Annotated in this window: 209 protein-coding genes and 1 riboswitch (2 of these 210 only partly in view); of the genes, 70 read left to right on the top strand and 139 right to left on the bottom strand. The window is 71.7% G+C overall.

What is annotated here, in order from left to right:
- The 3 genes in view from ACYVNR_RS09590 to ACYVNR_RS09580 are tightly spaced (at most 51 nt apart) and all read right to left on the bottom strand, a layout consistent with a single transcriptional unit that may run on beyond the window.
- On the bottom strand, positions 1–342 hold the 5' portion of the coding sequence (locus ACYVNR_RS09590) for a hypothetical protein (RefSeq protein ID WP_045193217.1). The gene continues 177 nt to the left of window position 1, outside the view; only the first 342 of its 519 coding nucleotides appear in the window; it begins with the start codon at positions 340–342; its stop codon lies beyond the left edge, outside the window.
- On the bottom strand, positions 342–2,270 hold the full coding sequence (gene dnaG, locus ACYVNR_RS09585) for a DNA primase (protein WP_461047868.1): 1,929 nt from the start codon (positions 2,268–2,270) through the stop codon (positions 342–344). The genes ACYVNR_RS09590 and dnaG overlap by 1 nt, the downstream gene beginning before the upstream one ends.
- 51 nt (positions 2,271–2,321) lie before the next feature.
- Positions 2,322–3,551, bottom strand: a complete 1,230-nt coding sequence (locus ACYVNR_RS09580) for a deoxyguanosinetriphosphate triphosphohydrolase (RefSeq protein ID WP_045193220.1) — start codon at positions 3,549–3,551, stop codon at positions 2,322–2,324.
- A 133-nt stretch (positions 3,552–3,684) separates the two neighbouring features.
- Between ACYVNR_RS09580 and ACYVNR_RS09575 the strand changes: the two genes are divergently transcribed.
- Entirely contained in the window at positions 3,685–3,816 is a 132-nt protein-coding gene (locus ACYVNR_RS09575) for a hypothetical protein (RefSeq protein WP_458803569.1), read from the top strand.
- Positions 3,817–3,829: 13 nt separating this feature from the next.
- Here the strand turns inward: ACYVNR_RS09575 and ACYVNR_RS09570 are convergent, their stop codons facing one another.
- Entirely contained in the window at positions 3,830–4,468 is a 639-nt protein-coding gene (locus ACYVNR_RS09570; protein ID WP_045193222.1) for a YdeI/OmpD-associated family protein, read from the bottom strand.
- 45 nt (positions 4,469–4,513) lie between these two features.
- Between ACYVNR_RS09570 and ACYVNR_RS09565 the strand changes: the two genes are divergently transcribed.
- Positions 4,514–5,224, top strand: coding sequence for a hypothetical protein (locus ACYVNR_RS09565; RefSeq protein ID WP_461047867.1), 711 nt, complete (start codon positions 4,514–4,516; stop codon positions 5,222–5,224).
- 3 nt (positions 5,225–5,227) lie between these two features.
- On the opposite strand, the gene dusB is transcribed toward ACYVNR_RS09565, so the two are convergent.
- Both dusB and ACYVNR_RS09555 read right to left on the bottom strand, forming a co-directional pair.
- Positions 5,228–6,457, bottom strand: a complete 1,230-nt coding sequence (gene dusB, locus ACYVNR_RS09560) for a tRNA dihydrouridine synthase DusB (RefSeq protein WP_461047866.1) — start codon at positions 6,455–6,457, stop codon at positions 5,228–5,230.
- An 18-nt stretch (positions 6,458–6,475) separates the two neighbouring features.
- A complete protein-coding gene (locus ACYVNR_RS09555; RefSeq protein ID WP_461047865.1) occupies positions 6,476–7,207 on the bottom strand; it encodes an alpha/beta fold hydrolase in 732 nt (243 codons plus the stop codon).
- Positions 7,208–7,232: 25 nt separating this feature from the next.
- Here ACYVNR_RS09555 and ACYVNR_RS09550 point away from each other — a divergent pair, with 25 nt between their 5' ends.
- Positions 7,233–8,072: a sulfurtransferase gene (locus tag ACYVNR_RS09550; protein ID WP_045193225.1), complete on the top strand. Its 840-nt coding sequence runs from the start codon at positions 7,233–7,235 to the stop codon at positions 8,070–8,072.
- Between the two features lie 196 nt (positions 8,073–8,268).
- Here the strand turns inward: ACYVNR_RS09550 and ACYVNR_RS09545 are convergent, their stop codons facing one another.
- Complete coding sequence (locus ACYVNR_RS09545; RefSeq protein WP_045193227.1) at positions 8,269–9,663, bottom strand: glycine--tRNA ligase; 1,395 nt, start codon at positions 9,661–9,663, stop codon at positions 8,269–8,271.
- Positions 9,664–9,742: 79 nt separating this feature from the next.
- On the opposite strand from ACYVNR_RS09545, the gene ACYVNR_RS09540 reads away from it, so the two are divergent.
- The 5 genes from ACYVNR_RS09540 (at position 9,743) to ACYVNR_RS09520 (ending at position 13,374) form a co-directional block, all read left to right on the top strand.
- Positions 9,743–10,033, top strand: coding sequence for a DUF6703 family protein (locus ACYVNR_RS09540; RefSeq protein WP_045193228.1), 291 nt, complete (start codon positions 9,743–9,745; stop codon positions 10,031–10,033).
- 74 nt (positions 10,034–10,107) lie between these two features.
- The gene (locus tag ACYVNR_RS09535; protein ID WP_461048300.1) at positions 10,108–11,082 is read left to right on the top strand and encodes a metal ABC transporter substrate-binding protein; all 975 of its coding nucleotides are present in this window, start codon (positions 10,108–10,110) and stop codon (positions 11,080–11,082) included.
- The gene (locus ACYVNR_RS09530; RefSeq protein WP_461047864.1) at positions 11,079–11,921 is read left to right on the top strand and encodes a metal ABC transporter ATP-binding protein; all 843 of its coding nucleotides are present in this window, start codon (positions 11,079–11,081) and stop codon (positions 11,919–11,921) included. Before ACYVNR_RS09535 ends, ACYVNR_RS09530 begins: the two co-directional genes overlap by 4 nt.
- Complete coding sequence (locus ACYVNR_RS09525) at positions 11,918–12,964, top strand: metal ABC transporter permease (RefSeq protein ID WP_461047863.1); 1,047 nt, start codon at positions 11,918–11,920, stop codon at positions 12,962–12,964. Before ACYVNR_RS09530 ends, ACYVNR_RS09525 begins: the two co-directional genes overlap by 4 nt.
- Positions 12,961–13,374 carry a Fur family transcriptional regulator gene (locus ACYVNR_RS09520; protein ID WP_045193231.1) on the top strand — a complete coding sequence of 138 codons (414 nt, stop codon included), beginning with the start codon at positions 12,961–12,963 and terminating at the stop codon, positions 13,372–13,374. The genes ACYVNR_RS09525 and ACYVNR_RS09520 overlap by 4 nt, the downstream gene beginning before the upstream one ends.
- Before the next feature lie 44 nt (positions 13,375–13,418).
- Here the strand turns inward: ACYVNR_RS09520 and ACYVNR_RS09515 are convergent, their stop codons facing one another.
- Positions 13,419–14,195, bottom strand: a complete 777-nt coding sequence (locus ACYVNR_RS09515) for an isoprenyl transferase (protein WP_045193232.1) — start codon at positions 14,193–14,195, stop codon at positions 13,419–13,421.
- A gap of 37 nt (positions 14,196–14,232) precedes the next feature.
- On the bottom strand, positions 14,233–14,961 hold the full coding sequence (recO, locus tag ACYVNR_RS09510; RefSeq protein WP_045193233.1) for a DNA repair protein RecO: 729 nt from the start codon (positions 14,959–14,961) through the stop codon (positions 14,233–14,235).
- Positions 14,962–15,094: 133 nt separating this feature from the next.
- Between recO and ACYVNR_RS09505 the strand changes: the two genes are divergently transcribed.
- Complete coding sequence (locus ACYVNR_RS09505) at positions 15,095–15,745, top strand: alpha-ketoglutarate-dependent dioxygenase AlkB (protein ID WP_461047862.1); 651 nt, start codon at positions 15,095–15,097, stop codon at positions 15,743–15,745.
- A gap of 18 nt (positions 15,746–15,763) precedes the next feature.
- A complete protein-coding gene (locus ACYVNR_RS09500) occupies positions 15,764–16,582 on the top strand; it encodes a maleylpyruvate isomerase family mycothiol-dependent enzyme (protein WP_461047861.1) in 819 nt (272 codons plus the stop codon).
- A gap of 21 nt (positions 16,583–16,603) precedes the next feature.
- Here the strand turns inward: ACYVNR_RS09500 and ACYVNR_RS09495 are convergent, their stop codons facing one another.
- The 13 genes from ACYVNR_RS09495 to ACYVNR_RS09435 form a co-directional block, all read right to left on the bottom strand.
- Complete coding sequence (locus tag ACYVNR_RS09495; RefSeq protein ID WP_461047860.1) at positions 16,604–18,994, bottom strand: ATP-binding cassette domain-containing protein; 2,391 nt, start codon at positions 18,992–18,994, stop codon at positions 16,604–16,606.
- 53 nt (positions 18,995–19,047) lie between these two features.
- Positions 19,048–19,500 (bottom strand): pyridoxamine 5'-phosphate oxidase family protein, encoded by a 453-nt coding sequence (locus ACYVNR_RS09490; protein WP_045190556.1) that lies wholly within the window; start codon positions 19,498–19,500, stop codon positions 19,048–19,050.
- Between the two features lie 116 nt (positions 19,501–19,616).
- Complete coding sequence (locus tag ACYVNR_RS09485) at positions 19,617–21,140, bottom strand: glycosyltransferase family protein (protein WP_461047859.1); 1,524 nt, start codon at positions 21,138–21,140, stop codon at positions 19,617–19,619.
- Positions 21,141–21,156: 16 nt separating this feature from the next.
- Positions 21,157–22,926 carry a 2-isopropylmalate synthase gene (gene leuA, locus ACYVNR_RS09480; protein WP_461047858.1) on the bottom strand — a complete coding sequence of 590 codons (1,770 nt, stop codon included), beginning with the start codon at positions 22,924–22,926 and terminating at the stop codon, positions 21,157–21,159.
- A 234-nt stretch (positions 22,927–23,160) separates the two neighbouring features.
- Complete coding sequence (locus ACYVNR_RS09475) at positions 23,161–24,417, bottom strand: hypothetical protein (RefSeq protein WP_461047857.1); 1,257 nt, start codon at positions 24,415–24,417, stop codon at positions 23,161–23,163.
- Between the two features lie 96 nt (positions 24,418–24,513).
- Entirely contained in the window at positions 24,514–26,655 is a 2,142-nt protein-coding gene (locus ACYVNR_RS09470) for a multicopper oxidase family protein (protein WP_461047856.1), read from the bottom strand.
- 282 nt (positions 26,656–26,937) lie between these two features.
- Complete coding sequence (locus ACYVNR_RS09465; protein ID WP_461047855.1) at positions 26,938–27,099, bottom strand: hypothetical protein; 162 nt, start codon at positions 27,097–27,099, stop codon at positions 26,938–26,940.
- A 42-nt stretch (positions 27,100–27,141) separates the two neighbouring features.
- Positions 27,142–28,119, bottom strand: a complete 978-nt coding sequence (gene era, locus ACYVNR_RS09460) for a GTPase Era (protein ID WP_045190418.1) — start codon at positions 28,117–28,119, stop codon at positions 27,142–27,144.
- On the bottom strand, positions 28,100–29,413 hold the full coding sequence (locus tag ACYVNR_RS09455) for a hemolysin family protein (RefSeq protein WP_045190419.1): 1,314 nt from the start codon (positions 29,411–29,413) through the stop codon (positions 28,100–28,102). Before ACYVNR_RS09455 ends, era begins: the two co-directional genes overlap by 20 nt.
- Before the next feature lie 19 nt (positions 29,414–29,432).
- Positions 29,433–29,900 (bottom strand): rRNA maturation RNase YbeY, encoded by a 468-nt coding sequence (gene ybeY / locus ACYVNR_RS09450; protein WP_045190422.1) that lies wholly within the window; start codon positions 29,898–29,900, stop codon positions 29,433–29,435.
- Entirely contained in the window at positions 29,897–31,066 is a 1,170-nt protein-coding gene (locus ACYVNR_RS09445) for a PhoH family protein (RefSeq protein WP_458800501.1), read from the bottom strand. The genes ybeY and ACYVNR_RS09445 overlap by 4 nt, the downstream gene beginning before the upstream one ends.
- 13 nt (positions 31,067–31,079) lie before the next feature.
- Positions 31,080–32,630 carry a S10 family peptidase gene (locus ACYVNR_RS09440; RefSeq protein ID WP_461047854.1) on the bottom strand — a complete coding sequence of 517 codons (1,551 nt, stop codon included), beginning with the start codon at positions 32,628–32,630 and terminating at the stop codon, positions 31,080–31,082.
- On the bottom strand, positions 32,627–32,986 hold the full coding sequence (locus tag ACYVNR_RS09435; RefSeq protein WP_045190425.1) for a histidine triad nucleotide-binding protein: 360 nt from the start codon (positions 32,984–32,986) through the stop codon (positions 32,627–32,629). The genes ACYVNR_RS09440 and ACYVNR_RS09435 overlap by 4 nt, the downstream gene beginning before the upstream one ends.
- Positions 32,987–33,053: 67 nt before the next feature.
- On the opposite strand from ACYVNR_RS09435, the gene ACYVNR_RS09430 reads away from it, so the two are divergent.
- Positions 33,054–33,674: a SigE family RNA polymerase sigma factor gene (locus tag ACYVNR_RS09430; RefSeq protein WP_461047853.1), complete on the top strand. Its 621-nt coding sequence runs from the start codon at positions 33,054–33,056 to the stop codon at positions 33,672–33,674.
- Entirely contained in the window at positions 33,671–34,843 is a 1,173-nt protein-coding gene (locus ACYVNR_RS09425; RefSeq protein WP_461047852.1) for a Gmad2 immunoglobulin-like domain-containing protein, read from the top strand. The genes ACYVNR_RS09430 and ACYVNR_RS09425 overlap by 4 nt, the downstream gene beginning before the upstream one ends.
- 57 nt (positions 34,844–34,900) lie before the next feature.
- Here the strand turns inward: ACYVNR_RS09425 and ACYVNR_RS09420 are convergent, their stop codons facing one another.
- The 3 genes from ACYVNR_RS09420 to hrcA form a co-directional block, all read right to left on the bottom strand.
- Positions 34,901–35,644 carry a 16S rRNA (uracil(1498)-N(3))-methyltransferase gene (locus tag ACYVNR_RS09420; protein WP_461047851.1) on the bottom strand — a complete coding sequence of 248 codons (744 nt, stop codon included), beginning with the start codon at positions 35,642–35,644 and terminating at the stop codon, positions 34,901–34,903.
- A 19-nt stretch (positions 35,645–35,663) separates the two neighbouring features.
- Positions 35,664–36,797 carry a molecular chaperone DnaJ gene (gene dnaJ / locus ACYVNR_RS09415; protein WP_045190429.1) on the bottom strand — a complete coding sequence of 378 codons (1,134 nt, stop codon included), beginning with the start codon at positions 36,795–36,797 and terminating at the stop codon, positions 35,664–35,666.
- Between the two features lie 84 nt (positions 36,798–36,881).
- Positions 36,882–37,925 carry a heat-inducible transcriptional repressor HrcA gene (gene hrcA / locus ACYVNR_RS09410; RefSeq protein ID WP_045190430.1) on the bottom strand — a complete coding sequence of 348 codons (1,044 nt, stop codon included), beginning with the start codon at positions 37,923–37,925 and terminating at the stop codon, positions 36,882–36,884.
- Between the two features lie 239 nt (positions 37,926–38,164).
- Here hrcA and ACYVNR_RS09405 point away from each other — a divergent pair, with 239 nt between their 5' ends.
- Complete coding sequence (locus tag ACYVNR_RS09405; RefSeq protein ID WP_461047850.1) at positions 38,165–39,049, top strand: DUF3097 domain-containing protein; 885 nt, start codon at positions 38,165–38,167, stop codon at positions 39,047–39,049.
- A gap of 3 nt (positions 39,050–39,052) precedes the next feature.
- Here the strand turns inward: ACYVNR_RS09405 and ACYVNR_RS09400 are convergent, their stop codons facing one another.
- From ACYVNR_RS09400 to hemW, 3 genes are all read right to left on the bottom strand, one after another.
- Complete coding sequence (locus tag ACYVNR_RS09400; protein ID WP_461047849.1) at positions 39,053–40,744, bottom strand: CHAP domain-containing protein; 1,692 nt, start codon at positions 40,742–40,744, stop codon at positions 39,053–39,055.
- A gap of 174 nt (positions 40,745–40,918) precedes the next feature.
- Positions 40,919–42,421 (bottom strand): aldehyde dehydrogenase family protein, encoded by a 1,503-nt coding sequence (locus ACYVNR_RS09395; RefSeq protein WP_458800517.1) that lies wholly within the window; start codon positions 42,419–42,421, stop codon positions 40,919–40,921.
- A gap of 30 nt (positions 42,422–42,451) precedes the next feature.
- Positions 42,452–43,687 (bottom strand): radical SAM family heme chaperone HemW, encoded by a 1,236-nt coding sequence (hemW, locus tag ACYVNR_RS09390; RefSeq protein ID WP_458800811.1) that lies wholly within the window; start codon positions 43,685–43,687, stop codon positions 42,452–42,454.
- A gap of 61 nt (positions 43,688–43,748) precedes the next feature.
- Between hemW and ACYVNR_RS09385 the strand changes: the two genes are divergently transcribed.
- Positions 43,749–44,510 carry a peptidylprolyl isomerase gene (locus tag ACYVNR_RS09385; protein WP_461047848.1) on the top strand — a complete coding sequence of 254 codons (762 nt, stop codon included), beginning with the start codon at positions 43,749–43,751 and terminating at the stop codon, positions 44,508–44,510.
- A 101-nt stretch (positions 44,511–44,611) separates the two neighbouring features.
- Positions 44,612–45,445 (top strand): tyrosine-protein phosphatase, encoded by an 834-nt coding sequence (locus ACYVNR_RS09380; RefSeq protein ID WP_052677219.1) that lies wholly within the window; start codon positions 44,612–44,614, stop codon positions 45,443–45,445.
- A 6-nt stretch (positions 45,446–45,451) separates the two neighbouring features.
- Here the strand turns inward: ACYVNR_RS09380 and ACYVNR_RS09375 are convergent, their stop codons facing one another.
- A complete protein-coding gene (locus tag ACYVNR_RS09375) occupies positions 45,452–45,922 on the bottom strand; it encodes a hotdog fold domain-containing protein (RefSeq protein WP_461047847.1) in 471 nt (156 codons plus the stop codon).
- A 144-nt stretch (positions 45,923–46,066) separates the two neighbouring features.
- Positions 46,067–47,911: a translation elongation factor 4 gene (gene lepA, locus ACYVNR_RS09370; RefSeq protein WP_461048299.1), complete on the bottom strand. Its 1,845-nt coding sequence runs from the start codon at positions 47,909–47,911 to the stop codon at positions 46,067–46,069.
- A gap of 184 nt (positions 47,912–48,095) precedes the next feature.
- Between lepA and ACYVNR_RS09365 the strand changes: the two genes are divergently transcribed.
- Positions 48,096–49,241 carry a M48 family metallopeptidase gene (locus ACYVNR_RS09365; protein WP_461047846.1) on the top strand — a complete coding sequence of 382 codons (1,146 nt, stop codon included), beginning with the start codon at positions 48,096–48,098 and terminating at the stop codon, positions 49,239–49,241.
- Positions 49,229–49,582, top strand: coding sequence for a cupin domain-containing protein (locus ACYVNR_RS09360; protein ID WP_461047845.1), 354 nt, complete (start codon positions 49,229–49,231; stop codon positions 49,580–49,582). Before ACYVNR_RS09365 ends, ACYVNR_RS09360 begins: the two co-directional genes overlap by 13 nt.
- Here the strand turns inward: ACYVNR_RS09360 and ACYVNR_RS09355 are convergent.
- Positions 49,563–50,792 (bottom strand): MFS transporter, encoded by a 1,230-nt coding sequence (locus ACYVNR_RS09355; RefSeq protein ID WP_461047844.1) that lies wholly within the window; start codon positions 50,790–50,792, stop codon positions 49,563–49,565. The genes ACYVNR_RS09360 and ACYVNR_RS09355 overlap by 20 nt on opposite strands.
- A gap of 130 nt (positions 50,793–50,922) precedes the next feature.
- On the opposite strand from ACYVNR_RS09355, the gene ACYVNR_RS09350 reads away from it, so the two are divergent.
- Positions 50,923–51,447: a type II toxin-antitoxin system PemK/MazF family toxin gene (locus ACYVNR_RS09350; RefSeq protein WP_458800529.1), complete on the top strand. Its 525-nt coding sequence runs from the start codon at positions 50,923–50,925 to the stop codon at positions 51,445–51,447.
- Positions 51,448–51,543: 96 nt separating this feature from the next.
- Here the strand turns inward: ACYVNR_RS09350 and rpsT are convergent, their stop codons facing one another.
- Both rpsT and holA read right to left on the bottom strand, forming a co-directional pair.
- Entirely contained in the window at positions 51,544–51,804 is a 261-nt protein-coding gene (gene rpsT / locus ACYVNR_RS09345; RefSeq protein ID WP_045190444.1) for a 30S ribosomal protein S20, read from the bottom strand.
- Positions 51,805–52,013: 209 nt separating this feature from the next.
- Positions 52,014–52,973: a DNA polymerase III subunit delta gene (gene holA / locus ACYVNR_RS09340; protein ID WP_045190445.1), complete on the bottom strand. Its 960-nt coding sequence runs from the start codon at positions 52,971–52,973 to the stop codon at positions 52,014–52,016.
- Between the two features lie 62 nt (positions 52,974–53,035).
- Between holA and ACYVNR_RS09335 the strand changes: the two genes are divergently transcribed.
- Complete coding sequence (locus ACYVNR_RS09335; RefSeq protein WP_458800532.1) at positions 53,036–54,025, top strand: prohibitin family protein; 990 nt, start codon at positions 53,036–53,038, stop codon at positions 54,023–54,025.
- Positions 54,026–54,031: 6 nt separating this feature from the next.
- On the opposite strand, the gene ACYVNR_RS09330 is transcribed toward ACYVNR_RS09335, so the two are convergent.
- The gene (locus tag ACYVNR_RS09330) at positions 54,032–56,272 is read right to left on the bottom strand and encodes an ATP-dependent DNA helicase (protein ID WP_461047843.1); all 2,241 of its coding nucleotides are present in this window, start codon (positions 56,270–56,272) and stop codon (positions 54,032–54,034) included.
- A gap of 576 nt (positions 56,273–56,848) precedes the next feature.
- Between ACYVNR_RS09330 and ACYVNR_RS09325 the strand changes: the two genes are divergently transcribed.
- On the top strand, positions 56,849–58,588 hold the full coding sequence (locus tag ACYVNR_RS09325) for a formate--tetrahydrofolate ligase (protein ID WP_461047842.1): 1,740 nt from the start codon (positions 56,849–56,851) through the stop codon (positions 58,586–58,588).
- A 74-nt stretch (positions 58,589–58,662) separates the two neighbouring features.
- On the opposite strand, the gene ACYVNR_RS09320 is transcribed toward ACYVNR_RS09325, so the two are convergent.
- The 3 genes from ACYVNR_RS09320 to hflX form a co-directional block, all read right to left on the bottom strand.
- Entirely contained in the window at positions 58,663–59,733 is a 1,071-nt protein-coding gene (locus ACYVNR_RS09320; protein ID WP_461047841.1) for a GNAT family N-acetyltransferase, read from the bottom strand.
- Positions 59,730–59,885, bottom strand: coding sequence for a hypothetical protein (locus tag ACYVNR_RS09315; RefSeq protein ID WP_458800538.1), 156 nt, complete (start codon positions 59,883–59,885; stop codon positions 59,730–59,732). Before ACYVNR_RS09315 ends, ACYVNR_RS09320 begins: the two co-directional genes overlap by 4 nt.
- Positions 59,886–59,973: 88 nt before the next feature.
- Entirely contained in the window at positions 59,974–61,479 is a 1,506-nt protein-coding gene (gene hflX / locus ACYVNR_RS09310) for a GTPase HflX (RefSeq protein WP_045190453.1), read from the bottom strand.
- A 97-nt stretch (positions 61,480–61,576) separates the two neighbouring features.
- On the opposite strand from hflX, the gene ACYVNR_RS09305 reads away from it, so the two are divergent.
- The 3 genes from ACYVNR_RS09305 to ACYVNR_RS09295 are packed head-to-tail and all read left to right on the top strand — an operon-like array spanning position 61,577 to position 63,852.
- Positions 61,577–62,359, top strand: coding sequence for a hypothetical protein (locus ACYVNR_RS09305; RefSeq protein WP_461047840.1), 783 nt, complete (start codon positions 61,577–61,579; stop codon positions 62,357–62,359).
- A gap of 58 nt (positions 62,360–62,417) precedes the next feature.
- Entirely contained in the window at positions 62,418–63,029 is a 612-nt protein-coding gene (locus tag ACYVNR_RS09300; protein ID WP_461047839.1) for a class I SAM-dependent methyltransferase, read from the top strand.
- Complete coding sequence (locus ACYVNR_RS09295) at positions 63,022–63,852, top strand: nucleotidyltransferase domain-containing protein (RefSeq protein ID WP_461047838.1); 831 nt, start codon at positions 63,022–63,024, stop codon at positions 63,850–63,852. Before ACYVNR_RS09300 ends, ACYVNR_RS09295 begins: the two co-directional genes overlap by 8 nt.
- Before the next feature lie 51 nt (positions 63,853–63,903).
- Here ACYVNR_RS09295 and dapF read toward each other — a convergent pair whose 3' ends face one another.
- From dapF to miaB, 4 genes are read right to left on the bottom strand one after another with little or no spacing between them, the layout of a single operon-like run.
- Complete coding sequence (gene dapF, locus ACYVNR_RS09290; RefSeq protein ID WP_045190458.1) at positions 63,904–64,755, bottom strand: diaminopimelate epimerase; 852 nt, start codon at positions 64,753–64,755, stop codon at positions 63,904–63,906.
- 1 nt (position 64,756) lies between these two features.
- Positions 64,757–65,722, bottom strand: a complete 966-nt coding sequence (gene miaA, locus ACYVNR_RS09285) for a tRNA (adenosine(37)-N6)-dimethylallyltransferase MiaA (protein WP_461047837.1) — start codon at positions 65,720–65,722, stop codon at positions 64,757–64,759.
- 50 nt (positions 65,723–65,772) lie between these two features.
- On the bottom strand, positions 65,773–66,387 hold the full coding sequence (gene def, locus ACYVNR_RS09280) for a peptide deformylase (RefSeq protein WP_045190461.1): 615 nt from the start codon (positions 66,385–66,387) through the stop codon (positions 65,773–65,775).
- 42 nt (positions 66,388–66,429) lie between these two features.
- A complete protein-coding gene (gene miaB, locus ACYVNR_RS09275; RefSeq protein ID WP_461047836.1) occupies positions 66,430–67,992 on the bottom strand; it encodes a tRNA (N6-isopentenyl adenosine(37)-C2)-methylthiotransferase MiaB in 1,563 nt (520 codons plus the stop codon).
- Positions 67,993–68,176: 184 nt separating this feature from the next.
- Between miaB and ACYVNR_RS09270 the strand changes: the two genes are divergently transcribed.
- Positions 68,177–68,797: a YceI family protein gene (locus ACYVNR_RS09270; protein WP_458800549.1), complete on the top strand. Its 621-nt coding sequence runs from the start codon at positions 68,177–68,179 to the stop codon at positions 68,795–68,797.
- Positions 68,798–68,917: 120 nt separating this feature from the next.
- Here ACYVNR_RS09270 and ACYVNR_RS09265 read toward each other — a convergent pair whose 3' ends face one another.
- From ACYVNR_RS09265 to ACYVNR_RS09255, 3 genes are all read right to left on the bottom strand, one after another.
- Positions 68,918–69,736: a regulatory protein RecX gene (locus tag ACYVNR_RS09265; protein WP_461047835.1), complete on the bottom strand. Its 819-nt coding sequence runs from the start codon at positions 69,734–69,736 to the stop codon at positions 68,918–68,920.
- 2 nt (positions 69,737–69,738) lie between these two features.
- On the bottom strand, positions 69,739–70,770 hold the full coding sequence (recA, locus tag ACYVNR_RS09260) for a recombinase RecA (protein WP_458800815.1): 1,032 nt from the start codon (positions 70,768–70,770) through the stop codon (positions 69,739–69,741).
- Between the two features lie 235 nt (positions 70,771–71,005).
- Complete coding sequence (locus ACYVNR_RS09255) at positions 71,006–71,254, bottom strand: DUF3046 domain-containing protein (RefSeq protein WP_082080858.1); 249 nt, start codon at positions 71,252–71,254, stop codon at positions 71,006–71,008.
- A gap of 150 nt (positions 71,255–71,404) precedes the next feature.
- Between ACYVNR_RS09255 and ACYVNR_RS09250 the strand changes: the two genes are divergently transcribed.
- Entirely contained in the window at positions 71,405–73,054 is a 1,650-nt protein-coding gene (locus ACYVNR_RS09250) for a DUF3352 domain-containing protein (protein WP_461047834.1), read from the top strand.
- 74 nt (positions 73,055–73,128) lie between these two features.
- On the opposite strand, the gene ACYVNR_RS09245 is transcribed toward ACYVNR_RS09250, so the two are convergent.
- From ACYVNR_RS09245 to rimO, 6 genes are read right to left on the bottom strand one after another with little or no spacing between them, the layout of a single operon-like run.
- Positions 73,129–74,235, bottom strand: a complete 1,107-nt coding sequence (locus ACYVNR_RS09245) for a dipeptide epimerase (RefSeq protein WP_045190472.1) — start codon at positions 74,233–74,235, stop codon at positions 73,129–73,131.
- A complete protein-coding gene (locus ACYVNR_RS09240) occupies positions 74,232–75,161 on the bottom strand; it encodes a serine hydrolase (RefSeq protein ID WP_461047833.1) in 930 nt (309 codons plus the stop codon). Before ACYVNR_RS09240 ends, ACYVNR_RS09245 begins: the two co-directional genes overlap by 4 nt.
- Before the next feature lie 18 nt (positions 75,162–75,179).
- Positions 75,180–75,482: a helix-turn-helix domain-containing protein gene (locus tag ACYVNR_RS09235; protein ID WP_045190474.1), complete on the bottom strand. Its 303-nt coding sequence runs from the start codon at positions 75,480–75,482 to the stop codon at positions 75,180–75,182.
- Between the two features lie 11 nt (positions 75,483–75,493).
- A complete protein-coding gene (locus tag ACYVNR_RS09230; protein ID WP_461047832.1) occupies positions 75,494–76,102 on the bottom strand; it encodes a CinA family protein in 609 nt (202 codons plus the stop codon).
- A gap of 12 nt (positions 76,103–76,114) precedes the next feature.
- Positions 76,115–76,927, bottom strand: coding sequence for a CDP-diacylglycerol--glycerol-3-phosphate 3-phosphatidyltransferase (pgsA, locus tag ACYVNR_RS09225; protein ID WP_461047831.1), 813 nt, complete (start codon positions 76,925–76,927; stop codon positions 76,115–76,117).
- On the bottom strand, positions 76,924–78,432 hold the full coding sequence (gene rimO, locus ACYVNR_RS09220) for a 30S ribosomal protein S12 methylthiotransferase RimO (RefSeq protein ID WP_045190475.1): 1,509 nt from the start codon (positions 78,430–78,432) through the stop codon (positions 76,924–76,926). The genes pgsA and rimO overlap by 4 nt, the downstream gene beginning before the upstream one ends.
- A gap of 28 nt (positions 78,433–78,460) precedes the next feature.
- On the opposite strand from rimO, the gene ACYVNR_RS09215 reads away from it, so the two are divergent.
- On the top strand, positions 78,461–79,711 hold the full coding sequence (locus ACYVNR_RS09215; protein ID WP_461047830.1) for a dipeptidase: 1,251 nt from the start codon (positions 78,461–78,463) through the stop codon (positions 79,709–79,711).
- Between the two features lie 36 nt (positions 79,712–79,747).
- On the opposite strand, the gene ACYVNR_RS09210 is transcribed toward ACYVNR_RS09215, so the two are convergent.
- Positions 79,748–80,491, bottom strand: coding sequence for an ion channel (locus tag ACYVNR_RS09210; protein WP_045190476.1), 744 nt, complete (start codon positions 80,489–80,491; stop codon positions 79,748–79,750).
- 101 nt (positions 80,492–80,592) lie between these two features.
- Here ACYVNR_RS09210 and ACYVNR_RS09205 point away from each other — a divergent pair, with 101 nt between their 5' ends.
- From ACYVNR_RS09205 to ACYVNR_RS09180, 6 genes are all read left to right on the top strand, one after another.
- The gene (locus tag ACYVNR_RS09205; RefSeq protein WP_082080860.1) at positions 80,593–80,679 is read left to right on the top strand and encodes a potassium-transporting ATPase subunit F; all 87 of its coding nucleotides are present in this window, start codon (positions 80,593–80,595) and stop codon (positions 80,677–80,679) included.
- Positions 80,679–82,325 (top strand): potassium-transporting ATPase subunit KdpA, encoded by a 1,647-nt coding sequence (gene kdpA / locus ACYVNR_RS09200; RefSeq protein ID WP_461047829.1) that lies wholly within the window; start codon positions 80,679–80,681, stop codon positions 82,323–82,325. The genes ACYVNR_RS09205 and kdpA overlap by 1 nt, the downstream gene beginning before the upstream one ends.
- Before the next feature lie 86 nt (positions 82,326–82,411).
- Positions 82,412–84,526, top strand: coding sequence for a potassium-transporting ATPase subunit KdpB (kdpB, locus tag ACYVNR_RS09195; protein WP_461048298.1), 2,115 nt, complete (start codon positions 82,412–82,414; stop codon positions 84,524–84,526).
- 10 nt (positions 84,527–84,536) lie between these two features.
- Positions 84,537–85,106, top strand: a complete 570-nt coding sequence (kdpC, locus tag ACYVNR_RS09190) for a potassium-transporting ATPase subunit KdpC (protein WP_461047828.1) — start codon at positions 84,537–84,539, stop codon at positions 85,104–85,106.
- A gap of 17 nt (positions 85,107–85,123) precedes the next feature.
- Positions 85,124–87,670, top strand: a complete 2,547-nt coding sequence (locus ACYVNR_RS09185) for a DUF4118 domain-containing protein (RefSeq protein ID WP_461047827.1) — start codon at positions 85,124–85,126, stop codon at positions 87,668–87,670.
- Positions 87,667–88,344 carry a response regulator transcription factor gene (locus ACYVNR_RS09180; RefSeq protein ID WP_458800573.1) on the top strand — a complete coding sequence of 226 codons (678 nt, stop codon included), beginning with the start codon at positions 87,667–87,669 and terminating at the stop codon, positions 88,342–88,344. Before ACYVNR_RS09185 ends, ACYVNR_RS09180 begins: the two co-directional genes overlap by 4 nt.
- Positions 88,345–88,390: 46 nt before the next feature.
- Here the strand turns inward: ACYVNR_RS09180 and ACYVNR_RS09175 are convergent, their stop codons facing one another.
- Complete coding sequence (locus tag ACYVNR_RS09175; RefSeq protein WP_461047826.1) at positions 88,391–91,321, bottom strand: FtsK/SpoIIIE family DNA translocase; 2,931 nt, start codon at positions 91,319–91,321, stop codon at positions 88,391–88,393.
- A 168-nt stretch (positions 91,322–91,489) separates the two neighbouring features.
- Positions 91,490–91,629, top strand: a riboswitch (SAM riboswitch).
- A gap of 39 nt (positions 91,630–91,668) precedes the next feature.
- Between ACYVNR_RS09175 and ACYVNR_RS09170 the strand changes: the two genes are divergently transcribed.
- Positions 91,669–93,054: an aminotransferase class V-fold PLP-dependent enzyme gene (locus ACYVNR_RS09170; RefSeq protein ID WP_461047825.1), complete on the top strand. Its 1,386-nt coding sequence runs from the start codon at positions 91,669–91,671 to the stop codon at positions 93,052–93,054.
- A 39-nt stretch (positions 93,055–93,093) separates the two neighbouring features.
- On the opposite strand, the gene ACYVNR_RS09165 is transcribed toward ACYVNR_RS09170, so the two are convergent.
- The 5 genes from ACYVNR_RS09165 to ACYVNR_RS09145 all read right to left on the bottom strand — a co-directional run bounded on the left by ACYVNR_RS09165 (position 93,094) and on the right by ACYVNR_RS09145 (position 98,336).
- Positions 93,094–94,155 carry an endonuclease/exonuclease/phosphatase family protein gene (locus ACYVNR_RS09165; RefSeq protein ID WP_461047824.1) on the bottom strand — a complete coding sequence of 354 codons (1,062 nt, stop codon included), beginning with the start codon at positions 94,153–94,155 and terminating at the stop codon, positions 93,094–93,096.
- 1 nt (position 94,156) lies between these two features.
- Positions 94,157–95,842: a ribonuclease J gene (locus ACYVNR_RS09160; protein ID WP_045190486.1), complete on the bottom strand. Its 1,686-nt coding sequence runs from the start codon at positions 95,840–95,842 to the stop codon at positions 94,157–94,159.
- Between the two features lie 65 nt (positions 95,843–95,907).
- On the bottom strand, positions 95,908–96,792 hold the full coding sequence (dapA, locus tag ACYVNR_RS09155) for a 4-hydroxy-tetrahydrodipicolinate synthase (protein WP_461047823.1): 885 nt from the start codon (positions 96,790–96,792) through the stop codon (positions 95,908–95,910).
- Positions 96,793–96,994: 202 nt separating this feature from the next.
- Positions 96,995–97,492 (bottom strand): dihydrofolate reductase, encoded by a 498-nt coding sequence (locus ACYVNR_RS09150; RefSeq protein WP_045190492.1) that lies wholly within the window; start codon positions 97,490–97,492, stop codon positions 96,995–96,997.
- A gap of 28 nt (positions 97,493–97,520) precedes the next feature.
- Entirely contained in the window at positions 97,521–98,336 is an 816-nt protein-coding gene (locus tag ACYVNR_RS09145; protein ID WP_045190496.1) for a thymidylate synthase, read from the bottom strand.
- 263 nt (positions 98,337–98,599) lie between these two features.
- On the opposite strand from ACYVNR_RS09145, the gene ACYVNR_RS09140 reads away from it, so the two are divergent.
- Positions 98,600–99,361 (top strand): hypothetical protein, encoded by a 762-nt coding sequence (locus ACYVNR_RS09140; RefSeq protein WP_461047822.1) that lies wholly within the window; start codon positions 98,600–98,602, stop codon positions 99,359–99,361.
- A 66-nt stretch (positions 99,362–99,427) separates the two neighbouring features.
- Here the strand turns inward: ACYVNR_RS09140 and ACYVNR_RS09135 are convergent, their stop codons facing one another.
- The 6 genes from ACYVNR_RS09135 to paaA are packed head-to-tail and all read right to left on the bottom strand — an operon-like array spanning position 99,428 to position 104,392.
- Positions 99,428–100,528, bottom strand: a complete 1,101-nt coding sequence (locus tag ACYVNR_RS09135) for an NAD(P)-binding domain-containing protein (protein WP_045190499.1) — start codon at positions 100,526–100,528, stop codon at positions 99,428–99,430.
- Between the two features lie 46 nt (positions 100,529–100,574).
- A complete protein-coding gene (paaE, locus tag ACYVNR_RS09130) occupies positions 100,575–101,720 on the bottom strand; it encodes a 1,2-phenylacetyl-CoA epoxidase subunit PaaE (RefSeq protein WP_461047821.1) in 1,146 nt (381 codons plus the stop codon).
- Positions 101,720–102,214: a 1,2-phenylacetyl-CoA epoxidase subunit PaaD gene (gene paaD / locus ACYVNR_RS09125; protein ID WP_458800595.1), complete on the bottom strand. Its 495-nt coding sequence runs from the start codon at positions 102,212–102,214 to the stop codon at positions 101,720–101,722. Before paaD ends, paaE begins: the two co-directional genes overlap by 1 nt.
- 11 nt (positions 102,215–102,225) lie before the next feature.
- Positions 102,226–103,032, bottom strand: coding sequence for a 1,2-phenylacetyl-CoA epoxidase subunit PaaC (paaC, locus tag ACYVNR_RS09120; RefSeq protein ID WP_045190504.1), 807 nt, complete (start codon positions 103,030–103,032; stop codon positions 102,226–102,228).
- Positions 103,029–103,337, bottom strand: a complete 309-nt coding sequence (paaB, locus tag ACYVNR_RS09115) for a 1,2-phenylacetyl-CoA epoxidase subunit PaaB (RefSeq protein WP_458800599.1) — start codon at positions 103,335–103,337, stop codon at positions 103,029–103,031. Before paaB ends, paaC begins: the two co-directional genes overlap by 4 nt.
- A complete protein-coding gene (gene paaA / locus ACYVNR_RS09110; RefSeq protein ID WP_461047820.1) occupies positions 103,334–104,392 on the bottom strand; it encodes a 1,2-phenylacetyl-CoA epoxidase subunit PaaA in 1,059 nt (352 codons plus the stop codon). The genes paaB and paaA overlap by 4 nt, the downstream gene beginning before the upstream one ends.
- 99 nt (positions 104,393–104,491) lie before the next feature.
- Here paaA and ACYVNR_RS09105 point away from each other — a divergent pair, with 99 nt between their 5' ends.
- From ACYVNR_RS09105 to ACYVNR_RS09090, 4 genes are read left to right on the top strand one after another with little or no spacing between them, the layout of a single operon-like run.
- Positions 104,492–105,121 (top strand): GNAT family N-acetyltransferase, encoded by a 630-nt coding sequence (locus tag ACYVNR_RS09105; RefSeq protein ID WP_461047819.1) that lies wholly within the window; start codon positions 104,492–104,494, stop codon positions 105,119–105,121.
- Positions 105,122–105,168: 47 nt separating this feature from the next.
- Positions 105,169–105,819 carry an AzlC family ABC transporter permease gene (locus ACYVNR_RS09100; RefSeq protein ID WP_458800605.1) on the top strand — a complete coding sequence of 217 codons (651 nt, stop codon included), beginning with the start codon at positions 105,169–105,171 and terminating at the stop codon, positions 105,817–105,819.
- Positions 105,816–106,130, top strand: coding sequence for an AzlD domain-containing protein (locus tag ACYVNR_RS09095; RefSeq protein ID WP_045190583.1), 315 nt, complete (start codon positions 105,816–105,818; stop codon positions 106,128–106,130). Before ACYVNR_RS09100 ends, ACYVNR_RS09095 begins: the two co-directional genes overlap by 4 nt.
- 2 nt (positions 106,131–106,132) lie before the next feature.
- Positions 106,133–106,495: an MmcQ/YjbR family DNA-binding protein gene (locus ACYVNR_RS09090; protein WP_461047818.1), complete on the top strand. Its 363-nt coding sequence runs from the start codon at positions 106,133–106,135 to the stop codon at positions 106,493–106,495.
- A gap of 4 nt (positions 106,496–106,499) precedes the next feature.
- Here ACYVNR_RS09090 and ACYVNR_RS09085 read toward each other — a convergent pair whose 3' ends face one another.
- Genes ACYVNR_RS09085 through dapB form a run of 3 tightly spaced genes read right to left on the bottom strand, consistent with a single transcriptional unit; the run spans position 106,500 to position 108,383 of the window.
- The gene (locus ACYVNR_RS09085; protein WP_458800610.1) at positions 106,500–106,643 is read right to left on the bottom strand and encodes a hypothetical protein; all 144 of its coding nucleotides are present in this window, start codon (positions 106,641–106,643) and stop codon (positions 106,500–106,502) included.
- Positions 106,644–106,676: 33 nt separating this feature from the next.
- The gene (trhO, locus tag ACYVNR_RS09080; protein ID WP_461047817.1) at positions 106,677–107,576 is read right to left on the bottom strand and encodes an oxygen-dependent tRNA uridine(34) hydroxylase TrhO; all 900 of its coding nucleotides are present in this window, start codon (positions 107,574–107,576) and stop codon (positions 106,677–106,679) included.
- Positions 107,577–107,585: 9 nt separating this feature from the next.
- On the bottom strand, positions 107,586–108,383 hold the full coding sequence (dapB, locus tag ACYVNR_RS09075; protein ID WP_461047816.1) for a 4-hydroxy-tetrahydrodipicolinate reductase: 798 nt from the start codon (positions 108,381–108,383) through the stop codon (positions 107,586–107,588).
- 178 nt (positions 108,384–108,561) lie between these two features.
- Between dapB and ACYVNR_RS09070 the strand changes: the two genes are divergently transcribed.
- A complete protein-coding gene (locus tag ACYVNR_RS09070; protein WP_461047815.1) occupies positions 108,562–110,127 on the top strand; it encodes an FG-GAP-like repeat-containing protein in 1,566 nt (521 codons plus the stop codon).
- 72 nt (positions 110,128–110,199) lie between these two features.
- On the opposite strand, the gene ACYVNR_RS09065 is transcribed toward ACYVNR_RS09070, so the two are convergent.
- A complete protein-coding gene (locus tag ACYVNR_RS09065; RefSeq protein WP_461047814.1) occupies positions 110,200–112,455 on the bottom strand; it encodes a polyribonucleotide nucleotidyltransferase in 2,256 nt (751 codons plus the stop codon).
- 179 nt (positions 112,456–112,634) lie between these two features.
- The gene (gene rpsO / locus ACYVNR_RS09060) at positions 112,635–112,904 is read right to left on the bottom strand and encodes a 30S ribosomal protein S15 (RefSeq protein WP_045190522.1); all 270 of its coding nucleotides are present in this window, start codon (positions 112,902–112,904) and stop codon (positions 112,635–112,637) included.
- A gap of 238 nt (positions 112,905–113,142) precedes the next feature.
- Between rpsO and ACYVNR_RS09055 the strand changes: the two genes are divergently transcribed.
- Entirely contained in the window at positions 113,143–113,301 is a 159-nt protein-coding gene (locus tag ACYVNR_RS09055) for a DUF6131 family protein (RefSeq protein ID WP_458800620.1), read from the top strand.
- An 89-nt stretch (positions 113,302–113,390) separates the two neighbouring features.
- Here the strand turns inward: ACYVNR_RS09055 and ACYVNR_RS09050 are convergent, their stop codons facing one another.
- Both ACYVNR_RS09050 and lpdA read right to left on the bottom strand, forming a co-directional pair.
- Positions 113,391–114,200: a hypothetical protein gene (locus ACYVNR_RS09050; protein WP_461047813.1), complete on the bottom strand. Its 810-nt coding sequence runs from the start codon at positions 114,198–114,200 to the stop codon at positions 113,391–113,393.
- Between the two features lie 26 nt (positions 114,201–114,226).
- Positions 114,227–115,624, bottom strand: coding sequence for a dihydrolipoyl dehydrogenase (gene lpdA / locus ACYVNR_RS09045; RefSeq protein WP_045190526.1), 1,398 nt, complete (start codon positions 115,622–115,624; stop codon positions 114,227–114,229).
- Positions 115,625–115,800: 176 nt separating this feature from the next.
- Here lpdA and ACYVNR_RS09040 point away from each other — a divergent pair, with 176 nt between their 5' ends.
- Positions 115,801–116,103: a DUF3311 domain-containing protein gene (locus ACYVNR_RS09040; protein WP_045190528.1), complete on the top strand. Its 303-nt coding sequence runs from the start codon at positions 115,801–115,803 to the stop codon at positions 116,101–116,103.
- The gene (gene mctP, locus ACYVNR_RS09035; RefSeq protein ID WP_461047812.1) at positions 116,100–117,773 is read left to right on the top strand and encodes a monocarboxylate uptake permease MctP; all 1,674 of its coding nucleotides are present in this window, start codon (positions 116,100–116,102) and stop codon (positions 117,771–117,773) included. Before ACYVNR_RS09040 ends, mctP begins: the two co-directional genes overlap by 4 nt.
- A gap of 130 nt (positions 117,774–117,903) precedes the next feature.
- On the opposite strand, the gene ACYVNR_RS09030 is transcribed toward mctP, so the two are convergent.
- The 11 genes from ACYVNR_RS09030 to ileS all read right to left on the bottom strand — a co-directional run bounded on the left by ACYVNR_RS09030 (position 117,904) and on the right by ileS (position 130,272).
- The gene (locus ACYVNR_RS09030; protein ID WP_461047811.1) at positions 117,904–119,040 is read right to left on the bottom strand and encodes an FUSC family protein; all 1,137 of its coding nucleotides are present in this window, start codon (positions 119,038–119,040) and stop codon (positions 117,904–117,906) included.
- A gap of 57 nt (positions 119,041–119,097) precedes the next feature.
- The gene (locus tag ACYVNR_RS09025) at positions 119,098–121,128 is read right to left on the bottom strand and encodes a peptidoglycan D,D-transpeptidase FtsI family protein (RefSeq protein WP_461047810.1); all 2,031 of its coding nucleotides are present in this window, start codon (positions 121,126–121,128) and stop codon (positions 119,098–119,100) included.
- A gap of 29 nt (positions 121,129–121,157) precedes the next feature.
- Complete coding sequence (locus ACYVNR_RS09020; RefSeq protein ID WP_461047809.1) at positions 121,158–121,658, bottom strand: rod shape-determining protein MreD; 501 nt, start codon at positions 121,656–121,658, stop codon at positions 121,158–121,160.
- On the bottom strand, positions 121,655–122,479 hold the full coding sequence (gene mreC, locus ACYVNR_RS09015) for a rod shape-determining protein MreC (protein ID WP_461047808.1): 825 nt from the start codon (positions 122,477–122,479) through the stop codon (positions 121,655–121,657). Before mreC ends, ACYVNR_RS09020 begins: the two co-directional genes overlap by 4 nt.
- 4 nt (positions 122,480–122,483) lie before the next feature.
- On the bottom strand, positions 122,484–123,509 hold the full coding sequence (mreB, locus tag ACYVNR_RS09010; RefSeq protein WP_045190535.1) for a rod shape-determining protein: 1,026 nt from the start codon (positions 123,507–123,509) through the stop codon (positions 122,484–122,486).
- A 106-nt stretch (positions 123,510–123,615) separates the two neighbouring features.
- Complete coding sequence (gene ndk, locus ACYVNR_RS09005; RefSeq protein WP_461047807.1) at positions 123,616–124,038, bottom strand: nucleoside-diphosphate kinase; 423 nt, start codon at positions 124,036–124,038, stop codon at positions 123,616–123,618.
- The gene (locus tag ACYVNR_RS09000) at positions 124,035–124,475 is read right to left on the bottom strand and encodes a DUF4233 domain-containing protein (RefSeq protein WP_045190539.1); all 441 of its coding nucleotides are present in this window, start codon (positions 124,473–124,475) and stop codon (positions 124,035–124,037) included. The genes ndk and ACYVNR_RS09000 overlap by 4 nt, the downstream gene beginning before the upstream one ends.
- Before the next feature lie 54 nt (positions 124,476–124,529).
- Complete coding sequence (locus ACYVNR_RS08995) at positions 124,530–124,973, bottom strand: hypothetical protein (RefSeq protein WP_045190541.1); 444 nt, start codon at positions 124,971–124,973, stop codon at positions 124,530–124,532.
- Positions 124,974–124,991: 18 nt separating this feature from the next.
- Positions 124,992–126,383, bottom strand: coding sequence for a bifunctional folylpolyglutamate synthase/dihydrofolate synthase (locus ACYVNR_RS08990; protein ID WP_461047806.1), 1,392 nt, complete (start codon positions 126,381–126,383; stop codon positions 124,992–124,994).
- Positions 126,380–126,976, bottom strand: a complete 597-nt coding sequence (locus tag ACYVNR_RS08985) for a GNAT family N-acetyltransferase (RefSeq protein ID WP_461047805.1) — start codon at positions 126,974–126,976, stop codon at positions 126,380–126,382. Before ACYVNR_RS08985 ends, ACYVNR_RS08990 begins: the two co-directional genes overlap by 4 nt.
- A gap of 2 nt (positions 126,977–126,978) precedes the next feature.
- Positions 126,979–130,272: an isoleucine--tRNA ligase gene (gene ileS, locus ACYVNR_RS08980; RefSeq protein WP_461047804.1), complete on the bottom strand. Its 3,294-nt coding sequence runs from the start codon at positions 130,270–130,272 to the stop codon at positions 126,979–126,981.
- Positions 130,273–130,640: 368 nt separating this feature from the next.
- Between ileS and ACYVNR_RS08975 the strand changes: the two genes are divergently transcribed.
- Positions 130,641–131,642 carry a M28 family metallopeptidase gene (locus ACYVNR_RS08975; RefSeq protein WP_461047803.1) on the top strand — a complete coding sequence of 334 codons (1,002 nt, stop codon included), beginning with the start codon at positions 130,641–130,643 and terminating at the stop codon, positions 131,640–131,642.
- A gap of 60 nt (positions 131,643–131,702) precedes the next feature.
- Here the strand turns inward: ACYVNR_RS08975 and ACYVNR_RS08970 are convergent, their stop codons facing one another.
- Entirely contained in the window at positions 131,703–132,344 is a 642-nt protein-coding gene (locus tag ACYVNR_RS08970; protein ID WP_461047802.1) for a head GIN domain-containing protein, read from the bottom strand.
- 147 nt (positions 132,345–132,491) lie between these two features.
- On the opposite strand from ACYVNR_RS08970, the gene ACYVNR_RS08965 reads away from it, so the two are divergent.
- On the top strand, positions 132,492–133,025 hold the full coding sequence (locus tag ACYVNR_RS08965) for an NUDIX hydrolase family protein (RefSeq protein ID WP_045190547.1): 534 nt from the start codon (positions 132,492–132,494) through the stop codon (positions 133,023–133,025).
- A 319-nt stretch (positions 133,026–133,344) separates the two neighbouring features.
- Here the strand turns inward: ACYVNR_RS08965 and ACYVNR_RS08960 are convergent, their stop codons facing one another.
- Entirely contained in the window at positions 133,345–135,336 is a 1,992-nt protein-coding gene (locus ACYVNR_RS08960; protein ID WP_461047801.1) for a TIGR03960 family B12-binding radical SAM protein, read from the bottom strand.
- A 129-nt stretch (positions 135,337–135,465) separates the two neighbouring features.
- Between ACYVNR_RS08960 and ACYVNR_RS08955 the strand changes: the two genes are divergently transcribed.
- Positions 135,466–136,599 (top strand): MBL fold metallo-hydrolase, encoded by a 1,134-nt coding sequence (locus ACYVNR_RS08955; RefSeq protein ID WP_461047800.1) that lies wholly within the window; start codon positions 135,466–135,468, stop codon positions 136,597–136,599.
- Positions 136,600–136,656: 57 nt separating this feature from the next.
- On the opposite strand, the gene ACYVNR_RS08950 is transcribed toward ACYVNR_RS08955, so the two are convergent.
- The 5 genes from ACYVNR_RS08950 to rbfA form a co-directional block, all read right to left on the bottom strand.
- On the bottom strand, positions 136,657–138,516 hold the full coding sequence (locus ACYVNR_RS08950) for an AMP-dependent synthetase/ligase (RefSeq protein WP_461047799.1): 1,860 nt from the start codon (positions 138,514–138,516) through the stop codon (positions 136,657–136,659).
- Between the two features lie 147 nt (positions 138,517–138,663).
- Complete coding sequence (gene rodA, locus ACYVNR_RS08945) at positions 138,664–139,848, bottom strand: rod shape-determining protein RodA (protein ID WP_461047798.1); 1,185 nt, start codon at positions 139,846–139,848, stop codon at positions 138,664–138,666.
- Positions 139,812–140,783: a bifunctional riboflavin kinase/FAD synthetase gene (locus tag ACYVNR_RS08940; RefSeq protein ID WP_045190596.1), complete on the bottom strand. Its 972-nt coding sequence runs from the start codon at positions 140,781–140,783 to the stop codon at positions 139,812–139,814. Before ACYVNR_RS08940 ends, rodA begins: the two co-directional genes overlap by 37 nt.
- Before the next feature lie 44 nt (positions 140,784–140,827).
- Complete coding sequence (gene truB / locus ACYVNR_RS08935) at positions 140,828–141,778, bottom strand: tRNA pseudouridine(55) synthase TruB (protein WP_045190550.1); 951 nt, start codon at positions 141,776–141,778, stop codon at positions 140,828–140,830.
- Entirely contained in the window at positions 141,775–142,254 is a 480-nt protein-coding gene (rbfA, locus tag ACYVNR_RS08930) for a 30S ribosome-binding factor RbfA (RefSeq protein WP_458800660.1), read from the bottom strand. Before rbfA ends, truB begins: the two co-directional genes overlap by 4 nt.
- A gap of 228 nt (positions 142,255–142,482) precedes the next feature.
- Between rbfA and ACYVNR_RS08925 the strand changes: the two genes are divergently transcribed.
- From ACYVNR_RS08925 to ACYVNR_RS08905, 5 genes are all read left to right on the top strand, one after another.
- A complete protein-coding gene (locus ACYVNR_RS08925; RefSeq protein WP_082080867.1) occupies positions 142,483–143,571 on the top strand; it encodes a sigma-70 family RNA polymerase sigma factor in 1,089 nt (362 codons plus the stop codon).
- On the top strand, positions 143,564–144,526 hold the full coding sequence (locus ACYVNR_RS08920; protein ID WP_461047797.1) for an STAS domain-containing protein: 963 nt from the start codon (positions 143,564–143,566) through the stop codon (positions 144,524–144,526). The genes ACYVNR_RS08925 and ACYVNR_RS08920 overlap by 8 nt, the downstream gene beginning before the upstream one ends.
- Entirely contained in the window at positions 144,523–144,939 is a 417-nt protein-coding gene (locus ACYVNR_RS08915; RefSeq protein WP_461047796.1) for an STAS domain-containing protein, read from the top strand. The genes ACYVNR_RS08920 and ACYVNR_RS08915 overlap by 4 nt, the downstream gene beginning before the upstream one ends.
- Entirely contained in the window at positions 144,936–145,241 is a 306-nt protein-coding gene (locus tag ACYVNR_RS08910; RefSeq protein ID WP_461047795.1) for a phosphatase RsbU N-terminal domain-containing protein, read from the top strand. The genes ACYVNR_RS08915 and ACYVNR_RS08910 overlap by 4 nt, the downstream gene beginning before the upstream one ends.
- A gap of 215 nt (positions 145,242–145,456) precedes the next feature.
- Entirely contained in the window at positions 145,457–146,026 is a 570-nt protein-coding gene (locus ACYVNR_RS08905; RefSeq protein ID WP_461047794.1) for an ABC transporter substrate-binding protein, read from the top strand.
- 157 nt (positions 146,027–146,183) lie between these two features.
- On the opposite strand, the gene infB is transcribed toward ACYVNR_RS08905, so the two are convergent.
- The 4 genes from infB to ACYVNR_RS08885 form a co-directional block, all read right to left on the bottom strand.
- Positions 146,184–149,099 carry a translation initiation factor IF-2 gene (infB, locus tag ACYVNR_RS08900; RefSeq protein ID WP_461047793.1) on the bottom strand — a complete coding sequence of 972 codons (2,916 nt, stop codon included), beginning with the start codon at positions 149,097–149,099 and terminating at the stop codon, positions 146,184–146,186.
- 178 nt (positions 149,100–149,277) lie between these two features.
- Positions 149,278–149,673 (bottom strand): YlxR family protein, encoded by a 396-nt coding sequence (locus tag ACYVNR_RS08895; RefSeq protein ID WP_458800819.1) that lies wholly within the window; start codon positions 149,671–149,673, stop codon positions 149,278–149,280.
- 23 nt (positions 149,674–149,696) lie between these two features.
- Positions 149,697–150,740 carry a transcription termination factor NusA gene (nusA, locus tag ACYVNR_RS08890; RefSeq protein WP_461047792.1) on the bottom strand — a complete coding sequence of 348 codons (1,044 nt, stop codon included), beginning with the start codon at positions 150,738–150,740 and terminating at the stop codon, positions 149,697–149,699.
- A complete protein-coding gene (locus tag ACYVNR_RS08885) occupies positions 150,740–151,396 on the bottom strand; it encodes a ribosome maturation factor RimP (RefSeq protein WP_461047791.1) in 657 nt (218 codons plus the stop codon). Before ACYVNR_RS08885 ends, nusA begins: the two co-directional genes overlap by 1 nt.
- A 134-nt stretch (positions 151,397–151,530) precedes the next feature.
- Between ACYVNR_RS08885 and ACYVNR_RS08880 the strand changes: the two genes are divergently transcribed.
- From ACYVNR_RS08880 to ACYVNR_RS08870, 3 genes are all read left to right on the top strand, one after another.
- Entirely contained in the window at positions 151,531–152,478 is a 948-nt protein-coding gene (locus tag ACYVNR_RS08880; RefSeq protein ID WP_461047790.1) for a hypothetical protein, read from the top strand.
- On the top strand, positions 152,475–153,446 hold the full coding sequence (locus ACYVNR_RS08875; RefSeq protein ID WP_461047789.1) for an aminoglycoside phosphotransferase family protein: 972 nt from the start codon (positions 152,475–152,477) through the stop codon (positions 153,444–153,446). Before ACYVNR_RS08880 ends, ACYVNR_RS08875 begins: the two co-directional genes overlap by 4 nt.
- A gap of 110 nt (positions 153,447–153,556) precedes the next feature.
- Positions 153,557–154,945, top strand: a complete 1,389-nt coding sequence (locus ACYVNR_RS08870) for an MATE family efflux transporter (protein WP_461047788.1) — start codon at positions 153,557–153,559, stop codon at positions 154,943–154,945.
- Positions 154,946–155,066: 121 nt separating this feature from the next.
- Here the strand turns inward: ACYVNR_RS08870 and ACYVNR_RS08865 are convergent, their stop codons facing one another.
- Positions 155,067–156,137: an Lrp/AsnC family transcriptional regulator gene (locus ACYVNR_RS08865; protein ID WP_461047787.1), complete on the bottom strand. Its 1,071-nt coding sequence runs from the start codon at positions 156,135–156,137 to the stop codon at positions 155,067–155,069.
- A 119-nt stretch (positions 156,138–156,256) separates the two neighbouring features.
- Here ACYVNR_RS08865 and argE point away from each other — a divergent pair, with 119 nt between their 5' ends.
- The 4 genes from argE (at position 156,257) to ACYVNR_RS08845 (ending at position 161,793) form a co-directional block, all read left to right on the top strand.
- A complete protein-coding gene (gene argE / locus ACYVNR_RS08860) occupies positions 156,257–157,480 on the top strand; it encodes an acetylornithine deacetylase (protein ID WP_461047786.1) in 1,224 nt (407 codons plus the stop codon).
- 27 nt (positions 157,481–157,507) lie between these two features.
- Complete coding sequence (locus ACYVNR_RS08855; RefSeq protein ID WP_461047785.1) at positions 157,508–158,794, top strand: MFS transporter; 1,287 nt, start codon at positions 157,508–157,510, stop codon at positions 158,792–158,794.
- Positions 158,795–158,929: 135 nt separating this feature from the next.
- A complete protein-coding gene (locus ACYVNR_RS08850) occupies positions 158,930–160,972 on the top strand; it encodes a thioredoxin domain-containing protein (protein ID WP_461047784.1) in 2,043 nt (680 codons plus the stop codon).
- 35 nt (positions 160,973–161,007) lie between these two features.
- The gene (locus ACYVNR_RS08845) at positions 161,008–161,793 is read left to right on the top strand and encodes a response regulator transcription factor (protein ID WP_045191739.1); all 786 of its coding nucleotides are present in this window, start codon (positions 161,008–161,010) and stop codon (positions 161,791–161,793) included.
- A 7-nt stretch (positions 161,794–161,800) separates the two neighbouring features.
- On the opposite strand, the gene ACYVNR_RS08840 is transcribed toward ACYVNR_RS08845, so the two are convergent.
- From ACYVNR_RS08840 to ACYVNR_RS08800, 9 genes are all read right to left on the bottom strand, one after another.
- Positions 161,801–162,232 (bottom strand): hypothetical protein, encoded by a 432-nt coding sequence (locus ACYVNR_RS08840; protein WP_052677374.1) that lies wholly within the window; start codon positions 162,230–162,232, stop codon positions 161,801–161,803.
- A gap of 432 nt (positions 162,233–162,664) precedes the next feature.
- Positions 162,665–163,450, bottom strand: a complete 786-nt coding sequence (locus ACYVNR_RS08835; RefSeq protein WP_045191738.1) for an FAD:protein FMN transferase — start codon at positions 163,448–163,450, stop codon at positions 162,665–162,667.
- 32 nt (positions 163,451–163,482) lie between these two features.
- Positions 163,483–164,088, bottom strand: coding sequence for an FMN-binding protein (locus ACYVNR_RS08830; protein WP_461047783.1), 606 nt, complete (start codon positions 164,086–164,088; stop codon positions 163,483–163,485).
- A gap of 25 nt (positions 164,089–164,113) precedes the next feature.
- Positions 164,114–165,403 carry a ferredoxin reductase family protein gene (locus ACYVNR_RS08825; protein ID WP_461047782.1) on the bottom strand — a complete coding sequence of 430 codons (1,290 nt, stop codon included), beginning with the start codon at positions 165,401–165,403 and terminating at the stop codon, positions 164,114–164,116.
- 179 nt (positions 165,404–165,582) lie between these two features.
- Entirely contained in the window at positions 165,583–166,536 is a 954-nt protein-coding gene (locus ACYVNR_RS08820; RefSeq protein WP_461047781.1) for an NAD-dependent epimerase/dehydratase family protein, read from the bottom strand.
- The gene (locus tag ACYVNR_RS08815) at positions 166,533–168,119 is read right to left on the bottom strand and encodes a class I adenylate-forming enzyme family protein (RefSeq protein ID WP_461047780.1); all 1,587 of its coding nucleotides are present in this window, start codon (positions 168,117–168,119) and stop codon (positions 166,533–166,535) included. The genes ACYVNR_RS08820 and ACYVNR_RS08815 overlap by 4 nt, the downstream gene beginning before the upstream one ends.
- Complete coding sequence (locus ACYVNR_RS08810) at positions 168,116–169,369, bottom strand: cytochrome P450 (protein ID WP_461047779.1); 1,254 nt, start codon at positions 169,367–169,369, stop codon at positions 168,116–168,118. Before ACYVNR_RS08810 ends, ACYVNR_RS08815 begins: the two co-directional genes overlap by 4 nt.
- Positions 169,366–170,145: a glycosyltransferase family 2 protein gene (locus tag ACYVNR_RS08805; RefSeq protein WP_461047778.1), complete on the bottom strand. Its 780-nt coding sequence runs from the start codon at positions 170,143–170,145 to the stop codon at positions 169,366–169,368. Before ACYVNR_RS08805 ends, ACYVNR_RS08810 begins: the two co-directional genes overlap by 4 nt.
- Before the next feature lie 8 nt (positions 170,146–170,153).
- Positions 170,154–171,164, bottom strand: coding sequence for a 3-oxoacyl-ACP synthase III family protein (locus ACYVNR_RS08800; protein WP_461047777.1), 1,011 nt, complete (start codon positions 171,162–171,164; stop codon positions 170,154–170,156).
- Between the two features lie 70 nt (positions 171,165–171,234).
- Here ACYVNR_RS08800 and ACYVNR_RS08795 point away from each other — a divergent pair, with 70 nt between their 5' ends.
- The gene (locus ACYVNR_RS08795) at positions 171,235–172,491 is read left to right on the top strand and encodes a cytochrome P450 (protein WP_461047776.1); all 1,257 of its coding nucleotides are present in this window, start codon (positions 171,235–171,237) and stop codon (positions 172,489–172,491) included.
- Positions 172,492–172,501: 10 nt separating this feature from the next.
- Here the strand turns inward: ACYVNR_RS08795 and ACYVNR_RS08790 are convergent, their stop codons facing one another.
- From ACYVNR_RS08790 to ACYVNR_RS08780, 3 genes are read right to left on the bottom strand one after another with little or no spacing between them, the layout of a single operon-like run.
- Positions 172,502–173,284 carry a TSUP family transporter gene (locus ACYVNR_RS08790; protein WP_045191729.1) on the bottom strand — a complete coding sequence of 261 codons (783 nt, stop codon included), beginning with the start codon at positions 173,282–173,284 and terminating at the stop codon, positions 172,502–172,504.
- Entirely contained in the window at positions 173,281–174,066 is a 786-nt protein-coding gene (locus tag ACYVNR_RS08785; protein WP_045191728.1) for an HAD family hydrolase, read from the bottom strand. The genes ACYVNR_RS08790 and ACYVNR_RS08785 overlap by 4 nt, the downstream gene beginning before the upstream one ends.
- Positions 174,063–175,841 carry a proline--tRNA ligase gene (locus tag ACYVNR_RS08780; RefSeq protein ID WP_461047775.1) on the bottom strand — a complete coding sequence of 593 codons (1,779 nt, stop codon included), beginning with the start codon at positions 175,839–175,841 and terminating at the stop codon, positions 174,063–174,065. The genes ACYVNR_RS08785 and ACYVNR_RS08780 overlap by 4 nt, the downstream gene beginning before the upstream one ends.
- Before the next feature lie 399 nt (positions 175,842–176,240).
- Between ACYVNR_RS08780 and mmsA the strand changes: the two genes are divergently transcribed.
- From mmsA to ACYVNR_RS08760, 4 genes are all read left to right on the top strand, one after another.
- Positions 176,241–177,779 carry a multiple monosaccharide ABC transporter ATP-binding protein gene (gene mmsA / locus ACYVNR_RS08775; protein ID WP_045191783.1) on the top strand — a complete coding sequence of 513 codons (1,539 nt, stop codon included), beginning with the start codon at positions 176,241–176,243 and terminating at the stop codon, positions 177,777–177,779.
- 84 nt (positions 177,780–177,863) lie between these two features.
- On the top strand, positions 177,864–179,156 hold the full coding sequence (mmsB, locus tag ACYVNR_RS08770) for a multiple monosaccharide ABC transporter permease (protein ID WP_045191724.1): 1,293 nt from the start codon (positions 177,864–177,866) through the stop codon (positions 179,154–179,156).
- Positions 179,157–179,256: 100 nt separating this feature from the next.
- Positions 179,257–180,360: a substrate-binding domain-containing protein gene (locus tag ACYVNR_RS08765; protein WP_045191723.1), complete on the top strand. Its 1,104-nt coding sequence runs from the start codon at positions 179,257–179,259 to the stop codon at positions 180,358–180,360.
- A gap of 109 nt (positions 180,361–180,469) precedes the next feature.
- Positions 180,470–181,336 carry a GNAT family N-acetyltransferase gene (locus tag ACYVNR_RS08760; protein ID WP_461047774.1) on the top strand — a complete coding sequence of 289 codons (867 nt, stop codon included), beginning with the start codon at positions 180,470–180,472 and terminating at the stop codon, positions 181,334–181,336.
- On the opposite strand, the gene ACYVNR_RS08755 is transcribed toward ACYVNR_RS08760, so the two are convergent.
- The 9 genes from ACYVNR_RS08755 to ACYVNR_RS08715 all read right to left on the bottom strand — a co-directional run bounded on the left by ACYVNR_RS08755 (position 181,326) and on the right by ACYVNR_RS08715 (position 190,152).
- Positions 181,326–181,736 carry a DoxX family protein gene (locus ACYVNR_RS08755; RefSeq protein WP_045191721.1) on the bottom strand — a complete coding sequence of 137 codons (411 nt, stop codon included), beginning with the start codon at positions 181,734–181,736 and terminating at the stop codon, positions 181,326–181,328. The genes ACYVNR_RS08760 and ACYVNR_RS08755 overlap by 11 nt on opposite strands.
- Before the next feature lie 28 nt (positions 181,737–181,764).
- Positions 181,765–182,610 (bottom strand): GNAT family N-acetyltransferase, encoded by an 846-nt coding sequence (locus ACYVNR_RS08750; RefSeq protein WP_458800713.1) that lies wholly within the window; start codon positions 182,608–182,610, stop codon positions 181,765–181,767.
- A 122-nt stretch (positions 182,611–182,732) separates the two neighbouring features.
- Positions 182,733–183,389: a nucleoside/nucleotide kinase family protein gene (locus tag ACYVNR_RS08745; protein ID WP_461047773.1), complete on the bottom strand. Its 657-nt coding sequence runs from the start codon at positions 183,387–183,389 to the stop codon at positions 182,733–182,735.
- Entirely contained in the window at positions 183,390–184,547 is a 1,158-nt protein-coding gene (gene ispG, locus ACYVNR_RS08740) for a flavodoxin-dependent (E)-4-hydroxy-3-methylbut-2-enyl-diphosphate synthase (RefSeq protein WP_461047772.1), read from the bottom strand.
- A gap of 58 nt (positions 184,548–184,605) precedes the next feature.
- Positions 184,606–185,952 carry a M50 family metallopeptidase gene (locus ACYVNR_RS08735; RefSeq protein WP_045191717.1) on the bottom strand — a complete coding sequence of 449 codons (1,347 nt, stop codon included), beginning with the start codon at positions 185,950–185,952 and terminating at the stop codon, positions 184,606–184,608.
- Between the two features lie 85 nt (positions 185,953–186,037).
- Entirely contained in the window at positions 186,038–186,904 is an 867-nt protein-coding gene (locus ACYVNR_RS08730) for a hypothetical protein (RefSeq protein WP_461047771.1), read from the bottom strand.
- A 181-nt stretch (positions 186,905–187,085) separates the two neighbouring features.
- On the bottom strand, positions 187,086–188,306 hold the full coding sequence (dxr, locus tag ACYVNR_RS08725; RefSeq protein ID WP_461047770.1) for a 1-deoxy-D-xylulose-5-phosphate reductoisomerase: 1,221 nt from the start codon (positions 188,304–188,306) through the stop codon (positions 187,086–187,088).
- Positions 188,307–188,331: 25 nt separating this feature from the next.
- Positions 188,332–188,853 carry a pyridoxamine 5'-phosphate oxidase family protein gene (locus ACYVNR_RS08720; RefSeq protein ID WP_045191713.1) on the bottom strand — a complete coding sequence of 174 codons (522 nt, stop codon included), beginning with the start codon at positions 188,851–188,853 and terminating at the stop codon, positions 188,332–188,334.
- A gap of 36 nt (positions 188,854–188,889) precedes the next feature.
- The gene (locus ACYVNR_RS08715; protein ID WP_461047769.1) at positions 188,890–190,152 is read right to left on the bottom strand and encodes a hypothetical protein; all 1,263 of its coding nucleotides are present in this window, start codon (positions 190,150–190,152) and stop codon (positions 188,890–188,892) included.
- 101 nt (positions 190,153–190,253) lie between these two features.
- On the opposite strand from ACYVNR_RS08715, the gene ACYVNR_RS08710 reads away from it, so the two are divergent.
- Together ACYVNR_RS08710 and ACYVNR_RS08705 are read left to right on the top strand one after the other, a co-directional pair.
- Positions 190,254–190,739 (top strand): guanyl-specific ribonuclease, encoded by a 486-nt coding sequence (locus ACYVNR_RS08710; protein WP_461047768.1) that lies wholly within the window; start codon positions 190,254–190,256, stop codon positions 190,737–190,739.
- A complete protein-coding gene (locus ACYVNR_RS08705; RefSeq protein WP_461047767.1) occupies positions 190,736–191,083 on the top strand; it encodes a barstar family protein in 348 nt (115 codons plus the stop codon). Before ACYVNR_RS08710 ends, ACYVNR_RS08705 begins: the two co-directional genes overlap by 4 nt.
- A gap of 95 nt (positions 191,084–191,178) precedes the next feature.
- On the opposite strand, the gene ACYVNR_RS08700 is transcribed toward ACYVNR_RS08705, so the two are convergent.
- The 8 genes from ACYVNR_RS08700 to ACYVNR_RS08665 all read right to left on the bottom strand — a co-directional run bounded on the left by ACYVNR_RS08700 (position 191,179) and on the right by ACYVNR_RS08665 (position 200,829).
- Complete coding sequence (locus ACYVNR_RS08700; RefSeq protein WP_045191711.1) at positions 191,179–192,192, bottom strand: DnaB-like helicase C-terminal domain-containing protein; 1,014 nt, start codon at positions 192,190–192,192, stop codon at positions 191,179–191,181.
- An 81-nt stretch (positions 192,193–192,273) separates the two neighbouring features.
- Entirely contained in the window at positions 192,274–193,743 is a 1,470-nt protein-coding gene (locus ACYVNR_RS08695; RefSeq protein ID WP_461047766.1) for an NAD-dependent succinate-semialdehyde dehydrogenase, read from the bottom strand.
- Between the two features lie 160 nt (positions 193,744–193,903).
- Positions 193,904–195,151 (bottom strand): saccharopine dehydrogenase family protein, encoded by a 1,248-nt coding sequence (locus tag ACYVNR_RS08690; protein ID WP_461047765.1) that lies wholly within the window; start codon positions 195,149–195,151, stop codon positions 193,904–193,906.
- Positions 195,152–195,157: 6 nt separating this feature from the next.
- On the bottom strand, positions 195,158–195,952 hold the full coding sequence (locus tag ACYVNR_RS08685) for an ABC transporter permease (RefSeq protein WP_045191708.1): 795 nt from the start codon (positions 195,950–195,952) through the stop codon (positions 195,158–195,160).
- Positions 195,952–196,866 carry an ABC transporter permease gene (locus ACYVNR_RS08680; protein WP_082080986.1) on the bottom strand — a complete coding sequence of 305 codons (915 nt, stop codon included), beginning with the start codon at positions 196,864–196,866 and terminating at the stop codon, positions 195,952–195,954. The genes ACYVNR_RS08685 and ACYVNR_RS08680 overlap by 1 nt, the downstream gene beginning before the upstream one ends.
- Positions 196,859–197,995 (bottom strand): ABC transporter ATP-binding protein, encoded by a 1,137-nt coding sequence (locus ACYVNR_RS08675; RefSeq protein WP_045191706.1) that lies wholly within the window; start codon positions 197,993–197,995, stop codon positions 196,859–196,861. The genes ACYVNR_RS08680 and ACYVNR_RS08675 overlap by 8 nt, the downstream gene beginning before the upstream one ends.
- Positions 197,995–199,245, bottom strand: coding sequence for a polyamine ABC transporter substrate-binding protein (locus ACYVNR_RS08670; protein ID WP_045191705.1), 1,251 nt, complete (start codon positions 199,243–199,245; stop codon positions 197,995–197,997). The genes ACYVNR_RS08675 and ACYVNR_RS08670 overlap by 1 nt, the downstream gene beginning before the upstream one ends.
- Before the next feature lie 135 nt (positions 199,246–199,380).
- On the bottom strand, positions 199,381–200,829 hold the full coding sequence (locus ACYVNR_RS08665; protein WP_461047764.1) for a gamma-aminobutyraldehyde dehydrogenase: 1,449 nt from the start codon (positions 200,827–200,829) through the stop codon (positions 199,381–199,383).
- A gap of 113 nt (positions 200,830–200,942) precedes the next feature.
- Here ACYVNR_RS08665 and ACYVNR_RS08660 point away from each other — a divergent pair, with 113 nt between their 5' ends.
- The 3 genes from ACYVNR_RS08660 to ACYVNR_RS08650 all read left to right on the top strand — a co-directional run bounded on the left by ACYVNR_RS08660 (position 200,943) and on the right by ACYVNR_RS08650 (position 203,810).
- Entirely contained in the window at positions 200,943–201,455 is a 513-nt protein-coding gene (locus tag ACYVNR_RS08660) for an Lrp/AsnC family transcriptional regulator (RefSeq protein WP_045191703.1), read from the top strand.
- Entirely contained in the window at positions 201,452–202,891 is a 1,440-nt protein-coding gene (locus ACYVNR_RS08655) for an aspartate aminotransferase family protein (protein WP_045191702.1), read from the top strand. The genes ACYVNR_RS08660 and ACYVNR_RS08655 overlap by 4 nt, the downstream gene beginning before the upstream one ends.
- Positions 202,892–203,066: 175 nt before the next feature.
- Positions 203,067–203,810, top strand: a complete 744-nt coding sequence (locus tag ACYVNR_RS08650; RefSeq protein WP_461047763.1) for a hypothetical protein — start codon at positions 203,067–203,069, stop codon at positions 203,808–203,810.
- Between the two features lie 64 nt (positions 203,811–203,874).
- Here the strand turns inward: ACYVNR_RS08650 and ACYVNR_RS08645 are convergent, their stop codons facing one another.
- Complete coding sequence (locus tag ACYVNR_RS08645; protein WP_045191700.1) at positions 203,875–204,813, bottom strand: AEC family transporter; 939 nt, start codon at positions 204,811–204,813, stop codon at positions 203,875–203,877.
- 89 nt (positions 204,814–204,902) lie between these two features.
- Here ACYVNR_RS08645 and ACYVNR_RS08640 point away from each other — a divergent pair, with 89 nt between their 5' ends.
- Positions 204,903–206,027: an LOG family protein gene (locus ACYVNR_RS08640; RefSeq protein WP_461047762.1), complete on the top strand. Its 1,125-nt coding sequence runs from the start codon at positions 204,903–204,905 to the stop codon at positions 206,025–206,027.
- Positions 206,028–206,053: 26 nt separating this feature from the next.
- Here ACYVNR_RS08640 and ACYVNR_RS08635 read toward each other — a convergent pair whose 3' ends face one another.
- A complete protein-coding gene (locus ACYVNR_RS08635; protein ID WP_461047761.1) occupies positions 206,054–207,976 on the bottom strand; it encodes a propionyl-CoA synthetase in 1,923 nt (640 codons plus the stop codon).
- A 4-nt stretch (positions 207,977–207,980) separates the two neighbouring features.
- Positions 207,981–209,336 carry an MFS transporter gene (locus ACYVNR_RS08630; protein ID WP_461047760.1) on the bottom strand — a complete coding sequence of 452 codons (1,356 nt, stop codon included), beginning with the start codon at positions 209,334–209,336 and terminating at the stop codon, positions 207,981–207,983.
- Between the two features lie 53 nt (positions 209,337–209,389).
- Between ACYVNR_RS08630 and ACYVNR_RS08625 the strand changes: the two genes are divergently transcribed.
- On the top strand, positions 209,390–210,397 hold the full coding sequence (locus tag ACYVNR_RS08625; RefSeq protein WP_461047759.1) for a GlxA family transcriptional regulator: 1,008 nt from the start codon (positions 209,390–209,392) through the stop codon (positions 210,395–210,397).
- A gap of 33 nt (positions 210,398–210,430) precedes the next feature.
- Here ACYVNR_RS08625 and ACYVNR_RS08620 read toward each other — a convergent pair whose 3' ends face one another.
- From ACYVNR_RS08620 to rpsB, 14 genes are all read right to left on the bottom strand, one after another.
- Positions 210,431–211,579 carry a N(5)-(carboxyethyl)ornithine synthase gene (locus ACYVNR_RS08620; RefSeq protein WP_458800751.1) on the bottom strand — a complete coding sequence of 383 codons (1,149 nt, stop codon included), beginning with the start codon at positions 211,577–211,579 and terminating at the stop codon, positions 210,431–210,433.
- A gap of 91 nt (positions 211,580–211,670) precedes the next feature.
- Positions 211,671–212,864 (bottom strand): dual-specificity RNA methyltransferase RlmN, encoded by a 1,194-nt coding sequence (rlmN, locus tag ACYVNR_RS08615; RefSeq protein WP_461047758.1) that lies wholly within the window; start codon positions 212,862–212,864, stop codon positions 211,671–211,673.
- 113 nt (positions 212,865–212,977) lie between these two features.
- Positions 212,978–214,018, bottom strand: a complete 1,041-nt coding sequence (locus ACYVNR_RS08610; RefSeq protein ID WP_458800755.1) for a phosphatidate cytidylyltransferase — start codon at positions 214,016–214,018, stop codon at positions 212,978–212,980.
- The gene (gene frr / locus ACYVNR_RS08605) at positions 214,015–214,572 is read right to left on the bottom strand and encodes a ribosome recycling factor (RefSeq protein ID WP_045191693.1); all 558 of its coding nucleotides are present in this window, start codon (positions 214,570–214,572) and stop codon (positions 214,015–214,017) included. Before frr ends, ACYVNR_RS08610 begins: the two co-directional genes overlap by 4 nt.
- A gap of 119 nt (positions 214,573–214,691) precedes the next feature.
- Positions 214,692–215,420, bottom strand: a complete 729-nt coding sequence (gene pyrH / locus ACYVNR_RS08600; RefSeq protein ID WP_045191692.1) for a UMP kinase — start codon at positions 215,418–215,420, stop codon at positions 214,692–214,694.
- Positions 215,421–215,548: 128 nt separating this feature from the next.
- Entirely contained in the window at positions 215,549–216,688 is a 1,140-nt protein-coding gene (locus ACYVNR_RS08595) for an aminotransferase class V-fold PLP-dependent enzyme (RefSeq protein ID WP_461047757.1), read from the bottom strand.
- A gap of 15 nt (positions 216,689–216,703) precedes the next feature.
- Positions 216,704–219,514, bottom strand: a complete 2,811-nt coding sequence (locus ACYVNR_RS08590; protein ID WP_461047756.1) for a DUF4153 domain-containing protein — start codon at positions 219,512–219,514, stop codon at positions 216,704–216,706.
- Positions 219,511–220,287: a response regulator gene (locus ACYVNR_RS08585; RefSeq protein WP_045191688.1), complete on the bottom strand. Its 777-nt coding sequence runs from the start codon at positions 220,285–220,287 to the stop codon at positions 219,511–219,513. Before ACYVNR_RS08585 ends, ACYVNR_RS08590 begins: the two co-directional genes overlap by 4 nt.
- 109 nt (positions 220,288–220,396) lie before the next feature.
- A complete protein-coding gene (locus tag ACYVNR_RS08580) occupies positions 220,397–220,915 on the bottom strand; it encodes a DsrE/DsrF/DrsH-like family protein (RefSeq protein ID WP_461047755.1) in 519 nt (172 codons plus the stop codon).
- Positions 220,915–221,229 carry a TusE/DsrC/DsvC family sulfur relay protein gene (locus ACYVNR_RS08575; RefSeq protein WP_045191686.1) on the bottom strand — a complete coding sequence of 105 codons (315 nt, stop codon included), beginning with the start codon at positions 221,227–221,229 and terminating at the stop codon, positions 220,915–220,917. The genes ACYVNR_RS08580 and ACYVNR_RS08575 overlap by 1 nt, the downstream gene beginning before the upstream one ends.
- A gap of 21 nt (positions 221,230–221,250) precedes the next feature.
- Positions 221,251–222,498, bottom strand: coding sequence for a type III sulfide quinone reductase, selenoprotein subtype (gene sqr / locus ACYVNR_RS08570; RefSeq protein ID WP_461047754.1), 1,248 nt, complete (start codon positions 222,496–222,498; stop codon positions 221,251–221,253).
- Between the two features lie 111 nt (positions 222,499–222,609).
- Positions 222,610–223,194, bottom strand: coding sequence for an antibiotic biosynthesis monooxygenase (locus ACYVNR_RS08565; RefSeq protein WP_045191684.1), 585 nt, complete (start codon positions 223,192–223,194; stop codon positions 222,610–222,612).
- Positions 223,195–223,358: 164 nt separating this feature from the next.
- Positions 223,359–224,189 (bottom strand): translation elongation factor Ts, encoded by an 831-nt coding sequence (gene tsf / locus ACYVNR_RS08560; protein ID WP_045191683.1) that lies wholly within the window; start codon positions 224,187–224,189, stop codon positions 223,359–223,361.
- Between the two features lie 59 nt (positions 224,190–224,248).
- A complete protein-coding gene (gene rpsB, locus ACYVNR_RS08555; RefSeq protein ID WP_461047753.1) occupies positions 224,249–225,157 on the bottom strand; it encodes a 30S ribosomal protein S2 in 909 nt (302 codons plus the stop codon).
- Between the two features lie 286 nt (positions 225,158–225,443).
- On the opposite strand from rpsB, the gene ACYVNR_RS08550 reads away from it, so the two are divergent.
- Positions 225,444–226,413 carry the 5' portion of a DUF6541 family protein gene (locus ACYVNR_RS08550; protein ID WP_461047752.1) on the top strand. The gene runs 959 nt beyond the window's last position, so only the first 970 of its 1,929 coding nucleotides appear in the window; it begins with the start codon at positions 225,444–225,446; the stop codon falls past the right edge of the window.

Here is a 226,413-nt window from a genome sequence, read left to right as displayed (position 1 = left end):
GGACAGCACGACGCTGGCCTGGAGGCGCTCTCGCAGCGTCTGCTGCACCAGTGAGGGCTCGCTGAGGCGCCACTGGACGGCCGGCGACCGGTCGGCCCACGTGACGGTCAGGAGCGAGCTCTCGCCCTGCCACGTGCCCGTCTCGGCCTCGTGCCAAGGCCGGCGCCACGCCAGCGTGCCGTCGGGTCCGACGAAGGCCAGATGGTGGGTCGTGGCGACGACGTGTCCGTCGGTCAGGTCGTCGCGAGCCCACGCCAGCACCGACTCGGCGCCCTCGAGCGGCACCGCGGCACGGACCGCGGCCGGCAGCGCAGGGCGACGACGTCGCTCGAACAGCGGCATCAGCCCATCCCCGCCTTGATCGCCGCGAGCTCGCGCTGGAGGGTCTGCAGCTCCATGCCCAGCTCGCGCGTGCGCTCGGGGGCTGGCGTCTCGGCGTGGTCGAGGCGACGCATCTCGCTCACCGCGTCGGCGATGCGTCGCGTGAGGGCGATCGTGCGGACCCGGTCGAAGAGCTCGTCGACGTAGCGCGAGGTGGGCAGGCCGGTGTTGGGGTCCATCCGGGTCGGCAGCGTGTCGACCGCGAGCTCGCTGACGAGGCCGCCCACGGGTGAAGGCGCCGCCTCGGTGACCGCCGACATCCAGGCCCGGGCGTTGGCCATGTCGCCGGCGTGGTGCGCGATGCGCACGCCGTCGAAGACGGCGCGGTGCGCCGGTGCGGAGAAGGCGTCGGGCGTCAGGAGGTCGATCGCCCCCGGCTTGAACACCGTCGGGAACTGGAGCAGCACCTGGAGCAGCTGCCGCTCGGCGAGCACCACGGGGTCGCGGCGGTCCGGGACGGGCAGGCCGGCCCCCGACTCCCCCGCAGAGGGCTCGGCCACATCGTCGCGGCCGCCCCGCTCGCCCGGCGAGCGCGGCGCGTCGTCCACCTTGAGCTTGCCGGCCCGCGCCACCTCGGAGGCCACCTGCTCGACGTCCAGGCCGAGCATGCCCGAGATCTCGCGGGTGTACTCCGGCTGCAGCGACCGGTCGCGGATCGACGCGACGATCGGAGCGACGGCTCGCACGGCCTGGATGCGGCCCTCGGCGGTGGCGAGGTCGAAGCGCTTGATCGTCGTCCGGGCCGCGAACTCGAACATCGGCACGGCGTCCTCGATGAGGGCCTGGACGGCCGGGTCGCCTCCGGACTGGCGTAGCTCGCAGGGGTCCTTGCCCGACTTCTCGACGGCGACGAAGGACTGCGAGGTCCACTTCTCGTCGTCGGCGAAGGCCCGCATCGCCGCCTTCTGACCTGCGGCGTCTCCGTCGAAGGTGAAGATCACCTTGGCCGGGGCGAGGCCCGCCTCGTCGCGCATGAGGCGGCGTAGCAGCTTGATGTGCTCGGCGCCGAAGGCCGTGCCGCACGTGGCGACGGCAGTCTCGACACCGGCGAGGTGGCAGGCCATGACGTCGGTGTAGCCCTCGACGACGACGGCCTCCCGGCCCTGCGAGATCTTCTTCTTCGCGAGGTCGAGGCCGTAGAGCACGGTCGACTTCTTGTAGATCGGCGTCTCGGAGGTGTTGAGGTACTTGGCCTCGATGCGGTCGTCGTCGAAGAGGCGACGAGCGCCGAAGCCGACGGTGTCGCCGGTGATGTCGCGGATCGGCCAGACCAGCCGGCCGCGGAACCGGTCGTAGAGGCCGCGGGCACCGCGCCCCGCGAGACCGCCGGTGACGAGCTCGTCGTCGGTGAAGCCCTTGGCCCGCAGGTGACGGACGAGGTCCTCTCCCCCGCGCGGCGCGAAGCCGATGCCGAACTGCTTCACGTGGGCGCTGTTGAAGTCGCGCGCCCTGAGGAAGTCGCGTCCCTGACGGGCCGGTCCCTGGCCGTTGAGCAGCTGGTCGGTGTAGTACTCCTCGGCGACACGGTGCGCCTCGATGAGCCTGCTGCGGCGTCCGAGGCCCTCCTCGCGGGGGCGCTGGCCGTCCTCGTAGCGCAGCTCCATGCCGAGCTTCTGCGCGAGCCGCTCGACGGCCTCGGAGAAGGTGAGGTGGTCGATCTTCTGGACGAAGGAGATGACGTCACCACCCTCCTGGCAGCCGAAGCAGTGCCAGGCGCCCACGGCGGGCCGGATGTTGAACGACGGCGTCTTCTCGTCGTGGAACGGGCAGAGGCCCTTCAGCGAGCCGGGGCCGGCGGAGCGCAGGGTCACGTGCTCGCGCACGACGTCCTCGATGGACGACCGCGCCTTGACCGCCGCGATGTCCTCGCTGTTGATCAGCCCAGCCATCTGCCTCCTGTCGCTGCCCGTGATCCTAGTTCGTCGCCCGCCCGCTCCCGGTCAGCGGCACCACTGGCCGTGGAGAGCGAGAGCCCGGACGTCGGTCAGCGAGGCCACCTGGTCGACGACGACCCGTAGCCGTTCGGCGTCGTCGACGGCGCTCTCGTGATCGGCACGGAAGGCGGCGTCGAGGCGCTCGTCGGGCCGCACGGCATACGCCTCCACGAGGTCGCGCACGACCTCCCGCTGCCCCGACATCACCGACAGGCGCTCGTCGGTGGTCATGACGAAGTGGTTGGCGATGGCCTTGAGCACGGAGCACTCGGCCCTGGTGTCGTCTGGGACGACCAGGTCGGCCTCGAACCGGCACAGCTCACCCGGTCCGTGCCGCTCCCGGGTGGCGTTCTCGACGACGGACACGAAGTGGCCGATGAGGCGGCTCGTCATGTCCTTGAGGCGAGCGAGGTCGCTGCGCGAGCCGTCGTATGCCGTGGGCACCGCCCCGGAGGCGATCAGGCGTTCCAGCGCCGCCCCGAGGGCATCGGCACCCAGGTCGGGCGCGTAGGTGCGGCCGGCGACGTCGATGACGTCTGTGAGGTCGCGCGAGTGCAGCACGCGCGGGTCGATCCAGCCGGACGCGATGGCGTCTTCGACGTCGTGCACGGAGTAGGCGACGTCGTCGGACCAGTCCATGACCTCGGCCTCGAGACACCGGTCGCGCGGTCGGGCACCGTCGCGGATCCACTGGAAGACAGGCAGGTCCGAGGGGTAGACGCCGAACTTGGTTGTCTCGTAGGGACCGTCACCTCTGGCCCAGGGGTACTTCGTCGTGGCGTCGAGGCTCGCACGGGTGAGGTTCAGGCCGGCGGGCGTCCCGTCCTGGTGGGCGCGCTTCGCCTCGAGTCGCGTCAGGATGCGCAGCGTCTGCGCGTTGCCCTCGAATCCACCGATTGCAGAGGCGATCTCGTCGAGCGCCGTCTCACCGTTGTGACCGAACGGCGGGTGGCCGAGGTCGTGCGAGAGGCAGGCCGTGTCGACGAGGTCGGCGTCGCACCCGAGCACCGCACCGAACTCGCGCCCGATCTGTGCGACCTCGAGCGAGTGGGTGAGGCGGTTGCGCACGAAGTCGTCGTGACCCGGCGCGAGCACCTGGGTCTTGGCCGCGAGCCGGCGCAGCGCGGAGGAGTGCACGACCCGCGCCCGGTCCCGGGCGAAGTCGTCGCGGTCGGCCCGCTTCTGGGCAGGGTCCTCCGCGACCCAGCGCTCCCGGTCCCGACCCTCGTAGCCCACAGCGGAACTCTATGCGGGACGCCCCCACTCGACCGGGGCGCCGCACCCGAACCGGGGCGCGAGGTCCACGGGCGTCGCGAGGGCGCATACTGAGCCATGGAGCCGCTCAGGCTTCCGACCACAGGAGCGCGCCATGGGCGACAAGTCCCCGAAGTCCCACATGTCCACGAAGGCCAGGTCGCTCAAGGAGAAGCGGGCCGACAAGCATGCCAAGGCCGCGGCGAAGGACCACATCGAGATCATCCCGCCGAAGGGCAAACGCTGACCTTCGGGGCCGGTCAGCCGAGCTCGTCGCGGATGCGGCGCACCCAGGCGGGCTCGGCGCCGTAGCGCTGTGACTTGATGAGCCGGCCGTTGGCGCAGTCGTCGACGAGCTCGGCCATCCGCTTGTCGCGGGTCGACTCCTGCTTGGCCGTGACGACCCAGTTGGTGGCGACCTTGCGGTAGGAGGGCGTCGCGGCGTCCCAGAAGGCGGAGGCGCGCGCGTCGGCCCGCAGCAGCGCCTCGTACGCCTCGGGCCACGTGCGCTCGCGGTTCTCGTAGGCGTAGACGCCGGAGCGGTCCTCGCGGCGCCTCTCGAACGCGGCCAGGCCCGCCGGGTGCATCCGCCCGGCAGCCCTCAGCTCGGCCACGGCGTTGATGTTGATGGTGCTCCAGTTGCTTCCGGGCTTGCGCGGGGTCCACCGCTGGCGCACGGCATCCTCGTCGATGCGCTGCGCGACCGAGTCGATCCAGCCGAAGCACAGCGCCTCGCGCACCGCCTCGGCCCACTGGAGGCCACGAGGCTCCACGTGCTTCTTGTTGAGACCCATCCACAGCTCGGTCGCGGTGCCGTGGTTGGCCTCGAGCCAGGCGCGGAAGTCGTCGGCGTCATCGAAGAACGTCGCCGGGCGCTCGGCGGACCCACCCTCTCGCATGCCCCGATCCTGCCAGCCACCGCCGACGCTGGGAGGATCACCGGTGTGAAAGACGTGACCGACCGCATCGTCCTCGCCGCCCGCAACAACGCCCTGTGGTGCGACGCCGTGGCCCGCTCGCACGGCGTCGTCACGACGACGGACGCCGATGCGTGGACCGCTGCCACCCGGACCCCGCCCTACTACCCCGACGCCGTGACCCTCTCCCCCACTGTCGGCGAGTACGACGTGCTCGCCCGCGTCGACGACTCCGACGGCTGCTCGGTCAAGGACTCCTGGTCGCGGCTCGACCTGTCGATGGAGGACTTCGCCCGCCTCGTCGTCGGTGAGTGGGTCTGGCTCGACCCGTCCGTGCGGCTCGCCCCCGCCGGCCCCACGTGGCGGCGCGTCGGGACGGCGAGTGACATGGCTGCCTGGGTCCGGGCCTGGGCGAGCGACCCCGAGGCGGAGGCGATCCTGCGCCCGTCGCTGCTCGAGGCGCCGGGGGTGCACGTCCTGGCCGGGCACGCGTCCGGCGACGCGGACTCCCCAGTGGTCGCCGGGGCGGTCGTCAACGTCACGGACGGCGTCGCCGGGCTCGGTAACGTCTTCACGCACGACGGCGACGACGAACGCGCCTGGGCCGCCGCAGCCGCTGCGGCGCGGACGATCACGAACGGCATACCTCTGGTCGGCTGGGAGGCCGGAGCGGGCGTCGACGCCGCCGTCGCCGCAGGCTGCGAGCGTCTCGGCCCGCTCAGCGTCTGGCTGAAGTGAGCCTCAACCGCCGCTGACCGACAGCTCGGCCTCGGCGATGGTGCGCCCGTGCTCCTCGGAGAGCTCGCGCGACTCGAGCCAGCGGTCGGGCAGCGCCACGGTGCGGGACGACCCGGCGCGTCCGCGCTGGCCCTCGGCGGCGTCGCCCGGCCACGGCGCGTCGGGGTCGAGCGTCGCCAGCAGCGCGTCGAGCGAGGCCATCGAGTCGACGAGCGCGAGCGAGTTGCGGATCGTCGAGCCGGCCGGAAACCCCTTGAGGTACCAGGCGATGTGCTTGCGGATGTCGCGGCAGGCTCGCTCCTCCTCGCCGTAGAAGTCGACGAGGTATGCCGTGTGCGTGCGCAGCGTGTCGGCCACCTGGCCCAGCGTCGGGGTGACCCGCGCCGAGGTGCCGGCGAACGCCGCCGCGAGGTCGGTGAACAGCCACGGGCGGCCGAGGCAGCCCCGACCGACGACGACGCCGTCGCACCCGGTCTCGTGCACCATGCGCAGGGCGTCGTCGGCCGACCAGATGTCGCCGTTGCCGAGCACCGGGACGGTCGTGACGGTCTCCTTGAGCAGCTTGATCGCCGTCCAGTCGGCCGTGCCGGAGTAGGCCTGGGCCGCCGTGCGGCCGTGCAGCGCCACCGCGGCCACCCCCTCCGCCTCGGCCGTGAGCCCGGCGTCGAGGAAGGTGAGGTGCTCGTCGTCGATGCCCTTGCGCATCTTGACCGTGACGGGGATGTCGCGCTTCGCGCCCTCCTCGACGACGGCACCGACGATCCGCTTGAAGAGCTCCTTCTTCCACGGCAGCGCCGAGCCGCCGCCCTTGCGGGTGACCTTGGGGACGGGGCAGCCGAAGTTGAGGTCGATGTGGTCGGCGCGGTCCTCGGTGACGAGCATGCGCGCGGCCGCCCGGGCCGTGGCCGGGTCGACGCTGTAGAGCTGGATCGAGCGGGGGTTCTCGTCGGGGTCGTGCTCGATGAGGCGCATCGACTCCGGTGTGCGCTCGACGAGCGCCCGGCTCGTGATCATCTCGCTCACGTAGAGGCTCGTGGCCCCCGAGGCACCGCGCGTCGGCGCGAGCGCCGTGCCCTCGTTGCCGTACTCGCGGCACAGGCGCCGGAAGGCCCGGTTGGTGATGCCGGCCATCGGGGCCAGGACGACGGGCGACTCGATGACGTGTCGCCCGATGCGCAGGGGCGGCAGCACCGCACCCGCCGGCTCGGTCACAGGGGTCAGCACGTCGGTCACGTGCCCGATTGTCCCCGATCAGGCCCGGTGAGCCGAATCGGCGACCTCGCGGGCGAAGCGCAGCAGGGCCGCGGCGAAGGCCTCCGGCTGGTCGAGGTTGGACAGGTGGCTCGCCCGCCGGATCGTCTCGGCACGGGCCGTCGGGCACGCCCTGAGGTAGGCCCGAACGCCCAACCGGAACTGGTCGAACTGCCCGTTGAGCAGCAGCACCGGGCAGCGCACGGCGTGCAGCATCGAGGGACGGCAGTGGTCCATGACCTCGCGCCAGGCGGCGGGCGTCGGCGCGAAGAAGTAGCCACCCGCGATGACCGGGTCGATGCGCTCGGCCGGGTAGAGCCGGTGCAGCACGCGGTCGTTGACGCGGGTCATCCGCTCCGGGCCGAGGCGGTCGGTCAGGGCCGCGACCCCGCGGTAGACGGCCGCACCAGGACCGGTCGGTGTCGCGCTCGACCCCGCCAGCACGAGGCCCGCCAGGGTGTCGGGACGGGCAGCGGCATACGCCATCGCGGCGAAGCCGCCGAGCGAGTGCCCGACGAGCACGACGGGGTCACCGTGCGCCGACGCCGACCCCACGGCCTCGCCGATGACCTCGACGCAGCGGTCCATCGTGAACGTCTCGTCGACGCGGGCGCCGTGACCCGGGAGGTCGACGAGCGTCAGGCCGACACGGCCGCGCAGCAGGGGGACCTGGGGCGCCCACTGGGTGCTCGACAGGCGCGAGCCGTGCACGAGGACCAGGTGAGCGGGCACAGGGCGAGAATGCCACGATGGCCCGGTGACCCACCTCATCAGCGCCGCCGACCTCGCCCACGAGATCGAGGACGTCGTCGTCCTCGACGTCCGCTGGGCGCTCACGACTGCGAACACGCCCGCAGGTCGTCAGGACTACGCGGCGGGCCACGTGCCGGGAGCCTTCTTCGTCGACCTCGACACCGAGCTCGCTGCCCCGGCCGGCGACGGCGGACGGCACCCGCTGCCCGACCCGGAGGTCGTGCAGGCGGTGCTGCGACGTGCGGGGATCACCGAGCGCAGCCGCGTCGTGGCCTACGACGCCAAGGACTCGTATGCCGCCGCGCGGGCCTGGTGGGTGCTGCGTTGGCTGGGCATCGGCGACGTCCGGGTGCTCGACGGGGGCTGGGCCGCCTGGCTCGCCGCCGGCCTGCCCGTCTCGACGGACGAGCCGCACGACCGCAACGGGGACGTCGTCGTGCGCCCCGGACAGCTGCCGACGCTCGACGCCTCGTCGGCTGCGGTGCTCGCGCGCGAGGGACTGCTCCTGGACGCCCGCGCGCTCGAGCGCTACGCCGGCGAGACCGAGCCGATCGACCCCGTGGCGGGCCACATCCCCGGGGCCGTCAGCAGTCCCACGACCGAATGGGTCACCGCTGACGGGACGTTCCGCCGCGACCTCGCCGAGCACTGGTCGCGGGTGACCGGCGGCGCCGCCACCGGCAGCGGCCCCGTCGGCGTCTACTGCGGCTCCGGCGTCACCGCGGCCCACGAGATGCTCGCGCTCGCCGAGCTCGGTGTCGACACCGTGCTCTACCCCGGGTCGTGGAGCGAGTGGATCCGCGACCCGTCCCGGCCCATCGCGACCGGCCGCACCCCGGGCTGACCCGCCCCGCACCCCCCAGGCCGCCGCTCGCACTCCCTGCTCGCGCAGCCCCCGGTGCGCAACACACCCGGAAACGGTCAGCCGGCGCTGGTTGCAGCCGTCGCGCGTTGACCGTTGGCGGGTGTGTTGCGGGCAAGACGCATGTATGCCGCCCGCCCGAGGTGGGCGGACGGCATACGTGGTCGGACGGGAGGGCTCAGCAGCCGACGAGGCGCTGCGCCAGGTAGCCCTCGACCTGGTCGAGGGCGATGCGCTCCTGCGCCATGGTGTCGCGCTCGCGGATGGTCACCGCGTGGTCGTCGAGCGTGTCGAAGTCGACCGTGATGCAGAACGGCGTGCCGATCTCGTCCTGACGGCGGTAGCGCTTGCCGATGGCGCCGGCGTCGTCGAAGTCGATGTTCCAGTGCTTGCGCAGCGTGGCGGCGAGGTCGCGCGCCTTGGGCGACAGGTCGGCGTTGCGCGAGAGCGGCAGCACGGCGGCCTTGACCGGCGACAGGCGCGGGTCGAGGCGCAGCACGACACGCTTGTCGACGCCGCCCTTGGTGTTGGGCGCCTCGTCCTCGGCGTAGGCGTCGACGAGGAAGGTCATGAGCGAGCGGGACAGGCCGGCTGCCGGCTCGATGACGTACGGGGTGTACTTCTCGCCGGTCGTCTGGTCGAAGTAGACGAGGTCGGTGCCCGAGTGCTTCGTGTGCGTCGACAGGTCGAAGTCGGTGCGGTTGGCGATGCCCTCGAGCTCGCCCCACTCGGAGCCGGCGAACCTGAAGCGGTACTCGATGTCGACGGTGCGGGTCGAGTAGTGCGACAGCTTGTCGAGCGGGTGCTCGAAGTGGCGCAGGTTGTCGGGGTTGATGCCGAGGTCGGTGTACCACCGGGTGCGCTCGTCGATCCAGTACTGGTGCCACTCGGCGTCCTCGCCCGGCTTGACGAAGAACTCCATCTCCATCTGCTCGAACTCGCGCGTGCGGAAGATGAAGTTGCCGGGCGTGATCTCGTTGCGGAAGCTCTTGCCGGTCTGGGCGATGCCGAACGGCGGCTTCTTGCGCGACGCCTGCATGACGTTGTTGAAGTTGACGAAGATGCCCTGGGCGGTCTCGGGACGCAGGTAGTGCAGGCCCGACTCGTCCTCGATGACGCCGAGGTGGGTCTTGAGCATCATCTGGAAGTCGCGCGGCTCGGTCCACCGGCCCTTGGTGCCGCAGTCGGGGCACACGATGTCGGTCATCGGGATCGAGTCGGGGTCGGCGATGCCCTTCTTCTCCGCGAGTGCCTCCTGCAGGTGGTCCTGGCGGCGGCGCTTGTGGCAGTTGAGGCACTCGACGAGCGGGTCGGTGAACGTGCCGACGTGGCCGGAGGCGACCCAGGTCTCGCGCGGCAGGATGATCGAGGAGTCGAGGCCGACGACGTCGTCACGGCCGGTCACCATCGACTTCCACCACTGGCGCCGGATGTTTTCCTTGAGCTCGACGCCGAGGGGGCCGTAGTCCCAGGCAGACCGGGTGCCTCCGTAGATCTCACCGCTCGGGAAGACGAAGCCCCTGCGCTTGCAGAGGCTGACGACGGTGTCCACGATGGATGTCTGCTTGGCCATGCGGGACAGGTTATCGGGCCGGCGCCGGTCGGTTTACCACGTGTCCTGCGTATGCCGCCGCGTCCCCTACGCTCGTCAGGTGTCCTTGAGCTTCCGTTCCCGAGTCGAGCACGCGTCGGCCCCCTGGGTCGAACGGATGAACGCCGTGCCGCGGCCCGTGGCGATCGGCGTCCTCGTCGCCCTGCTGGCCGTCGGCGTCCTCGCGCCGCGTCCCTGGGCCGGCATCGCCTTCCTCGTCGTGGCCGCGTTCGTGGGGTGGCTGCTCTTCCTCACGTGGCAGCGGCTGGCGCTGCCGGAGCGGCTCATGCGCACTGCGGTGCTCGTGCTGGCCGTCGCCGTCGCCGTGGTGAGGATCGTGCCCGGCGCCTGACACGCGGGCTGCGCGCCTGCGCGGCGGCGCAACCGACGTCTCGATTTTGACAATCATTCTCATTTTGGGTGAGGATGGTTCCCGTGAGGCATCCCCTTCCACGTCCCCGCCGGCGCGTCGGCGCCCCGGCCAACCTGGCGGCTCTCGCCGTCACGGCCACCCTCGCCCTCGGCGCCTGCAGCGCCGGGTCCCCGCCGAGCGAGCCCGACTCTCCCATCGTGACGTCGTTCTACCCGATCCAGTTCGCGACCCAGCAGGTGGTCGGCGACACCGCCGAAGTCACGGTGCTGACCCGGCCCGGGGCCGAGCCGCACGACCTCGAGCTCGCGCCCCAGGACATCGGCGGCATGACCAAGGCGAGGCTCGTCGTCTACGCCGACGGGTTTCAGCCGGCGGTCGACGAAGCCGTCGGGCTCGTCGACGGCGCGAAGGTGCTCGACGTGGCCGACGCGGCGAAGCTCGTCCCGGCCAGTCCCGACGAGCACGAGGGCGAGTCGGCCGAGGAGCACGACGACCACGGTCACGGCGCCGACGACCCGCACTTCTGGCTCGACCCCACTCGCTACGCCGCCGTCGCCGAGGCCATCAGCGCGCGCCTGTCGAAGGACGACCCGTCCAGGTCCTCGACCTACGCGCGCAACACCGCAGCCTTCGTCGAGAAGCTGTCGCAGCTCGACGACGAGCTGCGGGTCGGCCTCGCGCACTGCCGCACCGAGCAGCTCGTCACCAGCCACGGCGCCTTCGGCTACCTGGCGGCCCGCTACGGCCTCCACCAGCAGGGCATCACCGGCATCTCCCCCGAGGCCGAGCCGAGCGCCAGCGCCCTCAAGGCCGTCTCCGACCTCGTGTCGTCGGCGGGCGTCACCACGATCTACCAGGAGACGCTCGTCGAACCGCACTTCGCGCAGACGGTCGCCGAGTCCACCGGGGCCAAGGTCGCGACGCTCGACCCGATCGAGGGCATCACCTCCGCCACGCGCGGCACGGACTACTTCGAGGTCATGCGTTGCAACCTCGCGACACTGCGCGAAGGACAGGGGTGCTCATGAGGTCCGCTCCGCTCCTGCCCGACGGCCCGGCGGCCCCTGACGCCGTCGTGGCCCTCCGCGGCGCCGGCTTCGGCTACGGCGACCGGCCCGTGCTGACCGACGTCGACCTGACGATCCGCAGCGGCGAGATCGTGGCCATCGTCGGCCCCAACGGCTCCGGCAAGTCCACCCTGATGAAGGGCGTGCTCGGCCTCAACGAGCGCACGTCCGGCACGGTCAGCCTCTTCGGCGTCGACAGCGCCGAGTTCCACGACCGCGCGCGCATCGGCTACGTGCCCCAACGGCATACGTTGTCGGGGTCGGTGCGGGCGACCGCCGAGGAGATCGTGTCGACGGGCCGCCTGGCCCGCATCGGCTGGCTCGGGCGGCTCCGCGCGGCCGACCGCCAGGTCGTGGCCCGCTCGCTCGAGGTCGTCGGTCTCGCCGACCGCGCCACCACCGAGGTGAGCACCCTCTCCGGCGGGCAGCAGCGCCGCGTCCTCATCGCACGTGCACTCGCCGCCGAGCCGGACATCCTGATCATGGACGAGCCGACCGCGGGCGTCGACGCCGCGAGCCAGCACGTGCTGGCCGACGTGCTCGAGCGCCTGGTCGAGCGCGACGTGACGATGGTGATCGTCACCCACGAGCTCGGCGCCCTCGAACGGCTGCTCAGCCGGATCGTCGTCGTCGACGGCGGGCACATCCGGTTCGACGGCACGCCGCAGGAGTACGCCCACGCCCGCGACCACGTGCACCACGACCATGACAGCCACCACCACGACCACGAGCTCGACGGGCACGCGTCGCTGGCGCACGGCCCGCTCGACACGACCCACCCCGAAGGGCGGCGGCCATGACCGACCTGCTCACGGTCGACTTCATGCAGCGGGCGCTCGTCGCCGCGCTGCTCGTCGGCACCGTCGCCCCGATGGTGGGCATCTTCCTCGTGCAGCGCCGGCTCTCGCTCATCGGGGACGGGATGGGCCACGTCGCGCTCGCGGGTGTCGCCATCGGTCTCGTCACCGGGTCCGCACCGGTGCTCACGGCGCTCGTGGCGGCGCTCGTCGCGGCCGTCGTCATCGAGCTGCTGCGCACTCGAGGCCGGACCAACGGCGACGTCGCGCTCGCCGTGATCTTCTACGGTGGCATCGCCGGCGGCGTCGTCATCATCAGCAAGTCACCCGACGGCACCCCGGCGAACCTCATGAAGTACCTCTTCGGGTCGATCCTCACCACGCAGCGCGGCGACCTCTACCTCTTCGCCGGTCTGGCCCTGCTCATCGCCGTCACCACGTGGGTGCTGCGCCCCCGCCTCTTCGCCGTCGCCAACGACGAGGAGTACGCGCGAGCGGTCGGCATCCCGGTGCTGCCCCTCAACATCGTGCTGGCCGTGCTCACGGCAACCACGGTCGTCGTCGCCATGCGTGTCGTCGGGCTGCTGCTCATCAGCGCCCTGATGATCGTGCCCAACGCCGCGAGCCAGCTCGTCGCGAGGTCGTTCAGCAGCGGGCTGCGCTGGGCCATCGGGTTCGGCCTGGTGTCGTCCGTCGGCGGCGTCGCCCTCTCCTACCCGCTCAACACCCCGTCCGGCGGCACCATCGTGCTGCTCGCGGTCGGGCTCTTCGTCGTCACGGCACTCGTCACCGGCATCCTGGCCCGGGTCGGCGGAGGCCGCCATGACGTCGCGGAACGGCACGAGCACGAGCACGGGGCGGAGTGCGGGCACCCGGCCGTGCCGCACGGCGACCACGTCGACTACGTCCATGACGGCCACCTCCACGCAGCGCACGAGGGCCACTACGACGAGCACGGAGTGCACCACCACGAGGACAGCCTGGCCGCCCGCGACGGCGCCACAACGTCCGACACGATCGCACCGACGACAGGGACGAGGCCATGACCGACCGGAGCAGCAGCACCACTCGCAAGCCGACCCGCCAGCAGGCCGCTGTCGCAGACCTGCTCGAGAAGTCCGACGACTTCACCTCGGCCCAGACCGTGCACGCCCGGCTGCGCGAGGCAGGCGCGGGCGTGGGCCTCGCCACGGTCTACCGGACCCTCCAGGCCATGGTCGACGCGGGCACGGTCGACGTCCTGCGCACCGACGACGGCGAGGCGGTCTACCGCGCCTGCTCGACGCACCACCACCACCATCTCGTGTGTCGGGCGTGCGGTCGCACCGTCGAGGTCGAGGGTCCCGCCGTCGAACGGTGGGCCGACAAGGTCGCAGAGGACCACGGGTTCCGCGACGTCACGCACACCCTCGAGATCTTCGGCACCTGCGCCGACTGCGCCACCGTAGGAAACTGAGCACTCGACGAGAAGCCCAGTCGAGTGCCCAGTTCCCGACGTCGCTAGGCGGTCGTGGGGGTGTCGACGGCGCCGCCGTAGCGGCGGTCACGGGCGACGTACTCCTCGATGGCGGCCCACAGGTCGCGCCGGTCGTAGTCGGGCCAGAGACGGTTCTGGAAGACCATCTCGGCGTAGGCCGACTGCCACAACAGGAAGTTCGAGGTGCGCTGCTCCCCCGACGACCTCACGAAGAGGTCGACGTCGGGCATCGTCGGCTCGTCGAGGTACTTCTTGATGGTCTTCTCGTCGACGGACCCCGGGCGCAGCCGACCGCCCTTGACGTCATGGGCGATTCGCTGCACGGCATCGGCGATCTCGGCACGTCCGCCGTAGTTCACGCAGAAGTAGAGGGTCAGCCCCGTGTTGTGCTGGGTCAGCTCCTGGGCGACCTCGAGCTCCTTGATGACCGACCGCCAGAGCCGCGGCGCGCGTCCGACCCAGCGCATGCGCACGCCCCACTCGTGCAGCTGGTCGCGGCGGCGCCGGATGACGTCGCGGTTGAATCCCATGAGGAAGCGCACCTCCTCGGGCGACCGGCGCCAGTTCTCGGTCGAGAACGCGTATGCCGACAGGTGCGTGACGCCGACCTCGACGGCCCCAGCGACGACGTCGAGCAGCGACGCCTCCCCGGCCTCGTGGCCCTTGGTGCGCGGCAGCCCCCGCTGGTTGGCCCACCGTCCGTTGCCGTCCATGACGATCGCCACGTGCTTGGGGAGCAGGTCGGCGGGGATCGAGGGCGGCGTGGCGCCGGACGGGTGCGGGAACGGCTTGGCGTACATGGGTCTCCGGATCGGTGAAGTCGGGTTCGATTGCGGCTCAGGCACGCTCGACCAGGCGCAGCGAACGCAGACCACGCTCGATGTGCCACTGCAGAAAGGCGGAGACCATGCCGTTGCCCTGACGACGATGCCGTTCGTCGCTCGCGTCGGCAACCTCCCAGTCGCCGGCGAGCAGGGAGGCGAGCAGCTCGAAGGTCTCGGGCGCGGGTGCGCTCGACCCGGGCGGACGGCATACGGAACAGACGGCCCCGCCCGACTGCACGTTGAAGGCACGGTGCGGCCCGCTCGCGCCGCAGCGCGCGCAGTCGACGAAGCTCGGCGCCCAGCCGGCGACGGCGAGCGAGCGCAGCAGGTAGGCGTCGAGGACGAGCCCCGGGTCGTGCGCCCGCTCGGCGAGCGACCGCAACGCACCGGCGAGGAGCAGGTACTGCTGGGTCTGCGGCTCGTGCTCCTCTGTGAGCTGGAGCGCGGTCTCGAGCATCGAGGTCGCGCACGTGTAGGCGGTGTAGTCGCGGGCGATCGCGTCGCCGTAGGGGGCGAGAGTCTCGACCTGGGTGACGGTGTCGAGGTTGCGACCCTCGTAGCACTGGACGTCGACGACCATGCCGGGCTCGAGCCGCGACCCGAAGCGCGACTTCGTGCGGCGCACGCCCTTGGCCACCGCGCGCACCCGCCCGCGCGTGCGCGTGAGCATCGTGATGATGCGGTCGGCCTCACCCAGCTTGTGGGTGCGCAGGACGATCGCCTCGTCACGGTAGAGGGGCATGCGGCCATTCTCCCCCGCCGCCCGTCGTGCGCCGCACCGCACGCGCCGTCGCCTCCGGAAAGCACGGCGAAGGCGCTCGAGACAGACCGCGTCAGTCGAACACGCGTTCGAGGTTTCGGGTTATCGTGGGGGCATGGACCTCGCTCTCCAGGGTTCGCTGCTCGACCTCAGCGACGCGATGACGCTGCGGGCCGTCGGCACCGGACTCACCCGCCACCACCTCGCGCGCGGCGCGTGGGTCGACGTGCGCCCGGGCTGGCTCGCCGCCGGTGACGAGCTCTTCACCGCCCTGCTGCGCGACGTCCCCTGGCACGCCGAGCGGCGACAGATGTACGACTCAGTGGTCGACGTGCCGAGACTGACCAAGTTCTACGCCGGCGGCGAGCAGCTCCCCCACCCGCTGCTCGACGAGGCGCGCGACGCCCTCAGCGCGCACTACGCCGACGAGCTCGGCGAGCCGTTCGTCACCGCCGGGCTGTGCCTCTACCGCGACGGCCGCGACAGCGTCGCCTGGCACGGCGACCGCATCGGCCGGTCGCGCGACAGCGACACGATGATCGCGATCCTGTCACTGGGGTCGCCCCGCACCCTGGCGCTCCGCCCGCGCGACGGCGGAGCCATCCCCGGGTCGACGACAAAGAGCTTGCGCTACCCCCTCGGACATGGTGACCTCGTGGTGATGGGTGGCTCGTGCCAGCTCACGTGGGACCATTCGGTGCCCAAGACGTCCGACCCCATGGGACCACGCATCTCCGTGCAGTTCCGTGTAGCCGGCGTCCGCTGACACCAAGGAGATTCCCGTATGCCGTCCAGCCGCTCAGGTGGCCCCCTTCCCTTCCTCGACCATCTCGCGGCCGACTCGGCGCGGTTCCGCGCCGCCCTCGCCGAGGCGCCCGCCGACGTGCGTGTGCCGACCTGCCCCGACTGGGACGCCGACGACCTGCTCTGGCACCTCGCCGAGGTGCAGTGGTTCTGGGGCGAGATCGCCGAACGGGGTCTCACCGACCCGGCCGAGCTCGACGCGATGGACTCCGACCGCGAGGAGCGCCCTGCCGACCGTGCCGGCCTGCTCGCCTTCCACGACCGGTCGAGCGAACGCCTCCACCGCCTCCTGTCCGAGCTGCCTCCCGAGACCCCGCTGTGGATGTGGGCCGACGACAAGACCGCGGGCTACATCCGGCGCCGGCAGGCCCACGAGGCGATGATCCACCGCCTCGACGCCGAGCTCACCGTCGGCGACCGCACACCCCTCGACTGCCGGCTCGCCGCTGACGGTGTCGACGAGGCACTGCGGATCATGCGCGGCTACGAGCCCGAGCCCGGCCTCACGCACGCGCCGACAGGCCCCGCCGTGACGATCGCGACGGTCGACGCGATGCACGCCTGGACCGTGACCCCCGTGCGCGTCACCGGCACCGACGGCGACGGCGACGCCATCGACACCCAGCGCTTCCTTGTGGTCGACGGGCCCGACGAGACGGCGGCCGCCGAGATCTGCGGGTCGGCCGCCGACCTCGACTGCTGGCTCTGGAACCGCCCCGCCGAGGGCGAGATCGCGCGCGACGGAGACCCTGCCGCCCTGGCCGCGGTCGACGCGGTGATCGGCGGCTCGATCGACTGAACCGGCGCCTGCGTCGGCGCCCTAGGCGCCGACGTAGTCGGCGAGGTGCTTGCCCGTGAGCGTCGAGCGGGCGGCCACCAGGTCGGCCGGGGTTCCCTCGAACACGACCGTGCCGCCGTCGTGGCCGGCGCCCGGGCCGAGGTCGATGATCCAGTCGGCGTGGGCCATGACGGCCTGGTGGTGCTCGATGACGATGACCGACTTGCCCGAGTCGACGAGACGGTCGAGCAGCCCGAGCAGCTGCTCGACGTCGGCCAGGTGCAGGCCGGTCGTCGGCTCGTCGAGGACGTAGGTGCCGCCCTTCTCACCGAGGTGAGTGGCGAGCTTGAGCCGCTGCCGCTCGCCGCCCGAGAGCGTCGTCAGCGGCTGGCCGAGGCTGAGGTAGCCGAGGCCGACGTCCTCGAGGCGGCCGAGGATGGTCGCGGCAGCCGGAACCTTGGCCTCGCCCTCGCTGAAGAAGGCGTGCGCCTCCGACACCGGCATGGCGAGCACCTCGGCGATGTTCTTGCCCCCGAGCTCGTACTCCAGCACGGCCGCCTGGAACCGCCGGCCCTCGCAGTCCTCGCACGGCGACTCGACGGTGGCCATGACCCCGAGCTCGGTGAAGATGACTCCGGCGCCGTTGCAGGTCGGGCACGCCCCCTCGGAGTTGGAGCTGAAGAGCGCAGGCTTGACCCCGTTTGCCTTGGCGAACGCCTTGCGGATCGGTTCGAGCAGGTCGGTGTAGGTCGCCGGGTTGCTGCGGCGCGATCCCTTGATCGCGGCCTGGTCGATCGTGACGACGCCCTCGCGGCCCTCGACGGAGCCACGCACCAGCGAGCTCTTGCCCGAGCCGGCCACGCCGGTGAGCACGACGAGCACCCCGAGAGGGATGTCGATGTCGACGTCGCGCAGGTTGTTGGTGTCGGCGCCGCGCACCTTGAGGGTGCCGGTGGGTGTGCGCACCGTCGACCTCAAGGTGGCGCGGTCGTCGAGATGGCGTCCCGTGACGGTGTCGCTGGCGCGCAGGTCCTCGACCGTGCCCTCGAAGACGATCTGGCCGCCGCCTGTGCCGGCTGCCGGGCCGAGGTCGACGACGTGGTCGGCGATGGCGATGGTCTCGGGCTTGTGCTCGACGACGAGCACGGTGTTGCCCTTGTCGCGCAGCCGCAGGAGCAGGCCGTTCATCTGGGCGATGTCGTGCGGGTGCAGCCCGATCGTCGGCTCGTCGAAGACGTAGGTGACGTCGGTGAGCGAGCTGCCGAGATGACGGATCATCTTGGTGCGCTGCGCTTCTCCGCCCGACAGGGTGCCGGCGGGTCGCTCGAGCGAGAGGTAGCCGAGCCCGATCTCGACGAACGAGTCGAGGCTGTGGCGCAGCGCGGTCAGCAGAGGCGCGACGGAGGGCTCGTCGAGGTCGCGCAGCCACTCGGCGAGGTCGCTGATCTGCATGGAGCACAGGTCGGCGATGCACTTGCCCCCGATCTTGGACGAGCGGGCCTCGGGCGTCAGGCGGGTCCCGTCGCACTCGGGACAGGTCTGGAACGTCACGGCGCGCTCGACGAACCGGCGCACGTGCGGCTGCATGGCCTCGGGGTCCTTGGACAGCATCGACTTCTGGATCTTGGGGATGATCCCCTCGAAGGTGAGGTTGACGCCCTCGACCTTGATCTTGGTCGGCTCGGCGTAGAGCATCGTGTCGAGCTGCCTCTTGGTGAACTTCTCGATCGGGGTGTCCATGGGCAGCCCGACGCCCTCGAAGAGCCGGCCGTACCACCCGTCCATCGAGTAGCCGGGGACGGTCAGGGCCCCGTCGCTCAGCGACTTCGTCTCGTCGTAGAGGGCGGTCCGGTCGATGTCGCTGACGTGGCCCATGCCCTCGCACCGCGGGCACATGCCGCCGAGGTAGACAGCCTCGCGCACCACGGCCTTCGAGACCCGGCCACCCTTGTCGGTGGACATGACGCCACTCGCCTTGCGGGTGGGCACGTTGAAGGAGTACGCCGTGGGCGGGCCGACGTGCGGCTGACCGAGGCGGCTGAAGAGGATGCGCAGCATCGCGTTGGCGTCCGTGGCCGTGCCGACGGTCGAGCGCGGGTTGGCGCCCATGCGCTCCTGGTCGACGATGATCGCCGTCGTCAGCCCCTCGAGCACGTCGACGTCGGGCCGCGCGAGGTTCGGCATGAAGCCCTGCACGAAGGCGCTGTAGGTCTCGTTGATCATGCGCTGCGAGTCGGCCGCGATGGTGTCGAAGACGAGCGAGCTCTTGCCGGAGCCGGACACCCCGGTGAAGACGGTGAGCCGGCGCTTCGGGATCTCGACGCTCACGTCCTTGAGGTTGTTCTCGCGCGCCCCCTGCACGCGGATCAGGTCGTGGCTGTCGGCGACGTGGCGCTCGGACGTCTCGGTGGCGGTCTGGCTGGCCTTGCTCATCGTGTCTCCATCGTCAGTGGTGGGCATCGAAGTCCGTCCGGGTCGCCGGGGCGTCAGACCAGCCAGCGGCCGTCCCGCATGAGGTCGCGCCCGGCGAGCTCGTCGGCTTCACGCCAGGCCTGCACGCGCCGGGGCGCGATGCGAAACCAACGGTACGACGTGGAAAGCTGCCGCGGGTCGAAGCCGGTGCGCGCGGCGAACCGGTCACCCTCCTGCTGCCCCAGCTCGCCGATCTCGAGCACCTCGACGTCACCGTCGACCATCGTGACGTCGCGGGTCTCGCCGAGGCCCAGGCGCACCGTGCGGCCGGCCGCGAGGTTGCGGCCGGTCGGGCTGTCGGTCGGCGTCGCGACGAGCAGCACCTCGCCGTCCCAGTCGAAGGAGAGCGGAACGAGGTACGGCGTCCCGTCGGCCGAGGCGGTCGCGACCCAGAGGTCGACGTCCTCCGTCAGCCGGGTCTCGGTGTCTCGTCGGCGTTGGGCGCGGGGGCGCGGCTCGTCGGTCACGGTCACTCCAGGGTGCTCGGTGCGCGGTCTCTCACGGTCACGCTATCCGCGACGCCGGGAAGTGGGCACTCGACCTGAGGTGGGCGTCGGGAACTGGGCACTCGACGGGGGGGTCATCAGGTCCGCGGTCGGCGGCCGGGCCGCGGCAGCGACGAGTGGACGGTCCCCGCGAGCGCCACGACGAGCGGCACGAACGCGAAGAGGTAGCGCGACCGCCCCTGCAGCACGAGGGTGAAGGCGGCGATCCCGAGCACCGAGACGGCGAGGAGGAGGGTTTCGCGCCGGTAGGGGGCGCGCAGCAGCCCGACACCTGCCACGAGCAGCACTGCCAGCCACAAGGCCTGCGTGAGGTCTACCCGCAACGGATATCCAGATCCGTGGAAACCGTTGAGCTCGTGGACGGCTCCCGTGAGGCCGGTCGCCGGCGCCAGGGCTCCCGGCAGGGAGTCCGGCCCCTCGCCCCACGCCCAGAACATCCCGTCGCCCCAGTTCCAGGCCGCCTTGTTGCCGTAGAAGGCGAGCGTTCCACCGAGACCGCGCTCGGCCCAGCGGTCGCCGAGGAAGCCCGCCGCATACGCCCTCATCTGCTCCTGGTCGCTGTGGGTCACGGCGTCGACCATCTGTCGGGAGTAGGCGCCGTAGTTCACGACCCCGCCGGGAGTGCGCTGCTCGTCGGCGCCGAGGGCGACCCACCAGAGGATCGGCGGTGTCGCGGTGGCGTCGATGCGCGACGAGTCGACCCCCGAGACCGTCGTGGCGGCGGCCGACAGGCCCAGACCGACCCCCACGAAGGCGGCCATCGAGACGGCACACGCCGCGATGACACCCGCCCGTCGGCCGGGCAGCAGGTCGTGGTCGAAGATCGCGACCACCGCCGTCAGGACGCCGGCGATGGCGACGACCACCGGCGTCGTCTTGATCGCGTACGCGACCGCCACACAGACGACCGACAGGGACCACAGCACGATGCGGGACACCCGCGGGCCGGGAGCGAGTGCCTTCACGGCCAGGGCCACCCCACCGGCCACGAAGGGCATGGCGTAGAAGTCGGTGTAGGGCACGGCCAGCCACGGGCTCGTGCCGACGAGGACGAGCGTCGCCAGCTGGGCCGCGAAGGCCGGGCCACGACCGGCCACGCGCACGACGACCAGGTGGACGGCATACAGGGTGACGCCGACGCAGGCGGCGTTGAGCGGAACGAGGATGGCATCGGGCGACAGTGAGAAGGCTTGTCCCACAGCGACGCCCATGCGGTCGATGGCAAGGAGGGGGACGTTGTTGGGGTACAGCGAGAGGTAGTCGTAGTCGTCGGTGCTCAGCGGGCGCCCGGCCTGCAACGCCCTCGCCATGTCCATCACGACGCGGGCGTCCCAGCCGTAGCGGTAGCCCGTCATCATCCCCACGGCACCTGCCACGACCGCCCCGCCGACGGCCGTTGCCGCCGGCAACCACCGGCTCTTCGCCCACCCGGGCACGCGGGCGAGCACTGCGAGCGCCAGCAGGCCCAGGGTCGCCGGGACGACGACGAGCGGACGGTGCGCCACGTTGACCGCGCGTGGGGCCACCACGCCCACGATCGCGACGGCGACGAGCGACACCCCGGTCAGCCTGAGCAGGGCTCGGCCGACCGGGGTGTCCATGGGGCGTGACGCTACCTCAGCCGTTCGCGTCGGCGGCAGCCGCCTCGTCGGCGACGCGGTCGCGGTAGGCACGGTTGCACGCCGACACGACGGCCTTGAGCGAGGCCGTCACGATGGACGAGTCGACCCCGACGCCCCAGAGCACCCGGGGGCCGATGGCGCACTCGACGTAGGCCGCGGCGCGGGCGTCGCCGCCGGCCGACAGCGCGTGCTCGGCGTAGTCGAGGACGCGCATGTCGGGGGCGCCCTCGATCGTCATGAAGGCGTCGAGGAAGGCCGCGATCGGGCCGTTCCCGCGGCCGGTGATGGTGACCGGCTCGCCGTTGTCGGTGATCGTCGCCTCGATCGTGGAGTCGCCGTCGACGGTCGAGTCGGTGACGACGTTGACGAGCTCGAAGCGACCCCACGGCTTCGCCGGGTCGGGCAGGTACTCGTCCTGGAAGCGCGACCACAGCTCGGACGGGGCCACCTCACCGCCGTCCTGGTCGACGCCGCGCTGCACGACCCCGGAGAACTCGATCTGGAGCCGGCGCGGCAGGTCCATCTGGTGCTCGGACTTCATGATGTAGGAGACGCCGCCCTTGCCGGACTGGCTGTTCACGCGGACGACGGCCTCGTAGGAGCGGCCCAGGTCGTGCGGGTCGACGGGCAGGTAGGGCACGCCCCAGACGAGGTCGCCGACGCTCGTCCCCTTGTCCTTGGCCTCGACCTCCATCGCCTCGAAGCCCTTCTTGATGGCGTCCTGGTGGGAGCCGCTGAAGGCCGTGAAGACGAGGTCGCCGCCGTAGGGGTGGCGCTCTCCGACGGGCAGCTGGTTGCAGTACTCGACGGTGCGGCGGATCTCGTCGATGTCGCTGAAGTCGATCTGCGGGTCGACGCCCTGGCTGAAGAGGTTCATGCCGAGGGTGACGAGGTCGACGTTGCCGGTGCGCTCGCCGTTGCCGAAGAGGCACCCCTCGATGCGGTCGGCGCCGGCGAGGTAGCCGAGCTCGGCGGCGGCGACGCCGGTGCCCCGGTCGTTGTGCGGGTGCAGGCTCACGACGAGGGACTCGCGCCGGTCGAGGTGGCGCACCATCCACTCGATCGAGTCGGCGTAGACGTTCGGCGTGATCATCTCGACGGTCGCGGGCAGGTTGACGATCATCTTGTGGTCGGGCGTCGGGTCGATGACGTCGATGACCGCGTTGCAGATGCGCATCGCGAAGTCGAGCTCGGTGCCGGTGTAGGACTCGGGCGAGTACTCGTAGTAGATCGTCGTGTCGGGGATCGTCTCCTCGAGCTTCTTGATGAGCCGTGCGCCCTGGACGGCGATGTCGATGATGCCGTCCTGGTCGAGGCCGAAGACGACGCGGCGCTGCAGGATCGAGGTCGAGTTGTAGAAGTGGACGATCGCCTCCTTCGCACCGCGGATCGCGTCGAAGGTGCGCTCGATGAGGTGGTCGCGGCACTGGGTCAGCACCTGGATCGTCACGTCGTCGGGGATGTGACCACCGTCGATGAGCTCGCGGCAGAAGTCGAAGTCGGTCTGGCTGGCCGACGGGAAGCCGATCTCGATCTCCTTGTAGCCCATCTTCACGAGCAGCTGGAACATGCGCAGCTTGCGCTCGGAGTTCATCGGGTCGATGAGGGCCTGGTTGCCGTCACGCAGGTCGACGGCGCACCAGCGCGGCGCACGCTCGATGCGCTTGGTCGGCCACGTGCGGTCGGGCAGGTCGAAGGGGATCTGCTCGTGGAACGGCACGTACTTCTGGAACGGCATTCCCGACGTCTGCTGCGGGTGGATCATCGTGCACTCTCTCTCATCTGCGTTTCGCTCGGTGTCCGGCCGGACACGGGAAACTCCGCGACGAGGAGGGCCGGGATCAGGCCTCGTCGCGGCAGAGAAGGAGGAGGCTCGCCGCACGCACGGCATCACCGTATGCCGCCGGGATCGCTCCCGTCCACAGGCTGGGCCGGGACGCCCGGATCCTGAGACCGGGTCCGGGCGTCCCTGCTGCCGTGGCGGCGCGGCCGGTTCGCGTCAGCCCTGTCCGGCGGCCGTCTCGGCACTCTGCGACGTGCCGGAGCCGTGCGCGTCGCCCCCGAGGAGCAGCATGCCGTCGGCAGCCACCCCGACGAGCGTCACGGCCACCATCGCCGCGATCACGAGGCCGGTGCGGTGGGCGCTCACCGTCCGGATCCGCACGGCGTCCTGGTCGTCCTGGTCGTCCTGGGCGCCCTCGCCGTCCCCTTCGGTGCTCTCGGTGGAACGGAGCGCCAGCGCGAAGGCGACCGCTGCCGCCTCCAGCACGGCGCACGCGAGGTCGCTCATGCCCAGTGCCTCGGGCACGCCCGGCTCGGGCCCCAGCGGCAGGCCCACCGTCCTGCTCACGACCCAGAGGACGATCGGCCCGGCCGCGGCCACGACGGCCGCGGCGCGCACCGCGCCCGTCGGCCGCACGAGCACGGCGACCCCGACGAGGAGCTGGGCCGCGGCGAGGGCCATGAAGAACAGGCCGGCGGCCGCCCACTCGGTGAGGTGCTCGGGCACGACCGCCACGTGGATGACCGCGGCGCCGACGAGCGCTCCCACCAGCCCGAGGACCCGGTCGTCCGCGCGCGAGGCCCTGACTGCCCTCGGTGAGGTGACGCGGAGGCGCCCACCACGCATGGCGACCATCCAGCCCACGACGAGCACGTTGGTCAGGAGCACGAGGCCCGCGCCGTAGCCCACGGCGTGGGCCTGCAGCCAGAAGCTGTCGGACTGCAGGCGGGCGATGCAGTCGACACCGCACGTGGTGCTCATCGAGCCCATGTGCTCGATGAGGCCGGACTGGAGCCGGAAGTCCACCGCGGCGCTGACGAACAGGTGGGCCGCACCGACGAGGGAGGCGGCCAGCGTGACGAGCCAGGCGGACGCGACGACCGCGCGTGCGCCGCGCAGCACCGGCCCGAAGCGACGCTTGGCCACGGTGAGGGCGGCGAGCACCCCCACGACGTAGAGCGGTGTCATGACGGCCGACTCGCGCAGCCACGTCGCGAACGGCTCTCCGGTGCGCTCGATCGCGCCGACCGCTCCGCGCACGGAGATGACCCAGAACCCGTCGGCGAAGGCGAGCACGACGGCGAGCGAGATGACGGTGAACCACGGGACGGCGGACGACGGCTCGGGCGAAGGAGCCGCCGGCCGTGCGGACGCCGCACCGGTCGACGTCGACGGCACCGGAGTCGGGCGCGTGCCCGCGCCGCCGGAGTGCGCCCGGAAGGGGTGGATGGGTTGAACGGAACGAGTCGCCATAGGGACCAGCCTCGAGTCTGCAGTGAAAAGGTAAGGGCTTCACGGCGATCGGGGTGGCCGCCCCGAAGGGCGACCACCCGCGGTCGGTGGTCCGGGCTACGTGATCTCCCAGCCGAACATCATGGCGTGGTCCTCGTGGGCGAGGTTGTGGCAGTGCGCCACGTACGGCCCGTGGAAGTCGCGGAAGCCGCGGTAGACGATCACGGACTCGCTCGGGTCGAGCGCCACGAGGTCCTCTCGCGACACGTCCTCCGGGTGTCCCGTGTCGGCCTTGAGCGACACGTCCTTGCCGTTTCGCATGACGGTGCGGTGCTCCTCCATGTGCAGGTGGAAGGGGTGCACCCAGCCGCCTCCGCCGTTGCGGATCTCCCACAGGTTGAAGCTGTTCATCTTCTGCGACGCCAGGGACGTCTTGCCGGCCGGGTTCTTCAGGCTGGTGGCGACGGTGCCCGGCTCGAACGGCTTGCCGTTGATGAGCCATTCGACGTCGGCGCCGGCGCTGCCGCGCTGGACCTCGAAGATCAGACGGTTGTCCATCATCGACTGCCAGTTGCTCGGCAGCGGCGGCAGGGCCCGCATGAGCCGGTTCGGCGGCGGCATGATGCTGTTGTCGGGCACGGTGTCACCGATGACGAACTTCAGCATCGGCACCTTGTAGTTGGGGTCGGACGAGAAGCGCGAGGAGCTCGCCCACTTGCGGCCGTCGGGCATCTTCATGACGTTCGTCAGGTAGATGACGTCACCCTTCGTCGTGGGCGTGCCGTCCGCGTACTTCGTGAAGTCGATGATGACCTCGCGACGCTTGGCCGGCCACAGCTCGAACGAGCTCCGCGTGATCGGGAAGGGCAGGAGGCCGCCGTCGGAGGCGATCTGCACGAACTTCATGCACTCCTGGCCGTCCGGGATGCGGTACTGCCCCTGCAGCTCGTCACCCGAGTAGCCCAGCGACACAGAGGACTTCGGCCCCTTGGTCGAGCTCATGAGCTTGAACTCGTAGATGCGCGACACCGAGGCGTCGAGGAACCGGAACCGGTACTTACGGCGCTTGACGTTGAGCACCGGGTACGCCGTGCCGTTGACGGTGAAGATGTCACCGACGAAGCCGTGCGACGGGAAGTGCTTGAAGAACGTCTTGCCCCACCACTCGGGATGCGTCTTCGGGTTGTTGGCCGCCGGGAACTCCCCGAGGCCGTCGTGCACGTCCTTGTGGGTCGTCACGCCGTCGTCGAGACGCGTGTCGTAGAACGCCAGCGGGATGTCGTAGTCCACGTCGAACGAGCCGTCGTCGTGGTTGCGACGGACACCGGGCAGGCGCAGGCCGTAGCGCTCGTCGCCCATGTCGAGGTTGTTCTTCGGGTCGTAGATCGGGTAGAGGCCGACCATGCCCTTGTAGACGTTGGCGCCGGTGTGGTCCATGCGGTGGTCGTGGAACCAGAAGAAGCTCTGCTTCTCGCGGTCGTCGTTGCCCGCCGGCCAGTTGAGGTAGAGGTTGTCGCACCACGTCTGCGGGAGGTACCCGTGGGTCTTCGGCCCGTAGTTCATCGTGTAGTGCGGGTTGCCGTCGCTCTCGGGCGCGGTGTGACCGTTGTGCAGGTGGGTCAGGAACGACCAGTCCGGAGCGCCGAAGTCCTGCCGGTCCAGGCCCAGCTCGTTCTCGTCGAGCCTGTTGATGAACCGCACGAGCGCGGGCTTGCCGTACTCGGCGTTGATCATCGGGCCCGGGAACGTCCCGTTGAAGCCGTAGATGGTGCTGGGCGGCAGGTCGCGGATCGTCCCCGCGGCGTACGTCTTGCCGCTCGAGTCGAACGAGACCGTCGGCTTGCCGCCGGCGTCGATGGGCAGCACCTTCGACGTCGTGAACGAGTGAGGCCGCACCTGCAGCTCGATCCGGTAGACGATCGGGTCCGGGCAGTTGATGGTCTTCGACCAGATCTGGTGCTGCTCGTTGCTCAGCGAGTTCTGCTGTCCCACGCCTGGTCCCGGTGGGGATGCCCACCCGCTGAACTCGGTCACCGGGATCGGGCGAAGTGCCTGCGGCACGGTCAGCGCGTCCTTGAACGGTGACATGATGAGCGGGCTCGTCGGATAGGTCTCGATGTAGAAGAGCAGGTCGCTGAGCGCTGTCGACGTGCCGGCGAATGCGCCGTCGGCGTTGAGCAGCCCACCCTTCTCGAGCCCCGGGACGGCGAAGACCTTGGCCCCGACCACCGCCGCTGTCAGCCCCCCGGCCGCCCCCATCCTCAGCAACGTCCGGCGCCCCAGTCCCCCTGGTTCTGCAGTTGTTTGCGTGTCCATGACACAGATCCCCTCTTACCTGGTCGTGCGGTGGAACCTCCCCGCGCACAACGATGAACCCCAGACCTAGGGGTCTTCTGGGGTTCCCGAAAAGTGGGCGCTCAGCGCGTCACGATTGTCCGGATGCGCGCAGAATGTCGTCCGAATTGCGTAGTGACACAAAGGGGCCCGTGGGGGTATGTCAAACCCCCGGGGGTGTCGACCATCCGCCCACCGGGCGGTGGGTCAGGCCGACGGCGTACCGGCGGGGCCGGCAGCAGCGGTTGTGGCCTCGGGCGCATCAGTGCGCGTCGAGGCGTCGGCGATCTCCTCCTCGGGACGCGGTGGAACCGTCTGGTCGTCCTCGAGAACCTCGAACTCGTGGTCGTGTGCCGCAGTCTCGGACATCAGGGCCTCCTCGACCCGAGTCTAGGACCGGACGCGGGCCGCTCAGAAGCCCAGGCGCTGGAGCTGCTTCGGGTCGCGCTGCCAGTCCTTGGCGACCTTGACGTGGAGGTCGAGGAAGACCTTCTGGCCCAGGAGCGCCTCGATGCCTCGCCGCGCATTCGTGCCGACCTCGCGCAGGCGCGACCCGCCACGGCCGATGACGATCGCCTTCTGGCTCGAGCGCTCCACGAAGACGTTGACGCGAACGTCGAGCAGGGGCCGGTCCTCCGGGCGACCCTCGCGCGGCACCATCTCCTCGACCACGACGGCGAGCGAGTGCGGCAGCTCGTCGCGCACGCCCTCGAGGGCGGCCTCGCGCACGAGCTCGGCGATCATCACCATCTCGGGCTCGTCGGTGAGCACGCCGTCGGGGTAGAGCTGCGGCGACCGTGGCAGGAACGACGCGAGCACGTCGCGCACCTGCTCGACCTGCTCGCCGGAGACGGCGGAGCACGGGATGATGGCGTCCCAGGAGCCGAGCTGGTCGATGGCGATGAGGTGCTCGGCGAGGCGTTCCCGGTCGACCGCGTCGGCCTTGGTCGCGATGGCCACGACGGGCCGACGACGAACCGACCGCAGCTCGGTGAGCTCGTTGGCGATGAAGGTGTCACCAGGGCCGATGCGCTGGTCGGACGGCAGGCAGAACCCGATGACGTCGACCTCGAGGAGCGTCTCGCGCACGAGGTCGTTGAGCCGCTCGCCGAGCAGGGTGCGGGGCTTGTGCAGCCCCGGGGTGTCGACGAGGATCACCTGTGCCGTGGGCGTGGTCGCCACGCCCCGGATCGTGTGCCGGGTGGTCTGCGGCTTCGAGCTCGTGATCGCCACCTTCTGCCCCACGAGGGCGTTGGTGAGGGTCGACTTGCCGGCGTTGGGCCGGCCCACGAGACAGACGAACCCGGCGCGGTAGTCGTCACCGGCAGCACTCGCGCCGGCTGTCTCCGCCCCGTCGGGTCGGCCCGGGTCAGCGTCCTGGGTGCCCATGGGCGTCCTCCGTCTCGGTGTGCTGTGGAGCGGGTTCTGGTTCGGCAGCGCGGTGCACGATGACGGACGCGACGCGGTGCCGGCGTCCGGCCATCCGCTCGGCCGTCAGCTCCAGTCCAGCGACGGTACCGGACGAACCGACGATGGGCACCCGGCCGATGACCTTCGTCAGGAGCCCGCCGACCGTGTCGACGTCCTCCTCGTCGATGGTCACGTCGAAGAGCTCGGCGAGGTCGTCGATGTCCATCGTGGCCGGGACCCTCAGCGTGCCGTCCTCGAGCTGCTCGACGCCGGGACCCTCACGGTCGTGCTCGTCGGCGATCTCGCCGACGATCTCCTCGATGATGTCCTCGATGGTGATGAGCCCCGCGGTGCCGCCGTACTCGTCGACGACGATGGCGAAGTGGGTCTGGTCGCGCTGCATCTCCCGCAGCAGGTCGTCCACCGGCTTGCTCTCGGGCACGAAGTGCATCGGCCGCATCACCTCGGTGGCCGGGTGGCGCCCGTCCTCCGGGGCGGCGTTGAGCCGCCGAGCGACGTCCTTGAAGTAGAGCAGGCCGCGCACGTCGTCGCTGTCCTCGCCGACGACCGGGATGCGGGAGAAGCCCGAGCGCAGGAACAGCGACATCGCGCTGCGCAGCGTCTTGTCGGCGTCGAGGACGACCATGTCGGTGCGCGGCACCATCACGGCTCGCGCCACGGTGTCGCCGAGCTCGAAGACGGAGTGGATCATCTCGCGCTCGTCGGCCTCGATGACGTCGGACTCACCGGCCATGTCGACGAGGTCACGCAGCTCGGACTCGGTCTGGAACGGTCCGTCGGTGTAGCCCTTGCCGGGCGTGACGGCGTTGCCGAGCACGACGAGCAGCTTGGCGACGGGCCCGAGGACCCGGCGCAGGCCGACCGCGAACGGGGCGCTCCACAGCGCGACGGTGTCATAGTTCTGCCGCCCGAGCGTGCGCGGTGACACGCCGACGACGACGAACGAGACGACCGCCATGATCGCGATGCTGATGAGGGCTCGGCTCCACGTCGACTCGACCTGGCCGGCGACGGCCAGCGTGACGAGCACCGCGGCCGTGGCCTCGGCGACGACGCGCAGGAACGCGATCACCGACAGGTAGGCGGGTGAGTCGCCGACGACGGTCGTCAGCGACTTGGCGCCGGACCGCCCCTCGTCGAAGAGCTCCTGGGCGCGCACCCGTGACATGCGGAAGATGGCCGCCTCGGCGGCCGAGAGCAGGAAGGCGACGACGATGCTGACGAGGGCCGGGAGGGCGAACTGCGGGAACATCTCGGTCTCTCGCCCTCGCTCAGGCGCTGGGTCGGTTGCGGGTGGCGAGGAAGGTGAGCAGGAGCTGTCGTTGCAGCTCGAACATCTCGCGTTCCTCGTCGGGCTCGGCGTGGTCGTAGCCGAGCAGGTGCAGGATGCCGTGCGTCGTCAGCAGCAGCATCTCCTCGATCGGCGCGTGCCCGGCCTCGAGCGCCTGCTTCGTCGCGACGGACGGGCACAGCACGATGTCGCCGAGGGTGCCCTCCTCGGGCTCCTGGCCCTCGCGACCGGGGCGCAGCTCGTCCATCGGGAAGCTCATGACGTCGGTCGGCCCGGGCAGGTCCATCCACTGCACGTGGAGCACCTCCATCGCCGCCTCGTCGACGAGCTTGATGCACAGGTCGGCCTGCGGGTGGACCCGCATCTGCTCCATGACGTAGGCGGCGCAGGCGAGCAGCTCGAGCTCGTCGACGTCGTGGTCGGTCTCGTTGAGGACGTCGATGCTCACGCCGGGTCCTCCTGTGCCACAGTCGAGTCCACCGAGGGCGTATGCCGTGTGGCCGACCTGGGCGACCGCGTGGGCCCCGCGCCCGAGTCCTTGCCGGCCGCGCTGCGAGCGCGGCGCTGGGCCCGGTGGTCGTCGCGGTCGTAGGCGTCGACGATGGCGCTCACGAGACGGTGGCGCACGACGTCGTGCGAGGTCAGCTCGGCGAAGTGGATGTCGTCGACGTCGCCGAGGATGTCGCGCACGATCTTGAGGCCCGAGCGGGTGCCGCCCGGCAGGTCGACCTGGGTGATGTCGCCCGTCACCACCATCTTCGAGCCGAAGCCGAGGCGGGTGAGGAACATCTTCATCTGCTCGCTCGAGGTGTTCTGGGCCTCGTCGAGGATGATGAACGCGTCGTTGAGCGAGCGGCCGCGCATGTACGCCAGCGGCGCCACCTCGATCGTGCCGGCGGCCATGAGCTTGGGGATCGTCTCGGGCGACACCATGTCGTGCAGCGCGTCGTAGAGCGGCCGCAGGTAGGGGTCGATCTTGTCGTTGAGCGTGCCGGGCAGGAAGCCGAGGCGCTCGCCCGCCTCCACGGCAGGACGGGTGAGGATGATGCGGTTGACCTGCTTGGCCTGCAGCGCGGCGACGGCCTTGGCCATGGCGAGGTAGGTCTTGCCCGTGCCTGCCGGGCCGATGCCGAAGACGATCGTGTGCTGGTCGATGGCGTCGACGTAGCGCTTCTGGTTGAGCGTCTTCGGGCGGATGGTGCGCCCGCGGTTGCTGACGATGTTCATCGTCAGCACGTCGGCGGGCCGCTCGATGGTCTGGCTGCGCAGCATGGAGATGGAGCGCTCGACGGCGTCGCGGTTGAGCGGCTGCCCGGTCTCGACGATGACGAGCAGCTCGTCGATGAGCGAGTCGATGATCTCGAGCTCGCCCGCCGGGCCGGCGAAGGTCATCTCGTTGCCGCGCACGTGCGTGTCGACGAGCGGGAACTGCCGTTCCATCGTGCGCAGCAGCTCGTCGCGCGGACCGAGGAGCGTGACCATCTCGATCGGGGGCGGGATCTGCCGGGTCAGGACCGGCGCGTCCTCGGCGGAGCGGGCTCCGCGGGAGCGCTCGGGCCGTTCGGAGGTGGCGGGGCCGTCGGACTCGGATGGTCGGGGTTGCGCGTCATTCATCGTGCTGTCGAGTCTACGTGTCGCGACGCGAGCTCCTCACCACGAATTCCGCGAGGTCCTTGCTCTGCTGCACGCGGGACGGCCCGTGGACGTACATCATGTGTCCGGCCTCGTAGTAGGCGTGCTCGATGTTGGCGAGGAGCGCCTCGGGCAGCTGGAGGTGCGCGACGACGTCCTCGGCGGCGAAGTGCGGGGTGGCACCGTCGTAGTAGCCGTAGGCGATGTGGACCTTGAGGTGGGGGTTCTGCCGCATCGCGCGCTCGAGCTTCGGCGACACGTCGATCGGCCGTCCCTCGAAGTCCTTGAACGACCAGGGGTGCACGAGGCGCGAGATCTGCTCGTAGTGCAGGTCGCTGCCGTAGCCGAGCTCGTCGCGCACGTAGTGGTTCCAGGCGGCGGCATACGGGCCGGTGATGGCGTCGTGCGACGGGTCGGCGTCCATGTTCTCGGCGAAGGCGGCGGCTGCCGGGCCGGTGAACCGGGAGTCGAGCCGGCCCACGGACAGGCGCTGGTCGCGCAGCAGCTCGGTGAAGTAGCGCCAGTGCTCGATGCGCAGGTCGACGCGGTCGACGTAGTCCTCGGTGAGGCCCGAGAGCCGGGCCAGGGTCGTGACCGCCTCGGCGCGCTCGCCCTCGGTGAGTCGGTTGCCACGCGAGAGCACCCACGGGTAGTCCCGGGCGGCATATGCCTCGGCCTCGTCGAGGACGGTCCGCAGCGACCTCCGGCCGTGCTTGCCGTGGTAGTGGGCCACGGCGGCATACGTCGGCAGGTAGAGCGCGTGCGCTCGGTCGTTGCGCTGGTTCTCGAAGTCGACCGAGCTGAGGTCGAGCACGCTCGAGATGAGGACGAGACCGTTGAGGTACATGCCGTAGCGCGACTGGAGGTGCTCGGCGAGCGCCGCACCGCGCAGCGTGCCGTACGACTCGCCGGCGACGAACTTCGGCGACATCCACCGCCCGTTGCGCGAGGTCCAGAGGCGGATCAGCTCGCCGACGGACTCGATGTCCTTCTGGTAGCCGTGGTAGTCCCCCGGCTTGCCGCCCTCGACGGCCCGCGAGTAGCCCGTCGACATCGGGTCGATGAAGACGAGGTCGCTCACGGCGAGGAGGGACTCGGGGTTGTCGACGAGGGCGTACGGCGGCGGTTCGAGGGCGCCGACGTCGCCGCTCACGACGCGCCGCGGGCCGAGGAGGCCGAGGTGCAGCCAGACGCTCGAGCTGCCCGGACCGCCGTTGAAGGCGAACGTGACCGGCCGGGTGCGCGCGTCGGCGTCGTCGAGCACGTAGCTCGTCATGGACAGCTCGGCGCGGGCCTTGTGGCCGCCGAAGGTGCCGTCCTTGTGCTCCTCCTCGCGCAGCACGACCCGGCCCGTGGTCGCCGTGTAGGCGAGCCGGCGGCGGCCCACCTTGAGCACGTGGTGGGTCGTGACGAGGTCGTCGACGGGATCGGGCTTGTCGACCTTCACCGGTGTGGACGCCTTCGCGTCGGCGGGCGCGCTCGGCCCTTCGTCGGTCTCGACGGGCGGTGCGGGCGCTGCTGGCGCCGCCGCAGTCTCGTCGCTCACACCATCCGCCCTTCGCTGAACGCAGCCCCCGCCAGCACGTGGACGTGCGCGTGGAAGACCGTCTGGCCGGCGGCGCTGCCGGTGTTGACGATCATCCGGTACGCGTCGGGCACGCCCTCCTGGTCGGCCACCTGGGCAGCGAGGCGGAACACGTCGGCGAGGTCCTCGTCGGACGCGGCGGCCAGCGCCCCGACCGTCGGCTCGTGCCGTCGGGGAACGACGAGCACGTGGACCGGCGCTGCGGGCTTGATGTCGCGGAAGGCGATGGACCGCTCGGACTCGGCCACGCGGTCGCCCGGGATCTCGCCGGCGACGATCTTGCAGAAGAGGCAGTCACTGGAGGTCTGCGAGGTCATGTCTGCACCCTAGGCATGTCAACCCCCACGTGCACGTGCGCGTCATTCGTCCGTGAGAGCGTTGGGTATGCCCACAGGCGAGGTGAGCGAGCCGAGGTCCAGGGGTTCCGCGGGCGGAGCGGGCTCCGCCGCGTCCCCGGGGGCGTATGCCGCCCTGGACCTCCCGAGCGATCCCGACGTCGCCATCAGCGAGCTCTACCACGCGCACTGGCACCGGCTCGTGCGCCTGGCCTGGCTCCTGCTGCGCGACCAGCTGGCGGCCGAGGACGTGGTCCAGGACGCCTTCGTGGCGACCCATCGCAGCTGGGCGTCCATCCGCGACGGTGGACGCGTGGTCGGATACCTGCAGACGGCGGTCGTCAACGGCTGCCGCTCGGTGCAGCGGCACAACGTCGTGGTCGACCGGCAGAACGCCCGCGACGCCGCGGCCGCCGACGCACCGGGCCGCGGCACGCTGGGCAGCGCCGAGACCCAGGTGCTTCGCGGCGCCGAACGGGACTCCGTCCTCGACGCGCTGCGCACCCTGCCCACGCGCCAGCGCGAGGTGCTCGTGCTGCGCTACTACGGCGGCCTGTCCGAGGCCCAGATCGCCCAGTCGCTCGAGATCTCACCGGGCGCCGTCAAGACGCATGCCCACCGCGGGCTCACGGCCCTGCGCCACATCATCGACCCCCTGGAGCTGTCATGAACACCGACCCGAGGCGAGCGGGCGGACAGACGCCCGACGACGATCCGGTCGTCATCGGCGCGGGCCTGCGACCTGTCGAGGACCGGCTGCGGCAGAGCCTCGACTCGGAGGCGCGGTCGATCACACCGGGCGACCGGCTCGGCGCCATCCTCACCGAGGCGCACGCGGCCGACGCGGGCAGCGGCTCCCGCCGCCACCGGTGGTTGCTGCCGTCAGCCGCGGCAGCCGCCGCGGTGCTGCTCGCCGGCACGGTGTGGGCGGTCAACCGCCCGTCGGGGTCGACGCCGCCCGTCGCTGCGACCTCGAGCACCTCCGGCACGCCGTCCCCGAGCGCTTCCAGCGGCGCACCGTCGACGGCGCCGTCGAGCGTGCCCACCCAGACCGCCACCGGCCCGACCACACCGGCCACCACGCCGCCGACCAGCGCCCCGCCGGTGACGGCCGCGACGTCGGTCCCGGTGTACTACCTCGGCCCGGTGCGCGAGGGCAGCGCCCAGGTGCGGCTCTTCCGCGAGTTCGTCTCGGCTCCGGTCGCCACGCCCGCCACCCCGGAGGGCAAGGCCGTCGCCGCGCTGCGTCTCGCGATGGGCGCTCCTCCGAAGGGATCGCAGTACCGGTCGGCGTGGGCCGGCGTGACCCCGCAGTCGGTGACCGTGGCGGCCGACTCCATCCGGGTGCGTCTCTCGTCGGGCAGCGACGCGGCCGGGCTCGCCACGGAGCAGCTCGTCTGGACGGTGCAGGCCGCCCTCGGCAAGTCTCTTCCGGTGCGCTTCGAGCTCGCCGACGGCGGCGCCGTGGTCTCGCCGGGGCACCCGGTCTCGGCTGCGTACAACCGGCCGACCGACCAGATGGCCGTGCTCGAGCAGGTCGCGCCCGTCTGGGTCGACGCGCCCGCCCGCGACGGTGTCGTCAAGGCCGGCGCGCCCCTGACGGCCACCGGCGTGGCGAGCACCTTCGAGGCCACCGTGGAGTGGGAGGTGCTCCGCGACGGTGTCTCCTTCGAGAAGGGCTTCACCACGGCGTCCGCCGGCGCCCCGGCCCGCGGCACCTACCGGTTCACGACGAAGAAGCCGCTCACGGCCGGCTCCTACGTGCTGCGCGTCTTCGAGAGCAGCGCCAAGGACGGCTCGCTCGCCGCAGAGCAGCGCATCCCCTTCACCGCCCGCTGAGACCCCACCGAGAGGGCAGTCCGTCCGGACGGACGGCGTTCTCGGTGTAGGAGGGGGTCAGCGCCAGCGGGCCCTGGCGCTGAGCACCGCGAGGCCCGCAGGACCGGCGGAGGACGCCCGCAGGATCGTCGAGCCGAGGCGCACGGGCCGCGCCCCGGCCCCACGAAGGGCCTCGACCTCGCGTTCGCTGATACCGCCCTCGGGGCCGACGACGAGGAGCACGTCGCCCTCGTCCGGCAGCTCGACCGTGGCGAGCGGCTCCGTGGCGTCCTCGTGGAGCACGAGCGTCAGGGCCGACTCGCCCACCCGGGCCACGAGCGGTGCGAGCCCGACCGCGGGGGACGTGAGCGGCATACGTGAGCGGCGGGACTGCTTGGTCGCCCGGGTGACCACGGCCGCCCATTTCGCCAGCGACTTGGCGGCGCGTTCGCCACGCCACACCACGACGGAGCGTTCGGCCTGCCAGGGGACGATCTCGTCGACTCCGAGCTCGGTCGCCGCCTCGATCGCCTGCTCGTCGCGGTCGCCCTTTGCCAGCGCCTGGACGAGGACGAAGCGGGTCGCCGGCGCGGGCTCGTCGACGACCTCCAGCACCGTGCCGCGCACCGACGAACGGTCGACGTCGGTGGCCTCGAGCAGCACGCGGCGTCCGGCCCCGTCGGCGACGAAGTAGCGCTCCCCCACCCGCAGGCGCACCACGGCCCCCGCGTGCCGGCCCTCGTCGCCGTCGAGCAGCAGCGAGGCGCCCTCGACCGCTGCCGCGACCGAGGACGGCTTACCGAGGAAGAGCTGGTGCGTCACCGGGCACCCATCGCGCGGGTCACTTCTCCTTGAAGGCGTCGCGCAGCTTGCCGAAGAGGCCCTTGTTGGCCGGGGCGAGGCGCCCCTCGGGGCGCTCCTCGCCACGCAGCGCGGCGAACTGGCGCAGCAGCTCCTGCTGCTCGTCGGTGAGGCGCGTGGGCGTCAGCACGTTCGCGTGCACGAGCAGGTCGCCCCGCCCACCGTGGCGCAGGTGCGTGACCCCGAGACCGCGCAGCGTGAGGACGTCACCGCTCTGGGTGCCGGGCTTGATCTCGAGGTCCTGCATGCCGTCGAAGGTCGAGAGCTTGAAGCTCGTGCCGAGCGCGGCAGCCGCCATCGGCAGCTCGACGCTGCAGTGCAGGTCGTCGCCGCGGCGGGTGTAGGTCTCGTGGTTGACCACCCGGATCTCGACGTAGAGGTCGGCGGCGGGACCGTTGCCCGGGCCGACCTCGCCCTCGCCGGTGAGCTGGATGCGCGTCCCCGTGTCGACGCCGGCGGGCACCTTGAGCTTGAGCGACCGGCGGGTGCGCACGCGCCCGTCGCCGGAGCAGTCGTGGCAGGGGTCGGTGAGGGTCGAGCCGTAGCCCTGGCAGTTGACGCACGGACGCGAGGTCATGACCTGGCCGAGGAAGCTGCGCTGGACCTGCTGCACCTCGCCGGCGCCCTTGCAGATCGGGCAGGTCTGCCGGCCGGTGCCCGGCTCGGCACCGTCGCCGCCGCAGCGGTTGCACCCGACGGCGGTGTCGAGGGTGAGCTCCTCCTCCGACCCGAAGACGGCCTTGGCGAGGTCGATGTCGAGGCGCACGAGGGCGTCCTGCCCGCGCTGCATGCGCTGGCGCGGGCCTCGCGTTCCGGCGGCCGCCCCGGCTCCGAAGAAGGCGTCCATGACGTCGCTGAACGAGAAGCCGGCACCCGCGCCGAAGCCGGCGCCGCCGCCGCTGGCGAACGGGTCGGCGCCCATGTCGAAGGACTGGCGCTTCTGCGGGTCCGACAGCACGTCGTAGGCCTGCGACACCCGCTTGAACTCCTCCTCGGCCTCCGGGCCGGGGTTGACGTCGGGGTGCAGCTTGCGGGCGAGCCGACGGTAGGCCTTCTTGATCTCCTCCTGGCTCGCGTCGCGCGAGACACCGAGGACGGCGTAGTAGTCGTTCAAGCTGGGATTCCTTCGGTGCGTGGTGTTTTCGGGACGGCGCAGCAGTGCACCGGCGTGTGCGGTCTGGTGGTCGGGTCGGTCGGGTCAGGTGCCCGCGTTGTCGTCGAGGATCTCAGAGACGTAGCGGGCGACGGCACGGACCGACGCCATCGTCGTGGGGTAGTCCATGCGGGTCGGGCCGAGCACGCCGAGGCTGGCGACCCGCTCGGAACCGGACCCGTAGCCCATCGACACGAGAGAGGTGCTCTGCAGGCCGGTCACCGGGTTCTCGGAGCCGATGCGCACCGAGACGAGGTCGGGGTCGTCGCCGAGCTGACCGAGCAGGCGCAGCAGCGTCACGTGCTCCTCGAGCGCCTCGAGGATCGGCCCGATGGTGCGCGGGAAGTCCGCACCGGCCCGGGCGAGGTTGGCCTGGCCGGCGAGCACGACGCGCTCCTCGCGCTCCTCGACGAGGGCGTCACCGAGGGCCGAGACGACCGCCTTCATGGCGGCGCGGTCGGCCTCGTCGGTCTCGTCGACGAGGCGCCGCAGCTGCGTGGCCGCCACGGTGAACGGGACGCCCGCCGCGACATCGTTGATGCGGGTGCGCAGCGAGGAGACCAGTGCCTCGCCGTCGGCGTCGGACAGGACGCGGCCGGTGTCGACCACGCGCTGCTCGACGCGCCCGGTGTTGACGATGAGGACGATCATGAGGTGCGAGGAGCCCATCGGCACGAGCTCGATGTGCCGCACCGTCGACCGGGTCAGCGACGGGTACTGCACGACGGCGACCTGACGGGTCAGGCTGGCGAGCAGCCGCACCGTGCGGTCGACGACGTCGTCGAGGTCGACGGCGCCCTCGAGGAACTGGCTGATCGCGCGCCGCTCGCCGGACGAGAGGGGCTTGACGGCGCTGAGCCGGTCGACGAAGACGCGGTAGCCCGCGTCGGTCGGAACCCGCCCGGCCGACGTGTGCGGCGCGTGGATGAGACCCTCCTCCTCGAGCAGGGCCATGTCGTTGCGCACGGTCGCCGCGCTGACACCGAGGTGGTGGCGCTCGACGAGCGCCTTGCTGCCGACGGGCTCGGAGGTGTGCACGTAGTCCTGCACGATGGCGCGCAGCACCATCAGCCTGCGGTCCTCGCTCATCACGTACCTCCTTCACGGTTCGGCCACCGGCGCGGACGTGTCGGCGGGCCGGTGTGCCACGGGGCCGGCCGCGGCACGCTGCACCGGCACCTCGACTGGCACTCTCGGTCAGCGAGTGCCAAGTCTACGACGAGACGCGCCGATCTCCGATTTCATCCAACCGTATGCCGCCGGGGACCCGTCGACCCGCCCGCGTGGCGCCCGGCGGTGGCCGACCCGGCGGCATACGCTCGCTTGTCGTGTCCTCCAACGACCGTTACGGATCCGACGTGCTGAGCGGTGACTGGCGTGCCCCGCGGCGCGGCCGGTCGACGCCGACCCCTGCCGAGCCCGACCTCGTGGTCGAGGAGGTCGAGACGGGCTGGGTCGGTGCCGTCGTGCGCGTCGAGAAGGCGGGCGGCATGCACGTCGTGCACCTCGAGGACCGGCGGGGCCGCACGAAGGCGTTCCCGCTGGGTCCCGGCTTCCTCGTCGACGGCTCGCCCGTCACCCTGACACCGCCCCTGGCCGCCGCCGGTGCGGCGTTGGCCGAGGCGCGCCGGGCCGCCTCGCGCACCGCGAGCGGCTCGGTGGCCGTGGCCGGGGCTCGGGCGAAGGTGGCGAGCGGGTCGCGCATCTACGTCGAGGGCCGCCACGACGCAGAGCTGGTCGAGAAGGTGTGGGGCGACGACCTGCGCGTCGAGGGCGTCGTCGTCGAGCTCATGGACGGCGTCGACGACCTGGCGGGCATCATCGCGGAGTTCCAGCCCGGCCCCGGCCGGCGCCTCGGGGTGCTCGTCGACCACCTCGTGCCCGGCACGAAGGAGGCCCGCATCGTCGAGCAGGCGAGGTCGCTGCCCGGCCTCGCGCAGCACGTGAAGATCCTCGGCCACCCGTACGTCGACGTGTGGCAGTCGGTGCGCCCCGAGCGGCTCGGGTGGCAGCAGTGGCCGGTCATCCCGCGCGGCACGTCGTGGAAGCACGGCATCTGCGCCGAGCTCGGCTGGGCGCACACGAGCCAGGCCGACATCGCGAACGCGTGGAAGCGCATCCTCGGCACCGTGCGCACCTACGCCGACCTCGAGCCCACCCTGCTCGCGAGCGTCGAGGAGCTCATCGACTTCGTCACCGAGCCGGGCGCCTGACCCCTACTTCTTCACGTAGCCCTGCACGTCGACGACGACGTTCGTCTGGGCGGTCGAGTGCACCGTGATGGTGCCGTCCGCCGCCACGGGGACGATGACCCAGTTGGTCCTCGTCCGCGCCGTCGGCACGGTGAGGCTGGGTGACGCGGGCCGGGCCGCGCCCGTCGGGTAGGCGGTGAGGGCCGTCGTGGTGGTCGGGCCGACGGCCGTGAGGGTCACCGAGACGGCGCCGACGCCGACCGTCGGCACCCCACCGCGACCGAGCACTGCGACGGTCGTCGTCGACCCGGCCGCCACCTTCGCGGCGGGTGCACCCACGCCGGTGCGGGTGTCGACGATGCGGGCCGGAGCGAGCGCCACGTGGTCCGCGCCGGTCCTGAACCAGCCCACGACGTCGACGAGCAGGTCGGTCTGGGCGGTCGAGTGGATCGTCACCTTGCCGCCGGTCCCGAGCCGCGTGACCACCATCCCCGTCATCGAGGCGGTCGCGTCGTAGCCGACGTGCGCGGTCACCGGCCGGGCCGACCCCGTCGGGTATGCCGTGAGCCAGCCGGCCGCGGAGGGTGCGGCGGCCGAGACGTCGAGGGCCACCGCCGACGCGCCGGTCGCGGGCACGACACCCGCACCGGCGACCGGGAGGTCGACCGTCCCCCCGGCCGGGACGCGCACCTTGGGGGCGCCCAGACCGCTGCGCGTGTCGAGCACGCGGGTCGGGGTCACGGGCACGAGGTGACCCGTCGTCGGGTACCACCCCACGACCTCGGCCAGCAGGTGCGTCGTGGCCGAGGCGTAGAGGCGCACCTTGCCGTCGGTGCCCAGCCGCGCAGGCACGAGCTCGCTGACGGTGGCCGCGGCGCCGAAAGACACGCTGCGTGAGCCGGGGCGCGCTGCACCGGAGGGGTAGGACGTGAGGTAGCCGGCGGCCGCCGGCCCGGTGACCGTGACGTTGAGCACGGCCGTGCCGACCCCGCCCGCCGGGATGCCCGCCCGGCCGCTCACCTGGACCGCGACCGACGTCCCGGCCGCGACCTTGGCCGCCGGGGCGCCGAGTCCGGTCCGGGTGTCGAGCACGCGGGTGGGCGCGACAGGCCGGTAGACGTCGGGGTCGACGACGGTGACGCCCTGGTCCTTGAGGTGGATGAAGCCGTTGGGCCACTTGCCACCGGTGCGAGTGACCTTGCGCCACCTGAACTCGCCGCCCCAGTTGTCCTCGGAGACGAGGATCTCGTCGGCGGAGTACACGCGCTCGACGTAGGCGACGTGACCGGTTGCCGAGAAGGAGGTGTTCCACCAGGCGACGGAGCCGACCGCGGGGTCGTCGTTGGTGCGGTCGGCGAAGGCCGGGCCCCAGTTGTAGGCGTTGCCCGACAGCGTCGACGGCTTGACGTTCGGCAGGCCGTTCTGGACGAGGCGGTAGGCGACGTAGTTGGTGCAGTTGTGCCCGGTCGACTGGCGCCACCAGCTCGTCGTCGCGTTGGTCTTGTAGCCCGCGTGGGGGTAGCCGGCGGTCTGGCACGGGTCGTAGCCGGTGCAGAGGACGATCCACTCGGCCGAGCTGGCCGGGGCTGCGAGGCCCACGGAGCCGGCGAGCAGCGAGAGAACGGTCACGAGCAGTGCCACGGCCCTGGACCGGACGCGGCCGCCTGGCGTCGCGGGGCGACCGGTCTGCTCGTCGGAGTGGCGCGCCAGTCGCATGTGGGTCTCCCGTGCTCGCCGAGGCTGCTCCGGGAAATCTAGGACATTCGAGCCACGCGATCACTGGTTTCGCAGAAATCCCTCGCGACACGCGGGTGGATGTGCGCCCCATCCGTCACCGACTGTGCTAATGACAGCGATGTCATTCGCAAGCCCGTCGCGCCGCCTCGGCCCTCAGCGGCGACGGCGCCCGGGTGACACCACCCGGTCGATGACCTGCTCCTTGAACCGGGTGAACGGCGGGCGGATCCACGCCGTCGTGTCGGGGCGCGTCGGCATCGTCAGCACGGCCTTGGCGTGCGAGAAGAGCTCGACGGACCGCTCCCCGTGGTAGGCGCCCATCCCGCTGGCCCCCACTCCCCCGAACGGCAGCTCCGGCACCGCGAGGTGCGCCAGCGGGATGTTGAAGCCGATGGCTCCCGAGGAGGTCTCACGCACGAAGCGCTCGCGCACGACGGCGGAGGGGGTGAACACGTAGAGGGCGAGCGGCTTGTCGCGGCCGTTGACGAGGGCGATGGCGGCGTCGAGGTCGGCGACCGGGACGAGCGGCAGCACGGGCCCGAAGATCTCGTCACGCATGACGGCCTCCTCGGGGTCATCGGGGTCGGCCACCTCCACGAGGGTGGGCTCCAGGTAGCGCGTGGCCGCGTCGGACCGGCCCCCCGCCACGACCCGGCCGCCGTCGAGCAGCCCGGTGAGCCGCTCGAAGTGCCTCCCGTCGACGATCCGGCCGTAGTCGGGCGACGACGCCGGGTCGTCGCCGAAGGCCTCGCGGATCGCTTCCACGAGAAGCGGCTTCAGCTTCGCGAGGGTCTCCGGAGTGGCCACGACGTAGTCGGGCGCGACGCAGGTCTGCCCCGCGTTGGTGAACTTGCCCCAGACGAGGCGCCGGGCCGTGACGGGCAGGTCGGCGTCGTCGGCGACGTAGGCCGGGGACTTGCCGCCGAGCTCCAGCGTCACGGGCGTGAGGTGCGCCGCGGCCGCCTCGAGCACGATCCGCCCGACCGTCCCGTTGCCCGTGTAGAAGATGTGGTCGAAACGCTCGGCGAGGAGCGCGGTGGTCTCGGGCACCGCGCCCTCGACGACGTGGACCGCCTCCGGGTCGAGGTGCTCGGGCACGAGACGGGCGATCAGGGCCGACGTCGCGGGCGCCAGCTCGCTCGGCTTGAGCACGACGGCGTTGCCGGCCGCCAGCGCCCCGACGAGCGGGGCCAGGCACAGCTGGAGGGGGTAGTTCCAGGGCGCGATGACGAGCACGACGCCGAGCGGCTCGCGCACCACCCTCGCCCGCCCGGGCGCCAGCGACAGCGGCACCGGGACCCGGCGGGGCGCCGTCCAGGCCCGCAGGTGGCGCAGTGTGTGGTCGATCTCGCGGACGAGGAAGCCGGTCTCGGTCACCCACGCCTCGGTGGCGCTCTTGCCGAGGTCGGCGTGCAGGGCTGCCGCGATCTCGGCCTCGTGGTCGACGAGGAGCACGCGTAGGGCCTTGAGCTGTGCCACCCGCCAGGCCCGCGCCTTGGTGCGCCCCGTCTCGAACGCCCGCCGCGCCGTCGCCACGGCCTCGCGGGGCTCGGCCGGACGTGCACCGGACGATCCCTCGACGACCGGAACCGGGGTGTTCGCGGTCGCCTCGGTGCTCTCGGCGCCACTCGTCATCGTCGACATGCTCTCGCTCATCTGCCTTCCGGGCCGCTTCTGCCGTGCCCCTCAGGACGCGAGGAGCCGGTGCACCACCGTGTCGGCGAGGAGACGTCCACGGAGGGTCAGGACGAGCCGGGAGTCCCGCAAGGCGGCCGGGCCGTCGACGAGGCCGTCGGCGATCAGACCCGCCACGGCGGTGCGCCCCGATCCTCGCAGATCCGCCACCGGCAGGCCGTCCGCGAGGCGTGTGCCGAGCAGCACACGCTCGTCGTAGCGCTGCTCGTCGGTGAGCCCCTCGCGCGCGTGCGCCGGCGACTCCCCCGCCCCGAGCCGGGCGGCATACGCACTCGGGTGCTTGACGTTCCACCAGCGCATCCCGCCGACGTGGCTGTGCGCACCCGGGCCGACGCCCCACCAGTTCGTGCCCGCCCAGTAGGCGACGTTGTGGCGGCACCGGGCCCGCTGCGAGCGGGCCCAGTTGCTCACCTCGTACCACCCGTAGCCGGCCGCGGAGAGCAGCTCGTCGGCCAGCTCGTACTTGTCGGCCTCGTCGTCGTCCTCGGGTGCCGGGACGACCCCGCGCCGCACCTGGGCAGCCAGCTTCGTCCCCTCCTCGACGACGAGCGCGTACGCCGACACGTGGTCGGGCTCGAGGGCGACGGCGGCCTCGAGGCTGCGCCGCCAGTCGGCGAGCGACTCCCCAGGCGTGCCGTAGATGAGGTCGACGCTCACCTGCATGCCCGCGGCCTTCGTCGCCGCGACGGCGCGCGCCACGTTCTCGGGGTCGTGGGTGCGCTCGAGCGTGTGCAGCACGTGCGGCACGGCCGACTGCATGCCGACCGAGACGCGCGTGAAGCCGCCGTCGGCGAGCTCGCGCAGCGACTCGGGAGTCACCGAGTCGGGGTTCGCCTCGGTCGTGACCTCTGCGTCGGGTGCCAGACCGAACCGCTGCCGTATGCCGTCGAGCACCGTCACGAGGTCGCGTGACCTCAGCATCGTCGGGGTGCCGCCACCGACGAACACGGTCGAGACCGGAGGCGCCGCGGGGCCCAGGACGCCGCGCGCGAGGTCGAGCTCGAGCAGGGCTGCGTCCGCGTAGCTGTCGACGCCGATGCTCGCGCCCGGACCGCCGAGCTCGGTCAGCGTGTAGGTGTTGAAGTCGCAGTAGCCGCAGCGGACCGTGCAGAACGGGACGTGCACGTAGATGCCGAGGTCGGTGCTCGCCACGTCGGCGAGCGCCGACGGTGGGAGCTCTCCCGTGCTGGGGGCGGGGTCGCCGTCGGGAAGGGCGGAGGGCGGCATACGCCCATTGTCCCAGCCGGAACGGGGTGGCTCGTCACCCCCGCAGACGTACGCTGCGCTCATGGTGGCTGCTCACCTGCGCGCCGGGCGGACCGGAGCGGTCGGCTCGACGGTGATCCCGCTCGTCGTGGGCCTCGCGACGGCCCTGGGCCTCGCGGCGTGCGACGGCTCGAGCCGCGATGCACGGACGGCCGGCAGCCGCGCCGGTGCGGGCGCGACCGTCCCGTCGAGCCCTGCCGCTGCGATCACGTGCGCGCCTCCCCCGCCGACCCCCACCGCCGTCCCGACCTTCTCGAGCGCCCCACCCGCGGGGGTCGCGGCGGACGCGACGTGGGACGTCACCGTCGTGACGACGTGCGGGGAGCTCCACCTTGCCCTCGACGGACGGGCTGCTCCGCGGAGCGTCGCCTCGTTCGTCACGCTCGCGCGCTCGGGCTACTGGACCGACAGCGTCTGCCACCGGCTCACGTCGCGCCAGGCACCCACGGCCTTCCTCCAGTGCGGCGACCCCTCCGGTCACGGCACTGCCGACCCCGGCTACGACCTGCCGCTCGAGCACGTGCCCGCCGACCGGACCTACCGCGTCGGCGACGTGGGCCTGGCCCGCGGCGACGACACGGCCGGGACGGCCGGTGAGTTCTTCGTCGTGCACCGAACCTTCACCGTGCCACCCGGGGGCGTCCTCTACTCGGTGATCGGACACGTCACGGCCGGACAGGAGGTGGTCCAGCACGTCGCGGGCAAGGCCGGCGAGGACACGCGCCCGGACGGACCGCCGTTCCAGTCCATCAGCGTCCACGCCGTCCGCGTCGCGCAGCGCTGAGCTGAGCTGCGACGGCCTGCGTCACCTGCGCCACCCGGCTCTGTCAGGTCATGCCCGGTGGCGGCTGCCAGACCCTCAGCACCGTCGCCTAGGGTGCAAGGGTGTACCGCCCCAACTGGATCGAGCTCGACGGCGTCGTCAACATGCGAGACCTCGGCGGGATGGTGACCAGCAGCGGCGACGAGGTGCGCCCGCACCGGTTGCTGCGTTCGGACAACCTCCAGGACCTGACGCCGCAGGCGGTCGACGCGCTCGTGCGGACCTACGAGGTCTCCGACATCGTCGACCTGCGCACCCACGTCGAGGTCGCGAAGGAGGGCGAGGGTCCGCTGCTCGCCGTCGACGGTGTGACGCACCACCACCACACGCTCTACCGCGAGGACACCGCCGAGTCGGGCATCCCCGCCGCCGAGCGCGCCCTGCCGTGGGAGACCGACGAGCGACGCGAGGCCGCCGCAGCGGCCGCAGCCGCAGAGGCGGAGGCCGAGCACCGGCGCAGCCACGAGCAGTTCTGGTCGGAGCACTACCTCGGCTACCTCGCCCAGCGCCCGGACTCGGTCCTGGCCGCCCTCCACGCGATCGCCTCGAGCCGTGGCGCCGCGGTGGTCCACTGCGCCGCCGGAAAGGACCGCACCGGCACCGTCGTGGGTCTCGCGCTCAAGGTGGTCGGGGTGCCCGACGAGCTCGTCGTCGCCGACTTCGCCGCCTCCGCGGAACGGGTCGCCGCGATCATGGACCGCCTGCGGGCCAAGCCTGCCTACGCCGACAACCTCAAGGACAAGACGGTGGCGCAGCAGTCACCGACCACCGAGACGATGCGGATGCTGCTCGCGACGCTCGACGAGCGCTACGACGGTCCGCTCGGCTGGCTGAGCGCCCACGGCTGGACCGCGGCCGACACCGAGCGGATGCGGCGCAAGCTGCTCTCGACCTGACGACCCTCAGGAGCGCGGGCTCACGTAGAGGTGGATCGTCCCCTCGACCGTGACCACCCCGTCGGCACGCGTCGCCGTCACGGTGACCGGCACCTCGGACGCGGCACCCTCGGCGGGCGCCCACGCCGCGGGATCGGTCACGGCCGTGCAGGTCAGGTCGCTGGTCGACTTCGCGAGGTAGCGCACGTCCATCCCCCGCGGGATCCAGCGGTGGGTGGGGGCGATGCTCGCCTCGGCGAGCAGGCCCATGGCCGCCTCCAGCCCGTTGCACGCGGCGATCGCATGCACGGTGCCGATGTGGTTCTGCACCCGGCGCCGCTTCGGCACGACGACGACGGCCCGGTTGGGCTCGACCTCGACGACCCGGGGCCGCACGGACCGGAAGTAGGGCGCCGCCGCGCTGAACGCGAGCGCAAACACCCGCTTGCCCAGTGGCACGTGCTCGAGACGGCGATACAGCGCGTAGGCGTCGACCATGGCGCAAGGTTACCGACGGGTAGGCTCTCGCGCCACGCAGCCGTCCGGGCGGCGGTCGGATCGCCGCCCAGACGGCCACGCGTACGACGCACCCACACTCCGGCCGTGGTATCCACGGTACGACCGTGAGCGCCCTTGTGCGCGCTACTTCTTCGTCTTGCCCGCGTCGCCGTCGCTCGAGAGGGCAGCGACGAAGGCCTCCTGCGGCACCTCGACCCGGCCGACCATCTTCATCCGCTTCTTGCCCTCCTTCTGCTTCTCGAGCAGCTTGCGCTTGCGGCTGATGTCGCCGCCGTAGCACTTGGCGAGCACGTCCTTGCGGATCGCGCGGATGTTCTCTCGGGCGATGATGCGCGAGCCGATGGCGGCCTGGATCGGCACCTCGAACTGCTGGCGCGGGATGAGGTCCTTGAGCTTGCCGGCCATCATGACGCCGTACGCGTAGGCCTTGTCCTTGTGGACGATGGCGCTGAACGCGTCGACCGACTCACCCTGGAGCAGGATCTGCACCTTGACGAGGTCGGCGACCTGGTCGCCGTCGGGCTCGTAGTCGAGCGAGGCGTAGCCACGCGTGCGCGACTTCAGCTGGTCGAAGAAGTCGAAGACGATCTCGGCGAGCGGCAGCGTGTAGCGCATCTCGACGCGGTCCTCGGAGAGGTAGTCCATGCCGCGCAGGTTGCCGCGCTTCTGCTGGCAGAGCTCCATGATGGCGCCGACGAACTCGCTCGGCGCGAGGACCGTGGCCCGCACGACCGGCTCGCTCACCTCGGAGACCTTGCCCTCGGGGAACTCGCTCGGGTTGGTGACGTGGATCTGTTTGCCGTCGTCCATCGTCACGTCGTAGACGACGTTCGGCTGGGTCGAGATGAGGTCGAGGTTGAACTCACGCTCGAGCCGCTCGCGCACGATCTCGAGGTGGAGCAGGCCGAGGAAGCCGCACCGGAAGCCGAAGCCGAGCGCGGCAGACGTCTCGGGCTCGTAGACGAGCGCAGCGTCGTTGAGCTTGAGCTTGTCGAGCGCCTCGCGCAGGTCGGGGTAGTCCGAGCCGTCGATGGGATAGAGGCCGGAGAAGACCATCGGCTTGGGGTCGCGGTAGCCGCCGAGGTCCTTGCTGGCCGGCTTGCTCGCGTTCGTGACGGTGTCGCCGACGCGCGACTGGCGCACGTCCTTGACGCCGGTGATGAGGTAACCGACCTCGCCGACGCCGAGCCCCTTGGAGGGCACCGGCTCGGGGCTGATGACGCCGATCTCGAGGAGCTCGTGGGTGGCCTTCGTCGACATCATGACGATGCGCTCGCGCGGGTTGAGGTTGCCGTCGACGACGCGCACGTAGGTGACGACGCCGCGGTAGGTGTCGTAGACCGAGTCGAAGATCATCGCGCGGGCCGGGGCACTCGCGTCGCCCGTCGGGGCCGGGAGCTGGCGCACGATCGTGTCGAGCAGCGGCTCGACGCCCTCGCCGGTCTTGCCCGACACCTTGAGGCAGTCCTCGGGCTCGCCGCCGATGAGCTTGGCGAGCTCCTCGGCGTACTTCTCCGGCTGGGCGGCCGGCAGGTCGATCTTGTTGAGCACCGGGATGATCGTGAGGTCGTTCTCCATCGCGAGGTAGAGGTTCGCGAGGGTCTGGGCCTCGATGCCCTGGGCGGCGTCGACGAGCAGGATCGCGCCCTCGCAGGCGGCCAGCGAACGCGACACCTCGTAGGTGAAGTCGACGTGCCCGGGGGTGTCGATCATGTTGAGCGCGTACGTGGTGCCCTCGAGCTCCCACGGCATGCGCACCGCCTGGCTCTTGATGGTGATGCCGCGCTCGCGCTCGATGTCCATGCGGTCGAGGTACTGCGCGCGCATGGCGCGCGAGTCGACGACGCCGGTGAGCTGCAGCATGCGGTCGGCCAGCGTCGACTTGCCGTGGTCGATGTGCGCGATGATGCAGAAGTTGCGGATCAGGTCCGGCGGCGTTGCGTTGGGTGCCAACGCGGAGCGGGCCATGGGCGACACGTGGGACGAACCTCGCAGAGTCAGTGGACAGGTCAGGCGGATCGGTGGTGCCGGTCGGGTGGGGACCGAGCGCGCCGTCGCTTTGGCGACGCGCCGCCGAGATCAGCACAGTCTCCCATGCTTTGCGGGTGCACCGCTCACACCCCTCGCGTCGTGGTGACGGACAATGGCGCGCATGCGTGCCCAACCCATGCAGGCCCTGCCCGTGGCGCCCGGATCGCACCTGCCGCTGCGGCGTCACGTGCGCCACCCGCGCGAGATCCTCACGCTGGTCATCGCGATCATCACGTCGCTGCTGCTGCTCGTCGCGGCCTTCGGCGAGGTGCTCCTCGCCTTCGACGAGGACCGCACGCCCGACGTCTACGCCCTCGCCCTGATCTTCGCGCCGCTGCTCGTATGGTTCGCCCGCGGCCAGCTGTGGGCCATGCAGCGCCTGAACGGCATCCGGCTGACGCCCGAGCAGTTCCCCGAGGCGTACGCGATGCTGCTCGACGCGGCGGCCCGCGCGGGCCTCTCGTACGTGCCCGACGCGTACGTCGTGCTCGGCAACGGGGTCATCAACGCGGCCGCCTCGGGCCACGGCTTCCGTCACTTCGTCATGGTCAACAGCGACCTGCTGGAGGTCGGGGGCGCGGCGCGCGAGCCCGACGCCCTGCGGTTCGTCATCGCGCACGAGGTGGGCCACATCGCCGCCGGTCACACGAGCTACTGGCGCATCCTCGGCACCTTCGCGTCGCAGTGGATCCCGCTCGTCGGTTCGACCCTGAGCCGGGCCCAGGAGTACACCGCCGACAACTACGGCCACGCGCTCGTGCCGCACGGCGCGCGCTCGGCCATGGCGACGCTCGCCGGCGGCAAGTACCTCGGCCGGTCCGTCGACGTCGACGCGATGGCCGACCGGGCCGTCACCGAGCCCGGCTTCTTCGTGTGGGTCACCAACGCCGCCGCCAGCCACCCGGTGCTGCTCTGGCGCATGCACGCCCTGCGTGACCGGCGCCGTCCGGGCCGCCTGCTCTGGCGCCCCCGAGAGCCGTGGCTGTGGGGCGAGCCGGCCACTCCCGGCACGTACGCGCTGCCCGCGATGGTCGGCTTCACGCCCACGGCCCTCCCCGCTCCCGAGCGGCAGGCGGTGACCGGCGGCTACGCCTACGCGGGGGCCGTCGGCTCACCGGTCGTCGACCACACGTCTCCCGTGGACGGCTCAGCACCGCCCCTCGGTCATGCCGTGTCGAACCACGACGCGTCGGTTCGACGTGAGGACGGGGCGGGCGACCCGCTCCCGACCGACCCCACGAGAGAGGACGACCGGTGGAGACCCTGATCAGCCGCGCCGACGGGCGCGAGGACGGCGAGGACTGGACCGAGAACTACGAGGAGCTGCCCGGCGGCGCCGGCATCAGCATCATCCTCGAGTCCACGACGCAGGCGGGCGTCGGCCCGCGTCTGCACCAGCACCCGTATGCCGAGACCTTCATCATCAGACGCGGCTCGGCCACCTTCACCGTCGGCGCCGGCGAGGACGCGCGCGAGATCGTCGGCAGGGCCGGGCAGGTGCTCGTCGTCCCTGCCGACACCCCGCACCGCTTCCGCACCGGCTCGGGGGGCTACGAGGCAGTGCACATCCACGCGAACGAGCGCTTCGTCACCGAGTGGCTGGAGTGACGGCTGCCCGCTGAGCGGGTGCCACCGGGGCGGCCGCGGCGCTGCCGCGCCGCTCCACCAGTGCCGAGGCGACGGCCACCCCGACGCCGAGCACCGCGAGACCGGCCCCGACGAGGCTCGGCGCGCCGTAGCCCCAGCCGGCGGCCAGCACGAGAGATCCCAGCCAGGCGCCGAGCGCGTTGGCCGTGTTGAGCGTCGAGTGGTTGAGTGCCGCCGCGAGCGACTGGCCCTCGTGCGCCACGTCCATGAGGCGCGTCTGCAGCAGGGGCACGACGATCGAGGGCAGCAACCCCAGCACGAAGACGAGGGCGACCGCGAGCCAGAGCGTGCGAGCCGCGAACCCGAAGACACCCAGCAGGAGCGCGATGAGCCCGAGCGCCCCGATGATGCCGTTGAGCACGCCGACGCGGTTCGCCACGCGACCGCTCAGCACCATGCCGACGACCATGCCGACGCCGTAGGCCGCGAGCACCCACGGGATGTGGCTCTCCTCCAGGCCGGCGAGCTCGGTCATCGTCGGCGTGATGAAGGAGTACATCGCGAACATGCCGCCGAAGCCGACGACACCGACCAGCAGGGCCAGCCAGACCTGGAGCCGGCGCAGGGCCCGCATCTCGGTGCGCATCGACTCCTCGCCGCTCGGCGGCTGGTGGGGCAGCCAGATCGCGATCGCGCCCACCGTGACCGCGGCGACGAGGCCCACGAGCAGGTAGGGCAGGTGCCACGAGAAGCGCTGCCCGAGAAGGGTGGCCACCGGCACGCCCACGACGTTCGCGACGCCGAGACCCCCGAGGATCGCGGCGACGGCGGCGGTGCGCCGCTGGTGCGACACGAGCGAGGCTGCGACGACGGAGCCGATGCCGAAGAACGCGCCGTGCGGCACACCGGCGAGGAAGCGCGCGGCCATCACGGTGGGGTACGTGTCGGCCGCCGCGATCGCCAGGTGCGCGACGGCGAAGAACGCCATGAGGCCCATGAGCAGGCCCTTGCGCGGCACCTTAGCGAAGACGACGGCGATGAGCGGAGCCCCGACTACCACGCCGAGCGCGTACGCCGAGACGTAGTGCCCCGACGTCGCGATGTCGACGCCGGTGCCGTCGGCGATCTGCGGCAGCAGGCCCATCGTCACGAACTCGGTGGTCCCGATCGCAAAGCCCCCGACCGCGAGGGCGAGGATGGCAAGGGTGGTGCGGCGGGCGACGGGGCTCACAGATGGTCTCCGGGGTCTCGGCAGGTCGGCGTCCAGCGGCGCGCGACGGCGCCTGGCGGTTGGTGTCTCGGATCGCCGTCGACCCGGTGTCGGCCCCAACGGTAACGGCGTCGCGGCTACGGTGATTCCCATGCCCACGACCTTCGAGCGCCTCCTCGGCCGGCTGCGCGGCCTCGTGCGCGGCACGTCGACAGCCCCTGCCAGACGCCAGGACGCGAGGGTCCGCGCAGGTCGGCCGTCGGAGGCCGGCTACCCGGGTGACGCCACACGGCTGCCCGACGCGGCCTACGCGCCGAAGCCCGACGGTCGCCCCGACCCCGGCGAGATCGTGTGGACGTGGGTGCCCTACGAGGAGGACCACTCCCAGGGCAAGGACCGGCCCGTCCTCATCGTCGGCCGCGACGGCGAGTGGCTCGTGGGCCTACCTCTGACGAGCAAGGACCACGACCGCGACGAGCAGCAGGAGCGGCGCTCGGGCCGCGAGTGGGTCGACATCGGCTCCGGTGCATGGGACCGGCAGGGCCGGCCCAGCGAGGTGCGTGTCAACCGGCTCGTGCGGGTCGACCCCGACGGCGTCCGCCGCGAGGGTGCGGTGCTCCCCCGCGACCGCTACGACGAGGTCGTCTCCGCCGTCCGAGCGCACCACCGGGGCTGAGCGCCGGACGCGGTCGAGCCCGCCCTCCGTCCCCGAGACGCAGATCGGGCCCGTCACCGTGAGGTGACGGGCCCGATCACGCTGTGGGCGGCCGTGTCAGAGCGACGCGACCTTCTTCGCCAGCGCCGACTTCTTGTTGGCGGCCTGGTTCTGGTGGATGACACCCTTGGAGACAGCCTTGTCGAGCTTCTTCGAGGCGGTCTTGAGGGCCTCGGCAGCGGCGTCCTTGTCGCCGGAGGCAGTAGCCTCGCGGACCTTGCGGACCCAGGTGCGGAGCTCGCTCTTGACGGCCTTGTTGCGCTCGGTGCGCGTGCGGTTCGTCTTGATGCGCTTGAGCTGCGACTTGATGTTTGCCACGTGTGTTCTTTCGTTCGGTCGGATGGTTGCCGTTAGAGGGCGGCAAAGCTGCTCGGGACCGGGCGTGGGGACACCCTGCGTGAGCAGCTCTGGGTGCTGCAGACGTGCGCGCACGACCTGAGCGCGCACGCGACGCCCAAAGTTACCAGCGGCGGCCGTGCGCGACCAAACCGGCCGCCTGCCGTCGGGTCCGGGGCCGCGGACCCCGCTCAGCGGGCGGCACGGGCCCGCGCGATCGTGAGGATGGCCCGCTCGACGGCATACACGGGGTCGCGGCCACCGCCCTTGACCTCGAAGTCGGCCGCCGCCACGGCCTGGACGGCGACCGCCAGGCCGTCGGCGCTCCAGTGACCCACGGCGCGTCGGGCCTTGTCGACCTGCCAGGGCGCCATGCCCAGGCTCTTGGCGAGCTGGCCCGAGCTGCCCCGACCGGCTGCGCCGACCTTGATCAGCTGGCGCAGCTGCGAGGCGATCACGGCGACGATCGGCACGGGGTCGACGCCGGTGGCGATGGCGTGCCGCAGCAGGCGCAGCGCCTCGCCGGAGTGCCCGGCGATCGTGGCGTCGGCGACCCGGAAGCCCGTGGCCTCGACCTTGCCTCCGTGGTAGGTGTCGACGACGGCGTCGTCGACGGTGCCCTCGGTGTCGGAGACGAGCTGGGAGCAGGCGGCCGCGAGCTCGCGGACGTCCTTGCCGACCGCCTCGATGAGCGCGCGCACCCCCTCGCTCGTGATCTTGCGCCGGGCTGCCGCGAACTCCTTCAGGACGAAGTCGGTCTTGTCGCGGTCGGTCTTGACGGCGGGGCAGTCGATGACGCGCGCCCCCGCCTTCTTCATCGTGTCGAGGACCTTCTTGCCCTTCATGCCGCCGCCGTGGGCGACGACGAGCCCCACGTCGGGGTCGGGCGCTGCGAGGAGCGAGAGCAGGTCGAGCTGCAGCTCGTCGGGTGACTCGTGCAGGTCACGCACGACGATGGTCTTGGCGCCGCCGAAGAGGGACGGGCTGGCGTGCATCTGCAGCGCCCCGGACTCGTAGGTTGCGGGGTCGATGCGGATGACCTCGGCGTCGGCCTCGCGGGCCGCGTGCAGCACCGATGCGACGGCGCGCTCGACGAGAACTCCCTCCGGTCCGGTCACGAGCACGAAGGGCGGAACGGCCGGGTCGGTCATGGCGTCAACTGTGCCATGCGGTCCCGACAGCCGGGCCGCCCGTCCCCGTGGAAGTGAAGGTCATGTTCGCCCTCGTCCTCGCCCTCGTGCTCGCCGCCGTCGGTCTCGTCCTGCTCCGCCTCAAGGACCATCCGAAGAAGCTGAGCCGCTACGCCGTGATCCCCTTCGGGATCGCACTCTTCCTCGTGGCGAGCGCCTCGTACTACCGGCTCGACGCCGGCGAGGCCGCCGTGACCAAGACGTTCGGAACGGTAGGCGACGAGGCCATCAGCGCCACCGGCATCCACCTCAAGGCCCCGTGGCAGGACCTCATCAGGTTCGACATCCGCAACCAGACCATCTCGCTCGACGAGGACGGCGGCCGGGTCTCGACCGTGACGAGCGACAACGCGACCGTCGCCTACGACGTCACGATCCGCTACTCCCTCAACCCGGGCAAGCTGCCCGAGATCATCCGGCAGTACCCCGACCAGGAGACCTTCATCGCCCGTGCGGTGCTTCCGGGCGTCTCGTCGGTCACGCGCGACGCCCCGACGACGTTCGCCGCCGCCGCGGTGCGCCAGTCCCGTGGACAGCTCGCCCAGCGCATCACCGAGGGTCTCGAGAAGCGCCTCGGCGAGGTCGGCGTGACCGTCGAGCAGGTCGACCCGCGCGCGATCACCCTCGACCAGAACGTGCAGGCCAACTACGACAAGGTCCAGAGCTCGCTCGCCAACGCCGAGGCGGCCAAGGCCGACCTGCAGACCGCGCTCGCCAAGGCCGAGATCACGAAGACCGAGGCGCAGGCGACCTCCGACGCCGACCAGATCATCCGCTGCGGTGCCACCTCGACCCAGGTCAAGGAGGTCATCAACGGCAAGGAGGTCACGGCCGTCAAGGTCGTGCCGGTCACCTCGGACAAGTGCCAGAACCGCCTCAACGAGCAGGTCCTCATGAGCAAGTACATCGACATGCTCAAGGAGCACGGCGACTCGCTCATCGTCGTCCCGCAGGGCACGCAGAACCTGCTCCAGCTCCCGGCCGTCCCGGGATCGTCCACCAAGAGCCAGTAGCAGGCCTCAGTCGAAAAGGGCGCCCGAGGCGAGGGTCAGGCCGAGCTGCTCGACCCTCGCCCGGATGGTCTCCTCGGGCAGCTCGAAGTGGTCGACGAGCTCGTCGAGCTGCATGCCCGACTCCGCGGCGTCGCGCAGCTCCTCGTCCTGCTCGTCGGTCCATGCGTGGCCCGACGTCACGGCGTTGCGCGTCGACGGGGCGACCGGCGGCGGACCGGCCACCGGTCTCGGGTGCTCCGTGCCGTCGGCGTCGGCGCGAGCACCCGTGAGCGACCGCAGCGCCGGCTCCGCCACCGGGACCGGAGGGGGGGCCATCGCGTCGAGCCGCTCGAGCGCGGCCAGCACCATCTTCTTGTCGGTGGTCGGGTAGAAGGGCGGCAGCGAGCGCTGGAGGAAGCCGGCATACCTCGCCGTCATCATCCGCGAGTCGAGGAACGCGACGACGCCGCGGTCGTCGGCGCGGCGCACGAGCCGCCCGGCGCCCTGGGCGAGACGCAGCGCGGCGTGGGTCGCCGACACGGCCATGAAGCCGTTGCCGCCCATGCGGGCGATGGCCTGCGAGCGTGCCGACGCGAGTGGGTCGTCGGGGCGCGGGAACGGGATGCGGTCGATGATGACGAGCTGGCACGACGAGCCCGGCACGTCGACGCCCTGCCAGAGCGTCAGCGTGCCGAAGAGGCACGTGCGCGGGTCGCGGGCGAACTGGCGCACCAGCGTCGTGATCTGGTCCTCGCCCTGGCACAGGACGGGGATGTCGTCACCGAAACGCGCCCGCATGACCTCGGCCGCGGTCTGGGCGGCACGCATCGACGAGAACAGCCCGAGGGTGCGCCCACCGGCCGCGCGGACCAGCTGCTCGATCTCGTCGAGGGTGTCGTCGCCGGCGCCGTCGCGGCCCGGCGGCGGCAGGTGGGCCGCGACGTAGGCGATGGCCTGCTTGGGGTAGTCGAACGGGCTGCCGACGTCGAGCCCCTGCCACTTCGGCGCCCCCTCACCCCGAAGGCCGATCGTGCCGGCGACCGCGTCGAAGGTGCCACCGAGCTCGAGGGTCGCCGACGTGAGCACGACGGTGCGCGCGTCGAACACCTTGTCGCGCACCAGCATCGCGACGCTCATCGGGGCCACCCGCAGCACCGGCCCGCGGCGCTGGTCGCGGTTCAGCCACACGACGTCGAGCTCGCGCTCCTCCAGGATGCGCTCGGCGTTCTCGTGCACCTCGTCGACGGCGGCGCGCGCGACCTGGCGCGCACCGTCGGACTCCTGCCCGGGCGGCGGCTTGAGGTCGCTCTGCACCACGCGGGCCGTGTCGCGCACCCGCGCGAGCGCCAGACCCACGGAGTCGGGGACGCCGAGCATGCGTCCCTCCTCGAGGGGCTCGAGCGCCTGCGCGAGCAGCTCGCCCGCCTCGTCGAGAGCCGCCGTGTTGTCGGACATGCGCCCGGCCTTCTTCGCCGCGGTCATGACCATGGTGCCGGTGAGCTCGTCGGTGATGGTGGCGGTCACCCGGTCGACGAGCTCGTGGGCCTCGTCGACGACGAGCACGTCGTGCTCGGGCAGCATCTGGCGACCCTCGAACGAGTCGATCGCCATGAAGGAGTGGTTGGTCACGACGACGTCGACGTCCTGCGCGGCGGCCCGGGCACGCTCGACGAAGCACTCGGCGACGAGCGGGCACTTGCCGCCCATGCACTCGTGGGCCGACACGGACACCTGGCGCCAGGCCCGCTCCGAGACGCCGGGCACGAGCTCGTCACGGTCGCCGGAGTCGGTGGTCGAGGCCCACTCGCGTAGCCGCACCACCTCCTGGCCGAGACGGCCGACGCCGGCGTCGACCTGCCCGACCGAGAGCAGGCCGTCCTCCTCGTCGGGAAAACCGCCCTCGAGCTTGTTGAGGCACACGTAGTTGCGCCGTCCCTTGACCAGGGCGTAGGTGGGACGCCGGCCGAGCACGGGTGCGATTGCGTCGGCGACCCGCGGCATGTCGCGGTCGACGATCTGCCCCTGCAGGGCGAGCGTGGCGGTCGCAACCACGGCCGGCTTGCCGGCCTCGAAAGCGTGCGCCACCGCCGGCACGAGGTAGGCCAGGGACTTGCCGGTGCCGGTGCCGGCCTGCACGAGCAGGTGCTCTCCGCTCTCGACGGCCTTCCACACGGCCTGCGCCATCTCGACCTGACCGGGACGCTCCGCGCCGCCGACCCCCGACACCGCGGCGTGGAGGAGTTCGTCGAGCGCGGGTCGCTGGGCCATCGGGAAAGCGTATGCCGCCGAGCCGGGCCCTCGTGCGCGGTGTCCCGCGTGAGTCGTGCGCGGGGGTCGACCCGGTCCGTCTCGGGCCCGTCCGGAGGGGCCGGGGCGGGCCGGTACTAGTACCAAGAGACAGTGACTGGGAGCGCCCCCACGGGCCTACCCTGAAGGTGTCAGTGATCCTGATGCTCCGCTCGACCTCGAGGGAGACACGCGATGGCCACGTCACCGACAGACGCCCTCCGCCGAGTCATGCAGCCGGCTCGACGCGAACCAGGTCACTCCCGCGTTGCTCCCGAACCGCTCCCCCACAGGTCGTGCAGGCCTCCCCGTCCCTGACGCTCGACGTGCGAGCTCGGCCCCTCGGAGCTCGGACCTCCCCGGCACTGCTCGAGCCCTCCCCCCTGGCTCACTCCCCCCGTGAAGTGCCGGAGAACGGTGCCGGTTCCCGACCACCCCCCGCGGTCGGGAGCCGGCACTCGGCTCCTCACTGGCGCGCACCGGCGGTGGGACCGACATCACGGCCGCGCATCCCCCGATTGCGCCCCACGAGCGGCCGCCCGGGAGTTCCATCGAGGTATGAGCGCAAAGATGCCCACTGACCTCGACATCGCCGCCGCGGCGACCCTGCGGCCGCTCGTCGAGGTGGCCGCCGACCTCGGTGTGAGCGAGGAACACCTGGAGCCCTGGGGCCGCGACGTCGCCAAGATCGACCTCGGCGTCCTCGACCGATCGGCCCGGCAGGACACGTCGCCCGCGCAGCACCGGCCGGGCGAGCAGAACCGCGCGAAGTACGTCGTGGTCACGGCCATCACCCCGACGCCGCTCGGGGAGGGCAAGACCACGACGTCGGTCGGGCTGGCGCAGGCGCTGGCGAGCACGGGCAGCCGGGCCGTGGTGTGCCTGCGCCAGCCCTCGATGGGCCCCACCTTCGGCATCAAGGGCGGCGCCGCCGGGGGCGGCTACAGCCAGGTCGTCCCGATGGAACGCCTCAACCTGCACCTCACGGGCGACTTCCACGCGGTGACGGCCGCGCACAACCTGCTGGCGGCGATGGTCGACAACCACCTGCACCAGGGCAACAAGCTCGGCATCGACGTGCGCAACATCACCTGGCGACGCGTGCTCGACGTCAACGACCGCGCGCTGCGCACCGTCATCGTGGGCATCGGCTCGCGCGACGACGGGCTCGTGCGCCAGACCGGCTTCGACATCACCGCCGCCAGCGAGGTCATGGTGCTGCTGACGCTGGCCACCTCGCTCGAGGACCTGCGGCTGCGGCTCGGACGCATCGTGGTCGCCTACACGGTGGAGGGCAAGAGCGTCACCGCCGACGACCTCGGCGCGGCGGGAGCCACGGCGGTGATCCTCCGCGACGCCCTCAAGCCGAACCTGCTCCAGACGCTCGAAGGCGGACCGGCGATCGTGCACTGCGGTCCGTTCGGCAACATCGCCACCGGCACGTCGTCCGTCATCGCCGACCTCGTCGGGGTGCGCGGCAGCGACTACGTCATCACCGAGGCCGGCTTCGGGGCCGACATGGGCGCCGAGCGCTTCTTCGACGTCAAGTGCCGGGTCAGCGGCCTCGTGCCCGACGCGGCGGTCCTGGTGGCCACGGTGCGCGCGCTCAAGGCCCACTCCGGCCACTGGACGATCAAGCCGGGCCGGCCGTTGCCCGAGGGCCTGCTCGACGAGGACCCGCAGGAGGTCACGGCGGGCCTGCCGAACCTGCGCAAGCACATCGAGATCATCCAGCGCTTCGGCATCCGGCCCGTCGTCGCCATCAACGCCTTCCCGACCGACCACGACTCGGAGCACGACGTGGTGCGCGCACTGTGCGACGAGCTGGGTGTCCGCTGCGCGGTGACCACCCACGTCGCCGACGGCGGGGCCGGCGGGCGTGAGCTGGCGCGGGCCGTCGTCGACGCAGCCCACGAGCCCTCGGACTTCCGGTTCCTCTACCCGCTCGAGCTCCCGCTCGCCGAGAAGATCGAGGCGATCGCCACCGAGATCTACGGCGCCGACGGCATCGATGTCAGCCCCGCGGCCGCCAAGGCCCTCAAGGAGTACGAGCGGCTCGGCTTCGGCAACCTCCCGGTCGTCATCGCCAAGACGCACCTGTCCATCTCGTCGGACCCGACGCTCAAGGGGGCGCCGACGGGCTGGCGGCTGCCCGTGCGCGAGGTGCGGGCCGCCGTGGGCGCCGGCTACGTCTACGCGATCTGCGGCGACATGCGGACCATGCCCGGTCTGCCGAAGTCGCCGAACGCCGAGCGGATCGACATCCGCGAGGACGGTTCGACGAAAGGGCTGTCCTGACGACGCGCTGTGCTGACGACTCGCTGTCCTGACGACGCGCTGTCCTGACGACGGGCCGGCGGTCGCCACGCCGCTCAGCGGAGCGGGCCCCCGTCGACGCGACGGGCCATGGCGACGTCGTCGCGGTAGTCGGTGGCGCTCAGCCGCAGGCCCCTCGGGACGCGCCCGACCTCGGCCCAGCCGGCCTTCGCGTAGAAGGCGCCGAGGCCGAGCCCGTCGCGGTAGTCGAGCCGGAGCAGCTCGACCCACGGCAGCTCGCGGCGCGCGACGCCGACCATGCCGCCGAGCAGGATGCGGCCGAGGTTCCTGCCCTGCGCCGACGGGTCGACCATGAGCCGCTTCAGGCCGGCCACGTGGGCGTACGGGAAGCCGCGCGAGTGCTCCCAGAACCCGAGCCCGCGCAGGCTCCCGGACCCGGGGTCGACGAGCACGCAGAGCAGCGAGCGCCCGGCCCTCACCTCGTCGAGGTGCCGGTCGAGCGCGGCGGCGACCTCGGTGGCCGGGGCGCCCGGCAGGAACCCGACGGAGCCGCCGGCGTCGTTGACGCGCACCCACAGGTCCACGACGTCGCCGCGGACGTCGTCGACCGCCGCTGCCGGCAGCACCCGCACCCTGGGGGCCTCGAGGTATGCCATCGGCTCTCCGTCGACGTCGTCCCTGGACGAACGAGTGCCCACCTGCACGAGCCCCGCGCGCGTGGCCGTGCGCAGCGAGGCCGTGTTGGCGGTGTCGACCATCGCGGTCACGACGGTGTCAGGACGGTGCTCGACACCCCACGCGACGAGAGCGCGGGAGATCTCCCTCCCGAGGCCCGAACCCAGCCGGTCGTGCGCGAGCCGGTAGTAGAGGTTGAGGGCGCCGCCGTCGGAGTCCTTGTGGCGCAGGCCCGCCCACCCGATCACCTCGCCGGTCGCGTGGTCGACGACAGCCGCATACCCGAGCTCGGAGGTCTCCCAGTCGGCCAGGTCGGCCGCGAGACGGTCGCGGCACCGCTCGGAGCTCGGCATGGTCGCCGGGGCGTGCGCGTAGGTGCGGGGGTCGGTGTGCAGCCGCACGTAGTCGTCGAGGTCGTCGGCCTGCGGCCGCCGCAGGACGACCCGCTCGGTCGTGACCCACGCTCCCGGCGGGTCCCCCGTCGCGGTCACTGCGACCGGCGCTCGGGCGCCCGCGTCTCACAGACGGCCAGGGGGGCGCCGTCGCAGCACGGCTCGATGTAGAGGCACGCGGGACAGCGGTTGTGCGCCTGCTCGGCGTACATCTGCGTGCCGCAGTAGGGGCAGGGGATCTCGAGAGCCATGAACCCATCCTTTCCGACAGCACCGACGCCCGGCGGGTGACCCGCCGGGCGTCGTGTCGAGAAGGGCCGTGGTGCGTCGGCGGGCCGCTCAGCTCGCGACGACGACGTATGCCGTGAGGTCGGCCTCGATCTCCGGCGTGACCTTCGCGCGCACCCGGGTGCCGTCGGCGACGTGCTCGCTCTCGAGGATCTCGGCCTCGTCGTGCAGGCGCGAGACGAGGTCGCCGCGGTCGTAGGGCACGAGCACCTCGACCTCGATGTCGGGCTTGGGCAGCTCGTCGGCGATGAGCGCCCGCAGCTCGGCCAGACCCTCGCCGGTGCGCGCCGACACGGTCACGCAGTGCTTCTCGTGGCGGCGCAGTCGGTCGAGCACCTCAGGGTCGGCGATGTCGGCCTTGTTGACGACGATGATCTCCTTGATCTGGTCGCCACCGACCTCGGCGAGCACGCCCCGGACGGCCGTGATCTGCCCCTCCGGGTCGGGGTGCGAGCCGTCGACGACGTGCAGGAGCAGGTCGGAGTCGCCGACCTCCTCGAGCGTCGACCTGAACGCCTCGACGAGCTGGTGCGGCAGGCTGCGCACGAAGCCGACGGTGTCGGCCAGCGTGTAGACGCGGCCGTCCTCGGTCTCGGTGCGGCGCACCGTCGGGTCGAGGGTCGCGAACAGCTGGTTCTCGACGAGCACGCCGGCACCGGTGAGCCGGTTGAGCAGCGAGCTCTTGCCGGCGTTGGTGTAGCCGGCGATCGCGACCGACGGGACGCCACCGACGCGGCGTGACTGGCGCCTCGTGTCGCGGCTGGTCTTCATGCCCTTGATGTCACGGCGGAGCTTGGCGATCTTGGTGTTGATGCGGCGCCGGTCGAGCTCGATCTTCGTCTCACCGGGGCCACGGGAACCGATGCCCTCACCGCCGGCGACGCGGCCACCGGCCTGCCGGGACATCGACTCACCCCAGCCACGCAGGCGCGGCAGCAGGTACTGCAGCTGGGCCAGCTCCACCTGGGCGCGGCCCTCGCGGCTCTTGGCGTGCTGGGCGAAGATGTCGAGGATCAGCGCAGTGCGGTCGATGACCTTGACCTTGACGACGTCCTCGAGCGCGCGTCGCTGGCTGGGCGCCAGCTCACCGTCGCAGATCACGGTGTCGGCACCCTCGGCGACGACGATGTCGCGCAGCTCGACGGCCTTGCCCTTGCCGAGCCACGTGGCGGGGTCGGGGCGCTGGCGCCGCTGGATGACACCCTCGAGCACGGTCGAACCCGCGGTCTCGGCGAGCGCCGCGAGCTCGCGTATCGAGTTCTCGGCGTCCTCGGCGCTGCCCTCGGTCCAGACACCGGCCAGCACGACACGCTCGAGGCGCAGCTGGCGGTACTCGACCTCGGTGATGTCCTCGAGCTCGGTCGAAAGGCCCTGGACCCGCCGGAGCGCCGCACGCTCCTCGCGCTCGAGCTGGTCACCGTCGTAGAGGGGGAACTGGGCCCCGTCGGTCTCGAGGTCGTCAGCAGCCAGCGCGGTGGCGCGGGTGCCGAACAGGTGGCGCTCGCGGTCGGTGCCGCGAGCGGAGTCGCTGGTGTGGTTGCTGTGGTTGCTCGTCATGTTCTCCCTATGGTCCCAAAGGTCCAACGCCACGGGCCACTCGTTTGTGCCCGCACCTCGCACGAGAACGCCTCCCGCGCCGGGTACGGTGGCGGCGATGGCCGGCCCGACGAACCACCCGCACGACTCCGGCCCGGTGGTCGACCACTGGGCGCGCCGCACCGCGTCGGCCGGCGCTCCCGGGAGGCCGGGGCGCTCGGGCCGAGACCTTCTCACGTGGTGCGGCTGCGTCGCCCTGCTCGTCATCGGCGTCGCCGGCCTGGCGTACACGCCGTACGCGTGGCAGCGCGGCGACGCGATGCTCGGCGCGCGCACGTGCACGACGGAGCAGGTGGGGGCGGCCCGCACGGACGCGTGCTTCGTGCCGGTGCCCGGCCGCGTGACCGGACGGTTCAGCCGCGGCGAGTGGCGCTTCACCCCCGATGCTGGTCGCCCGGACGCGTACGTGCGTTTCGCCGATGACAACCCCTACGACACCTCCCGGTGGCCGCCGGACCTTGCGCGTCTGCTCGGCGGCGAGCCCACGACAGCGCTCTACTGGGGGAAGGACCCGGTCGCGTTCATGGTCGGGGCGAAGCGGGTCGACACGCTGTCCTACGGATCCACCACGGTCATGGTCGGGCTGTGGGGCGGAGTCATGGGGCTGTCCTTCGGGGCGGCCTCCCTCCGGTCGCTGTTGCGCCGCCGGGCCGGACGCCTCGACGTGACCCTCGCGGTGTCGGGAGTCGTCGCCCTCGTGCTCCTCGGCGTGGACATCGGCGGCGCGGTGAGCTGGCGCGCCGAGGCGCTCTGGTGGGGCGCCCTCGTCGTGGGGGTCCTGATGGCGCCGAGCCGCTGGACGAGGTCGTGGGCGGCGCTCGCCGCCCGGCGACGGAGCTGACAGCCGCCCACCGGAGCAGGTGGGGCGCGAGCGCACCCACGCCGATACGGTGGCCGTGATGAGCGACCCGACCGACCACTACTTCAGCGCCGAGCCGGCTACGCCGGAGGAGCGGCGCAGCATCGAGGTGACCCTCGAGGGCCGCCGTCTCACGCTGACGACGGCGCGCGGCGTCTACAGCCCCGACCGCCTCGACCCGGGAACGACGGTCCTGCTCGCAGGGGTGCCGGACCCGAGCCCCACCGGAGACCTGCTCGACATCGGCTGCGGCTGGGGGCCCATCTCCATCTCCCTGGCGCTGCGCTCCCCCGGTGCGCGTGTCTGGGGCGTCGACGTCAACCGCCGTGCGCTCGACCTGGCCCGCGCGAACGCGGCGGCGGCCGGCGCCGACTCGATCACCTTCTGCGAGCCCGACGAGGTGCCGGACGACCTGCGCTTCGCCACGATCTGGTCGAACCCGCCCATCCACGTCGGCAAGGCCGCCCTGCACGCCCTGCTCGAGCGATGGCTGCCCCGCCTCTCGGACGATGGTGTCGCGTACCTCGTCGTGCAGAAGCACCTCGGCTCCGACTCCCTGCAGAAGTGGCTCAACGCGCAGGACTGGGGCCTGGTCTGCACGCGCCTGTCGTCGGCGAAGGCCTTCCGCATCCTCGAGGTCCGCCGTGCCTGAGCCCACGGCGGCCGTCGACGACGCCAGGGCGCTCGTCGAGCTGTGGTTCCCCGATGCCCGGGCTGCCTGGCTCGGCGGCAGCGTCGTGCTCGGGTCGGCGACGCCCGGCTCGGACCTCGACGTCACGGTGCTCCTCGGCGGGCCGCCGGCGCCCTACCGCGACTCGCGACGGTTCCGGGGCTGGCCCGTCGAGCTCTTCGTGCACACCGACACCTCGCTCGGGCACTACCTGCGGCAGGACGTGCGCGCGGGCCGTCCGACGATGCCGCGCCTCGTCGGGCGCTCCGTGCTGCTGCGCGACACCGACGGCAGCGGCGCCCAGTGGCAGACCACGGCCCGCGCCCTCCTGGCCGAGGGCCCGTCCCGGCTCTCCGGGGACGACCTCGCGACCCTGCGGTATGCCGTCACCGACCTCCTCGACGACGTCACCCACGCGCACGACGGCCACGAGCGCCTGGTCAGCGCGACTCTCCTCGCCGACGAGAGTGCGCGGCTGCTGCTGCACGGCTCGGGCCACTGGTGGGGTCGGGGCAAGTGGGTCGCCCGCGAGCTGGCCGACCTCGACCGCACCGAGGACGCCGCAGGAGGCGGCGGCACCGGGGACCACAGGAACACCGGCTGGGCTGCTCGCCACGAGCAGGCGCTCGTCACGGCGGCGGCGGGTGACGTGTCGCTCCTGCTCGCCTTCGCCGACGAGGTGCTGGCTCGCCATGGAGGCCCGCTCTTCGAGGGTCACCGGCTGGTCGGCACCGATCCCGGAGCCCGGGACCCTGCGCAGCCCGCAGAGGCGACGGACGAAGCGGACGCCGCCGGGTCGCGGTGACCCGCCGCTCCGACGAGCCGTCGACCCAACGCCGGTCTGGGGTCCGGAGGGTCAGAGGGGGAAGTCGCCATCGGCGACGAGAGCGGCTGGGCCGGCCAGCTCGACCCGCTGACCCGGCAGGGGCGTCACGGTCAGACGACCGCCGGGCACGTCGACCGTCCAGGGGCTGAGGTCCTCGACCCCGGACCAGAAGCGCGTCGCGAGAGCCGCGGCCGCGGCCCCGGTGCCGCAGGACCGGGTCTCGCCGACGCCGCGCTCGTGGACGCGCATCTCGATGTGGCCCGGCCCGACCGCGCGGACGAACTCGACGTTCGCGCCGCCGGCCGGCTCGGGGTGAAGCTGCGGCGCCTCGGAGAGGTCGAGGTTCTCGAGGGCGATCCCCTCGGGCAGCATGACCACCGCGTGCGGGTTGCCGAGGTCGAGCGACAGGGCCGGCACGGGCTTGCCGTGGCGTGGACGCACCATGATGTCGAAGCCGTCGCGGCGCGCACCCTCCTCGTCGGCGAGCCGCCACGGGCCGAGGTCGACGGCATACCCCTGCTCGACGACGCGCACCGTCTTGACGCCGGCTCGGGTGGCGATGGAGAAGCTCGACCCGAAGGCCAGCCCCTCGCGACGGAGGAACTCGGCGAAGACGCGGGTGCCGTTGCCGCACATCTCGGCCAGGGAGCCGTCCGCGTTGCGGTAGTCCATGAACCACTCCGCCTCGGCCGCCTGGGCGCGGACGGCCTCGTCGGTGGCGTGCGCGGTGCGCACCACGCGGATGACGCCGTCGGCGCCGAGTCCGGCGTGGCGGTCGGCGATCCGCTGCACCTGGGCCGGCGTGAGCTCGAGCGATCCCTCGAGGTCGGGGACGAGGACGAAGTCGTTCTCGGTGCCGTGGCCCTTGGCGAAGCGTGTCATGTCAGCCATTCTCCGGCATGGCGTGCGACGCCTCCGCACCCGCCGCGCTGATCGCGCCCAGAGCCTGGTCGAGCAGGTCGTCGGCGAGCGCGTCGAGCCACACGATGCGCGGGTCGGGGCGGAACCACGACTCCTGCCGACGGGCATAGCGTCGGGTGGCCTGCGCGGTGTCGAGCCGGGCCCCGACCTCGTCGAGCCGACCGTCGATGACGGCGATCGCCTGGCTGTAGCCGATGGCCCGGCTCGCGGTGACCCCGCTCCTGAGCCCGCGGCCCAGGAGCATCTCGGTCTCGTCGCGCAGGCCCTGCTCCCACATGCGGTCCACGCGGTGGGTGATGCGTTCGTCGAGGACCCGCCGGTCGACGCGCAGACCGAGGAGGACCGCGGGAGAAAGCAGCTCGCGCTTCGGCATCGAGGCGCTGAACGGGCGACCGGTCAGCTCGACGACCTCGAGCGCGCGCACGACACGTCGCACGTTGCCGGGGAGGATCGTGGCGGCTGCCTGCGGGTCGGCGGCCTTGAGACGTGCATGCAGGACGTCACCGCCCAACGCCTCCGCCTCGGCCTCGAGCCGGGACCGCACCCCGGGGTCGGTCGGCGGGATCTCGAGCCGGTCGAGCGCAGCCCTGACGTAGAGGCCGGAGCCGCCGACGAGCACGGGTCGGTGGCCGCGTGCCGTGATGGCCGCGAAGTCACGACGGGCAGCCTCCTGGTAGGCCGCGACGCTGGCGTCCTCGGTGACGTCGAGGACGTCGAGCTCGTGGTGGGCGATGCCGCGCCTCTCGGCGACGGCCAGCTTGGCGGTGCCGATGTCCATGCCCCGGTAGAACTGCATGGCGTCGGCGTTGACGACCTCGCCGCCGAGGCGCTCGGCCAGGTCGAGAGCGAGGTCGGACTTGCCCGTGGCGGTCGCCCCGACGACCGCCACGATGGGTGCGGCCGGGTCGGCGAGGGGCGCAGTGCTCACCTGGGGCCTCGCAGGACGGCGGGCGTCAGACGGTGGACCACCGAGGGCACTCAGCCGATGAGCTCGTCGGCGTGCTCGTCGCTCTGCTCGTCGTCGTGCCCGAAGGGGTCGCGGTCGACACCGGGGTGCCACGACTGGCCGGGCTTGCCCCACCCGTTGCGCTTGACGGCCTTGCGTGCCTTCTTCGACTGGCGCTCGTCGAGCCGGTCGACGTAGAGCGTGCCGTTGAGGTGGTCGTACTCGTGCTGCATGCAGCGCGCGAACCAGCCGGTCGCGTCGAACTCGACACGGTTGCCGTCGAGGTCGAGGCCGACGACGTGCGCACGGTCGGCGCGCTTGAGCGGGAACGCCTCGCCCGGCACCGAGAGGCACCCCTCGGTCTCCTCGTCGGGGTTGGGGCGCTCCTGCGGGATCTTCGACGTCGTGACGGTCGGGTTGATGACGTGGCCCTGCTCGGGCACGCCGTCCTCGTTGGCCATCTTCCAGATGAAGACCCGGAGCCCGACCCCCACCTGCGGCGCGGCGAGCCCGACACCGTTGGCGGCGACGTTCGTCTCGTACATGTCCTCGACGAGGGTCCTGAGGTCCTCGTCGAACTCGGTCACGAGGGCGGCCGAACGGTGCAGGACGGGCTCACCCGTGATGACGATGGGTCGCACAGTCATGCGCCAAGTCAAGCACGAGGGGGCGAGAGGTCCCGAACCGGCTCAGGCGATCGAGCACCCAGGCGTGACCGGCGCGGCCGCCGGACGGCCGATCGACGGCATACCGAGGCTGACCGCCGGCTTGCCCGAGCCCTGCGGGGCGTCCTGGAGCGCCGCCCACGCGTCGCCCCCGGGAGTGCGCCGGACGGCATACGTGCCACCCTCGATGCCGGAGTCGGCGACGAGGTGGTGCGGCGCACCGTACGTCACGGCCACCGTGACCATGTCGCCGGGCCGCGGCACCTCCGCACCCGCCGGCACCGCGAAGTGCACGAGCCGGTTGTCTCGAGCGCGACCCGACAGACGCTTGGTCTCGGAGTCCTTGCGGCCCTCGGAGGGAGCGACCAGCACCTCGACCTCACGGCCCTCGAGGGTGCGGTTCTCGGCCCAGCTGACCTCTTCCTGGAGCGCGATGAGGCGTTCGAAGCGCTCCTGCACCACCGCCTTCGGCACCTGGTGCTCCATCGTCGCGGCGGGCGTGCCCGGACGGATGGAGTACTGGAAGGTGAAGGCGCTCGAGAAGCGGGACTCGCGCACGACGTCGAGGGTGCCCTGGAAGTCCTCCTCGGTCTCACCGGGGAAGCCGACGATGAGGTCGGTCGTGATGGCGGCGTCGGGGATGTGGCGCCGGACGTTCTCGATGATGCCGAGGAACTTCGTGCTGCGGTACGAGCGGCGCATGTCCTTCAGCACCTTGTCGGAGCCGGACTGCAGCGGCATGTGCAGGCTCGGCATGACATTGGGCGTCTCGGCCATGGCGAGGATGACGTCCTCGGTGAAGGCGGCCGGGTGCGGGCTGGTGAACCGGACCCGCTCCAGGCCCTCGATCTCGCCGCAGGCGCGCAGCAGCTTGCCGAACGCGAGGCGGTCGCCGAACTCGACGCCGTAGGTGTTGACGTTCTGCCCGAGGAGGGTCACCTCGACCACGCCCTGCGCCACGAGCGCCTCGATCTCGGCGAGGATCTCGCCGGGGCGGCGGTCCTGCTCCTTGCCGCGCAGGCTCGGCACGATGCAGAACGTGCACGTGTTGTTGCAGCCGACCGAGATCGACACCCAGGCGCTGTAGGCCGAGTCACGACGCGTGGGCAGCGTCGAGGGGAAGACCTCGAGGCTTTCGAGGATCTCGACCTCGGCACGCTTGTTGTGCGCCGCACGGTCGAGCAGCGCGGGCAGCGAGCCGATGTTGTGGGTGCCGAAGACGACGTCGACCCATGGCGCACGCTTGACGATCGTGCCGCGGTCCTTCTGCGCCATGCAGCCGCCGACGGCGATCTGCATGTCGGGGTTCGCGAGCTTGGCCGGACGCAGCTGGCCGAGGTTGCCGTAGAGCTTGTTGTCGGCGTTCTCGCGCACGGCACACGTGTTGAAGACGACGACGTCGGCGACCGCGGGCCGCTCCTCGGCAGGGAGGCTCGCGAGGTCGACGTAGCCGGCGGTCTCGAGGAGCCCCGCGAGGCGCTCGCTGTCGTGGACGTTCATCTGGCACCCGTGGGTGCGCACGTCGTACGTCCTGCCCGTGCGGCTCTCGGAGGTGACGGGCTGTTGCGCGGAGGTCTGCATAGTCATGGCACCGACAAGGGTACGGCGTGCGCCGGGAGACGACGGCCGGCCGCGGCGCATCAGCCGAGATGCGGCGGCACCGGGAATACCCCACGGGTCGAGCCAGTTGACCCAGGTGCTTGACAGTTCAACCAAACCCCGGCATCATAGTGATTGAACATTTAACCACCTACGTCAAAGGACGCTCCCCATGGGTCTCTTCAACCGCACCAAGTCCGACTCCAACGAGGCCGTCGAGCCTGCTGCCGTCGCCTCCGTCGCCGTCTCCGACATCTCCGGTGACTACACGCTCGACCCGAGCCACACCCGTATCGGCTTCTCGGCCCGTCACGCGATGGTGACCAAGGTCCGCGGCAACTTCGAGCAGTTCGAGGGCTCGGCCACGGTCGACACCGCGAACCCGGCCAACTCCTCGGTCAAGGTCGTCATCGAGGCCGCCTCCGTCACGACGCACAACGAGCAGCGCGACGGTCACCTCAAGACCCCCGACTTCTTCGACGTCGCCAACTACCCGCAGATCACCTTCGTCTCGACGAACGTCGAGCGCGACGGCTCCGAGTGGGCCATCACCGGCGACCTGACGATCAACGGCGTCACCAAGTCGATCACGGTGCCCTTCGAGGAGACCGGCTCGGCCAAGGACCCGTTCGGCAACACCCGCGTCGGCTTCGAGGGTGAGACCACCATCGACCGCACCGACTGGAACCTCTCCTTCAACGCCGCCCTCGAGACCGGCGGCGTCCTCGTGAGCGAGAAGGTCAAGCTCGAGTTCGACATCTCGGCGATCGCCGTCGTGCCCGCGCAGGCCTGAGCCTCCAGCACCACACCCGAAGGGGGTGGGGACCGAAAGGTCCTCACCCCCTTGTGCTCTCCCGGGACCCGCAGACCGTGCAGCGGCCACACCGCCCCGCAGCGAGTCGCGCCAGAAGTCTCAGTCGCGCCGGTGCTCGGGCAGGCCGTCGACGCCGTCCCGGATGACAGGCCAGGCCACCTCACCGGAGTAACCCTTGCGCGCGAGCATGCCGGCCAGGCGGCGGGCCTGGACCTCCGGGGGCAGGCCGCGCATCGAGCGCAGCTTCTTGGCGACGAGCTGCTCGGCACGCAGGCGCTCGTCGTTCACCCCGACCTGGCCGAGCGCCTCGTCGGCGACCTCCTGGTCGATGCCCTGCTTGCGCAGCTCGTGCGCCAGCGCCCGACGCGCGAGACCCTTGCCGGCCTGACGCGACCGCACCAGCATCTGGGCGTAGGCCTCGTCGTCGACGAGCCCCACCTCGGTCATGCGGTCGAGGACCTTGGCTGCGACCGTGTCGTCGCAGCCACGCTGACGCAGCTTGCGCTCGAGCTGGGCCCGGCTGCGCGGCGCCATGCTCAGCTGGCGCAGCACGATGGCCCGGGCCACCGACTCCGCGTCGGCTTCGGGGACCTCGACCTCGACGTCGTCGGGCGGTGGCGTCCAGGGGCGACGCTCCCCCGCCGGCGCGGTGTCGACGGGCGCCTCGTCCACGGGCACGGCCCAGTCGGGCCGCTCCGCGGAGTCGGCCGCAGCCCACCCGGTGCGGCGCGCGGCGCCGCCACGCCGTGGTTCAGCGCGAGCAGGTCGCCGCCCGGCCCGGGCCGCCCCTCCCGTGCGCTTGCGCGACGGAGGAGGGTCGTCGGACGCGGCGGCCCGCGCCTCGACGACACCCTGCGCCTCGGCGAGGGCGGCCGCGGCGCGGGCCAGACGTTCCTGCGGTGACTCGTGTGCCGGCACGATCAGAAGTCGACGGGCACGTCCGCGACCTCGGCGGGCATGTCGACGCGCGGCCCGACGCCGAGCTTCTCCTTGACCTTCTTCTCGATCTCGTCGGCGAGGTCGGGGTTGTCCTTGAGGAAGTTGCGGGCGTTCTCCTTGCCCTGACCGAGCTGGTCGCCCTCGTAGGTGTACCAGGCACCGGCCTTGCGGACGAAGCCGTGCTCGACGCCCATGTCGATGAGGCCGCCCTCGCGCGAGATGCCATGGCCGTAGAGGATGTCGAACTCCGCCTGCTTGAACGGCGGCGACACCTTGTTCTTGACGACCTTGACGCGGGTGCGGTTGCCGACGGGCTCGGTGCCGTCCTTGAGGGTCTCGATGCGACGCACGTCGAGGCGGACCGAGGCGTAGAACTTGAGCGCCTTGCCACCGGTGGTCGTCTCGGGCGAGCCGAACATGACACCGATCTTCTCGCGGAGCTGGTTGATGAAGATCGCCGTCGTGCCGGTGTTGTTGAGGGCGCCGGTGAGCTTGCGCAGCGCCTGGCTCATGAGGCGGGCCTGCAGACCCACGTGGCTGTCGCCCATCTCGCCCTCGATCTCGGCGCGCGGCACGAGCGCGGCGACGGAGTCGATGACGATGATGTCGAGGGCGCCGGAGCGGATCAGCATGTCGGCGATCTCGAGCGCCTGCTCACCGGTGTCGGGCTGCGACACGAGGAGGGCGTCGGTGTCGACACCGAGCTTCTTGGCGTAGTCCGGGTCGAGCGCGTGCTCGGCGTCGATGAAGGCCGCGATGCCCCCGGCCCGCTGGGCGTTGGCCACGGCGTGGAGCGCGACCGTCGTCTTGCCCGAGGACTCGGGGCCGTAGACCTCGATGATGCGTCCGCGGGGCAGGCCGCCGATGCCGAGGGCCACGTCGAGGGCGATCGAGCCGGTCGGGATGACCTCGATCGGCGGACGGACGTCGTCGCCGAGGCGCATCACCGCGCCCTTGCCGTAGTTCTTCTCGATCTGGCCCATCACCGAGGTGAGCGCCTTGTCCTTGTCCATCGCCTTCGCCTGGGGGGCTGCCATGTCGGGCTCCTAGTCTGCCGTCTGCGCTGCGGTCGTCTACCTACGACCCGGGCACGGATCGCACTGGGAGATCCGCTGTCAGGTCAGACGTTAGGTGCCGGCGCCGACATCGGGTGGGACCACCAGACGGCTTGTGGACGATGCGGGTGGTGGCACAGGACCTGTGGAGAACATTACCGAACACGTGTTCGAAGTCGCGACGACACGCCGGTCACCTGCCGACCTGGCCTCCCTGGGCGCCGCGCGCCACCCGCACGTCACGGCCCAGCCTCCGCTCGGGCGGCACGTCCATGTCGACGCAGAGCGCCTCCCAGACCGCCCGGGGCGCCTCTCCGTCGTCGAGCGCCTGGACGACGGTGCGGTTGCCGAGCGCGCCGATGACGTGGTCACGCGCCAGCGACCCGGCATACGCCGGCCCGAACTCGTCGTCCATCAAGGTCCAGAAGTGGCTGATCCGCACCCCAGCAGTCTGCCACCCATAGCCGCGGAACCCGTTGCGCCGAAACCGTCGTCGGAGCGTTATCTCAACCGCCCGCGCGGTCGTCGCACGACCGGTATCGTCCTCTCGTCCCGCGCCGAGCAGGGACCTCGACACTTCAGGGGAGCAACCATGACCGAGCCGAAGGATTCCGCCCTGCCCACCGGGCCGACCGACCACGCGGGCGACGCGACGACGTCCGTCCCGCAGTACACCTACCCGGTGCCCTCGGGCAGCCACCCGGTCCCGTCCGCGACCGACCAGGCGGGCGCCGCGGGCGCGGTCGGAGTCGACCTCGCCGACGAGCCGGCCTCCCCCGCCCAGCCCGGGCGCAAGCGCACCGGCCTGCTGGTCGGCGCCCTCGCCGGCGTCCTCGCCCTCGGCGGCGCCGGCGTCCTCGCCGTGCAGACCCTGAGCGGCAGCGGCGCTCAGCCGTCCGACGTGCTGCCCGGCGACGCGTACGCGTACCTCCGCGTCGACATCGACCCGTCAGCAGGCCAGAAGGTCGCTGCCGTCCGCTTCCTCGGCAAGCTCGACGCCGTCAAGGACACCCTCGGCAGCGACGACCCCCGCAAGAAGCTGTGGGAGATGGCCGCCAAGAACGCCGGCGACGACTGCATCAAGAAGTTCGCCTACGACAAGGACGTCGAGCCGTGGCTCGGTGACCGCGTCGGCGCCGCGATCCGCCCCGGCGGCACCAAGGACCAGCCCAACCTCGCCATCGCGATCCAGGTCAAGGACGAGACCGTCGCCAAGGACGCCCTCACCAGGCTCTTCGCCTGCGACAAGGGCTCCAAGACCGACGTGCGCACCAAGGACGGCTACGCCATCGTCACGCCCGGCGGCACCGGTGACGCGACCCTCGCCGCCGTCGACAAGGGCGCGCTGTCGGCCAACGCGAACTTCACGGGCGACATGGGCGCCCTCGGCGAGCAGGGCATCGTCTCCGCCTGGTTCGACATGACGACCGGCCTCAAGGAGCTGCCCAAGCTGAGCGGCGACGGCAACGGCATGGACACCGCCGCGCTGGCGAGTGCCAAGGGCCGTTTCGCAGCGGCGCTGCGCTTCGACGCCGACTACGTCGAGCTGGCCGGCATCGTCCGGGGCGCCGACGCGAGGACGTCCGTCAAGGGGAACGGCAGCGAGCTGGCCAACCTCCCCGCCAACACCATGGCTGCCGTGCACGTGGCGGGCGCCGACCAGATGCTCGGCTCGACGTGGCCGCAGCTCGAGAAGCAGATCAACGACCTTGCCGCCGCCGACGGCCAGGACGACGTCATCGCCATGGTCGAGGACCAGCTCGACGTCAAGCTGCCCGACGACCTCAAGGTGCTCCTCGGCCGGTCGTTCACGGTCGCCATGCCCGACCAGGACCTCAAGGGCGACTCCTTGACGGTCGGCGCCAAGGTCGTCTCGAGCGACGCCAAGCGCGCGGACGAGATCATCGACCGGCTGATGCAGGCCTCGGGCGCCGACAGCGGCGTCCTGACGCACAAGGTCGAGGGAGACAAGGTCTACGTCGCCACGACCCCCGACTACGCCGACGACCTCAAGTCCGGCGGCAAGCTCGGTGACTCCGACGCCTTCAAGCTGTCGGTCGGCGACGTCACGTCGTCCAACAGCGCCGTGTTCGTCGACCTCGACAAGCTCGAGAAGCTCTACCTCGGCGAGGTCAAGGGCAACCAGAAGACGTTCCTCGAGTCGCTCCGCGCCGTCGGCGTCAACGCCAGCACCACCGGCAACGGGGAGGGCACGTTCACCCTCCGCGTCCTCGGCAACTGAGGGGCACCAGACAGCACGCGCAACACGAAGGGCCCCGCGTCAGGCGGGGCCCTTCGTCGTCTGCGTGCCGGCTCTCAGGTGTGCTGCGCGAAGCCCGAGATGCCGAACCCGGCAGCCGCAGGCACGCGGACCTCGTTGCCGGAGTAGGAGATTCCACCGACGACCGGTGAGGCGACGGACCACCACGCGGCGTCGAGATCGCTGACGGCGGTCGTCGGCTCGGCTGCGACGACGGCAGCCGCCGCCCCCACACCCACGTGGCTCTCCATCATCGAGCCGACGATGGTGCCGAGCCCGGCGTCGTGCGCACGGCGGAGCATGTCGCGCCCGACGGTGAGCGAGCCGCACTTGGCGAGCTTGACGTTGACGAGGTCGGCCGCGCCGAGCCGGATGATGCGCTCGAGGTCGTACGGGCCGTAGCAGGACTCGTCGGCCATGACCGGCAGCCCGACGCGCTCCCGCACCCAGGCGAGCCCCTCCACGTCGTCGGCGACGACCGGCTGCTCGACGAGCTCGACGCCGAGGTCGGCCACCTCGAGGGCGCGGATGACCTGCACCGCTTCCTCACGGGTCCAGCCCTGGTTCGCGTCGAGGCGAAGCGCGACGTCCGGTCCGACGGCGTCGCGCACCGACGCCACGCGCTGCACGTCGGTGCTGGCGTCGGTGCCGACCTTCATCTTGAGGGTGCGGAACCCGTCCGAGACCCGTGCCCGGGCCGTGTCGGCGAGGGCGTCGGCAGCGCCGGCCGAGAGGGTCACGTCGGTCGTGAGCACGTCACGTATGCCGTCCGCCCCCGAACCGAGCAGGGTGGCCACCGACGTGCCCTCTGCCTGGGCGACGAGGTCGTGGAGCGCCGCGTCGACGGCCGCCTTGGCCCCGAAGTTGCGGGCGACCGCGCGCTGCACGGCCGCGGCGGCCGCGGAGAGGTCGTCGCGGTCGTCGAGGGGCCGACCGACGACCGCGGGCGCCAGCATCTGCTCGATGCACGCCGTGGCACTCGCCAGGGACTCCCCCGTCACCTGCCACACCTGCGGGGCCTCGCCCCACCCGGTGCGGCCGTCGCTGTCGGTGACTCTCACGATGACCGTGTCGGTGGTCTCGGTGCGCCGCAGCGCCGTGACGAACGGCGTGTGGAGCGGCACGGACGAGACGGTGGTGACGACCCGCTCGACCGTCGTCATCGGCCGGCCACCGAGGTGGGCGTGGCCTGCGCGTCGGGACCGGCCTGGGCGGCATGCGGCTCGGGAATCTCAGGGTGCTCTGGGTGCTCGGGGTGCTCGGCCCGCCACACGTCGCGCGCGATGTCGGCGACGAAGGCCGCGGCCTCCGTCTCGCCGAGCGCGATGGTGGTGCAGACGACGAGCACGAACGGCTCCTCACCGGGCGGGCGCACGAGGGCGACGTCGTGCGAGACGCCCGGGATCCACCCGGACTTGCTCGCCGTCGGGATGCCTTCGGGCAGCCCGGCAGGCACCTGGTCGACGTGGAGCTGGCGCGAGAGCAGCTCTTCGACCGGACCGAGCACCGGCTCGCCGCCGAGCGCGGGCTCGCGCCGCGCGACGGCTGCCATGAGCAGGCCGAGGTCGGCGGCCGCGACCGTGTTGGTGATGCCGGCTTCGCGGGCGCGGGCGTCCTCGATGCCGCGACCGACGACCGTCGTGGCCGAGCACCCGGTCAGGCGCAGCACCTCGGCGACCTCCGTGAGGCCGACGACGTCGACGAGCAGGTTGGTGGCGATGTTGCTGGACCGGGTGATGGCGCGGTCGGCCAGCTCACCGAGCGTGCAGGTGCCGCCGATGACGGCCCACGTCTCGGGGTCCTGGTCGTCGTCGGCGTCGAGGGAGAACGGCGACCCGTCGAGCACCGACGCGAACGTGGACGTCACGGCCACCGGCTGCGCGAGGACCAGCTCACCCCGCGCCACGCGACGGAAGGCGGCGATGACGAGCGGGAGCTTCATCGTCGACGCGGCGTAGTGCGCAGCGTGCGCGTCGTGCGACCATCGCTCGCGACCGTCGGTGCCGCCGAGCCAGACCGAGACCGTGGCGTCAGCTGCCGTGGTGACCTGGTCGAGACGGGCGTCGATCTGCGAGAAAGGCGTCGGCACCCTCGAGAATGTAGACGATCAGGCGGCGGAGGCCGACACCACGTCGCCCGAGGGGACGAGCAGCGGCACGGTGGGCGCGAGGCCCTCGCTCTCGGCCATGCGGTTGGAGACGTCGATCAGGACCCGCGAGAGGGGCAGGTCGAGGGCGCCGCAGATCGAGGCGAGCAGCTCGGAGCTGGCCTCCTTCTCACCACGCTCGACCTCGCTGAGGTAGCCGAGCGACACCGACGCGGTGGCCGACACCTCACGGAGGGTCCGGCCCTGCGCGCGCCGACGCTCGCGGAGGACGTCACCGAGCTCGCGTCGCAAGAGTGTCGTCATGCCGTCCTCCTTCAGGTCGCTGGTGCGGGGTCGTGCGGTTCCGGTGGACCGTGCGGGTGACCCGACACGCCTACCGTACCCCGAGGGTCCCCCGCCGGTGCCAGTGTTCGGCGCGTGGCGCCAGTCTCCTCGTCCGCGAGCCCGAGCACCGCGGCGACGGTGGCCGCCCGGATCTGGGCTCTGGTCCCGTTCAACTGCAGAGCCCGCGTCACTGTTCCCGAGGGCCCGGCGACGGCGACGTGGACGGTGCCGACCGGCTTCCCCTCGGACGGTCCGGGGCCGGCGACGCCGGTCGTGGACAGGCCCCACGTCGCACCGAGCCGACGGCGTACACCCTCGGCCATGGCGACGGCGACGTCGGGGTCGACGGTGCCGACGCGGTCGATCAGCTCGGCGGGGACGTCCAGGAGGGCGGTCTTCACCTCGGCCGCGTACGCGACGACACCACCGAGCAGCACCGCGGACGCGCCGGGTGTGTCGGCGACCGTCGCGGCCACGAAGCCGGCTGTGAGCGACTCCGCGCAGGCAAGCGTCTCCCGGCCCTCGGTCAGGCGCGCGACGAGACGCGCTCCCGGGCTCTCCGGGGGGCTCGCGGTCAGGGGATCGTCGGTGGGTGCCACGTCGGTACCACGTCAGTCGCGGTTCGGCGTCTTCTCGGGCGGGACGGGCCCGACGCCGCTGCTCGACGTCGGGGCAGCCCCGGTCGGGGCAGCTCCGGTCGGGGCGGTCCCGCGCGTAGGCGTCGACGCGTCGGAGTCGTCGCGAGCGCCCCGCTGGGCCCGCTGCGCGGCCCGCGCCTCGCGCTCGGCAGCGCGCGCGGCCCTGCGCAGCCGGGTGCGCTCGCTCGTCTCGCGCAGCCGGGCCGCCTTGAAGACGTAGTCGACGCCGCTCACCACCGTCATGACGAGCGCGGCCCCGAGCAGCACGTAGGCGACCGTCGTGAGCACCCCGCTGAAGGGCCACACCCAGAGCGGCAGCGTCAGCGAGCCCAGCGACAGGGTCTGGAGCATCGTCTTGAGCTTGCCTCCGCGCCCGGCCGGCATGACGCCGTGTCGGATGACGACGAAGCGCAGCACGGTGATGCCGACCTCGCGCACGAGGATGACGACCGTCACCCACCACCACACCACGCCGAGGAGCGAGAGCCCGATGAAGGCGGTGCCGGTGAGTGCCTTGTCGGCGATGGGGTCGGCGACCTTGCCGAAGTTCGTGATCTCACCGCGACGGCGGGCCAGCTTGCCGTCGACGCCGTCGGTGACGGCGGCCAGTGCGAAGACCACCCACGCCCAGAAGCGCCACCACGGCTCGTGGCCGCCGTCCTGGAAGAGCAGCACGGCGTAGACCGGGACGAGCAGGAAGCGCAGGACGGTCAACGCGTTGGGCAGGTTCCAGTCGGTGGGCCGGGGCGCGGGCCCCTCCCCCCGGTGGAAGGTCTGCGGGGTCATCGCGGCTCCGCGACGAGGTCGATCCCCTCGGTGGCGACGACGACGGCCTCGACGAGGTCGCCGACCTGCGGCGTCGGGGCGCCCTCGGGCACGTGCACGACCGTGACGCCGTCGACGTCGGGGCCCTGGAAGGCAGCCCGCCCGACGGCCGAGCCGTCCTCGTCGTCGATCTCCTCGACGAGGACGACGACGTGCTCGCCGATGCGCTCCTCGGCGCGCTGCGCGTTGAGCTCCTCGACGAGGCGGGTGAAGCGGTCGAGGCGCTGGGCGACGACCTCGGGGGCGAGGTGACCGGTGTAGCCCTCGGCCTCGGTGCCGTCCTCGTCGGAGTAGCCGAAGACGCCGACGACGTCGAGGCGCGCCTCGGTGAGGAACGCCTCGAGCTCGTCGAGGTCGGCCTCGGTCTCGCCCGGGAAGCCCACGATGACGTTGCACCGGACACCGGCCTCGGGCGCGTCGGCCCGGACCCGCGCGAGCAGGTCGAGGAACGCCTCGCGCGAGCCGAAGCGGCGCATGGAACGCAGCAGCGGCTCCGACGCGTGCTGGAACGAGATGTCGTAGTAGGGCACGACACCCGGCGTGTCCGCCATGGCCCGCAGCAGGCCGGGCCGGATCTCGGCGGGCTGGAGGTACGAGACGCGCACGCGCTCGATGCCCTCGATCGCTGTGAGTTCGGGCAGCAGCTTCTCGAGCAGGCCGAGGTCGCCGAGGTCCTTGCCGTACGAGGTGGAGTTCTCGGAGACGAGGAAGAGCTCCTTGACGCCCTGCTGGGCGAGCCAGCGGCCCTCGGCGACGATGTCGGCCGGGCGCCGCGACACGAACGCGCCCCGGAACATCGGGATGGCGCAGAAGGAGCAGCGCCGGTCGCAGCCGGAGGCGATCTTGAGCGGCGCCCACGGGCGGCCGTCGAGGCGGGCCCGGATGACCCGTGGGCCGGTGGCCGGGACGGGCACGCCGTCGAGCGTGTCGACGTCGGACGCGCTGCCGTCGGACGGGGCGCCCTCGGAGGCCGTCTCACCGTGGCCGGGCAACGCGACCCCGGCCGCACCGGCCTGGCGCTCGACGGGCGTGAGCGGCAGCAGGGTGCGGCGGTCGCCCGGCGTGTGGCTCTCGACGTGGCCGCCTGCGAGGATCGTCTGCAGGTGCGAGCTCATGTCGCGGTAGGAGTCGAAGCCGAGCACGGCGTCGGCCTCGGGCAGCTGGTCGGCGAGCTCCTTGCCGTAGCGCTCGGCGAGGCACCCGACTGCGACGACCTTCTGGGTGCGCCCGCCGTCGCCCTTGAGGTCGGAGGCCTCGAGCAGCGCGTCGATGGAGTCCTTCTTGGCCTGCTCGACGAAGCCGCAGGTGTTGACGACGGCGACGTCGGCCTCGGACGCGTCGTCGACGAGACGCCACCCCTCGGCGAGGAGGCGGCCTGCCAGCTCCTCGGAGTCGACCTCGTTGCGCGTGCACCCGAGGGTGACGAGTGCGACGCTCCTGTCGGCGCTCGGGTGGGGAGGGGTCATGCGCCCACTCTAGATGGACGGGTGTTCAATGGCCGACATGCTCGGAACCGCCCAGCCCGGCCAGACCGACCCCGCCGACGCCGTCGACGCCGTCGCGCGCGCCCGGGCGCTGCTCGCCCGGCACCCGCTCGTCGACGGGCACAACGACCTCCCGTGGGAGGCACGCGAGCAGACCCGCTACGACTTCGACGCGCTCGACATCGGCGGCCCGGTGGCGACCACCCAGACGGACCTGCCCCGCCTCGCCGACGGCGGCGTCGGCGGCCAGTTCTGGTCGGTCTTCGTGCCGAGCACCCTGCAGGGCGACTCGGCCGTCACGGCCACCCTCGAGCAGGTCGACGGCGTGCACCGCATGATCGGGACGTATGCCGACCGGCTGGCCCTGGCGCGCACGGCGGACGACGTCGACCGCGCCTTCGACAGCGGCCGCATCGCCTCGCTGCTCGGGGCCGAGGGCGGGCACTCCATCGGCTGCTCGCTGGCCACGCTGCGCCTGCTGCACGTGCTCGGCGTGCGCTACATGACGCTGACGCACAACGACAACACGCCCTGGGCCGACTCGGCCACCGATGCGCCCGTGGTCGGTGGTCTCACCGCCTTCGGGCACGAGGTCGTGCGCGAGATGAACCGCCTCGGGATGATGGTCGACCTCAGCCACGTCGCCCCCACCACCATGCGCGCGGCGCTCGGGACGACCGAGGCGCCGGTCATCTTCAGCCACTCGTCTGCCCTCGCCCTCTGCGACACCCCGCGCAACGTGCCCGACGACGTGCTCGCGGCGCTGCCCGCCAACGGCGGCACGTGCATGGTCACCTTCGTGCCCGAGTTCGTCTCCCCCGACACCGCAGCGTGGCGGGTCGAGGCCGCCGCGGCCGCCGCCGAGGTGGGGGTCGACGCCAAGGACTGGGAGGCCTTCGGGCGCTTCACCGCCGGCTGGCAGCAGCAGCACCCGAAGCCCGACGCGACGATCGAGCAGGTCGTCGCGCACGTCGAGCACGTGCGCGAGGTCGCCGGCATCGACCACGTCGGCATCGGGGGCGACTACGACGGGACCGACACCTTCCCGGTCGGGCTGGAGGACGTCAGCGGCTACCCCCGGCTCGTCGCCGCGCTGCTGGAGCGCTCGTGGTCCGAGGACGACGTCGCCAAGCTCGTGCGCGGCAACACGCTGCGGGTCATGCGTGACGTCGAGGCCGTGGCGCGTGACCTCCAGCAGACCCGTGGGCCGAGCCTGCGCACCTTCGCGGAGCTCGACGGGGCGCGGACCGCCGACTCCTGACCGGCAGGCGGCCACGCGGCACACGGCCGCGGGGCCCTACTGGCGGAAGCGGGCGATCGTGAGCCCGACGAGGCGGGCGACCACGAGCGCGACGTAGAGCATGCCCGCGATCTGCTGGAGCAGCACGAACGCCCGCGCGTGCGGCTCCACGGCGATGATGTCGGACAGGCCCGTCGAGGTCATCGTCGTGATCGAGAGGTAGAGCAGCTCGAACCACGTGCGCGTGCCCGGGTCGGCCTCGCCGTAGATCGTGAACGAGTTCGGGTAGGCGATCTGCACGGCGAGGTAGACGTAGGCGAACCCCCACGCGACGACCGTGAACGTCGCCCCGGTCGCGTAGAGCTCGTCGCGGGTCACCCAGTTGTCGGCGAACATGTACCGCAGCAGGCCGTAGCCCGTGTAGAGGTAGAAGAGCGCGTGCAGCGCCGAGCTCCAGAAGGTCAGGGTCTGGTTGTCGTTCCAGACCGCCTCGGCGACGGTGAGGACGACGACCGGGCCACCGAGGAGCACCGCCACCCACGTCAGGGCGGGGGTCGCCCGTACCGCGCGGACCGCGAGGAACAGCACGACGAGGCCGATGAGTCCGAAGATCGCCCGACCCACCTGCTGCACGTCGCCCTGGCGTGTCTCGACGAACGGGTAGGCGACGAGCGCGGCCAGCTGGACGAACAGCAGCAGGGCGCACGGCAGCTCCGAGACCTTCCGCCGGAGGCGGTCGAGGCGCGACGGCGGCCCCGTCCTGCGTGGCGATGACGGCCAGAGCTCCAGCGACGCACTCACGTCTCGGACTCTAGTGGCGGCCCCGTCAAGATCGCGTCAAGAGGCGTCAGCAGCGGGTCAACGGCGGCGGCAGGCCTGCCGAGCCGCCGTACGAAGGAGGCATGTTCACCACCATCCTCCTGGTCGCGGTCGGGGTCGCCGTCCTCGCGTACCTCGTGTACGTCCTCCTCCACGCGGACCGCTTCTGATGAGCGACACCGTCAGCGGGCTGCTCACCATCGGCGTCCTCGTCGCCGCCCTGGCCGCCTCGCACCTCCCCCTGGGAGCGTGGCTGGCCCGCGTCTTCACCGACGAGCACCACTGGCGCGTCGAACGACTCGTCTACCGCCTCTGCCGTGTCGACCCGTCGTCCGAGCAGCGGTGGACGACGTATGCCGTCGCCGTCCTCGGCGTCTCGGTGGTGGGCATCGCGCTCCTCTCGGGGCTCGTCGTCGCCCAGGGGGCGCTGCCGCTCGCGCGGGGCGCCGCGATGGGCTGGGACACCGCGCTCAACACCGCGGTCTCGTTCGTGACGAACACCAACTGGCAGTCGTATGCCGGTGAGTCGGGAGCGTCACCGCTGGTGCAGACCGTCGGCCTGACGGTCCAGAACTTCGTCTCCCCCGCCGTCGGGCTCGCCGTGGCGGTCGCGCTCGTGCGCGGGCTCGCTCGCTCGGGCGGCGCGACGGTCGGCAACTTCTGGGTCGACCTCGTGCGCGGCTGCGTGCGGGTCCTGCTGCCCCTCGCGCTCGTGGGCGCCGTCGTGCTGCTGCTCGGCGGTGTGGTCCAGAACCTCGGCGCGCCGACCACCGTGACGACGGTGTCGGGTGGCAGCCAGGTGATCCAGGGCGGCCTCGTCGCGTCGCAGGAGGCGATCAAGCTGCTCGGCACCAACGGCGGCGGCTACTTCAACGCGAACTCGGCCCACCCGTTCGAGAACCCGAACGCGGTCATCAACCTCGTGCAGGTCTTCCTCATGCTCGTCATCCCGTTCTCGCTCCCACGCACCTACGGCCTGCTCGTCGGTGACCGGCGGCAGGGCTGGGCGGTTCTCGGCTTCATGGCGACGCTGTGGGGACTCATGGTGGCGGCGGTGACCTGGGCCGAGGTGTCGGCCTCCGTCGGCCCGCTCGGCGCGATGGAGGGCAAGGAGGTGCGCTTCGGCGTCTGGTCGTCGGCCCTCTTCGGCGCGAGCACCACCGGGACCTCGACCGGCGCGGTCAACTCGCTGCACGAGAGCTACAGCCCGCTCGGCGGGGGCGGCGTGCTCTTCTCGATGCTGCTCGGCGAGGTGTCGCCCGGTGGCGTCGGCTCGGGGCTCTACGGTGCGCTGCTGCTGGCCCTGCTCACTGTCTTCGTCTCCGGCCTCATGGTCGGGCGCACTCCCGAGCTGCTCGGCAAGCAGGTCGGGCGCCGCGAGATCACGCTGACCGCCCTCGCGCTGCTCGTCATGCCCGCGCTGGTGCTCGTCTTCACGGGAGTCGGCATGGTCGCGCCGATCGTGTCGTCGCAGATGCTCGCCACGGGTCCGCACGGGCTCACCGAGGTGATGTACGCGTACGCCTCGGCCGCCAACAACAACGGCAGCGCGTTCGCGGGCTTCTCGGCCGACACGCCCTACACGAACCTCACGCTCGCCCTGTGCATGCTGCTCGGCCGCTTCGTGCCCATCGTGCTCGTGCTCGCTCTCGCCGGCGCCCTCGTCGCACAGCGCCGCCGCCCGGCCACGTCCGGCTCGCTGCCCACCCACACACCCACGTTCGCAGGCCTCTTCGTCGGCGTGGCCGTCGTCGTCACCGGACTGACCTTCTTCCCGGCCCTGGCCCTCGGTCCCCTCGCGGAGGCGCTCTCATGAACCCCAGCCACACCCCCACCTCCACCACCGTCACGAACCCGTCAGCGGACTCGGCCGAGGTCACGCTGCGCGGCGCGGACGGTGCCATGGCACCCCGTGCCGACCACGGGCGCCGGCTCGGCACCGCGGTCACCGGTCCGTCGCCCGAGGCCGGCTCGGGCCGCGCCCTGGCGCGCCAGCTCGTCACCAGCGTCCCTGAGGCCGTGCGCAAGCTCGACCCGCGGCACGTGTGGCGCAGCCCGGTCGTCTTCGTCGTCTGGGTGGGCTCGCTCGTCACGACGGTCGTCGCGGTGGCCGACCCCTCGTGGTTCGCCTGGGCCGTCACGCTGTGGCTCTGGGCGACCGTGCTGTTCGCGAACGTGGCCGAGGCCGTCGCCGAGGGCCGCGGCAAGGCCCAGGCCGCCACGCTGCGCGCGGCCCGCACCACCACGACGGCCCGACGACGGTGTGCGGACGGCAGCTTCGAGACCGTCGCCGCGGCGGACTTGGCCGTCGGGGACGTCGTCGTCGTGCGCGCCGGCGAGGTGGTCCCCGGCGACGGCGACGTCGTCGAGGGCATGGCCACGGTCGACGAGTCGGCCATCACCGGCGAGTCGGCGCCCGTCATCCGCGAGTCCGGCGGCGACCGGTGCGCGGTCACGGGCGGCACCACGGTGCTCTCCGACGGCATCACGGTGCGCATCACGTCGAAGCCCGGCGAGACCTTCATCGACCGGATGATCGCCCTGGTCGAGGGCGCAGCCCGCCAGAGGACGCCGAACGAGGTCGCCCTGACGATCCTGCTCACCACGCTGACGATCATCTTCGTGCTCGCCGTCATGGCGATCCAGCCGCTCGCCGTCTACTCGGGCCGCGAGCAGTCCGTCGTCGTGCTCGTGGCCCTGCTCGTCTGCCTCATCCCCACGACCATCGGCGCCCTGCTGTCGGCGATCGGCATCGCCGGCATGGACCGGCTCGTGCAGCACAACGTCCTCGCGATGTCCGGGCGTGCCGTCGAGGCGGCCGGTGACGTGTCGACGCTCCTGCTCGACAAGACGGGCACGATCACCTTCGGCAACCGACGCGCGACCGAGCTCGTGCCGCTGGCCGGGCCCGTCGACGGCGGCCACGACCGCTCGGAGCTGACGCGGGCGGCATACCTCTCGTCGCTGGCCGACGAGACGCCGGAAGGGCGTTCGATCGTCGAGCTCGCGGGCGAGGGACTCGCCCACAACGCCTGCGACGACCTGGCGACGCTGCGCCGCCGCGGCGCCACGTTCGTCGAGTTCACCGCCCAGACCCGCATGTCCGGCGTCGACCTCGACGACGGCACCGCGGTGCGCAAGGGCGCGGCGGACGCCGTGTGCCGGTGGGTCACCGATGCCGGCGGGGTCGTGCAACCGGGTGCCCTCGAGGCCGTCGAGTCGATCGCGACGGCCGGTGGCACCCCGCTGGTGGTCGCCTCCCGTCGGGGCGACGAGACCCCGGCCGTCCTCGGCGTCGTCCACCTCAAGGACGTCGTCAAACCCGGCATGAGCGAGCGGTTCGCCCAGCTGCGCGCGATGGGCATCCGCACCGTGATGATCACGGGCGACAACCCGCTCACCGCCCGGTCGATCGCCGCCGAGGCCGGGGTCGACGACTACCTCGCCGAGGCGACGCCCGAGGACAAGATTGCCCTCATCCGCAAGGAGCAGGAGGGCGGCCGGCTCGTCGCGATGACCGGCGACGGCACGAACGACGCGCCCGCGCTCGCCCAGGCCGACGTCGGCGTCGCGATGAACACCGGGACGTCGGCGGCGAAGGAGGCGGCCAACATGGTCGACCTCGACTCCGACCCGACGAAGCTCATCGACGTCGTGTCGATCGGCAAGCAGCTGCTCATCACCCGCGGCGCCCTGACCACCTTCTCGATCGCCAACGACATCGCGAAGTACTTCGCCATCATCCCGGCCATGTTCGTGGTGCTCTTCCCCGGCCTCGACGCCCTCAACGTCATGCGGCTGTCGACGCCGCAGTCGGCCATGCTCTCGGCGGTCATCTTCAACGCCCTCATCATCGTCGCGCTGATCCCGTTGTCGCTCAGAGGCGTTCGCTATCGGCCGTCAGGCAGTACTGCCCTGCTGCGCCGCAACCTCCTCGTCTACGGACTCGGCGGCGTCGTCGCGCCGTTCGTCGGCATCAAGCTCATCGACCTCGTCGTCAGCCACCTCCCGCTCTGAAGGAAGACCTGTGACCAACGTGATCAAGCAGTCCGTCGCCGGCCTCCGGGCGCTGCTCGTCCTCACCGTCCTGCTCGGTCTGCTCTACCCCGCGGCGGTGTGGGTCGCCGGCCAGACCGTCGCCCGAGACCAGGCGGCCGGCTCGCTCGTCAGCGTCGACGGGTCGGTCGTCGGGTCGAGCCTCCTCGGCCAGCAGTGGTCGGGCGACCAGTGGTTCCAGGGCCGCCCCTCAGCGAGCGGCTACTCGGGCGAGACGAGCGGCGGCTCCAACCTGGCGGGCAGCGCCCTCGGCGACGAGGTCGCGAGGCGTGCCGACGCCGCCGGCCTGACCGTGGGTGCCGTCCCGGCTGACGCGCTCACCGCGTCGGCCAGCGGCCTCGACCCGCACATCTCCCCCGCGTACGCCGTCGCCCAGGTCGAGCGCGTCGCCGCGGCCCGCGGCCTCGACGCCACACGCGTACGCCAGCTCGTGGGGGCCCACACCGAGGACCGGATCGCCGGGTTCCTCGGCGAGCCACACGTCGACGTGCTCGAGCTCAACCTCGCCCTCGCGCGCCTCACGGCGATCGGGCGCGGGTGACCTGAGAGGATCACGGCATGGGGCGCGGCTCTCTGCGGATCTACCTGGGCGCGGCGCCGGGCGTGGGCAAGACCGTCGCCATGCTCGAGGAGGCGCACCGTCGCCGCGAGCGCGGCACCGACGTCGTCGTGGGCTACGTCGAGAGCCATGGCCGCCCCCACACCGAGTCGCTCGTCGACGGCCTCGAGGTGCTGCCGCGACGGCAGGTCGCCCACCGCGGTTCGACGCTGACCGAGCTCGACGTCGCCGCCGTGCTGGCCCGCCGCCCGCAGGTGGTGCTCGTCGACGAGCTCGCCCACACCAACGCCGGCGACGGCACCGACTCCCCCGCCCATGCCAAGCGCTGGCAGGACGTCGAGGAGATCCTCGATGCGGGCATCGACGTCATCTCCACGGTCAACATCCAGCATCTCGAGTCACTCAACGACGTCGCCTTCTCGATCACCGGCGTGCGGCAGCAGGAGACCGTCCCCGACGAGGTGGTGCGCCGGGCCGAGCAGGTGCAGCTCGTCGACATGTCCCCCGAGGCGCTGCGCCGTCGCATGGCGCACGGCAACGTCTACGGAGCCGACAAGGTCGACGCAGCCCTCGCCAACTACTTCCGCGTCGGCAACCTCTCGGCGTTGCGCGAGATCGCCCTGCTGTGGCTCGCCGACCGGGTCGACGAGGCGCTCGAGCGCTACCGCGCCGCCCAGGGCATCCGTGACCCGTGGCCCACGCGCGAACGGGTCGTCGTCGCACTCACCGGTGGCACCGGCAGCGAGACGCTGCTTCGGCGCGGGGCCCGCATCGCCACCCGTGCCGCCGGCGGCGACCTCATCGCCTGCCACGTGCGGTCGGCCGAGGGGCTCGCGCCCGCCGACCCGGCGGCCATCACCCGGCTGCGGCGCCTCGCCCGCGACCTCGGGGCCGAGTTCCACGACGTCGCCGGCAACGACGTGGCCGAGGCGATCCTCGACCACGCGCGCGGCGTCAACGCCACCCAGATCGTCGTCGGCGTCAGCCGCCGCAGCCGCTGGCAGCAGCTGCTCCGGCCCGGGGTGGCGTCGGCGGTGGCCGACGGGTCTGGCGACATCGACGTGCACCTGGTGTCGCACGAGGGCTCCAAGGTGGGCCACCGGCGAGCCCGTGCCGCAGGGCTCCCCGCCCGGCGAGTCGCCGCCGGCCTCGTCCTGGCCGTGGTCGCCCTGGCTGCCCTCACCAGCGTCCTCGTGGCCACGCGCGAGGGGCACACGCTGTCGCTCGACCTGCTCCTCTACCTTGCCCTCACGGTGGCCTGCGCCCTCGTCGGCGGCATCTGGCCGGCACTCTTCTGCGCGGTCGTCGGCTCGCTCGCCGTCAACTGGTTCTTCACCGAGCCGCGGGGCACCCTCACCATCAGCGACCCGCCCAACGCGCTGGCACTCGCCGTCTTCGTGCTCGTCGCCATGGCGGTCTCGTCGGTCGTCAACGTCGCCGCGCGCCGCACCGAGCAGGCCGTCGCGGCCGAGCGCGAGTCCGCCGCGCTGGCGGCCCTCAGCCGTGACCTCCTCGCCGAGCCACGCCCCGTCCCGGCCCTGCTCGACCGCGCCAGGGGCGACCTCGGCATGCGGGCCGCGCTGCTCACCGAGCGCGGTGACGACGGGGCGGCGGTCGTCGTCGCGTCGACCGACCCGGCGCACGTCGCCGGCACGCGGCTCGCCGACGGGTCGGCCTGGGCCGTGGACGTGACGGTCGACGACGGCGTCCACCTGCTCCTCGACGGCCCGCCCCTGGCCGCGGAGGACCAGCGTGTCGTCGAGGCGTACGCCGCCCACGCCGCGATCCTGCACGGGCGGGAGCAGCTCGTCCGCGCTGCTCGCGAGGCCGCGGGGCTCGCCCGCGACAACGCAGCCCGCGCCACGCTGCTCGCGGCCGTCTCGCACGACCTGCGCACCCCGCTCGCGAGCATCAAGGCCGGGATCTCGACGCTGCGCCAGTCGGGCCTCCCCCTCTCGCCCGACGACGAGGCGGAGCTGCTCGAGTCGGTCGAGGAGTCGACCGACCGGCTCGACGCCCTCATCGGCAACCTGCTCGACCTCTCGCGTCTCGAGACCGGGATGGTGCGCCCGCACAGCCACTCGGTGGACCTGCTGGACGCCGTGGTGTCGACGGTCCGCACCACGAGCGCCCCGGCGCGTGTCGACATCGACCTCGAACCGGACCTCCCGCTCGTCCGCGTCGACCTCGGCCTGCTCGACCGGGTGCTCGCCAACGTCGTCGAGAACGCGTTGCGCCACAGTGGATCTGCCGACGTGCGACTCACGGCCGGCCGCATCGGCGACACGGTGCAGCTTCGGGTCGTCGACCGCGGACCGGGCGTCGACGACACCGACAAGGACCGGATCTTCGCCGCGTTCCAGCGCCTGGGCGACGCGCCCCGCGGCGACGGGCTCGGTCTCGGTCTCGCCGTCGCGCGCGGCCTCATGACCGTCATGGGCGGCACGCTGTCGCCCGAGGACACGCCCGGTGGAGGCCTCACCATGGTGCTCGAGCTCCCCGTCGCCGTGACGGACCCGGTGCCCACCCCCGAGGAGGACGCGTGACCCGAGTGCTCGTCGTCGACGACGATCCACGCCTGCAGAGGACCCTCGCCATCGCCCTGCGTGCGCACGGGCACGAGGTGGTCACCGCGGGCGACGGGCGCACCGCCGTGCAGTCGGTCCTGGAGGACGCTCCCGACGTCGTCATCCTCGACCTCGGCCTGCCCGACCTCGACGGCACCGAGGTGCTGCGTCGCCTCCGCACCGGGTCAGCCGTCCCCGTCATCGTGCTCTCGGCACGGCACGAGTCCGACGACAAGATCGAAGCGCTCGACCTGGGCGCCGACGACTACGTCACCAAGCCGTTCGGCGTCGAGGAGCTGCTGGCCCGGGTGCGGGCGGCCCTGCGGCGTGGGGGTCCTCAGGGCCAGCACCTCGAGCCGATGACCACCGACCACTTCCGCCTCGACTTCGCCGAGCGCCGGGCGACCGTCGCCGGCGCCGACGTGCGCCTCACCCCCACCGAGTGGCGGCTGCTCGAGGCGCTTTGCCGCGAGCCCGGCCACCTCGTCTCGCAGCAGGACCTGCTCCGCGCCGTGTGGGGGCCGTCCTACGGGCGCGAGTCGAACTACCTGCGCGTCTACGCCAACCAGCTGCGACGCAAGCTCGAGCCCGACCCGGCCAACCCCCGCCACCTCGTCACCGAGCCCGGCCTCGGCTACCGCTTCACCCCCTGACCGTCGAGAGGCCCACGCGGCCTTTCGACGGTTGAGATGGGGTGGGTCAGTAGCGCTCGCGGCCGCCGCGGTCGGTGAGGTTCCAGGCGTCCTCGGACTCCTCGTCGTCCTCGTCGACGGTGGGCGTCATGTCGCCGGGCGTCCAGCGCGCGGACGGCACGGCCTGCGTGCTGTCGCCGTCGTAGTCGTCGCCCGACGCCCGCCGCTCGCCTCGCTCGGCCACGAGCGACGCGGTGCGCTGGGGCGACTGCGGGCCGTCCTCCGTCTCGCCCGTGCCCTCGTATGCCGTCGCGGCGTCGTCGGGCTCGTCGGCGACGTCGGCGGGCGACGCAGCGAACGGCCCGTCGTCGCTCGGCGGCTCGTCGGCGACCGGGTGCGGCACCTCGTCGCCACGCAGCAGCGCCAAGGTCTGTGGCAGGTCGTCGGGCCGCACGAGCACGTCGCGCGCCTTCGAGCCCTCGCTCGGGCCGACGACGCCGCGCGACTCGAGCAGGTCCATGAGCCGACCTGCCTTGGCGAAGCCGACGCGCAGCTTGCGCTGGAGCATCGACGTCGACCCGAACTGGGTCGTCACGACGAGCTCGGTCGCCTGGAGCAGCACGTCGAGGTCGTCGCCGATGTCGTCGTCGATCTGCTTCTTCGGCGCGGCGACGGTGACATCCTCGACGTAGTTCGGCTTGAGCTGCGTCGTGACGAACTTGACGACCTCGTGGATCTCGGACTCGTTGACCCACGCACCCTGCACACGCATCGGCTTGCTCGCGCCCATCGGGAGGAAGAGCGCGTCGCCCTGGCCGATGAGCTTCTCGGCGCCGGGCTGGTCGAGCACGACGCGCGAGTCGGCGAGCGAGGACGTCGCGAACGCCATGCGCGAGGGCACGTTGGCCTTGATGAGACCCGTCACGACGTCGACCGACGGGCGCTGGGTCGCGAGCACGAGGTGGATGCCGGCGGCGCGCGCGAGCTGCGTGATGCGCACGACCGACTCCTCGACGTCGCGCGGGGCGACCATCATGAGGTCGGCGAGCTCGTCGACGACGACGAGCAGGTACGGGTAGGTCGTGATCTGCCGCTCGGAGCCCGGCAGCGGCTTGACCTTGCCGGCACGCACCGCCTTGTTGAAGTCGTCGACGTGCTTGAACCCGAACGCCGCGAGGTCGTCGTAGCGCTGGTCCATCTCCTTGACGACCCAGGCGAGCGCCTCGGCGGCCTTCTTGGGGTTGGTGATGATCGGCGTGATGAGGTGCGGGATGCCTTCGTACGCCGTGAGCTCGACCCGTTTGGGGTCGACGAGGATGAGGCGCACCTCCTCCGGCGTCGCACGCATGAGGATCGAGGTGATCATCGAGTTGACGAAGCTCGACTTTCCGGAGCCCGTGGCGCCGGCGACGAGCAGGTGCGGCATCTTCGCGAGGTTGGCGATGACGTAGGCGCCCTCGACGTCCTTGCCGACACCCATGACCATCGGGTGCTCGTTGGTGCGCGCGGTGTTGCTGCGCAGCACGTCGCCGAGCGACACGTTCTCGCGGTCGAGGTTCGGGATCTCGATGCCGATGGCCGACTTGCCCGGGATGGGGCTGAGGATGCGCACGTCGGCCGACGCGACGGCATACGCGATGTTCTTGGAGAGCGCGGTGACCCGCTCGACCTTGGTGCCGGAGCCGAGCTCGACCTCGTAGCGGGTGACCGTCGGGCCACGCGTGAAGCCGGTGACGGCGGCGTCGATGTCGAACTGGTCGAAGACGTTGGTCAGCGACTCGACGACGCGGTCGTTGGTCTCGCTGCGCGTCTTGTGAGGGGGACCCGGCGTCAGCATGGAGTGGTCGGGCAGCTGGTAGGTGATGTCGCCCCCGAGGCTGAGCTGCTCGACACGTGCCGGCATCTCCGACATGGGCGGCGGGATGAGCTCGGCCTTCGGGCCGACCTTGCCGGTGTCGGGGGCGCCGAGGGTCTTGGGGTCGGTGGCGTCGATCGCCTTCTCGCCACTGGGACGGGGCGCCAGCACACCCGGGGCCGTCGGACGCTTCTCGCCGGGACGCAGGCGGGTCGTGGGCTCGTCGTCGCCGCCCTTCTGCGCGGCCTGGCGGAAGGCCTCGTCACCGTCACGGTCGGAGAGGTCGACCGGCTTGCGACGGGCGCGCTTGAGCGCTGCCGTCGGGGCGTCCTCCGGCTCGGCGCCCGCCTCGTCGTGGTGGCCACGCTCGATGACGAGAGCCTTGAGCTGGTGCAGGCGCGTCGGGATCATGTTGACCGGCGTGGCCGTGATGACGAGCAGGCCGAAGATGCCGAGCAGGATGAGCAGGACGAGCGCGCCGTAGGACGACACCGCGGCCGCGAGGGGGCTCGAGGCGAGGAAGCCGAGGATGCCACCGGCGGCACGCATGCCGTCGGCGCCATCGGGCGGGTTGGGGATGCCGTCCGCCAGGTGCGCCAGACCGCAGGCCGCGAAGGTCAGCGCGATGGTGCCGATGACGACGCGGTTGGTCGTCGCCTCGTCCTGCGGGGCGCGCAGCATGCGCAGGCCGAGGGCGAGCAGGACGAGCGGGACGGCATACGCGACGCGCCCGAAGGTGCCGGCGAAGATGGCGTGCACGATCTGGCCGAACGTGCCGGCGACGCCCCACCACTCGCGGGCCGCCACGACGACGGCGAGCGCGATGAGGGCGAAACCGATGCCGTCGCGACGGTGCTCGGGCTCGAGGTCGGCAGCGCTGTGGCCGACGCGTCGCACCGCTCCCCCGGCCATGTGGGAGACGCCCATCCAGGTGCTTCGCATCGCGCTGAGCGGGAAGGGCAGCCCGCCGTCACGGGTCTTGCGGGCGGGCTTGGCCGGCGGCTTGCGCGCGGCGGGCTTGCGCTGCGCGGGCCGGGACGAGCGGGCGGCCGGCGGGCGCGACGTGGTGCTGCCGGTCGCCCCCTTGGCCCGTGTGGCCGCGGCGGTGCTCGAGCGTTGGCTGCTGGACGGACGAGACCCCATGGTCGCACCGTACGTCAAGGCACCTCTGAACTCACGCGTCACACGCGCAACAGAGGCACATGGGTCAGAACACGAACCCGCCATCACGGGTTGAGGCCGTCTCAGATGCCGACATCCGCGGACCGGAGGGTGGACAGGCCGAGAGGGGCCGCCCTATCTTCGATGCCAGGTCATGAGTGCCAGTGACAAGCCCCGGCTCGCTGGCCAGCAACCCTCCTCCGCGGTGGGGTGCTCCGGGTGACGACCAGGTCGACCCCGATCAGCTCGAGAGATCCAGCTCGTGCGATCGCGGCCGGCAAGCGCGGACCTGCATCCGGTGGGTCCCTCGGTCCCCCAGGAGCACTCTCATGTCGGTCCTTCCCAGCACCTCCCTCTGTGGTGGCGCCCCCGCCCCCGTCGTCCGGACCCGCGCGTTGCACGTCGTCCCCGAGGCCGCTTCGCTGCCCGCGGTCGTCGGCGCAGGACTGCGGGTGCCGACGCTCAGCGGCGACACGGCATACGCGAACCTCGACCACGCCGCGTCGACCCCCGCGCTCGAGACGGTCAGGGCGGCGGTCGACCGGGCCCTCGAGACGTACTCATCCGTGCACCGGGGCGCCGGCTTCGCCTCACGCCTGACGAGCGCCTGGTACGAGCAGGCTCGCGCCGAGGTGGCCTCGTTCGTCGGGGCTCGCGCGGACGACTCGGTCGTCTTCACCCGCACGACGACCGACTCGTGGGCGCTGCTGAGCAAGGCGCTGCCGAGCCGCACGACCGTCTTCGTCTTCGGCACCGAGCACCACTCGACGCTGCTGCCCTGGGGGCGCTTCCGCACCGTGCGGCTGCCCGTGCCCCAGACCGTCGAGGACGCCCACGCGCTGCTCGAGGAGGCCCTGAACGACCACCCCTCGCGGCACCGCCTCGTCGTGCTCACCGCGGCCTCGAACGTCACCGGCGAGGTGTGGCCGATCGAGCGCTTCGCCACGCTGGCCCACGACCACGGCGCCCGCATCGCCGTCGACGCCGCCCAGCTCTCGGCCCACCGCCGGATCGACCTCGCCGGCTGGGACGCCGACTACGTCGCGTTCTCCGGCCACAAGACGTACGCCCCCTACGGCGCAGGCGTGCTGGCCGGTCGCTCCGACTGGCTCGATGCCGGCAGCCCCTACCTGCTCGGAGGCGGCGCGACGCGCTCGGTCACCGAGGAGGGCACGACGTGGGCCACCGGTCCCGCTCGGCACGAGGGCGGCAGCCCCAACGTCATCGGCGCGATCGCCCTGGCCGCCGCGTGCGCCACGATCAGCCGTCACCGCGACGCCATCGAGGCCCACGAGGAGCAGCTGCTCGAGCGGCTGACGACCGGACTCGGCGAGGTGCCGGGCGTCGAGCTGCTCTCGATCTTCGGCGAGGACCACGACCGCGTCGGCGTCGTCGCGTTCACCGTCGACGGCTGGGACTCGTCGCTCGTGTCGCAGGTGCTGTCGGTCGAACACGGCATCGGCGTGCGCGACGGCAAGTTCTGCGCCCACCTGCTCGTCGACGAGCTGCTCGAGGACCCGTGGGGCGAGCGCTCGGGCACCGCGGTGCGCGCGAGCATCGGCCTCGGCTCGACGCTCGAGGGCGTCGACCGCCTCGTGTCGGCCGTCGCCGGGCTCGTCGCGCAGGGCCCCTCGGCCGACTGGACCCTCACCGAGTCGGGCTGGGCCGTCGACGGCACCGACCCGCGCGACGTCGAGGTCGAGCGTCCCTGGTGACCCCGTCAGCCGCCGTAGGCCGGTCGGCTGCAGGGCCGCTCAGCGCTTGGGCAGGGCGTAGCCGGCCCACACCGCGGCGTGGTCGGCGCGGTTGACGGCGACCTGACCCGCCGAGACGACGGTGAGCCCTCGGCTCAGCAGGTGGTCGAGCTGCACGAAGGCGGGCAGGCGGTTGCCCGCGAAGGGCCACGTGCGCACCCATCCCTGCCCGTCGGTGCGCTGCGCGTCGGCAAGGCCCGCGGCCACGTCACGCATCGCCGGATGGCCGAACGACGCGTTGAAGTCTCCCGCCATGACGACGGGCTCGTCGCCGTCGAGTCGCTCCTTCCAGGACCGGAGCGCCTGGAGCCCGGCACGCCACTCGACGGTGTCACCACGCAGCGGAGCCGTCGGGTGGGCGACCTTGAGGCGCACGGTCCCCTTCGGCGTCGTGACGTCGAGCTCGGGCTGGACGCTCTGCGTGGCCTCCACGGCCGGGTCGGTGCCCGCACTGCGCACCGAGAGCGGGTAGCGCGACAGGACCATCGTGCCGCTGGAGGTGCTCGGCCGCGCGGCCCCCTCACGGTGCGTGAAGTAGTCGCCGGCACCCTCGGCGTCGAGCCGCTGCATCAGGGCGGGCGTCGCCTCGACGAGCACCAGCACGTCGACGGAGTGGAAGCGCACGGCGTCCATGAGCTGGTTCACGTTGGCGGAGCCGATCCAGACGTTCGCCGACATGACGGTGAGGTCGGGCTCGACCTTCGGTGACGACGACGCCCGGAACGCCGGAGCCGCCACGGTGACCGCCACGGCCAGTGCGATGACGACGGGGGCCGCCATGACCCACCGACGCCCCACGAGGGTCGCCACGAGGAGCAGACCCAGCCCGATCAGCACGAAGGGCCCGGCGGTCTGCAGCACGACGACGAGGTATGCCGTCGAGTCGAGCCAGCGCAGCGCCCCCACCGCGACCAGGACGAGCAGGACGATCGCGATGGCGGCGTCGAGCCAGCGATGGCGGCGCCGCCGCGGGGACGGGCGCGACGGCTCGGCGCCGACCGGTCCGTCGGGCTCGTCGGGACGACTTGCCGGAGCCGCCCCGCCGACCTGCTGCACCGTCACGTCAGGCCTGCAGCACGACCGGGATGATCATCGGCCGACGGCGGATCTTGCCACCGACCCAGGAGCCCACGGCCCGGCGTACGACCTGCTGGAGCTGCTGGTCGTCGCGCACCCCGTTGGCGACGGCCTCCTCGACGGCCCGCTCGACCTTGGGGATGACCTGCTGGAAGATCTCCTCGTCCTCGACGAAGCCGCGGGCGGTGATCTCGGGGCCGCTCGCGATCTTGCCGGTGGCTGCGTCGAGCACGACGATGCACGTGATGAAGCCCTCGTCGCGCAGGATGCGCCGGTCCTTCAGCAGCGCCTCGTCGGCACCGCCCACGCTGCTGCCGTCGACGTAGACGTAGCCGCACTCGACGACGCCGGCGACCGACGCGTGGCCGTCGACGAGGTCGACGACGACGCCGTCCTCGGCGAGCACGACGTTGTCGGGGTGGACGCCGGACTGGATGGCGAGCTGGGCGTTGGCGTGCATGTGGCGCCACTCGCCGTGGACCGGGAGCACGTTGCGCGGCTTGACGATGTTGTAGCAGTAGAGCAGCTCGCCGGCGCTGGCGTGACCGGAGACGTGCACCTTCGCGTTGCCCTTGTGCACGACGTTCGCGCCCAGGCGCATGAGGCCGTTGATGATGCGGTAGACGGCGTTCTCGTTGCCGGGGATGAGGCTGCTCGCGAGCAGGACCGTGTCACCCGGACCCACGTCGATGCGGTGGTCGCGGTTGGCCATGCGCGAGAGCGCCGCCATCGGCTCGCCCTGCGAACCCGTGCAGATGAGGACGAGCTCGTCGTCGCGCAGGCTGTCGATCTTCTTGATGTCGATGAGGATGCCGTCGGGCACCTTCAGGTAGCCGAGCTCGGAGGCGATGCCCATGTTGCGCACCATGGAGCGGCCGACCATGGCGACCTTGCGGCCGGCCTTCTCGGCGGCGTCGAGCACCTGCTGGACGCGGTGCACGTGGCTGCTGAAGCAGGCGACGATGATGCGTCGCTCGGCGTGGCGGAAGACCTTGTCGATGGCCGGCGCGATCTCGAGCTCGGGCGTGGTGAACCCGGGCACGTCGGCGTTGGTCGAGTCGGTGAGGAAGAGGTCGACGCCCTCCTCGCCGAGACGGGCGAAGGCTCGCAGGTCGGTCAGGCGCCCGTCGAGCGGCAGCTGGTCCATCTTGAAGTCGCCGGTGTGCAGCAGCGTGCCGGCCTCGGTGCGCACGAAGACGGCGAGCGCGTCGGGGATGGAGTGGTTGACCGCGACGAACTCGAGGTCGAAGACGCCGAGCCGCTCGCGCTGCCCCTCACGGACCGCCATCGTGTACGGCCGGATGCGGTGCTCCTTGAGCTTCGCCTCGACGAGGGCGAGCGTGAGGGTCGAGCCGATGAGCGGGATGTCGCCCTTGAGCCGGAGCAGGTACGGGACCGCGCCGATGTGGTCCTCGTGGCCGTGGGTGAGGACGATGGCCTCGATGTCGTCGAGACGGTCCTCGATGTAGCGGAAGTCCGGGAGGATGAGGTCGACGCCCGGGTGGTGGTCCTCGGGGAAGAGCACGCCGCAGTCGATGACGAGCAGCTTGCCCTTCGTCTCGACGACGGCCATGTTGCGGCCGACCTCGCCCAGCCCACCGAGTGCGACGACCCGCAGGCCGTTGTCGGGGAGGGCGGGTGGCGTGGTCAGCTCGGGGTGGGGATGGCTCACGGGTGTCCTGTCGTTGGGTGGTGCGCCCTGGCCGGCAACGACCGCGGGCAGAGGTCAGGCGACGGTCATCCGACCGCCGAGATGGCGTCGCGCACGAGCGCGGTCTGGGCGTCGTCGGCCTCGACGAGCGGCAGCCGCACGCCTGGGGAGGCGATGAGGCCCTGCACGGCGAGACCGGCCTTGGCCATGATCGCGCCCTGGGTCACGTTCATGACGGCGTTGACGAGCGGGGTGAGGCGGCGGTGGACGGCGCGGGCGTCGTCCCAGCGGCCCTCGACGACGGCGTCGGCCATCTCGCGGTATGCCGTGGGCGCGACCTGGGAGGTGACGCCGACGAAGCCGACGGCGCCGTTGACGAAGTGGCCGAGGTTCATCGCGTCGTCGCCGGAGTACCAGTCGAGCCCGGTCTCCTGCATCATCTCGCTGGCGAACCAGAGGTCACCGCGGGCGTCCTTGACCGCCGCGATGCGCTCGTGCCCGGCGATGCGCAGGTAGGTCTCTCGCGCGATGGCGATGCCCGACCGCCCGGGGATGTCGTAGAGCATGACGGGCAGGTCGCTCGCGTCGGCGATCGCCATGAAGTGCGCGACGAGCCCGGCCTGCGGCGGCTTGTTGTAGTACGGGGTGACCGCGAGCACCGCGTGGGCGCCCGCCTTGGCGGCGGCCTGGACCGACTCGATGCTCTTGGCGGTGTCGTTGCTGCCTGCGCCGGCGACGATGACGGCACGCTGCCCCACGGCGTCGACGACAGCACGGAGCAGCTCGTCCTTCTCGGCGGCCGACGTCGTCGGGGACTCGCCGGTGGTGCCGGAGATGACGAGGCCGTCGTGGCCGGCGTCGACGAGGTGGGTCGCGAGGCGCTGGGCGGCGCCGAGGTCCAGGGAACCGTCGGGCCGCATGGGCGTGACCATCGCCGAGAGAACACGTCCGAGGGCGGGTGCGTCAGCCATGGGGCCAAGGTTAGCGCCCCGTGCGCAGCGCGCTGGCGCGTGCCCACGTGACTGCCGCGACTCGACGTCACGCGCACCGTGACGGAGGCGCGTCCACCGACAGAAGAGGCGAGGCACTACTCGCTCGGGGGTCCGAGTAGTGCCTCGCCACCCCCTACATCGCGACGGCGGCGCGGGCGTTACAGCCCTGCCGAAGTTTTTTTCAGCGAGCTTCCGGTGGGCGGGAAGAACGCTCGTACGTGACCCAGGCGAAGCCCGTCCTCGCCTCGCGCGACGTCTCGACCCAGTCCTCGGGATCGATCTCCGGGAAGGTGACCGAGCCCTCCGGGGACTGGTCGACCTCGGTGATGACCAGCCGGGCGACATACGGCAGGGCGAGGCGGTAGACCTCTCCCCCGCCGACGACGAAGACCTCCCCGTCGCCGGCCACGAGGTCGAGCGCCTCCTCGACGGAGTGGGCGACCTCGACACCGTCGTGGCTCCAGTCGCGACTGCGCGTGACGACGACGCTGCGCCGGCCGGGCAGCGCCCCCATCGAGTCGAAGGTGCGCCGCCCCATCACCATGGGATGGCCCATCGTCGTGCGCTTGAAGAACTTGAGGTCCTCCGACAGGTGCCACGGCATCGTCTCGCCGTCGCCGATCACGCCGTTGCGGCCGACGGCGGCGATCATCGTGACGTTCGGTCGCACCTCGCTCATGCGGCCAAGGCTCCCAGACGCCCCACGCTCAGACCGCGATGGGTGCCTTGATGCCGGGCTCGGCGACGTAGTCGAGCAGCTCGAAGTCGTCGAGGTCGAAGTCGTCGATGTTCGTCTTGCCCGGCGTGATGCGCATGGTCGGCAGCGGGTGCGGCGTCCGGCTCAGCTGCAGGCGCGCCTGCTCGACGTGGTTGCGGTAGAGGTGCGCGTCGCCGAGCGTGTGGACGAACTCGCCCGGCTCGAGGTCGGTGAGCTGCGCGACCATCTGCGTGAGCAGCGCGTAGCTGGCGATGTTGAACGGCACGCCCAGGAAGATGTCCGCGCTGCGCTGGTAGAGCTGGCACGAGAGCCGGCGTCGGCCGTCGGGGCCGGGCGGCGAGACGTAGAACTGGAACATCGTGTGGCACGGCGGCAGCGCCATGTCGTCGACGTCGGCGACGTTCCACGCCGAGACGATGAGCCGGCGGCTGTCGGGGTTGGTGCGGATCTGCTCGATGACCTTGGCGATCTGGTCGACGCGCCGGCCGTCGGGCGTCGGCCAGGACCGCCACTGGTACCCGTAGATCGGGCCGAGGTCGCCGGTCGCCGGGTCGGCCCACTCGTCCCAGATGCTGATGCCGCGCTCCTGGAGCCAGCGCACGTTGGTGTCACCGCGCAGGAACCAGAGCAGCTCGCCGATGATCGAGCGCAGGTGCAGCTTCTTGGTCGTCATGGCCGGGAAGCCGTCGGCCAGGTCGAAGCGCATCTGGTACCCGAACGTGCTGAGCGTTCCGGTGCCGGTCCGGTCGGACTTCTCCTGACCGTGGGTCAGGACGTGGTCGAGGAGGTCGAGGTACTGCCGCACGTCGGGAAGCGTAACCCCGTGCACCCACTCCGCCTCCTCGCGCCGCGCGGAGGTCCGGACCACGGACCGTGTGTGCATCCGGTGTGGCGTGGACCCCACGTGGTGCACACGGCCAGACAGGCTGTGGAGGAGGCCCGCGCGGCGGGGGGATCAGCCTCGAGTCCGTTCGGTGGGCCCTGGCCTCGGGGCGGTGGGTCGCGCTGCACCCGGGCGTCTACCTGACGACACCGGGCCGGGACGACTGGGAGGTCCGCGCCGTTTCCGTGCTGCTCTCGGTGGGTGGCCCGGTCGCCCTGGCCGGCTCCAGCGCTCGCTTCGCCTGGGGCCTCGAGCGGCGCGGGCCGGAGACCTCGCACGTCGTCGTCCCGGCTGCCCGACGAGCCGCAGTGCGACCCGGGCTCGTGGTGACGCGCACCCGTCATTTCGACGAGCAGGTGCACGCCACCGCCTGGCCGCACCGGACGACCGTCGAGCACAGCGTGTTGGCCGTGAACAGGAGCGACCCGGCCGATCGAGTGCTCGCCCTCGTTGCCCGAGCGTGCCAGCAGGGCCTGACCTCCGAGGCTCGGCTCGCGGAGGCGCTCGCGTCGCGGCCGGGACAGCCCCACGCCGCCCTGTTGAGGGAGTGCCTTGCCGACGTGGGGGCCGGGGCCGAGTCCGCGGCTGAGATCCGCTACGTCCGCGATGTCGAGCGAGCCCACGACCTGCCGGTTGCCACGCGCCAGGTCGTGCTCGGCCAGAACCAGCGCTGCGACAACCTCTACGCAGACCAGCACCTGGTGCTGGAGATCGACGGGCGCCTGGGACACGAGGGCTGGACCGGGCGTGTCCGCGACGGGGTGCGGGACCGCGCGGCCGCACGGCAGGGGCGGCTCACGGTGCGGGGCTACTGGCCCGACGTCGCGGTGGCACCCTGCACCTTCGCCGAAGAGGTCGGGTTCCTGCTCCGCATGCGTGGCTGGCGCGGCGCTCCCCGCGCCTGTCGCCGTCGTGGTTGCGCTCTCCGGCGCGCTCGAGCTGCCTGACGGCGCGACACCTCTGTGTGCGTTGGGTGGGGTCAGGAACCAACCAGATGCACATGCGCGGGCCCGTCAGGCGGGGCGGGCGTCTTCGGCGGTGGTGAGTGCGGCCAGCTGGTCGACGACCGCGCGGGCGGCCGCCCGGCCGGCCCGGTTGGCACCGATGGTCGAGGCCGACGGGCCGTAGCCGACGAAGTGGATGCGCGGGTCGGCGGTCGAGGTCGTGAACGTGTGCCGGTCGTAGGGCGCCCGCAGCCGTATGCCGCCGTGCTCGCTCCGAAGACGAAGCGGGGTCAGGTGCCCTACCGTCGGGCGGAACCCGGTGGCCCAGAGGATCACGTCGACCGGCTCGAAGGACCCGTCCGACCAGCGCACCCCGTCGGGCTCGATGCGCTCGAAGATCGGACGTCGTCGATACGCGCCGAGCTCGGCCGCCCGCGCCTCTTGGGGCCGTAGCGACAGGCCGGTCACGCTGACCACGCTCTGGGGTGCGAGGCCGCGCGCCACCCGCTCCTCGACCAGAGCCACGGCCTGCCGCCCGGCATCCGCGGTGAAAGGTCCTGTGCGCCAGACGGGCTCACGCCGGGTCACCCAGGTCGTGTGGGCGACGGGAGCGAGCTCGCCGAGGAGCTGCACTGCCGACGCGCCACCACCGACGACCACCACGCGCAGCCCGGCGAGGTCGTCCGGGCCGGTGTAGTCGGCCGTGTGCAGCTGACGCCCACGGAACGTCTCGATGCCCGGGTAGTACGGCCGGAACGGGGTCTCCCACGTGCCGGTCGCGTTGACGACCGAGCGGGCCAGCCAGGTGCCGCCGGTCGTCTCCACCCGGAGCAGCCCGTCAGGTGAGTCGTCGACCGAGGCGACGGAGCGCACCCGCACCGGTCGCACCACGGGCAGCCCGAACCGCTCCTCGTAGGCGGCGAAGTAGGCAGGCACCACGACGTTCGCCCGTGCGCTCGCGTCGACCGCACCCAACGGCATACCGGGGAGGTCGGCGACGCCGTGGACGTCGTGCATGGTGAGGCTGTCCCAGCGGTGCTGCCAGGCACCACCCGGCGCCGGGTTGGCGTCGAGCACCACGAAGGCCCCGACACCGAGTCGCTGCAGGTGGTACGCCGCCGACAGGCCGGCCTGACCCGCACCGATGACGACCGTCTCGACCCGCTCCACAGGTGGTTGAACGCACAACCAATCGACGATCTTCCCCGAGGAGGACTCAGGCGTCGTAGTCGAGCGAGACCTCGTCGGTGACCGGGTGGCTCTGGCAGGCGAGCACGATGCCCGCCGCCACCTCCTCGGGCTCGAGCGCGTAGTTGCGGTCCATGCGGACCTCGCCGGAGACGACACGCGCGCGGCACGTGCCGCACACACCGTTGGTGCACGAGAACGGCGCGTCGGGCCGCGCCCGCAGCGTCGCATCGAGGATCGTCTCCTCCACGCTGGGCATCGGGATGACCGTCGTGCGCCCGTCGAGGTTGACCGTGACGATCGCCTCGGGCGGGGCGGAGTCGTCGACGACGACCTTGCGCCGCGCCTCGGTGCCGTCGTCGACGTGGAAGATCTCGTGGTGGATGTGGTGCGAGTCGACGCCCCGCTCCTTCAGCAGCGTCTCTGCGCCGGTGACGAGGCCGAACGGCCCGCAGAGGTACCACTCGTCGACCGACTCGACCGGCAGCAGCGACCCGAAGATCGAGGCCAGCCGCTCGGGGTCGAGGCGCCCCGAGAAGAGCTCGACGTCCTGCGCCTCGCGCGAGAGCACGTTGACGAGGTGGAAGCGGCCGGGGAAGCGGTTCTTGAGGTCCTCGAGCTCCTCGAGGAACATGATCGAGCTCGTGCGCCGGTTGCCGAAGAGCAGCGTGGCGCGCGACCCCGGCTCCTCCTCCAGCGCCGTCGTCAGGAGCGACAGCACGGGCGTGATGCCCGAGCCCGCCGCGATCGCGACGTGATGGCGTATGCCGTCGGGCCGGGTCGGGCACGTGAAGGAACCCGCGGGGGTCATCACGTCGACGACGTCGCCCGGCGCGACCCCCGCGTTGAGCCAGGTGGACATGCGGCCCTCGGGCACCTGGGCGGCGGCGACCCGCAGCCGGCGGCCCGTGGGGTCGGCCCGGCGCGACTGGCAGATGGAGTACGACTGGCGCACGTCCTCGCCGCCGATCGTGGCTCGCAGCGTCAGGTGCTGTCCCGGCTCGAACGCGAACTCGTCGACGAGGTCTTCGGGCACCTCGAACGTGACGGCGACGGACTCGTCGGTGAGGCGCTCGACGCTCGCGACCGTGAGCGGGTGGAAACGGGCGCGGTGGCGCGCGGCCGGGGCAGGCGCGCCCGTCGCGGAGGCGGACTCGGTGGTCACGTCGATCATCAGATGGCCTTGAACTCGTCGAAGGGCTCGAGACACGCGTTGCAGCGGCGCAGCGCCTTGCACGCGGTCGAGCCGAAGTGGGCGATCTCGGTGGTGTCGGCGGAGCCGCACCGCGGGCAGGCGACGACGTGACGCGACAGCGTCAGCGCCACGGGGCCGCGCGACTCCCCCGCCGGTGCGGGACCTGGCGGCGCGATGCCGAAGCGATGGAGGGCGGCCTTGCCCTCGTCGGTCATCCAGTCGGTCGTCCACGCCGGCGACAGCTGCGTGCGGACGTCGGCGGCATACCCGCGGGTGTCGGCCTCGAAGGTGATGCGAGACGCGATGGCCTCCATCGCGGGGCACCCGCTGTAGGTGGGCGTGATCGTGACGACGACGGTGTGCGCCGCCTCGTCGACCTCGACCGACCGCAGGATGCCGAGGTCGGCGATGCTGATCACCGGCACCTCGGGATCGGGAATGCGCGAGATCGCTTCTGCGACAGCGGACTCCACCGCCACAGCGTTCACCACTTCGCGCCGGGGTGCGACCGCGCGATGTGCTGCATCTCGGCGAGGAGGTAGCCCATCGGCCGTGAGTGCACACCGTCACGGCCGCCGCGCGACCGCCAGGTCGACCCGTCGGGCAGCGTCAGCGTCGCCTCGGACACGACCGCTGTCACGCGGGCGACCACGGGGTCGTGCAGGCGCGACGGCAGCACCCCGACCCCGAGCTCGGCCGCCTGCGCCGAGGCGGCGTCGTCGTCGAACAGCTCCGCCAGGTAGGGCAGCACGCGCTCGAGCGCGGCCTGCATGCGCCGGTGCGACTCGTCGGTGCCGTCGCCGAGACGCACGACCCAGAGGGAGGCGTGGTCGAGGTGGTAGCGCACCTCCTTGAGCGCCTTGCCGGCCACACCCGCCACGACGGCGTCGGACGAGCCGGTGAGGGCCGTCTGGAGCTCGACCTGGTAGGCGGAGAACCACAGCAGGCGGGCCATCTCGTCGGCGAAGTCACCGCGCTCCTGCTCGACGAGATGGACGTTGCGCCACTCGCGCTCGTCGCGCATCATCGCGAAGTCGTCCTCGCCGCGGCCGGTGCCGTCGATCGAGCCGACGTACGGGTAGAGGCCGCGCGCCTGGCCGAGGAGGTCGAGCGCGACGTTGCCGAGCGCCATGTCCTCCTCGATCTGGGGCGCGTTGGTCATCCACTCCCCCAGCCGCTGGGCGTAGACCATCGCGTCGTCGGCGAGGCCGAGCAGGTAGCCGGCATACGGCTTCTCGACCGTGAGGGCCGCCTCGGCCCCGGGCAGCGGAGATCTCTGTGGGGTGCTCATAGGTACTCGACGTCCTCCGGGACGTCGTAGAACGTCGGGTGCCGGTAGATCTTGTCGGCGGCGGGGTCGAAGAAGGAGTCCTTCTCGGCGGGGCTGCTCGCCGTCACGTCGTCGGCGCGCACGACCCAGATCGAGACGCCCTCCTGGCGCCGGGTGTAGACGTCACGGGCGTTGCGCAGCGCGAGCGTCGCGTCGGGCGCATGGAGCGAGCCGACGTGGACGTGCGAGAGCCCGCGCTTGCCCCGGACGAACACCTCCCAGAGCGGCCAGCTCCTCTCGGACGCCCTCTCGGGTGCTTCGGTCACGCGGCACTCTCCTTCTGCTTCTGGCGGGTCTCCTGCTTGGCGGCGTACGCGTTGGCGGCCTCGCGCACCCACGCGCCCTCCTCGTGGGCGCGGCGGCGGTGCGTGATGCGCTCGGCGTTGCACGGGCCGTCGCCGCGGAGCACCTGCCAGAACTCGTCCCAGTCGATCTCGCCGAAGTCGTAGTGGCCGCGCTCCTCGTTCCAGCGCAGCTCGGGGTCGGGCAGCACGATGCCGAGCTTCTCGGCCTGCGGCACCATCATGTCGACGAACTTCTGGCGCAGGTCGTCGTTGCTGAACCGCTTGATGCCCCAGGCCATCGACTGCTCGGTGTGACCGCCCTTGGCTGCCTCGCCCGTGTCGGGCGGTCCGAACATCGCGAGCGCCGGCCACCACCAGCGGTCGGCGGCGTCCTGCGCCATCGCCTGCTGGGCCTCGCTGCCGCGCATGAGGTTCCAGAGGATCTCGAAGCCCTGCCGCTGGTGGAAGCTCTCCTCCTTGCACACGCGGATCATGGCGCGGGCGTAGGGCCCGTAGGAGCAACGGCAGAGCGGCACCTGGTTCATGATCGCCGCGCCGTCGACGAGCCAGCCGATGGCGCCGCAGTCGGCCCACGTCAGGGTCGGGTAGTTGAAGATCGAGGAGTACTTCTGGCGGCCGTCGTGGAGGCGCTCGAGCAGCTCCTGCCGGTCGATGCCGAGGGTCTCGGCCGCGCTGTAGAGGTAGAGGCCGTGGCCGGCTTCGTCCTGCACCTTGGCGATGAGGATCGCCTTGCGGCGCAGGCTCGGGGCCCGGGTGATCCAGTTGCCCTCGGGCTGCATGCCGATGATCTCGGAGTGCGCGTGCTGGGCGATCTGCCGGATCAGGGTCTCGCGGTACTTCTCCGGCATCGCGTCGCGCGGCTCGATGCGCTGGTCGGCGGCGATGAGGGCGTCGAAGTCGTCACCGACGGCATCGGACCCGTCGCGCTGGTCGTCGTGCGCCGCCGCCGCGTCGTACGCGTCGGTCTCGGCCGCGTTCAGCGGTTCGTTCGGGTCGATGACGTCGTTGCCATACATGAGTCCAGTATGCGAGATGGGCGCCGGGGCTGCCAAAGCCGGGGTCCCCGGGCGGGCACCCGTCCCGTACGCGCGCGCCGGGGTTGAGAGGATGCCGTGGTGGCCCACCATCACGAGCACCCGCACGAGCACCCGCACGAGCACCCCCATGACCACGCACATGACCATGCCCACGAGCGCGGCCCCGTCGCGGACGCGAGCGTCCGGGTGGCCCGCGCGTCCGACGCCCCGGCCGTCGGGCTCGTGCAGGCCGTCGTCTTCCGGGAGGCGTATGCCGCCGTGCTGGCTCCCGAGGTCGTCGCGGCGTTCGAGCCCCGACCCTTCGCCAACGCCTGGCGCGCGACGCTCGAGGGTGGGCAGTCCGGCGACGGCGTCCTGCTCGTGGCGTGCGCCGGTGAGCAGGTGGTCGGCTTCGCGGCCGTCGGGGCGTCGGACGACGCCGACGCCGGTCCCGGCACCGCCGAGCTGCTCGTGCTCGGCGTGCACCCCGACGCCCGACGCCAGGGCCACGGCTCGCGCCTGCTGCACGCGGTCGTCGACACGGCACGGGCCCGCGGCCGCGACGAGCTCGCCGCCTGGCTCCTCGCGACGGACGACGCGACCCGGGCCTTCCTCACGGCAGCGGGCATGATCGCCGACGGCGCGCGCCGGGAGCGCGTCGTCGACGCCGAGGGCGGCACCGTGCGCGAGCTGAGGCTGTCGGCCTCGGTCGAGCCGGAGACGGTGTGACGGAGGCGCACCCACGGGGCCTTCCCCGTGCCGAACGGACGGTCGTCGTGCGCGAGGCCCTCTCCGTCGGGATCGCCACGGGGGCGTACGGCATCAGCTTCGGCGCACTGGCCGTCGCGGCGGGCCTCGACGTCTGGCAGGCCATGGCGCTGTCGCTGCTGATGTTCACCGGCGGCTCGCAGTTCGCCTTCATCGGGATCGTCGCCGGTGGCGTGCAGGCGGCGCCGGCCGCCATCGCCGCCTCCTCGCTGCTCGGGGTGCGCAACGGCCTCTACGCGCTCGAGCTCACCCAGCTGCTCGGGGTCACGGGCCTGCGGCGCCTCGGTGCGGCGCACCTGACCATCGACGAGTCGACCGCGGTCGCGGTCTCGCAGGACGACGTGCGTGCCTCACGGCTCGGCTTCTGGCTCACCGGCGGAGCCGTCTTCACGCTCTGGAACCTCGCGACGCTCGGGGGTGCCCTGCTGGGCACGCAGGTGGGCGACCCACGCACCTACGGGCTCGACGCCGCGGCGTGCGCGGCCTTCACGGCGCTGCTCTGGCCACGGCTGCGCAGTCGCGACGCGGTGGCCGTGGCCGCCGTCGCGGCCGTCGTCTCCATCGCCCTTTCGCCGAGCCTGCCGCTGGGCGTCCCGGTGCTCGTCGCAGCGTTCGCGGCGCTCATCGTGTGGCGGGCCCCGCGGGGGCGCGACGCATGATGCTCTGGGTGGCGATCCTGCTCGCGGCTGCGATCGCGTTCGGCCTCAAGCTCGCCGGTTACCTCGTGCCGGCCAGCGTCCTCGACGACCCCCGGGTGCGTCGGGTCACCGCGGCGCTGCCCATCGCCCTGCTGGCGGCGCTCATCGCGACGCAGACGCTGACGCAGCGCGACGGGTCACTCACCCTCGATGCGCGCGTGGCCGCGGTCGGGGTCGCCGTCGTGGCCCTGCTGCTGCGTGCCCCGTTCATCGTCGTCGTCGTGCTCGGTGCGGGCACGGCGGCGCTGCTGCGTCACCTCGGCTGGGGCTGACCGTGGCCGACGCCGAAGACGTGCGCAGGCTGGCGCTCGCGCTGCCCGAGGTCGAGGAGGTCCCGAGCGAGGGCTTCGACTTCCGGGTGGGCGGCAAGGGCTTCGTCTGGTCCTGGCCCGAGCGCATCCCGGGGCAGCGCCGCGTCATCCGCACCGACGTGGCGGTGCTCTACGTCGGCGACGAGGCGGAGAAGCAGGCCCTGCTGCTCGGCGAGCCGGACCTCTTCTTCACCGCTCCGGGCTACGACGGCCTGCCGCTCGTCATGCTGCGGCTCGACGTCGTGACCCTGCCCAGACTCGACGAGCTCGTCACCGACGCGTGGCACATGCGGGCGCCGGACGAGCTGCGCGACCGGCACACCTGAGCGCTCAAGCGGAGTGGGCGCAGGTCTCGCAGGTGCAGTCCTCGCACACGCAGCCGTCACAGGTGCAGCCGTCGGGGCAGTTGTCGCAGGTGCACTGGCTCTCGGGCTGGGCGTTGACCGGGTCGACCGCTGCTGCTTGTCCGCTCATCAGGTCCTCCTCGTCGTGCGGGGTGTCGGCCCCCTACGTCCCTGACGTACCCCGGGACGCCGCCTCGACACAGGCGTGCCGGTCACACACCGGGCGCAGCGGGCGCCCGGGCAGGTCCTCGCGGTTGGCGACCCTGCTCGTCGACGCGCCGCAGAGGGAGCACGACGCGAGGTCGACCGCCTCGTCGGTGAAGGGGACCGTCATCCGCTCGTCGAAGACGTAGAGCCGGCCCTCCCAGAGCCCGCGGTCGCCGCGCTGCTCGCCGTAGCGCACGATGCCGCCGTCGAGCTGGTAGACCTCCTCGAAGCCGCGCGAGCGCATGAGGCTGGTCAGCACCTCGCAGCGGATGCCGCCCGTGCAGTAGGTGACCACCGGGCGCCCCTTGAGGTCGTCCCACCTGCCGGAGTCGAGCTCGCGCACGAAGTCGGCGGTGTGCCGGACGTCGGGCACGACGGCGCCGCGGAAGCGCCCCACCTCGGCCTCGACCGCGTTGCGCCCGTCGAGCAGCACCACCTCGTCGCCGCGCTCCGCGACGAGGGCGTCGAGCTCGTCGGGGCTCAGCCGCGTGCCGCCGCCGACGATGCCGCTGTCGTCGACCACGACCTCGTCGGGCACACCGAACGACACGATCTCCTCGCGGGCCTTGACCACCAGGCGGGGGAAGTCGAGGCTGCGTCCGCTGGCGTCGAGCCCCGTCCCGTCGCTCCACCTCACGTCGATGTCGTGGAAGGGGGCGTACTCCCGCGTCTTGCGGACGTACGTCTTGAGCACCGTGACGTCGCCGCCGACGGTCGCGTTGATCCCGTGACGGGACAGCAGGATCCGTCCCCGCAGCCCCAGACCCTCGCAGAGGTCACGCTGCCACAGCCGCAGCGCGTCCGGGTCGACGAGGGGTCGGAAGGCGTAGAAGAGGACGACCTTCGGGATGGCCACTCGGAGGCCTCAGTCGAGGCCGATGTAGTGCTCGAGACCGACCGTCAGCCCCGGGTGGTCGCCCACCGCGCGGACCGCCGCGACGACTCCCGGCATGAAGCTGCTGCGGTCGAAGGAGTCGTGCCGGAGGGTCAGCATCTCCCCCACGTTGCCGAGCAGCACCTCCTGGTGGGCGGTGAGGCCGCGCAGGCGCACCGAGTGCACGGGTACGCCGCCGACCTTCGCCCCGCGCGCACCGTCGGGGTCGTGGGTGGTCGCGTCGGGCACGGCCGGGCACCCGGCGTCGGACCGCGCCCGGCCGATCATCGCCGCGGTGCGGGCCGCGGTGCCGGAGGGCGCGTCGACCTTGGCCGGGTGGTGCAGCTCGATGACCTCGACCGACTCGAAGAACGGAGCGGCCTTGGCGGCGAAGGACATCAGCAGCAGGGCACCGATCGCGAAGTTCGGCGCGATGAGCACACCCACACCGTTGCCGGTCCCGGCAGGGGGCGCGTCGGCGAGCTGTCGGCGCAGGACGTCGAGACGCTCGTCGTCCCAGCCCGTCGTGCCGACGACCACGTGGATGCCGCGCTCCACGCAGTGGGCGACGTTGGCCGGTGACGCGTCGGGGACGGTGAGCTCCACCGCGACGTCGGCGCCGCCGAGGTCGCCGAGCTGGTCGCCAGAGCCGTAGGCGCCGACGAGGCTGAGCCCCTCGGCCGCCTCCACGGCGCGCACCGCCTCGGAGCCCATCCGGCCTTTCGCGCCGATGACGGCGACCTTGAGCGGGCGCTGCGGCTGTCGTGTCGTGTCGGTCGTCTCGGTCACCGGCCCAGCGTAACGAGGCCGCCACGGCGCGTCGGGACCCCTGCCCCACGGCATACGGACTCCTAGGTCACACGGGGGCGCTGCCGCGACATCGGGGCGGGACAATCGAAGTACGGAGGAAGTGGTTCGCATGCCCGAATCGTCACGATACCAATGGATTCCGGCCAGGCTGCGACGCTTGGCCCTCATCCCCCTCGCGGCCATCGGGGTGGTGCTCGGCCTCCTCGTGGCGCCGGGCCAGCCCACCGCGTCGGCCGCCGTCCTCTTCGGGCACGACATCTCGTGGCCGCAGTGCCCCTCGACCGTCCCGCCGACGTCCACCCAGTTCGTGGTCATCGGCCTCACGAACGGCCTGCCGTTCACCGAGAACCCTTGTCTCGCAAGCCAGGCGGGGTGGGCCACGGCACTGGCCAAGCCTACCCACGCGTACACGATGGCCGGCTTCCCGACGGCAGCCCAGCTCACCGCGTACGCCTCGAGCGGACCATGGTCGGCGAGCAGCCGAGCGGGTCGCCTGTCGAACGTCGGCTACGCCGAGGCCACGTATGCCGCCGCGTCGATCCGTCGCGTGGCGGGCTGGCAACCGCGCATGGTGTGGATCGACGTCGAGCCCCGCGACACGGAGCCGCGGCGCCAGCCCTGGCCCTCGAGCACCGCAGCCCAGCGCCAGGAGAACCGCTACGTCATCGAAGGGATCATGCGGGGCCTGCGCGCGGCAGGGTTCTCCTACGGGCTCTACGCGAACGCCACCGGCTGGCAGTCGATCACGGGGTCGTGGTGGCTGCCCGGCGTGCCGGTGTGGGCGACGGCCGGACGGCTCGACTACCCCACCGAAGCCCTCGACCGGTGCACCCAGCCCAGCTTCTCGGGAGGCAAGGTCTACCTCGCGCAGTGGTGGGACGACGTGTGGGACTACGACCGGACGTGTGGCACGTACGACTTCGGCGCCCTGCCGATGCCCACGTCGAACCTCTCCGCCTCGACCGGCGACTTCAACGGTGACTGGCGTGGCGACATCGTCGCGCGGTGGACCTCCGGCGCCCTCAAGCTCTACGCCGGCGACGGCAACGGCAGCCACGCGGCCGGAGCCACCATCGGGACGAACTGGAGCGCGTACAGCACGCTCGAGACCGTCGGTGACCTCAGCGGAGACGGCAGCCCGGACGTCGTCGTGCGCCAGCGGGCGAACGGCTACCTGTGGATGTTCCGGGGCACCGGCAAGGGGGCCTTCATCGCGCCCGCCGTCCTGCTCGGCACCGGATGGAACGTCATGAACGCCATCGTCGGGCCGGGCGACCTCAACGGGGACCAGAGGGTCGACCTGCTGGCCCGCCAGGCCTCGAACGGCGACCTGTTCCTCTACCGCGGCAACGGCCGCGGCGGCCTGGGCGCCAGGGTGCGGATCGCGACCGGCTGGAACCGCTACGACCTGCTCGTGCCGGTCGGTGACGTCAGCAACGACGGGCGACCCGACCTCATGGCACGCGAGCGGTCGACCGCGTACCTGTGGCTGTTCGCCGGCAACGGCAGCGGCGGCTTCGCGGCGCCCACCCGGGTGGGCGCGGGGTGGAACCAGTTCACCGCCCTCATGTCGCCGGGCGACTTCACCGGCGACCGGGTCGGGGACGTGCTCGCCCGCAAGGCGACGGGCCAGCTCTACCTCTACCCCCGCACACCGGCGAACGGGTGGTCGACGCCGCGCCTCGTCAGCACGGGGTGGAACATCGCCAACGCGCTCTTCTGACCCCGGACGGCGAGCGGCCCGCCACCCCAACCGGGGTGACGGGCCGCTCGTGATCCGTTCGGACCGTGGAGGTCAGACCTCCGCGGGCGCCTCGGCGTCGGCAGGCTCCGAGTCGCCGGCCTTGTCGCCGGCCTTGTCGCCCTCGCCGTCGGGAAGGACCGCGGCGAGGCTGAGCTTGCCGCGCGGGTCGATCTCCTTGAGCTCGACCTGGACCTTCTGGCCGACCTTGACGACGTCGTCGACGCTGTCGATCCGCTTGCCGCCGACGAGCTTGCGCACCTCGGAGATGTGCAGCAGGCCGTCCTTGCCGGGCAGCAGCGAGACGAACGCGCCGAAGGTCGTCGTCTTGACGACGGTGCCGAGGAACCGCTCCCCGACCTCGGGCATCTGCGGGTTGGCGATCGCGTTGATCGCCGCACGCGCGGCCTCGGCGGACGGGCCGTCGACGGCGCCGATGAACACCGTGCCGTCGTCCTCGATCGAGATGTCGGCGCCCGTGTCGTCCTGGATCTGGTTGATCATCTTGCCCTTCGGGCCGATGACCTCACCGATCTTGTCGACGGGGACCTTCACCGTGATGATGCGCGGCGCGTACGGGCTCATCTCGTCGGGCACGTCGATGGCCTCGGCCATGACGTCGAGGATGTGCAGACGCGCGTCGCGGGCCTGGGTCAGCGCGCCGGCGAGCACGGTGGCGGGGATGCCGTCGAGCTTCGTGTCGAGCTGGATGGCCGTGACGAACTCCTTGGTGCCGGCGACCTTGAAGTCCATGTCGCCGAAGGCGTCCTCGGCACCGAGGATGTCGGTGAGCGCCGCGTACTGCGTCTCACCGTCGACGGTGTCGGACACGAGGCCCATCGCGATGCCGGCGACCGGGGCGCGCAGCGGCACACCGGCGTTGAGCAGCGAGAGGGTCGAGGCACAGACCGAGCCCATGGACGTCGAGCCGTTGGAGCCGAGAGCCTCGGACACCTGGCGGATCGCGTAGGGGAACTCCTCGCGCGTCGGCAGGACCGGCATGAGCGCACGCTCGGCCAGGGCGCCGTGACCGATCTCGCGGCGCTTCGGCGAACCGACGCGGCCGGTCTCACCGGTGCTGTAGGGCGGGAAGTTGTAGTTGTGCATGTAGCGCTTGCGCGTGACGGGGCTCAGCGTGTCGAGCTGCTGCTCCATCTTGAGCATGTTGAGCGTCGTGACACCCATGATCTGGGTCTCGCCACGCTCGAAGATCGCCGAGCCGTGCACGCGCGGCAGGACCTCGACCTCGGCGCCCAGGGCGCGGATGTCGGCGAGGCCACGGCCGTCGATGCGGACCTTGTCGCGCAGGATGCGCTGGCGGATGAGCTTCTTCTGCACGGAGCGGAAGGCGGCCGAGACCTCCTTCTCACGCCCCTCGAACTGCTCGGCGAGCTGCGCCTTGACGGCGGCCTTGATCTCGTCGAGGCGCTCCTCGCGCTCCTGCTTGCCGGCGATCGTCAGGGCAGCGGTCGTGTCGGCCTCGACGGCGGACTCGACGGCGGCGTAGACGTCGTCCTCGTAGTCGAGGAAGACCGGGAAGTCCTGGACCGGCTTGGCGGCCTCGGCAGCGAGCTGGGCCTGGGCCTCGCACAGCTGCTTGATGAACTTCTTGGAGGCCTCGAGGCCCTCGGCCACGACCTCCTCGGTCGGCGCCTGCTTGCCCTCGTTCTTGACGAGGTCCCACGTCGACTCGGTGGACTCGGCCTCGACCATCATGATCGCCACGTCGTCACCGACCACACGACCCGCGACGACCATGTCGAACACCGAGCGCTCGATGTCGGAGAAGTTCGGGAAGGCGACCCACTGGCCGTCGATGAGCGAGACGCGCACGCCACCGATGGGGCCCGAGAACGGGAGGCCGGAGATCTGCGTCGAGGCGCTGGCCGCGTTGATGGCGAGCACGTCGTACTGGTGGTCGGGGTTCAGCGAGAACACCGAGATGATGACCTGGACCTCGTTGCGCAGACCCTTCTTGAAGGTCGGGCGCAGCGGGCGGTCGATGAGACGGCAGGTGAGGATCGCCTCGGTCGAGGGACGGCCCTCACGGCGGAAGAAGCTGCCGGGGATCTTGCCGATGGCGTACATGCGCTCTTCGACGTCGACCGTCAGCGGGAAGAAGTCGAACTGGTCCTTCGGCTGCTTGCCGGCGGACGTCGTCGACAGGAGCATCGTGTCGTCGTCGAGGTAGGCCGTGACGGCGCCGCCGGCCTGCTTGGCGAGGCGGCCGGTCTCGAACCGGACCGTGCGGGTGCCGAAGCTGCCGTTGTCGATGACGGCCTCGGCGAAGGTGATGTCTGGACCCTCCATGTGGGCCCTCGCTTTCTTTTTCTCAAGTGCCCGCGCACATCGTCGTTGTGTGCTGGGTTTGCGTGCTGTTCCTTCTCTGGGGCCGGGCGGCCCCGGTGCGGCGGTCGAGCGTCGCCGACCCGCACCTACGACGAAAGGCGGTCCCCGCGAGAACGCGGTGACCGCCTTTCGTCACGAACTCATCGACGCAGACCGAGTCGCTTGATCAGCGAACGGTAGCGCTCGATGTCGGTCGCCTCGAGGTAGCGCAGCATGCGCTTGCGGCGGCCGACGAGCAGGAGGAGACCACGACGGCTGTGGTGGTCGTGCTTGTGGGCCCGAGCGTGCTCGGTGAGGTCCTTGATGCGCTGCGTGAGCATCGCGATCTGCACCTCGGGAGAGCCGGTGTCGCCCTCGACGGTGGCGTACTCGGTCATGATCTTCTTCTTGACGTCAGCGTCCAAAGGCATGGATGAACCGACTCCTTCTCTTCTCGTTGCGCGGTGCTCCAGGGCATGTCCACCTGGGCGCTATCGATCCGCGGCCGGACTACGGCGCCTCCAAGGGTAACAGCGCACGGGAGCGCCCCCCTAATCGAGCCGGGCGGGCCGTGTGACCGTTTCGTGACCGGTCCGGCGTGGCTCCGGAGCGCCCGACGGGTACGGACACTCTGCTCGGGGACAACATCTGAAGGAGTCACGCCACACCATGATCATTCTCGGACTCATCCTGCTGATTATCGGACTGCTCGTTAAGTCCCTCAGCATCCTGGTGACCATCGGGGCCATCCTCTTGGTGGTCGGCATCGTCCTGTACGTGCTCGGTGCGACGGGTCGCGCCATCGGTGGCAGGAAGCACTGGTACTGATCGGGCCGCACGAGCTGCACCCTCCAGGACGCCCCCGCGGGATTCGCGGGGGCGTCCTGCTGTCCCCGGCAGACTGCCGTTCAGGGGCGTCAGCCGGCGCGGAGGCGTCGGACGGCCAGCCCGACCGCATGCTCCTCGGAGGCCGACGACCACGCGCCACCGTCGAGCAGCAGCCAGAGCAGGTCGTCACCCTCCCTGACGAGGACCCCCCGCGCCGCCGGGTGGCCCGCACCGAAGAAGCTCTGCTGGGTCGCGACGAGGCCCGTCGCGCCGCCGAGGTTGCCGGGTCGTGCGTGGCCGCAGCGCCGGACGATCTCGGAGAGCAGGCTGCTCGTCGTGGCGCGCGCCGGGTCGCCCCGGTCGAAGCGCAGCAGGACGTACTCGAGCGCGACGTCGCCCCTGGAGACGCCGGGACCGGCAGCCAGCCGTGCCGCCGCGATGCCGGCGACGACCGAGCGCGCGCCGGACCACGCGTAGGTCGCTCGGTCCTGGGACAGGACCCAGGGGAACGCCCCTCGCTCGCAGTCGCCCGGAGGCTTCGCCGTCGGGGCGCAGCCCTCGGCGTCGAGCCTGGTGAATCGTTGGGCCACCGACCGCTCCTGCGCTGCACCGGGCCACAGCTCCCCGGGCTGCAGCTGGAGGTCCGGCGACAGGTCCTTCTCGACGAAGCACGTCACCTGCTCCGGCACGGGCGTCATCCCGGTGCCGGGCATCACCCGGCCGGTCCGGTTCGACGAGCCCACCGAGTCCGACGAGTCCGACGAGATCGACGGGATGGACGGGCTAGGCTGCGGCTCGGTCGTCTGGGTCGTGCAGCCGCCGAGCACGAGGGCCAGCAGCAAAGGCGCAAGGGCGCCCCCGCACAGCGGGAGCGCCCTCGTGAGCCGACCGGACGGCATACGCCCCTCGTCGTGGTCGCCGAGGGTCAGAAGTTGATCATGTGGCCGGCGATGCCGTGGACGGCCTCCTTGACGGCCTCGCCCAGGGTGGGGTGCGCGAAGACGGTGCGCGAGATCTCGTCGGCGGTGAGGTCCCACGTCTGCGCGAGGTTGAGCACGGGCAGCAGCTCGGTGACGTCGGGGCCGATGAGGGCAGCCCCGAGGATCTCGTTGTGCTCGGCGTCGGCGATGACCTTGACGAAGCCGACCGGCTCGCCGAGGCCCATGGCCTTGCCGTTCGCGGAGAACGGGAACGTCGCCGTCTTGACGTCGTGGCCGGCCTCCTTGGCCTGCGCCTCGGAGAGACCCATCGAGCCGATCTGCGGCTGGCAGTAGGTCGCCCGCGGGATGAAGCGGTAGTCGATGGCCATCGTCTCGACCCCGGCGAGGGTCTCTGCGGCGACGATGCCCATGGCCTCGGCGACGTGCGCGAGCATGAGCTTCGCGGTGACGTCACCGATGGCGTAGACGTTCGGGACGTTGGTGCGGCAGAACTCGTCGATCTCGATCGCGCCGCGGTCGGTGAGCTGGACGCCGGTCGCCTCGAGGCCGTAGCCCTCGGTGCGCGGGGCGAAGCCGATCGCCGACAGCAGCCGGTCGGCCTCGAGCACCTGCTGGTCGCCGCCCGCCGCCGGGCTGACGGTGACCCGCACGCCCGAGCCGGTGTCCTCGACCGACTCGACCTTGGTGCCGAGCATGACCTTCACACCGAGCTTCTTGTAGTGCTTGAGCAGCTCCTTGGACACGTCGGCGTCCTCGGTCGGGACCATGCGGTCGAGGAACTCGACGATGGTGACGTCGACGCCGAAGTTCTTCATGACGTAGGCGAACTCGACGCCGATGGCGCCGGAGCCGGCGATGATGATCGAGCCGGGCAGCTCGGGGTCGAGGATCTGCTCCTCGTAGGTGACGACGTTCTTGCTCACCTGCACGCCGGGGATCATCCGGGTGACGGAGCCGGTCGCGAGGATGAGGTTGTCGAAGGTGATCGAGCGCTTCTCGCCGGAGTTGAGCGCGACGTCCATCGACGTGGCCGAGGTGAGGGTGCCCCAGCCGTCGATCTCCTCGATCTTGTTCTTCTTCATCAGGAAGTGGACGCCCTTGACGATGCCCTCGGACACCTTGCGGCTGCGGGCGTGCGTCGGGCCGAAGCTCATCGTGGCGTCGCCCTCGATGCCGTACTTCTGCTTCTCGTGGGTCAGGGTGTGCGACAGCTCGGCGTTCTTGAGCAGGGCCTTGCTCGGGATGCAGCCGACGTTGAGGCAGACGCCGCCCCAGTACTGCTTCTCGACCACGGCGACCTTCTTGCCGAGCTGCGACGCGCGGATCGCCGCGACGTAGCCACCAGGACCGGCACCGAGCACAACGACATCGAAATCAGCCATGGCGCACAGCCTATCCGTGCGCCAGACGGCTTCGAGACGGCGTCCAGGGGTACGTCACGATCAGCAACCATCTGCGGAAATGGCTGTGTCGCAGGCCACATGACGCGTGCTCGCGAGAGTAAGTTCCGCGACGCACGGCCGAACCCATCCGGCCCCGACCAACGGAGGTCACTCGCGTGAGCACCACTCCGCATCGCCACCAGGCGCCACCGGCGAACAAGGGCCTGTTGGCTCTCGCCGGCGTGCTCCTCGCCATACCCGTCGTCGCCCTCATGCTCGTCGGCACCTACGCCAAGGACGAGCCGCGCGTTGCGGGCTTCCCGTTCTTCATCTGGTACCAGTTCCTCTGGGTCGTGATCTGCTCCGTCTTCACCTACACGGCGTACCGGATCGTCCTCAAGGCCCGGCCCCACGTCCCCATGAACCCCGAGGGTGACGCGTACCTCGACGACGAGTCCCGAGAGGACGGCCTCCGATGAGCGCCATCGCCCCCGCGGCCACCAACACGGGCGTCAACGGCGTCGCGCTGGCCGTGCTGATCTTCTTCTTCGTCGTCGTCGCGGCTGCCGGCTTCTGGGCCGCGCGGTGGCGTCGCCCCGAGAGCATGGAGAGCCTCGAGGAGTGGGGACTCGGCGGCCGCTCCTTCGGCACGTGGATCACGTGGTTCCTGCTCGGCGGCGACCTCTACACCGCCTACACCTTCGTCGCCGTGCCCGCCGCGATGTTCGCCTTCGGCGCCGTCAACGGCTTCTTCGCCGTGCCCTACACGATCGTGCTCTACCCGATCATCTTCGTGTTCATGTCGCGCCTGTGGTCGGTGTCGCACCGCCACGGCTACGTGACGCCCGCCGACTTCGTGCACGGCCGGTCCGGCTCGCGCGGGCTGTCGCTGGCCGTCGCGGTCACCGGCTTCCTCGCGACGATGCCCTACATCGCCCTCCAGCTCGTCGGCATCCAGGCCGTGCTCGAGGTGGCCGGTGTCGGTGGCGGCGGCAACATCATCGCGAAGGACGCGCCGATCTTCATCGCGTTCCTCGTGCTCGCGCTCTACACGTACACGTCGGGCCTGCGCGCGCCTGCGATCATCGCGTTCGTCAAGGACATCCTCATCTACCTCGTCATCATCGTCGCGGTGATCTACCTGCCCTCGAAGGTCGGGGGTTGGGACCACATCTTCGACGCGGCCAAGGAGAAGATGACGACGACCACGAACGCGGCCACGGGCAACAAGAACGTCTTCATCCCCGGCGACAAGGCGTACTGGGCGTACGGCACGCTGGCCCTCGGCTCGGCCCTGGCCCTGTTCATGTACCCGCACTCGATCACGGCGAGCCTGTCGGCCAAGAACCGCAACACGATCCGCAAGAACGCCTCGATCCTGCCGGCGTACTCGTTCCTCCTCGGCCTGCTGGCGCTGCTCGGCTGGGTCGCGATCGCCGCCGGCACCAAGCCGATCGGTCTCGACGGCAAGCCGAACGCGCAGCTGGTCGTGCCCCAGCTGTTCGAGGACATGTTCCCGTCGTGGTTCGCGGGCATCGCCTTCGCCGCGATCGCGATCGGCGCGCTGGTGCCGGCCGCGATCATGTCGATCGCCGCCGCCAACACCTTCACGCGCAACATCTACAAGGCGTGGATCAAGCCCGACGCGACGGTCCAGCAGGAGGCCAAGGTCTCGAAGGTCACCTCGCTGGTCGTCAAGACGTTCGCGCTGCTGTTCGTGCTGCTCCTCGACAAGAGCAACGCGATCAACTTCCAGCTGCTCGGCGGCATCTGGATCCTCCAGACGTTCCCGTCGCTCGTGTTCTACCTCTACACGCGCTGGTTCCACCGGTGGGCGCTGCTCGCCGGCTGGGCGGTCGGCATGGTCTACGGCACGCTCGGCGCGTACAACGTGACGAACAAGGCGACGGGTGCGCCCTTCGCCGGGTCGGTCGCCTCGATCCCGGTCATCGGCCAGCTCGGTTACATCGCGCTCACCGCGTTCGCGATCAACGTCATCGTGGCCGCGGTCCTCACCCTCGTCCTCCGGGCCGTGAAGGCTCCCGAGGGCGTCGACGAGACCATCCCGGCCGACTACTTCGCCGACGCGGGTGACCCCCGCGTCCAGAAGCTCGAGACGGGTCCGCACGAGTACACCCCGTCGAACTGACACCAGTCGACCGAGCACGTATGCCGGAGGGCCGGGTCCGCGAGGACCCGGCCCTTCGCCGTCTCCCCCTCTCCCCCGCCACCGCCACCGCCACCGCCCGTGACGCAGCGTTCTCTCGATCGGTGACGCGTCAGGTGTCCCGGGGGCGCTCGGGGGGCACCGCGGCGATGGCCTGGTCGACGTCGAGGCCGGTCACCTGGAGCAGGTCGACCACAGTCGAGCGGATCTGCGCGAGCACCGTCTCGGTCGCGAGGCTCGACGTGCGCGGCAGCGTCGCGGTCGCCCTCGCCACCTCGAGCAGGGCAGTCCGCCCGATCTCGGGTGACGCGTTCTCGGACAGGGCCCGACCGACGACGTCGGTGGCGGCGGCGAGCTCGACGAGCACCTCGACGTAACCCGGCGGCAGCGGCTCGCCACGCCCCACGGCGACGGTCACCCGGCGTACCAGCACGCGGGTGCTGCGCATCGCCCGGTCGAGCGGCTCGACGAGGTCGACCATCTTGCGCACGCCGGCCGCGTGCTGCCGCTTGAACGGCGACGAGGTCAGCACCGAGAGGCCCTCGTCAGCGGCCGAACCGAGCTCGCGCAGCAGCGACTCGGTGGCACGGGCCGAGGCGAGCACCTCGGCCGCCGCCGGCACGTCGCCGTCACGCGCGCTGGCGGCCGCCCGGCGCAGCAGCTCGCCGATCTTGCGCACGGCCGCCGCGGCCGCCACCCGTGGTCGACGCAGCGGCGCCTGCGGCACCACGGTCGCGGCCACGAGCGCGATGCCGCCGCCGATGAGCGCGTCGGTCCACCGGTTGAACGCCTGACCGGGACTGGCGACGAGGGCCGCGATGACGATGCCCTGCACGGCGGACTGCGTGACGATGACCGCGCTGCCGTGCAGCAGGGTCGCGATGGCCATCGACACGAGCACGACGGCGGAGATCTGCCAGGGCCCGCTGCCTGCGAGGTGCACGAACACGTCGGCGGTGAAGACCCCGACGGCGACACCGATCGCGACCTCGAAGACGCGCCGGAGCCGCTGGCCGTAGGACATGCCGAGGCAGATGACGGCCACGATCGGCGCGAAGAAGGGCGACGGGTGACCGACCACGTCGGTCGCGAACCACCACGCCACACCCGCGGCCACCGCCGACTGCACGAGCAGGAAGGCCCGCGTGCGGAGCCGTTCGAACCGCGTGCGGGCGCTGAGCCGGCTGCGGTCCCAGGCCCGGTCGAGAACCTGGATGACCGGGGCGTCGCTCCTCAGGTAGTCGTCCACGCTCGCACCCTCTCGTCAGGTCGGGGTCGGATGTCGCAGGCCGGCCGCGGCCGGCGCCTACAACCCCAGGGCAAGGATGGCATCGAAGATCTGGCGCACGGCAGGGGCCGCCACCTTCGAGCCGGAGCCGCCCTGCCCGACGACCACCACGACGGCATACCTCGGCTTCGTCGTCGGGCCGTAGCCGGCGAACCAGGCGGTGGCCTGCCTGCCGAAGACCTCGCCGGTGCCGGTCTTGCCGGCCACCGGGTAGCGGGACTGCGGAAAGCCGGCGAACGCCGTGCCCGCCGAGCCGCCCGGCCGGGTGACGTCGCCGAGGGCGGCCCGCACGTATGCGAGGACGTCGGCGCGCAGGGGCACCGTGCCGACCCGCTTCGGCGCGATCGGGGTGGTCGAGCCGTCCTGCGCGCGGAAGGCGGCTGCGACCTGGGGCTGCCACAGCGTGCCGCCGTTGGCGATGGCGGCGTAGACGCCGGCCATCTGGAGGATGGTGACCGCGGTGTCGCCCTGGCCGATCGAGAAGTTGACGGCGTCGCCGGCGCGGTACTGGTAGCCGGTGGCGCAGTTCTCGGTCGCGAGCCGCTTGAGGTAGTCGGCGCGGGCACGGTCGGTGCGCGCGACCTCCGGGTAGCCGCCGGCGGCCCGCCGGCAGCTCGCGTCCTTCGTCGCGAGCCAGTGGTCCTCCTTCCAGACGCGGTCGGGCACCCGGCCGGCCGCCTCGCCCGGGATGTCGATGCCGGTGCGCCGGCCCAGGCCGAAGGCCTTGGCCATCGCGACGAACGGGTCGACGGCGCCCGGCGGCGCGGCCAGGCCTCCTTGGGCCAGCCAAGCGGCATACGCGAGCCGGTAGAAGACCGTGTCGCACGAGACGACGAGCGCCCGGTGCAGGTCGATGAGGCCGTAGCCGCGGGACTCGAAGTTGTTGAAGGTGCGGCCGCCGATCGACACGTCGGGCGAGCAGTCGTAGCGGCCGGTGAGCTTCGCGCCGGCGTTGACCGCTGCCGGCACGGAGACGACCTTGAAGGTCGAGGCCGGCGGGAACGTCTCGGCCGTCAGCCGGGACGTGAGGGGGCTGCCGGCCGCCGGGCTCGTCAGCCGGGCGAGCTCGGCGCTGGTGATCCCACCCGCGAACGCGGCCGGGTCGTAGGAGGGGTAGCTCGCGGCGGCGACGACCGCGCCGTTCGTCACGTCGACGACGACGGCCGCGCCCGTGTCGGCCCGGAACTTCAGCGCGTGGGCGTGCGTCACTGCGCGCGCCAGCGCGGCCTCGGTGCGGGCCTGCAGTCGTGCGTCGAGGTGGGTGACGACGTCGCGGCCCGACACCGGCGGCGTGACGTCGACGGTGTCGGTGACGATGCCCCGCGGGTCGATGGCCACGACAGTGCGGCCGTTGGTGCCGCGCAGGACCGAGTCGTACTGGGCCTCGAGGCCCGACCGGCCGACGACGTCGTCGGCGTCGACCCGACCCCCGCTGCCGGTGACCTCGTCGGCGTTGGCGCGGGCCACCCAGCCCATCAGGTGCGGCGCGAGCGCGCCTGCGGGACGGGCGTAGTCGCGAGCGGGTGACGTGGCGACGTCGACGCCGGGGAACTTCTCCGGCTGCTCGACGAGGGTGAGGGCGCCCCGCGCGTCGACCCCGGACGCGAGCGGGATCGGCACGTAGGGCGAGCCGTTGAAGCACGCCGGCGCCGGCGGTGCCCCGGCCGTTCCGCAGAGCATCGTCTTGCCCCACAGCCGGTCGAAGGGCAGCCCGAGCACTGCGGCGACGCGGGTCACGAGGTCACGACCGCCGTCCTCCGCCTCGACGAGCACCGAGCGCTGCACCGTGACGACGGTGTCGTAGGTGTTCGCGACGAACGGGGCGCCCCTGCGGTCGAGGATGCGTCCACGCAGGGCGTGGTCGGTGACCGTGCGCGTGTTCACCGTCGTCGCGGCGCGCGCCAGCTGCGGGCCCTGGACGAGCTGGAGCTGCCCGAGCCGGCCGAGCAGCAGTCCGAAGAGGGTGACGAGCAGCACGAGCACCACCCCGGCGACACCGACCCGCCGCCGCGCACGTCGCCCCAGCCGTCGCCTCGTCCACCGCGGCACCCGGGCTCCCGGTCGCCGGCCGACGCCCGTCACCCGAGCCTCCGCCGCACGAGGGCGCGGTCGACCACGAGCAGGGCCGGCAGCAGCACGGCGCCCAGGACCACGGTCGAGGCGAGTCGCGAGGCGTCGACGGCCGGCTCGACCCCGCCCTCGGCGAGCACGGCCGAGGCCACCCGACCCGCGAGCACCACGACCGCGGCGCAGACCAGGGCCGCGGGCGCCCGCAGCCACGACCGTGACGACGAGCGCCGGAACAGCCCCGCGACGAAGCCGGCCAGCATGCCGACCAGGGGCATCAGGCCCAGCGGGCTGCCGACCGGTGGCACCAGCTCGACGACCCAACCGGCCAGCAGACCCGCGAGCGCGCCGTGCACCGGCCCTCTCAGCACGGCGGTGGCGACGACCCCGACCAGCACGAGGTCGGGCACCCACTGCTGCGGCACGCCGAGCCGTGGGAGCAGGGTCGCCGTCGTCAGGGCCGCCCCGACGACGTATGCCGTGCGCAGCACTCCCAGCAGCGTCGGCCTCACCGGGTGGCCCCCGTCGCGCTGCGTGGCGTCGAGCGGGCGGTCGGCACGATGACGGCGACGACGTCGATCGCGTCGGGGTCGGTTGCCGGGCGCACCGTCGCACCTCGGGTGAGCTGGCCGTGGTCGGGATCGACCGCGGTCACCGTGCCGACCACGACGCCGGCGGCATACGGCGTCTCGTCGACGCTCCCCAGGGTGCGCACGACGTCGCCCACGACGGCGGTGCCTGGCGCGATGGTGGACAGGCTCAGGGACCCGCGGGGGCGCGACTCGACGTCTCCCGCGACCGGGGTCCTCACCGTGCCGAGGGTTCCGGCGGGGCCGACCCGCACGGCGACGACGGAACCTGCGCTGCCGAGCACCTGGACGTCGCTCGTCCACGGCGCCACGGACACGACCCGACCGACCAGGCCCTCGGCTGAGACGACCGTGGAGTCGGCGCGGACCCCGTCGCGCGAGCCGACGTCGAGCGTCACCGTGCGTCCGCCGAGGGGGCTCAGGTCGCTGGCGACGACACGGGCCGGAACCAGCGTGCGACCTGCCGTGGTGGTGGAGCCGAGCAGCTCGTCGAGGCGGCCCAGGTCGGCGGCGCGTCGTCGCTCGTCGGCGAGCTGCGTGCGCAGCCGCACGTTCTCGCGCTCGAGGGCGGTGAGCGCGTCGGGCTGCGCCCCGGACAGTGCCCGCTGCACGGGTCCCAGGACGACGGCTCCGGCCCGACGCACGCCGTCGGTCACGCCCCAGCCGGCGAGGTCGGCGAGCAACAGCGCGACGGTCAACGACGCCAGGACGACGAGGAGGCGGCGGCGGGCGGTGGACGGCATACGGCTAGAGGCGGTGGTCGCCGACGAGCACGCGTTCGAGGCTGGAGAACTCGTCGACGCAGCGTCCGGCCCCGCGCGCGACCGCACGAAGCGGGTCCTCGGCGACGCGGACGGGGACACCGAGCTCGTGGCGCATGCGCTCGTCGAGCCCGCGCAGCAGTGCTCCCCCGCCCGTGAGCGTGATGCCGCGGTCGAGGATGTCGCCGGAGAGCTCCGGCGGGCACACGTCGAGCGTCGCGCGCACCAGCTCGATGATCTGCAGGACCGGCCCCTCGATGGCGCGCCGCACCTCGACCGAGCCGACCTGCACCGTCTTGGGCAGCCCGGTCACGAGGTCGCGTCCGCGCAGGCGCGTCGTCAGCTCCTCGCGCAGCGGGAACACCGACCCGACGGCCACCTTGATGTCCTCGGCACTACGCTCGCCGAGCAGGAGGGAGTACTCGCTCTTGACGTGGCTGACGAGGGCCTCGTCGATCTCGTCGCCGGCGATGCGCAACGAGCTGGACGTGACGATGCCGCCGAGGCTGATGACGGCGACGTCGGTGGTGCCGCCGCCGATGTCGACGACCATGCTCGCCGCCGTGTCGTAGACGGGCAGTCCGGCGCCGATGGCGGCCGCCATCGGCTCCTCGACCATGTAGACGCGACGGGCGCCGCAGCGGGTCGCGGCGTCCTCGAGCGCCCTGCGCTCGACGCCGGTGACCTCGCTGGGGACGCAGAGCACCATGCGAGGCCGCACGAGCCGGGAGGTGCGCACCTGGTCGATGAACCAGCGCAGCATGCGCTCGGTCTCGTCGGCGTCGGAGACGACGCCGTCACGCAGCGGCCGCACGGCACGGATGGTGCCCGGCGCGCGGCCGAGCATCTCCTTGGCGCGGCTGCCCGCGGCGACGAGGCGCCCGCTGCTCACCTCGACGGCGACGACCGACGGCTCCTCGACGACGACGCCGCGTCCGCGCACGTGGATGAGCGTGTTGGCCGTGCCGAGGTCGATCGCGAGGTCGCGACCGAAGGCGGGCCAGGTGCTCATGGCCGGGATTGTGTCGCGACGCCGCGCCGTCCCCGAGGGCATCCGGGGTGTGTCGCCGGATGGGTGACTCGAGTGGTGCCTGTGACGCCTGTGGCACCTGTTCCCGTCAGAGCTCGGGGAACCAGATCGCGATCTCGCGGGCGGACGACTCGACGGAGTCCGAACCGTGGACGATGTTCTGCTGCACCTTGGTGCCCCAGTCGCGGCCGAGGTCGCCGCGGATCGTGCCGGGCAGGGCCTCGGTGGGGTTGGTGGCGCCGGCGAGGCTGCGGAAGCCCTTGACGCAGTCCTGGCCCTCGATGACGACGGCGGTGACCGGGCCCGAGCTCATGAACTCGACGAGGGGGTCGTAGAAGGGCTTGCCCTCGTGCTCGGCGTAGTGGGCCGCGAGCTGCTCGCGCGTCGGGGTGAGGATCGAGAGGGCGGCGAGGGAGTAGCCCTTCGCCTCGATGCGGCGCAGCACCTCCCCGGTGAGGCCGCGCTGGAAACCGTCGGGCTTGACGAGGACGAGGGAGCGTTCGATGGTCACCCGTCCACCCTATCGGCCGCGCCCTCGGCGCCCGACGGCCCTTCTCCGACACCGGCGGCCGCCTCGCGACGAGCCATCTCGGCGTCGATCTGCGCCCCCTTGACGAGGCACGTGACCCACAGGGCGAGGAAGAAGAGCCCGACGACGAGCATCATCGGCACGATGACCGCGCTCACGAGGGTGAGGGCCTGCACGACCCACCCGAGTGTCAGGCCCCACGGGCGACGCATCATCCCGGCGGCCACCACGCACAGCGCGCCGAGCCCGAAGCCCACGAGGAGGTATGCCGTGCTGCGCCCGCCGCCGCCGTCCGCCGCGCTCACGCCGCGCGCGACCAGGGCACCCAGGAGGATGCAGATGGACTGCCCTCCGAGCACCGTCGCGAGCATGCGGAAGGTGAACTTGCCGGTCTGGCCGTGCAACGGGATGGATCGCATGCGGTGGGCTGCCTCGGGCTGTCGGAGCTGGTGGTCGGTGGGTGAGCCCAGGGCTCAGTAGTCCTGGCTGGTGTCCCAGCTGCGGATGATCGCCTGCGCCTCGGAGCTGCTCGCGCCCGTCGCATCGGCGTAGAGGGCCATGGCGTCCTCGCGACGCCCCGCGAGGATCAGCTCGCTGATGCGGGCGCGGCCCTCGTCGGTGAGGCGGCCCTCGGTGAAGGACGCTGCGGCGTCGCGCACCCCGGGCCCCTGCCCCGGCACGAACCAGGTGTCGACGGCCCGTTTCGCGTCGGCGAGCGGGGCGCCGGTCGCCTCGCGGTAGATCTTGATCGCGTTGATCTTGTGCCCTGCGCTGATCTCGCGGCTGACCTTGCCCCGCACGGCGTCGGTGAGGCCGACGAGCTCGCGGTCGGGGTCCTTGCGGCCGACGACGCGCCCCCACAGCACGACGAGGACGACCACGACGGCGAGGACCAGGAAGACCTTTGCGGGGCTCACGCCCCCCAGCCTACGAGGTCACACGTCGGTGAGGCCGAGCAGCATGCGCACCTCGCCGGCGGTGATGACCGAGCCCGTCGCGATGACGCCCCCGCCCATCCCGTCGGCCTCCGCGAGGGTGACGGCCTGCTCGAGTGCGTCGGGCAGGTCGCTGACCACTGTCACCCGGGACTCGCCGAAGAGCTCGACGGCGAGCTCGCCGAGCTTCCTCGGTGAGAGCGCGCGCGGCGAGGAGCTGCGGGTCACCACGACGTGGTCGAGGACGGGCTCGAGCACCTCGAGCATGCCGACCGCGTCCTTGTCGGCGACGATCCCGACCAGGCCCACGAGCCGGGTGAACGTGAACGACTCGTCCAGCGCCGCGACGAGTGAGCGGGCACCGTGGGGGTTGTGCGCCGCGTCGACGAGGACCGTGGGCGAACGGCGCACGATCTCGAGGCGCCCGGGCGAGGTCATGGCCGCGCAGGCGGCGAGCAGCACGTCGTGCTCGATGCGCTGCTCCCCTCCGCCGATGAACGACTCGACGGCCGCCACGGCCGTGGCGAGGTTGCTCGCCTGGTGGGCGCCGTACAGCGGCAGGAACAGGTCGGGGTACTCCCCCGCGAGGCCACGCAGCGAGACCTGCTGGCCCCCGATGGCGACCTCACGCGCGAGCACGCCGAAGTCGTTGCCCTCGAAGACGATGCGGGCGCCGCCGACCTCTTGCACCCGGTCGAGGAGGACGCGCGCGACGTCCTCGTCCTGCACACCCGAGACGGTGACGGAGTCCGCCTTGATGATGCCGCTCTTCTCCTCGGCGATGGCGACGACGTCGTCTCCGAGCAGGTGGGTGTGGTCCAGGTCGACGGGCGTGACCACCGCGACCTGGGCGTCGATGACGTTCGTCGCGTCCCACGAGCCGCCCAGTCCGACCTCGATGATCGCGACGTCGACGGGCGCGTCGGCGAAGGCCGCGTAGGCGACCGCGACGAGCACCTCGAAGAAGTTCATCCGGCGTCCGCCCTCTTCCAGGGAGCGGGCGTCGACGATGTCCACCAGCGGCGCGACCTCCTCGTACGCCGCGATGAACTTCTCACGCGGGATCGGCTTGCCCGACAACGTGATCCGCTCACGGATGTCGTGCAGGTGCGGCGACGTGAACCGCCCGGTGGACAGGCCGCTCTCGCGCAATATGCCGTCGATCATGCGGCTCGTGGAGGTCTTGCCGTTGGTGCCCGTGAGGTGGATCGACGGGTAGGTGCGCTGGGAGTCGCCGGCGAGCCCCATGACCGCGTTGATGCGCTCGAGGGAGGGACCGATGTCGTTCTCGGGGGCGCGGGCGAGGATCTCCTCCTCGATCTCGCGCATCCGCTTCATCTCCTCGAGGTTGCGAGCGGCCTCGACGGCCGACGCGTCGGGACGGCCGCTCATGCCCGTGCTCCGTCCGAGTCGGGGCGGGCGCCGTCGAGGTCGCGCACCATCCAGACACTCTCGGGGAGGCCCGAGCCCGGCGTCTCCCGGTGCGTCTCGACGAAGCCGTGCCGGGCGTAGAAGCGGGCCGCCTGCCGGTTGCCCTCGAGGTAGGACAGCGTGATCCGCCGCTGGTCGTTCTCGAGCGCGCGCCGGACGACGGCTTCCAGCAGGCGCGTGCCGATGCCGTGGCCGTGGTGGCCGGGCAGGACGTACAGCTTCCAGAGCACGAAGGCGTCGTCCTGGGGGCCGTAGGTCGCCACGCCGACGACGTCGTCGCCCTGGGTGGCCACGATCGTGCGGCCCTTGCGGATGGAGTCGGTGACGACGTCGCTCGTCCACCACTTCGCCAGTCCCATCGCGACGTACTCCGGGCCTGCGATCGGCTCGTAGGTCGCGAGCCAGGTGCGGTGACCGACCGACAGCACACCGGCGAGGTCGTCGCCGACGGCGCCGCGCACCACCACCCCGTTGGCGTCGGGCTGCCCTTCGCGGTGGTCCTGCTCGGGCGTCACTCCCATGTCCGTGCCCTCCAGCTCGTCCTCGCGGTTCACGATCATCGCTTGGCCACCAGGATCGTCGCAGCGTGGTTGTCGCCCACGACCACCTCGGTCGGGGTGCCGGGGAGCCCGTCGGGAAGGACGTGGTCGGGGCCTGCCGCGGCGAACTGCGCGGCGAGCGTCTCGCCCACGATGAGGTCGCGATGGGTCACCGTCGCCTCGAAGACCTCGGCGCCGCCCTGGATGGTGAGGCTGATCCGGTCGCTCACGTGCAGACCGGTGTCGCGGCGTGCCTGCTGCACGGCGCGCACGAGGTCTCTGGCGAGCCCCTCGGTCGCGAGTGCCGGCGAGACCCGGGTGTCGAGCACGACGAAGCCGCCCGACGGGAGCATCGCGGTGGCCCCGTTCTCGGCAGCGTCGCCGGCCACGACGGTCTCGAGGGCGTACTCCCCCTCGACGAGCGCCAGGCCACCTGACGTCACGGACCCGTCGGCGTCGACCGACCAGTCACCGCTCTTGCTGCCCTTGATGGCGAGCTGCACGTCCTTGCCGAGGCGCGGGCCGGCGGCCCGGGCGTTGACGGTGAGGCGCTGGCTCACCCCGAAGTCGGACTCGCTGGCCGTCGCCACGTCGACGAGGGTAACGGCCTTGACGTTGAGCTCGTCCTGGATGATCCCGCGGAACGGCTCGAGCGCCGCCGGGTCGGCCGTGACGACGGTGAGCTCGGCGAGGGGCAGCCGGGCTCGCAGCGCCCGGGCCTTGCGCAGGCTGGACGCGACCGAGCAGACCTCGCGGGCGCGGTCCATGCCGACGACGAGGTCGTGGTCGTGCGGCAGGTCTGCGGCCTTCGGGTAGTCGGCGAGGTGGACGGACCGGCCGCCCGTGAGGCCGCGCCAGATCTCCTCGGTGACGAGCGGCAGCAGCGGCGCCGTAGCGCGTGTGACGGTCTCGAGCGCGGTCCAGAGCGTGTCGAACGCGGCCAGCGACTCGTCGGTCTCCCCGCCCCAGAAGCGGTCGCGCGAGCGACGGATGTACCAGTTGGTGAGCACGTCGAGGAAGCCGCGCATCGTGTCGCACGCGGCCGCGATCTCGTACGCGTCGAGCTGCTCGGTCATGTCACCGACGAACTCGCCAAGCTTCGCCAGCAGGTAGCGGTCGAGCACGTCGGTGGACGCCGTGGAGTGCTTGGCCTCGTAGCCCTCTCCGCCGCGGGCGGTGTTGGCGTACAGCGCGAAGAACGACCAGGCGTTCCAGAGCGGGATCATCACCTGGCGCACGCCGTCGCGGATGCCCTGCTCGGTGACGACGAGGTTGCCGCCGCGCAGGATGGGGCTGCTCATGAGGAACCAGCGCATGGCGTCGGCGCCGTCGCGGTCGAAGACCTCGCGCACGTCGGGGTAGTTGCGCAGCGACTTGCTCATCTTCTGCCCGTCGGAGCCGAGCACGATGCCGTGGCTGACGCACGTCTCGAAGGCCGGGCGGTCGAAGAGGGCCGTCGCGAGGATGTGCAGGGTGTAGAACCAGCCGCGCGTCTGCCCGATGTACTCGACGATGAAGTCGCCTGGGAAGTGGTGCTCGAACCAGTCGGCGTTCTCGAAGGGGTAGTGCACCTGGGCGAAGCTCATCGACCCGGAGTCGAACCACACGTCGAGGACGTCCTCGACGCGCCGCATCGTCGACCGGCCCGACGGGTCGTCGGGGTTGGGGCGCGTCAGGGAGTCGATGAACGGCCGGTGCAGGTCCTTGACCTCCACGCCGAAGTCGCGCTCGAGCTCGGCGAACGAGCCGTAGACGTCGATGCGCGGGAACTCGGGGTTGTCGGACTTCCAGACCGGGATCGGGCTGCCCCAGAAGCGGTTTCGCGAGATGGACCAGTCGCGCGCGTTGGCGAGCCACTTGCCGAACTGGCCGTCCTTGATGTGACCTGGCGTCCACTCGATCTGCTGGTTGAGCTCGAGCATGCGGTCCTTGATCTTCGTGACCTCGACGAACCACGACGACACGGCCATGTAGATGAGGGGCTCGCGGCAGCGCCAGCAGTGCGGGTAGCTGTGGTCGTAGGTCTCGCGTCGCAGCAGCACCGTGCCGGCGGTCACCGACCCGGTCTCGCCCTCGCCGCGGGTGGCCGCCTTGAGGTGGTCGATGATGTGCGGGTTGGCGTCGAAGACGTGCATGCCCTCGTAGTCGGTGACGGGCCACGTGAAGCGGCCGTCGGGGCCGACGGGCACGACGGGCTCGATGCCGGCCGCGTCGGTGACGATCTTGTCCTCCTCACCGAAGGCGCCGGCGGTGTGCACCAGCCCGGTGCCGTCCTCGGTGGTGACGAAGTCGGCCGGGAAGACGAAGTGGGCGCGCTCGTGGCCCCGGTAGTACGAGAACGGGGGCGTGAACGCCCGCCCGACGAGGTCGGAACCCTTGAGCCGCTGGACGATCCGCTCGTCGAGCGACGCCGCGTCGACGTCCGCCCCGAAGAGGTCCTTGGCGTATGCCGCGAGCCGGGCCGCGCCGATCACGTAGCGCTCCGTCGTGCCCGTCGCGTCGGACTCCACGACGACGTAGTCGATGTCGGGGCCGACCATGATGCCGAGGTTGGCCGGCAGGGTCCACGGCGTCGTCGTCCAGACGAGGGCCAGCTCGCCGGTCTCGAGCCGCAGGCCGATCGTGACGGCGGGGTCCTGGCGCATCTTGTAGACGTCGTCGTCCATGCGCAGCTCGTGGTTCGACAGCGGCGTCTGGTCGTTCCAGCAGTAGGGCAGCACGCGGAAGCCCTCGTAGACCAGGCCCTTCTCGTGCAGCTGTTTGAAGGCCCAGATGACCGACTCCATGTAGTCGGGCTCGAGGGTCTTGTAGTCGTTGTCGAAGTCGACCCACCGGGCCTGGCGGGTGACGTAGTCGCGCCACTCCCCCGTGTACTTGAGCACCGAGCTGCGGCACGCGTCGTTGAAGGTGTCGATGCCGAGCTCGACGATGTCCTGCTTCGTCTTGAGGCCGAGCTGGCGCTGGGCCTCGAGCTCTGCCGGGAGGCCGTGGGTGTCCCAGCCGAAGCGGCGCTCGACGCGCTTGCCGCGCATCGTCTGGTAGCGCGGGACGATGTCCTTGACGTAGCCGGTGAGCAGGTGTCCGTAGTGGGGCAGGCCGTTGGCGAAGGGCGGGCCGTCGTAGAAGACGAACTCGTTGTCGCCGTCGGTGCCGGCGTCGCGGTTCTCGACCGACGCGATGAACGTGCCGTCCTCGTCCCAGTACGTGAGGACCCGCTCCTCGATCTCGGGGAAGCGGGGGTTGGACGGGACGCCGGCCCGGTTCGACGGGTCGGCTGCGTCGTCGTTCGTGGTGACCTTGGGGTAGGTCATGCTCGTGGTCTCCTGCGGTCGCGTCGGTCACTCGTCACCTGCACGAGGACGACTGCCGAGGGCTGCCGCGGTACCACCCCGCTTGCCGCACGTCGCCCGCCGAGCCCGGCGAACGGCATACGACCGCTCTTGTCGAAGGCTGTGACGGGCCCACCCGTCCGGGTCTAGTGGGAGCTCGCGCTCTGTTCTTCCGGAGGCTCGCCGCTGATGACGGCTCGAACGCCTGTGCGCGCCAGTCTAGCCTGCCGCCGGCGCCGCGCCCGCGCGCACGACGACCCGGACCGCACAGGTGACCGTCGGGTGGGAGTGCGGTGGATCCCCGGCGCCCGGTGCCGGGGATCCACCGCGCCGGCGGGTTAGCGTGGGCGATGGCCATCCGCAGGGCGTCCCCGGTCGTCGTCGCGACCCTCACCTTCTCCCTCGCCGCCTGCACGGCCCAGCCCCCGACGCGCCCGCAGACTCCGCCGCCCACCACGCCGACCACCTCCGTGGAGCCGGTCCCGGCCCCCACGGCAGACCCGACGTCGAGAACCAACCCTCCCGTCGCCACCCCGCGCGGACGACCGTTCGACGTCGATCGGGTGCTGGGCGGCATCCGCGACCTGGCCGCGATCGGGCCGCGCGACGCCGCGAGCCCGGCCAGCGACCGTGCCGCGGCCTACGTCGCAGCGCGACTGCGCTCGGCCGGCTACCGGGTCACGCTGCAGCCGTTCACCGTGCCGGCCGGCATCTCCTGGGGCGTACGCGTCCCCGCCGGCACGACCGTCAACGTCGTCGCGGAGCCGCCCGGGTTCGACCCGCGCGCGCCGCACGTGGTCGTGGGCGCCCACCTCGACACCGTGCCGCAGGCGCCGGGCGCCGAGGACAACGCGTCGGGCCTCATGGTGCTCACCGAGGTGGCCCGGATGCTGCACGAGCAGCCCGGGTCGGTGCCCGTCCGGTTCGTCGCGTTCGGCGCCGAGGAGGCCCGCGGCGGCAACGGCACGAGGTACGCGTTCGGCTCGCGACACTTCGTCGCGGCGCTCGACGCGGCCGAGCGCAAGGCGGTGCGGGGCATGCTGGCGCTCGACCGCGTCGGCGTCCGTGCCGCGGCCGTGCCCGTCTGCTCCGGCGGCCGGGGCACGCCGGCCCTCGCCCACGCCGTCCGCTCCGCCGCGTCGGCCTGGCCCACACCGGTGCCGACGAGGGGGTGCACGAACCGCGCCAGCGACCACGTGTCGTTCGAGGCGGTGGGCATCCCGGCCGCCCGTCTCGGCAGCGTGGCGTACGCCGCGTACCACTCGGCGCGTGACGTGCCGTCCGTCGTGGACCGGGGGCAGCTGGCCCGTTCGGGCGCCGTCGTCTGGGCGTGGCTGCGGTCGCTGCGCTGACGAGGCCGCGAGAGCCGGCACCGTCGTGACCGGGCGTGTCCTGCCGAGTGGCCGCGACGCTCAGCGCCGGCTGACCGAGCCGGACCCCGAGACCGACTGCGTCACCTTCGCGTCGCCCGAGTAGGTGACCGAGCCGCTGCCGGAGACGTCGACGTCCAGCAAGGAGCTCACGGCCAGGTCTGCCGCGCCGCTGCCCGAGATCCTGACGGTCGCTTCCTTCGAGGCCAGCGACGCGGCGGTGTAGCTGCCGGACCCGGAGACCTCGACGTCCTGCCGGTCGACGGTCCCGTCGACCCTGACCTCCCCCGACCCGCTGATCTCGACGCGCAGGGCAGGGCCGCTCAGGCCGGCGGCCGTCATCGTGCCCGACCCCGAGAGCTCCAGTCCCTGGAGGTCCCTCACGCCGACGGCATACGTGATGGGCTCGGTCGTCGTGATCGTCGTGCCGTCCCTGGTCCCCAGCGTCAGGGTGCCGCCGGAGACCTCGCTCGTCAGCTGCGGCAGCAGGTTCTCCTGGGCGCTGATCTCGAGCGACTCGGTCGAGCCGCGCACGATGCGCACGTCACCCTGCCCGGAGAGGCGCACGACGGAGAAACCGGAGACCTGCCGGGTCTCCGTGCGCACCGGGCCCGACCCCACCGTGACCGAGCAGCCTGCGCACGCCATGATCGCCGCCACCGTCACCAGCACTCGTTGCCGCATCATCGTCTCCGATCGGCGCGCCCCAGCTCCAAGGATGGCACCGGGTCGCCGCCGCCACCGGCGGTTCGCGACACCCGACCCGACACCCCGACCGACCGGGCCGCGGACGTCTCGGAGCCGGAGGCCGGTGTTTGGCAGGATGAGGTCATGACCGAAGTCGAGACGACGGGGGCGTGGCTGAGCCGCGAGGACCTCGACAACGCCCGTGACCGCCTGCCGATCCTCTACGTCCACGCCATCCCGGTGCGCGTCGACGAGCGTGGGGTCGTCACCCACGTCGGGCTGCTGCTCCGGGCCGACGACGGCGGCGGCATCGGCCACGAGGTCGTCGGCGGGCGTGTGCTCTACCACGAGCGGGTGCGCGACGCGCTGATGCGCCACATCGAGAACGACCTCGGTCCGGTCGCCCTCCCCCGCGTCCCGCTGTCGCCCCAGCCGTTCACCGTCGCAGAGTTCTTCCCGACGCCGGGCGTGACCCCGTTCCACGACCCCCGCCAGCACGCCGTGTCGCTCGCGTTCGTCGTCGCGGTGATGGGCGACTGCCGCCCTCAGCAGGACGCCCTCGACCTCTCCTGGGTCACGCCGGCCGAGGCCGCCTCGCTCGCGGCCTCCGGCGAGATGCCCGGCTCGCACGGAGTGCTGGTGCGCCAGGCCCTGGCCCACGTCGGCTTCCCCGTCTGACCCTCGGCACGTCGCGAACGGCCTCGAAGGCAGGTCACCTCGTGACTTCACCAAGGACCTGCCGCGCATCAGGGACGGCCTCCGCCGGGCTCCAGCCCGTGATGGTGAGCGGCAACGGCAGCCACGGCTCCAGCAGCTTCACGCCACCGGACTTGGGCGGCATAACGGACGCCTTTCGGCGATCTGATGTGCACCCGCCCGGGCGTCCGTACCGTCAGAGATGGGTGTCGCCGGGGCCCGAGTCGCCGTATGCCGCGCTGGTCATCCTCCCCTGTCACGCGGCATACGGCCCGGCGTTCCCCGGCGTCGCCTCGAGCGGTCAGTGCTGGTGCTCGAGCAGCTCCTGGCGTCCCGAGCCGAGGACCGTGAGGGGCAGCAGCGTCTTGCCGGTGGGGCCGATCTCGATCTCGGTACCCATCTGGGGGCACACGCCGCAGTCGAAGCACGGGGTCCACCGGCAGTCGTCGACCTCGGTCTCGTCGAGGGCGTCCTGCCAGTCCTCCCAGAGCCAGTCCTTGTCGAGGCCGGAGTCGAGGTGGTCCCAGGGCAGCACCTCGGACTCGCCGCGCTCTCGCGTCGTGTACCAGGCGAGGTCGACGGGCTCGTCGGCGAGCGCCTCGCCGGCGCACCGCATCCAGCGGTCGTAGGAGAAGTGCTCGCTCCAGCCGTCGAAGCGGCCGCCGTCGCGCCACACGGCCTCGATGACCGTGCCGACACGACGGTCACCGCGCGAGAGGAGTCCCTCGACGATGCCGGGCTGGCCGTCGTGGTAGCGGAACCCGATCGAGGAGCCGTAGCGCTTGTCGGAGCGGATCGCCTCGCGCAGCTTCAGCAGCCGTGCGTCGGTCTCCTCGACCCCGAGCTGCGAGGCCCACTGGAAGGGCGTGTGCGGCTTGGGCACGAACCCGCCGATCGAGACGGTGCAGCGGATGTCGCGGCGGCCCGAGACCTGTCGGCCCGTCTCGATGACACGCTTGGCGAGCTCGGCGATCTGGAGCACGTCCTCGTCGGTCTCGGTGGGCAGGCCACACATGAAGTAGAGCTTGACCTGCCGCCAGCCCGCGCCGTAGGCCGCGGCGACGGTGTTGATGAGGTCCTCCTCGGACACCATCTTGTTGATCACCTTGCGGATGCGCTCGGAGCCACCCTCGGGCGCGAAGGTCAGGCCCGAGCGGCGCCCGTTGCGGGTCAGCTCGTTGGCGAGGTCGATGTTGAAGGCGTCGACGCGGGTCGACGGCAGCGACAGGCCGGTCTGGGTGCCCTCGTAGCGGTCGGCGAGGCCCTTGGTGATGTCCGCGATCTCCGAGTGGTCGGCCGAGCTCAGCGAGAGCAGGCCCACCTCCTCGAAGCCGGTCGCGGCGAGGCCGCGCTCGACCATCTCGCCGATGCCGGTGATGGAGCGCTCGCGCACCGGGCGGGTGATCATGCCGGCCTGGCAGAAGCGGCACCCGCGAGTGCAGCCGCGGAAGATCTCCACCGACATGCGCTCGTGCACCGACTCGGCGAGCGGCACGAGCGGCTGCTTCGGGTAGGGCCACGCGTCGAGGTCCATCACGGTGTGCTTCGCGACGCGCCACGGCACGCCGGGGGCGTCGGCCGAGGGCGCGACGCGCTGGATGCGGCCGTCGGGCAGGTAGCTGACGTCGTAGAACGCCGGCACGTAGACGCCACCGGTGCGGGCCAGGCGCAGCAGCACCTCGCGGCGTCCGCCGGGGCGGCCCTGGGCCTTCCACTCGCCCACGATGTCGGTGACCGTGAGCACCGCCTGCTCGCCGTCTCCGACGATGGCGGCGTCGATGAACGACGCGATCGGCTCGGGGTTGAAGGCCGCGTGCCCGCCGGCGATGACGATCGGGTCGTCGACGGTGCGGTCGACCGAGTGCAGCGGGATGCCGGCGAGGTCGAGCGCCGTGAGCATGTTCGTGTAGCCGAGCTCGGTGGAGAAGCTGAGGCCGAAGAGGTCGAAGTCGCGCACCGAGCGGTGGCCGTCGACGGTGAACTGCGGCAGGCCGGCGTCGCGCAGCTGCGCCTCCATGTCGGGCCACACGGCATACGTGCGCTCGGCGAGGGCGTCGTCGCGCTCGTTGAGGACCTCGTAGAGGATCATGACGCCCTGGTTGGGCACGCCGACCTCGTACGCGTCGGGGTACATCAGCGCCCAACGCGTCGTCAGCTCCTCGCCGGCCGGGCCGTGGCCGCCGACGTGCCAGTCCTTGACCGTGGAGTTGAGCTCGCCACCGACGTACTGGATGGGCTTGTTGACCCGCTCCAGCAGGGGCTCGAGGGCGTTGAACAGGGACTCTCCGGGCATTCGTCAATGGTAAGTGCGCGCCCGCCCGCACGCGAAAACGCAGATGTGCGGGACGCCGCTCGCAAGCACCGGACAGGCACGAACGCCGGTCCTAGTCTGGGCAGCAGGTGCGACGGAAGGATGGCGAGCGTGCCGACGGCGATCCACGTGGAGGTGCTGCCCGCGCGGCTGGGCGACTGCCTGCTCGTCGAGTGCCCCCGCGCCGACGGCACGACGTGGCGGATGCTCGTCGACGGCGGCCCTCCCGACACGTGGCCGCTGCTCGAGGCCCGGCTGCGCCGTCTCGCCCCGGAGGACCGGCACATCGACGTCGCCGTGGTCACCCACATCGACAGCGACCACATCGGCGGGATGCTCCCCTTCCTCGCGAGCGACCTCGCCGACGACGTCGGCGACTTCTGGTTCAACGGCCGTACGCATCTGGCGGAGGGGCCATCCGGCCGTTCACGGAGCGTGGCGCAGGGTGAGAGCCTCGTCGCCGCCCTGCTCGGAGCCCCCGAGGACCCCCTCGTCTCGGGCACGGCGGCCGCCTCTGACGGGCGCACGCTGCCGTGGAACACCGCCTTCGGCGGCGGACCGGTGGAGACCGGCGACTCCGGCGGCTTCGTGGAGGTGGCGGTGCCCGAAGGGCCTGCGATCACGGTGCTCTCACCGACGACGCAGCGCCTGGAACGGCTCGCAGACACCTGGGAGGCGAGCCTGCGTGAGGCGCTGCACGGCCGGGAGCGAGACCGCGGCGCGGAGCTCGACGTGCTCGGCCCGCTCGACGACCTGCGGCACCTCGCCGACGAGCGGTCGCCCCGGGACTCGTCGGTGCCCAACGGCAGCAGCATCGCCCTGCTCGTCGAGCACCGCGGAGCCAGCGTGGTGCTCGGGGCGGACGCGTACGGCAGCGTCCTGGCGGCCGCGCTGCGCGGCCTCGCCCGGGCGCGGGGAGCCCAGGCCCTCTCCGTGGATGCCCTCAAGCTGCCGCACCACGCCAGCCGGGGCAACGTCGTCGGGGAGCTCGTCGCGGCGGCCCCGGCGAGCCACTACCTCGTCTCGACGAACGGCGACGTCTTCCACCATCCCGACGACGCGGCGCTGGCGCGCGTCGTGCTCGACGCACCGGCCGGGCCCACGCTGTGGTTCAACTACCGCACCCCGCGCACCGAACGGTGGGGTGACGCCCGACTCACCGAGCGGCACGGGCACCGCGCCGCCTACCCCGACCCGGAGCACGCCGACGCCGGGATCGTCCTCGACCTTCCGGCGCGACCGTGACGAGCAGGGTTCGGCGCGCGGCACACGAACCCAGGCGAGCGGAGCGAGCCAGACGACTCAGTCCGCGTACATCGCGTCGAGCTCGGCCTTGTGCTTCTCGGTCACGGCCTTGCGGCGCAGCTTCATGCTGGGCGTGAGGTCGCCCTCCTCGATCGTGAGGTCCTTGTCGAGGATGGTGAACTTCTTGATCGTCTCCCAGCGGTTGAGGCCGTCGTTGAGCTTGTCGACGTAGCCCTGCACGAGCGCCCGCGCCTGCGGCGAGAGGACGACCTCGGCATACGACTTGCCCTCGAGGCCCGCGGTCGGCGCCCATGCGACCACGGCGTCGGGATCGAGGGTGACGAGCGCCGTCGCGTAGTTGTGGCCGGCGCCGTGCACGAGGAACTGGCTGACGAAGGGGCACAGGCCCTTGAAGCGGGCCTCGATCTCCGCGGGGGCGATGTACTTGCCGCCCGAGGTCTTGAAGACGTCCTTCTTGCGGTCGGTGACATAGAGGAAGCCGCGGTCGTCGATGCGGCCGATGTCGCCGGTGTGGAACCAGCCGTCGTCGCTGAGCACCTCGGCCGTCGCCTCGGGGTTGTTGTGGTAGCCGCGCATGACGCCGGGCCCCTTGACGAGGATCTCGCCGTCCTCCTCGGCGATGCGCACCTCGGTGCCGGGCAGGGGCCAGCCGACCGAGCCGTACTGGTACGAGCCGTGCGCGGGCTGGTTGACGGTCGTGCCGGACGACGTCTCGGTGAGGCCGTAGCCCTCCTGGACGAGCAGGCCGACGGCACCGAACCAGCGAGCCACGTCGGCGTTGAGGGGCGCGGAGCCGCTGATCATGAAGCGCACGCGGCCGCCGAACCGCTCCTGGACCTTGTGCAGGACGAGCTTGGTCGCGAGGTCGTGGCGGCGCTTGAGGCCGGGGCTCGGCTGCTCGCCGCGGGCGAGCACGTCGCGCATCTCGCCGCCGACCTTGAGCGCCCAGTCGATGAGCTTCTTCTTGATGCCCTTCTCGCCGGCGAACATCAGCTCGACACGGCCGTGGGCCTTCTCGAAGATGCGTGGCGGACCGGCCATGAACGTCGGCTTGATGACGGCCATGTTGTCGACGATCTTCTCCACCCGGCCGTCGACGGCGGTGGGGAAGCCGATCTGCAGGCCCGTCGCGACGAGCATCTTGCCGAAGACGTGTGACAGCGGGAGCCAGAGGAACTGGAGGTCGTCCTTGGTGAGGGTGCCGATGGCGTCGATGACGGCGCCCTCGTAGACGACGCTGTCGTGCACGAGGCGCACGCCCTTCGGCCGCCCGGTGGTGCCGGAGGTGTAGATGACGACGGCGAGGTTCTCGGGGCCGAGCTGGTCGATGCGGGAGTCGACGAGGTCGGGCGTCGCGGCGAGCCACTCGCGACCGCGGCGGGCCAGCTCGTCGGTGGTGATGACCCAGCCGTCGTCGCTGGCGCTGCCGGTCAGCGCGATGACCTGGCGCACGCCGGGGATCTCGGAACGCACGTGCTGGAGCTTGGCGACCTGCTCGTCGTTCTCGGCGAAGACGATGCCGCTGCCCGAGTCGCCGAGGATGTACGCGACGTCCTCGGCGATGGTCGTCGGGTAGACGGTCGTGGTGGCACCGCCCGCGCAGATGACGGCCAGGTCGGCGAGGATCCACTCGAGGCGCGTGGTGGAGGCGATGGCGACGCGGTCTTCTGTCTCGACGCCCAGGCTGATCAGGCCGGCCGCCCACTGCTCGACGACCTCGTGGGTCTGCGCCCACGTGAGCGTGGTCAGCGCGCTCGACCCCTCGGCGAAGTGGAGGTAGGCCGGCGCGTCGGGGGTGGCCCGGACGCGGTTGCGGAACAGCGCGCCCACGCTGGGGGCGCGGTCGTCGAGCACGGCCTGGTCGACGTCACGGTCGGCGAGTGCCTGGAGGGGCATGTGGACTCCTTCGTCACTACGGGCGCCAGTCATCGGCGTCTGCGGGCACCCGCCTTGCCGGGATGATGTCAACAATCGACGCGGCAGTCACGCATTGAGGGCGCTTCGACACCGCACCGTGACCGGCGGGTAACTTCCCCGCACGCGTCAGCGCAGGTGCGAGCGCACGTGGGAGGTCGCGGCGACGTTGCCGACGAGGCCGAGCGCGACCCACGAGGCGATGAGCGACGAGCCGCCGCTCGAGACGAACGGCAGCGGCAGGCCGGTGACGGGCATGACGCCGAGGTTCATCCCGATGTTCTCGAAGGCCTGGACGCCGAACCAGACACCCACCCCGATGGCGACGAGCCGGCCGAAGGCGTCGGCCCGCCGCGCCACGAGCACGCACCGCACGACGATGAAGCCGATGAGCAGCACGAGCCCTGCTGCGCCGAGGAAGCCCAGCTCCTCCCCCGCGACCGAGAAGACGAAGTCGGTCTCCTGGAAGGGGATGAAGCCACCCTGGGTCTGCCGGCCCTCGAAGAGCCCTTGGCCGCCGAGCCCTCCGGAGCCGATCGCGATGCGCACCTGGCGGGTCTGGTAGCCGATGCCCTGTGGGTCGAGCGACGGGTCGAGGAAGGCCCGCAGCCGGTTGCGCTGGTATCCGGAGAGGACCGGGGTGAGGAACGCCGCGGTCACGGCGGAGGCTCCGGCGGCGAGCACAGCCAGGGTCCACAGGGCGGGCGCACCTGCCGCCGCGATGATGACCACCGCCATCGCGACCAGCACGAGTGCCGAGCCGAGGTCGGGCTGGGCCAGCACGAGCACGACGGGGATGCCGGCCACCAGCCAGGCGAGGGCGATGTCCCGGTGGCGCTGGGGCATACCTCGGTCGGCGCGCTCGGCGAGCAGCATCGCGAGCCCGACGGCGAGCGCCACCTTCATCAGCTCGGAGGGCTGCAGGGTCATCCCGCCCGGCAGCCGGATCCACGAGCGAGACCCGTTGACGGTGGAGCCCAGCGGTGACACGACGGCCACGAGGCCGAGGACGGCCAACCCGTAGGCGACCGGCGCGAGCGCTCGCACGGCGCGCACGTCGAGGCGGGTCACCACCGCCGCGCACGCCATCCCGCCGAGGAGGGCGACGAGCTGCTTGAGGGCTGCGGCGGCGCCGCTGTCGGCCCGCGTGGCCGACCAGACCAGGACGACGCCGACGGCGGAGAGTCCGGCAGCGCCGATGAACAGGCCGAGGTCGACCCGCAGCCAGGACCGTCGGGTCCCCGCGGTGACCCGGCGACCCGCGCCTGCGCCGACCGCTAGGACGGGACGATCGCCGAGAGGATCTCGCGACACCGTGCCACGTCCTGGGCCATCTGCTCGACGAGCGAGTCGATGGACTCGAACCGCAGCGTCGGACGCAGGTGGTCGACGAACTCGACGGCGACCCGCTCGCCGTAGAGGTCGAGGTCGGTGCGGTCGAGGACGTACGCCTCCACCCGGCGCTGGTGGCCGTCGAACGTGGGGTTGGTGCCCACCGACACCGCGGCGGGCAGGGACCGGTCGGGATCGGACGGGTCGAGGTCGAGGCGCAGCAGCCACCCGGCGTAGACGCCGTCGGCGGGCACCAGGCCCTCGTGGTCCTGCGACAGGTTGGCCGTGGGGTAGCCGAGCTCACGCCCGCGGTGGTCGCCGTGGACGACGGTGCCGGTGACGCGGTGCGGCCGCCCGAGGATCTGCGCCGCGTGGGCGACGTTGCCGGCGAGGATCTCGGCCCGCAGCTGCGTCGAGCTCCAGCGCGCCCCCTCGGCAACTCCCTCGCCGATGTCGTCGAGCGCGATGACGTCGAACCCGTCGGCGGCACCGAGCTCGCGCAGGGTGTCGACGTCGCCGGAGTTGCGCACGCCGAAGCGGGTGTCCTTGCCGACGACGACCGCCCGCGCTCCCAGCGCCTCGACGAAGGTCGAGCGCACGAACTCCTCTGGGGTCTGCTGCGCGAACTCCGCGGTGAACTCGATGACGAGCGCCGCCCCGATGCCGACCGACTCGAGGGCGTCGAGCCGCTGCTCGAGCGACATGACAGCCGCGGGGGCACGGTCGGGGTAGAGCACGGCGATGGGGTGCGGCTCGAAGGTGACGGCGACCGGGAGGGCGCCGCGCTCGGCGGCCTCGCGCACGACCCGCGTCAGCACCTCGCGGTGTCCGCGGTGCACCCCGTCGAAGTTGCCGAGGGTGACGACGGTGGGCCCGAGGTCGCTCGGGATGTCGTCGGGTCCGTACCAGCGCTGCACGGCGACCACTGTAGTGGCCGGGTTCCCGGGCTCGCGCACGCCGGTCAGACGGCGGCGCCGGACGAGACGAAGACCACCTTGGCGCGTGCGGTCGCGCGCGTCTCGTCGAGCACCGCGACGAGCCGGCCCTCCGGGTCGATCGCGGCGACCGCCTCTGCGCCGCCCGGTCCGCTGGGGATGCGCTGCCCGTGGCTGAGCCGCACGGCGTCGGCCGCCGACACCTCGTGGACCGGGAGCTGCGCCCGCGCCGCGTCCGCGATGGGGAGCAGCCGTATGCCGGCCGGTCCCTGCGCCTCGGCCGTGGCCGTCAGGTCGTCGAGGGAGACGGCCTCGTCGAGCCCGAACCGGCCGACGCGGGTGCGCCTCAGCGCCGTCAGGTGTCCGCCCACGCCCAGCGCCGCGCCGAGGTCACGGGCGAGCGCGCGCACGTACGTGCCGGACGAGACGTCCACCTCGACGTCGACGTCGACGACGTCGATCGGGGGGCCGACCTCGACGGTCGCCGTGCCCGGCCGGACGGCGAGCACGTCGAACCGGCTCACCGTGACGGGCCGAGGAGGCAGCTCGACGGAGTCGCCCTGCCTCACGCGGGTGTAGCTGCGGACGCCCTTGACCTTGATGGCGCTGACCGCGCTCGGCACCTGCTCGATGTCGCCGGTCAGGGCCGCGACGGCCGCCGGGAGGGCGGCCTCGAGCGCCGGCACGTCGTCGACGCCGAGGGCCTGGGTGGCCTCCCCCTCGGCGTCGTCGGTGAGGGTCGAGATGCCCAGGCGGATCGTGGCCGCATACGACTTGTCGCAGCCGACGAGGAACGTCAGCAGCTTGGTCCCGCGGTCGACGCCCAGCACGAGCACTCCGGTCGCCATCGGGTCGAGCGTGCCGGCATGGCCGACGCGACGGGTGCCGCAGAGCCGCCGGGCGCGCGCCACGACGTCATGGCTGGTCCACCCGGCCGGCTTGTCGACGACGAGCAGGCCACCAGAGGCGTCGGTCATCGCGCGTCGACGTCGGCGTCCACCCCACCGACGGCGAGGTCGTCGTCGTCGGTGCGCTCTGCGGGCTTGCGATACGGGTCGGGGTCGCCGGCGGGCTTGGCGTTCGCCGCGGCGCGGGCGAGCTCGGCGTCGCGGGCACGGGTCTGGGCCACGAGGTCCTCGAGGTGCGCGGCCCCCTCGGGGAGCGCGTCGGCGATGAACTCGATCGACGGCGTGAGGCGGATCCCGATGCCCTTGCCGACGGCGGAGCGGATGCGGCCCTTGTTGGCCTCCAGCACCTCCGCGGTGGCCTGGCGATCCTCGTTGCTGCCGAACACGGTGTAGAAGACCGAGGCCTGCTGGAGGTCGCCGGTGACGCGGGCGTCGGTGATGGTGACGAAGCCGAGGCGTTCGTCCTTGAGCCGGAACTCGAGGTACTCGGCGACGATGACCTTGATCCGGTCGGCGATCTTGCGGGCGCGGGCGGGGTCAGCCATGGCTACCTCTGCTTTCGTGTGTCGTGCGGTCGGACCGGCCCTGGCCGGCCGACGTGTGTTCACCCTAGTAGCGGGTCGTGGTCGTCGTGCATTCCCATCCGCGTGCGGGCCGTGTGCGTATGCCGTCGGGCGCCTGCCTGCCGAGTCCTGCCGGGTGGTCGTACCCGATCGGTCAGGTCCACGTCGGGCGCACGGGCGGCAGACGTCGCGAATGGGTACGAAGGGGCCGTGGGCGGTGTCGACTCCGGCCCCGACGACCGTCCGGCAGACCTTCCGGCCCAGGCCGTCGCGGACCTGATCCCGATCGTCCGTCGCGTCGTCGGCGGGCGGGTCGGTGGACACCCTGCGGCCGAGGACCTCGTGCAGGAGACCCTGACCCGCGTGCTCGCGGCCTCGGCGACGATCGAGCCCGGGATGCTCGAGCCGTACGCGATCGTGACGGCGCGCAACGTCGTCGCCTCGATGTGGCGCGACGAGGACCGCAAGCGGCGCAACCAGCACCGGGTCGTCGACCTCTCCGAGCCGGAGTCGCCCGAGGCGCGTCTGGTCCTCGACGAGGAGCAGGGCGCCATGGCGCAGGCGCTCGCCCGGCTGACGGAGCGCGAGCGCCTCACCCTGCTCGCCCACGAGGTCGGCGGCACCGACACCCGGACCCTGGCGGAGCAGGCCGGAAGCACGGCGGGCGCCGTTGCGGCACAGCTGAACCGGACTCGTGCGCGGCTCCGGGTCGAGTATCTCCTCGCCGCCCGACAGGTCGAGCCACCCACCGACCGGTGCCGCCCCGTGCTCATCGCCCTCAGCAGCGCCGACCAGCGCCGCCAGCGGGAGGTGGGGGCTGCGCAGCACCTGCTCGAGTGCGAGACCTGCGCCCAGCTCAGCGAGCCCCTGCTCGAGCGCGGCCAGCACCGCGACGGCACCCTGCGCATCCCCATCACCGCCGACCCCGACATCGTGGCGGCCCGCACAGCCGTCCGCAGCCTCGCCTCGTCGCTGGCGTTCGGCCCGACGGAGCTCACGGTGATCGCGACAGCCGTGTCGGAGGTGTGCCGCAACATCGTGCGCTTCGCCGGCTCGGGCGAGGTCGTCGTCGAGCTGCTCGACTCGCCCCGGCGCGGCCTCCAGGTCGTCGCGCGCGATGCCGGGCCGGGGATCGACGACGTCGACGCCGCCATGGCCGACGGCTTCAGCACCTACGGCGGCCTCGGGCTGGGGCTGCCCGGCGTGCGACGTTTGATGGACGAGTTCGCGGTGGCGAGCGAGCCCGGCCACGGGACGACAGTGACCATGACCAAGTGGGAGAGGAAAGACCATGGCTGACGAGAAGCCCGGCGCCGGGCGGCAAGGCGCACCGACCGACGAGGCACCACCCAACGGGCTGCGTGACGACCCGATGGCTGCCGCGCACGACGGTGTGGCTGCGGGCGGCAACGGGGAGCATCTGCTCTCGCAGCTCATCGCCCACCTGCGCGAGAACCGGACGCGCCTGCGCGAGGAGTGGGCCGAACGCATCCAGGAGGCGCACCTGCTCACCGCGATGACGCCCAAGGAGATGGCGGCCGAGACGACCTCGGTCTACGACAACTACGTCGAGGTGCTCGAGACCGGCAGCGTCGAGGCGCTGCAGCACTACGCCCGCGACCTCTCGGAGCGGATCATCCCCCGCGGCGTCGAGACCCACGAGGTCGTCGGCATCGTGCTGCTGCTGCGCGACGTGCTCGCCCGGTCGCTCTTCGAGAAGTACCAGCGCGACTTCGGACTGCTCAACGAGGTGCTCGACGCCTACGAGCCGGCGGCGAACCGGATCGCCAACACGGTGGCCGTCAGCTTCGTCGACGAGCGTGAGCGCGTCATCCGCCAGCAGCAGGACGCGATCCGCGAGCTGTCGACCCCCGTGCTCCCGGTGCGTGAGCGCCTGCTGATCCTGCCGATCATCGGCGTGCTCGACAGCGAGCGGGCCCGGCAGCTGACCGAGCAGCTGCTCACGGGCATCCGCAGGCACCGCGCCAAGGTCGTCGTCATCGACATCACCGGCTCGCCGGACGTCGACGAGACCGTGGCGAACCACCTCGTCCAGACCGTCGACGCGTCACGTCTCATGGGCGCGAGCGTCATCATCACAGGGCTGTCCCCCAAGATCGCGCAGACCCTGGTGACCATCGGCGTCGACCTGAGCAAGATGAACACCATCGGCGACCTGCAGGGCGGCCTCGAGGAGGCCGAGCGGCTCCTCGGCTACACCGTGACCCGGAAGGAGGTCAGCAGCAGCTCGTGAACGGCGGACCGGCGCTGGTGTCGATCATGCGACAGGGATCCACCCTGATCGCGTCGATCCACACTGCCCTCGACGACTCCGAGCTGGTCCGATTCGAGCACGACCTCGTGGCGCAGATCGGCACGCACCGCTCCCGAGGCGTCATCATCGACGTGGCTGCCCTCGACGTCATCGACTCCTTCGCCGCGCACACCCTCCGACGCATCGCCGAGATGGCGCGCCTGCGCGGCGCGCGCACCGTGGTGGTGGGCATCCAGCCCGAGGTCGCCTTCGCGATGGTGCGCCTCGGTATGCGGCCTGCTGCAGGCGGCGACCACGTGACCACTGCGCTGGACCTCGAGGAGGGACTTGCCCTCCTCGAGACGGCCGAGTCGGGCGGTCCTCCCGGGGGCGCCGCCGGATGGTCGCCGTGAACGGCTCCTCGCCTCGCACGACGCTGGGAGACCTCACGCAGGACTACCGCACCATGCTGCTGCGGTTCCTGCCGCACCACGACGAGGGTGCGCGCTCCGCGGCATACGACCTCGGTCGGCGCGCGGTCGCAGCGGAGGTCAGCCTGCTCGAGGTGTGCCGGATGCACCACCAGGTCCTCGTCGAGGTGCTGCGCGGGGCGCCGTCCGACGAGGTGCTGGGCATCCTCGAGGGGGCCACCGAGCTGCTCCTCGAGGTCCTGGCGGCCTACGACATGACGCACCGAGGCGTGCTCGGCCCGTGAGCCGGACGCCTTGGGTCGCGGTGCATGACGCGACGAGCAGGGCGTATGCCGCGCCGCGAGGGGCCGCTTCCCCGCTCGGCCCTGCCCCGGGCCGAGCGGGGAGGGCGCAGTCTGCGGAAGGTGACCCACGTCATGCCAGCAGCCGACGAGCCTCTTCAGGGGTGACCGACGGCCCACGAGGCCGCCCCTCACCCCGATGAAGGAGCTGTTCTCCCATGAACCTCAGGACGAAGCTGTGCGCCGCCGGCGCCACCCTCGCCACGACCGCCGCCCTCGGCCTCGTGCCAGCGGCAGCCGCATCGGCCGCCCCCTCCCCCGCCCCTGCCGCCGCCGCTGCGGCGACTCCGCGGGCCACCATGGCGCCAGTGGACATCAATCAGGTCGCCACCGTCGCGGGCGTACCCGTAGGGAACTTCGTGGGTTCGTTGACCCCGACCGGATTCACCAACCAGAACGGTCAGCTCGCCCTGACTGGGCTGCTCAACGGCACGTTCACCAACACGCTCACCGGCGCGGTGACCAACATCGTCAACCAGCCCACGACGACGGCAGTCCAGAACGCAACAGCCTCCGGCAGTTGCAAGATCCTGACGCTCGACCTCGGGCCGCTGCACCTCGACGTGCTGGGGTTGGTGGTCGACCTCAACGCCATCCACCTCAACATCACGGCTCAGCAGGGCCCGGGCAACCTGCTCGGCAACCTCCTGTGCGCCGTGGCCGGCCTGCTCGACGGCACCGGCATCAACGGCCTCGCGGCCCTGCTGAACCGCCTGCTCGGCCTCTGAGCCGCGCCCCCCGCCCCTCGGTGGTGGGCAGTCCCCCTCGCCCCGCTGCCGGGACGGCCTCTCCGGGCGGTGCTCTCACCCGGACAGGCGAACGGCGCCGACTCCCCCAGGGAGTCGGCGCCGTGCCCGTGCCCGCAGTGCCTGCCGGCCGTGACGATCAGGCGCGAGGCTTCTCGCGCATCTCGTAGGTGGCGATGAGGTCACCGAGCTGCAGGTCGTTGTAGGACCCGAGGTTGATACCGCACTCGAAGCCCTCGCGGACCTCCGTGACGTCGTCCTTGAAGCGGCGCAGACCGGCCACCTCGACGTTCTCGGACACCACGACACCGTTGCGGGTGATGCGGGCCTTGGAGCCACGCTTGATCTCGCCGCTGCGCACGATCGAGCCGGCGATGTTGCCGAACTTGCTCGAACGGAAGATCTCGCGGATCTCCGCCGTGCCGAGCTCGACCTCCTCGTACTCCGGCTTGAGCATGCCCTTGAGGGCCGCCTCGACCTCGTCGATGGCCTGGTAGATCACCGAGTAGTAGCGGATCTCGACGCCCTCGCGCTCGGCGTAGTCGGCGTTCTGGCCCTCGGCCCGGACGTTGTAGCCGATGATGACCGCGTTGGAGGCCATCGCGAGGTTGATGTTGTTCATCGTGATCGCACCGACGCCGCGGTCGATGATGCGCAGGTCCACGTCGTCGCCGACGTCGATCTTGAGCAGCGCGTCCTCGAGCGCCTCGACCGAGCCCGACACGTCACCCTTGAGGATGAGGTTGAGGGTCTCGACCTTGCCCGCCGCGAGAGCCTCGTTGAGGTCCTCGAGCGAGATGCGCTTGCGGGCCTTGGCGAGCACGGCCTGACGGTCGGCGGCCTCGCGACGCTCGGCGATCTGTCGGGCCGTGCGGTCGTCCGGCGCCACGACGAACGTGTCACCGGCGCGCGGCACCGACGAGAGACCGAGCACCTGCACGGGGCGGGACGGGCCGGCCTCGTCGACGTTCTGGCCGTGCTCGTCGAGCATGGCGCGCACGCGGCCGTACGCCGACCCGGTGACGATGGAGTCACCGACGCGCAGCGTTCCGGTCTGCACGAGCACCGTCGCGGTCGCACCACGGCCACGGTCGAGGTTCGCCTCGATCGCGACGCCGCGGGCCTCCTTCTCCGGGTTGGCCCGGAGGTCGAGGGCCGCGTCGGCCGTGAGCAGGACCGCCTCGAGGAGGCCGTCGATGTTCTGGCCCTGGCGGGCGGAGACGTCGACGAACATCGTGTCGCCGCCGTACTCCTCGGCGATGAGGTTGTACTCGGTCAGCTGCTGGCGCACCTTGGCCGGGTTGGCACCCTCGACGTCGATCTTGTTGACGGCGACGACGATCGGCACGTCGGCGGCCTGCATGTGGTTGAGCGCCTCGATGGTCTGCGGCATCACACCGTCGTCGGCGGCGACGACGAGGATCGCGATGTCGGTGACCTTGGCACCACGGGCACGCATGGCGGTGAACGCCTCGTGACCCGGGGTGTCGATGAAGGTGATCGCGCGGTCGACGCCCTCGTGCTCACGGTGGACCTGGTAGGCACCGATGTGCTGGGTGATGCCACCGGCCTCGCCGGCCACGACGTCCTCGTTGCGGATGGCGTCGAGGAGGCGGGTCTTACCGTGGTCGACGTGACCGACGACGGTCACGACCGGCGGGCGTGCCTCGAGGTCCTCGTCGTCCTCGCCCTCGATACCGGTCTCGAGGTCGATGTTGAAGGAGTCGAAGAGCTCCTTCTCCTCCTCCTCCGGCGAGACGACCTGGATGTCGTAGCCGAGCTCGGCGCCGAGCACCTTGAAGGTGTCCTCGTCGAGCGACTGCGTCGCCGTGGCCATCTCACCGAGGTGGAACAGCACGGTGACGAGCGACGCCGGGTTGGCGTTGATCTTGTCGGCGAAGTCGGTGAGCGAGGACCCACGGCGCACGCGGATGGTCGTGCTGCCGTCGCCGCGGGGGACGGTGACGCCACCCAGGCTCGGGGCCTGCATCTGCTCGAACTCCTGGCGCTTCGCACGCTTGGACTTGCGTCCACGCACCGGACGGCCACCGCCGCGGCCGAAGGCACCCGCCGTCGAGCCACGACCGCCGCCACCACCGCGGGGACCGCCGCCGAAGCCACGGCCGGGAGCACCACCGGGGCCGCCACCCGGGCCGCCGCCGAAGCCACCGCGACCGCCGCCGGGGCCACCACGGCCCGGGCCGCCGGCCGGGCGCTGGCCCGGACGACCGACGGTGCTGCGCTCCGGCATCATGCCGGGGCTGGGACGCGGACCACCGGGACGCGGGGCGCCACCGGGGGCTCCGGGACGACCGCCGGCCGCGGGGGCACCGGGACGCGGTGCACCACCGGGGGCGCCACCGGGACGGGGCGCGCCCTGGCGCTGCTGCGGGCGCGGCATGCCCTGGCTCGAGCTGAACGGGTTGTTGCCCGGACGCGGACCGGCGTCGCCACCGGGTCGCGGCGCGCGGGACTGGCCCATGCCCTGGCTCGGGGCGAACGGGTTGTTGCCCGGACGCGGCTGCCCCGGACGGGGAGCCGGACGCGGGGAGGCCGGGACGCCGGAGGTCTGCTTGCCGCCGTCACGGCTCGACTGCACACGGGCTGCCGGCGCGGACGCAGGGGGAGCAGCGGGTGCGGGGGCAGCCGGGGCAGGGGCCTTGGGCGCCGGAGCGGCCGGGGCCGCCGGAGCAGCGGGCGCCGGGGCGGCCTTGGCAGGCGACGGAGCGGCCTCGCGGGCAGCGGGAGCCGCCGGAGCGGGGGCCGAGGGGGCCGGTGCCGCTGCGGCGGGGGTGGCCGGAGCCGACGGTGCCGGCGCAGACTTCTGGGGCGCGGCCGGGGTCGCGCTGGGGGTGGCAGCCTTGGCTGCCGGCTTCTTGTCGCCGCCGGAAGCGCCTTCGCGGGGGAAGGTCTCCATGATCTTGCGGACGACGGGGGGCTCGATGGTCGACGATGCCGACCGGACGAACTCTCCCTGGCTCTTCAAGTGCGCGAGCAGTGTCTTGCTCTCGACTCCGAGCTCCTTGGCGAGCTCGTAGACTCGGACCTTAGCCACATCTCTCCTGTTCCTGGTCCGGCCTGAACAGGAAGTGGCCGAACCGTGGGTTATTGCTGGGGCTTGCTCATCGCTGAGTACTCATCGGGTGCTCATAGCGTTTTCAACCCGCCTTGGTTCGCTGACTGATTTCTGACTGATACCTGCTCCGGCGTCCCTCGCGGGGAGCGACCGGGTGCTACGCGTGCTGGATGCCGAGGTGTCGTGCCACCGCGCTCACGTCGACCCCGGCCTGCAGACGCAGGCCACGACCGAACGCCTTGCGGCGCACTGCCAGCTCGAAGCACTCGGGCGTCGGGTGCAACCACGCACCACGTCCGGGCATCCGGTGTCTCGGGTCGGGACGGAGCGTGACCGGGGCGTTGCCCGGGTGCTCGTCCGTCGCCGCGACCACTCGCAGCAGGGCCGACCAGCTATCCGATCCTCGACATCCCACACAGGTGCGGGACGGCTCAGCACGGAGTCCAGTCCGGTCGGCCACAGAAGAGTCTACCGCGTTCGCGTGCGGGCTCGCTCCACGGGGGGCCGTGACGGCCGGCGACACGCCGTCGGGAGCGTTCTCGTCGCCCGGCATGTCGTATGCCGGCGCGCCCGGCCTCACTCAGGGGCGACCTCGACGCCGCCGCCGGGCGCAGCGCCCGCTTCGGTGTCGGGCCGGATGTCGATGCGCCAGCCGGTGAGCTTCGCGGCGAGCCGGGCGTTCTGGCCCTCCTTGCCGATGGCGAGGCTCAGCTGGTAGTCGGGCACCACGACGCGGGCCGTGCGGGCCGACGCGTCGACGATCTCGACCGACTGCACCCGCGCCGGCGACAGCGCGGCCGCGACGAAGGTGGCAGGGTCGTCGGCGTAGTCGACGATGTCGATCTTCTCGCCGCGCAGCTCGGTCATGACGGCCCGCACGCGCGCGCCCATGGGCCCGATGCACGCGCCCTTGGCGTTGACGCCGGGCACCTTGCTGTGCACGGCGATCTTCGTGCGGTGACCGGCCTCGCGGGCCAGCGCGGCGATCTCGACGGTGCCGTCGGCGATCTCGGGCACCTCGAACTTGAACAGGGTGCGCACGAGGTTCGGGTGGGTGCGGGAGAGCCCCACCTGCGGGCCCTTCGGGCCGCGCTTGACGCTCACCACGAAGCACCGCAGCCGCTCGCCGTGGACGTAGCGCTCGCCGGGGACCTGCTCGGCCAGCGGCAGGATGCCCTCGACCGTGCCGAAGTCGACCAGGACGTTCCGTGGGTCCTGGCTCTGCTGGATGATGCCGGAGATGACGTCGCCCTCACGGCCCTTGAAGTCGCCGAGGATCGCCTCGTCCTCGAGGTCGCGCAGGCGCTGGACGATGACCTGGCGGGCCGTCGAGGCTGCGATGCGCCCGAAGCCCTCGGGGGTGTCGTCGAACTCGGGGCCGGGCTCGCCGCGCTGGGGGCGCTCGCCCTCCTCGGTCGGGGGCAGCAGCTCGCCCTCCTCGCGGGCCCAGACGATGACGTGACCCGACTTGCGGTCGAGCTCGACGCGGGCGATGCGCTGGCTGCCGTCGGTGCGGTGGTACGCGACGAGCAGCGCCTGCTCGATGGCGGGGATGAGCACGTCGAGGCTGATGTCGCGTTCCCTCTCCAGGGCCCGCAGTGCTGCGAGGTCGATGTCCATCAGTGGTCCCCTTCCGGAGCGGCCGCCTGGTCGAGGTCGTTCGTGCCGTCTCGTGTGTCTTCGTGTGCGTCTGGGTGGGCGTCTGGGTGGGCGTCTGGGTGGGCGTCAGGGTGGGCGTCTCGGTGTGGCTCCGGGCCCGCGTCCTCGGCGTCGACCCGCTTGAACTCGACCTGCACGATGCCGCGCTGGACGCCGTCGAGGTCGAGCGTCACGTGACGCTCCGGGGTCTTCCTGGTCGCCGGGACGTGCAGCTCGAGCGTGTCGGACCCGACCTCGGTGAGCCGGCCGGTGTCGGTGCCGCCCTGGTGGACGATCTCGACGAGGCGCCCCACCTGGCGGCGCAGCTGGTCGCGAGAGCCGAGTGGCCGTCCGACGCCCGGCGAGGACACCTCGAGCACGTAGGGGGCCTGCCCCATGACGTCGCTCGCGTCCAGCGCATCGCTGACCGCGCGGGTGGCGTCGGCAACGGCGTCGAGAGAGAGGGGCGGGACGGGGCTGGTCGTGTCGGTGACGTCGAGGCCACTGATGTCGGAGTCGACGAGCACCCTCACGACGCGCCGCTTGCCGGCAGGAGACACCGAGACGTCCTCGACGACGAGCCCGAGGGGCGGGAGAACCGGCTCGAGCGTCGCTCTGATCTCCTGGGCCGTGCTCATCGGTCGACGCCTCCTGCTCTTCTCGAATGTCCGGTGCCGACACCCCGGGGGGCGGTCACGGCACCGCGTGGAACCCCACTCTAGTGGCGCCGGTGCGTCGTCGCCGACCGCCCGGCGCGTGCGAAGATCTCGGCATGGACGGCGACACCCGGGGGCACGGGTCACGGGTGCTGGACGGGCTGGGCCGTCCGCCACGCCGGCTCCTCGTGCTCGGGGGTGGGGCCGCGGCGCTCGCCCTGCTCGTCGACCGGGGCCTGCGCCCCGACGTGCCGAGCCCCCCGGCGCCGCCACCCACGCGACGCCCGGCAGCGGACGAGAGGCTGCTCCTCGCGGCCGTGGCCGACCTCGACCGCATCGTGGCTGCCGAGGGCCAGGTCCTGTCCGCCCGCAGCGGCGACGCCCTGGTGCGTCGGCTCCGCGCCGTCAGCCGCGAGCAGCTGCGCGTGCTGCGGGGACGCCTCACCAACGCCGGCGTGCCGACGTCCGTCATCGACACCCGGCCTTCCGGGTCCACGACGGAAGCCCCCCTGCGCACCCGCTCGGCACTCGCCGAGGTCCTCGCCACACCCGTCCCGGGCCAGTGGACCGCCCTCACGACGGCGACCGCGGACGCCCGCGGGCTGCTCGCGGCGGCATACGCCCAACGACTTGCCGCAGCGGTGCTGCTCGGACACCCGGTCGACACCACGACCACCCCGAGCCCCGCACGGCCGGCTGTCGTGGCCCGCACCCAGCCGCTCGTGTACGCCTTCGAGGTGGTGGCGGCACAGAGCACCGGTTCGCAGCGGCGCCGGGCCGAGGCGACCCTCGCCGACCTGAACCGTCTGGAGCTCGCCGTCTCGGGCGCCGCCTCCAGCACTCCCCCCGGCTGGGCGCTGCCCTTCCCGGTCACGACGCCGGTGGACGCGAGGCGCCTCGCGACCACGGTGCTCCGCTCGGCGGTCGACGGGGCCACCACCGCAGCGGGCGACCGTCCCACGGCCGCCTCGATCGAGGACGTCGCGCGCTGGAGCGCCAACGTGCAGGCCATCGCGGTCGACTGGGACGTCCCACTGACCGCCTTCCCGGGAGCCACCGCGTGACCTACGACCCCATGTACGACCTCATCCCGGCTCACTTCGCCCACGAGGTCAGCGGCTACGAGTCCACCGGCTACCTCTCCGGCGAGGACTGGATCGACGGGCTGCCCGGCCTCATCACCGCCCTGCTGTCGGAGTGGGAGCTCGAGCCCATCGGCCGCCCGAGCAACGGCGTCTGCGCCGTCGCCATCCCGGTCCGCCTGCTCGGTGCCGGGCGCGACGTCGTCGGCGTGAGCGGCGAGGGCATCCTCAAGATCACCTGGCCGCACCCCGAGGCCGCCACGGAGCACCTGGCCCTGCAGACGTGGAACGGCCATGGGGCGGTGCGGCTCGTCCGCGCCGACCCCGCACGGTTCGCGCTGCTGCTGGAGCGGCTGCACACGCGTGACCTCACCCGGGTCGACATCGACGACGCGTGCGAGGTCATCGGTGGCCTCCTCGCCGAGCTGCGCCGCCCACCCCATCCTCGCGTCCCCGGCCTCACGGCATACGCGCTGAGGCAGGCCGGCGAGCTGCGCGCGGCCCCGGCGGTGCTGCCCCGCCGTTACCTCGACCAGGCGGCGGCCCTGGCCAAGGAGCTCGTCGAGCGGCCGGCTGTGGAGGACCGGCTGCTGCACACCGACCTGCACTACACCAACGTCCTTGCTGCCTATCGCTCCCCGTGGCTCGCCATCGACCCGAAGCCGATGGCCGGGGACCCGGCGTTCGAGGTCGCGCCGGCGCTGTGGAACCGCGCGGACGAGCTCGGCACGGGCTCGCAGATCCGGTGGTCCCTGCGCCGGCGGCTGGAGATCATCTGCGAGCGCGCCGCGATCGACGAGGGACGAGCACGGGCGTGGACCATCGTGCGCGAGGCCGACAACGCCCTCGAGGCGGCGAGCGCCGCCGCCTCCGGCGATCCGCAGGACGAGGCGTGGGCCCACGACCGCGTCAGCCTCGCCGTGACCATCATCAAGGCGATGAACGACTGACGGGACGTCTCGGTCCGAGCACCGAGACGCACGGGTCAAAACGTTTCGATTTCGACGTCGAAACTCTGTAACCTGAACCGGCTCCCCTTACGACGTCGAAAGGCACTCGCATGCCTCGCCTTGCCATGCCCACCTTCCGCGACCCGCGCCCGGCCACGCCGACGCCGGCTCGCGAGATCGCGCGCATCGCCGTGCCGGTGAGCATGGAGTTCGTCCTGATGCTGGTGCTCAACTTCGTCAACCAGATCGTCGTGGGCAGCCTCGGCGCGACGGCCATCGCGGCCGTCGGCTTCTCCAACAGCCTCACCTTCATCCTCGGCGTGACGCTCGGTGCCCTCGGCACCTCGGTCGCGATCCTCGTGGCGCGAGCCGTCGGCGCCCGCCGCTCCGAGACGCTCGACCACACCGTGACGGCTGCGGTCGTCGTGGCGCTCGCGCTCGGCGCCGTTGTGTCGCTCGTGCCGTGGCTCCTCGCGGACCACCTGCTCGGACTCGTCGGTGCATCTCCGTCGGTCGCCGCGGCCGGCACCGACTACTTCCGGCTCACCGTCCTGGCGACGCTGCCGGTGATGCTGAGCGCCATCCTGTCCGGCGTGCTGCGCTCGGCCGGACGGCCCACGAGCCCGATGATCGCGACGATGATCACCGTCGTCGCGAACTCCGTGATCGCGTACTCGCTCGTCACCGGCGTCGGCCCGCTCCCGGAGCTCGGCGTCGCCGGCGCGGGGTGGGCCACCCTCGTCACCGCCGTCGTCAAGAGCCTGATCCTCGCCTGGATGGTGTTCGGACCGCGGCGCACCGTGGGCTGGAGCATGCCCGACACCCGGGCGCAGTGGAGGGCCGTCATCGTCCCGCTCTTCGTGCTGGCCCTCCCCCTCGGGGTCACCGAGCTCTTCTGGACCGTCGGCACGTTCCTCTACAACGTCGTCTTCCAGCAGCTCGGCGACGAGGCGCTGGCAGCGGCCCAGATCGTCACCACGCTCGAAGGCATCTTCGTCGTCGGCAGCATCGGGCTGATGGCTGCCACCACGACGCTCGTGGGCCGCTCGGTCGGCAGCGGCGACATCGAGGCCGCCGTCGCCTGGGTGCGTCGCGTGAAGCGAGCGGGGGTGGGCACGGCCGCCGCGTTCGGGCTGCTCTTCGGCGTGTCCGTGCTGCTCCTCGAGCCGCTGTTCGGCGAGGCCGGGCCCGACGTCCGGCTCATGGCCGGCGTGGGCATCCTGCTCAACGCCGCGTTCCAGGTCGTCAAGGTGCGCAACATGATCGTGGGGGCCGGCGTGCTGCCGAGCGGCAACGACGTGCGCGGCGTCATCCTCGGCGACGTCGTCGGCGCCTTCGCCGTCGGGCTGCCGCTGGCGGTGCTCCTCGGCCTCCACACGCCGCTCGGCTACGTCGGGATCTTCGCGGCGCGCATCGTCGAGGAGTTCGCGAAGCTCGCCATCTTCAGCTATCGCGCCAAGCGCATCCGCTGGGAGTCGCTCGTCGCGCAGGCCGCCTGAGCTCTCGCCGGGGTCGCCGGGGTCGCCCCGGTCGCCGGGGTCGCCCCGGTCGCCGGGGTCGCCCCGGTCGCCGGGGTCGCTGCGGTCGGCGAGGAGGGGGCGGCGCGGCCGGCTCGTCGCCTCACTCCCCCGGCATCCCCGCCGGGTCCGCCCAGATGTCCATCGGCACGGCCCGCACGCTGCGCCCGTCCGCCCCGAGCTCGCGGCCCATGCGCTTGATCGAGCGGAGCACCATCGACCGGTCGAGGATCGACATGCGGGGCACCTCCGCTGCGAGCCGTGCCTCGACGAGTGACAGCTCGTGCAGCGAGTGCGTGGTGAGGGCGAGCATGAGGTTCGGCCGGCCGCCCGAGATGCGCCAGCACACGCGGATGCCGGGCAGGCGGCGCAGCGCCATGGCGACGCTGTCGACGTCGCCGGCGTCGGCGTAGGCCCACAGCCAGCTGATGACCGGCCAGCCCGAGTCCGGCAGGGCCATGTCGCACCGGAGGACGACCCGCCCGTTGCCGACCAGCGCGCCGAGCCGCCGGCGAACCGTGCTCTCGCTCAAGCCGGTCCGCGCCGCGATGGTCGTCACCGGCATACGGCCGTCCTCACCCAGCAGCAGCGTCACCTGCCGGTCGACCGCGTCGAACGGACGTGAGAGGTCGGCCTGCTCCGACGTCAGCCCGTCGACCCGAGGGTGCGGACCCCTGCCCATCACCGCGCGCTGCCGGGCGTCGAGGACGTGCAGCTGCCAGTGGTCACCCATGGAGTAGACCTTCGTCACCGCATGGCTGCTCGTCGCGACGATGCCGGGGATGGAGCCGAGCGAGTCGAGCAGGAACCGGGACAGGAAGGCGAGGTCGCGCACCTCCACGAGGACCGTCAACGAGCGGGGACCGCTGGTGTGCTCGACGCTGAGGACCTGCGGCAGCTCGGTGATGCGCGCCGCGATGGCCAGGGTCTCCGAGGCCGCGCAGCTCAGCTCGACGACCGCGAGGCACGACTCCGGCAGGCCCTGCCCGGCGGCCCGGCCCGAGACCCAGGCGATCCCCTCGGACGACAGGCGCTGCCAGCGGCGCGCGACCGTCACGGGATCGACGTCGAGCGCCTCGCCCACCAAGGTCCACGAGGCTCGTGGGCTCAGCTGGAGGCAGTTGACGACGGCCAGGTCGAGCTCGTCGACCGTTCTGGCGGAATCCTGCGTCATCTCAGCACGTGACGCGTGATCCTGCGCTCGAGCGGCACCCTTCGGCATGCCTGCCATCCTCGCCCTACTGCCGCCAACCGACAAATGCCCCGAGAAACCCTGACCCCGGAGCCCCACACATGCCCCCCGAGACCGAGACCCCGACCGCCTCACCCGACGAGGACGCCCTGACCCGGACGCCCAGCCTGGGCTGGATCACGCGGCTGCTGCGCATCGACACGACCAGCCGCGACAGCAACCTCGAGCTCATCGACCTGCTCGCCGCGGAGATCCGCGCGCACGGCGTCGAGCCCGTCCTCATCCCGAACGACGAGGGCACCAAGGCCAACCTGCTCGCGACCTTCCCCGCGGCCGACGGCACCACGACCGGTGGCATCGTGCTCTCCGGGCACACCGACGTCGTGCCGGTCGACGGGCAGGACTGGGCCAGCGAGCCGTTCGTCCCGGAGGTGCGCGACGGGCGCCTGTACGGCCGTGGCACGTGCGACATGAAGGGCTTTGTCGGGGCGGTCGCCGCGAAGGTGCCTCAGCTGGCCCGCACCCCGCTGCGCGAACCGGTGCACCTGGCCTTCTCCTACGACGAGGAGGTCGGCTGCGTCGGCGCCGTCTCCCTCGTCGACGAGATCGTGCGGCGTGGCCTCGAGCCCCGGGCGTGCATCGTCGGCGAGCCGACCAGCATGCGGGTCATCCGCGGCCACAAGGCCTTGACGATGGTCCGAGTCACCCTGCACGGGGTCGCGGCGCACTCCTCCCGCACCCCGCACGGCGTCAACGCGATCGAGTACGCCGCGCTCTTCGTCCGCTTCGTGCGGCAGGTCGCGGACGAGTTCCGCACGGCAGGCCCGTTCGACGAGCACTACGACGTCCCCTTCACCACCGCGACGGTCAACCAGGTCGAGGGCGGCATCGCCGTCAACACGGTCCCTGCGGAGTGCACGCTCACGTTCGAGTTCCGCGCCATCGCCGCCGTCGACGTCGACGCCACGGTCACCAGGTTCCGCGAGGAGGCCGCTCGCATCGAGGCCCTGATGCAGGAGGAGCACCCGGATGCGCGGGTCGAGGTGTCGATCGGCGCGCAGGCCCCCGGCCTCGAGACCGCCGAGGACGCCGACGTCATCGCGCTGGTCGAGCGGCTCGGCGCGGACCCGTCGCTCGAGAAGGTCGCCTACGGCACCGAGGCCGGCCTCTTCCAGCGGGCCGGGATCCCGACGGTCGTCTGCGGTCCCGGGGACATCGCCCAGGCCCACGCGCCGGACGAGTTCGTCGAGCTCGACCAGCTCGACCGCTGCGACAACCTCCTCGACAACCTCCTCGACCACCTTCGCGCCGACCTGCGCGGCTGACATCCCCGTCCGGACCCAAGGAGCACCATGACCGTCCTCACCCACACCCCGTCGGACGTGACGCCCGAGCGCCTCGCCCAGGCGCGCAAGGCCGTCATCAGCAGCTCGATCGGCGCCGCCCTCGAGTGGTTCGACATCATCGTCTACGCATCCTTCGCCATCGTCATCGCGGAGAACTTCTTCCCCGAGGGCGACAACACGCTCGGCCTGATCCTCACGTTCGCCACGTTCGCCATCTCGTACCTCGTCCGGCCCCTCGGCGGCATGCTGATCGGCGGCTACGGCGACCGGCACGGACGCAAGAAGGCGCTGACCCTCACCCTCCTGCTCATGATGGTCGGCACGCTGCTGATGGCGGCGGCCCCGACCTACTCGACGGTCGGCGCGTGGGCGGGCGTCATCATCCTCGTCTCGCGCCTCGTCCAGGGCTTCTCCGCGGGCGGCGAGTTCGGCTCGGCCACGACGTTCCTCGTCGAGACCGCGCCGCACCGCAAGGCCTACTACGCCTCGTGGCAGGTGGCGGCCCAGGGCATCTCGATGTTCCTCGCGTCGGCGTTCGGCTACGTGCTCTTCAACCAGCTCTCGAAGCAGGACCTGTACTCGTGGGGCTGGCGCATCCCGTTCATCCTCGGGTGCCTCATCGGCCCAGTCGGTCTCTACATCCGGGCTCGCCTGTCGGAGACGCAGGAGTTCGCCGAGAGCACTGCCCACGAGACACCGATCCGGGCGACCCTGACGGAGCACATCGGACGCGTTCTCACCGGGTCGGCGTGTGTCGGCGTGGCGACGATCTCGGTCTACCTCATCCTCTTCATGCCCACGTATGCCGTGAAGAACCTCGGGGTGCCGGCGAGCGCCGCCTACCTCGGAGGTGTCGTGGCGGGCGTCGTCACCATGGTCGGGGTCCCGCTGGTGGGTCGACTTGCGGACCGCGTCGGGCCGGCCAAGGTGATGTTCTGGGCCGCGATCGGGGCGCTCGTGCTCGCGTGGCCGCTGTTCGCGGTGGTCATCGCCTCGCCGACCGTGCCGGTTCTGATCGTCGCCATCGGTGTCCTCGGGGTCATCATGGCCTTCTACTTCGGGCCGCTCCCCGCGCTGCTGACGGTCCTGTTCCCCCGGGACGTGCGGGCCACCGGCGTCTCCGTCGCCTACAACGTCGGCGTCACCGTGATGGGTGGCATCGCCCCGCTCGTGCTCACCTGGCTCATCGGTCTGACCGGCTCGCTCAGCGCGCCGAGCTTCTACTACATGGCGGTCGCCGTGATCTCCCTGCTCGGGCTGGGCATCGCGAGGCGCCGGTACGCCGTCGCCTGACCGGTGGCGACCCGGCCGTACCGCGGACGGAGCGGAGCCCTTCGCAGGGGCTTCGCTCCGTCCTGCCGCCCGCGCAACCGTCCGCGCAACCGTCCGCGCAACCGTCCGCGGCGCGCCCTCACCTAGCGTGGGGTCATGACCAACCGCCTCGCCGACGCGACGAGCCCCTACCTGCTGCAGCACCGCGACAACCCGGTCCACTGGCAGGAGTGGGGGCCGGATGCCTTCGCGGAGGCGCGTGAGCGCAACGTCCCGATCCTGCTCTCGGTCGGCTACGCGGCGTGCCACTGGTGCCACGTCATGGCGCACGAGTCGTTCGAGGACGAGACCGTCGCAGCCGCGCTCAACGAGCGCTTCGTGTCCGTCAAGGTCGACCGTGAGGAGCGTCCCGACATCGACGCCGCCTACATGTCGGCCGTCACGGCGACGACAGGTCAGGGCGGCTGGCCGATGACCGTCTTCCTGACACCCGAGGGCGAGCCGTTCTTCTGCGGCACGTACTTTCCCCGCGACCACTTCCTGCGCGTGCTGGCGGCGCTCGACGAGGCGTGGCGCACCCGTGAGGCCGAGGTGCGGGCGTCGGGGACGCACATCGCGACGACGCTCGCGGGTGCACTCGCACCACCGACGCCGTATGCCGTCGAGCCGCGAGCGCTCTCCAGCGCGGTCCAGCTGCTGGCCCGCCAGTTCGACGTGGCCTCAGGCGGATTCGGCGGGGCGCCGAAGTTCCCTCCGTCGATGGTGCTCGAGTTCCTCGTGCGCCACCACGCCCGCACCGGCGACGCCGACGCGCTGTCGATGGCCTCGAGGACGTTCCGGGCGATGGCGCGCAGCGGCATGTACGACCAGCTCGCAGGGGGCTTCGCCAGGTATGCCGTCGACGCGGGATGGGTGGTGCCGCACTTCGAGAAGATGCTCTACGACAACGCCCTGCTGCTGCGCGCGTACACCTCGTGGTGGAAGGTCACCCGAGACCCCTTGGCAGCGAGGATCGTCCGCGAGACGGCCGACTTCGTCATCCGCGACCTGGGCACCGACACCGGCGGCTTCGCCTCGTCGTTGGACGCCGATGCCGACGGGGTCGAGGGGCTGACCTACGCCTGGACGCCCGCTCAGCTGCGTGACGTGCTGGGCGATGACGCCGATGCTGCCGCCGAGCTCTTCGTGGTCACTCCCGCCGGGACCTTCGAGCACGGGTCCTCGACGCTGCAGCTGCCCGTGGACGCAACGGACGCCGAGTGGTTCGACGACGTCAGGGCACGGCTGCTCGCGTCGCGCTCGACGCGCCCGCAACCCGGGCGCGACGACAAGGTCGTGACGTCGTGGAACGGACTGGCCGTCGCGGCGCTGGCCGGGGCCGGCGCCGTCTTCGACGTGCCCGCCTGGGTCGCGGCCGCCCGGGCCTGTGCCGACCACGTGCTCGAGGTGCACCTCGTGGACGGCGGGCTGCGGCGTGCCTCGCGGTCCGGCGTCGTCGGCGGCGCCCGAGCCGTCGCGGACGACCACGGGAACCTCGCCGAGGGCCTCCTCGTGCTCCACCAGGTCACCGGGGAGGTGCGCTGGCTCGACGCGGCCCGCGGAGTGCTCGACGCCGCGGCGGGTTTCGCCGCCGACGACGGCGGTTTCCACGACACGGCCGACAGCGCCGAACCGCTCTACCTGCGTCCGCGGAGCGCCGCCGACAACGCCGAGCCGGCGGGCCAGTCGGCCCTGGCCGGCGCGCTGGTCACGCTCGGTGGCGTGACCGGCGACCCCCGCGCGCTCGAGGCGGGAGCGCGGGCCACGGCCGCAGGCCTGGGGCTCGCCGTGCGCGAGCCGAGGTTCGGCGGGTGGAGTCTCGCCGTAGCGGAGGCACTCGTGGCGGGGCCGCTCCAGGTGGCCGTCGTCGGGGCCGGCGCCCGCGCCGACGCCCTGGAACAGGTGGCGCGGCGGTCACCGAGTCCGGGACTCGTCGTCGTCCGGGGTGAGCCCGACCAGCCCGGCGCTCCGCTCCTCGCCGACCGCCCCCTCGTGGACGGAGGCGCTGCGGCCTACGTGTGCCGGGGCATGGTCTGCGACCTGCCCGTCACGGAGACCGCGGCACTGGAGGAGCGGCTCGGGTCCACGTCCGCGCAGAGGTCCGACGGCCGTTCTGGCGCAACCGAACCGGCCGACGAACCGCCGGGCCGCGACAACTGACGGGTCAAACGCCCACATTCTGCAACAATCACGCCATGACGGGCTCTGAACGCACTGCGGTCGTGGTCGAGGACGACGACGACATCCGCGAGCTCATCACGCACAGCCTGACGATGCAGGGCTTCGAGGTCGCGGCCGCCGCCTCCGGCCAAGCGGGCCTCGACCTCGTGATGGCCAACGACCCCGACCTCGTGACCCTCGATCTCGGGCTCCCCGACCTCGACGGCATCGAGGTCTGCCGCCGCGTGCGCGACGTCAGCCAGGCGTATGTCGTCATGATCAGTGCCCGCACCGACGAGATCGACCGGCTCATGGGTCTGGAGATCGGCGCCGACGACTACCTCACCAAGCCGTTCAGCCCGCGCGAGCTCCAGGCGCGCGTCAACGCGATGTTCCGGCGGCCACGTGCCGTCCGCGCCACGGCCGACGTGCCTGCGGCCGGCACCAACGGCAGCCCACCCGCGCCCACGCCCGCCGCCACCCCCTCGGGCGGCGAGTCGGACGCCACGACGATCAGGCACGGCCGCATCGCCGTCGACGCCGAGGGCCGCGTTGTCACGGTCGACGGCAAGGAGGCCGACCTGACGCGCACCGAGTTCGACCTGCTGGCAACACTGCTCAGCGCACCACGTCGGGTGTGGTCACGGGCGGTGCTGCTCGACGGCCTGTGGGGTCCGGGATGGTCGGAGGAGCACCTCGTCGAGGTCCACGTCGGCAACCTCCGTCGCAAGCTGACCAAGCTCGGTCCGGCCGGCGGACGGGCTCCGATCCGCACCGTCCGGGGCGTCGGCTACCGCATGGAGGAGCCCGACGCCTTCTGACGTCCCGTCAGGGTGCCCGGCGCAGGGCGTCGGGCTGGGCGACGGACGCCGTCGCATCGAGGTGTGACTGCAGGGCCGCGCCCGCCTCGGGGGCGATCCCGGCCATCGAGGCACCCAGCTCGCTCGCCAGCTCGCGGTCTCCACGACGAACCGCGTCGATGACGCACAGCACCGCGGACTCGAGTCGGACGAGGCCCACCGTCGCGGAGGACACGCGGAGGCTGAGGAGTACGTCCATCGCTGCGATGTCGTCGCGACGTGCAAGGGCGGTCGCTGCCCTCGAGAGCCGTCCCTCGAGCATCCGGAGGTAGGTGCGGGCGATGGAGCGCGCCAGGTCCGAGCTCTCGAGCTCGCCTGCGAGGCGCGTCAGGGCTGTCGGGTCCAGCTGCTGCGTCGCGAGCGCGGGGCAGGCCCGACCCACGACGACGTCAGCCGCCATGCCGGGCTCCCGGGAGGCGCGCCGCGCAGCCGACCGCGCCATGCCGGCCTCCCACCGGGCGGCGCGCCCCGCTCGGCACGACTCCCCCCGCCCACGTCCTCGAGGTGGCCCGCCGACCGGGGTGGGCGCCACGGGCACGCGCCGTCGTCGCAGGGTCGACGTCGGCGATGTCCGTCATGGCGCTCCTTCCCCCGATCGGCGGGCCCTCGCCCGAAGGTCTCGTGTCAGCGTCCGCCACCCGTCGGACCGGCTGATGCTTCGACTGTGACGAGCAAAGCGCAAGGGGCGTCCGCCGCTCCACGCAGGGTTTCCGCAAGAACGACGCAAGGCCGCCCGGGTTGGGGCGGCCTTGCGGAGTTTGTCCTTGCGGCACCGGGCCGCCGTCGTCTCGGCGGCGCGGTTCGACGTCGCGGTGGAGCGACGCGGTTCGTCTCAGAGCGCGGTCGACAGGTAGTCCGTGGCACTCGTCGCGAAGGCCTCCCTGGTGGCCTGCGACCCCACGAACAGGGCGGTGGCCCAGATGTCGGCCCACAGCAGCGTCGGGCCCGTGACCGTCACCGAGCCGGCACGCCCGACGGGCTCGCCCCTCATGGGGTCGTAGAGGTGGGCGCCGCGCGCTGCCGTCCCGGAGGTCGCAACGGCACCCCGCGCCAACGTGAGGGTGCTGGCGATGCGCTGGCGGTCGCGTGGATCTTCGATGCCGACCCGCCACTGGATCGCCTGCGGTCCCGAGACCGGCAGGTCCTCGTGCGCGCCCACGAGCAGGTCGCCGCCGGCATTGATGCAGAACGAGACTCCGCGGAGCTGCCGTAGCGGCGTCGAGGCGCGGTCGACCGCCCACCCCTTGACCAGCCCGGTCGGGTCGAAGGCGAGGTCTCCCTCCCCGGTGGGCAGGAGCGTCGTGAAGGCGCCCTTCGTCAGCGCCTCGGCCTGCTGCCCGATCCGCAGCGACTCCTCGACGAGGGGACTGCACTGCTCCAGCTGCACCTGCCCACGGCGCAGCCGCACCAGGTCGGAGTCGTCGCGGTACGTCGAGAAGACCGAGTCCATGTCACGGACGATCTCGAAGGCCTGCTCCACCGCTCGGGCCGCCGCGGGCGTGTCGACGCCGGCGCCCCGCAGGTGGATGCTCACGGGCATGCCCATCACCTGCTCGACCCAGGCCCGTCGCGGCAGGGCCGGCGGGTTGTCCGGCTGGCCGGCCACGGGTCCGTTCATCCTGCGCTCCCTCGTCCGTGTCTGCACGGCGGTCAGATGTTCGCTCGGTCGATGGCCGACTGGAGCGACTGGGTGTAGCCCTCCCACGTCACCGTGGCACCAGAGACGACGTCGATGGCGGCCGACTGGGCCTGGACCGTCTCCTCGTTGTAGACGGGGACGGCGCGGGAGTTGATCATCTGGTCGTGCCGGTCCTCCCACGGCACCTGCAGCACCTCGGCGGCGGTGATCTTTCCGCCGGCGACGGTGATCTTCACCTGGACGTTGCCGAAGCGGGTCATCACGGCGTCGCCCTCGACGGTGGTCGAGCCGGAGCCGGACGACCCCGAGCCGGAGGAGCCCGACGACCCCGACGACCCCGACGACCCCGTCGAACCCGTGGTGCCCGAGGCCGCGCCCGTGTCGGACGTGTCGTCCGCGGTCCCGGCGTCGGCGGCGGGCTCCTGGCCGGACGAGTCGCCGGAGGAGGCCGAGGACGACCCCGAGGAGGACCCGCTGCTCTCCGACGTCTTGCTCGTGGTGGTGACCTGTCGGCCCTCGGCCGCCACGACTGCGGTCGAGGAGCGGGACGTGCTGTAGCTGAAGAGCAGCACGAGCACGGTGATGGTGCTCATGGCCCAGAGGACGATGCGGCGCATGGGGGTCTCGTTTCGTGGTTCGGGGTCAGTAGCTGAAGCGCTCGTGGTGGACGGCTTCGCGCGGCACGCCGGCCTCGTGGGCAGCGGCGATGACGGCCTCCATCCAGGTGGGGTTGCCGCAGACGTAGACGTCGCGTTCGGCGATGTCGGGGACGATCCGCAGCAAGGCCTCGGCGTCGCCGAGGTGGGCCGCGTCGGCGGGGAGCCAGCTCGCTCGGTCGCGCACACGGTGGCCCACGACGGCCACGACGCGACCGCCCTTGGACCGGGCGAGGTCGAGCAGCTCGTCGCCCAGGACGATGTCCGACTGGCTGCCGACCCGGTTGATGACGACGACCCCGTCGGGTGACGGCGGCAGCTCCTCGAGGATGGCCCGCAGCGGGGTGATCCCGATGCCGGCGCCGATGAGGACGGTCCTGGGGCTGGTGCGCACACCGGTGTGGAGCCGGCCGTAGGGGCCCTCGACGAGGACCTGCGTGCCGGGACGGAGCGTCGCGAGGCGCTCGCTGGAGGAGCCGACCCGTTCGGCGGTGATGCGCAGCGAACGTCCGTCCGGAGCGGCAGAGAGCGAGTACGGGTTCGCTCGGGTCCAGCCGGGGCCGTCGAGGAAGCGCCACTGGAAGAACTGGCCGGCACGGGCGGGCAGCCGGTCGAGGTGGCGGCCGGTCACCACGACCGAGGTGACGGTCGGCGACTCGGCGACGACGTGCGAGACCACGAGCCGGTGACGGCGGGAGCGCACGATCGGCAGGACGACGCGGAAGGTGACCACGGAGACGAGCGCGGCGGCATACAGCCCCCACCAGAAGACCGTGGCTGCGGGCGAGGACCTGAAGTCCTCCCCGGTCCAGAGCTGGTGCGGCAGCGCCAGCCCGGCGCCGAGGTAGGCGTAGAGGTGGAGCAGGTGCCACGACTCGTAGCGCAGGCGCGCCCGGGCCTTCTTGACCGAGGTGACGACCACCATCACGAGGGCGATCGAGCCGGCGAGCGCCAGGAGCATGCCCGGCGAGTGCAGCACCTCGTCGACGAACGTCCCGATGACGCCGAGGTCGGTGCCCGCGTTGTAGCCCAGGATCGTGAGCACGATGTGCGCGAGCATCAGGTTGAACGAGGTGAAGCCGACGAGGCGGTGCACCCGGGCGAGCTCGTCCTGGCCCCAGGCCTGCTCGACGAAGGTCATGCGGGCCATGAGCAGCACCTGCAGGAGCATGAGCACCGAGGCGAGCAGCCCGCTCAGCCGGCCGAGGTTCGTCAGCGTCTCCCCGGCCGACCCGAACGCCGTGAGCCCTCCCCCGGCAACCCAGAGCGCTACCACGAAAAGCGTTGCGCCCCAAGCGAACACGACGGACACATCTCGCCACCAACGTGGCGTGGGCGCTGCGGCTCGGCGGGGGCTGCGGGCCGCGGAGTGCTCACGGGCCTCGGGATGGGCGAGGGAGGTCATGGGACTCAGGTTCGGGTCGCAACCTGTGCGGGCGCTGTGCCGGCCGGATGTCAGGCGTGTGAGTCGTGTGCCGTTGGCCCGGGATGCCAGCGGGAGAGGTCGGTCGGCCGGGGCTCGACACCCAGCTGCGTCCGCAGCCGGGTCGTGTCGAACTCGCGGCTGACCGCGAGGTGCGAGACCGCGTATGCCGTCAGCAGCGGTGCTGTGGTCGAGCCGGCCGCGCGCGCGGCCCCCTCGAGGAGCAGGGCAGCGACCCAGGCGGCCGGTGTCCCGGTGAAGACGGGGCGCTCGGTCCATGCGTTGGCGGCTGCGACGCCCGCCACGACCTCCGCGAGACGCAGGGGTGCGGCATCGGCGACGTTGAGCACCCCTGTGCAGGAGCCGGCCTCGCAGGCGGCGGCTGCGGCCTCGGCCACGAGGGACACGTCCGTGAGGTGGAGACGAGTCGAAGGGCTGCCCGGGCACAGCAGCAGGCCACGGCGGCGGGCACGTTCGAGCCTGGGCAGCAGCGTGGTGTCGCCCGGCCCGTGAACCGCGTGCGGCCGCAGCACGACGGCATCCTCACGAGCGAGCACGAGGCGCTCCTGAGCGGCCTTGGCCCGCGAGTAGGCAGAGAGAGGACGGCTGGTCACGGGCACCGCCTCGGTCAGGCGGTGCCGCGGGGCGTGCGGCGCCCGCAGCGGGTAGACGCTGCACGACGACACGAGCACGATGCGCGCGTGCGGCCACGTCCGGAGCACCGTCCTCGTGCCCTCGACGGTCACCGCCTCGTGCACCGGCCAGGGGTCCCACTCGTCGACGTGTGCGGCAACATGCACGACCGCGTCGACGGCTCCGGGCTCGGGCAGGGGCCCGGAGGTGAGATCCCAGCGGCGGTGCTCCAGCCCGGACCGTGGCCGGACGGGCCGCCGGCTGAGCGCGAGCACGTCGTGGCCACGCCGGAGCAGTGCCTCCGACACCACACCGCCGACGAAGCCGCTGGCTCCGGTGACCGCGACCCTCACGCCCGCGCCGCCCGCGGTGCGCGCGCCACGAGCTCGTGCAGGGCCTCGAGGTCGACGGCGTTGGAGCGCCCTCGCCGCGGGACGGTGTCGACGACGAGCACGTCGTCCGGGCGCCAGGACTCGTCGGCCAGCTGCGCCCACGAGCGGTGGACCTCGCGGGCCACGGCACGCGCGTCCGCGTGGGAGGCGCCGGGCACGGGCACGACCGCCAGCACGACCCGCTCGTCACCCGAGACCGGGTCGGTCAGTCCGACGAGGGCGCAGTCGCGCAGCCGCGTCCCGTGCCGCTCCAGCAGCAGCGGCTCGACGAGCTCCGGGTAGATGTTCGTCTGCCCGCGGATGATCATGTTCTTCGCCCTGCCGGCCAGCAGGAGCGAGCCGTCGGCAGCGAGCTCACCGAGGTCTCCGGTGTGGACCTCCGTGTCGGCGGCGTGGCCGGCGATCCGGTGGCGTGCCTGCGGCGCTCGCACGACGATCTCCCCGACACCCGACGCGTCGGCCCGGTCGATGCGGACGCGTACGCCGGGGAGGGGGTGCCCGAGGACGGTGCGGTCCGGCGGGGAGGACAGCACCTCCTCCCCGGTGGCGACGGCGACCGGCAGCGCCTCGGTGAGGCCGTAGACGGCGCGGACCTCCACGCCGGGTGCGAGGGCCGACAGCCTGCGGACGGTCGCGGGCAGCACGGGCGCCCCACCCGTGGCCACGGTGCGCAGCGTCGGGGGGAAGCCGCGCGAAGCGGCGTCGAGCAGCTTGGCCGGGACGGCGTACGCGTGGGTGGCGCGCTCGCGGCGCGCCTGGCGCACCCACGCCGCGGTGGAGGCGGTCACGGAGGGGAGGGACCAGACGGCCCCTCCGACGAGGGCGGGCAGGCCGAGCATGAGCTGGTCGGTGTGCAGGACGACCTCGCCGCCGAGGTGCAGGGCCTCGACGGCTGCGTGCACTCCTGCCGACAGCGACGCGACCGTGTGGACGACCGCACGTGGTGCCGCGGTGGAACCCGACGTGAACACGACGAGCGCGTCACGCGAGGGCGGCAGCTCGGCGGGCGCGAACGGGCCGCGCGGCAGCGACTCCCAGCGGGTCGCGCTCGCGGGGACGCCGGGAAGTCGCGGCCCGGACACGACGTGGAGCAGGCCGGGCGTGGAGAGGTCTGGCAGCTGCAGGCCCGAGGTCGCAGGCAGCCGTGCGATCAGCGTGGAGAACGGAGGACGGGTGGCCGCGTGCACGACGGTGTCGGCGACGGCCGCCGCCACGGGCACGGTGCGACGGCGCACGTCGAGCAGTGCCACCCCGGCCCCCGGGTCGGCGACGACGACCACTCCCCCGGCGAGCACGACGCCGAGGGCTGCCATCACGGCGCGCGGCGACGGCCGAAGGGCGAGCAGCACACCATCACCGACGGCCAGGCCCCTGGTACTGAGATGCGCTGCGACAGAGGCGATCCCGTCCGCGAGGTCACCGTAGGTCACCGAGCGGCCACGGCTGTCGCGGATGGCGAGACGCCGGGGCTGCTTCGCGCCGCGCGTGAGCACGGCGGAGACGAGGTCAGTGGTGGGTGTCGTGCCGACACGAGGTGCGGTCACGTCGCCGCCCCCGCGACCTGCCGCGCCGCTGCCCCGCGCCTTGCCGTGTCGGCGCGGGCGTCGCCGGCCGGCGCGGCGGCTCGGAGCCGCAGCTCGGCATACCGAGGCACGAGCACCCGTCTGGCGGCCCGCCGGCCCGTGACCACGAGCCCGCGGTCGCTCGCGACGGCGAGCAGCATCCCCGTCATCGAGGTCAGCTCGGCGAGGGCGAGGGGTGCCCCCAGGCAGAAGTGCGGACCGGCGCCGAACCAGAGGTGGCGCAGGTCGCCCTCGGTCCGTCGTCCGGGGTCGAAGCCGCCCTCGCGTCGCGTCGCCCACCAGAGCAGAACCACGACGCGCTCGCCCGCGCGCACCCTCAGGCCGTCGACGTCCGCGTCCGTGGCGCATCGCCGCAGGGTGGCCAGGCTCGGCGTCGTCATGCGCAGCCCCTCGGCCACGACCGCCCCGACGTCGCACCGGGACGCCGTGGACGGCGCCAGGAGCCCTGCGTCGGCAAGCTGCCCGGCGATCCGCGGCAGGGCGCTGCTCACGGTGCCCGTGCCGGTGAGGAACAGGGCCGCGGCAAGTGCACGTGCGTCGGCGAGCGAGACACCCTGTCGGGCAAGACGGCCCATCACGGTGGACGACGAGCCCTCCACGTGGGCGGCCTCGGCCGCGTCCTGCACGACGGCCAGCGACGCCCGAGCCCTCACCACGTCGTCGGCGTCGAAGGTGCGGGTGCGCCATCGCACCGTCGACTCGATCGCGTCTCCCGCGTCGAGGAGCACCGACGGCGGCGTGGCCGGGTCCAGCCCCACGACCGCCCCGATGGTGGACGCCGACACCGCTCGCGCGAGCTCGACGACGTCGACCTCGTCACCGCGTTCCAGCCGTTGCCTCGCTTGCGCCACGAGAGGTCCGGTGGCGGCCTCGTGCACCTCGCGGACCGCCTTGGGCGAGAACAGGTCGGCGAGCGAGCGCCGCAGTGCCCGGTGCTCGGTCCCCTCCATGTTGAGCAGGACGCGCTCGCCGAGCACGGGGGTCCAGAGCGCCCCCGAGGAGCCGGGCCCGTTCTTGACGAAGGACTCGGTGTCGGTGAGGACGCGCCGGGCGGCACTGGCGTCGGCGACGAGCACACCGACCCCCGGCAGGCGGACCACCGCTCGCCCGGAGACGGCTGCGTCGACGACCCGCGCGACGACCGGATGTGCCGAGCGGACGAGCCTCGACTCCCAGCGGCTGCCCGCGTCGGTGGGACGCAGCGCCCTCACGCGACGGTCCGCACGTCGACGACGTCCGGTCGGTGGCTGTGGTCCAGGTACCAGCGCAGCGTGTTGCGCAGCCCGTAGGCACGCAGCCGGCGCACCGAGGCGTGCACGACGAGGTCACGGTGGTGCTCGACGCGGGCCGACACCCGGCGTATGCGGTTGACGAGCTCGCGGTCCTCGTGGACCTCCTCGATGGCGGTGCGGGGGAAGCCGCCGCTCGCCTCGTACGCGTGGGCGCTGACGCCGAGGTTGCAGCCCGGGCTCATCCGGTAGGGGCCGAGCAGCTCGGGCGCGCGGTTGCCCGGGCGGAAGCGGCCGAAGGCCTGGCACAGGCCGATGACGCCGGGGAGCACGATGCGCTCCCACGGACGCAGCCGCACCTCGTCGGAGCGGGCGCGCATCGGGCCCGTGACGAGGTCGGCGCCCGCGCCGAACGCCCGTCGAGCCACGGCCGTCCAGCCCGCAGACGGCAGCGTGTCGGCGTCGGTGCGCAGCACGTGGGTCGCTCCGCGGGCGATCGCGTGGCGCACCCCGGTGTCGGCCGCGGCACCGGTGCCCTTGCGAGGTTCGGTGACCACGGTGACCCCGAGACCGTATGCCGCACAGGCACGCTCGACCTCGGCGACCGTTGCGTCGGTGCTGCCGTTGTCGACGACCACGAGCCGGAAGTCGCGGTCGCGCTGGGCGGCGAGCGCAGCGATCGTGGCGGCGATGCCGGCCTGCTCGTTCCACGCCGGCACCACGACCCAGAGGCGCACGCCGTCGACATCGGATGGCATACGGCCGCTCACCAGCGCACCGCCATCGTGCCGACGCTGATGCCTCCGGCGAGCCCGACGAGCAGCACGGGCTCGCCGGGACGGGCCAACCCGAGGCGCTCGATCTGCTGCCACTGCAGCGGGAGCGTCGCCGACGCGCAGTTGCCGTTGTCGGGCAGGGTCTCCACGACGAGCTGGCGGCGCAGGCCCAGCCGGGCCGCGAAGTGGTCGAGGTAGGGCATCGCCACCTGGTGCACCGCCACGGCGACGAAGTCCTCGACGCCCAGCCCGTCAGCCTTGAGCGCCCGGTGGATCTCCTCGACGTCGACGCTGTCGAAGGCCTGACGCAGCCGCGCGCCGTCCATGACGAAGTAGCCCTTGTCGACGTCGCGGGGGTGGCGGGTGCCGCCCGCAGGCAGCTGGCCGACCGCCCAGTGCCGCGACTCGGCGGTGAACCAGCGGTGCAGGATCTGGCCGCGCGCGCCGTCCGCGGCCCGCTCGACGACGCAGGCGGCTCCGGCGTCGCTCATCGTGTAGCCGGGCACGGACTCGACGAACTGGGCGGAGTCCCGCACGCTCCACCGCGCGGCGCGCGACGGCATCTCACCCGTGACGACGAGCACCCTCGAGTACTGGCCCATCTCGACGAGGGCCTCGGCCACCTGGACTCCGTTGAGCCACGAGTTGCAGGCGTTCTTCACGTCCATCACAGGGCAGCGCAGCCCGAGGAGGTCAGCCACGATGTGCGAGGTCGCCGGCTCGACGAGGTCCTGCGACGCCGAGGCGAAGACGAGCAGGTCGACGTCGTGGGTGTCGAGCCCGAGCGAGTCGAGCGACGTGCGCGCCGAGGCAGCCGCGAGGTCGGACGCCTGCGTCTCGGGACCGGCGTGGTGGATGCGCCGGACCCCCGTGAGCCGCCCGAGCACCCCGGTGGGCGGCACGAAGCCCTGGCTCGAGCCGACGACGCGGGCCTCGACCTCGTCCACGGTGATGGCGTGGGACGCCACCCGAGCACTCACACCGGCGATGCGACTGGCCATGCGACGGCGGCCCTCCCTGGCTCGGCGACGCGGCTCCTGCTGAGCCGTGCGGGCAGTTTACGGTGAGGCCATGGCGCGCGGACTGAGCGGACGTACTCACCGGACGGCCGCCCGTCACGAGCGTCGGGTCGTGTGGGCGGCGAACCCCCGGCTCGGTCTGCTCGTCTCCGGCGCCCGCCTCGCGCCGCCCATCGTCCGTGTGCCGCGCCTCGGCTGGGTCGTGCGCGACCCGTCCCTCATCCGGGCCCTGCTCGTCGACCACCGCTCCACGTCGCTGCTCGGCGAGGGCGGTGTGGGGCACCTCTGGTCGCAGGTGCTCGGTGACTGGGTGGACGAGCTGTTCGACGGTCGGGGCCACCACTCGCTGCACACCCGGGCGCGAGACCTGTTCACCGACGCCGCGGCTCGCGAGCTGGTCGGGCCGGCCGCCCAGCCGGTCGTGGCCGTCCTGCACTCCCGTCTGCGGGCCGGGCATCCGGTGGACGTCGCCGACCTCGCTCGCGTCCTCGTGGGCCGCATCGTCGTCGCCATGCTCGGCCTGGATCCCGCGGCCCTGGCCCCCGGAACGGGCACGACCGCCGGTGGGCACCCGAGCGCCGACGGCTGGGACGTCTATCGGCACGTCTTCGGCCGCGGCGAGGAGCTCGCGGCACTCGCGCTCGGCACCCAGTCCGACACGACGCTCTCCGACTCCACCGTCGAACAGGCCCGGTCGATCCTGCTCGAGCTGACGGCCGGCGTGCCCGAGGCCTACCGCTCCTCCCCCGAGTCGACGCTGCTGGGCCGGTGCCGCACCCTCGGAGTGACGGAGCAGGAGGCCACCGGGCTGGCCTCGCTCCTGCTCGTCGCGGGCACCGAGACGGCCGCGAGCGCCATCTCGCGGACGGCCGCGCTGCTCGCCGACACGGGTCAGGCGGCCCGCCTGTCGGCCGCCTCGGGCCCCCACCGAGACGCCCTGGTCGAGGCGGCCGTACGCGAGGGGCTGCGGGTCACGACGCCGGCACCGGTCATCGGCCGGCACGTCACCGACGACGTGACGGTCGGCGGCCGGCGCCTGCGCGCGGGTGACCGCGTGCTCGCCCTGACCTACGTCGCCAACACCGCCCCGGGGGCCCTCGACCTGGACCGCCCGTACCTGCCCGAGAACCGGCACCTGTGGTTCGGCGCGGGCCGCCACCTGTGCCTCGGCGCGCCCGTGGCCCGTGAGGAGCTGCGACGGATGGTCGGCGCGCTCGCCGATGCCGGGCCGTGGACGGTCGTCGAGCGCGAACCGGCGCGCGGCGTGCTCATCCCCACCTACCGCCGGCTCGTCGTCGGGCCGTCCTGACGGGAGCCGGTCAGGCCCACCAGCCGATGAGGCTGCCGCCGATCTTGACGATGAAGGCGCTGACGATGACGACGAAGACGCCGCGCACGAAGCCACTGCCGCGCGCCACGGCGGTGCGGGCCCCGACGTAGCCCCCGACGAGGTTCGCGGCCGCGATCACGACGCCGACCTTGAGCAGCACCAGGCCCATCGGGGCGAAGACGGTCAGGGCGCCGAGATTCGTCGCGAGGTTCGCGATCTTCGCCTTGGCGCTCGCCTCGAGGAAGTTGTAGCCGAGCAGCCCGACGAGGGCGAAGACGAGGAAGCTGCCGGTGCCCGGCCCCAGCGCACCGTCGTAGGCGCCGATGACGAAGCCGGTGACCATCGCCAGGACCGTGTGCCGGGCACCGTGGAACCGGCGGATGGACTCCTTGCCGAGGTCGGGCTTGAAGAGCGTGTAGGCGCCCACCACGACGAGCAGCACGAGGATGATCGGGTTGAAGGCGGACTTCGGGATGTGCAGGCCGATGAGCGCGCCGCCGATGGACCCGACGTACGCGACCGCGGCCATCGGCAGGGCCGTACGCAGGTCCGGGCGCACCCGGCGGTAGAAGGTGACCGAGCTCGTGGTCGTGCCGAAGACCGAGCCGAACTTGTTCGTCGCGAGCAGCTGCGCCGGGGTCGCACCGGGCAGACCGACGAGCAGGGCCGGCAGCTGGACGAGACCCCCGCCGCCGACGACGGCGTCGACCCACCCCGCGACGAACGATGCGGCGCCGAGGAAGGCGAGGGTCGTGAGGGTCGGGTCGCTCACGCCCCGACGCCGCCCGCGGCCTGGTGGTTCCAGAACGCGACGATGCCGGCGACGTCGAGCAGCTCGTCGGCCACGGCGTCGGGCCGCGCGTCGACCGGCATCCGCTGGCCGGCCGGGATGTCGGAGTGCGGGACGAGGATGGCGCGCATCCCGACCTGGTGCGGCCCGTGGACGTCCTCGAAGAGCCGGTCGCCGACGTAGACGGTCCGCTCGGGCTCGACGTCGAGGGCCGTACAGACCGCGCGGAACGCGTCGGGGTGCGGCTTCACGACGTGGATCTCGGACGAGTAGACGTCGGCGTCGAGCAGGTCGAGCACCCCGTCCCGCTCGAAGACCTCGCGGTGGTAGTCGCGCGTCCAGATGGTGTTGGAGAGCACACCGACGCGGATCCCCTTGCGCCGCAGCGACTCCCAGAGTGGGCGGACTTGGGCGTCGGTGTGGGTGTGGGGCTCCCAGAACCGGCGGTAGGCGGCCAGGGCGAGGTGGTGGCGGTCGTGCTCGGGGTCGACACCTGCGTCGTCGAGGATCGCCGCGATCGAGGCGCTCTCATGGGTCTCGCGCCCCCGCCGCCACGCCCGGTCCTCGGCCTCGAGGATGCGCATCGCCAGCGAGTCGGCCTCCGCGAGGTCCTCGGCCGGCATGTCGGGATCCTCGACCGGTAGGCCGTGGACGGTTCGCGCGAAGACGCGCCACTGCTGCGGCAGGTCGACCTCGTGCCAGGGCGTCAGGGTGCCGCCCCAGTCGAAGACGACCGCCTCGACGGGACGGGCGGCAGCCGTCACGAGCGCTCGACCTCGGCCGTCACCTCGGCGGTCAGCGCCGCCACGACGTCGTCGACCGCGACCTCGCGGCGCTCGCCGGAGCGACGGTCCTTGATCTCGACCTTGCCGTCGGCGAGACCGCGACCGATGACGAGGATCGTCGGCACGCCGATGAGCTCGGAGTCCTTGAACTTCACACCGGGGCTGACGCCCTTGCGGTCGTCGACGAGGACCGACAGTCCCTGCACCTCGAGCTCGCGCGCGATCTCCTCGGCCTTGACGAAGAGTGCCTCGTCCTTGCCGGCGGCCACGATGTGCACGTCGACGGGCGAGAGCTCGCGCGGCCAGATGATGCCCGCCTCGTCGTTGTTGCCCTCCACGACGCAGGCGACCGCGCGGGAGACGCCGACGCCGTAGGAGCCCATCACGACGGTGACGAGCTTGCCGTTCTGGTCGAGCACCTTGAGGTCGAGGGCCTCCGCGTACTTCGTGCCGAGCTGGAAGACGTGGCCCATCTCGATGCCCCGGGCGGCCGAGAGGGTGTGGTCGCAGCTGGGGCAGGCGTCGCCGGGTCGCACCTCGGCCGCCTCGATGGTGCCGTCGGCGGTGAAGTCACGGCCGGCGACGAGGTCGAGGACGTGCTGGCCGGGCACGTTGGCGCCGGTGACCCACCGGGTGCCGTCGGCGACGCGCGGGTCGAGCAGGTAGCGGATGCCGGTGCTGCCCTCGGAGCCGAGAGCCCCCGGGCCGATGTAGCCCTTGACGAGGGCGGGGTTGGCGGCGAAGTCGGCCTCGGTGAAGGCCTCCACCTCGGCCGGCTCGACCTGGGCGCCGAGGCGCTTCTCGTCGACCTCGCGGTCGCCGGGCACGCCGATGGCGAGCGGCTCGCGCGTGCCGTCGGGGTGCACGAGCATGACGACGACGTTCTTGAGGGTGTCGCCGGCCTCCCACGCGCGGTCGTCGCGCGGGAAGCGCTCGTTGAGGTGCGCCACGAGCGTCTCGATCGTGGGGGTGTCCGGGGTGTCCTCGGCGTGCGCGGCAGGCACGCCGTCCCACCCGACCGGGTCGGGGGCGGGCACGCGCACGGCCTCGACGTTCGCGGCGTACCCGCAGCTCGTGCAGTGGACGTACGTGTCCTCGCCGACCTCGGCCGTGGCGAGGAACTCCTCGCTCTTGCTGCCACCCATGGCGCCCGCCATCGCCTCGACGATGACGTAGTGGAAGCCGAGGCGGTCGAAGATGCGGACGTACGCGTCACGGTGCAGCTGGTAGCTCTTGTCGAGGCCGGCCTCGTCGACGTCGAACGAGTAGGAGTCCTTCATGACGAACTCGCGACCGCGCAGCACGCCTGCGCGCGGACGGGCCTCGTCGCGGTACTTCGTCTGGATCTGGTAGATCGACAGCGGCAGGTCCTTGTAGGAGCTGTAGAGGTCCTTGACCGTCTGGGTGAACATCTCCTCGTGGGTCGGGCCGAGCAGGTGGTCGGCCCCCTTGCGGTCCTGGAGCCGGAAGATGTTGTCGCCGTACTCGGTCCAGCGGCCGGTCGCCTCGAAGGGCTCCTTGGGCAGCAGGGCCGGGAAGAGCAGCTCCTGGGCGCCGATCGCGTCCATCTCCTCGCGCACGATCCGCTCGACGTTGCGCAGCACGCGCAGGCCGAGAGGCAGCCAGGTGTAGACGCCGGGGCTCACGCGGCGGACGTAGCCGGCGCGGACGAGCAGCTTGTGGCTCGGGACCTCTGCGTCCGCCGGGTCCTCGCGAAGCGTTCGCAGGAACAGGGACGACATGTGCAGGGCCACCGGGACTCCTCGGGTGCTGCGCTGGGCGCGCGTGGGTGCGGAACGTGCGCAGGATATCGGCCGCTCCGAGGACCGCTCTTGGCACGTGTCCTGTCCTGTTCCTGTCCGGTCAGGACAAGAACAGGTCACCCGCTTGACCGGTGGCTCGGCCGCGTGTTCAGTGAGCCTGCCGGCACAGCGGTGTCAGGAAGGTCAGGGATCGTGACGTCCTTGTGACAACGCCACCGCCGGGTTCGGCGACGTGAGCACGAACGGTGAGCAACAATCGGCATTGAGTGCATGCACCCGTGGACACCACAAAGGAGTGTTGACGACCAGATGAGCGACCCCTCCACCCCGGCTCCGGGCCACGCGGGCAGTGACGTCACGAGCGGCCAGCCGGGCAACGTCATCCTCGAGATGCGAGACATCACCAAGGAGTTCCCGGGGGTCAAGGCCCTCTCCAACGTGTCGATGGCGGTCCGCCGCGGCGAGGTCCACGCCATCTGCGGCGAGAACGGCGCCGGCAAGTCGACCCTGATGAAGGTGCTGTCCGGCGTCTACCCGGCCGGCAGCTACGACGGAGAGATCCACTTCGAAGGCCGGCTCGTCGAGTTCCACAACATCCGCGACAGCGAGCACGCGGGCATCGTCATCATCCACCAGGAGCTCGCGCTCATCCCCGAGATGTCGATCGCCGAGAACATCTTCCTCGGCAACGAGACGGCGAGCGGCGGCGTCATCGACTGGCTCTCAACCCGCGTCAAGGCGCGCGAGCTGCTCGCCCGTGTCGGCCTCCAGGAGGAGCCCGACACGAAGATCCGCGAGATCGGTGTCGGCAAGCAGCAGCTCGTCGAGATCGCCAAGGCGCTCTCCAAGGACGTGAAGCTGCTCATCCTCGACGAGCCCACGGCCGCGCTCAACGAGGGCGACTCCCAGCACCTGCTCGACCTCATCGCGGGGCTGCGCGCCAAGGGCGTCACGTGCATCATGATCAGCCACAAGCTCAACGAGATCGAGCAGATCGCCGACTCCATCACCATCATCCGTGACGGCAGGTCCATCGAGACACTGCGCGTCAAGGAGGACGGCGTCGACGAGAACCGGATCATCCGGGGCATGGTCGGGCGCGACCTCGAGTCGCGCTTCCCCGACCACACGCCGAAGATCGGCGAGGTCTTCTTCGAGGTGAAGAACTGGACCGTCCGCCACCCGAGCGTCCCCGACCGGCTCGTGGCCAAGCACAGCGACTTCTTCGTGCGCCGCGGCGAGATCGTCGGCTTCGCCGGCCTCATGGGGGCCGGCCGCACCGAGCTGATGCGCAGCCTCTTCGGCCGCTCCTACGGCACGTACGTCGAGGGCTCCATCGTCAAGGACGGCAAGGAGCTCAGGCTGCGCAGCGTGGCCGACGCCATCGACGCCGGCCTCGCCTACGTCACCGAGGACCGCAAGTCGCTCGGCCTGAACCTGCTCGACGACATCAAGCGCACCACCGTCTCGGCCCGCCTCTCGCGCATCACCAAGGGCTTCGTCGTCGACGACCGCCAGGAGTACAACTACGCCGAGTCGTACCGGAAGTCGTTGCGCACCAAAGCTCCCAACGTCGACGAGGGCGTCGCGAAACTGTCGGGCGGCAACCAGCAGAAGGTCGTGCTGGCCAAGTGGCTCTTCACCGAGCCCGACCTGCTCATCCTCGACGAGCCGACCCGTGGCATCGACGTCGGCGCGAAGTTCGAGATCTACGGGATCATCCAGCGCATGGCGTCCGAGGGGAAGGGCGTCATCCTCGTCTCCTCGGAGCTGCCCGAGCTGATCGGGCTGTCCGACCGCATCTACACCATCAGTGAAGGTGCCGTCACCGGCGTGCTCGACCGCGAGCAGGCCGACCAGGAGTCGCTGATGCGGCTCATGACCCGCCGCACGCCCGGTGGCGGCGACCGGTCACGCGAGAGCGCCTGAGCGGCCGCCACGGGCCACCCACCCCGTCGACACACAGCGCCCACTCCCCTCCCCATCCACACCCGACAGAGCCAGGAAGCACCAATGGACAAGGTCAAGAAGATCTTCGGTGGCGACACCCGTCAGCTCGGCATGATCTTCGCCCTCGTGGCGCTGATCATCTTCTTCCAGATCTGGACCGCAGGGCTCACGCTGACGCCCGACAACGTCATCAACATCTTCCAGCAGAACTCCTACATCCTCGTCCTCGCGATCGGCATGGTGCTCGTCATCATCGCCGGCCACATCGACCTCTCCGTCGGCTCCGTCGCGGCGTTCGTCGGCATCTCGGTCGCCATCGCGATGCGCGACTGGGGGCTCAGCTGGTGGCTCGGCATCCTCTTCGGGCTCGCGCTCGGCGCCCTGGTCGGGGCGTGGCAAGGCCTCTGGACGGCGTACGTCGGCATCCCGGCGTTCATCGTGACGCTGTCGGGCATGCTGCTCTTCCGCGGCGCGAACCAGTACGTCGGCAAGTCGAACTCCGTGCCCGTCTCCGACGACTTCCAGGTCATCGGTGGCGGCTACCTGCCCGAGGTCGGGCCCAACACCGGCTACAACAACCTCACCGTGCTGCTCGGGCTGCTGCTCGCAGCCGGCATCGTCTACGGCGCCCTCCGCAGCCGCCGCGCGCTCGTCAAGCTCGGCGCCGAGGTCGAGGACGCCTGGGTCATGTGGGTGCGGCTGGCCCTGATCTGCGCGGCGATCATCGCGGCGACGCTGCTCTTCGGCTCCGGCCGACCGGGCACCTCGTTCCCCGTCGCGGGCATGATCCTGGCGGTCCTCGTGCTGCTCTACGGCTTCATCTCCAACCGCACCGTCATCGGCCGCCACATCTACGCCGTCGGTGGCAACCGCCACGCGGCCGAGCTCTCCGGCGTCAAGAGCAAGAAGGTCAACTTCCTGGTCATGATGAACATGTCGATCCTGGCGGCGCTCGCCGGCATGATCTTCGTGGCCCGCTCCACCGCCTCGGGCCCGGCCGACGGTGTGGGCTGGGAGCTCGACGCCATCGCGGCCGTCTTCATCGGTGGCGCCGCCGTCACCGGCGGCGTCGGCACCGTCGTCGGCTCGATCGTCGGAGGCCTCGTCATGGCCGTGCTCAACAACGGCCTGCAGCTCAAGGGAATCGGTGCCGACGCGACCCAGATGATCAAGGGCCTCGTGCTGCTCGTCGCCGTCGCGTTCGACGTCTACAACAAGTCGCAGGGCCGCGCCTCGCTCATCGGCCTGCTCATGCGCAACGCCCGCGGGCGCGGCGGTGGCGACGACGTCACTCCCCCGCCGTCGGCCGAGACCGAGACCGCTCCGATCAACGAGAGCATCCGCCAGTCCAGCTGAACCGCCCGGGTTCGGCTGACCCTCAGACCCGGTCAGGGCGCCCGCCCGAGACCGAGAAGGATCCGCGTTCGCCCGGACGCGATGAGAGGAAAGAGAGCACATGCGTACCTTCACCAAGGTGCTGGGCGTCACGGCTGTGGCTGCCCTTGTTCTGACCGGTTGCGGTCGGAACAGCGACACCGGCGCGACGCCGGGCGCTTCCAACGGGGGCTCCGCGGCAGCAGGCTTCCCGGCCAACGCGATGATCGGCGTCGCCCTGCCGAAGAAGACCTCCGAGAACTGGGTGCTCGCCGAGCAGCTGTTCAAGGACGGCCTGTCCTCGGCCGGCTTCCAGGGCGACGTCCAGTTCGCCAACGGTGGCGTGTCGGAGCAGCAGAACCAGATCTCGGCCATGGTGACCAAGGGCGCCAAGGTCATCGTCGTGGGCGCCCTCGACGGCTCGCAGCTGGGCACCCAGCTCAAGGCCGCCAAGGACGCGGGCGCGATCGTCATCGCCTACGACCGCCTCGTGAAGAACACGAACGCCGTCGACTACTACGTCGCCTACGACAACTTCAAGGTCGGCGAGCTGCAGGGCCAGGCCCTGCTCGACGGCATGGCCAAGAAGAAGCCGAACGGCCCGTACAACATCGAGCTGTTCGCCGGCTCCCCCGACGACGCCAACGCGCAGGTCTTCTTCGACGGCGCCATGAAGGTGCTCAAGCCGAAGATCGACGACGGCACGCTCAAGGTCGTCTCCGGGCAGACCGCCTTCAACCAGGCCGTCACCCAGGACTGGAAGGCCGAGAACGCCCAGAAGCGCATGGACACGCTCCTCGCGGCGAACTACACGAGCGCCGCCCTTGACGGCGTTCTGTCGCCGAACGACACGCTGGCCCGCGCGATCCTCACGTCGGTCAAGGCAGCCGGCAAGCCGAACCCGATCGTGACCGGTCAGGACTCCGAGGTCGAGTCGGTCAAGTCGATCATGGCCGGGGTCCAGTACTCCACGATCAACAAGGACACCCGCAACCTGGTCAAGGAGACCCTCGCCATGGTGTCGGCCCTCCAGAAGGGCCAGACGCCGACGGTCAACGACACCAAGTCCTACAACAACGGTGTCAAGGTCGTCCCGGCCAACCTGCTCCCGCCGGTCATCGTGACCAAGGAGAACGCGGCTGAGGCGTACGCCAACGACCCGACGCTCGCGCCGCTCACCAAGTGAGCTGACGCCCTCGGGCGCCTGTCACGAAGGCCCGTCCCTCCGGGGGCGGGCCTTCGTCGTGTGCGCCCCATGCCGTATGCCGTCGCGTGCGTAGGGCAGAACGCTCGCGATGCGCGACACTGACGTCATGTCCTCGGCGTCGTTCTCGTACTCGTTGATCACCGAGCCCACCCTCGCACGAACGGCATTCGCGGCCCTGGTCGCACGCGAGCCGGAGGCGCTCAGTGTCGTCGCGAGCGTCACCGAAGGGCTGGTCGCCGACCCCAGCCGCTGCGTCGGACCGCGCTGGTGGGTGGGCACCGACGAGGCAGAAGAGGTCCTGGCCGCGTTCATGCACACGCCGCCGCGCCACCTCCACATCGCGCTGGCGACACCGGCCCAGGCGCGCGCGCTCGCGGCGGTGCTCGCCGACGCCCACGACAGCCTCCCCGGCGTCGGTGGCCTGCGCGAGCCGACCGAGGCCTTCTCCGACGAGTGGGTCCGAAGGACCGGCGTGACTGCGACGGTGTCGATGGAGATCGGCCGGTTCGACCTGCCGGGGCGTCCTCAGGTGCCCTTCGAGGTGCCGGGAGACTTCCGGGTCGCTACGGAGGCCGACACCACCTTGTTGGACGAGTGGCACCAGCAGTTCTACGAAGCGATCGACGGGCCGGGTGCGCTGGCCTCGCCGCTCGACCGGCACATCGCGTCGGGACGGGTCGGCCTGTGGGTGCACGGCGGTCGTCCGGTCTCCATGGCGTACGCCTCCCCCGCCAACGGCGGGATCACCCGGATCTCGGGCGTCTGGACACCTCCCGAGCTTCGCGGCCACGGCTACGCCAGCGGGGTCGTGGCGGCCCTCAGCGCGGCGCGGCAGGACGCCGGCGAGTCGTGCATGCTCTTCACCGACCTCGCCAACCCCACGTCCAACGCCATCTACCAGGCGATGGGCTACCGCCGGGTCGGCGACAACCTCGACATCACCTTCACCGCATGACTCCCCCGGCACGCAGGGCCGCCCGGATCATCGGCCACTGCAGCGGCAGTCGCGCGACGGTGGCAGCGAGGTAGCCCTGCCGCACCGTGTCCGTGGGGTCGCGGTCGAGCCGCCGCTTCGCCTGGCCAGTCATCGTGACGTTGGCCGGGAACACGGCGACGAGCAGTGCAGCGGACGCCAGTCCTGCGACGCGACGCGTTCGAGGAACGAGAAGCCCTACCGCACAGACGATCTCGGCGGCACCGGAGGCGTACACGAGGGCCCGTCGGGACGGCAGCCGCTTCGGCACGATCGACTCGAACGGCTCGGGCCGCACGAAGTGCATGGCTCCGGACGTGAGGAAGAGACCCGCCAGGGCGATGGCGTCCTTGCCGAGGGGCGCGTTCGTCGCTGTCTTCATCCCCTCACCCTAGGCGGCCCTGTGCGCGTCAGAGCAGCACGGTCGTGAAGGCGCCTGCCTCGTGGAAACCGCAGCGGGCGTAGGCCGCCCGCGCCGCCACGTTGAAGTCGTTCACGTAGAGCGACACCTCCTCGGCCATCCCGGAGAGCACCTGCTCCACGACACTTGCCATGGCCGGGACCGAGAGTCCCTGCCCCCGCAGCCGTGGGTGCAGCCACACACCCTGCACCTGCGCACAGCCGAGGGCGAGCGACCCGACGTCGGCCTTGAAGACGACCTCGCCGTCCTCCACCTTGACGAAGGTGTGGCCGGCACGGACGAGGGCGGCCACGCTCGCCCGGTAGCCGCGGTCGGAGCCGAAGTACGGCGGGTAGCCGATCTCCTCGGTGAACATGTGCGCGGCGGCGGGCAGCACGATGTCGACCTCGTCGATGCGGGCCGGTCGCACGTCGGGGTCGAGCGTCAGCCCGAGGGTGGACGGGCGCTCGCGGGTCGTCATCAGGGGCTGGTGGGTGCGCACGGCACGCACGGGACCCCACGTCGGTCCCAGGCGGTCCCAGAGGCCGACGACCTGCGCGCTGGGACCGAAGATCGAGGCGCACTGGCGCCGCATCTTCATGATGCGGGTGGCCACCGCCGCAACACCCTCGTCGTCGAGCTCGACCGGCACGACGTTGGCGCTGACCCAGACGAGTCCCCGCAGCCGGCCGTCGTCCCAGTGGCCGAGGAGCGAGCCTGGCGAGGTCCTCAGGGATCCCTCGGCGATGCGCGCGGCGACGAAGACGTTGGCCACCCGGTCGCGGGCGCACACGGCAAGCGCGGAGTCCTTGTCGGCCACCGACAGCGGTCGCACGGGGAGGCGTTGGCGCAGCACCACCCAAGAGTGCCTGCCCGCGGCCCGGGTGTCACCCCGGCACGCCCCGCCGCCACCTCACGAACCCGTCACGGTCCGTCCTCGACGGCCCCACCTCCCGATCGAGAGAACGCTCCGTCAGGTCAGCGGCTCAGGACCGGGCGATCGAGGTCGGTGTTGTCGAAGACCCAGGTGGCACGGGCTCGCGGATCGGCCTCGGCCAGGTAGAGGCGCTGGCCACCCACGTAGCGGGCGTTCGACGCCGCCTCGGGGTCCGGGTCGTTCCCGGCCCCGAACCGCGCGTTGCCACGGGGCACCGACACCTCGAACGGCACGTCGACCCAGACCGCGGCGTCCCACACGCCGTCGAGCTCGGGGCGCTGGAGGAAGATGCCGTCGACGAGCAGGACCGTCGCGGGACCGACGTCGACCGGGGCGGGGTGCACGGCCCAGTCCTGCTCCACGTCGTGGACGGCCGGTGTCACCGGCAGGCCGAGCCGGAACGGCTCGACGACGGCACGCCGGAACGACCGGTAGTCGTAGGAGTCCTCGTAGAACGTGTCGGCGCCGCGTCCCCGGCGCTTGCGCTCGACCTCGGGACGGTGGAAGCCGTCGATCGACACCCGCAGCACGTCGCGGTGAGCCGCGACCACCTCGGCGAGCTGGTCGGCGAGCACGGTCTTGCCGGCGCCGTCGAACCCGTCGACCGCCACCGCCACCCGCTTCCCCGGCCGCAGCGCGAGGATGCGGTCCGCGAGCTCGCGCACGACGGCATACCGCATGGTGTCCGGCGGGCGCACTCAGCCGACGGTGACGCTGGGAGCGCCGGCCTCCTCGTCGACCGGCTCGCCGATCTCCTCGGCGATGCGCATGGCCTCCTCGATGAGCGTCTCGACGATCTGCGACTCGGGGACCGTCTTGATGACCTCGCCCTTGACGAAGATCTGGCCCTTGCCGTTGCCCGACGCGACACCGAGGTCGGCCTCGCGGGCCTCACCCGGGCCGTTGACGACGCAGCCCATGACGGCCACGCGCAGAGGCACGGTCATGCCCTCGAGGCCGGCGGTGACCTCGTCGGCGAGCTTGTAGACGTCGACCTGCGCCCGTCCGCACGACGGGCAGGAGACGATCTCGAGCTTGCGCGGGCGCAGGTTGAGGCTCTGGAGGATCTGGATGCCGACCTTGACCTCTTCGACGGGCGGCGCGCTCAACGAGACACGGATGGTGTCGCCGATGCCGCGTGAGAGCAGCGCCCCGAAGGCGGTGGCCGACTTGATGGTGCCCTGGAAGGCGGGCCCGGCCTCGGTGACACCGAGGTGCAGGGGCCAGTCGCCGCGCTCGGCGAGCAGCTCGTAGGCCCGCACCATGACGACGGGGTCGTTGTGCTTGACCGAGATCTTGAAGTCGTGGAAGTCGTGCTCCTCGAAGAGGCTCGCCTCCCAGACGGCCGACTCGACGAGCGCCTCGGGCGTCGCCTTGCCGTACTTCTCCATGATCCGCTTGTCGAGGGAGCCGGCGTTGACGCCGATGCGGATCGAGACCCCGGCGTCCTTCGCCGCGCGCGCGATCTCCTTGACCTGGTCGTCGAACTGGCGGATGTTGCCCGGGTTGACGCGCACCGCGGCGCACCCGGCGTCGATGGCCGCGTAGACGTACTTCGGCTGGAAGTGGATGTCGGCGATGACCGGGATCTGGCTCTTCCTGGCGATCGCGGGCAGGGCCTCGGCGTCGTCCTGGCTCGGGCAGGCCACGCGCACGATGTCGCAGCCAGCGGCCGTGAGCTCGGCGATCTGCTGGAGCGTCGCGTTGATGTCGGTCGTCGGCGTCGTCGTCATCGACTGCACCGACACCGGGAAGTCGCTGCCGACCCCGACCTTGCCGACCTGGATCTGGCGGGTCTGCCGACGCGGGGCGAGGACCGGCGGGGGTGCGGACGGCATACCGAGGGAGACGCTCATGCCGCCATTATGTCCCGCGCGAGGACGGGACCCGGTCGCGGGCGGGTCGCGGGCGGGCTCAGCCGAAGAGCTTGATGGGCTTGACGATGTCGGCGTAGATGAGCAGCACCGACATCGTGATGAGCACGAGACTCATGCCGTACGCGACCGGTAGGCCCTTGGCGACGTCGACGAAGCCCGGGTCGGGCCGGTTGCGCAGGCGCGCCCAGCCCTTCTTGACGGCCTCCCACAGCGCCCCGGCCACGTGGCCGCCGTCGAGCGGCAGCAGCGGCACGAGGTTGAAGACGAAGAGGGCGAGGTTGAGCGAGGCGATGAGCAGGATGAGCTGGGCGATCTTGAGCCAGTTGCCGCCCTCGTCGGCCGGGATGTCGAGAGCGGCCACCTCGCCGCCGATGCGACCGACGCCCACGACGGAGATGGGGCCGTTCGGGTCGCGCTCGTCGGAGCCGAACGCCGCCTGGACGACGCCGGCCATCTTCTCGGGGATGCGCACGATGATCGAGGCGGTGTCGACGGTGCGGTCCCAGACGAACTTCGGCGCCTGGGCGATCGGCGTCTTGACCAGCTCCTGGCCCGGAGTGATGCCCGCGAAGCCCATGGAGGCGAGGACGAGCTTGCCGTCCCTGGCGACGGCGTTGCCCTGGTCGTCGTAGGTGGCGCGCTCGAGCACGGCGGGCGTGATCGTGACAGGCAGCTTCTGGTCGCCGCGCTGGACGACCCACGTCATGCTGCGACCCTTGCTGTCGCGGATGGCGCCGGAGACCTGGTCCCAGGTCGTCACCGCCCTACCGTCGACGGAGACGATGCGGTCGTCCTCCCGGAGCCCCGCCGCCTTGGCCGGGGCGACCGGGTCGCCCGGCCGGCACTTGGGCTGGGGCACCTGCAGCGTCGGCGCGGCGGTGGGCACGCAGGCCGACAGCAGGCCGACCTTGGGGGCGACCTGCGGCAGGCCGTAGAGGGTGATGACGCCGGTCAGCAGCACCGCGGCGATGACGAGGTTCATCATCGGGCCGCCGAGCATGATGACGATCTTCTTGGCCGGGTTCAGCTTGTAGAAGACGCGGTCCTCGTCGCCGGGATGGACCTCCTCCATGGAGTCGGCGCGGGCCTGGTCGACCATCTGGCTGAACCGGCCGGTCGAGAGGGTGCGCAGCTCGCCGGGCTTGTCGCCGGGGCGAGGCGGGAGCATGCCGACCATGCGGACGTAGCCGCCGAGCGGGATCGCCTTGATGCCGTACTCGGTCTCGCCGCGCCTGCGCGACCAGACGGTGGGGCCGAAGCCGACCATGTACTGGGTGACCTTGACCCCGAACTTCTTGGCGGGCACGAGGTGGCCGATCTCGTGCAGCGCGATGCTCAGCGCCACGCCGACGACGACGACCAGGACCCCTACGAGAAACAGCACACGACCATTGTCACATCGACTTCCTGAAATTCCGTTCGAGGTGATCCCGCGTCAGAGGTGACGCGGGATCACCTCGAACCAGCGGTCAGGCGGCCACCTCCACGCCCAGGCCGACTGATACCTGGCCCATGAAGAGGTCCGTCTCGAGTCGCAACCCGATCACGTCGATCCTCAGCACACGGTCGCCACCGAGCACGACAGCGTTCTGCCGCAGGTTGTCGGTCGTCACGGCCAGCCCCCAGCGGTGTTGTGCGCCGTCGATCTCCACGGTCAGGTCGTGGTCGTCCCAGCCGACATCGAGGTAGATGCGTCCGCGCGGTCCACGTCGAACCAGCTGGCGGTCCGGCTCCGGCAGGCCTCGAACCCTGCAGAGGCGCGCGAAGTCGAGCTCACCGAGACTCTGAACGCCGAAGGCGATGTCGCGGACAACCGCACGGATGAAGGCTCGCCGGGTGCGTCCGCGGACGACCTTCTGCGCCTCGGCAAGTCGCCGGGGTGTGGTGAGCCTCTGCTGCACGGTCATGAGGAGGATCAGGGCAGCCTGGCGGTCGCTCGTGGCCCAGTGGGCGGCTCGGATCGCCGCGACCTCGGGACGAGTGCGCGGCAGCCCGGACAGGACCTGCTCACCCGGAACGCGACGGATCACCTTGTGGATGCGCGCTCCCTGCAGGGGTGCGATGTCGTGGCGGTGGACGACCGACAGGTGCACCGACTGCTCGTCGTAGCCGGCGAGACCTGCCTGCCGCAGCGACGTCACACCGTCCACAGCCGCGATGTCGACGCCCGTCTCCCACACCGCCGCCCAGCACCGGGCGAGCTCGGGCAGTCGGTCGAGAGGCTCGCGCGAGGTGCCGACGGTCTGCGAGCCGAGGACCAGCCAGCGCTCGGCACGGACCTCGCTGCGGATGTCGTGGCGGGTGATTCCCACCTCGGCCAGCTGGGAGCGCGACACCACACCCCCTTGCGGCTCCGCCAGCTGTTGCGCCAGTGCGCGTCGGTCTCTCCCCTGCACACCCCGACTGTGCCGGGCACCAGGCCGACCGCGCTGGGCTCGCTGTCGGACCTGTGGACAACCCTCGTCCGTTCGAGGTGATCCCGCGTCACATCTGACGCGGGATCACCTCGAACCGGGGTCAGGAGGAGGCGATGGCGCGCTCGGCGGCGCTCCTGGCCCACGCGTCGGCGGCGAGGACGTCGTCGAGCGTGAGGTCGGCCGCGCGAGAAGCCGGCTCGACGGCATACGCGTCGACGACGTGCGCGACGGTGTCGACGATGTCGACGAAGCCGATGCGCCCGTCGTGGAAGGCGTCGACCGCGACCTCGTTGGCCGCGTTGTAGACGGCCGGCCACGTGCCGCCCGCCTCACCGACGCGGCGGGCCAGGGCGACGGCCGGGAAGGCGTCGTCGTCGAGCGGCTCGAACTCCCAGCTCTGCGCCTTCGTCCAGTCGCACGGCACGTCGGCGTCGGCGATGCGCTCGGGCCAGCTCATCCCGAGCGCGATCGGCACGAGCATCCGCGGCGGCCCGGCCTGGGCGATCGTCGAGCCGTCGACGAACTCGACCATCGAGTGGATCATCTGCTGCGGGTGCACGACGACGTCGATGCGCTCGAACGGGATGTCGAAGAGCAGGTGCGCCTCGATGACCTCCAGGCCCTTGTTGACCAAGGTCGCCGAGTTCGTCGTGATGACGCGGCCCATGGCGAAGTTCGGGTGGGCCAGGGCCTGCTCGGGCGTCACGTCGGCGAGCTCGGCCCGGCTGCGTCCGCGGAACGGACCGCCGCTCGCGGTGACGACGAGGCGCCGCACCTCCTCGGCGCGGCCGCCCCGCAGGCACTGGGCGATCGCGGAGTGCTCCGAGTCGACGGGCACGATCTGACCGGGCGCTGCGACCGCCTTGACGAGCGGGCCGCCGATGATGAGCGACTCCTTGTTCGCCAGCGCCAGCGTCGTGCCGGCCCGCAGCGCGGCCAGCGTCGGCTCGAGGCCGATGGCTCCGGTGATGCCGTTGACGACGACGTCGGCGTCGCGGGCGGCGAGGGTCGTGCTGGCGTCGGGGCCGACGAGCACCTCGGGGGCGTATGCCGTCACGCCCGCCTCGTCGGCAGCGCGGGCGATCGCGCGCGCCACGTCGTCCTCCGTTGCGCTCGCCACCGCCACCACCGGCACCCGCAGCGCCACGGCCTGCCGGGCGACGAGCTCGAGGTTGCCCCCGGCCGAGAGGCCCACGACCTCGAACCGGTCGGGGTTGCGCTCGACGAGGTCGATGGCCTGGGTTCCGATCGAGCCGGTCGAGCCGAGCAGGACGATGCGGCGGCGTGCCGGTGCCGAGATGTCGGCCGGGGTGTCAGTCACCCGGGCATTGTTCCGCAGACTCGAGTCAGGCAGTCACTCCCCGCGCCCGCAGCAGCTCGTCGCGCTCGAACGCGTAGGCGACCGCCCACGTCATGCGCAGGCGGTACATGCGGATGTCGTCTCCCCACGACCAAGGGCTGCTGCCGTAGTGCGCGGTCCAGTGCGCCTCGACCTCGTCGCGCTCGGGACCCGGCTGCATGAGGTCGGCGTAGCCGTGGGTGAAGAGGGCGAGGTCCTCACCGTCGACGTGGGCCACGCTGACCGCCGGCCGCGCCGCCAGGTGCCGGGCCTTGGCCGACGTGCCCGACGTGCTGAAGGTCCAGGTGCCGTGGAGGAAGTGGCCGTCGAGGGCGCTGATGCGAGGCTCGCCGGCTGCGGTGACCGTCGCGACCGACAGCACCTTCATGCCGGTCAGCAGCGCCACGAGCTGCTCGGCCGTCAGCGTGCGCTCGTCGGTGATGATCGCCCGCAGGTGCCCGGTGGCTCGCGCGATCGACGCGTCGAGCAGGGACTGGAGCGCGGCCGTCTCCTCGCTGGTCTCGAGCATGGTCCGACGTTAGACCCCACCACCGCCTGCTCAGGGTCAGCCGACGCCCTCGCCGAGGTAGAACACCGAGTCGCCGAGGAAGAAGCGCGGGCCGTAGTCGTAGGCCTCTCCCGGGTCTGGGACGTGCGGAGGCGGGAGCACGACGCTCGATGGCACCGAGGCGGCGTGCGTCGCCACCGCCGTCGGGCCCTCAGTCTGCCCCGGTGGGAGGAATCCGGTCCGCGCGTCGCGCTGCGGACGGGCACCGCCCTCGGCGAGGTTCTTGATGACGTCGAGCCGGGTCTGCATGAACGCGGCGACAGCCGAGGAGTCGACGACGCGGCCCGGACCCGATGGCAGCCAGCCCGTGAAGGTCTCGGTGAGCCGGCTCCCCTCGCCGAGCGCCTCGATGGTCGTCACGACGTCGCTCTCGTGCGAGGCGGTGAGCTCCCGCTCGACGACTCGTGACGGCTGCACGGCTTCGACCACGAGCGACACGGTGACACCCCGGCGTCCGCCGGGGTGACGGTGCACCCCGACGACGTGCTCGCGTGCGGGTTCGTCCGAGAGTCCCACCCGGACCAGGTGCTGGATGTCGGGCTTGACCAGCTGTTCCGAGGACGGCTCCCCCAACACCTCCCAGAGCCTCTCCGGCGGCACCGTCAGGTCGATGGTCGCCGTCTCGCTGACGGGCGTGAACCCGGGAGGCGCGGTGGCCCCGACGGCCGGCGCGACAGCCCCGGGAGCCGGTGCGACGACCCCGGGCCCCAGCACTCCGCACCGCGCCACGCGTTCCACCAGCTCGTCGGACTCGGCGTCGACGAGCGCGTCCCGGTCGCGGCCTTCGAGGTCGGCCTTGAGCCCGAGGAGTGCGCGGACGAGCCAGGCCCGGGCGAACGAGGCCGCGTCAAGCGGTAGGGGGCCGCACAGCTGCTGCGCCACGACGCAGCCCTCGTCGAGCGGTTCGAGCGTCGTCGTGAGCGTGCGGGCGCTGGTGCCGTCAGCGGATCGCGTCACGACGCGCCGACCCTCTTCGAGCTCGACCACGGTGCTGAGTCCCGCCCAGAGCCGTCCGTTGCGCCGACGCCACACGCCGACGAACTCGGGCAGGTCGCCCGCCACGCGTCCGGGGAGGGACAGCACGCGTACGCAGTCGACGCCCAGCTCCGTCGACTCCGGGGGTGCGACGAGGTGCCGCCAGACCGTCGCGACGGGCTGCTCGACGAAGACGCGGTGGCCGACCTCAGCGGCAGCGGAGACCGGGGCCGGGTCGTCACGACGTCCGGCCCGCCCACCGAGAAGGCCACGGAGGATGCCCACGCCCGGCAGTCTCCCCCGGCGGGCGCCCGGCGTCAGTCGATTCGCGGCATTCGCCGACCTCGGCACGGTCGCCGGTCGAGGTCGTCCGGCATGATGACGACGTGAAGTCGGTCGCGTCGCGCCAGGTGCTCCTCGGCGTCCTGGTCGTCGCCCTCGTCGTGCTGGCGTGGCTCGTCGTCAGGGTGGCCCAGGGACCGTCCGACGCGCACGGACGCACCTCCTCGGGCGCGCCCGCGTCGCCCGGAACCCGCGACACTCGGACGACGACCACTGCTCCGACAGGCACCGACCCCGTGTCCGGTCTGCCGTGGGTCGAGGAGTCGGCCCTGCCGCGAGAGGCGCGAGACACCCTCGCGCTGATCCGCGCTGGTGGCCCGTTCCCCTACCCACGCAACGACGACAAGACGTTCGCCAACCGGGAACGCTTGCTGCCCAACAGGACTCGGGGCTACTACCGCGAGTTCACCGTCGTGACGCCGGGATCCGACGACCGCGGTCCTCGACGCCTCATCACAGGCGGCGACGGTGAGATCTACTGGACCGACGACCACTACGCGTCGTTCCACCGGGTGAAGGAGACGACGTGACGACCTTTCTCGGCCGCCACAGCGAGCCGGACGACCACCTCGACCAGCTGCGCTGGCTCGGCCACGACGTGCGGGTCGTGTCCGGCGGCCACGACAAGGACAGCGTCCTCGAGGCGTTCGCCACGGCACTGGACCTGCCCGACTGGTTCGGCCACAACTGGGACGCCCTCCTCGACGCGCTGCGAGACCTCGAAGGTCCGCGCGGTGTTCCCATCGAGCTCGTGTGGGACCGCACCCAGGGGCTGCGCTTCTCCGAGCGCGCCACCTACGAGACGGTCGTCGCGGTCCTCGAGCAGGTCGACGAGGAACGCCCCGACCTCAACGTCACCGTCATCGCGCGCTAGGGCAGAGCCCGACCACGTATGCCGTCACGCCGCCCCCGCGCGACGGCCCGGGCCCGCGGACGCCGCCGGACGGCATCCGTCCTCGGAGGTGCGCGTCAGTTGACGAAGACCCGCTCGTCGATGAGGCGTTCCTTGACCTCCTGGCCGTCGGTGTGGAACCGGCCGTGCGTGAAGTCCTTGTGGAACTCGAGCTCGACGCCGGCCCGGCCGTGGCGGTTCTTCTCGACCGTGACCACGCACCAGTCGCTGAAGCGCTGGGCGTTGCCGAGGTCGTAGATGAGGTGGTCGCGCGCGACGATGTCGACCTTCTCGCTGAGGATGAGCACGATGTCCGACTCGTAGGCGAGCGCCGACGAGCCGCGCAGGTCGTGGATGCGCATGCGACGGCCGGCCCCCAGGCTGGCCTTGTCGGCGGCCGCCACCGCGACCACCGGCACGCCGGCCTGCAGCGCGAGCTCCTTCAGGCCCTCCGCTGCGGCGGTCACGACGTCGCCGTCCGGTGCGTCACGCATCGGCACCTTCTGGAGGTAGTCGACGAGGACCAGGGGCGCCTCGCCGGTCTGCTGCGCGACCTCGTCCACGATCCGTCGGATCTCCGCGAGCGTCGTCGAGCCGTTCGACTCGTGGATGTGCAGCCGCTCGCCGAAGTCCGCGAGGGCGAAGAGTGCCGGGAGGGCTCCTGGGAGCGGGGTCAGGACGTCCTCGAGGGTGAGGCCGCCCGAGTCGGACTCGAGCGCGCGGCGCACCTCGTGCACCGTCGCGACCTCACCGGGGATGCGCTCGGCGGCCTCCATCGACACGAGCCGCTCGAAGAGCGTGTGCGCCTCGTGCTCGTAGGAGAAGAAGAGCGCCGTGCGACCGGCGGCGACCGCGTTGCGCACGAACTGCATGCCGATAGTGGTCTTGCCGTTGCCCTGCGGTCCGCCGAGGAGCACCAGCTCACCCGCACGGAATCCCCCCGTCAGGGTCTCGTCGAGGGCCGGGAAGCCGGAGGACCACACGGACACACCGGCCGAAGCCCCGCGCCGCAGCGCCGAGTCCGTGTCGTCGAGCAGGGAGGCGAGCGAGCGAAGCGCCCCACCTCCCAAGCGCCCCGCTTGAGTCGTCATGGAAGGGATTGCACCACAACGGTCGTGCTACCCGGACCGGTTTCGCGTAGTTTGCCCCGACGTTCGTCGGCGGGGGAACACCTACAGGGCGATGCCGACGTACTTGGTCTCGAGGTACTCGTCGATGCCCTCGAAACCGCCCTCGCGCCCGACACCGGAGGCCTTGACGCCGCCGAAGGGCGCGGCAGGGTTGGACACGATGCCCTGGTTGACCCCGACCATGCCGTACTCGAGCGCCTCGCTCATCGCGATGGCGCGCGAGAGGTCCCGGGTGAAGAGGTACGCGACGAGGCCGTACTCGGTGTCGTTGGCGAGGCGGACGGCCTCGGCGTCGGTGCGGAAGGTCGTCACCGGCGCGACCGGGCCGAAGATCTCCTCGCGTGCCATCTCGGCGTCGGTGGGCACGTCGGCGAGCACGGTGGGCTCGTAGAACCAGCCGTCGCCGTCGGGCACCGAGCCGCCGACCAGCACCTTCGCGCCCTTGGCGACGGCGTCGTCGACGAGCGCGCTGACCTTGTCGCGTGCCTTCTCGTCGACCAGGGGTCCGACGTCGACGCCGTCCTTCGTCCCCTTGCCGAGCGTCAGGGCCCCCATCCGCCTCGCGAGCTCGGCGCTGAACTCGTCGGCGAGCGACTCGTGGACGTAGAACCGGTTCGCCGCCGTGCAGGCCTCGCCCATGTTGCGCATCTTGGCGAGCATCGCGCCGTCGACGGCCTTGTCGACGTCGGCGTCCTCGAAGACGAGGAAGGGTGCGTTGCCGCCGAGCTCCATCGAGACCCGGAGGATGCCCTGGGAGGCCTGCTCCATCAGCGAGCGACCGACGGGGGTCGAGCCGGTGAAGGTGAGCTTGCGCAGCCGCGGGTCGCGGATGAGGGGCTCCATGACGGCGCCGGTGGTCTCGTGGGTCGTCATGACGACGTTGAGCACGCCGTCGGGCAGGCCGCACTCGCGCAGCAGGTCGGCCAGCGCCAGCATCGTCAGCGGCGTCTGGCTGGCCGGCTTGACGACCATCGTGCAGCCGGCTGCGATGGCGGGCCCGATCTTGCGGGTTCCCATGGCCAGCGGGAAGTTCCACGGCGTGATCATCAGCGTCGGGCCGACCGGCTGCTTCATCGTCATGAGGCGGGTCGCGCCGTTGGGCGCCGTGGACCACCGGCCCGAGATGCGCACGGCCTCCTCGGAGAACCAGCGGAAGAACTCGGCGCCGTAGGCCACCTCGCCGCGGCTCTCGGCGAGCGTCTTGCCCATCTCGAGGGTCATGAGCATCGCGAACTCCTCCGCGCGCTCGGTGATCTTCTCGTATGCCGCCCGGAGGAGCTCGCCTCGGTCGCGCGGGGGCGTCTTCGCCCAGTCGGACTGCGCCGCCACGGCGGCGTCGAGCGCCGCACGGCCGTCGGCGACGGTGGCTGCCGCCACGTGCGTCAGCACCTTGCCGGTCGCGGGGTCGTCGACGGCGATCGTCTCGCCGTCGCCGCCGTCGCGCCACTGCCCGCCGATGTAGAGGCCCTTGGGCACTGAGTCGATCACTGACTTCTGCGTCACCGCTGCCATGCCTGAAACCCTATTCCTCGTCGATGTTCCGTGATCAGTGCCTCCGGGCCCTGTGCGAGCCGTTCCCGGCCGCGCCGGGCCCTGGTGGGCGGTCGAGCGCCTCGAGAGCACCCTGAGCGCCTCGAGCTCGTCAGCGCTCCTCAGCGCTCCTCAGCGCTCGTCAGCGTTCGTCGATGCCCCAGGCAGACCCGTACCCGTCCGGCTTCGAGGCTGCCAGGAGCTCGAGGAACGGGACGGCGTCGAACGCCTCGGGGCCGAGCACGCCCTCGCCCTTCCACACACCCCGGGCGAGCAGCTCGAGCGCGACGACCGGGTTGACGGCGGTCTGCCACACGACGCACTGGGCGCCGTAGTCGCGCATCGTCTGCTCGTTGTCGACGACGTGGTAGAGGTACGTGCGCCGCGGCCGGCCGTCCGTGCCCGTGCCGGTGACGAACAGTCCGGCGCAGGTCTTGCCGGTCATCCGCGAGCCGATGCTCGCGGGGTCGGGCAGCACGGCCGCCACGACGTCGCGGGGGCTCACCTCGACGCCCTTGACCCGCACCGGCTCGGTGCGGTCGAGCCCGAGCGTGTTCAGCACCTTGAGGATGGTGATGAACTCGTCGCCGAGGCCGTACTTGAAGGTGACCCGCTTCGCGTCGACCCAGCGTGGCATGAGGAGCACCTCCTCGTGCTCGACGTTGACGCACTCGACCGGGCCGATGCCCTCCGGGAAGTCGAACACCTCCGGCTCGCTGAACGGCTCGGTGGTGAACCACCCCCGGTCCTTCTCCCAGACCACGGGAGGGTTGAGGCACTCCTCGATCGTCGTCCACATCGAGAAGCTCGGCGCGAAGACCTCGTTGCCGTCGTCGTCCCGCACCACGAGGCTGGCGCCGTCGCGCGTGCCCAGCTCGTCGATCTCGCTGAAGAGGTGGTCTGCCGCATAGCGCGCGAACACGTCGGACAGCCCCGGCTCTACGCCGATGCCGACGAGCGCGAGCCGGCCGTCGGCCTCCCACTCCCCCGCCACCGCGAACTGCTCGTCGCCCAGCTTGACCCCGGTCACGGCATACGGCTGCTCAGGATGGCGGCGCGAGAGGCTCATCGCCATGTCGAGATAGTCGGCGCCGGCAGCGTTGGCAGCGTTGAAGATCGACATGTTGAACTTCGGGTCGACGGCGTTGAACACGTGCGTCGCGCCGTGCTCGCGTGCGAGTGCAGTCACGGCCTCCACCGACGACGCATCGACCTGGGCCGCGACGAAGCGACTCTCACCCGGGTGTCGCCCGCCGACCGCGGCGACGGTGCGTGATGCCCGCGCGATGTCGTAGTCGGCGACGACCCAGAGCTCGAAGAAGTCGCGCTCGGCCGCGATGCGCGCGGCGGCGTCGCCGACGCCACCGGAGCCGATCATGAGGACGCGCATGGGGACTCAGGCCACCTGTCTGTTGCGGCGGGCCCCGACGACCTGGCCCGCGACCACGACGCCGAGAGCGATGAGGAACATGACCGTTCCGATGGCGTACACCTGCACCGGCACACCGCGCTGGGCGGCGCCCCACACGTACATCGGGAAGGTGATCGAGCTCGGGCTCGCGTTGAAGTTCGTGATGATGTAGTCGTCGAAGCTCAGCGAGAAGGCGAGCAGTCCTCCCGCCGCGATACCCGGCGCCGCCAGGGGCAGCGTCACCCGCAGGAACGTCTGGGTCGGGTTGGCCCCGAGGTCGGCGGCGGCCTCCTCGAGCCGGGGGTCGAGGGTCGCCACCCGGGCCTTGACCGCGACGACGACGAACGAGACGCAGAACATGATGTGCGCGATGAGGATCGCCACCGGCCCGGCGGGGATGCCGGCCATCAGGAAGAGCGTCAGCAGGCTCGACCCCATGACGACCTCGGGAGTGGCCATCGGCATGAAGATGAGCAGGTTGGTGGCGGAGCGTCCCCTGAACCGGTAGCGGCCCAGGGCGAAGGCGATCATCGTGCCGAGGATCGTCGCGATGATCGAGGCGGTGATGCCGATGCGCAGGCTCAGACCCAGCGAGTCGCAGATGCCTGGAGCGCCACAGGGGTTGGTCCAGGCGTCGGTGGAGAACTCGTTGAAGGTGTAGTTGAACTTGCCCTTCGGGTCGTTGAACGAGAAGACCGCGACGATGACGTTGGGCACGAGCGTGTAGGCGAGCACGGCGAGTGCTGCGAACGTGATGAGGTGACGCTTGATCCAGGCCATCAGAGCAGCTCCTCCGTGCCGGCCTTGCGGACGTAGGAGGCCACAAGCACCAGGATGATGACGAGCAGCACGAACGAGAGCGCTGCAGCGAGCGGGTAGTCGAGGACGCGTAGGAACTGGCTGTCGATGACCGCCCCGATCATCGTCGTCTGGGTGTTGCCGAGCAGACGAGCGTTGATGAAGTCACCCGAGGCCGGGATGAACGTCAGCAGGGTCCCGGCCACGACGCCCGGGAGGGACAGTGGCCACGTCACCTTGCGGAAGGTCTGCCACGGCGAGGCGTACAGGTCGCTCGCCGCCTCGAGCAGCCGCGGGTCGAGCCGCTCGAGGGTCGCGTAGAGCGGCAGGATCATGAACGGCAGGAAGTTGTAGGTCAGTCCCATGACCACCGCGAACGGCGAGAAGAGCAGCGAGTCGTTGGCGGTGAGTCCCAGCGCCTGGAGCACGCTGGTCACCCCGAGCTTGTTGGCCCAGTCGGTGACGACCCAGTTGTCCGACAGAATCGTCTTCCAGGCGAGCGTCCGGATGAGGAAGCTCGTGAAGAACGGCGCGATGACGAGCACGAGGACGACGTTCTTCCAGCGCCCCGCCTTCTGCGCGATGAAGTAGGCGAGCGGGTAGCCCAGCACGAGCGCGAGGACCGTCGCCGTGCCCGCGTAGAGCAGGGAGCGCAGCATCTGCGGCCAGTAGGTGGTGAGCGCCTGACCGTAGACCGCGACGTTGCCCGTGAAGACGAAGCCGTCGTCGACGTTGCCCTCCTGCAGGGACTGCGAGGCAAGGGTGATCATCGGCACGACGAAGAAGACGAACAGCCAGAGCAGGCCCGGGAGCAGGAGCGCGTAGGGGACCCAGTTGCGGCGTCGTCGGCCCTCCGCGACCGAGCTTCCGGTCGAGAGGACCGCGGCGTCAGCCACGATCGTCCACCAGCTCGGCCCCCGCCTCGGCGTCCTGGGACGCGTCGAGGGCGAAACCGTGCTCGGCGGCCCACGAGACGGTCACGTTCTCGCCCAGGCGTGCCCGCGCCGTGCCGTCGTTCTGCTGGACCACGGTCAGCTCCTGTCCCCAGGGCATCTCCACGCTGTACTGCGTCGCGACCCCGGTGAAGGACACGTCTCGCACGAGGCCGCTCAGGCGGTTGGGACCCCCTGACTCGCCGAGCCGGAGCTTCTCGGGACGCACGCCGAGCCAGACGTCCCCCACCCCCTGGGGCAGGTGGTCGCGCACGACCTCGAGCTCGGTGTCGTGGCTGCGGACGCGGACGACGCCGTTGCCCGACTCGCTGCCGAGCACCGAGGCACGCAACAGGTTGGACTGGCCGAGGAAGTTGGCCACGAAGGTCGAGCTCGGGCGCTCGTACAGCGTCGCCGGGTCGCCGAGCTGCTCCATCCGGCCGGCGTTCATGACGGCGATGCGGTCGGCCATCGTCATGGCCTCCTCCTGGTCGTGCGTGACGTGGATGAACGTCAGCCCGACCTCCTGCTGGATCCGCTTGAGCTCGATCTGCATCTGCCGGCGCAGCTTGAGGTCGAGGGCCCCCAGGGGCTCGTCGAGCAGCAGCACGTCGGGCCGGTTGACGAGAGCGCGCGCGAGCGCCACCCGCTGCTGCATGCCGCCGGAGAGCTGGGTCGGTCGTTTCGTCGCCACCTGCTCGAGCTGGACGAGCTCGAGGGCCTCCCTCGCCTTGCGCTTGGCGTCCTTGTCGCCTCGGCGCTTGAGGCCGAACATGACGTTGTCGACGACCGTCATGTGCGGGAACAGGGCGTACGACTGGAAGACGGTGTTGACGTTGCGCTGGTAGGCCTTCGTGTCGGTGATGTCCTCGTCGCCGATCGTGATCCGGCCACCCGTCGGGTCCTCCAGCCCCGCGATCATGCGCAGGGTCGTCGTCTTGCCGCAGCCCGAGGGCCCGAGCAGGGCGAAGAACGAGCCGGCCTCGATCGTCAGGTCGAGCGGGTGGACGGCCGTGAAGGTCGCGAACGACTTGGTCAGCGCGACCAGCGACAGGTCGCCCTTGCCTGTTCGGTCCACGGTCGTGTCTCCCATCAGGCGGTGGTGAGGGCCGAGTAGGCCTTGGCGAACTTCGTCTCCTCGTCCGCGGTGAGCGGGCGGAACACCTGGGCCTTGGCCAAGGTCTCCGCGCTCGGGAAGATCAGCTGGTTCCCGCCGAGCTCGGCGTCCGTGGCCGCGACCGCCGCCCTCGTCCCGGCCACGGGCGGGATGTAGTTGACCCAGGCCTCGACCTCGGCCATGACCTTGGGGTCGTAGTAGTAGTCGATGAGCTTCTCGGCGTTCTTCTTGTGCTTGGCCAGCGCCGGGACGACGAAGTTGTCGGTCCAGAGCGTGTAACCGGCGGCCGGGAGCGTCAGGCCGAGCTCGGGGCTGTCGACCTTCAGGGAGGCGACGTCGCCGGACCACGCGACGCACGCCGCGATGTCGCCCTTGGCCAGACCGTCGGTGTAGTCGTTGCCGGTGAAGCCCTTGAGCTGCCCGGAGTCCTTCGCCTGCTGGATCATGGCGAGAGCTGCTTCGAAGTCCGCGGCGGTGAACTTCGAGATGTCCTTGCCCTGCTCCATCATGACGAGGCCCATGGTGTCGCGCATCTCGGTGAGGAGCGTGACCTTGCCCTTGAGCGACGGGTCGGTGAGCAGCTGGGTGATCGTCTCGATCTTCTTGCCGCCGGTCGCCTTCGTGTTGTAGCCGATGCAGCCGAAGCCGGCCTGCCAGGGCAGCGAGTACTGGCGCCCCGGGTCGAACTCGACGTTCTGGAACGACGCCTCGAGGTTCTTGGCGTTCGGGATGTTCGCCATGTCGAGCTTCTGCACGTAGCCCTGGCGAATGAGGCGCGCCACCATCCAGTCGGTGCTGACCCACACGTCCCGGCCCGTGTCGGTGCCACCCTCCAGCAGGGGTCGGACCTTCGCGTAGAACTCGTCGTTGTCGTTGTAGTCCTCGGTGTAGTTGACCTTGATGCCGGTCTTCTTCGTGAAGGCGTCGAGGCTCGGGCGGCTCTTGCCGTCCTCCGAGACGTCGATGTACTCCTGCCAGTTCGACCAGTTGACGATCTTCTCGGTGTCGGACATGTCCTTGGCGGCCGCTGCGGTCCTGGCGGCGCTCGCGGTGCCGCTCGCGCCGCTGCCGCTCGACGGGTTCTTTCCCGCCGAGCCGCAGGCGGCGAGGAACGCAGCGGCGCTCACGCCCGCGGCTCCCATCATGGCCGACCGGCGGGACACCATGCCGCGTAGCAGGGCAGCGCGCAGCACGGGGTTGTCGCGGTCGAAGCTCTTGTCGTTCATCTACGTCTCCAGGGGTTTCGGGATCGGTCAGGAGGGGATCGACACTGACCCGGTCGGGCTGGTGGTGCAGGTCCCGGCGGCCCCCGCCGCCGGTGGACGGTGCGCCGCCGAGTCGGGACGGCGGCGCACCGGGGCTCAGGACTCGATGTTGGCCATCACGTGCTTCACGCGGGTGTAGTCCTCCAGTCCGTACATGGACAGGTCCTTGCCGTAGCCGCTGTGCTTGAAGCCCCCGTGAGGCATCTCGGCGACGATCGGGATGTGCGTGTTGATCCACACGCAGCCGAAGTCGAGCTTGCGGCTCATCCGCATCGCCCGACCGAAGTCCTTGGTCCACACGCTCGAGGCGAGGCCGTACTGCACGCCGTTGGCCCAGGCAAGCGCCTCGGCCTCGTCGGTGAACTGCTGCACGGTGATGACCGGGCCGAAGATCTCGTTCTGGATCTGCTCGTCGTCCTGGCGCAGGCCGGCGAGCACGGTCGGCTCGAAGAAGTAGCCGTCGCCGAGGCCGTCGGCCCGTCGGCCCCCGGCCGCGACCCGGGCGTGGTCGGGGAGGCGGTCGATCATGCCACCGACGTGGGCGACCTGGTTCGGGTTGTTGACGGGGCCGAAGAGCGCGTCGGCGTCGTCGGGCATGCCGACCTTGGCCTCGTTCCTGGCGTACTCCGCGAGGGCGTCGACGAAGTCGTCGTGGATGCGGGGACCGGCAAGGACGCGGGTGGCCGCCGTGCAGTCCTGACCGGCGTTGAAGTAGCCACCGATCGCGATGCCCTCGACGGCTGCCTCGAGGTCGGCGTCGTCGAAGACCACGACGGGCGCCTTGCCGCCGAGCTCGAGGTGCACGCGCTTGAGGTCGCGCGAGGCGCTCTCGGCGACCTGCATGCCGGCGCGCACCGAGCCGGTGATCGCGACCAGGGCCGGCGTCGGGTGCTCGACGACCATGCGGCCGGTCTCACGGTCACCGGTGATGACGTTGAAGGTGCCCTCGGGCAGGAACTCCGAGGCGAGCTCGGCGAGCAGCAGCGTCGTCTCCGGCGTCGTGTCGGACGGCTTGAGCACGATGGTGTTTCCCGCGGCCAGGGCCGGCGCGATCTTCCACATCGCCATCATCATCGGGTAGTTCCACGGGGTGACCTGGCCGACGACGCCGATGGGCTCGCGGCGCACGAAGGAGGTGTGCCCCTTCATGTACTCCCCGGCCGACTTTCCCTCGAGCACGCGCGCCGCGCCGGCGAAGAAGCGCAGCTGGTCGAGCATCGGGGGCATCTCCTCGCTCGCGGTCAGGGCGTGCGGCTTGCCGGTGTTCTCACCCTCGAGCCGGACGAAGTCGTCGGCCCGGGCCTCGATGGCGTCGGCGAACTTCAGTAGCGCCTGCTGGCGCTCGCTCGGGGTCGTGTCACCCCACGTCTCGAACGCCTTGGAGGCCGCGGCATACGCCCGGTCGACGTCGGACTGGCTGCTCACGGGTGCCTTGGCCACGACCTGCGCCGACGACGGGTCGACGATGTCGGTCATGGTGTCGCCCTCGGGGTCGACGTACTGGCCACCGATGAAGTTGCGGAGCTGGCGGGGCTTCGAAGTCATGCGGGAATGCTAAACGCAGACCTTCGCAATCAGGAAGGGTTGATGGGCCACTTCTTCGGAATCAGTTGGGAAGGCACTTGCCAACAGCGCGTTCCACAGGTCAGTATCGGGACATGACGACCATCCGAGGCGTGGCCAACGCGGCCGGTTCCGGAGGCGGTAGGGCACGGAAACCGGCGGTCAACCTCGACGACGTGAGCAAGACGATCATCGAGCTGCTCCAGCACGACGGCCGCAAGTCGTACGCGTCGATCGCCCAGCAGGTGGGGCTCTCCGAGGCCGCCGTGCGCCAGCGCGTGCAACGGCTGCTCGACGCCGACGTGATGCAGATCGTCGCCGTGACGGATCCCCTGCAGGTGGGGTTCCAGCGACAGGCCATGGTCGGCCTGCGCGTGTCCGGCGACATGACGTCGGTGGCCGACGCCCTCACCGAGATGGACGAGGTCTCCTACGTCGTGACGACGGCCGGCAGCTTCGACGTGCTGGCCGAGGTCGTCTGCGAGAACGACGCCCACCTGCTCGAGCTGCTCACCAGCCGCATCCGCCCTCTCCCGGGCGTCACGGCGACCGAGACGTTCGTCTACCTGAAACTCAACAAACAGCTCTACAACTGGGGTACACGATGAGCATCAACCCGAACCAGGTCTGGGAACCGTCCTCGGACACCCGGACGCCGACCGGCACCCTCCACTCGGAGGCGGCCCGAGACCACCTGTGGATGCACTTCACGCGCCACTCGGTGTTCGAGGAGAAGGACACCGGCGGGCTCGGCCACTCGGTCCCCATCATCACCAAGGGGAAGGGCTGGACGATCTGGGACGACCGTGGCAACGAGTACATCGACGGGCTCGCCGGCCTCTTCGTCGTCCAGGCCGGCCACGGGCGCGAGGAGCTCGCCGAGGCCGCTGCCAAGCAGGCCAAGGAGCTGGCGTTCTTCCCGCTGTGGAGCTACGCCCACCCCAGGGCCATCGAGCTCGCCGAGCGTCTCGCGGCATACGCCCCCGGTGACCTCAACCGCGTCTTCTTCACGACCGGCGGCGGCGAGGCCGTCGAGACCGCCTGGAAGCTCGCGAAGCAGTACTACAAGCTGACCGGCAAGCCGACCAAGCACAAGGTCATCTCGCGTGCCGTCGCCTACCACGGCACCCCACAGGGCGCCCTGTCGATCACCGGCATCCCGGCGGCCAAGGAGATGTTCGAGCCGCTCGTGCCCGGCGCGCACAAGGTGCCGAACACCAACATGTACCGCGCACCCGAGCACCTGCGCGACGACGAGAAGGCCTTCGGGCGCTGGGCCGCCGACCGCATCGCCGAGGCCATCGAGTTCGAGGGTCCCGACACCGTCGCGGCCGTCTTCCTCGAGCCGGTGCAGAACTCCGGTGGCTGCTTCCCGCCGCCGGCCGGCTACTTCGAGCGCGTGCGGGAGATCTGCGACGAGTACGACGTGCTGCTCGTCTCCGACGAGGTCATCTGCAGCTTCGGCCGCATCGGCTCGATGTTCGCCTGCGACGACTTCGGCTACGTGCCCGACATCATCACGTGCGCGAAGGGCATGACGAGCGGCTACTCCCCCATCGGCGCGATGATCGCGAGCGACCGTCTCTTCGAGCCGTTCAAGCAGGGCACGACGTACTTCCCGCACGGCTACACGTTCGGCGGGCACCCCGTGTCGGCCGCGGTCGCGATGGCCAACCTCGACATCTTCGAGCGCGAGGGCCTCAACGACCGGGTCAAGCAGAACGCGCCGGCGTTCAAGGCGGCCCTCGACCGGCTGCTAGACCTGCCGCTCGTCGGCGACGTGCGCGGCGCCGGCTACTTCTACGGCATCGAGCTCGTCAAGGACAAGGCCACCCGCGAGACCTTCAACGACGCCGAGTCCGAGCGCCTGCTGCGCGGCTTCCTCTCCAAGGCACTGTTCGACGCCGGGCTCTACTGCCGCGCCGACGACCGCGGCGACCCCGTCATCCAGCTCGCGCCGCCGCTGATCATGGGGCCCGAGCAGTTCGACGACATCGAGTCGCGTCTGCGGTCGGTGCTCGTCGAGGCCGAGAACCACCTCTGACCGTTTCTTCCTCGCGTATGCCGTGGGGGTAGCGCAAGGGCACGGAGCCACCCGTTCGCGGGTGGCTCCGTGCGTTTCCGGCCGGACTTCGTCGCGCACGGCCGCCGGAACGCTGGGTGGTGCCGTTCGTTGGGTAGGTATCCGTCAGATGCGACGCCGACGCAAGGAGAACGACATGGGATTCCTCGACAAGCTGCTCGGGCGCGAGCCGCTGCAGCAGCAACAGCGCACCGCCCCCGCCCCGACCGGCCAGCCCTACCAGGTTCCGTCGCCTCGAGGGGGCGCCTCGAGCGAGGACGAGCGCGCCATCGCCCGCTACAAGTACCTCCTGCGCACCGCGGACCCGGAGGACATCGAGAGGGTGCACGCCGAGGCGTTCGGCAAGCTGTCGCCCGAGCAGCGCCAGATGGTGCTCCAGCGCCTCACCGAAGACCTCCCCGAGAACGAGCGGCCCCGCAGCGACCAGCCCGCCGACCTCGCCCGTAGCGCCACGCGCGCGGAGATGAGCCGGCCCGGCTACCTGCAGGGCGCGTTCGGCGGCGGACGCGGGATGGGCGGCGGCATGGGCATGGGCGGCATGATCGCCGGCTCGATGCTGGGCACCATCGCCGGTGTCGTCGTCGGGTCCGCGCTCGCCGACATGATGCTCGGCGGCTACGAGTCCTCGCCCGAGGCCCAGGAGGCCGGCGACGCGGGCGCCGGCGACTCGGGTGATGGCGGTGGCGACTCGGGTGATGCCGGGGGCGACTCGGGCGACGGCGGCGGCGACGCGGGTGATGCCGGCGGCGACGCGGGCGATGGCGGGGCTGCCGGTGGCTCCGACTTCGGGGACTTCGGCGGCGGCGACTTCGGCGGCGACTTCGGTGGCGGCGACTTCGGTGGCGGTGACTTCGGCGGCGGCGACTTCGGCGGTTTCTGACCGGTGAGCGGGCCGGGTTCCGCAGCGCCCCAGCTGCGGAACCCGGCCTTGGCCGGGGCCCGGCTCAGACGCCCGCGAGCCAGTGGAAGAGGGCAGCGATCCCGAGGATCACCGGCACCGACGCGAACGTGCTGACGAAGATGGTGTCGCGGGCCAGGTTGACCTCGCGGCGGTAGCGGACGGCATACGTGAAGATGTTCTGCGCCGTGGGCAGGGCGGCCGTCACGACCACGGCGAAGAGGGCCTCGCCGCGAAGCCCCAGCGCCAGACCCACCCCGAGGGCGATCGCGGGCATGGCGAGGACCTTGAGCCCGACCACGGTCCACACGTGCGCGGCGCCCCTGCCGGTCGCAGGTCGTGGGCCACGGCGTAGCGAGATGCCGAAGGCGACGAGCATCGAGGGAACGGCCATCGCACCGAGCAGGTCGATCGGCGCTGCCACGACCCGTGGCAGCTCGATGTCGAAGACGGCGATGAGCAGGCCGGCGATGGCACCGAGCGTGATCGGGTTGCTGAACATCCGACGCAGGCTCCGCAGCAGCGTCGGCCGCTCGCCGCGGGCGTCGCTGTCGAAGAGCGCCATGGAGATCGGCGTGATGACGAGCAGCTGCATGAGCAGGGTCGGCGCCACCCACGCGACGTCGCCGAGCACGTAGAGCGCGATGGGGATGCCGAGGTTGCCCGCGTTGACGTAGGCCGCCGACAGGCTCCCGATGAGGCGTGACCCGAGTCCCTCTCCCGCCCAACGGAACCGGGCGACGAGCAGGTAGACACCCACCACCGACGCGAAGCTGATGAGCGACGTCACGAGGTTCGCCGACAGCACGGCGTCGAGCGACGTGCGCTGCATGACGGTGAGCAGCAGAGCCGGTGACGCGACGTGGAAGGCGAGCCGCGACAGGTTGACCTGTGCCGACTCGTCGAGGATGCGTCGATGCGCCAGGAACCAACCGACCGCGACGATGACCGCGATCGTCGCGAAACCCTCGAGGACCCCGACCATGCGCCCGATCCTGTCAGCGGGCCGCCGACGCGTGACGATCGGGTCCGGTCCTCGATCATTCACGGCGCCGCTCCGGGCAGGATGGGCGCATGGAGATCGAGACGCTCGAGGAGTTCGACGACCACCTCGAGTCGGACAGCCCGCTGCGCGGGCTCAGGCTTCAGGACCTCGACCTCACCGGCTACGCCGGCCGCCTCGCCGCCCGAGGCGATCTCACCGGCCTCGTGGTGCTCGGCGGCGACGTGCCACTGGCGGAGGCCGAGGTGCTGCTGCGCGGCGGGGCGATCCTCTTCCCCGGCGTCGCGGAGGCGCCGGTCGACCCGTGGCGCGGGCTCTACCTGCCGTCCGACCTCTACGCCGGTCTCGAGCACGGCTACGCCGCGACCCCCGATGCGAAGGCGTACGCCTGGTTCGTCGACGCCAGGCTGCGCACCGACGCGTACTGCACCCTCGTGCGGGCGATCCACGACGACTCCGTGACCGACGACCTCGACGAGTTCGTCCAGGGTCGATCGGTGGTCGGCATCATGGGCGGCCATGCGCTACAACGCGACTCGCCGTCGTATGCCGCAGCGGCCGGCCTCGGCCACGCCCTCGCCGAGGAGGGCTACCTCGTCGCGACGGGCGGTGGTCCGGGGGCCATGGAGGCCGCCAACCTCGGCGCCCTGTGCCGCAGCGCGGAGGCCGTGCAGGAGGCGGTGGCTCGTGTTGCGCCGGTGCCGAGCTTCCGGCCGGACATCACGGCCTGGGCGGCCGGCGCGCTGGCGGCGCGTCAGGCCGTTGCCGGTGACGAGCCGGAGGCCACCACCGACACGCTCGGACCCACGGCCCGTTCGCTCGGCATCCCGACGTGGTTCTACGGGCACGAGCCGCCGAACGTCTTCTGCGACGTCATCGCGAAGTACTTCTCGAACGCCATCCGCGAGGAGGGGCTGCTCGCCCGGTCCGATGCCGGGATCGTCGTGCTCGACGGCGCCGCCGGCACGGTGCAGGAGATCTTCCAGGCGGTGACGCCGCTCTTCTACGCCGCCGACGACGCGCCACTGCCGCCCCTCGTGCTCGTCGGGCGCGAGCACTGGACCGAGCGGGTGCCGGTCTGGTCAGCCATCACGGCCATGGCGGCCGGCCGCCCGATGGAGCAGGCCATCCACCTCGTCGACACGATCGACGACGTCCTCCCCCTCCTCCCGTCGCTCGACGCCGTCAGGAACTGAGCACTCGACGAAGGCGGCTGGGACGGTCAGGCGGGGTCGGTGGGGCGCAGCACCGGCGCGAGGGTGTCGAGCACCGAGGCGTCCTCGATCGTGGCCGGCACGGCCGCGTGCTTGCCGTCGGCCATCTCGCGCATCGTCTTGCGCAGGATCTTGCCCGAACGCGTCTTGGGCAGGGCGGCCACGATGTCGACCCGGTGCAGGGCCGCCACCGCGCCGACCTCCGAGCGCACCCGCGCCACGAGCTCGCGGCGGATGCGGTCGCCATCGGCGTCGGCGTCGATGCCGGACTTCAGCACGACGAGGGCCCGCGGCACCTGACCCTTGAGGTCGTCGTGGACACCGATGACCGCGCACTCCGCCACCGCCTCGTGGCCGGCGAGCGCCGCCTCGAGCGACCCCGTGGAGAGGCGGTGCCCGGCGACGTTGAGCACGTCGTCGGTGCGGCCCATGACGAACAGGTAGCCGTCCTCGTCGAGGTAGCCACCGTCGCCGGTCAGGTAGTAGCCGGGGTGGGCCGACAGGTAGGAGCTGACGTAGCGGTCGTCGTCGCCCCACAGCGTCGGGAGCGTGCCGGGTGGCATCGGCAGCTTGATGCAGATCGCGCCCTCGACACCGGGCTCGACCTGCTGGCCCGAGCCGTCGAGCACCTGCACGTCGTAGCCGGGGACGGCCACCGTCGGTGAGCCCGCCTTGATCGGAAGCAATCCGATCCCCTTGGGGTTGCAGGCGATCGGCCACCCCGTCTCGGTCTGCCACCAGTTGTCGATGACCGGCTTGCCGAGCGCGGCCGACGCCCACTCGTAGGTGTCGGGATCGAGCCGCTCTCCCGCGAGGAAGAGCGCGCGGAAATCTGACAGGTCGTGCTCGGCCAGCTTCGAGGCGGTCGAGTCCTCCTTCTTGATCGCACGGAACGCGGTCGGTGCGGTGAAGAGGCAGACCGCGCCGTAGTCGGCGATGACCCGCCAGAACGCCCCGGCGTCGGGCGTGCCCACCGGCTTGCCCTCGTAGAGCACGGTCGTCGCGCCCGTCAGCAGCGGCGCGTAGACGATGTAGGAGTGGCCGACGACCCAGCCGACGTCGCTCGCGGTGAACATCGTCTCCCCCGGCGCCACGTCGTAGAGGTTCGCCATCGACCAGCGCAGCGCGACGGCGTACCCGCCGCTGTCGCGGTAGATCCCCTTGGGCTTCCCCGTCGTGCCGGACGTGTAGAGGATGTAGAGCGGGTCGGTGGCGGCGACGGTGACGCAGTCGGCCGGCTCGGCGTCGGCGTAGACCTCGTCCCAGGTCATCTCCTCCCAGTCCGTGTCGCGCTCGCCGACCGCAGCCGGCGACTGCTCCCGCTGGAGCACGATGACGGACTCGGGCTTGTGGCTGCTGCGGTCGAGCGCCGCGTCGAGCATCGGCTTGTACTCGACGATGCGCGACGGCTCGACGCCGCAGCTCGCCGACACGACGACCTTGGGCTCGGCGTCCTCGAGGCGCGCGGCCAGCTCCTGCGGGGCGAAGCCGCCGAAGACCACGGAGTGGATGGCTCCCAGCCGCGCGCACGCGAGCATCGCGACGACCGCCTCGGGGACCATCGGCATGTAGATGACGACCCGGTCGCCCTTCTCGACGCCCAAGCCGGCGAGCGCTCCGGCGAAGCGCGACACGCGAGACAGCAGGTCGGCATACGTCAGCGTCTCCTTGCTGCCCGTCACCGGTGAGTCGTGGTGGAGGGCCGGCTGGTCACCACGGCCCGCGGCGACGTGCCGGTCGAGCGCGTTGAAGCAGACGTTGAGCTCGGCGTCGGGGTACCAGCGGTAGAACGGGGGCCGCGAGTCGTCGAGGATGCGAGTGGGTGGGGTCACCCAGTCGATCGCCGTCGCAGCCTCGCGCCAGAAGCCCTCGGGGTCGGCCAGGCTCGCGTCGTGGACCTTCCGGTATGCCGTGTCGGCGCCGTCGCTCATGCCCTCACTCTGCCGTCGCGCCCTCCACGACACCAGAGTCGATGCGCCGAGATGACGGCTCCACGGGACGAGCGGTACGGATCGCGACGCACATCACAGCGGCCAGGACGCAGAGGACGGCGGCCGCGTACCACGCGAGGTCGTAGGTGCCCAGCTGGTCGCGCACGAGGCCGGCCCCGAGCGCGGCGACCGCGGCGCCGAGCTGGTGCGAGGCGAAGACCCAGCCGAACACGATCGGTGCCCGCTCACCGAACGCACTGCGGCACAGCGCGATCGTCGGCGGCACGGTCGCGACCCAGTCGAGTCCGTAGAAGAGGATGAAGGCGAGCATGTTGACGTGCAGGTCGTCGCTGAAGAGCGACGGCAGCAGGAAGAGCGAGGCGCCGCGCAGCGTGTAGTACGCGGCGAGGAGGGCGCGCGGGTCGACCCGGTCGGTGAGCCAGCCCGAGAAGACCGTGCCGACGACGTCGAAGACGCCGACGAGGGCGAGCAGGCCGGCAGCGGTGGTCGTCGGCATGCCGTGGTCGTGGGCCGCCGGGATGAAGTGGGTGCCCACGAGGCCGTTGGTGGACATGCCGCAGACCGCGAAGCTGCCGACCAGCAGCCAGAAGACGCCGGTGCGGGACGCGTCGCGCAGCGTGCCGAGGGCGAGGTGGACAGGGTGCCCGGTGGGCCGCGGCGGGCGCGCCACCGACGTGCCCTCGGGGGTACCGTACGCGGCGAGGCCGAGCACGCTCGGGTGGTCGTGCAGCTTCCACAGCACGAGCGGGACCACGGTCAGGGCCGCGGCCGCGGTGGCGATGGCCGCCGTGCGCCAGCCGTGGTGCTCCGCGAGCCAGGCGAGCACGGGCAGGAAGATGAGCTGCCCGGTGGCGCCGGCCGCGGTGAGGATGCCCGTGACGAGGCCGCGGCGGGCGACGAACCACCGGCCGGTGACGGTGGCGACGAGGCCCATCGACATGGCCCCGGTGCCCATCCCGACGACGATGCCCCAGCACAGCACCAGCTGCCACGACTGGGTCATCCAGATGGGCAGCAGCGAGCCGAGGCTCACCAGCGCCAGCGCGACCGCGACGACCCGCTGGATTCCGAGGCGCTCCATCAGGGCCGCCGAGAACGGGGCCGCGAGCCCGAAGAGGACGAGGTTCACCGAGACGGCGCCGCCGATGACGCCCATCGGCCAGCCGAACTCGTCGTGGAGCGGCGTCATGAGGACGCCGGGGGTCGAGCGGAAGCCGGCGGCGCCGATGATGGTGAGGAACGTGACGACGGCGACCCACCACGCGGGGTGGATGCGGCGGGTCCGCGAGGGCGCGTCGACGGTGCGGTCGGTGAGGGTCACGGGGCAACTCTGCGGCATACGTGGTCGACGACACGAGTGGCCGGACGGGCATCGTGTGAAAGAATCCGGCCATGACCCGGACCCCGGCCATTCGGCCTCACCTCGTCGTCGTGCTCGCCCTCGACACCGTCATCGGCTTCGAGCTGGGTCTCGCCCACCGGTTCCTCGCCTCCTCCGCCCTCGACCCCGGCTGGCCCGGCGAGCCGACCGGCTCGGCGCCGCCCTACGACGTGCGCATGGTGACGGTCGACGACGGGCCCGTCCGCACGTCCGCCGGCTACCAGGCTCTGCCCACCGACCCGAACACGCTCGTGGCGCAGGCCGACACGATCGTCATCCCGGGGATCAACGGCTCGATCATCCACGACGGCGCGCTCCCCGACCCCCTCGTCCGACTGGCGGCCACGGCACGGCCCGGCGCGCGCTGGCTCTCGATCTGCACCGGCGCGTTCGTGCTCGCGGCGCTCGGCAAGCTCGACGGTCGGGAGGCCACCACGCACTGGTGCCACGCCGACGCCTTCCGGCGGCTCTTCCCGCAGGTGCTCCTCACGCCCGACGTGCTCTACGTCGACCACGGCGACGTGCTCACCTCGGCCGGGAACGCCGCCGGCATCGACCTGCTGCTCCACGTGCTCCGCTCCGACCACGGCTCCGAGGCCGCGAACAGGGTGGCCCGGGGTGCGGTGGTCGCGCCGTGGCGCGCCGGCGGCCAGGCCCAGTTCATCGACCGTCCGGTGCCCGACGAGTCCGACGCCGGCACCGGGCCGACCCGGGCGTGGGCGCTCGAGCGGCTCGACCAGACGCTCTCGCTCGCCGACCTGGCCCGGCACGCGGGGATGAGCGTGCGTACCTTCACGCGCCGGTTCCGCGAGGAGACGGGCGAGACGGCCGTGACGTGGCTGAACCGGGCGCGCGTCGACCGGGCGCGGCACCTGCTCGAGACGACCGACCTGCCCGTCGACCGGGTCGCCGCCGACGCCGGGTTCGGCACGACGGCCTCGCTCCGCCAGCACCTCGCGACGGCGGTCGGTCTCTCCCCGCTCGCGTACCGTCGCACCTACCGCGCCGAGTCCGCCTGACGAAGCGGCCCTCCCGGGGAGCTCGGCGCCCCGTCAGGTGGCGAGCGGTAGGTGCGGGTGCTTCGGCGAGCGTCCCTGGAACGACAGGATGGCCGGGTTCTGGATCTCGCCGCCGCGGATCTCGATGGAGCGTCGGATCGTCGGCGAGGCGTCCCAGGCCTCCGGACCGCCCATGACCGTCGGCAGGAACGGCAGGAGCGCCTCGCTGATCTCCCACGTGGCGGCGTCCCAGAGGTAGCTCGGGCTGTGGTCGACGGCGTAGTAGAGCACGTGGTCCCCGACCATGAAGGTGGGCTCCGTGAAGGTCGTCGGCCTCGCCCAGGTGAAACCCATGCCCTCGTCGCATGACACGTCGACGACGATGCTGCCCGGCGTCATCCGCTTGAGGTCGTCGTCGTCCATGAAGGTGAGTGGGGCGTCGGTGTCCTGGAGCACGCAGTTGACGACGACGTCGTGCTCGGAGAGGAACTCGCCCAGCAGCACCGGACCGTCGTCTGTCACGGCGTGGCTCACCCGCGCCGTGGTCTCGTCGGTGTCGAAGTGCACGATCCGCGCGGAGTGGATCGGCGAGGCCACGGCGGCCTTCTGGCGGTGGGTCAGCACGTCGACCTCGCCGATGCCAAGCGCCTTGAGGGCGGTCACGGCCCCGCGGGCGGTGGCACCGAAACCGATGACGACGGCTCGTCGTTGCGGGCCGTAGTCGCCCGTGATGCCGGCGATCTGCAGTGCGTGCAGCACCGAGCAGTAGCCGGCGAGCTCGTTGTTCTTGTGGAAGACGTGCAGGCTGAACGAGCCGTCCTTGTTCCAGTGGTTCATCGCCTCGAAGGCGATGAGGGTCAGCTGCCGGTCGATGGCGACCTGGGTCAGCTCGGCGTCCTGGACGCAGTGCGGCCAGCCCCAGAGGACCTGCCCGACGCGCAGCGCGGCGATGTCGGCGAGGAGCGGCTTCGGGGCCAGCACGACGTCGCAGCGCTCCACGAGCTGCTCGCGGCCGAGGAAGCCTCCGACGTAGCGCGCGAGCTGGTCGTCGGAGACGCCGTAGCGCTCGCCGTAGCCCCGCTCGAGGAAGACCCGGTCGCGCAGCCCCTCGGGCAGCCGGTCGAGGTGCTTGGGGTGCAACGGCAGCCGGTGTTCGTTCTCCTTGAGGGAGCGGGCCATCACGCCGAGGCTGAGCTGGGCCATGCGCGTACCTCCTGGTGATCGTCTCGCGCTCTGCCCGGGACGAGTTCGTCACCGGTGCCCGCGCAGGGACGACCCCGCCAGCGTACGCGTGTCAGGCCGTCGAGGCGGCGAGCTGCCCGCAGGCTCCGTCGATGTCCTGGCCGCGCGTGTCGCGGATCGTCGTGGGGATGCCGTGGGACCGCAGTCGCTCGACGAAGTTCTGCTCGACACCGGGTCGCGACGCGGTCCACTTCGAGCCCGGGGTCGGGTTGAGGGGGATCGGGTTGACATGCACCCAGCCCTTGCCGCGGGACGCCAGCTTCTCGCCGAGCAGGTCGGCGCGCCAGCCCTGGTCGTTGATGTCGCGGATCAGGGCGTACTCGATGGACACGCGCCGGCCGGTCGCCTCGTAGTAGCGGTGCGCGGCGTCGAGGGCCTCGTCGACCTTCCACCGCGTGTTGATGGGCACGAGCTCGTCGCGCAGCTCGTCGTCGGGGGCGTGCAGCGACAGGGCGAGCGTGACCGGGATGCCCTCGGCGGTCAGCTTGTCGATGCCGGGGACGAGCCCGACCGTCGACATCGTGATGCCGCGGGCCGACATGCCGAGCCCGTCGGGCGCCGGGTCGGTGAGACGCCGGATGGCGCCGATCGAGGCCTTGTAGTTGGCCAGGGCCTCCCCCATGCCCATGAAGACGACGTTGCTGACGCGCAGCGGGTGTTCGCGGTCCTCGTCGTCGTCGCCACCGGCGAGCTCGCCGCGGCGCAGCGCACGGGCGGCCCAGACCACCTGCTCGACGATCTCGCCGGCCGACATGTTGCGGGTGAGCCCCGCCTGGCCGGTCGCGCAGAACGGGCAGTTCATGCCGCAGCCGGCCTGGCTCGAGATGCAGATGGTGACGCGCTTCGGGTAGCGCATGAGCACCGACTCGACGATCGCGCCGTCGTGCAGGCGCCACGCGTACTTCATCGTCTGGCCGTCGTCGGCGACACGCTGGACGATCGGCGTCAGCAAGGTCGGCAGCAGGTCGGCGACGAGCTCGGAGCGCACCTGCTTGGGCAGGTCGGTCATCTGCTCGGGGTCGTCGACGAGCCGCTCGAAGTAGTGAGTGGAGAGCTGCTTGGCGCGGAAGCTCTTGTGCCCGAGCGCCTCGACGGCCTCCTTGCGCTCGGCCGGGCTGAAGTCGGCGAGGTGCCGTGGGGGCTTGCCACGTCGCGGAGCCTTGAAGGTCAGCTGGCCCGGCACGGGTCGTGCAGTCGTCGGCTCGGGGAGCGCCACGGGGGCGGGTGCGGCGGGAGTCTCAGTCATGGCTCCCCCATTCTCTCAGGTGGAGTCAAAACCGGCCGTATGCCGTCGCGCTCGGTCGCGTTGAGCCGTGCCGACGCGCCGACGTGCCGACGCGCCGACGTGCCGACGTGCTCTCAGCTGGGTCGGGCCGCGAGCAGCGTGAGGACGGCCCAGACGATCGGCGCGACGACGACGAGCGAGTCGAGCCGGTCCATGACGCCGCCGTGCCCGGGGAGGACGTGCGACATGTCCTTGATGCCGAGGTCGCGCTTGATGAGCGACTCCATGAGGTCGCCGACGGTCGCCGCGATCGCGACCCCGATGCCGAGGGCGATGCCGATCCACCACGCGTGACCGAGGAAGAAGTGCACCGTGAGCGACCCGCCCACGACGCAGAAGAGCACTGAGCCGGCGAAGCCCTCCCACGACTTCTTCGGGCTGATCGACGGCGCCATGGGGTGCTTGCCGAAGAGCACGCCGGAGGCGTAGCCGCCGACGTCGCTGCACACGGTCGTGATGAGGAAGACGAACACGCGGCCGACGCCGTCCTCGGGGGCGAGCAGCAGCGCGGCGAAGCCCACGAGGAAGGTGGGGTAGGTGGCGATGAAGATGCCGCCCATGACGTCACGTCCGGCACCGTCGAGGTTGCCGGTGCCGCGCCACAGCACGACAGCGAGGCAGGTCAGCGCCCAGGCGACGACGAGGCCGCCGGGGCCGTGCACGTAGGCCGCCCAGAGCACCCCGGCCATGCCGATGACCGGCGCGACGAGCGGCGCCTGCACGGCGGCGTGGCGCAGGGCTGCCCGCAGCTCCCACATGCCCACGGCGACCGCGAGGCCGACGAGGGGCAGGAACGACTCCTTGCGGATGAGCAGCGTGGCGACGATGAGCACGCCCAGGCCGACGCCGACGCCGATCGCCGCCGGCAGGTTGCGCCCGGCGCGGCTCTGCTTCTTCTCGAGCACCACCTCGGCCGGCAGGCCGGCGAGCTCGTCGAGCCTGGGGTCGTAGGGCACCGGGTCGAGCGGCCCGGGCGCGCCGTCGGCGGCCGGCTCCGCGCGGCCCGGGACGACGGCGCCCCGGTCCGCGGGATCCGACGAGGATCCGGACGGTGATCCGGACGGTGATCCTGACGGTGAGTCGGTCGTCATCATCGGGTCGAACGTCGAGGTCACACCTCGAGCAGCTCGGTCTCCTTGGCCTTGACGAGCGAGTCGACGAGGTCGGTGTGCTTCTTGGTGAGCCCGTCGAGCTCCTTCTCCGCACGCGAGCCGTCGTCCTCGCCGACCTCGCCGTCCTTGACGAGCTTGTCGAGGTCGGTCTTGGCCTTGCGGCGGATGTTGCGCACCGAGACGCGCGCCTCCTCGGCCTTGTGGTTGGCGAGCTTGATGTACTCGCGGCGGCGCTCTTCGGTGAGCTCGGGCATCACGCAGCGGATCTGGTTGCCGTCGCTGCTCGGGTTGACGCCGAGGTCGGAGTCACGGATGGCCTTCTCGATCTCGTGCATCGCCGACTTGTCGAACGGGATGACGAGGATGGTCCGCGGCTCGGGGTTCTGGAACGAGGCGAGCTGCTGCAGGGGCGTCGGGGCGCCGTAGTACTCGACCGTCAGCTTGTTGAACAGGCCCGGGTTGGCCCGCCCGGTGCGGATGCCCGCGAAGTCCTCCTTGAGGACCTCGACGGCCTTGTCCATCTTCTCCTCGGCCTCGAACATCGTCTCTTCGATCATGGCTCTCTGGCTTCCTCGTCCCTCGTCGGCGGGTGAACAGGGTGGTTCGCGGTGGTCGGCGGTCGTGCCGGGTGGTGCGGTGCGGTGAACGGCTGGCGGGTGGCTGGTGCCCGTCGCGGTCAGGCGTTGGTGACCAGCGTGCCGATCCTCTCACCGAGGAGCGCGCGCGTGATGTTTCCCGCACCCTCCATGCCGAAGACGACCATGGGCAGCTTGTTCTCCATGCAGAGGCTGAACGCTGCGGCGTCGACGACCTTGAGCCCCTCGACGATCGCGTCGTTGAAGGTCACGGTGTCGAGCTTCTTCGCGTCGGGGTTGGTGCGCGGGTCGGAGTCGTAGACGCCGTCGACTCCGTTCTTGGCGATGAGCACGGCGTCGCACTTGATCTCGAGGGCCCGCTGCGCGCTCACGGTGTCGGTGGAGAAGAACGGCATGCCGGCGCCGGCGCCGAAGATGACGACGCGCCCCTTCTCGAGGTGGCGGATGGCGCGGCGCGGGATGTAGGGCTCGGCGACCTGCTGCATCGCGATCGCGGACTGCACGCGCGTCTCGATGCCCTCCTTCTCGAGGAAGTCCTGCAGCGCGAGGCAGTTCATGACGGTGCCGAGCATGCCCATGTAGTCGGCGCGGGTGCGGTCCATGCCGCGCTGCTGCAGCTCCGCGCCGCGGAAGAAGTTGCCGCCGCCGATGACGACGGAGACCTGCACGCCGCCGCGCACGGCGTCGGCGATCTGTTTGGCGATGCCGGACACGACGGCAGGGTCGAGGCCGATGCTGCCGCCGCCGAACACCTCACCGGAGAGCTTGAGCAGAACCCGGTGGAAGGGGGTCTTCTGGGCGTCGGTCATGGCTCAGGGCCTCCTCGTGGGCAGCGTTCAGGCGGTCGGTCGATCTTTCCACATCAGGTCGGCATCGTCCGCATCGAGGGGCCTCGAGGGTGCGAGGGCCGACGGGGACGCCGCCTGCGGGCGAGCGTTCAGTGGCGGGCCGCCCGGGCCAGCACCTGCGGCAGCGCCGCGGCGAGCCGTGCGTAGTCGTCCTCGTCGTTGTACGGCGCCGCCGCGAGGCGCAGGTAGCCGCGTCCGCCGAAGGCGACCGGCGGCACGACGAGGCCGGCGGCGTGCAGGTGCTGCCACAGCGCCTCGGCCGACTCCGTCGTCGTGGCCACGCCCTCCGGCAGCGCGACGAGGCGCAGGCAGGGGGCAGCAGGTATGCCGCCGTGCGGGCTCTCGGTGCCCAGCGCGGCGCGCACGTGGTCGGCCCCGCGCACGAGCAGGTCGGCGTTGCGGGCCACCTGCTCCCAGCCACCGAGGGCGCGCCAGGCCTCGAGGCCGTCGGGGACGGCGACCCACGCGGAGTGGTCGACGGTGCCCTGCAGGTCGAAACGCTCGGGGTAGGGCAGGCCGTGGCTCCACGACGTGACGAGCGGGCGCATGCTCACGCGGTGCTGGGCGGCCACCCACAGGGCGGCGGCGGCCCGTGGCGTGTAGGCCCACTTGTGCAGGTTGCCGGCCCAGAAGGCGACCCCGAGGGCCTCGACGTCGAGACCGGGGAGGGCCCCGGGCGCGTGCGCGGCGTCGACGAGCACCGGCACCGGGGCGACGGCCGCTGCGACCTCGGCCACGGGCAGCAGCAGCGCCGTAGGCGAGGTGATCTGGTCCACGACGACGAGCCGGGTGCGGTCGGTGACGGCCGCCGCGAAGGCTGCGGCCACCTCGGCGGGGTCGGCCTCGACCGCGAACTCCGCCGTGCGCAGCGTCGCACCGCGGGCCTCGGCCGACCATCCGGCGGTGAGGTAGCCGTGGTTGCTCACGACGACGTCGTCGCCGGCCCCGACGCCGAGCCCCTGGAGCACGACGCCGACCGCCTCGGTGACGTTGCGCAGCAGGGCGGTGGACTCGGGCCCCAGCCCCAGGAAGGCCGCCGCCGTGGCGCGGGCGTGCGCGAGCAGCTCGGGGAGCTCGTCGCGGAACGCGCGCATCGGAGCCCGCTCGATGCGGCCGCGGGCGGCGTCCTGGGCCTCCCGCACGGCGCGGGGCACCGCGCCGAACGCGCCGTGGTTGAGGTGGGTCAGGGCCGGGTCGAGCTCGAACAGCTCGGCGATGTCACGACGCACCCGGCCCATCCTGCCTCAGGGCGTCGGGACCGCCCCCATGAGGGCGGGACACGCCGCGGCCTCGCTCTGGGTCAGCGGCGCCGGCGCCACCGACACCTCCCGCGAGCGGCCGAGGTTCCACGAGAGCAGGTCCTCCCGGGCCGCCCGGGCCTCGATCGTCGACGGCAGCACGATGCAGGCGGACAGGTTGCGTGGCAGGCCCGCGACGATCGTCGGGGTCGCGTCGGGGCCGAGCGTGCGCAGGTACGCGGCGTCGATCTTGCCCGTCGCGACATACCGGTCGATGTTGTGCCGGGCCACCCACGCCTCCGGGTTGAGGATGCCGCCGACGAGCACGAACACGGCGGCCGACATGAGGGCCGCACGCGGCAGCCACCACCCACGGAGCCGGATGCCGGCCACCGTCACCAGCACGACGAGCAGACCCAGCCACAGCTCGAAGGCGTCCACCAGCACGCGCAGGACGGTGAAGCCGTACGCCTGCTGGTAGAGGTCCATGCGATGCAGCGCGGAGCCGACGACGACGAGCGTCAGCGCGCACAGCGTGCCGAGCACGACGCGGAGGACGAGACGGTCGCGGGCGGTCGCACGAGGCGCCTTGCGCGCGGCGATGGCAATCGTCAGCAGCGTGAGCACCGTGGCGAACGTCAGCTGCCCGAAGCCCTGGTGCACGTAGTCGGCGTACGTCAGGCCCGTCGTGCGCTGCACGTAGTCGTGACCGCCGAAGAGGGCGGCGGCCTGCGCCACCACGAACGCGACGAAGAGCGCGACGACGAGTCCCACCGGCACGACCCACTCGAAGGTGCGCGCGACAGGGCGACCGGCGGGCAGGGCGACCCGCTGGACCCTCGGCGGGTTGAGCGCGACGTAGGCGGCGGCGAGCAGCGCGCCACCCATGACGAAGCCGACGAAGAACCGGAACGTCAAGCTGTCCCAGGCGAGCTGGGGCACGAGGGCGCTGGCCCACGAGCCGAAGATCGCGTCACCCGAGGCGAAGAGGCCACCGAAGACGACCAGTGCGACGAGCGAGATCGCCGCCGTGCGCACGATCGGCCACACGATGCCGACGCGGCTGGTGGCGCTGATGCTCCGACCGAGCAGCGGCAGGCCGCGGAGGGCGGCGAGCGGCCACGAGGCGGCGCCCGCGACCATGGAGAGCAGCCCCCTGGCCCCGGTCAGGGCCGTGGTCACCAGGAGGATCCCGAGCAGGACGGCGAGCACCAGGAGCCACTCGGTCGACCGCAGCACCGCGAGCGAGGCGAGGCCGACGCAGACGGCCGACGTCGCGACCGTCCACGGCCGGCGTCGCTCCTGCGAGGTGCGCCAGAGCACGACACCGCCGACCGTGAGCACGAGGAACAGGGCCACGCCCATGTCGCGGTACGGCAGCACCACGGCGGCCAGGACGCCCACCCCGATGCAGGTGAGCAGCAGCCTCACCTGGGGGCCGACGCCGGTCTCGGGCCAAAGGTCGCCGAAGATCGAGTCGAGCAGCGGCTTCGGCGCGCCGACCGGCACGGAGCCGTATGCCGTGGGGCCGCCGGCTGCGGCCCGCCCGCCCGGAGGGACGGGTGGGGACGATCCTGCTGTGGCGGGAGTCGGGACGGGCACGACGCTCTCCTTGCTGCTGGTCGGTGTGGTGTCGGCAGGGCTGCCGGCAGGGCTTTCGGCAGGGCTTTCGGCAGGGCTGTCGGCAGGGATGTCGGCAGGGCTGTCGGTGGGGATGTCAGTAGGGATGTCCGCGGCGGCGCTCGTCGGCGCGCTCGTGGTGGCGCTCGGCCCGTCGAGGGACGGGGCGGCATACGTGGTCGGGATCGTCGCGGGCCGCGGGGTGCGGGGCAGGACGGCGCGGATGCGGGCGCCGCGCTCCCCCGACGGCGTCGGCAGGGCCGCGATGGAGCCGCCGTGCAGCTCGCACACCCAGCTGGCGATGGCGAGCCCGATGCCCGTGCCACCCCCGGCGTCGTCGCCGGAGCCGAACCGGTCGAAGACGCGCTCGGCGTGCTCCGGTGCGATGCCGGCGCCCTCGTCGGAGACGAGCAGCCACCAGCGGTCGTCGCCCTCCGGTCCGGCGCTGACGGTGACGGTGCCCCCGGTGGGGCTGTGCCGGTCGGCGTTGTCGAGCAGGTTGGCGAGCACCTGGTGCAGGCGGGCGGCGTCGGCCGTGACGGTGAGGCCCTCGGGCACCTCGACGACGTGGACGGTGCCGCGACGCGAGACGCCCGCCTCGGCGACGGCGGTCTCGACGAGCTCGCGTACCTCGAGCGTGGCCAGGGCGAGCGGGACCCGCCCGCCGTCGACCCGGCTGAGGTCGAGCAGGTCGCCGACGAGCGCGCCGAGCCGCTCGGCCTGCGCGAGGGCAGTGCGCAGCACGGCGTCGTCGGGGCGGACCACGCCGTCGACGAGGTTCTCGAGCAGCGCCTGCTGCGCCGTGAGCGGGGTCCGCAGCTCGTGGGAGACGGTGGCGACGAGTTGCCGACGCTGCCGGTCGGCGTCCGCGAGGTCGGCGGCCATCGTGTTGAAGGCGGCCGAGAGCGTGCCCACCTCGTCGGTTGCGGTGGCCGTGACCCGTTGCGAGTAGTCGCCGGTCGCCATCCGTGACGCGGCCGCCGTCATCTCGCGCAACGGCGAGGTCATACCGCGGGCCAGCCACTGGGTGACCCCGAGGGCCGCGACCACGGTCACCGGGACGGTGAGCCAGATCGGCACCTCGGCGCGGTCGCCGATCTCGGACACGAGGATCGCCGCGACGATGCTGACCGCGACGAGCAGACCGAGCTTGACCTTGATCGAGCGGATGGCATCGAGGGGGCGGTCGGTGTTCACGGGGTCTCGTCCGCGTGCGCGCTCGCCGCGCGCGTCGTGCCGTCGGAGTCCGCTGGGTCGGCCTCGAGGGCGTAGCCGACGCCGTGGACCGTGCGCACGCGGGCGGCGCCGATCTTGGCCCGCAGGGACTTCACGTGGCTGTCGAGGGTGCGCGTGCCGCCGGCGTCGGCCCAGCCCCACACGTCGCGCATCAGCTCGTCCCGGCCACGGACGGCGCCGGGCTCGGCGGCGAGGGCGAGGAGCAGGTCGAACTCGAGCGGCGTCAGGTGCACCTCGGCCCCCCGCACCGAGACGCGGCGCGACCCACGGTCGACGCCGAGGTCGCCGACGGACAGGACCGGTGGCTGCTCGGCCGCGAGCAGGCGGGCGCGTTCGACCCGCCGCAGCAGGGCCCGGATGCGGGCGACGACCTCTCGCATGCGGAACGGCTTGGTGACGTAGTCGTCGGCTCCGACGCCGAGACCCACGAGCAGGTCGGTCTCGTCGGCGCGGGCCGTGAGCATGAGCACCGGCACCGGGCGGTCGGCTTGGATGCGGCGGCACACCTCGAGACCGTCGAAGCCTGGCAGCATGAGGTCGAGGACGACGAGGTCTGGCTCGTGCTGGCCGTAGGCCTCGACGGCGCCGGGGCCGTCGAACGCCTGCACGACCCGGAACCCTTCTGCGACAAGGCGATCCGTGACGGCCTGGTTGATGGTCGGGTCGTCCTCCACGACGAGCAGCGTCGTCGGCGAGGGCGCGTTCGACCAGCGCTCCGTGTTCCCCTGGCTCATGCCTCCGACTCTAGGAGCGTGCAGCCGGAGGGCGCGGGTGCGACGTGTGGAGATCGTGTGAAGGTCGCTCTGCCACAGCCGGCTCGCGCCCCGTCGGCGCCTTCGTGCCTCAGATGAAGAGCAGCTGCGCCCCGTCGGTCAGCTCGATGAAGTCGGACGCCGAGATGATGCCCTCGACGTCGTCCCGCAGGTCGGCCTCGGTGAGGTGCTGCATGTCCGCCGACATCCGGCACGCCCACAGGTGCCCACCCGATGCCACGATCTGGTCGAGGAAGTCCGGGACCTCGGGCACGTCCAGGTCGGCGATGGCCTTCTTCATCTGGGACGTCGCCAGGTGGGTCATGCCCGGGATGCCGCCGAGCCCCTGGGGCAGGTGGGTCGCGGTGTTGCCGAGCATCGTGAACTTCAGGTGCCCCGACGTCTTCCGGTTGATCATGTCGAAGCCCCAGAACGTGAAGAACAGGTGGGTCTCGACGCCCTCGCCCAGGGCGGCGTTCGCGAGGATCAGCCCCGGGTAGGCCATGTCGAGGTTGCCCTTGCTGCAGATGATCGCGAGCTTGCGGCCCTGCGCCTCGGGGGCGTCGAACATCGGCACGATGGGCGTCTGGGTTTCGGTCTGGGTGGTCATCACACGCATCCCTTCGGCTTGGGAAGTCCCGCGACGTAGGCCATCTTCTTGGCGGGCTTGCCCGGGAAGAGGTCGAAGAGGGACTTGACGGGCGTGCCGGTCTGGGTGCTGACGCGGCGCAGCGTGGCGGTCTCGCCGTGGTGGGCGAAGTCGTCCCGGAGGAACCGGACGAGCCGCCAGTGCTCGTCGGTCAGCTCTATCCCGATGACCCGGCCGAGCTCGCGGCCGAGGTCCTCCGACCACTGCTCGGGCCGGGTGAGGAATCCCTCGTCGTTGACCTCGACGGCATGGCCGGCGATCGTCGTGATGGGCATGGTGGCGCTCCTTTCACGCGCTCACGCGGCGGGGACCTTCCCCGCCATGGACATCTGCGCGGGCAGGCGGAGGGGTCGTCCGGGGAGCAGCAGGTTCCAGTAGAGGTGACGGAACGCGAGCTTGCCGAGGTGGTTCGCACGCGACTCCTTGAGCAGCCGCATCGGGCCGAGGTGCGGCAGCGGGAAGGTGCCGGTCAGCGGCTCGGTGTCGTAGTTGAAGTCCAGCAGCATCGCCTTGCCGCCGCCCGACTCGACGAAGCAGTTGGCGTGCCCGTCGAATCGGCGCTTCATCGGCCGGCCCTGGACGTGCTCGACGAAGTTGTCGACGAAGACCTCGACGGAGAAGTGGGCGACCGACCCCGCCTTGGACGTCGGGATGTCACTCGCGTCACCGAGCACGAAGATCGAGGGGTGCTCGCTCGAGAGCAGCGTGTGCTTGTCGACCGGCACGTAGTTCAGCTCGTCGCCGAGTCCCGAGCGGGCCACGAAGTCGGCGCCCATGTTGAGCGGCACGGTGACGAGCTGGTCGTAGGACACCTCGCGCTCGTCGTAGGAGACGAGGGCGCGCCGGTCCTGGTCGATGCGCTCGACCATGAAGTCCGTCTCGAGGGTGATGCCCTTGTCGGCCAGCAGGTGCCCCAGCTCGCGGCTCGCCACCGGCTTGGTGAAGGCGCCGTCGAGCGGGGTGACGTAGACGATCTCGGTGCGGTCGCGCAGGCCCCGGCGGCGCAGGAAGTCGTCGGCGAGGAAGGCGAACTCGAGCGGGGCGACGGGGCACTTGATGGGCAGCTCGGTGACGTGCACGACGAGACGGCCCCCCGTGAAGCCGGCCAGCGACCTGCGCAGCGCCAACGCGCCCTCGTAGGTGTAGAACTCGCCGACGCTGCGGTGCCACTCGGGCCCCAGCATCCCCGGCGTCTGGTCGGGTCGGGGCGAGGTGCCGGAGGCGATGACGAGCTCGTCGTAGCCGATGGTGCGGCCGTCGACGAGAGCGGCCTGGCGAGCCTCCGGGTCGACGCGGTCGACGTCACCGAGCACGAGCTCGACGCCGTCGGCGATGAGGGTGTGGCGGCTGCGGCGGACCTGCTCCGGCTCGATGAGCCCGAACGGCAGGAAAAGGTAGCCCGGCTGGTAGTCGTGGAGGTCGTCACGGTCGACGACGGTGATGCGCCACTCGCTGGTGGGGAGGCGGTGCCTCAGCTTGTTCACGACCATGGTGCCGGCCGTGCCCGCTCCCAGAACCACGAGTGACCTCATGGTGGTGGTCATGCTCCGAAGGTACCCCCATGGGTATATGGAGCGCTGTGAACCAGCAGACATGCCACCTGTGATGTGCGAGACAAACCCCTGTCCCGCAACCCGATCGGGCGTCCGGCCGGGTCAGCCGGGGCTGAGCCACCGTGAGAACAGGCGGGTCACGAACGGCAGGAAGACGTACGTCATCCACGGCGTCGCGACCAAGGTCGTCACGAGCACGCGCAGCGCCGGCGGCCAGCCGTCGGCAAAGGGCATCAACAGGTAGGTCAGGGCGAGGCTCGTCGGGAAGAAGGCGAGCCAGATGACGCTCGCCTGCTTCCACCGCGGCGGCGCCGCCTGAACCGCGCCACCGGCCTCCTCCACCGAGCGCGACGCCGGCTCGTCGAACCAGCCCTCGATGCCGGTGCGGTACTCGGTCCTGCCGTGCTCGACGAGGTCGGCGGCCGAGCGAAGCCAGCGGATGCGCTCGGGCGAACGCTCCCAGGCCTCGAGGTGCCCCCGCGAGGCGAACCGGTAGAGCATGTGCCAGTCGGCGACGCCGGAGCGCACCCAGCCCGCACCGAGGAACCCGTCGAAGCGCTCGGCCATCGAGGTGCCGGCGTGCACCCACGCCAGCATGAGCAGCTCGTCCTCCGGTGCGACCCGCCGGGTGATGGCGACGGTCAGCGGTCCGGCCGCCGTGACGGTGTCGTGGGGCGCGATGCCCATGAGTCCTCCTCTGGTCGAACGTGTTCCGGTGGAGATGCCTGAAAGGCCCCCGAGACACGACGATGCCGGCCGCCCCGACTGGGGCGACCGGCATACGTCGTCGTGCTGCGCGGCCCGCGGTGGCGCCGAGTCAGCGGAGTCGGCGAGTCGGTGAGGTCAGGACCTCACTGGCCGACGCGGAAGCGCGCGAAGGACTTCGCCGAGGCGCCGCCCTCCTCGAGCACCTTGGCAACCGTCTTCTTGGGCTCCTTGGCGAACGGCTGCTCGAGCAGGACGTTCTCCTTGAAGAAGCCGTTGACGCGACCCTCGATGATCTTCGGGAGCGCAGCCTCGGGCTTGCCCTCCTCCTTGGCCGTGGCCTCGGCGACGCGACGCTCGTTCTCGACCGTCTCGGCCGGCACCTCGTCACGCGTGAGGACGGTCGGGCTGAACGCCGCGATGTGCATCGCGACGTCGCGGCCGACGGACTCGTCGCCACCCTCCAGTGCCACGAGGACACCGATCTGCGCGGGCAGGTCGGGGCTCGTCTTGTGGAGGTAGGAGACGACCTTGTCGCCCTCGAGGCGCGCCACGCGGCGGACCTCGATCTTCTCGCCGATGGTCGCGTTGGCCTCGTCGATGAGCTCCTGGACGGTCTTGCCGTCGTCGAGCGTGCTCTTGAGGAGCGAGTCGGCGTCGGTGGCGCCGGCCGCGACGGCCTGCGCGAGGACCTGGTCGGCCAGGGCGATGAACTTCTCGCCCTTCGCGACGAAGTCGGTCTCGCAGTTGACCTCGACCAGGGTGCCGACGCCGTCGGTGGCCGAAGCCGCCACGAGGCCGTTGGAGGCCGAGCGGCCCTCACGCTTCGTGACGCCCTTGAGGCCCTTGACGCGCAGGATCTCGATGGCCTTGGCGCGGTCGCCGTCGGCCTCGTCGAGCGCCTTCTTGACGTCCATCATGCCGGCGCCGGTCTGCTCACGCAGCGCCTTGATGTCAGCGGCGGTGTAGTTCGCCATGCTCTGTATCGCTCTTTTCCTCAGATGTGGATGACTCGAAGTGGCTGGGAGAGAAGGACTCAGGCCTTCTCGGCAGCAGCCTCGGCCGGAACCTCGGTGGCCTCGGTGGCCTCGGCGGCGGGCGCCTCGGCCGGAGCCTCAGTGGCCTCAACGGCCTCGGTGGCCTCGGTGGCCTCGGCGGCCGGAGCCTCGGTCGCGGCGGCAGCCTCGGCGTAGAGCTCGCGCTCCCACTCGGCCAGCGGCTCCTCGGCCTGCGCGTCGCCACCGGACTTGCCGGAGGAGCGCTGGACGAGGCCGTCGGCGACGGCGTCGGCGATGACCCGCGTCAGCAGCGTGACGGAGCGGATCGCGTCGTCGTTGCCGGGGATCTTGTAGTCGACCTCGTCGGGGTCGCAGTTCGTGTCGAGGATCGCAATGACCGGCAGGCCGAGCTTGCGCGCCTCGTCGACCGCGAGGTGCTCCTTTTTCGTGTCGACGATCCAGACGGCCGAGGGGACCTTGGCCATCGTGCGGATGCCGCCGAGGGTCTTCTCGAGCTTGTCCTTCTCGCGCTTGAGGATGAGCAGCTCCTTCTTCGTGTAGCCCGAGCCGGCCACGTCGTCGAAGTTCAGCTCCTCGAGCTCCTTGAGGCGCGTGAGGCGCTTGGAGATCGTCTGGAAGTTGGTGAGCATGCCACCGAGCCAGCGGTGGTTGACATACGGCATGCCGACGCGCGTCGCCTGCTCGGCGATGGGCTCCTGGGCCTGCTTCTTCGTGCCGACGAAGAGGATGGTGCCGCCGTGGGCGACGGTCTCCTTGACGAACTCGTAGGCGTTGTTGATGTACGTCAGCGACTGCTGGAGGTCGATGATGTAGATGCCGTTGCGCTCGGTCATGATGAAGCGCTTCATCTTCGGGTTCCAGCGACGGGTCTGGTGCCCGAAGTGGACGCCGCTCTCGAGGAGCTGGCGCATGGTGACGACGGCCATGCCGTGTTCTCCCTTGTGTCGTTGTTGTCAGTTGTGCGTGGACCGGTCACCGCGAGTCGGTCACGTGCGGGCACGCGATCGCCGTACGGCATACGGCCTCACTCCTGGCGCCCGACGCACCCCGCCCCGCCCGGAGGCGGGGACTGCCGTGGTGCGACCCGGTCGGAGAGACCGGCAGTAGACGCGCGAATTTCGGTCCCGTGCGACGAGCACACGTGACCGCCGTCCATCGTACGGCCTGACCCGGGTGGTGGAGAAATCGGAGCGACCAGACAGAATGGCCCGCATGGTGGACTGGCTGGCGATGATCCCGGCCTTCGTCGTCCTCTCGGTCGTGCTGCTGCTCCCGGGCTGGCTGCTGGTGCGCGCCCTGGGCGCTCGCGGGCTCGAGGCGCTGGCCGTCTCGCCGGCCGTGTCGACCGGTCTCATCGCCGCCTTCGCGACCGTCGCGCAGCGTGCCGGCGTCCGCTGGGGGCTGCTCCCCCTCGCCGTCGTGACGCTCGCGGCGGTGGGTGTCGCACTGCTCGGCATGCGGCTCTTCGGCCGCCACGACCCCGACCTCGGCACGGCGCGGCGCTTCCTCGGTCGACCCCGCCCCGACGCCGTCATCGCGATCGGCATCGGTGTCGTGCTGGCGCTCGCGACGATCCTGCCGTCGATCGGCCGTCCCGACGAGCTCGTCGACAGCCCCGACGCCGTCTACCACCTCGACCGCATCCGCACGTTCCTCGAGACCGGCAACTTCTCGATCGTCAACCCCACCTTCTACCCCAACGGTTTCCACGCGTGGATCGCGACCAGCCTGCTGCCGGGCGTCGCCGACGTGCTGCCGGGCACCAACGTCGCGACCGTGGTGCTCGCCGCGGTCGTGTGGCCCGTCGGCTGCGTCGCCCTCGTGCGCCACGCGCTCGGCACCTCGCGCCTCGTGACGTATGCCGCCGGGTTCGCCTCCGCGGCCTTCATCGCCTTCCCCACGACCCTCCTGGGGTGGGGCGTGCTCTGGCCCAACCTCATGGCGACCGCGCTCACCCCGGGCGCGCTCGCGCTGATGCTGCAGGCCGCTCGGTCCAGGCGCATCGGGCAGTGGCTCGGCTTCGTCGCCGCGCTCCCCGGCCTCGCACTCATCCAGCCGAACGCCCTCGTCGCGCTCGTGCTCTTCGCGCTCGTCTGGTTCGTCGCCGCGCGCCTGCGCGCCGGGCTGCTGCACCACCTGTCGTGGCCCGCGGTGGCGCGCGACCTCGCCGTGGTCGCCGTCG

This window comes from Terrabacter koreensis (genome assembly GCF_054783315.1).
Note: the sequence above shows the minus strand (reverse complement) of the source record. Positions and strands in the feature narration are given on the sequence as shown.

What these genes read in the sequence shown, in the direction of transcription:
- dnaG (WP_461047868.1), bottom strand. Translation starts at nt 2,270, where the DNA reads ATGGCTGGGCTGATCAACAGCGAGGACATCGCGGCGGTCAAGGCGCGG.
- ACYVNR_RS09575 (WP_458803569.1), top strand. Translation starts at nt 3,685, where the DNA reads ATGGGCGACAAGTCCCCGAAGTCCCACATGTCCACGAAGGCCAGGTCG.
- ACYVNR_RS09570 (WP_045193222.1), bottom strand. Translation starts at nt 4,468, where the DNA reads ATGCGAGAGGGTGGGTCCGCCGAGCGCCCGGCGACGTTCTTCGATGAC.
- ACYVNR_RS09545 (WP_045193227.1), bottom strand. Translation starts at nt 9,663, where the DNA reads ATGGCCAAGCAGACATCCATCGTGGACACCGTCGTCAGCCTCTGCAAG.
- ACYVNR_RS09535 (WP_461048300.1), top strand. Translation starts at nt 10,108, where the DNA reads ATGGTTCCCGTGAGGCATCCCCTTCCACGTCCCCGCCGGCGCGTCGGC.
- ACYVNR_RS09530 (WP_461047864.1), top strand. Translation starts at nt 11,079, where the DNA reads ATGAGGTCCGCTCCGCTCCTGCCCGACGGCCCGGCGGCCCCTGACGCC.
- ACYVNR_RS09525 (WP_461047863.1), top strand. Translation starts at nt 11,918, where the DNA reads ATGACCGACCTGCTCACGGTCGACTTCATGCAGCGGGCGCTCGTCGCC.
- ACYVNR_RS09520 (WP_045193231.1), top strand. Translation starts at nt 12,961, where the DNA reads ATGACCGACCGGAGCAGCAGCACCACTCGCAAGCCGACCCGCCAGCAG.
- ACYVNR_RS09515 (WP_045193232.1), bottom strand. Translation starts at nt 14,195, where the DNA reads ATGTACGCCAAGCCGTTCCCGCACCCGTCCGGCGCCACGCCGCCCTCG.
- recO (WP_045193233.1), bottom strand. Translation starts at nt 14,961, where the DNA reads ATGCCCCTCTACCGTGACGAGGCGATCGTCCTGCGCACCCACAAGCTG.
- ACYVNR_RS09505 (WP_461047862.1), top strand. Translation starts at nt 15,095, where the DNA reads ATGGACCTCGCTCTCCAGGGTTCGCTGCTCGACCTCAGCGACGCGATG.
- ACYVNR_RS09500 (WP_461047861.1), top strand. Translation starts at nt 15,764, where the DNA reads ATGCCGTCCAGCCGCTCAGGTGGCCCCCTTCCCTTCCTCGACCATCTC.
- ACYVNR_RS09495 (WP_461047860.1), bottom strand. Translation starts at nt 18,994, where the DNA reads ATGAGCAAGGCCAGCCAGACCGCCACCGAGACGTCCGAGCGCCACGTC.
- ACYVNR_RS09485 (WP_461047859.1), bottom strand. Translation starts at nt 21,140, where the DNA reads ATGGACACCCCGGTCGGCCGAGCCCTGCTCAGGCTGACCGGGGTGTCG.
- leuA (WP_461047858.1), bottom strand. Translation starts at nt 22,926, where the DNA reads ATGATCCACCCGCAGCAGACGTCGGGAATGCCGTTCCAGAAGTACGTG.
- ACYVNR_RS09475 (WP_461047857.1), bottom strand. Translation starts at nt 24,417, where the DNA reads ATGGCGACTCGTTCCGTTCAACCCATCCACCCCTTCCGGGCGCACTCC.
- ACYVNR_RS09470 (WP_461047856.1), bottom strand. Translation starts at nt 26,655, where the DNA reads ATGGGGGCGGCCGGGGGGCTGACAGCGGCGGTGGTCGGGGCCAAGGTC.
- ACYVNR_RS09465 (WP_461047855.1), bottom strand. Translation starts at nt 27,099, where the DNA reads ATGTCCGAGACTGCGGCACACGACCACGAGTTCGAGGTTCTCGAGGAC.
- era (WP_045190418.1), bottom strand. Translation starts at nt 28,119, where the DNA reads ATGGGCACCCAGGACGCTGACCCGGGCCGACCCGACGGGGCGGAGACA.
- ACYVNR_RS09455 (WP_045190419.1), bottom strand. Translation starts at nt 29,413, where the DNA reads ATGTTCCCGCAGTTCGCCCTCCCGGCCCTCGTCAGCATCGTCGTCGCC.
- ACYVNR_RS09445 (WP_458800501.1), bottom strand. Translation starts at nt 31,066, where the DNA reads ATGAATGACGCGCAACCCCGACCATCCGAGTCCGACGGCCCCGCCACC.
- ACYVNR_RS09435 (WP_045190425.1), bottom strand. Translation starts at nt 32,986, where the DNA reads ATGACCTCGCAGACCTCCAGTGACTGCCTCTTCTGCAAGATCGTCGCC.
- ACYVNR_RS09430 (WP_461047853.1), top strand. Translation starts at nt 33,054, where the DNA reads ATGCCCACAGGCGAGGTGAGCGAGCCGAGGTCCAGGGGTTCCGCGGGC.
- ACYVNR_RS09425 (WP_461047852.1), top strand. Translation starts at nt 33,671, where the DNA reads ATGAACACCGACCCGAGGCGAGCGGGCGGACAGACGCCCGACGACGAT.
- hrcA (WP_045190430.1), bottom strand. Translation starts at nt 37,925, where the DNA reads ATGAGCGAGGACCGCAGGCTGATGGTGCTGCGCGCCATCGTGCAGGAC.
- ACYVNR_RS09400 (WP_461047849.1), bottom strand. Translation starts at nt 40,744, where the DNA reads ATGCGACTGGCGCGCCACTCCGACGAGCAGACCGGTCGCCCCGCGACG.
- ACYVNR_RS09395 (WP_458800517.1), bottom strand. Translation starts at nt 42,421, where the DNA reads ATGAGCGAGAGCATGTCGACGATGACGAGTGGCGCCGAGAGCACCGAG.
- hemW (WP_458800811.1), bottom strand. Translation starts at nt 43,687, where the DNA reads ATGCCGCCCTCCGCCCTTCCCGACGGCGACCCCGCCCCCAGCACGGGA.
- ACYVNR_RS09385 (WP_461047848.1), top strand. Translation starts at nt 43,749, where the DNA reads ATGGTGGCTGCTCACCTGCGCGCCGGGCGGACCGGAGCGGTCGGCTCG.
- ACYVNR_RS09375 (WP_461047847.1), bottom strand. Translation starts at nt 45,922, where the DNA reads ATGGTCGACGCCTACGCGCTGTATCGCCGTCTCGAGCACGTGCCACTG.
- lepA (WP_461048299.1), bottom strand. Translation starts at nt 47,911, where the DNA reads ATGGCCCGCTCCGCGTTGGCACCCAACGCAACGCCGCCGGACCTGATC.
- ACYVNR_RS09365 (WP_461047846.1), top strand. Translation starts at nt 48,096, where the DNA reads ATGCGTGCCCAACCCATGCAGGCCCTGCCCGTGGCGCCCGGATCGCAC.
- ACYVNR_RS09350 (WP_458800529.1), top strand. Translation starts at nt 50,923, where the DNA reads ATGCCCACGACCTTCGAGCGCCTCCTCGGCCGGCTGCGCGGCCTCGTG.
- holA (WP_045190445.1), bottom strand. Translation starts at nt 52,973, where the DNA reads ATGACCGACCCGGCCGTTCCGCCCTTCGTGCTCGTGACCGGACCGGAG.
- ACYVNR_RS09335 (WP_458800532.1), top strand. Translation starts at nt 53,036, where the DNA reads ATGTTCGCCCTCGTCCTCGCCCTCGTGCTCGCCGCCGTCGGTCTCGTC.
- ACYVNR_RS09330 (WP_461047843.1), bottom strand. Translation starts at nt 56,272, where the DNA reads ATGGCCCAGCGACCCGCGCTCGACGAACTCCTCCACGCCGCGGTGTCG.
- ACYVNR_RS09325 (WP_461047842.1), top strand. Translation starts at nt 56,849, where the DNA reads ATGAGCGCAAAGATGCCCACTGACCTCGACATCGCCGCCGCGGCGACC.
- ACYVNR_RS09315 (WP_458800538.1), bottom strand. Translation starts at nt 59,885, where the DNA reads ATGGCTCTCGAGATCCCCTGCCCCTACTGCGGCACGCAGATGTACGCC.
- hflX (WP_045190453.1), bottom strand. Translation starts at nt 61,479, where the DNA reads ATGACGAGCAACCACAGCAACCACACCAGCGACTCCGCTCGCGGCACC.
- ACYVNR_RS09305 (WP_461047840.1), top strand. Translation starts at nt 61,577, where the DNA reads ATGGCCGGCCCGACGAACCACCCGCACGACTCCGGCCCGGTGGTCGAC.
- ACYVNR_RS09300 (WP_461047839.1), top strand. Translation starts at nt 62,418, where the DNA reads ATGAGCGACCCGACCGACCACTACTTCAGCGCCGAGCCGGCTACGCCG.
- dapF (WP_045190458.1), bottom strand. Translation starts at nt 64,755, where the DNA reads ATGACACGCTTCGCCAAGGGCCACGGCACCGAGAACGACTTCGTCCTC.
- def (WP_045190461.1), bottom strand. Translation starts at nt 66,387, where the DNA reads ATGACTGTGCGACCCATCGTCATCACGGGTGAGCCCGTCCTGCACCGT.
- miaB (WP_461047836.1), bottom strand. Translation starts at nt 67,992, where the DNA reads ATGACTATGCAGACCTCCGCGCAACAGCCCGTCACCTCCGAGAGCCGC.
- ACYVNR_RS09270 (WP_458800549.1), top strand. Translation starts at nt 68,177, where the DNA reads ATGGGTCTCTTCAACCGCACCAAGTCCGACTCCAACGAGGCCGTCGAG.
- recA (WP_458800815.1), bottom strand. Translation starts at nt 70,770, where the DNA reads ATGGACAAGGACAAGGCGCTCACCTCGGTGATGGGCCAGATCGAGAAG.
- ACYVNR_RS09250 (WP_461047834.1), top strand. Translation starts at nt 71,405, where the DNA reads ATGACCGAGCCGAAGGATTCCGCCCTGCCCACCGGGCCGACCGACCAC.
- ACYVNR_RS09245 (WP_045190472.1), bottom strand. Translation starts at nt 74,235, where the DNA reads ATGACGACGGTCGAGCGGGTCGTCACCACCGTCTCGTCCGTGCCGCTC.
- ACYVNR_RS09235 (WP_045190474.1), bottom strand. Translation starts at nt 75,482, where the DNA reads ATGACGACACTCTTGCGACGCGAGCTCGGTGACGTCCTCCGCGAGCGT.
- pgsA (WP_461047831.1), bottom strand. Translation starts at nt 76,927, where the DNA reads ATGACCCCGCAGACCTTCCACCGGGGGGAGGGGCCCGCGCCCCGGCCC.
- rimO (WP_045190475.1), bottom strand. Translation starts at nt 78,432, where the DNA reads ATGACCCCTCCCCACCCGAGCGCCGACAGGAGCGTCGCACTCGTCACC.
- ACYVNR_RS09215 (WP_461047830.1), top strand. Translation starts at nt 78,461, where the DNA reads ATGGCCGACATGCTCGGAACCGCCCAGCCCGGCCAGACCGACCCCGCC.
- ACYVNR_RS09205 (WP_082080860.1), top strand. Translation starts at nt 80,593, where the DNA reads ATGTTCACCACCATCCTCCTGGTCGCGGTCGGGGTCGCCGTCCTCGCG.
- kdpA (WP_461047829.1), top strand. Translation starts at nt 80,679, where the DNA reads ATGAGCGACACCGTCAGCGGGCTGCTCACCATCGGCGTCCTCGTCGCC.
- kdpB (WP_461048298.1), top strand. Translation starts at nt 82,412, where the DNA reads ATGGCACCCCGTGCCGACCACGGGCGCCGGCTCGGCACCGCGGTCACC.
- ACYVNR_RS09185 (WP_461047827.1), top strand. Translation starts at nt 85,124, where the DNA reads ATGGGGCGCGGCTCTCTGCGGATCTACCTGGGCGCGGCGCCGGGCGTG.
- ACYVNR_RS09175 (WP_461047826.1), bottom strand. Translation starts at nt 91,321, where the DNA reads ATGGGGTCTCGTCCGTCCAGCAGCCAACGCTCGAGCACCGCCGCGGCC.
- ACYVNR_RS09170 (WP_461047825.1), top strand. Translation starts at nt 91,669, where the DNA reads ATGTCGGTCCTTCCCAGCACCTCCCTCTGTGGTGGCGCCCCCGCCCCC.
- dapA (WP_461047823.1), bottom strand. Translation starts at nt 96,792, where the DNA reads ATGGCTGACGCACCCGCCCTCGGACGTGTTCTCTCGGCGATGGTCACG.
- ACYVNR_RS09150 (WP_045190492.1), bottom strand. Translation starts at nt 97,492, where the DNA reads ATGAGCGAGGTGCGACCGAACGTCACGATGATCGCCGCCGTCGGCCGC.
- paaE (WP_461047821.1), bottom strand. Translation starts at nt 101,720, where the DNA reads ATGATCGACGTGACCACCGAGTCCGCCTCCGCGACGGGCGCGCCTGCC.
- paaC (WP_045190504.1), bottom strand. Translation starts at nt 103,032, where the DNA reads ATGAGCACCCCACAGAGATCTCCGCTGCCCGGGGCCGAGGCGGCCCTC.
- paaA (WP_461047820.1), bottom strand. Translation starts at nt 104,392, where the DNA reads ATGTATGGCAACGACGTCATCGACCCGAACGAACCGCTGAACGCGGCC.
- ACYVNR_RS09095 (WP_045190583.1), top strand. Translation starts at nt 105,816, where the DNA reads ATGATGCTCTGGGTGGCGATCCTGCTCGCGGCTGCGATCGCGTTCGGC.
- ACYVNR_RS09085 (WP_458800610.1), bottom strand. Translation starts at nt 106,643, where the DNA reads ATGAGCGGACAAGCAGCAGCGGTCGACCCGGTCAACGCCCAGCCCGAG.
- ACYVNR_RS09065 (WP_461047814.1), bottom strand. Translation starts at nt 112,455, where the DNA reads ATGGAGGGTCCAGACATCACCTTCGCCGAGGCCGTCATCGACAACGGC.
- rpsO (WP_045190522.1), bottom strand. Translation starts at nt 112,904, where the DNA reads ATGCCTTTGGACGCTGACGTCAAGAAGAAGATCATGACCGAGTACGCC.
- ACYVNR_RS09055 (WP_458800620.1), top strand. Translation starts at nt 113,143, where the DNA reads ATGATCATTCTCGGACTCATCCTGCTGATTATCGGACTGCTCGTTAAG.
- ACYVNR_RS09050 (WP_461047813.1), bottom strand. Translation starts at nt 114,200, where the DNA reads ATGCCGTCCGGTCGGCTCACGAGGGCGCTCCCGCTGTGCGGGGGCGCC.
- lpdA (WP_045190526.1), bottom strand. Translation starts at nt 115,624, where the DNA reads ATGGCTGATTTCGATGTCGTTGTGCTCGGTGCCGGTCCTGGTGGCTAC.
- mctP (WP_461047812.1), top strand. Translation starts at nt 116,100, where the DNA reads ATGAGCGCCATCGCCCCCGCGGCCACCAACACGGGCGTCAACGGCGTC.
- mreC (WP_461047808.1), bottom strand. Translation starts at nt 122,479, where the DNA reads ATGCCGTCCACCGCCCGCCGCCGCCTCCTCGTCGTCCTGGCGTCGTTG.
- mreB (WP_045190535.1), bottom strand. Translation starts at nt 123,509, where the DNA reads ATGAGCACCTGGCCCGCCTTCGGTCGCGACCTCGCGATCGACCTCGGC.
- ACYVNR_RS09000 (WP_045190539.1), bottom strand. Translation starts at nt 124,475, where the DNA reads ATGCGATCCATCCCGTTGCACGGCCAGACCGGCAAGTTCACCTTCCGC.
- ACYVNR_RS08990 (WP_461047806.1), bottom strand. Translation starts at nt 126,383, where the DNA reads ATGAGCGGCCGTCCCGACGCGTCGGCCGTCGAGGCCGCTCGCAACCTC.
- ileS (WP_461047804.1), bottom strand. Translation starts at nt 130,272, where the DNA reads ATGACCTACCCCAAGGTCACCACGAACGACGACGCAGCCGACCCGTCG.
- ACYVNR_RS08975 (WP_461047803.1), top strand. Translation starts at nt 130,641, where the DNA reads ATGGCCATCCGCAGGGCGTCCCCGGTCGTCGTCGCGACCCTCACCTTC.
- ACYVNR_RS08970 (WP_461047802.1), bottom strand. Translation starts at nt 132,344, where the DNA reads ATGCGGCAACGAGTGCTGGTGACGGTGGCGGCGATCATGGCGTGCGCA.
- ACYVNR_RS08965 (WP_045190547.1), top strand. Translation starts at nt 132,492, where the DNA reads ATGACCGAAGTCGAGACGACGGGGGCGTGGCTGAGCCGCGAGGACCTC.
- ACYVNR_RS08960 (WP_461047801.1), bottom strand. Translation starts at nt 135,336, where the DNA reads ATGCCCGGAGAGTCCCTGTTCAACGCCCTCGAGCCCCTGCTGGAGCGG.
- ACYVNR_RS08950 (WP_461047799.1), bottom strand. Translation starts at nt 138,516, where the DNA reads ATGCCCCTCCAGGCACTCGCCGACCGTGACGTCGACCAGGCCGTGCTC.
- truB (WP_045190550.1), bottom strand. Translation starts at nt 141,778, where the DNA reads ATGACCGACGCCTCTGGTGGCCTGCTCGTCGTCGACAAGCCGGCCGGG.
- rbfA (WP_458800660.1), bottom strand. Translation starts at nt 142,254, where the DNA reads ATGGCTGACCCCGCCCGCGCCCGCAAGATCGCCGACCGGATCAAGGTC.
- ACYVNR_RS08920 (WP_461047797.1), top strand. Translation starts at nt 143,564, where the DNA reads ATGGCTGACGAGAAGCCCGGCGCCGGGCGGCAAGGCGCACCGACCGAC.
- ACYVNR_RS08905 (WP_461047794.1), top strand. Translation starts at nt 145,457, where the DNA reads ATGAACCTCAGGACGAAGCTGTGCGCCGCCGGCGCCACCCTCGCCACG.
- ACYVNR_RS08895 (WP_458800819.1), bottom strand. Translation starts at nt 149,673, where the DNA reads ATGCCGGGCGACGAGAACGCTCCCGACGGCGTGTCGCCGGCCGTCACG.
- nusA (WP_461047792.1), bottom strand. Translation starts at nt 150,740, where the DNA reads ATGGACATCGACCTCGCAGCACTGCGGGCCCTGGAGAGGGAACGCGAC.
- ACYVNR_RS08885 (WP_461047791.1), bottom strand. Translation starts at nt 151,396, where the DNA reads ATGAGCACGGCCCAGGAGATCAGAGCGACGCTCGAGCCGGTTCTCCCG.
- ACYVNR_RS08880 (WP_461047790.1), top strand. Translation starts at nt 151,531, where the DNA reads ATGGACGGCGACACCCGGGGGCACGGGTCACGGGTGCTGGACGGGCTG.
- ACYVNR_RS08870 (WP_461047788.1), top strand. Translation starts at nt 153,557, where the DNA reads ATGCCTCGCCTTGCCATGCCCACCTTCCGCGACCCGCGCCCGGCCACG.
- ACYVNR_RS08865 (WP_461047787.1), bottom strand. Translation starts at nt 156,137, where the DNA reads ATGACGCAGGATTCCGCCAGAACGGTCGACGAGCTCGACCTGGCCGTC.
- argE (WP_461047786.1), top strand. Translation starts at nt 156,257, where the DNA reads ATGCCCCCCGAGACCGAGACCCCGACCGCCTCACCCGACGAGGACGCC.
- ACYVNR_RS08855 (WP_461047785.1), top strand. Translation starts at nt 157,508, where the DNA reads ATGACCGTCCTCACCCACACCCCGTCGGACGTGACGCCCGAGCGCCTC.
- ACYVNR_RS08850 (WP_461047784.1), top strand. Translation starts at nt 158,930, where the DNA reads ATGACCAACCGCCTCGCCGACGCGACGAGCCCCTACCTGCTGCAGCAC.
- ACYVNR_RS08845 (WP_045191739.1), top strand. Translation starts at nt 161,008, where the DNA reads ATGACGGGCTCTGAACGCACTGCGGTCGTGGTCGAGGACGACGACGAC.
- ACYVNR_RS08840 (WP_052677374.1), bottom strand. Translation starts at nt 162,232, where the DNA reads ATGGCGGCTGACGTCGTCGTGGGTCGGGCCTGCCCCGCGCTCGCGACG.
- ACYVNR_RS08835 (WP_045191738.1), bottom strand. Translation starts at nt 163,450, where the DNA reads ATGAACGGACCCGTGGCCGGCCAGCCGGACAACCCGCCGGCCCTGCCG.
- ACYVNR_RS08830 (WP_461047783.1), bottom strand. Translation starts at nt 164,088, where the DNA reads ATGCGCCGCATCGTCCTCTGGGCCATGAGCACCATCACCGTGCTCGTG.
- ACYVNR_RS08805 (WP_461047778.1), bottom strand. Translation starts at nt 170,145, where the DNA reads ATGCCATCCGATGTCGACGGCGTGCGCCTCTGGGTCGTGGTGCCGGCG.
- ACYVNR_RS08800 (WP_461047777.1), bottom strand. Translation starts at nt 171,164, where the DNA reads ATGGCCAGTCGCATCGCCGGTGTGAGTGCTCGGGTGGCGTCCCACGCC.
- ACYVNR_RS08795 (WP_461047776.1), top strand. Translation starts at nt 171,235, where the DNA reads ATGGCGCGCGGACTGAGCGGACGTACTCACCGGACGGCCGCCCGTCAC.
- mmsA (WP_045191783.1), top strand. Translation starts at nt 176,241, where the DNA reads ATGCGAGACATCACCAAGGAGTTCCCGGGGGTCAAGGCCCTCTCCAAC.
- mmsB (WP_045191724.1), top strand. Translation starts at nt 177,864, where the DNA reads ATGGACAAGGTCAAGAAGATCTTCGGTGGCGACACCCGTCAGCTCGGC.
- ACYVNR_RS08765 (WP_045191723.1), top strand. Translation starts at nt 179,257, where the DNA reads ATGCGTACCTTCACCAAGGTGCTGGGCGTCACGGCTGTGGCTGCCCTT.
- ACYVNR_RS08760 (WP_461047774.1), top strand. Translation starts at nt 180,470, where the DNA reads ATGCGCGACACTGACGTCATGTCCTCGGCGTCGTTCTCGTACTCGTTG.
- ACYVNR_RS08755 (WP_045191721.1), bottom strand. Translation starts at nt 181,736, where the DNA reads ATGAAGACAGCGACGAACGCGCCCCTCGGCAAGGACGCCATCGCCCTG.
- ispG (WP_461047772.1), bottom strand. Translation starts at nt 184,547, where the DNA reads ATGAGCGTCTCCCTCGGTATGCCGTCCGCACCCCCGCCGGTCCTCGCC.
- ACYVNR_RS08720 (WP_045191713.1), bottom strand. Translation starts at nt 188,853, where the DNA reads ATGCTCGAGACCAGCGAGGAGACGGCCGCGCTCCAGTCCCTGCTCGAC.
- ACYVNR_RS08700 (WP_045191711.1), bottom strand. Translation starts at nt 192,192, where the DNA reads ATGACGACTCAAGCGGGGCGCTTGGGAGGTGGGGCGCTTCGCTCGCTC.
- ACYVNR_RS08695 (WP_461047766.1), bottom strand. Translation starts at nt 193,743, where the DNA reads ATGGCAGCGGTGACGCAGAAGTCAGTGATCGACTCAGTGCCCAAGGGC.
- ACYVNR_RS08690 (WP_461047765.1), bottom strand. Translation starts at nt 195,151, where the DNA reads ATGCGCGTCCTCATGATCGGCTCCGGTGGCGTCGGCGACGCCGCCGCG.
- ACYVNR_RS08685 (WP_045191708.1), bottom strand. Translation starts at nt 195,952, where the DNA reads ATGGCCTGGATCAAGCGTCACCTCATCACGTTCGCAGCACTCGCCGTG.
- ACYVNR_RS08675 (WP_045191706.1), bottom strand. Translation starts at nt 197,995, where the DNA reads ATGGGAGACACGACCGTGGACCGAACAGGCAAGGGCGACCTGTCGCTG.
- ACYVNR_RS08670 (WP_045191705.1), bottom strand. Translation starts at nt 199,245, where the DNA reads ATGAACGACAAGAGCTTCGACCGCGACAACCCCGTGCTGCGCGCTGCC.
- ACYVNR_RS08665 (WP_461047764.1), bottom strand. Translation starts at nt 200,829, where the DNA reads ATGACTTCGAAGCCCCGCCAGCTCCGCAACTTCATCGGTGGCCAGTAC.
- ACYVNR_RS08660 (WP_045191703.1), top strand. Translation starts at nt 200,943, where the DNA reads ATGACGACCATCCGAGGCGTGGCCAACGCGGCCGGTTCCGGAGGCGGT.
- ACYVNR_RS08655 (WP_045191702.1), top strand. Translation starts at nt 201,452, where the DNA reads ATGAGCATCAACCCGAACCAGGTCTGGGAACCGTCCTCGGACACCCGG.
- ACYVNR_RS08650 (WP_461047763.1), top strand. Translation starts at nt 203,067, where the DNA reads ATGGGATTCCTCGACAAGCTGCTCGGGCGCGAGCCGCTGCAGCAGCAA.
- ACYVNR_RS08645 (WP_045191700.1), bottom strand. Translation starts at nt 204,813, where the DNA reads ATGGTCGGGGTCCTCGAGGGTTTCGCGACGATCGCGGTCATCGTCGCG.
- ACYVNR_RS08640 (WP_461047762.1), top strand. Translation starts at nt 204,903, where the DNA reads ATGGAGATCGAGACGCTCGAGGAGTTCGACGACCACCTCGAGTCGGAC.
- ACYVNR_RS08635 (WP_461047761.1), bottom strand. Translation starts at nt 207,976, where the DNA reads ATGAGCGACGGCGCCGACACGGCATACCGGAAGGTCCACGACGCGAGC.
- ACYVNR_RS08630 (WP_461047760.1), bottom strand. Translation starts at nt 209,336, where the DNA reads ATGCCGCAGAGTTGCCCCGTGACCCTCACCGACCGCACCGTCGACGCG.
- ACYVNR_RS08625 (WP_461047759.1), top strand. Translation starts at nt 209,390, where the DNA reads ATGACCCGGACCCCGGCCATTCGGCCTCACCTCGTCGTCGTGCTCGCC.
- ACYVNR_RS08620 (WP_458800751.1), bottom strand. Translation starts at nt 211,579, where the DNA reads ATGGCCCAGCTCAGCCTCGGCGTGATGGCCCGCTCCCTCAAGGAGAAC.
- rlmN (WP_461047758.1), bottom strand. Translation starts at nt 212,864, where the DNA reads ATGACTGAGACTCCCGCCGCACCCGCCCCCGTGGCGCTCCCCGAGCCG.
- frr (WP_045191693.1), bottom strand. Translation starts at nt 214,572, where the DNA reads ATGATCGAAGAGACGATGTTCGAGGCCGAGGAGAAGATGGACAAGGCC.
- pyrH (WP_045191692.1), bottom strand. Translation starts at nt 215,420, where the DNA reads ATGACCGACGCCCAGAAGACCCCCTTCCACCGGGTTCTGCTCAAGCTC.
- ACYVNR_RS08585 (WP_045191688.1), bottom strand. Translation starts at nt 220,287, where the DNA reads ATGAGCCAGGGGAACACGGAGCGCTGGTCGAACGCGCCCTCGCCGACG.
- ACYVNR_RS08580 (WP_461047755.1), bottom strand. Translation starts at nt 220,915, where the DNA reads ATGACCACCCAGACCGAAACCCAGACGCCCATCGTGCCGATGTTCGAC.
- ACYVNR_RS08575 (WP_045191686.1), bottom strand. Translation starts at nt 221,229, where the DNA reads ATGCCCATCACGACGATCGCCGGCCATGCCGTCGAGGTCAACGACGAG.
- sqr (WP_461047754.1), bottom strand. Translation starts at nt 222,498, where the DNA reads ATGACCACCACCATGAGGTCACTCGTGGTTCTGGGAGCGGGCACGGCC.
- ACYVNR_RS08565 (WP_045191684.1), bottom strand. Translation starts at nt 223,194, where the DNA reads ATGGGCATCGCGCCCCACGACACCGTCACGGCGGCCGGACCGCTGACC.
- tsf (WP_045191683.1), bottom strand. Translation starts at nt 224,189, where the DNA reads ATGGCGAACTACACCGCCGCTGACATCAAGGCGCTGCGTGAGCAGACC.
- rpsB (WP_461047753.1), bottom strand. Translation starts at nt 225,157, where the DNA reads ATGGCCGTCGTCACCATGCGCCAGCTCCTCGAGAGCGGCGTCCACTTC.